This window comes from Microvirga alba, assembly GCF_015694465.1.
GTDB classification, from domain to species: domain Bacteria; phylum Pseudomonadota; class Alphaproteobacteria; order Rhizobiales; family Beijerinckiaceae; genus Microvirga; species Microvirga alba.
The window spans coordinates 633,730-862,814 of the sequence record NZ_JADQDO010000001.1 but is presented as its reverse complement, the minus strand read 5'-3'; the positions used below and the strand labels follow the sequence as shown (position 1 = coordinate 862,814).

The following is a 229,085-nucleotide window of genomic DNA, read 5'->3' as shown; positions in this document are numbered from 1 at the left end:
ACAGCGTGGGACGCACGAAGATCGCGTCGTAGAGCTCGTCGAAGTACCACTTGTTGAGCAGGAAGCGGTACAGGATCGGATGATCCGCCGCGAGCTGAGCGGGCTTCTTCGCATCGACGATGTACATGTAGACCGCGAGCAGGAACCCTAAGATCATCATGATCGTCGGCAGAAGCGGCACCCAACCCGGCAGATGATGCATCTCTTCCAGGATCTTGTTCTCCGGTCCGGTGAACAGTGCGCCCTTCCAGAAGTGATCATAGCCATGACCGATGAAGGCGCTTTGGAAGACAAAGCCGGCAATGACGGCCCCGATGGCCAGGACGAGCAACGGAATGAGCATCACGAGCGGGCTCTCATGGGGCTTCAGCTCCCCATGGCCGTGACCATGATCGTCATGGGCCGCGTGAGACACGTCGTGACCGCTTTCGTCGTGCTCCGCGCCCTCATGGCTGCCCTCGACATGGCCAGCCGCATGGTTCTCCCAACGGGCGCTGCCCTCGAAGGTCATGAAGAACAGACGCCAGGAATAGAACGAGGTCATGAACGCCGCGATGACCGTCGCCAGGAAGGCGAAGTTACCGGCGGAAGTCCGCGCCGCGAAAGCCGCCTCGATGATGGCGTCCTTGGAATAGTAGCCGGCGGTGAACGGGAAGCCGGTGAGCGCCAGCGTGCCGATCGCCATCATCGCCGTGGTGAACGGGATGTACTTGCGCAGCGCGCCCATGTTCCGCATGTCCTGCTCATGGTGCATCGCGTGGATGACCGAGCCGGCGCCCAAGAACAGCAGGGCCTTGAAGAAGGCGTGCGTGAACAGGTGGAACACGCCCGCGCTATAGGCGCCGACGCCGAGCGCCACGAACATGTAGCCGAGCTGCGAACAGGTCGAATAGGCGATGACGCGCTTGATGTCGTTCTGCACGAGACCGACGGTCGCCGCGAAGAAGGCCGTGATGCCGCCGATGATCGTGACGACGGTCAGGGCCGCGGGCGCATATTCGAAGACCGGCGACAGGCGCGCGACCATGAAGACGCCAGCCGTCACCATGGTGGCGGCATGGATGAGCGCCGAGACCGGGGTCGGGCCTTCCATCGCGTCCGGCAACCAGGTGTGGAGCAGGAACTGCGCCGACTTACCCATCGCGCCCATGAAGAGAAGCAGGCAGGCGATGGTCAGGGCGTGCCACTCGATTCCCAGGAAGTGGAAGTGAGCGTTCTGGAACTCGGCCGCGCGCGGGAAGATCTGGTCGAACGTCACGCCGTTGAACAGCACGAACAGGGTGAAGATGCCGAGCAGGAAGCCGAAATCGCCGACGCGGTTGACGATGAACGCCTTCATGGCGGCAGCGTTCGCCGATTCCTTCTGATACCAGAAGCCGATGAGCAGGTAGCTCGCGAGGCCCACGCCTTCCCAGCCGAAGAACATCTGAACGAGGTTATCCGCCGTCACCAGCATCAGCATGGCGAAGGTGAAGAGCGACAGATAGGCGAAGAAGCGCGAGCGATGCGGATCTTCGTGCATGTAGCCGATGGAGTACACGTGCACGAGGGCGGAGACGGTATTGACCACCACCAGCATCATGGCGGTCAGCGTGTCGATCTTGAACGCCCAATCGACGTTCAGATCACCGACCGACATCCATTGCGCCACCTGAATCCGGGTCGCGCCGGAACCGAAGCCGACCTGAATGAAGGCCACCCATGACAAGGCGGCAGCGACCAGGAGCAGCGCTGTCGTGATAAGCTCGCTCGGACGGGATCCGATAACGCGCCCGAACAGGCCTGCGATGAGGAAGCCGACGAGCGGCAGGAAGACGATTGCGTGGTACATTGATGTTACTTCGCCGATCCGAACGGGCTTAGCCCCTCATCATATTGACGTCTTCAACCGCGATGGAGCCGCGGTTGCGGAAGAAGACCACCAGAATGGCAAGGCCGATGGCCGCCTCCGCCGCCGCGACCGTGAGGATCAGCAGCGCGAAGACCTGGCCGACGATGTCGTTCATGTGGGTCGAAAAGGCGACCATGTTGATGTTGACCGCGAGCAGGATCAGCTCGACCGACATCAAGATGACGATCACGTTCTTCCGGTTGATGAAGATGCCGAACACACCGAGCGTGAACAGCACGGCGGCGACGGTGAGATAGTGGCTCAGGCCGATGACCATCACGTGCCTCCCTTAAATGCCCTGGCGGAAGGGAACCTTCCGCACCTCGACGGCGGTTTCCGGTGTCCGGGCGTTCTGCTTCGCAATGTCCTGGCGCTTCACGCCGACGCGCTCGCGCAGGGTCAGCACGATGGCGCCGATCATCGCCACGAGCAGGATCAGACCAGCCGCCTGGAAGAAGAAGAAATAACGGGTGTAGAGCACCTGCCCGAGAGCCTCGGTGTTGGTCATGACCGTCGGCGACGGGATCGGGACCATCGGAGAGCGCACGAGGCCCGGATCGATCACGTAAGCGCCGATGACCAGGATCAGCTCCAGCAGGAACACGACGCCGATCAGGCCGCCGATCGGCAGGTATTGCAGGAAGCCCTGGCGCAGCTCCGCGAAGTCCACGTCGAGCATCATCACGACGAAGAGGAAGAGCACCGCGACCGCGCCCACATAGACGATGATCAGGATCATCGCCAGGAACTCGGCTCCCATCATCAGGAACAGGCCCGCCGCGTTGACGAAGGCCAGGATGAGGAAGAGCACCGACTGCACGGGATTGCGCGACGCGATCACCATGAAGCCGGAGGCAATGGTGATGGTCGCGAAGAGATAAAAGAAGGCGGCAGTAACCGTCATGCTCAAGCTCAAGCCGCGAGAAGCGGCCCCTTCCGACGTGGCACCGGAGAATCCGGCGGCCTGTCTATAGTTTCCGAATCCGGCAGGAACAACCCGCCGGACATGTTTGCCCCCTGCCCCCACGGGGCAGGGAAATGATCACCGGTACGGTGCGTTCTTCGCGATGTTCCTCGCGATCTCCTGCTCCCATCGGTCGCCGTTCGCGAGCAGCTTCGCCTTGTCGTAGTAAAGCTCCTCGCGGGTCTCCACCGAGAATTCCAGGTTCGGGCCTTCCACGATCGCATCGACCGGGCAAGCTTCCTGGCAGAGGCCGCAATAGATGCACTTCACCATGTCGATGTCGTAACGGGTCGTGCGCCGCGTGCCGTCGTTGCGGCGCGGGCCGGCCTCGATGGTGATGGCCTGAGCCGGGCAGATCGCCTCGCAGAGCTTGCAGGCGATGCAGCGCTCTTCGCCGTTCGGGTAGCGCCTGAGCGCGTGCTCGCCCCGGAAGCGCGGGCCGCGATGGCTCAGCTCGAACGGATAGTTGATCGTCGCCTTCGGCTTGAAGAAGTACTTCATGGTCAGGATGAATCCCGACACGAATTCCTTCAAGAGGAGGGATTTTGCGGCTTGATCGAGGCTCATGAGTCGATCTCCGTTAGTGCATGCCCGGCGCGCGGCCGGTCGCCATCAGGACTGCCGCCACGATGATCACCATGGCGAGCGAGAGCGGCAGGAACACCTTCCAGCCAAGACGCATCAGCTGGTCATAGCGGTAGCGGGGCACCATGGCCTTCGCCATGGCCATGAGGAAGAACAGGAAGCTCGCCTTCACCACGAACCAGATCACGCCAGGCACCCAGGTGAAGGGCGCGAACGGGATCGGCGACAGCCAGCCCCCTAGGAACATGACCGTGCCGAGCGCGCACATGGTCATGATGGCCACGTATTCGCCGAGCATGAACAACAGGTACGGGGTCGAGGAATATTCAACCATGTAGCCGGCCACCAGTTCCGACTCCGCCTCGGGCAGATCGAAAGGCGGGCGGTTCGTCTCGGCCATGGCCGAAATGAAGAACACCACGAACATCGGGAACAGCGGCAGCCAGTACCAGCCGAGAATACCGAGGCTGGAATCCTGAGCCTCCACGATCTTCGACAAGTTCAGCGTACCGGCGCACATGAGCACCGTCACGATGACGAAGCCGATGGAGACTTCGTAGGACACCATCTGCGCAGCCGAACGGAGCGCGCCGAGGAAGGGGTATTTCGAGTTCGACGCCCAGCCGCCCATGATGATGCCGTAAACACCAAGCGACGAGATCGCGAAGATATAGAGAATGCCCACATTGATGTTGGCGATGGCCCAGCCCGCATTCAGCGGGATGACCGCCCAGGACGCGAGCGCGAGCGTGCAGGTCAAAAGCGGAGCCAGAAGGAACATGCCCTTGTTCGCAGGGGCCGGAATGACCGGCTCCTTGAACACGAACTTCAGGAGGTCCGCGAAGGATTGAAACAATCCCCAGGGGCCAACCACGTTCGGACCACGGCGCAGCTGCACCGCCGCCCAGACCTTGCGGTCGGCGAGCAGCGCATAGGCGATGAAGATGAGCAGCGCGACAAGCATGAGCAAGCTCTTGCCCAGCATGATCGCGACCGAGAGGAGAATATCTCCGAGTTCCATATCGCTTCCTCTTACTCGGCCGCTTCGAGCCGCAGGCCACGAGCGAGCGCAGAGCACTCAGCCATGACGCCGGACGCGCGAGCGATCGGGTTCGTGAGATAGAAGTCCATGACCGGGCTGGTGAAACCCTCACGGCCCGGTGTTCCGCCAAGACCGGCGAGCACCTGAACCGCGGAAGCCGCATCGGCCGCCGAGACGACATCGACAGCGCCCAGGTGCGGATGCTCAGCATAGAGCTTCTGGCGCAGTGCGCTGAGCGAGTCGAACGGCAGGCGATGACCGAGTCCATCCGACAGAGCGCGCAGGATCGCCCAATCTTCGCGGGCCTCGCCCGGCGGGAACGCCGCTCGGCCGCCCATCTGCACCCGGCCTTCGGTGTTGACGTAAGTGCCGGACTTTTCCGTGTAGGTCGCGCCCGGAAGGATCACGTCGGCGCGATGAGCGCCGCGATCACCATGGGTGCCCTGGTAGATCACGAAGGTGCCCGGAGCGACGTCGATCTCGTCAGCGCCGAGGTTGAACAGCACGTCAACGCCGCCTGCCGCCATCTGGCGGGCGGTCAACCCACCCTCACCCGGCACGAAGCCGAGATCGAGCGCGCCGACGCGCGAGGCAGCGGTGTGGAGGATCGAGAAACCGTTCCAACCGTCCTTGACCGCGCCCACCTCTTTAGCCACCTGCGCTGCAAGCGACAGAACCGCGAGACCGTCGGGACGTGAGAGAGCCCCCTGCCCCACGATGATGAGCGGGTGCTTTGCGCCCTTCAGCTTCTCGGCGAAGCTGTGGCGGCCTGCGAGGATCTCGGCCAGCGTCTCAGGGCCAGCGCCGAGATAATCGTAATCGTAAGTCAGATCCGCCTTCTCGCCGATCACGCCAATCGGCATCGGCGCGAAGCGCCAACGCTTGCGGATGCGCACATTGACGAGCGACCCTTCGATGCGCGGGTTCGACCCGACGATGAGGATCGCGTCCGCATCTTCGATGCCGGGGATGGTGGAGTTGAACAGGTACGACGCGCGGCCATAAGCCGGCGACAGCACCGTTCCGTCCTGGCGAGCGTCGATGTTCTTGACGCCGAGGCTCTGCATGAGAGCCTTCAGGGCATACATCTCTTCGACCGCCGCGAGATCACCCGCAATCGCGCCGATGCGCTTCGGATCAGCGCCCTTCACGCGGTTGGCGATGACGCCGAACGCTTCCTGCCACGAGGCCGGACGCAGGCGGCCGTTCTCGCGCACGAAGGGACGGTCGAGACGCTGCAGGCGCAGACCGTCGACAATGTGGCGCGCCTTGTCGGTGATCCATTCCTCGTTCACCGCCTCGTTCACGCGCGGCAGAATGCGCATGACCTCGCGGCCACGGGAATCGACGCGGATCGCGGAGCCGACAGCGTCCGTCACGTCCACGGAATCGGTCTTGGACAATTCCCAGGGACGGTAGTGGAAAGCTTCCGGCTTATGGGTCAGCGCACCGACGGGGCAGAGATCAGCCACGTTCGATTGCAGCTCGGAGCCCAGAGCCTTCTCGAGATAGCTGGTGATCTCCATGTCCTCGCCGCGCCAGATCGCGCCGAGATCCGACACGCCCGCCACCTCGGTGGTGAAGCGGATGCAGCGGGTGCAGTGAATGCACCGGTTCATGGAGGTCTTCACGAGCGGGCCGAGATCCTTGTCCGGCACCGCGCGCTTGTTTTCGTGATAGCGGCTGGTGTCGACGCCGTAGGCCATTGCCTGGTCCTGCAGGTCGCACTGGCCGCCCTGGTCGCAGATCGGGCAATCAAGCGGATGGTTGATGAGGAGGAACTCCATCACCCCTTCGCGCGCCTTCTTCACCGTCGCCGACTTGGTCGACACTTCCGGTGGCTCGCCGTTCGGGCCCGGGCGGCAATCGCGAACACCCCAGGCGCAGGACGCGACCGGCTTCGGCGCGCCCTTCACCTCGACGAGGCACATGCGGCAATTGCCGGCGATGGAAAGACGCTCATGGAAGCAGAAACGCGGAATTTCCGCGCCCGCCGCTTCAGCCGCCTGGAGCAGCGTGTATTCCGGCGGAACGTCTACCTCAACGCCATCTACGATGATCTTGGCCATCTTTAATCTCTCACTCCGCCGCCATCATCACGGATTCAGAATGCGGGTTCGCCGCGTAGTCATCGATGCGCTTCTCGATCTCGTGCCGGAAGTGGCGGATGAGACCTTGAACCGGCCACGCCGCCGCGTCGCCGAGCGCGCAGATGGTGTGGCCTTCGATCTGGGTCGAAACCTCAAGCAGCATGTCAATTTCGCGCTTCTGGGCGCGGCCTTCCGCCATGCGGTTCAACACGCGCCACATCCAGCCCGTGCCCTCGCGACACGGCGTGCACTGGCCGCAGCTCTCGTGCTTGTAGAAATACGAGATGCGGGCGATGGCGCGCACGATATCGGTCGACTTGTCCATGACGATCACCGCCGCCGTGCCGAGGCCGGAGCGAAGATTGCGCAGGGTGTCGAAATCCATGTACGCGTCGATGATCTGGTCGGCGGGAACGCACGGCACCGAGGAGCCGCCGGGGATCACTGCGAGCAGGTTGTCCCAGCCGCCGCGAATGCCGCCGCAATGGGTGTCGATCAGCTCGCGGAAGGTGATGCCCATGGCCTCTTCCACGTTGCAGGGCTTGTTCACATGCCCCGACACGCAGAACAGCTTGGTGCCGACATTGTTCGGACGGCCGATGCTGGAGAACCACGACGCACCACGGCGCAGGATCTCGCCCGCCACCGCGATCGACTCGACGTTGTTCACCGTCGTCGGGCAGCCATAGAGACCCATATTCGCCGGGAACGGGGGCTTCAGGCGCGGCATGCCCTTCTTGCCCTCGAGGCTCTCAAGCAGAGCCGTCTCCTCGCCGCAGATGTAAGCGCCCGCGCCGTGATGGAGATAGAGGTCGAAGGGATAGCCGTGGATGTTGTCCTTGCCGATGAGCTTCGCCTCATAGGCCTCGTCGATGGCCTTCTGCAGCGCATGCTTCTCGGTGATGTACTCGCCGCGGATGTAGATATAGGCGGCGTTCGCGTTCATGGCGAAGGACGCGATCAGGCAGCCCTCGATGAGAAGATGCGGATCGTGCCGCATGATCTCGCGATCCTTACAGGTGCCGGGCTCCGACTCGTCCGCGTTGACCACGAGATAGCTCGGGCGGCCATCCGACTGCTTGGGCATGAAGGACCACTTCATGCCGGTCGGGAAGCCCGCGCCGCCGCGGCCGCGCAAGCCGGACTTCTTCATCTCGTCGATGATCCAGTCGCGGCCCTTTTCGAGCAGGAACTTCGTGCCGTCCCACGCGCCGCGCATCTTCGCGGCCTTCAGGTCCGGCGAGTGCAAGCCGTAGAGGTTGGTGAAAATGCGGTCCTTGTCCTGAAGCATCTGTCGTTCCTCCTCAGGACTTCTTGTCTTGGCCAGCGGGCTCGGCGGTTTTCACCGCCTCTTCCTCGAAGCGCTTGCGCCAGGTGCCGATCATCGAGCCGTCATAGAGCGACGGGTCGGTCAGCGTCTTGATCGCATCTTGCGGCTCGGAGGCGCGACGTCCGTTCTGCGGGCCCTTCTTCACGGGCCGTCCGGCGGCGAGATCGTCGAGAAGCTTCTCGAAATTCTCCGTCGTCAGGTCTTCGTAGTAATCGTCGTTGATCTGCACCATCGGCGCGTTGCAGCACGCGCCCAGGCACTCGACTTCGAGCCAGGAGAAGTTACCGTCGGCGGAAACGTGGTTCTGCTCGCCAATGCGACGCTCCAGAACCTTCTTGATGTCGCCCGCGCCGCGCAGCTGGCATGGCGTCGTGCCGCAGAACTGGATGAAATATTTTCCAACCGGCTCGAGGTTGAACATCGTGTAGAAGGTCGCCACTTCCATCACGCGGATGTCGGGCATGTCGAGCTTGGCCGCGACGGCCTCGATAGCCTTCTGCGGAAGCCAGCCACCGGCCTGCTCCTGCGCCCGCCACAACAACGGGATCACCGCCGAAGCCTGACGGCCCGGCGGGTATTTGGCGATCTGCTGATCCGCAAAAACTTCGTTCTCGGGCGAGAACGCGAAGCTCTTGGGCTGGATCTCTTCAGGCGCGAGCTTACGAACGGCCATTCACTCTTCTCCTCATCGTCATGGCCGGGTTTGGCCCGGCCATCCACGACTTGAACCTTTCATCACGCTCCAGGAGCGCGGTTGCCGGACCCACAACCGGGTCCAGCCAGAACTTTTAACGATCGACCTCGCCGAACACGATGTCGATGGAGCCCAGAATGCCAGCGACGTCGGCCAGCATGTGGCCGCGGCACAGGAAATCCATGGCCTGAAGATGCGCGAAACCGGGGGCGCGGATCTTGCAGCGATAGGGCTTGTTGCCACCATCCGCCACGAGATAGACGCCGAACTCGCCCTTCGGTGCCTCAACGGCGGCGTAGACTTCGCCCGCCGGCACGTGGAAGCCCTCGGTATAGAGCTTGAAGTGATGGATCAGCGCTTCCATCGAACGCTTCATATCCTTGCGCGACGGAGGAACGACCTTGCCGTCGAGCGTGTTCACCGGCCCCTTGCCCGCAGGCTCGCGAAGCTTGGTCACGCATTGGCGCATGATGCGCACGCTCTGGCGCATCTCTTCCATGCGGATGACCTGACGGTCATAGTTATCGCAGTTCTTGCCGACGGGGATGTCGAATTCCATCTCCTCGTAGCACTCGTAGGGCTGCGCCTTGCGCAGGTCCCACGCAGCGCCTGAGCCGCGCACCATGACGCCCGAGAAGCCCCATTTCCAGCAATCCTCCAGCGACACCACGCCGATATCGACGTTGCGCTGCTTGAAGATCCGGTTGCCGATCACGAGCGTATCGAGATCGTCCAGAACCTTCAGGAACGGATCGCAGAAAGCCTCGATATCGTCGATCAGCTCAGGCGGCAGGTCCATGTTGACGCCGCCGGGCCGGATGTAATTGGCATGCATGCGCGCGCCGGAGGCCCGCTCATAGAACACCATCAGCTTCTCGCGCTCCTCGAAGCCCCACAGCGGGGGCGTGAGCGCGCCGACGTCCATGGCCTGCGTGGTCACGTTGAGAAGATGCGACAGCAAGCGGCCGATTTCGGAGTACAGCACGCGGATCAGCTGCGCGCGGCGCGGCACCTCGATGCCGAGAAGCTTCTCCACCGCCAGGCAGAAAGCATGCTCCTGATTCATCGGCGCGACGTAATCGAGCCGGTCGAAATAAGGAGTCGCCTGGGTATAGGTCTTGTACTCGATCAGCTTCTCGGTGCCGCGATGCAGCAGGCCGATATGCGGATCGACACGCTCGACGATTTCGCCGTCCAGCTCCAGCACGAGGCGCAGCACGCCGTGCGCCGCCGGATGCTGCGGGCCGAAATTGATCGAGAAGTTGCGGATATTATGCTCGCCCATGGGCCGCCCTCTCCGCCTTATGCCTTGGCCTTCTCATCGCCGGGCAGCACGTATTCCGTGCCCTCCCAAGGCGAGAGAAAGTCGAAATTGCGGAATTCCTGATTGAGCTTCACCGGCTCATAGACCACGCGCCCCTGTGCATCGTCGTAGCGAACCTCGACGAAGCCGGTGAGCGGGAAGTCCTTGCGCAAGGGGAAGCCTTCGAAGCCGTAATCGGTCAGAATACGGCGAAGGTCCGGGTGGCCGGAGAACAAGATGCCGTAGAGGTCATAAGCCTCACGCTCGAACCAGTTCGCCGCCGGGAAGAGGCCGATCAGCGACGGCACCGGAGTCACCTCGTCCGTCTCCACCTTCACGCGGATGCGGCGGTTATGGTGGGGGGCGAGGAAGTGATAGACCACGTCGAAACGCTTCTCGCGCGACGGATAATCCACGCCGCAGATGTCGATGAAGCAGATGAACCGGCACTGGGAATCGTCCCGCAGGAACGTCACCGTGCGCAGGATGTCCTCACCGCGAACGGTGATGGTCAGCTCGCCATACGCGATATCCCGCGCCGCCACCGCCGCGCCAAGAGACGCGGCGATATGGTCGCTCAAAGCTTGGAGCTCAGCACTCATGAGAATGATCCTTGCTCAGCGCTCGATCGTGCCGGTACGGCGGATTTTCTTCTGCAGCAGCAGCACGCCGTATAGCAGCGCTTCTGCGGTCGGAGGACAGCCAGGCACATAAATGTCGACGGGCACGATGCGGTCGCAACCGCGCACCACCGAATAGGAATAATGGTAGTAACCGCCGCCATTGGCGCAGGAGCCCATGGAGATCACGTAACGCGGCTCCGGCATCTGGTCGTAGACCTTGCGGAGCGCGGGAGCCATCTTGTTGGTCAAGGTGCCGGCCACGATCATCACGTCGGACTGACGCGGGCTTGCCCGCGGCGCGAAACCGAAGCGCTCCACGTCGTAGCGAGGCATCGACATCTGCATCATCTCGACCGCGCAGCAGGCGAGGCCGAAAGTCATCCACATCAGCGAGCCGGTACGGGCCCAGTTGATGAGATCCTCGGTCGAGGTGATGAGAAAGCCCTTATCGGCCAGCTCATCCTTGATCGAGAGAAAATACGGGTCGCTCGCACCGATCGGCTGCCCGGTGGCAGGATCGAGAGCGCCGACGGGGCTCGGGGCGACGAGGGTCGCGCGGGTGTCTGTGATCAATCCCATTCCAGGGCCCCCTTCTTCCACTCGTAAACGAACCCGACCGTCAGAACCCCAAGGAAGATCATCATGGAGGTGAAGCCGAACCAGCCCAGCTTCCCGAAGGTGATGGCCCAGGGGAACAGGAACGCCACTTCGAGGTCGAAGATGATGAAGAGGATGGCAACCAGGTAGAAGCGCACATCGAACTTCATGCGGGCGTCATCGAAGGCATTGAACCCGCACTCGTAGGCCGACAGCTTTTCGGTATCCGGACGGCTATAGGCGACGATGAACGGCGCCACGAGCAGCGCCAGCCCGATCACGAGCGATACGCCGATAAAGATGACGAGAGGCAGGTAGTCGGCGAGGAGATTCGTCATGCGACACCTAAAGGAACGGAGCACGGCTAAAACGCCGGCAACAACCCACGCATTTAAGCCGCAGACGACCCGCTGAAAGGCCCTGCGGCAATCCAAGAATTGTGCGGGAGGCTTAGCGGAGTTCCCCTGCCCTGACAAGTGTTTGCGGGGTCGCAAAAGAACCTTTCCAAACTAGGATATTGCTCACCCGGCAAAGTTGTCCCTTGACGGTTTGGAGCCTGCTTCGAACCGATTTTCGCCTAACCCGGCCCCGGGTTCGCTTCCTGACCGCCCAGAACACGGCGACATTCCGATTTCAGGGACCTTGAGCGGTGAATTCCGTAAGAATCGGCCAAGCCCGCCGCAAGCGATCAAGCGATCTGCGGCGAGCTCAGTATCCCCAAGCGGAGCACAAGCGGCCCTGCATTCGAATTGTCGAAGAATCGGACAGGTCAGCGATTCCGTCTCATGTCGTCGCGAGAATATTGGAACCTGGGCGGCGCGGAGGCGATCCGGCAGACGGGGGGCCATGCGGAGGCATCACGGGGCGTCAAGCGCCATCGGGCCAGTCGCAGAACAGCAGTCGATGCCCGAAGGCATCGTCACTGTTTCGTCAAACATTTAACGGAGGTAAGTGGCGCGGGCGACGGGGCTCGAACCCGCGACCTCCGGCGTGACAGGCCGGCACTCTAACCAACTGAGCTACGCCCGCGCATTGTTCCGCCGAGGCGGTTTTGGGCAACCGCCGAAGCGGTGTGGGGGCGGTTTAAGGGGGCCTTAGACCCCTGTCAAGCGCTCCGTGCGCTCCTTCTAAAAATAGCTGATCGAAACATCGATTTCGCCAACCACGTCCGGCCGGAATCCAGGCCTTTCGAACAACGTCGAGCCGGCGCAGCTTAAGCTTTACCGTGGCGCGAAGCCCAAACGAGTAACAAACGAATTAAATCAGCCTATCGAAGATACCGCCTTCCGTCGAAGCGTCACTCGAATCGAGGCTGCTTTCGCATCGACACGAAGAATCAAAATCGACTCATGACCGGCTGGTCGCTGTGTTTATTGAGCGGCTGTCTGATTCACGGATGACACTGCTCAGGCGGCGCGATTGCGATACGGCCTCGAGCGACAGAGCGCGAACGGCGCGACGACAAAAAAAAGGGCCGCCTGTTGCAGCGGCCCTAATTCAGGGAAAACCTTGGAGGAGATACGCCGCCAGTCACTGCGACGTCTGGGAAATAGTTATGTGTCGCCGTCGACGAGTGCCATCCCCGCATTTCGAATGCTGGCCTGCGCCCCGTGCATGGATTCGTCGTGTCACCCCAAAACGGTCGCGGTTTTCGACAAGGCCTTAATCTCGCCCCTGAACTTGAACACGCGAAACATCGGAGGGGCCACGAGGCAGACGAACGAACCAATTACCAAACAGACGAGCAATGTAACCACGAAAGCCTCCCATCATCGATAGCGACCAGCGTGCTCCGGAGCGCTCAACGAAGGCTTAACGACGCGCACCCGATCCGCCCTTTCCCCGCTTTCCACCGCGCTGACGCTCGCTCGTTCCTCGCAAGCGCTGCGCCATCGGTGAGAGCCGGCGGAACCACAATTATTCGCTTGGCTTTCGCGTGCCTTGTCTCTGACGATACGAAGCCCCACGCATATCGGCATACGACCAAATCGAAGCGCGTTAGATGGCAAGCGCTCTATCAACGCCCCTTCCCGCCAGCGCTGCACGGGCGAGCACGGTTGAAGCGACATTCCGAGGAGCATGATGAAGCGGCGACAGGTTAACCGCCGACCTTCGCGGTGGGGGCGCTGCATCGTGAAGCGCGACCTCTTCTTCCTCGATTGGAGTCAGACAATAAGAGGGCTCTATGTGCGCATTCGTAAGGACATCCCGGAAGGAGCAGCTGCTCGCCAGCCCACAATCAAAGCGGTGTTGCACTTACGCAACGGAATTGAATGAAATTGAACGGATCATCTTTTATTTGTTGTGCAATTTTTCCTAAAAGTTACGCTAAATGTTGAAAAACAAGTCAACTCGCAGGTAATCTTGAATTGACCGAACACGATTTTGATAAGCTTTTCTTCAGCGCCATACCGAGAGCCACTCGTGCTGTGGTCATATCGCTAACCGCCTACGCTCTATTGAGGCTTCAGGCGCACTATGATTTTAGTTTCATTCTGTTTGCTTGCACTGTTTTTGCCCTAACAATGCTCAACAACATGCAGAGTGTAGTAAAGACACTACTAATTTTACTCTTGTTAGCTGTATTCGTACCCAAAGAACTTATTTCTAAAGTCGCTATGCTGTTGGGATAAATGCCGTGTAAAGCTCATCGCTCGGTTCAGCACCGTCACATGAGCTGCAAGACATACAGCAGCCACCCATTTCGCATCTCTGACCGCCTCTTGGCTCATGCGCGCCGTTGGGAGCAATCCGGCACACATACCCGTGCGCGAGCCCCCGAGGGGCAAGCGGTCGAAGAAGACGGCCCGAATCAACAGGGGTTCGGTGAAAAGTGGCTTTGCGCCTCCTACGCGCCCCCTGCCACTTGGGCGGCCAGCCATTCGGCGACGTTGCTCAGGCTCTGAGGACGACAGAAAGGACGTCGAGAACGTCTATGGCCAAGTACACCCCGAAGCATCTGAGAGGGGTCGTAAATGCCGTTTCCGAGCGGTTTCCGTCGCAAGAACCGTCGGAGCAAAGGGTCGTGAACGAGATGACCGACCGTAAGGCTGTTGAGATACAATCAGAAAATATGGTGGGCGGTGACGGGCTCGAACCGCCGACCCTCTCGGTGTAAACGAGATGCTCTACCAACTGAGCTAACCGCCCTGATACGCCTCACATAAAAAGAGACGGCCGACAACGCAAGCGCTGTCGGCCTTCTTTGGAGTAAAATCGCGATGACCAACGTCCCGCGTTCACTCCAACTTCCCGTCAACGCATGATCTTGCTGGAAAACCGGTTCCCATTTTGCCGGATCATGCGGAAGAAGCAATATCGCCGAAAAAACGATTACTTGTTGTTCACGGCGTCCTTCAGGCCCGCGCCAGCGCGGAACTTCGGGGTCTTCGAGGCCGGAACCTTTACCTTCTCACCGGTGCGCGGGTTGCGCGCTTCGCCGGCGGCGCGGTTCGTGACAACGAACGTGCCGAAGCCGACGATCTTGACTTCGTCGCCCTTCTTCAGAGCGCCCGTGATGGCCTCGATGGCGGCGTCGATCGCCTCACCAGCCTGGCCACGGGTCAGGCCCACCTTGTCGGCGACAGCCGCAACGAGCTCGCCTTTGTTCATCTTCATATCCTCCAATGATCACGGCGGCATCAAGACGTGTCGTGCCGCCGTTTCAGGGACCACTCGTGTGGCGCAAAGCTGGTCCGTGCGCAACCCCTGAACTGGCTGAAATGAGCCATTTTTCGACATTCCACATCAAAAAATAAGCCCCCGGATTCATCATCCGAGGGCCTTGATAAAGATGACGTTGCGTCAGGTTTAGTGGGCGATCACACCGACCGAATCATCGTCGGAGGCCGCGGCTTTGGGCGCGTTCAGCATCGAGGCTTCGTCCCATTCGATCGGCTCAGGCATGCGCACGAGGGCATGTTGCAGCACCTGATCCATCATCGAAACCGGGACAATTTCGAGGCCATTCTTTACGCTCACCGGCAGATCGACCAGATCCTTCGCGTTCTCTTCGGGAATCAGAACCTTCTTAATTCCACCCCGAAGCGCAGCGAGGAGCTTTTCCTTCAATCCGCCGATCGGAAGCACCCTGCCCCGCAGCGTCACCTCACCCGTCATGGCGATATCGCGGCGAACCGGGATACCCGTGAAGACGGAAACGATTGCGGTCGCCATCGCGATGCCGGCCGAGGGACCATCCTTGGGCGTCGCGCCTTCCGGCACGTGCACGTGAATGTCCTTGCGGTCGAACGTGGGCGGCTCGACGCCGAAATCGACGGCACGGGAGCGGACATAGGACGCCGCTGCCGAGATCGATTCCTTCATGACGTCACGCAAGTTACCCGTGACGGTCATCTTACCCTTGCCCGGCATCATGATGCCTTCGATGGTGAGCAACTCACCACCGACCTCGGTCCAGGCGAGACCGGTGACCACGCCCACCATGTCCTCGGCCTCGACTTCGCCGTAGCGATAGCGCGGGGGCCCGAGGAAATCAGGCAGATTGGCGGTCGTCACCTCAACCTTTGCGACCTTGGAGAGAAGGATCTCCTTCACGGCCTTGCGTATGAGGTTCGCCAGTTCACGCTCCAGATTACGCACGCCCGCTTCGCGGGTGTAGCGCCGGATGAGCATGAGCAGCGCCTCGTCGTCGATCGTCCACTCTTTCTCCACCAGACCATGCTTCTTCATGGCCGACGGAATCAGGTGCGTGCGAGCGATCTCGGCCTTCTCTTCCTCGGTGTAACCCGCGATGCGGATGACTTCCATACGGTCGAGAAGCGGCGCCGGGATGTTCATCGTGTTGGCGGTCGTCACGAACATGACGTTCGACAGGTCGTAATCGACTTCGAGGTAATGGTCGTTGAACGTGTTGTTCTGCTCAGGGTCGAGAACCTCGAGCAAAGCCGCCGACGGATCGCCGCGGAAGTCCATCCCCATCTTGTCGATCTCGTCGAGCAGGATCAGCGGGTTGGACGTCTTGGCCTTGCGCATCGACTGGATGATCTTGCCGGGCATCGAACCGATATAGGTCCGGCGGTGACCGCGGATCTCCGACTCGTCCCTCACGCCGCCCAGCGACATGCGCACGAACTCACGCCCCGTCGCCTTGGCGATGGACTTGCCGAGCGAGGTCTTGCCGACGCCCGGAGGCCCGACGAGACACAGGATCGGGCCTGTGAGCTTGTTGGCGCGCTGCTGAACCGCGAGGTATTCGACGATACGTTCCTTGACCTTGTCGAGACCGTAGTGATCGGAATCGAGCAGGTCCTGAGCCGCCTTCAGATCCTTCTTCATCTTCGAGCGGCGGGCCCACGGAATGCCGAGCAGCCAGTCGAGATAGTTGCGCACGACGGTCGCTTCCGCGGACATGGGCGACATCTGGCGGAGCTTCTTCAGCTCGCCTAGCGCCTTTTCACGGGCTTCCTTCGTAAACTTGGTCTTTTCGATCTTCTCTTCGAGCTCGGCCAACTCGTCGCGACCTTCGTCGTCGCCGAGCTCCTTCTGGATCGCCTTCATCTGCTCGTTGAGGTAGTACTCGCGCTGCGTCTTCTCCATCTGACGCTTCACGCGTGTGCGAATGCGCTTCTCGACCTGAAGCACGGAGATTTCACTCTCCATGAGGCCGAGAACCTTCTCGAGCCGCTGGGCGACGGTCGGGATCTCAAGGATGGCCTGCTTGTCGGCGATCTTGATGGCGAGATGCGAAGCGATCGTATCGGCGAGCTTCGCCGGATCGTCGATCTGGGTCACGGCGGAGACGACCTCCGGCGAAACCTTCTTGTTCAGCTTCACATAATTCTCAAACTCGGACACGACAGAGCGAGCAAGCGCTTCGGCCTCGATCTGATCGCCAAGCGAGTCGGACAGAGCCTCGGCTTCCGCTTCATAATATTCGTCGGTCCGGGTGTAGTTCTTCACCTGGGCGCGGCTGGCGCCCTCGACCAGCACCTTCACGGTGCCGTCGGGCAGCTTCAGCAACTGCAGCACACTTGCCAGGGTGCCGACCTTGTAAATTGCATCCGTGGCCGGATCATCGTCCGTGGCGTCGATCTGCGTTGCCAGGAGGATGTGACGGTCCCCCTTGACCACTTCCTCAAGCGCACGGATCGACTTTTCGCGGCCGACGAAGAGCGGCACGATCATGTGCGGAAAGACGACAATATCGCGCAGAGGCAGAACCGCATAGGTTCCGGTCGAGCCTGGGACGACAGGCTGACGTGGCTTCGATTGTGTCATGAGACGCATCCTTTCGACTGCGTCCGAAAAACCCCTCTAATGAGCGGGATCGCGGACGGGAAACCGGAACGCTCAAGCTATTATTATTGGCTGCGTCCGGTACGTGGCGGCATCCCTCGAACGATGAGCTGACGACGTTCACGCAAGAGATGATTTGGCGTCGCGGACCTGAGGTTTCAAGAACTAGGCCCGCGACACTTCGTTACAAAATTACCGTCCCTTAAGCGCTGGCGCTGGCGGTCTGCTCACCGCGATCGCCGTGGATGAAGAGCGGCTTGGCTTTGCCCTCCACCACCTCGGGGCCGATAACCACCTGCTCGACGGAATCGAGCCCCGGCAGGTCGTACATGGTCTCGAGCAGGATGCCCTCCATGATGGAGCGCAGGCCTCGAGCACCGGTCCGGCGCTCGATCGCCTTGCGCGCGATCATGGACAACGCCTCCTCCTGGAAGGTCAGGTTCACGTTCTCCATCTCGAAGAGACGCTGATACTGCTTCACCAGGGCGTTCTTGGGCTCCTGAAGGATGCGCTTGAGGGCTTCCTCATCCAGGTCTTCAAGAGTAGCGATCACAGGCAAACGGCCGACGAATTCCGGAATGAGGCCGAATTTCAGCAGATCTTCGGGCTCGACCTCGCGGAAGATTTCGCCCGTCCGGCGGTCATCCGGCGAGCTGACGGAAGCGCCGAAGCCGATCGAGGTGCCCTTGCCGCGGCTCGAAATGATCCGCTCCAGGCCCGCGAACGCACCGCCGCAGATGAACAGGATGTTCGTGGTATCGACCTGCAGGAACTCCTGCTGCGGGTGCTTGCGGCCCCCTTGAGGCGGCACGGAAGCGACGGTGCCTTCCATGATCTTCAGAAGCGCCTGCTGCACGCCCTCGCCCGATACATCGCGGGTGATCGACGGGTTGTCGGACTTGCGCGAGATCTTGTCGATTTCGTCGATATAGACGATGCCGCGCTGCGCCCGCTCGACATTGTAGTCGGAGGCCTGGAGCAGCTTGAGGATGATGTTCTCGACATCCTCGCCGACATAGCCCGCCTCAGTCAGGGTCGTGGCGTCAGCCATGGTGAACGGCACATCGAGGATGCGGGCGAGCGTCTGCGCAAGCAGGGTCTTGCCCGAGCCGGTGGGGCCGATCAGGAGGATATTGGACTTCGCCAACTCGACGTCATTGTGTTTCGTCGCGTGGGCGAGGCGCTTGTAATGGTTATGGACCGCGACGGAGAGCACCTTCTTGGCGTGCTCCTGCCCGATCACGTAGTCGTCGAGGACGCGACTGATTTCCTTCGGGGTCGGCACCCCGTCGCGCGACTTCACGAGCGACGACTTCGACTCCTCGCGGATGATGTCCATGCACAGCTCGACGCATTCATCGCAGATGAAAACCGTCGGGCCAGCGATCAGCTTACGAACCTCATGCTGGCTCTTGCCGCAAAAGGAGCAGTACAGCGTGCTCTTAGAGTCGTTGCCGCCAGCCTTGGTCATTCTCACATCTCCAATCAGTGCGGGGACGGCCTGTGCCGACCCTGCACCCCTTAAGTTTATGTGCGTCGGAACTAATGAAAGGTTCCGACGCTAAAAATTTGAGCCGTCAAATTATCTTGCCTCCCCGAATTCCCATGCAAACACGCCAATGACGCGCGATCAATAGGAACGGGGCGACAGGCTAAAAAGACGCACCAGGACGGAATTTGTCCCCAGGTTTTAAGGATTAGGCAGGGGTCGCCGCCGGTTCAGGGCGCTTCGTGATGACCTGATCGATGATGCCGAATTCCTTGGCGGCATCGGCCGTCATGAAGTTGTCGCGCTCCAGAGCCTGCTCGACCGAGACCAGATCCCGACCCGTATGGTTCACGTAGATTTCATTGAGTCGGCGCTTCAGGGCCTCGCTCTCGCGGGCGTGAATCATGATGTCGGTCACCTGACCCTGATAGCCGCCGGAGGGCTGGTGGACCATGATTCGAGCATTCGGGAGAGCGAAACGCTGACCCGCCTCGCCGGCGGCCAGAAGCAGCGAACCCATCGAAGCCGCCTGGCCGACGCAGAGCGTCGAAACGGGGCAACGGATGAACTGCATGGTGTCGTAGATCGACAGACCGGAGGTCACGACGCCACCGGGCGAATTGATGTAGAAGGAAATCTCCTTCTTCGGGTTCTCGGCTTCGAGGAACAGAAGCTGCGCCACGATCAGCGAGGCCGAATAGTCTTCGACGGGACCCGTGAGGAAGATAATCCGCTCGCGCAAGAGGCGCGAATAGATGTCGAAGGCGCGCTCGCCGCGATTCGACTGCTCGACCACCATCGGGACGAGCGTGTTGTTATAGAGGGCGACCGGATCTCTCATCGTCTCACTGCTCCAAAATACGGCCGCGCGAGCGCGCGGCCGTCAGAATGATGCAAACAGCGAGACGCTTAAGAAGGCGTTACTCGCTCTTGCTGGCTTTCTTTGCGCCCTTGGCCTTCGAGGTCTTCGCCTTCGGCTCGGAAGAGGCTTCCTCACCGTCGTCGTCCCCGAAAAGCGCGTCCTTCGAGACGGTCTCGTCGACCACCTTCACCTGAGACAGGATCTGGTCGACAACCTTCTCCTCGAACAACGGCGCCCGAATTTCAGCCAGGGCCTGCGGGTTCTTCCGGTAGAAGTCCCAAACCTGCTTTTCCTGGCCGGGATACTGACGGACCCGCTCGATGAGAGCTTGAGTGACCTCATCGTCGGAAATCTTGATATCGGACTTCTCACCGATCTGCGCAAGCACCAAGCCGAGGCGCACGCGACGCTCCGCGATCTTACGGTAATCGGCGCGAGCTTCCTCTTCCGTCGTCTCTTCATCGGCGAACGAGCGGTTGTTCGACTTCATGTCGCTCTCGACCTGAGACCAAACAGCCGCGAATTCCTGCTCCACGAGGCTCGGGGGCAGCTCGAAGCTGTACTTGGAATCGAGAGAATCGAGCAGCTCTTTCTTCACCTTGCGGCGGGACTGAGCATCGAAATCGCGCTGAATGGCGCTGCGGACGGCGTCCTTCAGCTTGTCGAGCGATTCCATGCCGAAGCCCTTGGCGAGCTCGTCATCGATCTTCAGCTCGCCCGGAGCCTCGACCTCATTCACGGTCACATCGAACTCGGCGTCCTTGCCGGCCAGATGCGGAGCCAGATAGTTGGTCGGGAAGGTGACCTTCACGAGCTTCGTGTCGCCAGCCTTGAGGCCGACGAGCTGCTCCTCGAAACCGGGGATGAAGGTGTTGGAGCCGAGCTCGACGCGGACGTCCTCACCCTTGCCGCCTTCGAATTCGGCGCCGTCGATGCGGCCCACGAAAGCGACCACGACCCGGTCGCCGTCGGCAGCCTTGCCCTTCTTGGGCTCGAAGGAACGGTTCTGCTTGGCCATGCGCTCAAGCGATTCGGTGATCTCGGCGTCAGAAACCTCAGCCGTCGGCTTCTTGATGGTCACGTCCGACAGATCGACCAGATCGAAGGTGGGCAGAACCTCGAGGGCGACGGTGAAGGCCAGATCGCCCTTGGCGTTCATGACCTTCTCGACCTCTTCCTTGTTCTCGGGAAACTGAACCTGCGGCTCGAAAGCCAGCTTCAGGCTGTTGTCCTCGACGATCTTGCGGTTCGCCTCGTTGACGGCGTTCTGGACGACGTCAGCCATGACGGAGCGGCCATAGACCCGGCGAAGATGTCCGACCGGCACTTTGCCCGGACGGAAGCCGTTGATGTTCACGCGGTCCTTGAGGGTCGCCAGTTCGTCGTTCAGGCGCTGCTCCAGCTCAGTGGCCGGGAGCACGACCTTGAATTCTCGCTTCAAGCCTTGGGACAGTGTTTCCGTCACCTGCATGGTTTATTCGCCTTCGTTCACTCGAGAAAAATCTTCGTCCCAGGCCCCGACCGATGCGGCAGCAAGCCGTCATCTGAGCCGGTTGGAGCCCTCCGGAAACCAACCCCAGCGAGATTGGTGCGGGCGGAGGGACTCGAACCCCCACGACTTTCGCCGCTGGAACCTAAATCCAGTGCGTCTACCAATTCCGCCACGCCCGCGCGTGAGGCGGCGCGGTGCACGCGCCCCTCGTCCGGACGCGGCTCTATAGCACGGTCCACGACCGGCGCATCAAAAAAGTTCGCGCTTTCTGGGGAGAAGCAACCAAACTTTGCCATTGACGTTCAAGCCTGTAACCGGGGACACCGCGCCTTCAGTCCCACAGCATCGAGTCCATTTGAAGATGATCACCCGCCGCGCCGCGACCGCAGGCCTCGCCACGGCCCTCGTCAGCCTGTCCCGGCGCGGGGTTGCACAACCGTCACAGACGACCGTGACGCTCGCCGCGAGGCCGTCCCAGCGACGGCTGCGCCCCGATGCCGCCAAGGAGAGCGACCTGTGGGCCTTCAACGGAGACCTGAGCCCGGTCGTACGCGCCAGGCACGGAACGGAGCTTGGCATAACGCTTCAGAACGAGACGCCGAAGCCACTCTCGCTGCATTTTCATGGGGTCCGAGGGCCGAACGCCATGGACGGGGTCGGCGGCCTGACCCAGCCTCCCGTGCCGCCAGGAGGCCGCTTCGAATATCGGTTCACGCCCCCCGACGCCGGCACTTTCCTGATCCGGCCCTGCGTTCTCGGCGGCAGCGCCGAGCCCCTTGAGCGCGGCCTTTCCGGCCTTCTCGTGATCGAGGAGCAGGCTCCGCCCCAAGTGGATCAGGACCTGGCTCTGTTGGTCGATGACTGGAGTTTGAATGAGGACGGGTCGTTGGCTCCCTTCGACCAGGCCTCGCAGGAAAATCCCGCAGGACGGCTCGGCAACTGGCTGAGCATCAACGGCAAAGCCACGCCGCACCGCATCGAAGCGCCTCAGGGCACGCGTCTGCGCCTTCGCCTCGCGAACGCTTGCAACGCCCGCTCGATGCGTCTGCGTTTCGATCAATTAAGGCCCTACGTCATCGCCATCGACGGGCAGCCGACCGACACGTTCGAACCTCTCAAGGGCTCCCTGCCCTTCGCTCCCGGCACGCGCTACGACGTCCTCGTCGATCTACCGTCCGAGGCGGGAGCCAGAGGGGCCCTCACCGCCGTCATCGGCGACGGCATTGCCTTGGTGGAGTTTGTCACGACCGGCGAAACCCGCTCCGCCCTCCCCGCCATCGCGCCGCCGCCGCCGAACAAGAAGCTGCCGGACGCGATCAAGCTGCAGAGCGCCACGCGCAAGGATGTGCTGATCAAGAGCTCCCAGCCGGGCTGGACGGTGAACGGCGCTTCGGGCGACGCCGCTGGCGCACCTCTGATCAAGGTGAAGCGTGGCAGCCCGGTCGTGCTGGCGTTGACCAACCAGAGCCCCGTCGCCCAGCCGATGCATCTGCACGGCCACGTCTTCCGCTTGCTGCACCCCCTCGATGATGGCTGGGAGCCTTATTTCCTCGATACCGTCCAGGTGCCGGAGAACCGCACAATCCGGATCGCCTTTGTCGCGGACAACCCTGGCAAATGGCTTCTCGCATCCACGGTGATGGAGCGGTTCGATGCCGGGCTCTGGACCTGGATCGAGGTTATTTGAGCAGTTCCCGGAGGGTTCCGGGAAGAAGATCGGCGAGATCCTCCGCGATGAGACCGGGCCCGAAGCTCGATCCGGCGGCCGCATGGATCCACACCCCCGCACTCGCCGCCTCAAATGCATGGACGCCCTGAGCCATCAGCCCCGCGATAACGCCACTCAAAGTATCCCCCGAGCCTGCCGTGGCCAGGTAGGGAGTGCCGTTTTCATTGATTGCCGCCCGACCGTCCGGCGACGCGATGACGGTATCTGCCCCTTTCAAGACGACGACCGCGCCTGTGTAGAACGCAGCCCGTCTCACACGCTCGATTTTTGATGGAGGATCAAGAATATCGGAATGTCCGCTGAACAAACGGTTGAACTCTCCGCTATGGGGCGTCAGCACCGTCGGTGAGTGCCGGAATGCCTGATGCAACTCGGAGGCCAGCCCCTCGAACGAGGTGAGCGCATCGGCATCGAGCACGAGGCTTCGCCGCGCCTGCACGGCGACCGCCACCATGGCGCGGGTATTTGCATGCACGCCAAGCGCCGGCCCCAACACCAAGGCGTTGAAGCGCTCATCTTTAAGGACCGTATGAAGACCCTCGGGACCGTCGCATCCGCGCAGCATGACCGCTGTGAGATGCGCGGCGTTGACCCCGAGCGCTTCAGGCGGAGAGGCGACGGTCACGAGACCGGAGCCGATTCTCAGCGCCGCCCGGGCGGCAAGCCGAGCCGCCCCGGTCCGGGTCGCCCCACCGGACGCGACGAGCGTATGACCACGGTTATATTTGTGGGACGCCAGTCCGGGTCGCGGCAGCGCGCCGAGCCAGAGCGCCGGCTGATTGGCCCAGAGATCCGCGCCCGTCGCGGCAAGCGTCTCGGGACTGATCCCGATATCCGCCACCTCGACCGGCCCGCAATGAGCCCGCCCCGGCATCAACAGGTGGCAAGGCTTGCGCGCTGCGAAGGTAACGGTGCGTGCCGCCCTGACCGCAACGCCCCAGACCGAGCCCGTCTCCCCGTCGATCCCTGATGGCAGATCGACGGCCAGGATCGGCTGGCCGGACATGTTCATGCGTTCGACGGCAAGGCGGGCGGCGCCTTCGAGGTTTCGGGTCAGCCCCGTGCCGAACAGCGCGTCGATGATGAGATCCGCCTCATGGAAGGGCAGGTCCTCCGCAGCGCCGATATCGCCTGTCCAATGCCGTGAAGCCTTGGCGGCATCCCCCGTGAGCCGGTCGCGGTTTCCGAGAAGTCCGAGAGAAACCCCATAGCCGCGTTCCGCGAGGAGCCACGCCGCGACGAACCCGTCTCCGCCGTTATTTCCCGGCCCCGCGACGACAAGGATCCGGCCCCCCCTCGCCGTCACGCGCTCGGCCACGTCGGCAACGGCGCGCCCGGCGCGGCTCATCAGATCGATCCCGGGCGTCCCGGCCGCTATCGTCGCCGCGTCGGCCTGCTTCATTTCTAGCGGGGTGAGAACGAATTCGGGGCGGATCATGGTGAAGATTTAGCTTGCGATTGGAGGGCGGCGACCAGGAAAGTTGCAACTGCACAAACTTTAATCAGAATGTGCCTCCTGGGTCGGCAGAACTGCCGGTCTTGGAAACATGAGGCCATGGAACGCACCCTATTTGTGGTGCTAAAAGCGGCAAACCTCGAATTGAAGCGGTTCAGCGGATGAAGAAGATCGAAGCCATCATCAAGCCTTTCAAGCTCGATGAAGTCAAAGAAGCCCTCCAGGAGGTCGGCCTCCAGGGCATCACCGTCATCGAGGCCAAGGGGTTCGGCCGCCAAAAGGGCCATACCGAGCTTTACCGCGGCGCGGAATACGTCGTCGACTTCCTGCCGAAGGTGAAGCTCGAAATCGTTCTTTCCGACGACATGGTGGAGAGCGCGATCGAGGCCATTCGCAAGGCGGCTCAGACGGGCCGCATCGGCGACGGCAAGATTTTCGTATCGACGGTGGAAGAAGCCGTCCGCATCAGAACGGGCGAGACCGGATCCGACGCGATCTGAGCTTGTCATACCAAGTCACGGCCCTAAGGCCGAGGACATTTCTAAAGGGCAGAAGAGGACCAGACGATCATGCAGACCGCCAAGGATGTGCTGAAGGCGATCAAGGACAACGACATCAAGTATGTCGACTTCCGTTTCACGGATCCGCGCGGCAAGTGGCAACACGTCACGTTCGACGTCACCATGGTTGACGAAGACCTGTTTGCCGACGGCATCATGTTCGACGGTTCGTCCATCGCCGGTTGGAAGGCGATCAATGAATCCGACATGACCCTCATGCCTGATCCGTCGAGCGCCCAGATCGACCCCTTCTTCTCGGCGTCGACCCTGTCCATCGTCTGCGACATTCTCGAGCCGGCGACAGGCGAGCCCTACGAGCGCGATCCGCGCGGCATCGCCAAGAAGGCCGAGGCCTACCTGAAGTCCACGGGCATCGGCGACACGGTTTATGTCGGCCCCGAGGCCGAGTTCTTCGTGTTCGACGATGTGAAGTTCATGGCCGACCCGTACAACACCGGCTTCAAGCTCGACTCGTCCGAGCTGCCGATCAACGGCGATCGCGATTATGAGGGCGGCAACCTCGGTCACCGCATTCCGATCAAGGGCGGCTACTTCCCGGTCCCGCCGCTCGATTCGGCCCAGGACATGCGCAGCGAAATGCTCGCCGCCATGGCCTCGATGGGCGTGACGGTCGAAAAGCACCACCACGAGGTGGCGTCCGCCCAGCACGAACTCGGCACGAAGTTCAACACCCTCGTGAAGACCGCCGACGAGATGCAGATCTACAAGTACTGCATCCACAACGTCGCGCAGTCCTACGGCAAGACGGCGACCTTCATGCCGAAGCCGGTTTTCGGCGACAACGGCTCGGGCATGCACGTGCACCAGTCGCTCTGGAAGGGCGGCAAGCCCATCTTCGCCGGCAACAAGTATGCCGACCTCAGCCAGGAATGCCTGTGGTACATCGGCGGCATCATCAAGCACGCCAAGGCACTGAACGCCTTCACCAACCCGTCGACGAACTCCTACAAGCGTCTCGTCCCGGGCTACGAGGCTCCGGTGCTGCTGGCCTACTCGGCCCGTAACCGCTCCGCATCCTGCCGTATTCCGTGGACGACTTCGCCGAAGGCCAAGCGCGTCGAGATTCGCTTCCCCGACCCGACCGCCAACCCTTATCTCGCCTTCGCGGCGATCATGATGGCCGGCCTCGACGGCATCCTGAACAAGATCGATCCCGGCCCGGCCATGGACAAGGACCTCTATGACCTGCCCCCGAAGGAGCTGAAGAAGATCCCGACGGTTTGCGGTTCGCTTCGCGAAGCGCTCGCCAGCCTCGACAAGGATCGCGCGTTCCTGAAGGCCGGCGGCGTGTTCAACGACGACTTCATCGACAGCTACATCGAGCTGAAGATGACCGAGGTGATGCGCTTCGAAATGACGCCCCACCCGGTCGAGTTCCAGATGTACTATTCCTGCTAAGCAGGACGGAGAGTTTCCTCCCGGCTGCGGAAACGCAGCTGCCTCGCCGGAGCCCCAAAAGGGCTCCGGCTTTTTTTGTTGGGCGCCCGGCTCAGTTCTGATTCGACTTCCAGCCCGCGATCCAGCGGCTTCTCAGATCATCGCCCTCGCCTTTGAAAAACGAATCGATCAGCGCGCTCGCTTCCACGCGATCGACACGGAAGTTGCGGAATGCCTGACGCAGCTCGCACCAGGCCACAATATTGGCGGTCTCGGAATAATAGATGATGGCGACCGGACGGATCGTCCGGCGCGACGCGTGACCCTGCTCATCGCGATAAGCGAGTTCGATCTTCTGCTCGTCGCGAATAGCGCCCCGCACCATCGCGAGATCAATCCCGTCCGACGAGGGAGCGACCGCGCCCCATGCGTAAAGAGTCTTTGTCCCGAGCGTCTGGCGCAGCGGCGGCGGCATCGCGGCGGCGATTTTCTGATGGGCCCGCCTCGCCGCCTGCTTGAGGGCGACGTCGCCGGTGCGCTCAAGAAGGGCAAGCGCAAGGACCATGGCCTCCGTTTCCTCGATCGAGAACATGAGCGGCGGCAGATCAAACCCCGACCGCAGCAAATAGCCGATCCCCCGCCCACCCTGAATCGGAACCTGCATGGCCTGGAGCGCGGCAATGTCGCGATAGATGGAGCGCGGCGTGACCTTCAGGCTCGCCGCCATCTGCGCGGCCGTCACAGGTGCTTCCGCAAGACGGAGCGTCTGGATGATCTCGAACAGGCGTGACGCCTTGCGCATGGCGCGCTCCCGGTCACAACTGACACAACGCTGTCAGTTGGCAATGTGCTGCCGTCTCAGTATCCCGTTGAAAAATCAGGACCAAAAGGCGATCCATGACCCGAAAGGCATTAGGCAACTGACATGACTTATACTGAAAATCTCTGGCTCTTCGTAATTCTTCTTTTCGGCATCATCATCGTGCCGGGTATGGACATGTTGTTCGTCCTCGCCAACTCGTTGACCGGCGGACGCCGGGCAGGACTGGCAGCGACAGGCGGCATCATGGTCGGCGGCGCATTCCATACGGCCTTCGGCGCCATCAGCGTCGGCCTGCTGTCGAGATTGGCTCCCTCGGTCTTCACGGCCCTGCTCTTTGCCGGCGCCGCCTATATGGTCTGGATCGGAATCACGCTCCTGCGCAGCTCAATTACCGTCGGAGCGATCGGCGCGGCGGAGACCCATTCCTTATGGATCGCCTTCCGACAGGGAGCCGTGACCTGTCTTCTCAATCCCAAAGCCTATCTTTTCATACTCGCCGTCTATCCGCAGTTTTTGCTGCCTCAATATGGTGCAATCTGGACTCAGGCTCTGGTGATGGGCGTCCTGACCGTGCTGATGCAACTCGGCATCTATGGCGGTCTCGCCTTTGCCGCCGGTTCGAGCCGTGCGTTCCTGGTGTCCAGCCCTCGCGCCACCATGCTGATCGGGCGCTCGGCAGGCCTCCTCTTCATTACCATCGCTATCCTGACAGTTTTGCGATGATATTTTTGAATGGAAAACAGCAACAACAAAGCTTGTGGAAGCAAAGCTAACACCGCTTCTCGTTATTGAAAGATCAGCCCAGCTGAAACGGACCTCAAAGCTATACGTTGATTCTCTAGACGTGATTGGGTTGGCTTCGAACATACTCGGAGGAGCTTGGCGATGAGATCCACGCTACTAGCAGCAACCACCACGGTTTGTTTGCTTGCCGGTCTTGCGGCAAGCGCTCAACCTTCCACACCGATGCATCCTTCGGAGACGACGCGCCCTGCGCAACCGATGCATCCTTCTGAGACGATGCAGGTCCCGACGACGGGATCGGTCACGATTGCCCCCGAGAAGCGTACCATCATTCACGAACAGCTCAGGACGGCGAAGCCGGTGACACTGAACGAGAAGGTTGCCGTCGGCTGGACGGTGCCCCAGACCGTCGAACTTCTGCCCTTCCCCGACACCGTCGTGACCGACGTGCCGGTCGTGAAGACTTATCGGTTTTTCAGGTACGGTAACGAGATTGTCCTTGTCGATCCGGAAACCCGCAAGGTGGTGACGATCATCGAGTAGGAGCGTCATACGCTTCCTGAGAAGCGCAGACGCACAAAACAAAAAGGCCCGGGTTTCCCCGGGCCTTTTCATGTTCGCCGAAGCGGACGATCTTAGTAGCTGTTGAACTTGTAGTTCACGCCGACGCGGACGACGCCGAACTCGTTGTTCTTGTTGTTCACGGCGCCCAGGTTGTTGAGGCCGAGGATGACAGCGTTGTTGCTCTTGCGATCGAGGTTCACGTAGAGACCTTCGACCTTCGCGGTCAGGTTGTTGGTGAAGGCGTACTCGACGCCGCCGCCCAGCGTCCAACCGCCGTTCGAGGAACCACCGAAGCTGTTGCCGCCGACATCGCCGTAAGCGAAGCCGCCGGTGGCGTAAACGAGCGCGCGATCGAAGGCCACACCAGCGCGAGCGCGGACGGTGCCGAAGTAGTTGTCGCTGCTGTTTTTGCGGAAGCCGACGAGAGCCGGGTTCAGGAACAGAACGGAGTTATCACGGCCACCGAGGTCAGCATACTGCAGGTCGGTTTCGACGCCGACGACAAACATGCCCATCTGGTAGTTGTAGCCGATCTGACCGCCGCCGACGAAACCACCGCGGTTGTTGCCGCCAACGAGGCCGAGGCCATTGACGAACACCTTATCGTTGCTCGTGTTCCAGCCGTAGCCAGCGTTCGCGCCGAGGTAGAAGCCGGTCCAGGAGAAAGCCGGGACAACAGCAACAACCGGAACCGGAGCAGCGCGGCGCGACGGAAGGTCGGCAGCCATGGCGCCAGCGGTCAGGCTGAGAAGAGCAACGGAGGAAAGAAGAACTTTTTTCATAATGGATGGTCCATTCATTACGTTGGGAACGGCGAGCGTCTTAGCCTAGCCGCAACGTCAGGTCTGTCACTTTCGCGCAACAGTGAGTGGCTCAAGCACAACCATAACCATGGGAATTATGGCAGACGCACCTCTAGGGCGTCTTCTTACGTCATATCCCAAGGCGATCTTGAGAAGAAAAGTCTAGAAATACATTCAAAATCAATGCGCTATGCACCTTATTGCGCGACCTTTAACGCACTTGGCCGCCGGTAACGGATCATTGACCATCATTCGAGACAGCCCGAATCCTCATGCTTGAGGGCGCTCAAGCCACACCTGCAAGAGGTGCGTCACGCGATCAGGTTGCTCGAGATTCGAGAGGTGGCCAGCCCCGGGAATGACCGCCAGAGAGGCCCACTCGATCATGTCCGCCATCTCCCGCGCAATATCGGGCGGCGTAATGACATCGGCCTCCCCGACCAGGACAAGGGTCGGGATCTCGATGCCGGGAAGGAACGGCCTGGAATCGGGACGCCCCATGATGGCGCGCTGCTGGCGAATGTAGGCCTCAGCGCCGACGTCGCGCATCATGCCGGCAACCACGGCCTTCAAATCTTGATCCGATTGGCGGTCGGGATGAACGAGGCGCGGCCACACGGTCGGAATGATGCTGTCGAAACGCCCGGCCTCCGCGAGCGCGATCAGCCGCTCCCGGTCTTGGCGGCTCTCCGGCGTGTCCGGGCGGGCGCTCGTATCGAGCAGAGCCAGGCGCTCGACGCGCTCCGGCGCCTGGCGCATGACCTCCATCGCCACGTAACCACCCATCGAGAGGCCGGCCAACGCGAAGCGCTCGGGCGCATCCTTCAAGAGCCGGGCAGCGATCGCGGCAATCGAATCATCCCGCATATGGTCGGCGACGATGATCTTGCGGCCGCTCGACAGCACCGCGATTTGCGGTTCGTAGAGCCGAGGTGTATTGCCAAGTCCCGGGACCAAGATGAGCGTCTCAGACATTGAGCCTTTTCCTTGATGAGCCTTTTTCCTTGGCGAGGCTTTTCCTTGGCGAAGCTTTTCCTTGGATTGACAAGCTCATAGCTTGTCCTATGGTCCCGCCGCACCTTAAACTTGGGCGAACGTCTCAAGTGAAACCAGTTTTGCGCCTGTTTGTTGCCGTAGAGAGCGGCCGGCACCGAAGAGCGCGCCCAGCCCCCAACGGTCATACCATTCATGTCGTTCGCCGAACTCGGACTTAGCGATAAAGTTCAACAGGCCGTCGCCGCAGCCGGCTATACGGACCCTACGCCCATTCAGGCGCAGGCTATTCCCCATGTGCTCGCGCGCCGCGATGTCCTCGGCGTCGCGCAGACCGGCACGGGCAAGACCGCGGCCTTTACCCTCCCGATGTTGACGCTCCTTGAGAGCGGCCGGGCCCGGGCGCGCATGCCGCGCACCCTGATCCTCGAACCGACCCGCGAGCTGGCGGCGCAGGTAGAGGACAACTTCGACAAGTACGGGATCAACCACAAGCTGTCGGTTGCGTTGCTGATCGGCGGCGTGTCTTTCGGTGATCAGGACGCCAAGATCACGCGCGGCGTCGATGTTTTGATCGCCACGCCCGGGCGCCTGCTCGATCATTTCGAGCGCGGCAAATTGCTGCTGACCGGCGTCGAGTTGCTCGTGATCGACGAAGCTGACCGGATGCTCGACATGGGCTTTATCCCGGACATCGAGCGGATCGTGAAGCTGGTGCCGTTTACGCGCCAGACCCTGTTTTTCTCTGCGACCATGCCGCCGGAAATTCAACGGCTGGCCGACGCCTTCCTCCACAACCCGATCAAGATTGAGGTCTCCCGGCCCGCCTCGACCGCCGCCACGATCACCCAGCGTCTCGTCGCGACGGGACGGGAAGATTACGAGCAGCGCGAGACCTTGCGCGAGCTGATCCGCAACGCGACGGATCTGAACAACGCGATCGTCTTCTGCAATCGCAAGCGCGACGTCGCGGTTCTCCATCGCTCCTTGCAAAAGCACGGCTTCAACGTGGTGGCGCTCCATGGCGACATGGATCAGCATGCCCGCATGGCAGCGCTCGACAGCTTCCGCAGCGGCGAGACACCTCTGCTGGTGGCAAGCGACGTCGCCGCGCGCGGTCTGGATATCCCTGCCGTCAGCCACGTGTTCAACTATGACATTCCGCACCACGCGGAAGATTACGTCCATCGCATCGGCCGCACGGGCCGCGCGGGGCGGGTCGGCTATTCCTTCACGCTGATCGGGCCTGGGGACGAGAAGTCCCTCGCCGCCATCGAGAAGCTCATCGGCCAGCCGATCGAGTGGGAAGGCCCCAGCCTCGCGGAGCGGCCCGCGTCCGAATCGCGCCCGGCTCGCCGGCGCGGACGCCCGGAAGAGCGCCCGCGCGGAAGTCGTCGCAGTGTAAGTCGCCCGCACGCCGAGGAGTCCCGGGAGGAAGTGCATCACGCCCCGCGTGAGGAGCATGCGCCTCGCAAGCCCCGCGCCGAGCGTGAAAAGCCCCACGCAGAACGTGAAAGGCCCCACGCGGAGCGTGAAAAGCCGCAGGCCAGACCGCCACGGGATCGGGCGCGGCATGATCATGAACCCGATACGCCGGTCATAGGCCTAGGCGATCACGTTCCGGCCTTCCTGCTGCGGCCGGTTCCGGTGAAGAAGACCAAGTAGGAAAGCGGGACCAGCTGTCGACGCTTACAAGGTTTGGCCGATTTGCCCCATAGTGAGCGTCATTTCGGGTCGAAGACTGCCTCACCCACCCACCGCTGAACCAAAGGGCCGGAATTCCGGCCCTTTCGATTTTCCGTATGGTCGTTTTCACCCTGGCCGATGGCCACGGAGTTACGCCGCTGGATGCCACGGCGAAGGCAGACAGGATAGCGGACGGCGTTGCACGCCTGAAGCAAAGACCGGCCGCGAGTAGTGTGCCCTCAGGCAAGGCGGTGGCCCCTAACGCAGCCCTCTGATGGCGTCTCTCACGCTCGACTGGGACCGCGATTTTGCAACCCGCGCACAGGTCTCGCGAAGGGCCTGTCCTGAACCAAACATGTCCAATCAGGTTGTTATCAGTGGGCTGCCGAACGAGGAGATTCTGATGAAAACAATTGCGGGTGCAATGCTTGCTGGGTTGTTCGTGGTGGCGTTAACCGGGACAGCGTTTGCGCAAACGACTTCTGCCACAAGACCCTGTATGCGTGGCGAGCAGAGGATCGGTGGAGTGTGCAAGCCTTCGACGAGAACCTCCAACCCAAACTACCGGTATTATAGCCACCCCGGCTCTAACCGCGCGACGACTGGAAGCACACGCCGCCGCTAAGATCGCGAGTGCTACCTATCGTTTTTTACACTAGCCCGATTGCTCAGCCTTTTGGCGCGGCGAGCTTTTGCCGCGCTTTTTCGTGGCCGCCGCCTTTTTCGTGCCTGCCGCCTTGGCGCGCCAAGCTGCTTCGAGGGCGAACCTCGCCAGGACGGCGGCCTCGTCGGGATCGTCGAGCGCGGATTCGGGCATGAGCCAATAGCTCATCGTCATGGTTCGGCCGTCGCGTCCAGTATAGGCGAAGGGGCGCGATCCAAGGTGGCGGAAACGGTCCACCGTCTCGCCATCGACCTTGAGATACAATTCACCCTCCGACTCCAGCGCGAACATGACTTCGCCGTGATAGACGCCGTGGCCTCCGAACATCTTTCGGATACGGACGAGACCAACGGCACGGAAGACGTCCTGTATGGTCTCGGAATCCATTTTCGATCAGACCGATTGAAGATCGCCCGGCGTCGCAGGCGTGATCGCGACGGATTCGCCGCAGCCACAAGCCGAGGTCTGGTTCGGATTGTTGAAGACGAACTGGGACGACATCTTGGTGGTCTGAAAGTCCATCTGCGTGCCGAGCAGGAACAGCACAGCCTTGGGATCGATCAGAACCGTCACGCCCTTGTCCTCGATCACTTCATCGAGCGGCGAGATGCTTTCCGCATATTCCATCGTGTAGGACATGCCCGCGCAGCCGCCATTCTTGACGCCGACGCGCACGCCCACGATGGGGCGCTCCGCCTTTTCGATGATGTTCTTGACGCGGCTTGCTGCCGCGTCGGTCAAGGTGACGACCTTGAATCCGGGTAGAGCCATAAGTTTCCTCTCCTGACGGCCGGGTTCAAGGCCCGGGCAGAACGAGTGCGTTGTCCTCAAGATAGGATACAGGCGACCAAACGTCGAGATTTATCGGCCGATGAGTGCAACCTCGGTTGACGGGCTAGGCGGTTTTCCAATCTAAAGGAAAACGATCACCAAGCACGAAGGAGAACCGATGCCGCATTATACGCCGCTGATATCAACCATCGTTGTCGGCCTGGTTCTGGCATTCGGCCTCGGCGCCCTGGCGCACCGCCTTCGTATCTCCCCCCTTGTCGGCTATCTGATTGCCGGCGTTCTCTGCGGCCCTTTCACGCCCGGTTATGTGGGCGATCAGGGGCTCGCCAACCAGCTTGCCGAAATCGGCGTGATTCTGCTGATGTTCGGTGTCGGGCTTCACTTCTCGTTAAAGGACCTTCTCTCCGTCCGGGCCATCGCGATTCCCGGCGCGGTCGTGCAGATCGCCAGCGCCACGTTACTCGGTATGGGGCTCGCCTGGCTGATGGGATGGACCATCGGTGCGGGGGTCGTGTTCGGGCTGGCCCTCTCGGTCGCCAGTACTGTCGTGCTGCTGCGCGCGCTCCAGGAGCGCCGCCTGGTCGAGACGGAGCGTGGCCATATCGCTGTCGGGTGGCTCATCGTTGAAGATCTGGCAATGGTGCTGACGCTGGTCCTGCTCCCGGCCATCGCCAACGCCTTGACGAATGAGACCGCCGATGCCGCGTCGATCTGGACGTCCCTTGCCTTGACGCTCGGAAAAGTCGTCGCCTTCGTCGTGATCATGCTCATGGTGGGCCGGCGCGTGATCCCTTGGGTGCTCCATTTCGTCGCCCACACGGGTTCGCGTGAGTTGTTCCGCCTCGCGGTTCTCGCGATCGCCCTCGGTGTCGCGTACGGGGCTGCGGTGCTGTTCGGTGTTTCGTTCGCGCTGGGGGCGTTTTTCGCCGGCATGGTGCTGAGCGAGTCGGAGCTGAGCCACCGCGCCGCGTCGGAAACCCTGCCGCTTCGCGATGCGTTCGCGGTTCTCTTCTTCATCTCGGTCGGCATGCTGTTCGACCCGACGATCCTCATTCGGGATTTCGGGCCGGTCCTGGCGACTTTCCTCATCATCGTCGTCGGCAAATCGTTGGCGGCCTTGGCCATTGTTCGTTTCTTCGGGCACCCGAAATCGACCGCGCTGACCATTGCGGCGAGCTTGGCGCAGATCGGCGAATTTTCCTTCATCCTCGCGGGGCTCGGCGTCGAGCTTCACATCCTGCCGGAGCGGGGGCGCGATCTCATTCTCGCGGGTGCTATTCTCTCGATCTTGGTCAATCCATTCCTGTTCACGCTATTGGACAGGTGGTTCGCCAAGAAGGAAATCGGAAAGGCCGAGCCTGCGGCCGTCGAGGCCGAGCCCGTTGCACCCACGAGAGAACCACTGCCGTCGACATCGTTGACCGACCACATCGTGCTGGTGGGTCATGGCCGGGTCGGCAAGTTCATCAGCGCAAAGCTGTTGGCCTCGAAAACGCCCTTCCTCGTTATCGACAGCAACAAGGATAAGGTCGCGGAACTTCAGAAACTGGGCGTGGAGGTCATTATCGACAATGCCGCCAGCCCCGAGGTCGCCGCGGCGGCCAATATCGGGCTCGCCCGCTGTCTGCTGGTCGCCATTCCGGAAGCTTTCGAGAGCGGACAGGTTGTCGAGCAGGCCCGCACCATCAACCCGACGCTGCTCATCATCGGGCGGGCTCACTCCAATGCTGAGCGGGAGCATCTCAGCAAATACGGCGCATCGACCGTCATCATGGGGGAGCAGGAAATCGCGCGCGGCATGGTCGCCGGCATTCCGGAAGCGCCCCAGAAGCCCGTGGTCAATCCCGATCTTGAGGATCCGGACGCGAGCGTGGCTGCGTCGTAAGAGCGATCGCGTGAAATCAAAGGGCCGCGCCGGAAGCGCGGCTCTTTTCGCTTACCACATATCCAGCGCGACTCTGGCCTCGTCGGACATCCGGCTTTGATCCCACGGCGGGTCGAAGACCATGCTGACCTTGACGCTCTGGACCCCCTGCACCGCCGCGACAGCGTTCTCGACCCAGCCCGGCATTTCACCGGCCACCGGGCAGCCGGGAGCCGTCAGGGTCATGTCGATAGCGACATTGCGGTCGTCGTCGATATCGACGCGATAGATCAGGCCGAGCTCGTAGATGTCGGACGGAATTTCCGGATCATAAACGGTCTTGAGGGCCGCAATGATGTCATCCGTCATCCGGTCGAGCTCATCCGGCGGGATCGCGGAGCTGGGCGAAACCTGCGGCGCGTTGGGCGCTTCATTGATAGGATTGGCGGCGTTCACAGGTTCATCCTCAAGCAAACAGGGCCTCGGCCTTCTGCAAGGCGTCAACCAGTTTATCTACTTCTTCCATGGTGTTGTAGAGCCCGAATGACGCGCGGCAGGTCGAGGTCACGCCGAAGCGTGTCAGGAGCGGCATGGCGCAATGGGTCCCGGCCCGCACGGCGACGCCCTGCCTGTCGATGATGGTCGCGACGTCGTGGGCGTGCGCGTTCTTCATCTCGAATGCGATGATGGCGCCCTTGCCCTTGGCGCGGCCGAAAATGCGAAGGGAGTTCATGGCACCGAGCCGCTGATGGGCGTAGTCCGACAGCGCCGCCTCATGGGCCCGGATATTCTCGCGACCCAGCTCCATCATGAAGCGCAGAGCCGCGCCGAGACCAACCGCCTCGATGATGGCGGGGGTGCCGGCCTCGAAGCGATGCGGAGGGTCGTTATAGGTCACCGTGTCGACGGTCACCTCGCGGATCATCTCGCCGCCACCCTGATAGGGCGGCATTTTCTGAAGCCATTCGCGCTTGCCGTAAAGCACTCCGATCCCGGTCGGGCCGTAAACCTTGTGGCCGGTGAGCACATAGAAATCGGCATCGAGATCGCGCACGTCGATGTCCAGATGGACCGCGCCCTGCGCCCCGTCCACCAGAACGGGAACCCCGTGAGCGTGAGCGATGCGGATGATGTCCTTCATCGGCGTCACCGTGCCGAGCACGTTGGACATGTGCGTCATGGCGACGATCTTGGTGCGCGGTGTGAAGAGCTTTTCGAACTCCTCGATCAGGAAATTGCCCTCATCGTCCACCGGTGCCCACTTGATCACCGCCCCTTTGCGCTCGCGCAGGAAATGCCAGGGCACGATGTTGGAGTGGTGCTCCATGATCGAGAGGATGATCTCGTCCCCCTCCCCGATCGCCATACGCCCGAACGAATCCGCGACGAGGTTGTAGGCCTCGGTAGCGGATTTCGTGAAGATGATCTCGTCCACCGACTCGGCATTCAAGAAAGCACGCGTGGTCTCGCGCGCCTGTTCGAATGACTCGGTCGCCGCGTTCGCCATGAAGTGCAGGCCGCGATGAACATTCGCGTAGCCCGTCTCCATGGTGTTCACCATGGCGTCGATCACCGCGCGGGGTTTCTGCGCCGAAGCGGCGTTGTCGAGATAGACGAGCGGCTTGCCGTAGACCTGTTGCGCCAGGAGCGGAAACTCCTTGCGGACGGCTTCGACGTCGTAGGGCTTTACTTGCATGTTCATCGCCTGACCTTCGCTCCCCACCGCCCTCATCCTGAGGAGCAGACAAAGTCTGCGTCTCGAAGGAGGTTCCAGAGAGCACTGGAGCCTCCTTCGAGACGGGCCTGCGGCCCTCCTCAGGATGAGGACAGTGCTTTTTTCAAACGTGGATGGCCGGGACAAGCCCGGCCATGACGTATGAGTGTTATCCTCGCGCCTTCAGCCATCCCTCGACGATCTCGACGAGCGCCTCGCGCACCTCTTCATTGTCGACGAACTCTATCGCCTCGCCCAGGAACGCCTGAATCAGAAGGCTTTCGGCCTCCTTCTTCGGAAGTCCGCGAGCCATGAGATAGAACAAGAGGTCCTCATCGAGCTGGCCGCAGGTCGCGCCGTGGCCGCACTGCACGTCGTCGGCGAAGATCTCGAGCTCGGGCTTGTTGTTCATCGCCGCGCCCTCCGAGAGGAGAAGCGCCGCCGACATCATGCGGCCGTCGGTCTTCTGCGCATGGTGCGGAACGATGATCTTGCCCTGGAACACGCCCGTCGCTTCACCGTCGACCACGGTCTTGAACAGCTCACGGCTCTCGCAATTTGGCGCCGCGTGCTCGACGACGAGGGTCGAATCCCCGTGCTGACGGCCTTTGAGCATCGTCGCGCCGTTGATCTGCGCCTTCGTGTTCTCACCGTTGAGAACCGCGAAGACCTGATGGCGCGACGTCGCGGAACCCGCCACGACGTTGATGCTGTTGAAGGAAGCCTCGGCCCCGAGCTTCATCGCGAGCGTCGAGAGAGCAAGAGACTGATTGCCTTCGGCATTCAGACGAACGTGATGGACAGTCGTACGGTCGCCCGCGATCAGCTCGACAACATCGTTCGGCTGATGGTTTGCGCCGTCCGTGCTCTCATGGGTCTCGATCAGCTTGACCGAGGCCCCGTCCTCCACAAGCACGAGCACGCGGGTCGCCGTGGCGACCGCGGACTTGCTCGCGGTGACGAAGCGCAGATGAATTGGCGTCGTCACCTGGCCGACGATCCGAAGCATCACCCCATCCGCCATGAAGGACGAGTTGAGCTGATAGACCGGGTTCTGACGCGCCCAGGCCACCGGGCTCAGGCGGGCGAGCCAGTCGTGACCGTTAGCCAAGGCTTCCGCCAGCGGTACGATCTCCACGCCTTCCGGCAAAGCTTTGGAATCAACCGAGTCGCGGACGAAATGACCGTTCACGAAAGGCACCTGAAGCGCCTTGATATCTGCCAGAGCCTTCGCGCTCCCCAAAGCCGCCTTCGCCTCATCGCCGGAGGGCGTGGCCGCGAAGGGTGCCGCCTCGCGCATAAGAGCACGCAAGTCAGTGTATTTGAACTCCTCGACGCGGCGATGCGGCAGGCCGTTGCGCGCGAACAGCTCGAAAGCTTGCGCGCGCGATTCAACGTCGCCCGGAAGCGTGGTCTTCACCGTCTCGAACGCTTGCGCCAGCCCGGTTTCGGCCGGCGTCTTCATGAGTGTGACCCCGGCCATGTCAGGCCGCCTCGGTTTCGCGATAGTCGGCGTAGCCGTTGGCCTCGAGTTCGAGCGCCAACTCCTTGCCGCCCGTCTTCACGATGCGGCCCGCCGACATGACGTGCACTGTATCGGGCACGATGTGGTTCAAAAGGCGCTGATAGTGCGTGATGACGAGGAAGGCGCGGTCGGGAGAGCGAAGCGCGTTCACACCCTCCGACACGATGCGCAGCGCGTCGATGTCGAGGCCGGAATCCGTCTCGTCGAGAATGCAGAAGGTCGGCTCAAGCAGCGCCATCTGCAGGATCTCCATGCGCTTCTTCTCACCACCCGAGAAACCGACATTGAGAGCACGCTTCAGCATGTCCTTAGGAATTTCGAGCTTGGCGGCCGCGGCGTTCACGCGCTTGATGAAATCGGGCGTGGTCAGCTCGTCCTGCCCGCGCGCCTTGCGCTGGGCGTTCATGGCCGCCTTCAGGAAGGTCATCGAGGCAACGCCGGGGATCTCCAGCGGATACTGGAAAGCGAGGAACACGCCCGCCGCCGCGCGCTGATCCGGCTCCATCTCGAGCAGGTTCTGTCCGTCGAGGATGATCTCGCCATCGAGGACTTCATAGTCCTCCTTGCCGGCGATCACGTAGGAGAGCGTCGACTTGCCCGAGCCGTTCGGGCCCATGATGGCAGCAATCTCACCCTTGTTCACGGTGAGGTTGAGCCCGTTGAGAATGCGCTTGTCCTCGATCTGGACCACGAGGTTCTTGATTTCGAGCATGATGAACTTCCATTCACGTCATCCCGGACGGCTTCAGCCGATCCGGGATCGTTATTCGAGTTGAACTGGTTTTTGCGTTCCCGGCCCGCGCTTCGCTTGGCCGGGACAACGCTTAGCCGACGCTGCCTTCGAGCGAGATCGAGATGAGCTTCTGCGCCTCGACCGCGAATTCCATGGGCAATTGCTGCAGCACATCCTTCACGAAGCCGTTGACGATGAGGGCCGTCGCCTCTTCCTCGGACAAGCCCCGCTGCTGGCAATAGAACATCTGATCTTCGGAGATCTTGGATGTCGTCGCCTCGTGTTCGAACACGGCGGAAGCGTTCTTCGACTCGATGTAGGGCACGGTATGCGCGCCGCACTGGTTGCCGATGAGGAGCGAGTCGCAGTTCGTGAAGTTGCGCGCGCCGGTCGCCTTGCGGTGCGCCGAGACGAGACCGCGATAGGTGTTCTCGGACTTGCCCGCCGCGATGCCCTTCGAAATGATCCGGCTGGTGGTGTTTTTGCCCAGGTGGATCATCTTGGTGCCGGAATCGACCTGCTGCATGCCGTTGGACACCGCGATCGAGTAGAACTCGCCGCGCGAATTGTCGCCACGCAGGATGCAGGACGGGTACTTCCAGGTGATCGCCGAACCGGTCTCGACCTGGGTCCAGGTGATGACCGAATTCTTGCCCCGGCAATCGCCGCGCTTGGTCACGAAGTTGTAGATACCGCCCCGGCCCTCGGCATCGCCGGGATACCAGTTCTGGACGGTGGAATACTTGATCTCGGCGTCGTCGAGGGCGATCAGCTCGACCACGGCCGCGTGGAGCTGGTTCTCGTCGCGCTTGGGGGCTGTGCAGCCCTCCAGATACGAGACGTAGGAGCCCTTGTCCGCGATAATGAGGGTGCGTTCGAACTGGCCCGTGTTCTTCTCGTTGATGCGGAAGTAGGTCGACAGCTCCATCGGGCAGCGCACGCCGGGCGGGATGTAGACGAACGAGCCGTCGGTGAAGACCGCCGTGTTCAGGGTCGCGAAGAAGTTGTCCGTGACCGGCACAACCGAGCCGAGATACTGGCGCACGAGATCCGGATATTCGCGGATCGCCTCGGAAATCGGCATGAAGATCACGCCTGCCTTCGCCAGCTCTTCCTTGAAGGTGGTGGCAACCGATACGCTATCGAACACCGCATCCACGGCGACCCGACGCGACGGTTCGACGCCGGCCAAAATCTCCTGCTCGCGCAAGGGGATGCCGAGTTTCTCGTAGGTCTTGAGAATCTCAGGGTCGACCTCGTCGAGGGATTTCGGCGCCGGGTTGTTCTTCGGCGCGGCGTAGTAATAAATGTCGTTGTAATCGATCTTGTCGTACGACACGCGCGCCCAGTTCGGCTCCGTCATGGTGAGCCAGCGCTTATAGGCGTCGAGCCGCCAGGCGAGCATCCACTCGGGCTCGCCCTTCTTGGCCGAAATAAAGCGGATCACGTCCTCGGAGAGACCCTTGGGGGCCTTCTCCATTTCGACTTCGGTTTCGAAGCCGTACTTATATTGATCGACGTCGATCGACCGGACTTGGTCGATCGTCTCCTGCACTGCAGGCATCTGTCTCTCCCACCGCTCACGGCTTCAAGGGCCGCGGGTTGATGACATGGAACTTAAAACGTGGCCGTTTAAGCCGCGCTCGCCTTCCGCTTATATAGGGTAGCGACCACCTTTTCGCACGCTTCCGCAAAGCGGACCACGTCCTCTTTGGTGGTCGTCCACCCCAAACTCACACGCAATACGCCCTCGCCAAGAGCAGGCTCGACACCCATGGCATCGAGCACATGCGACCGCTTGACCTTGCCCGACGAGCAAGCCGAGCCGGAAGAAAGGGCAATCCCCTCCAGATCGAAGGCGATCAGCGCCGTTTCAGCCTTGAGGCCGGGTATGGCAAAGGCGAAGGTATTAGGCAACCGTTCCGCGCCGGCCGCGATCACAATCGCATCGGACGCGATCCGCCGCACTTGAGCCTCGGCCTCGTCCCGCAGCGCCCCGAGGCGGAGCGCTTCTTCCGCCAAAGTCGCTTGGGCGATTTCGGCCGCAGCCCCAAATCCGGCAATGGCCGCCACGTTCTCCGTGCCAGCCCGATGCCCCTTCTCCTGCCCGCCGCCCCGGATCAGCCGTTCGGCGATCTCGAATTGGTCGGACGCCAGGACAACCGCGCCTACGCCTTTCGGCCCGCCGAGCTTGTGCCCCGAGAGGGTCAGCACATCGACGCCGAGCGCGGTAATGTCGAGCGGGACCTTCCCCGCGGCCTGAACCGCGTCCGTATGGATCAACCCGCCATGGGCGTGAACGAGGCTGGCCGCCTCGGCGACAGGGTGCAGGACACCCGTCTCGTTATTGGCAAGCTGCACGGACACCAGAACCCGCTCGTTACCCGCGCGCTCGAGACGGGCTTTCAGCCACACCAGATCGAGGATCCCGCTCGCATCGACCGGGATCGTCTCCGCCGCCTCGACCGCGAAGCGGTGACCATTGAGTCCGCAAGGATGCTCGGTCGCGCCAATCAGGAGCTTTACCGCGCCGGGCTGCCCGAGGCGTCGGAACGACGGACTCAAGACCATATTGCTGGCCTCGGTGCCGCCGCTCGTGAAAATCACATTCTTGGTCTTCGCGCCGACAAGCCGCGCCACCTTTTCCCGGGCGGCCTCGATTTCGGCCCTTGCCGCACGCCCTTCGGCGTGGACGGACGAAGCGTTGCCGGGAAGCTGGAGCACGCGCGCCATGACATGCGCAACCTCGGGCCGCAAGGGCGAAGTCGCGTTGTGGTCGAGATATGTCCGCTGGCCTGTCGCCATCACTTCCGCTGAAGCCTCACGAAATCCTTGCAATTGCCCCGGGTTGCCGTGTTAAAGCACATCAACCACATCATATCAGTGCGCGACCGAACGGCCGATGCCGGCCTGGCGCGCCTGAGAGAAAGCAACTTTAGAATAATTCTAAAGACTTTTTAAAGAAATCTGAGGCCGAAAGTCAAGGCCGTTTGGATTTCCCTCTCTTCAGAAGAGAGGTCGAAAAGAGGTTCGCATTCATGCCTGAGGTCGTCTTCACGGGTCCCGCCGGTCGCATTGAGGGGCGCTATCAGCCCGCCAAGCAAAAGGGAGCCCCCATCGCCATCATCCTGCATCCGCACCCCCAGTTCGGCGGCACGATGAACAACCAGATTGTCTATAACCTTTACTATGACTTCGTGAACCGTGGCTTTTCGGTTCTGCGCTTCAACTTCCGCGGCGTCGGCCGCAGCCAGGGCGCGTTCGACCATGGTCAGGGTGAGTTGTCGGATGCGGCCGCGGCCCTGGATTGGGCTCAGGCCGTGAATCCCGATGCCCGCGCCTGCTGGATTGCCGGCGTGTCCTTCGGCGCCTGGATCGGCATGCAGCTTCTCATGCGCCGTCCGGAGGTCGAGGGCTTCATCTCGATCGCCGCCATGGCCAACCGCTACGACTTCTCGTTCCTGGCCCCCTGCCCTTCCTCCGGCCTGTTCGTGCACGGCTCCGAAGACCGGGTTGCCCCGGTGAAGGACGTGGTCAGCGTCATCGAGAAGGTGAAGACCCAGAAGGGCGTGAAGCTCGAACACGCCGTGGTCGAGGGTGCGAACCACTTCTTCGACGGCAAGGTCGATGAGCTGATGCTGGCCGTTGACGAATACCTGGACAAGCGCCTGGGCGAGACCGAAGAGGCGGCCTGATCGATCACGTCCAGAACCGCAGAATAAAAAAAGGCAGGTCTCAGACCTGCCTTTTTCGTTTGCGCGCCTGGATATTCTAGATGAAGGCGAAGTCGTCCGCGACAAGCGAGCTGAGCTTCGTGTTGTTCAAAATCAGGCTGAAATCGTATTTCGCAATCACGACGTCCGTGCCCGTTTGATAGGCCACAGCTCGAACAGCGGCGTAGTTCGCAAAATCGCTGGAATGGAGCTTGATCTGATCGACGATACCTGGGCCGGCGACGAAATCGCTGATGTAGCAGTATGCCACCTTAGGCATGATGAGGAAGGTGTCATTGCCTGCCCCGCCGGTCAGACGGGTGCCATAACCATCGCCCACCAACGTGTCGTTGCCATCGTCGCCAGACACATAGTCGGTTCCGGTCCCGCCATAAAGGTAGTCGTTCCCGGCGCCACCATAGATCGTGTCGTTTCCGGCCTCGCCGAACAGATAGTCGTTACCCGTATAGCCCAGGATGTGGTCGTTCCCCGAACCGCCGTAGACGATATCGTTGTCCTCGCCTGCGTCCAAGGTGTCATTGCCGTCACCGCCATAGAGCGTGTCGTTGCCGAAACGCCCATAGATGCGGTCGTTGCCGGCGCCGCCGTCCATGAGGTCGTTGCCATAGACGTAGTAGTTCGTGGCCCAGGGGCTGGCATCATCCAATACGTCATCCCCAGCGCCGCCGTAGAGCGTATCGTTGCCGTCCAACCCGTAGAGAGAATCATTGCCGGCATTGCCGGTCAACATGTTGTTGCCCTGGTTGCCGCGCATGTGATCCGCGCCCGACCCGCCGATCGCGTTCTCGATCAGCGAGCGGTTGTCGCCGTGGTAGAGAAGGGAATTGTAGACGTTGCCGCCAGCGTAGTCCGTGCTGCCATAAGTCTTCTGGGCCAATTGCGGCCGCGAAAACATGGAAAACCCGCCTGGGGCGAGATCGATGGCGGTGTAACTCGTGTAGCTTGAGAAATCGTAGGTATCGATGCCGCCGCCGTCCCAGGTGGTCAGGAAGATCGTGTTGGTACCGGGAGCGCCCTGGCCTACGCCGTTAACGAACGTCTCACCGGTCGTCGGATTCCACTTATAGACCGTGTTGCCGCTGTTGGTGCTGAAATCCGCGCCGTACATCTCCTGCAAAGCAGCGATGTCGTACATCATGTAGGTCTGCGGCTCGTTGGAATAATCGTTGTAGGTCATGACCGTATATTCGACCGAGTCATGTCCTGCACTGATGGCCGGAAGCTTGCCTGCCGCCTCGAAGGAGTGCTTCAGCCCGAGCGCGTGACCCAACTCGTGCAGAAGCACATAGTACGGGTGGGAGCCGACAGCCGTCGCCGAACTGCCGTACTGCAACCAGACGTCGCCGCCATAGGCGGGAATGCTCGGATAGTAGCCATGACTTGCATTGATGATGCCGCTCTGGGTGAAGCCGGCGACCTGCATGTTGGCGCCGTTGCGCCCCGCGTAGTCGAGCGACAGATTGGTCAGGCTCTCGACCGAATTCAGCCCCATCCTCGGGCCGCCAGAATAAGGGCTGTAGCCCTCGAGCGCGTGGCGAACCGCCTGCTCTGCCTCGAAGGAGAGCGATTTGAAGCCATCCGCACTCGGGTTGATCAATTGATAGTCGGAACGGGAATCCGGCAGACTGTAGGTGACTGTCCCGCCGCTCCATTGCGAGCCGGAGAACAGTGCCAAGGTATCCCTGTCGATATTGGTAGGCATGTATATCTTGGTGCCGTCCGGAGCGGGATAGAAACCTGTAGAAAACACCCATGCCGGTATGGACGAAATGCTGAGGCCAGCAGAGCCCCGCGCCATGCTCGTCGCCCAGATCTCGGAATCGCCGGCCGAAAAGCCCTTATCGTTCCAGCCCTCCCGGCGGTCAGGTTCCTGCGGGATCCAGTCACTGCTGAGCGGCCGTTGCGACAGACTGTGGTCGAAGCTTGCCCAGGAGCTACCTTGGCCGTTCGCGTGACAGGCGTAGCACATCGATTCTACTCCGGAAGTATTGAAATACCGTTACATCATCCACCGATAGCGCCGCTTGTCAATATTTTCCAGCGCAGCAGAAACGTTCGGGAAACAACCTTAGTGCCCCCGAAGCCGTAATCCGCAGGGTGAAATCCCCCGGCGAAGCTGCTACACGCCTTTTTTGAACAGAAACTCATCCAACCGACGAGAAACGCGATGAACGCGCCACGTTCCGAATTCCTGAAGGTGCTCACCGAGCGGGGCTTCATTCACCAGACGTCCGACTTTGACGGCATCGATACGGCTGCTCTCGAAGGGCGGCTGACGACCTATGTGGGCTATGATTGCACCGGCCCTTCGCTGCATGTGGGCCATCTGCTTTCGATCATGATGCTGCATTGGCTGCAGAAGACCGGCGCGGGCAAGCCGATCGCGCTCATGGGCGGCGGCACCACCCGGGTCGGCGACCCGTCGGGCAAGGACGAGAGCCGCAAGCTTTTAACCGTCGAGCAGATCGAAGCGAACAAGACCAGCATCAAGGGCGTCTTCTCTCAATTCATCACCTTCGGCGACGGCAAGATCGACGCTGAGATGGTCGACAATGCGGAGTGGCTGACGACCCTCAACTACATCGAGTTCCTGCGCGATGTCGGGCGGCATTTCTCGGTCAACCGCATGCTCTCCTTCGACAGCGTCAAGCTGCGCCTGGAGCGCGAGCACGAGCTGTCGTTCCTGGAATTCAACTACATGATCCTCCAGGCCTACGACTTCGTGGAGCTTCACAAGCGTTACGGCTGCGTCCTGCAGATGGGCGGCTCGGACCAGTGGGGCAACATCGTTAACGGCATTGATCTCGGTCGTCGCTTGGGCACGGCGCAGCTTTACGCCGTCACCTGCCCCCTTCTGACGACCGCCTCCGGCGCCAAGATGGGCAAGACCGCCTCCGGCGCGGTCTGGCTTAACGCCGACATGCTGAGCCCCTACGATTACTGGCAGTTCTGGCGCAACACCGAGGATGCGGATGTCGCCCGCTTCCTGAAGCTGTTCACCGTGCTCCCGATGGACGAAGTTGCCAAGCTCGAGGCCCTTCAGGGAGCAGACATCAACGAAGCGAAGAAGGTCCTGGCAACCGAAGCGACCGCCCTGGTCCACGGACGCGAGGCGGCTGAGCTTGCGGCCGAGACGGCGCGCAAGACCTTCGAGCAAGGTGCTTTGGCGGAGAGCCTGCCGACGGTTGAAATCACCTCCGAACTGCTCGAGGCCGGGCTCGGCGTGTTGACCGCCTTCGGCCCCGAATATGCCAAGCTCGTGCCCTCGACGAGCGAAGCGCGGCGTCAGGTCAAGAGCGGTGGCCTCAAGGTCAACGACCAGACCGTGACCGACGATCGCGGCGTGCTGAAGCCGGTGGATCTCACGCCCGAAGGCGTGATCAAGCTGTCCTTCGGCAAGAAGCGGCACGTTCTTCTGCGCGCGGTATAGAGCAATTGGAATGAGGCTCTACCGCTACCTCACCGGCCCGGATGACGCGAGCTTCTGCCATCGCGTCACTGCTGCGCTGAACGCCGGCTGGGAGCTCCATGGGGGACCGACCCTGACTTATGACGCCGAAACCAAGCGAGTCATTTGTGGTCAGGCCATCGTGAAAGAAGTCGAGGGCGTCGATTACACGCCGGACCTGGATCTTTCGAAGCAATAAGCTCGGCACAAGAGCTCGCCGGTGCCTATCAATTGCACCGGCGACGGTTTCTAGAGGCTAGCCCGTAACCGCGAAATCCGGCTTCGCGTCGATCGCTTTCGGCCGATCAGAATCGCTCAGCGTTCGGGGGCAGCAGGCGCAGGCAGGGTGCCTGTCTGAGGCTCGCCGCCGCCGACTCCGAAGAGCTTGCGCAGGAACCCTGGAGCGACAGCCGAGAGCGGATTGACGGTCAACGCGGGTGAGGCCATCGGCCCGACAGCGCGGAAATTGACCGCGAACAATCCCTCATATTGCCCTCCGCTCAGGAGCGGGCCGAAAAGCGGCACCTGGGCGATGGCGTTGTTCAGGCCGTAGGCCGGAACGAACGTCCCCGAAATATCCATTTTGTCGCGAGCGTAGTCGATGAACCCGCCCAGGGTGAATCCCACCTGGGTTCCGAAAATCGCGGCATCCTTGAATTCGAGGCGGCCCGCCGCGCGCGTGAAATCGACATGGGCCTTGGTGAAGGTGACTTCGTTGACGTCAACCCGCACCGCTTGCGGATTCCCGGCGCGATCCTGCCCGGCGACGAACTGCGTCTGGGTCGGAATGATCCGGCGCAGGGCCGGCTCATTGTTGACCGTGAAATCGCGGATGTTCAGCGTCCCGGCTTGCGGACCATCGCCCGTGGCCATCTGCAGAACGAGATCGCCGCCGGACATTCGTCGGTAGATGTCGAGAAAGCGCAGAAGCGCACCACCATCCTCGGCCTGCAGAATGATCACCGGGTTGCTCCCGGGCTGCGGAACGGTCCGCGCGACCACATTCGTCGCTCCGAGGCGTCCCTTCATCTCAAGCTGGCGCAAATTCTCCTTGCGGATGGAACCTTTGATCGAGGCGTTGGTGATCGCCTCGTCACTGAACCCGGTGAGAATATTCAGCGTAAGATCAAGATCGACGTCCTTGCTGTCACGCTGCGGCGCCGCGTTGCGGCCTGCCGGCGCGGCGGAGGATGATGACCCGCTGAGTTTCGTGAACGGACGAGCATCGCCGACATTGCCGCGAACAGTGACCTTGTAGACCCCGGCAACGCGCTCGAGCTGGACCCGCATGTCATCGCCGGCCGACAATTTGAAGGTGGAGAGATCGGCCTTTTCCAGCCCACCCTCGCTCGACAGGAATGCGCTGCCGCGGATTTGCACGGGGCCGCTGTCAACCTGCAAATCCCGGATCTCATCCTGCGTCCCGTCGATCAGAATGAACGCCAGTCGTCCCGGTCGGCCTGCCGGCTTCACCCATCCGGGAATCAGTTGATCCACGGCCGCCTTGGCCAAATCAGCCTCGACGCGGATTCCGGGCTTCGCCGATTTTCCGAGCGGCAAGGTCGCGCGCAGGGCAATCGGCCCGCTCAATTGTGAACCGAAGGACAAACCACGCTTGGCCCTCGCAGCCTCGTCGAGCGAGAAGGAGACGTTGGCCTCGCCGCCCTGCCGCGTCTGTTGAACGTCGATGGTGGCCGCGCTCCCCCCGATCTTGCCGTCGCCCTTGATCGCAAGGTTGCCCTTGTCATAGGCGAGCGTCAGATTGGCGCCGTCGAGACGATCCTTGCCGAAAATCTTGTCGACGCTGAACTCGCTGACCGTTCCGTTCACGGAAAGAGGCAGGTCGGCGAAGGCGGGAATGTCGTTGACAGCAAGCCCAATTCCGACACGAAGATCGGTCTTGCCTTTCATGCTCGCCGGATCGAGATCGAATCCGGCTATCTCGCGAATGACCGGCGTCTGCAACAAGGCGCCAAGCCCCTCCGCGCCCCCAAACAGGCGGAAGTCGATCCGCGCGAGAGCATCATTCTTCCAGTAGTCGTCGAGGACAAATGTGCCTTCTGACGCGCTTAGGCTCCGGTCGTTGGCCATCTCGACGCGTGCGCCGGGGGAGCGCAGGGACACTGTCGTTCCCGTGACGATTCCGGTGACATCCATGCGGGACAGGGGCGGCAAGCCATCTGAAACCCGCAGAACTCCCTGGGAGATCAAGAACTGGATGTTCAGCGCATTGTCCGGAAGCGGGCCGCCGGAGACGGCCTTCGCCATCTCAGGACCCGTCATCGCAACCTTGAGCGCGATGGATTCGAGCATGCCCGCTTTGAGATTGGAGACGAGGAACTTGCGGACCGGCGGGGCGACCGCCTCCGGCCAGATGCGCAAGGCAGAGCGTATGTCGGTTTTCGCGCTGCGCACATCGAGTTTCAGGTTGTGTGGATCAGTCGCGCCGCCGAGGTTTCCGCTGACATCGACTGAAAGATCCGGTCCCCGAAGGCTAAAATTCCTGATCGTTACGCCGTCAGGCCCCGCAAGATCCGCCGCGATTTCGCTGATCCGGACTGGCTTGTCACCGGCGGTAGCACCCGAAATCACCGCGTCCTTGCCGCCGAGAGACAAACGCCAGCTGTCGGTATCCGAAGGGGTGACAAGGCGGCCTTGGAGCCGGACACGCGTGTCACCGCCCTTCAGCTCCAGTCTCTGTAGGTCAAGGGACTTGGTGCTCTCGTCCCACGCAACCTCAATGTTGGATTGATCGACCCGCAGAGGCGACGTATCCCTGTCATCGATCTGAAACACGCCGGCGTTGCTGCTCAATTGGGCCTTGAGCTCCGTCACCCGGCCTTCGGAATTGGCGGCATCGACGCGGCCTGAGAATTTCAGATCGGTTGTCGCCGGAAGAGCCGACAGGCCCGTAAGAAGAAGGATGTCCTGAATCGGCGCGCCATCGGCAATGACGGTTGCGCGGTATCCGCCCTTGCCGTCCGCCTCCGCATCGCCATTGAGTTGCCAGATGCCCTGTGGGCCGTCGAGGGTGGCGTCGAAGTGACGGCCGCCTGTCTCTGCCCAATCGAATGTCGCGTCCAATCGCTTGAATCGGCCGCGCTCCTTCTGGTCGGCGTCGATGAAGACGAGGCTGGCATTGGTCAGTTGCGCCCTTCCGAGCGAATGCAGAATGCTCTTCGGGCCGACGATGAATTCGAACAATGACCCTACGGCGCCGGAGACCTGGGAGGCTCCTCGCACGTTGCGCGGCGGGGAGGACGCCGGATCCTGGGAGGGTTTGTCCGGCGCGGGGAGCGCGACCGGCGCGTCGCCGCCTTCCCCCTGCACGGGGGAGAAGGTCAGCGAGCCATCCCGATTGACCAGAATGCGGAGCTGAGGATCCTGGAACTCGATTGATTTGGGCTGCAGGTTCGCCGTCAGAAGCGACAGGCCGTCAACACTGACGACGGCATAGGGAGCGCGCAGAACGAGGTCGCCTCCAGGCGCCCGGATATCCAGACCATTCGCCCGTAGAGCCGGAGATCCGGCATGAAGTTCGATGGCCGTATTACGCAAGGTCACGGTCCAACCCGGCCCGATGCGGGCCGCGATCGCATCGGCCACCCGCTCCGGAAGCCGCCCGAAGCTCAACGGTCCCGCGGACAGGCGCAGGTACAAGAGAGCGAGCGCAATGCCGAGAACAAGAACAATGCCGAGCTTCAGATAGAGAGCACCACGAAGCACGCGCCCCAAAGCGCTTCGCTTCACCGGGCTGCGCCGGGATGACGTGGTACGTAGAAGTGGCTTCATTCTTAAGGCGTCGGGCGACCCGCTCCTTGGGTTATGCTGGTGATCAGGGAATCAGATGGCGGGACCTTAACCTTGTCTCGGCCCTTGCTGCCATCTCTGATGAGGGTCTCCAAACACCATATTCAGACGAAAGGAAGGCGAACGATGATATTAGCGACCGGGACCAACGCTCCCCCTTTCACCCTGCCGGCCACGGATGGGAAAGAGATCACGCTGGACAGCCTCAAGGGCCAGAAAGTGGTACTTTATTTCTATCCTAAGGACGATACCAGCGGCTGCACCAGAGAGGCCCAGGACTTCCAGTCCCTGCGGTCCGAATTCTCGAAGGCGGGCACGGAAATCATCGGCGTGTCGCCCGACAGCCTCAAGAGCCACGACAAGTTCCGCTCCAAATACGGCCTCGATTTCGCCCTCGCCTCGGATGAGGACAAGACTATGCTCGAAGCCTATGGCGTGTGGGTCGAGAAGAGCATGTACGGCCGCAAATACATGGGCGTCGAGCGGACCACCGTGCTCATCGACCGCGACGGCAAGATCGCGCAGGTCTGGCCGAAGGTGCAAGTTCCCGGCCATGCGGAAGAGGTGCTGGCAGCGGCGCGAGAGCTTTAAGCGCGGGAGCTTTAAGATTGCGTCGTCATTCCGGGCCGAGCGTAAGCGCGGCCCGGAATGACGGAAATTAAACGCCCCGTGTAAGCTGAGCCTCGCCGCCGAGCCAGATCGACAGGCGCTCGGTGATGGTCCCCATGGCCGCGACCGATGCGGTGACACGGCCCGGTATCTCGAGCCCGTGATCCAGATCCGGCACGAGAACAACCTCGACGCCTCTGTCGCGAGCCGCCTGCAGATGCCCTTCATCATACAGATAATCGGCGGTTCCGATCACGAGGATCGACCGCTGAGGACAACGTGCCATGCCCTCCGGAACGCCGGGTGTTTTGAATCCGGGCGTCAACCAGACGAGCTCGGCCTTGGCCAATCGGGGCTCGTCGGGAATCGTGTAGGCCATCGCCGCCGTTCCCGCCGACTTGCCGATAACCGTGAAATGCTCGTAGCCGCCGAGCGCAAGCGCCGCCCCCAAGGCCGCTTGCGCATCCGCTTTGATCCAGCCGAGCCTCTCTTCCTGCGGCGCGGCGAGAAAGTCGGGCATCAGATCGTAGGTGTAATCAACGGTGAGAACGTCGTGACCGCGCGCCAGCAGGAGCTGGCGGCAGTAGTAGAGCGCGGGCATCGTGTTGCGATAGCCGAAGCCCGGAAAGAGGATCGCCAGGCCCCGACTTGGACCGTCCTGGCGTGTCAGACCATTGGGCAGAGAGAGATCGCGATAGCCATTGATCGCGAGGGTGCTTTGTTTCATCGCCGGATCCGGTGAGCGCTACTTTCTCTCATAAGCTACGCTCACCGGGATAAAATGCCTAATCGATGTCCTCGACTGCCTCACTCCCGCCATTGACGCGCTGGGCGAGCGAGGCCTCGATGAAGGGGTCGAGATCGCCATCGAGCACGTCTTGCGGGCTGGTGGACTGAGCCCCGGTGCGCAGATCCTTCACCAGCTGATAGGGCTGCAGCACGTAGGAGCGGATCTGGTGGCCCCAGCCGATGTCGGTCTTGGCGGCGGCCTCCGCATTGGCCTTCTCTTCGCGCTTCTTCAGCTCGGCTTCGTAGAGACGCGCGCGCAGCATGTTCCAGGCGGTCGCCCGGTTCTTGTGCTGGGAGCGCTCCTGCTGACAGGCCACGACGATGCCGCTCGGGATATGGGTGATGCGCACGGCCGAGTCCGTCGTGTTGACGTGCTGGCCGCCCGCACCCGACGACCGGAACGTATCGATCCGGCAATCCGATTCCTTGACCTCGATGTCGATGCGATCATCGACGACCGGATAGACCCAGACCGAGGCGAAGCTCGTATGGCGGCGGGCGTTCGAATCGTAAGGCGAAATTCGCACGAGCCGGTGCACGCCCGACTCGGTCTTGAGCCAGCCATAAGCATTGAGGCCCTTGATCAGAAGCGTGGCGCTCTTGATACCGGCTTCGTCGCCATCGGTAATTTCGAGAAGCTCGACCTTGTACTTCCGCCGCTCGCCCCAGCGCGCATACATGCGCTGCAGCATGGAGGCCCAATCCTGGCTCTCGGTTCCGCCCGCGCCGGAATGCACTTCCAGATACGTATCGTTGGTGTCGGCCTCGCCGGAGAGCAGCGTCTCGACCTGGCGGCGCGCGGCCTCGTCCTGAAGGGCCCGGATCGATTCCTCGCCCTCCTTGACGATGTCGGCATCGCCCTCAACTTCACCAAGCTCGATCAGCGTGATCGCATCATCAAGCTCTTGCTCGAGGCGCTTGATCGCCGTGATCTGATCCTCCAGCGACGTGCGTTCGCGCATGACCTTCTGCGCGGCGTCCGCATCGTTCCAGAAGTTGGGATCTTCAGTGAAGGAGTTCAGTTCCGCGAGGCGTCGCTGGGCATTATCCCAGTCAAAGATGCCTCCTCAGCAGCCCGACTGACTGCTTGGTCTCATCTACGAGATGTTCGATTTCGGCGCGCATATCTGCTTTTAGGTCCGTGCCTTGTGATGGCGGCGTCTTAAGGGGAGCACCGCGCGGTGTAAAGGAGTCCTCGATGACGGAGACATCGCCGCAGCCGGCAAAACAGCCGCATTCAGCGTCCATCTCCGAGATTCTTGAGGGCTCCGCTTATATGGAAAGCGGAATGTCTCAATACAATCCGCCGGTTCCCGCCCCGACCGCCTGCGGTCCGGGGGGAATGCCTGCCTGCGGGTCGCCGTCGATCGGCGCATAATTGTCAGGCGGTGCGGTGCCCGGCTTGAAGGCCTCGACAATGACACCGCCACCCTCGCCCGCTCCGGCGCGCGTACCGGTCGAAGCATTGACGCGGATCAGCTTGATTCCCGCCGGCACGCGGAAGGGCGTCGCGGGCTTATCCTTGAGCGCCATCTGCATGAAATCGCGGAACACGGGAGCCGCGTATTGTCCGGCGGTTGCCGCATTGCCAAGGGATTGCGGCTTGTCGTAGCCGATGAAGACGCCCACGGCGAGATCGGGCGAGAAGCCGACGAACCACACGTCCTTCGCGTCGTTGGTCGTGCCGGTCTTTCCGGCGAGCGGCTTGCCGACCGCCTTGACGCTCTGCGCCGTGCCGCGCTGCACGACGCCCTCGAGAATCGAAGTCATCTGGTAGGCCGTCAGGGGATCGAGCACCTGCTCGCGGTTGTCCGCAAGCTTGGGCGCAGCGCCGCCATCCCATTTCTCCGCGTCGCAATTGACGCACTTACGGTCGTCGTGACGGTAAATGGTCTTGCCGTTTCGGTCCTGGATGTTGTCGATCAGGCTCGGCTTGATGCGCCGTCCGCCATTCACGAACATGGAATAGGCCGCGGTCATGCGCATGACCGTCGTCTCCCCCGCGCCGAGCGACATGGAGAGAAGCGGCAGCATGTCGTCATAGACGCCGAAACGGCGCGCATATTCGACGATGGACGGCATGCCGATGTCGTTCGCCAGGCGAACCGTCATGAGGTTCTTGGAATGCTCGATGCCATAGCGCAGGGTGCGCAGGCCCGCCGATTTGCCGTCATAGTTCGACGGTGCCCAGGCGGCCTGCCCCGGGCCCATGTCGAGCACGAAAGGCGCGTCCATGATCTGGGTCGACGGCGTGTAACCGTTATCGAGCGCGGTCGCGTAGACGATGGGCTTGAACGACGATCCGGGCTGCCTCATGGCCTGCGTCGAGCGATTGAACTCGCTCTGGTCGAAGGAGAAGCCGCCGACCATGGCGTGCACGCGACCCGTATAGGGGTCCATGGCAACGATCGCGCCCGAAATCTCGGGGATCTGGCGAAGGCGGAACAGACCAGTCCTGCTGTCGAGCGAGTCGACATAGACGACATCACCGACGGACAGCGCCTTCTCGACGGGACGGCGCGTCCATTTCACCCCATCGGCGGTGATGAACCCGAATTCGCGATCGCGGGAGATCTGTCCGGAGGCCTCTTTCTTCGGCTGAAGGCCCACGCGGGCGCGGCCGCCCGAGACTTCCAGCACCACGGCCATGCGCCAGGGCTGCACGTCGTTCAGGGTCGGCATTTCGGCCAGGGCCAGACCCCACTCGCGGCCAGCCAGGTCGAGCTTGTGATGGGAGCCGCGCCATCCCCGCGCCTCGTCGAAACGCACGAGGCCGTCCACCAGCGCCTTGCGCGCCATGGCCTGCATCTTCGGGTCGAGCGTCGAGCGGATCAGCAGGCCGCCTTCATATAGCTTCTCTTCGCCGTAGCGCTCCGCGATGTCGCGGCGAACGCCCTCGGCGAAGTAGCCGGACGCGATGTTGTGGGGCGAGACATTGCGCGGCGTGACCTTAAGGGGCTCCTTCTTGGCCGCCTCGCCTTCCTCGCGGGACACGTAGCCGTTGTCGACCATGCGGTCGACGACCCAGTTGCGGCGGTCGATGGCCGCCTGCCGCTGACGGAACGGGTGGTAGTTGTTGGGCCCCTTGGGCAAAGCGGCGATGTATGCGACCTCGGCCAGGGTCAACTCGTGAACGGACTTGCCGAAATAGTCGAGCGCCGCGGCGGCGATGCCGTGCAGGTTGCGGCCGGGCGTCAGGGTGCCGAGGAAGATCTCGTTCAGATAGAGCTCAAGAATCTTGTCCTTCGAGAAGGTCTTCTCGATTCTCAGGGCGATCAGCGCCTCGCGGATCTTGCGCTCGTAGCTGCGCTCGTTGCCGACGAGGAAGTTCTTGGCCACCTGCTGGGTGATCGTTGAAGCGCCCTGCTTACCGCCGGAACGGAAATTCGCCACCACCGCGCGCACAATCCCTTCCGGATCGATGCCCGCGTGCTTGTAGAAATTCTTGTCCTCGGCCGAGAGGAACGCTTCGACGACCAGCTTCGGAATGGCCTGGATCGGCACGTAGAGGCGGCGCTCGCGGGCATATTCCGCAATCAGGCTGCCATCGGCCGCGTGGACGCGGGTCATCACCGGCGGCTCGTAATTGGCGAGCTGCGCGTGGTCCGGCAGGTCCTTCGAGAACATCCAATAGCCACAGGCCAGACCAACGGCGCCGATCAGGAAAAAGATCGCCCCGATGCTGAACAGGAAGCCGAAGAATCGTAGGACGAAGCGCATCCGAAGGTATTCCGTTATCGGCGCCGGCGGCGCACGGTTATGCTGATCTGTGAACGCCGATCTGTGTTTCAGGCAGTCAAAGCATCAGCCTTTACTGCCCTGTTAGCTGAGGAATCACGCCCCCGCTACGGCTATCCACACTGTATCTATGGTAAAACTGCGGCAGGTCCCTGACGAGCGAGCCTCGTGGCGAAAAAACGGTCCACGGCAACCGACATCGCCGAGACCATCTTACTTCGCCATTCATCCGACATGAGGAGATCCAGGTCCTGCTTGCTCGACAAATAGCCCAGTTCAACCAGGACCGACGGCACATCGTGGGCGCGCAGAACCCGGAAACCGGCCTCACGTCGCGGATTCTTGTTGAGACGGGCCACGGAATCGAATTCCCCCACGAGGCGGGTCGCGAAGCTGTGGGAGAAATTCCGGGTTTCCCGCAAGGTGAGTTCCTGCAGGATGTCCATGACGTCGTCCGCCCCGTCACCCGCTTCCACGCCGGCGATGGAATCCGCCTTGTTTTCCCGATCCGCCAGCCTTGCGGAATCGGCGTCGGAGGCCCGTTCGGCGCCGGTATAGACCGTCAGCCCGCGGACGTCCTGACCGCCGGAGATCGAGTCCGCGTGGATCGAGATGAAGAGATCGGCCTTGGCCGACCGCGCGGCGCGCACCCGGTCGCCCAGGGAGATGAAGGCATCCTGATCGCGGGTCATCAGCACGCGATAATGGCCCTGAGCTTCCAGCTTCTTCTTCAATTGCTGGCCGAAAGCGAGAACGAGATCCTTCTCGACCATGCCGGTCAAGGCTGCCGCACCGGGATCGATTCCGCCATGGCCCGGATCGATCACGATGACAGGCCGCGTATCCTTGACGTTCTTCGAGGCCGTGGAATCGAGGCCGACCTTGGCTGTCGCGGCGGCGTTCTCGGCGGCAACGCGCCGGAATTCCTCCCGGTCGACCTTCGACAATTCAATGGTCAGCAGAGCCCCGCCACCGGGAGCGCTCGGATCGACCTGGATCGCGGAGACGATGGCGGGCTGGGACAGGTCCATTACGACCCGCGACCGGCCCGGCGCGAACAGGCCATAGCGGTAGGACGCGATCAGCCCTTCCCGCTTGCGCCCGACACCACTGGGCAGATGGAATGTGACCTCAGGCAAATCGACGATGACGCGATCGGGGCGTTCCATCAGATAAGCTTGCGCGGTGACGGCTTTCGACAGTGTGATCTTGAGCCGGGTCTTTGCCCCATCGGCATCGATCACAACAGCGGCAGCGACGGCCGTTGCCTCGGCCTCAGGGCCGGCCGCCCATGCGCCAGCCCCCGCCGGCACCACGAGCGCCGCCAGAAGACAAAGCCGCATAAGGCGTATGAACGGCGTAGTGAGCATTATGGTCGCCGGTTGATTTCAAGTGCCCCTCCTATCCCATAGGCGACCTTTGGTTAATGAAGCCCACGCGAGATGAACTGTTTACCTGGACACTGTTGCGTTCAAGGCACAGTGTCTCAGCATCTTGCCAAATACCCCGATCAATCTGTAATGATGAGGTCCCGTCCGGCATGGCCGAATCTGACGGCGGGTCCGAGGAGACGGTTGTGTTGACCGATCCTCTGGACACCCGTCACCCTCGACAGGCTCGCGGACAGGCATAAATAGCGATGCTTCATCGCGACAAATACCGGTGGCCGGATCAATCCGGCTCATCGCTTTCGAAAGGGCCGTCGTTGAATGGTTGCGCAAGCGAAGTCAGCTCTGACTATCGTCCCAGCGCCGTTCGATTTGCGCGATCAACTTCGCGCTCGCTCATGCTCCGCTCAACCCGGCATGACGTCGGCCCCGCTTAACCCAGAATGCGCCCCAATGCGGCGCACGATGGCGATCGACAGCAATCCGAACGCAATTTCAGCCCGCCGCCTGCTTTCGCGGCGTGGTCGCCCGCGCTTAATGCGGCTCCTGCCTCAGATCCTGCCCTCGATCGCCATGTCGAGAGTTCAACATGGCAAACAAGATGCTAATCGATGCCTCCCACCCGGAAGAAACCCGGGTTGTGGTGGTACGTGGTCAGAAGGTCGAAGAATTCGACTTCGAATCCGCTAGCCGGAAGCAGTTGCGAGGCAACATCTACCTCGCGAAGGTGACTCGGGTAGAGCCGTCCCTGCAGGCCGCTTTCGTCGAGTATGGCGGAAACCGCCACGGTTTCCTCGCTTTTAGCGAAATCCATCCTGATTATTACCAGATTCCGGTCGCGGATCGTCAGGCTCTCCTCGAGGCTGACGCCGAGGCTCAACGCGAGGAAGAACGCGAGGAAGAACGGCGCCGCAGCCGTCGCCGCCGCCCCGCTTCAAAGCGGGCGCAGGCCGACGAGACGGTCGCCTCCTCGGAGGCCGAGGCAGGCACCGAAGAGGCCGCGTCCGCTCTCACCGAGAGCGAGGAGGCCGGCGAGACCACCGAGATCGTGCTTTCGGGAGAAACCCTCGAGCTGGTCCAGGGCGAAGAGGTGTCCGACGGTGAACGTGCGCCGGCGGAGGAGCACGAAGAGGACGACCATGGTGATGACCATGGTGAAGACGACCACGGCGAGGACGATCACGGCGAAGAAGAGATCGTCGAGCAACTCGGCGGCGGCGACGCGGCCGACGACATTCCCCAGCGCCCCCGCCTGCCGCGCAAGCAATACAAGATCCAGGAAGTCATCAAGCGCCGTCAGGTGCTGCTGGTCCAGGTCGTCAAGGAAGAGCGCGGCAACAAGGGCGCGGCCCTGACCACCTATCTGTCGCTTGCCGGACGCTATTCGGTGCTCATGCCCAATACGGGTCGGGGCGGCGGCATTTCCCGCAAGATCACCAACGCGGCCGACCGCAAGCGCCTGAAGGAGATCGCCCAGGACCTCGAGGTTCCGGACGGCATGGGCATCATCCTGCGCACCGCTGGCGCCTCGCGCACCAAGCCCGAGATCAAGCGCGACTATGAATACCTGATGCGCCTGTGGGAGAGCGTGCGCGAGCTAACCCTCAATTCCGCGGCTCCGGCCCTGGTTTATGAGGAAGGCTCGCTGATCAAGCGCGCCATCCGCGACCTCTACAACAAGGACATCGACGACGTTCTCGTCTCCGGGGATGACGGCTATCGCGAGGCCAAGGACTTCATGCGCATGCTCATGCCGAGCCATGCGAAGATCGTCCAGCCTTACCGTGACCAGCAGCCCCTGTTCGCGAAGCACGGTATCGAGGCCCAGCTCGACGCCATGTTCTCGAACCACGTCACCCTGAAGTCGGGCGGCTATCTCGTCATCAACCCGACGGAAGCTCTCGTCTCCATCGACGTGAACTCGGGCCGTTCGACCCGCGAGCACAATATCGAGGACACGGCGCTCCGCACGAACCTCGAAGCCGCCGAGGAAATCGCTCGTCAGCTTCGTCTGCGCGATCTTGCCGGCCTGGTGGTCATCGACTTCATCGACATGGAAGAGAAGCGCAACAACCGCGCTGTCGAGAAGAAGCTGAACGAGTGCCTGAAGAACGACCGCGCCCGCATCCAGGTTGGCCGCATCTCGCCCTTCGGGCTTCTGGAAATGTCGCGCCAGCGTATCCGTACGGGCGTGCTCGAATCCTCCTCGGTCCCCTGCGCGCATTGCGCCGGCATCGGCACTGTCCGCTCGACGCCGTCCGTTGCCCTGCACGTGCTGCGCTCGATCGAGGAAACCCTGATCAAGAATGCCGGCTACAACCTCATCGTCCGGACCCGGATGGAGGCTGCCTTCTACATTCTGAACCAGAAGCGCATTCACCTGCGCGACCTTGAGACCCGGTTCGGAGTGGCAATCTCGATTGTCCCCGACGACAGCCTGAATGGAACGACAACCTTCGCCATCGACCGCGGCGAGCCGGCTTTGCGCCTGGAGCACAAGGCTGCAGCAACCGGCATTCAGATCGACGCGATCCTTCCGGCCGAGGAAGCCGCCGAGGTTGAAGCTGAGATCGAGATCGAGGCGGAAGAGGAAACCGCCGAGGAGGCGCGCGCCGAGGAGGAGCGGGGCGAGGAAGGTGAAGGCGGCCGTCGCCGTCGCCGCCGTCGCCGTCGTCGCGGCCGCGACCGGGAGGCCGTCACAGGCGCTCAGGGCGAAGAGGGTGCGGAATCCGAGACCGAGGAAGAGGCCCCCGTTGAGGGCGAGGCCGCTGTTGCATCCGCCGAGACGGCTGAATCAGCCGAGGCCGAAGGTGAAGGCGATGGCAGCGCCCGCCGCCGTCGCCGCGGGCGCCGGGGCGGCCGTGGCCGTGGCCGCGAGGAAGCGATCGAGTTCGCCGTAGAGGAAGGCTTCGTCGGCCCCAGCGTAGAGGCCGTCGAGGCAGCGCTTGCCGAAGCGATTGCCGAGCCGGAGCCCGTGCGAGCGGAAGAGCCGGTCGTCGCCGCTGCTCCGTCAGTTCCGCCGGTTGAAGAGATGGTCGCCGTCGTTGCTTCAGAGCCTGCGGCTCCGGAGCCCGAGCCCGTCGCGGTCGTTCTGACGCCCCCGGACCCGGACCGCCCGAAGCGCGCCGGCTGGTGGTCGAAGGCAAAGTCGGTCCTTGGCGGGTCGTAGAGCCTAGCTTGCACAATATCGAGACACAGTATTCCGGCGGCCATGTGCCGCCGGAATTGTTTTCGACCGCTAAGTGAAATCCAGTAGGATCAATCGCTTAGCCCCGTCACTTCAACCAAGTCGAGAGGCGGGCAATCGTCTCGCGACAGTCATTTTCGGACCCTGCGAAGGACAGGCGCAGATAATGAGAGCCTTCGATCGGATCGAAGTCGAGCCCCGGGGTTGCGGCAACGCCAGCCTCTTCCAGCATGCGCTTGGAAAAGCCGATCGAATCGTTCGTGAAGCGGGCGATGTCCGCATAGATGTAGAAAGCGCCGTCGACCGGATGCATGTCGGCGATCCCGATCCGAGGCAATTCCTCCAGCAAATAGGCTCGGTTGCGGGCGTAGCCTGCTTTCACCGCCTCCAGCTCGTCCATGGCCTCGAAAGCAGCAAGCGCCGCGACCTGTGAGAGGTAGGGCGGCGAAATATAGAGGTTCTGCGCCAGGCGCTCGATCGGTCGCACGAGGCGTTCCGGCACCACGATCCAGCCGATGCGCCAGCCGGTCATGCAATAATATTTGGAAAACGAGTTGATGACGATGGCGTCGTCATCCGACGAGAGCGCCGTCGTAGCCGGTTCGTTGTAGGTCAGGCCGTGATAGATCTCGTCCGACACGAACCACAGCCCCAATCGACGGCAGGTCGCGCCAAGCTCGGCCAGAGCGCGCTGGCCAATCATGGTGCCCGATGGGTTCGCCGGGCTCATGGCCAGGATGCCGTGCAGGGGCTTTTCCGCGTGGGCCTTCTCGATGGCCTTGGCGGTCATGATCCAGCCATCCGCCTTGGTCAGGGGAATGATCACCGGCTCGATGCCGAGCGCTTCGAGAATGTTGCGATAAGCCGGATAGCCCGGCGCGGTGATGGCGACGCGCTGGCCGGGATCGAAGAGGCTCAGGAACGCCAGCACGAAGCCTGCCGAGGAGCCTGTGGTCACGACAACCCGCTCGGGCGCAAGGCTCACCCCATAGCTGTCCCGATAATGCCGTGCGATCCGCTCGCGCAAAGGGGCAATTCCAAGCGCTTCGGTATAGCCGATGCGTCCCGTCTCCAGAGCGGCCTTGGCCGCCTCGCGGGCGGCGCGGGGCGCGGGAGCGGAGGGCTGGCCGACCTCCATATGAATGACGCTGTCCCCTCGCCTTTCTTTTGCCGCGGCGGCGCTCAAGACATCCATGGCCAGGAACGACGAAACGCGGTCCATGCGACGCGCGATGTGGGGCAAACGGAGATCGGCGGGTGATTTTGTCATGGATAGGCTCGTAACGGCTCGCGCGCCAAGCCTCAAGGCAGCTCTTGATGCCGGTGGCAACAGGACGCTCCGACGGCCTCCACAAGGCACCGGCGAAAGCCCTGTAACCCCGGTTATTCCTGGGCAACCCAGCGTGCTGGTCATTATGTCGCTTCAAAATAAGGTATTCTGCAACGAATCCGTGATTTGACGCTGCGCTTCCGAGGCAGCTAACACACGCAAAACGGAATACCCTCACAGGCTTGGAAATTGTCCTCCTGGCCAGATTTTCGAAATTTCCGCAAAGGTTGGACCATGCGCTTCTCGTTTCTCAAATCCTGCCAGGCCGTCGCCCTCCTCGGCGCGCTGGCCTTCGGCCCGTCGGCGATGGCGCAGAATGCGGTTTTTTCCGACCAGCAGCGTCAGGCCATCGGCGAGATCGTGAAGGACTACCTTATGAAGAACCCTGAAGTTCTTCAGGAGGTCATCGGCGAGCTGGAGAAGCGCCAGGCCGAGGCCCAGCGGGTCGTTCAGGCCGGGGCGTTGAAGGAAACGCGGCAGACGCTGTTGAACGCGCCCCATTCCTTCATCGTCGGCAACCCTTCCGGCGACGTCACCCTGGTCGAATTCTTCGATTACAATTGCGGCTACTGCAAGCGGGCGCTGGCCGATGTGAAGACGCTTGTGAAGGGCGACCCCAAGCTGCGCGTGGTGTTGAAGGACTTCCCCGTCCTCGGCCCTGATTCCGTCGAGGCCAGCCGGGTGGCGCTTGCGGCGCGTAACCAGCTTTCGGGCGACAAGCTCTTCGACTACCACGTGAAGGTCATGGACAGCAAAGGCCGGGTCGGCGCGGAGCGCGCCCTGGCGGTCGCCAAGGAGATGGGTCTCGACGTGGCCCGCCTGCAAAAGGATATGGAAAGCGCCGACGTGCGCGCCGCCCTTCAGGAAAATATGGGGCTCGGCGACAAGCTCGGCCTGACCGGCACTCCGGCGTTCATCATCGGGGACGAAATTATCCCCGGCGCGGTCGGCCTGGATCCTCTGAAGCAGGTCGTCGCCAATGTCCGCCAGTGCGGCAAATCCAATTGCTGATCGCAGCAGGAAAAGCGGATACTCGCTGTCATTCCGGCGCGCGCCATGGGCGCGAGCCGGGAACCCATAGCCGCCAAGGGTTTGGAACGCGGGATCTCGCCGCTGCGGTGGCGTTTCATCGTGCAACGTTTGCTGTTATGGGTTCCGGGCTCCGCCGTGCGGCCCCGGAATGACGGTAGCGTGAGTGGACCCAGCGCGTTACGATGCCTCTCTCCCTAGGGAAACGCCGCCAAGCTTGGGAAAGCCTTGGTTTTCCCCTTCCCCCGTGGTTGCCTTTTGGCTAAGACGACCTTTCAGCCCCACCTCTCGGGGCCTTGGAACGCTCCTTTCGCGATGATCACCGTCCACGTCCTTAACGGGCCGAACCTCAATATGCTCGGTCGCCGAGAGCCGCAGATTTACGGCAGCGTCACGCTGGCGGAAATCGAGCAGCTCGTGCGCGAGAAGGCGGGGAAGCTCGGCGTTTCCATCGCATTCCGCCAATCGAACCATGAAGGACATCTGGTCGATTGGATTCAGGAAGCGGGAGCGCAAGGGGCCGGCATCGTCATCAATGCCGGAGCCTATACCCATACCTCGATCGCCCTGAGGGACGCCATTGCTGCAAGTGGCGCTCCGACGGTCGAGATCCATCTCTCGAATGTTCATGCTCGCGAGGGCTTTCGCCATCGCTCGCTCATTGCACCCGTCTCGGTGGGCGTGATCTGCGGCTTCGGGCCCATGAGCTACCTGCTCGGCCTGGACGCTGTTCACCGTGTGATGGTCGAGCGCGCGCAAGCCCCCAAGCCTTCCAAACATTAGTTCCTCAAGAATAAGAGGTGAGCCTCATGGCCAAGGACAACCCTTTCGATCCCGATCTCGTGCGCGAGCTGGCGACCTTGATCGCCGACACCGATCTCACCGAGATCGAAGTGGAGAAGGGCGACCTGCGCATCCGCGTCGCGCGCACGATCACCGCGACCGTGACGGTGCCTGTCGCTGCCCCCGCTATGGCGGCGGCTCCTGCTGCGGTCGTCGCTCCCCCGCCCTCCGTGGCCGAGGCTGCGCCCTCCGCGAAATCCGCCGCGGCCCATCCGGGCGCGGTGCTTTCGCCCATGGTCGGCACCGCCTACCGCAAGCCGTCGCCCGATGCGAAGTCTTTCATCGAGGTCGGTTCCAAGGTTCAGGCCGGCGACAAGCTTCTGCTCGTCGAGGCCATGAAGACCTTCAACGAGATCACGGCGCCCCGCGCCGGTACAGTCACGGCCATCTTCGTCGAAGACGGAACGCCGGTTGAATACGGCGAGCCGCTGGTCGTCATCGAGTGACGGCGATGTTCGATAAGATCCTCATTGCCAATCGCGGCGAGATCGCCCTGCGCATCCTGCGCGCGGCGAAGGAGCTCGGCATCGCGACCGTCGCGGTGCATTCCACCGCCGACGCGGATGCAATGCACGTGCGCCTCGCCGATGAGAGCGTCTGCATCGGCCCCCCGGCCGCCCGCGACAGCTATCTCAACATCCCGGCCCTGATCGCCGCCTGCGAGATCACCGGCGCTGACGCCATCCACCCCGGCTACGGCTTTCTTTCCGAGAACGCCCGCTTCGCCGAGGTGCTGGAGCATCACCGCATCGCCTTCATCGGCCCGAAGGCCGAGCATATCCGCATCATGGGCGACAAGATCGAGGCCAAGCGCACCGCAAAGCGCCTCGGTATCCCTTGCGTGCCCGGTTCGGAAGGCGGCATCACGGATGAGGCCGAGGCCAAGCGTGTCGCCAAGGACATCGGCTACCCGGTGATCATCAAGGCCGCTGCCGGCGGCGGCGGGCGCGGCATGAAGGTGGCGCGCACGGAAGAGGATCTCGTCTACGCTCTCGGCGCAGCGAAGACCGAAGCCAAGGCGGCTTTCGGCGACGATGCGGTCTATATCGAGAAGTATCTCGAAAAGCCGCGCCACATCGAGATCCAGGTTCTCGGCGACGGCAAGGGCAACGCGATCCATCTCGGCGAGCGCGACTGCTCGCTCCAGCGCCGCCACCAGAAGGTCTGGGAGGAAGGCCCCTCGCCTGCCCTCAACGTCGAGATGCGCGAGCGCATCGGCGGCGTGGTCGCCAAGGCGATGCAGGAGCTGAAATATCTCGGCGCGGGCACCATCGAGTTCCTCTACGAGGACGGCGAGTTCTATTTCATCGAAATGAACACCCGCATCCAGGTGGAGCATCCGGTCACCGAGATGATCACCGGCATCGATCTGGTGAACGAGCAGATCCGGATCGCGGCAGGTGCGCCGCTCTCGATGAAGCAGAGCGACGTCAAGATCGAGGGCCATGCGATCGAGTGCCGCGTGAATGCCGAGCATCCGGCGACGTTCCGCCCCTCGCCCGGCACGATCAGCTATTTCCACCCGCCGGGTGGTCTGGGCGTACGCGTCGATTCGGCGGCCTATCAGGGCTACCGCATTCCGCCGCACTACGACTCGCTCGTAGCCAAGCTCATCGTCCATGGCCGCACCCGCAACGAGTGCCTCATGCGGCTGCGCCGCGCTCTCGACGAGTTCGTGGTGGACGGCATCGACACGACGCTGCCCCTCTTCCGCACTCTGGTGCGCAATCCGGACATTCAGAACGGCCAGTATGATATTCACTGGCTTGAGAATTTCCTGAAGACGGGCGGCCTCGAGGAAGCCTGAGACAATCGCGATCGCTGCGCCTTTACCGTTATCGGTTTGTCGCAGCGATCCTGACCCGCATCGCGCTACGGTCGTCATTCGGGGCCCGAGCGCAGCGAGAACCCGGAACCCACAAACACGAGGGTTTCGGAGAGGACGCGCCGGGTATGGACTATCTTATTCTGTACCGTCCGTGGGTATGGGTTCCGGGCTCCGCTACGCGGCCCCCGAATGACGGGTAGGATCGGTGCGGAGACCATTGCCCCCAACTCGTGCGAAATTGAGAAGCCTTCAGTTTGAGCAGACATGGTCAAACGCTAAAGGCGTGCTACCTTCCGCGTGATGAGGGCCGATCAGATCGACATCACGCCTGAGATCCTGCTCAAGGCCTATGCGGCTGGCATTTTCCCCATGGCGGAAGATGCCGATGACCCATCCTTGTTCTGGGTCGAGCCGCGCGAGAGGGGGATCATCCCTCTCGACAGTTTTCACCTCGGCAAACGCCTCGCCCGCACAATCCGCTCAGATCATTTCGAGGTCAGGGTTGATGAGGATTTCGACGCGGTCATCGCGGGCTGCGCCGCACCCGGATTCGACCGGGAAAGGACCTGGATCAGCCGTCGCATCCGCGAGCTTTACGGCGAGCTTTTCGACACCGGCTATTGCCATACGGTCGAGGTTTATCGGGAGAATCGTCTCGTCGGCGGCCTCTACGGCGTGCGTCTCAGAAGCGCCTTTTTCGGGGAAAGCATGTTCCATACGGAGCGTGACGCTTCCAAGGTCGCTCTCGTACACCTCGTGGCGCGTCTTCGCCGTGGTGGCTTCACCCTTCTCGACACCCAGTTCGTAACGCCACATCTGGCGCAGTTTGGGGCGATCGAAGTTCCGCGCCGCCGCTACAAGCAGATGCTGCAGGCCGCCATGGAACACGAGGCCAACTGGGATTCATGGCCGCGAGGAACCATCGTCAGCGGCGAGGAAGTCCTCGCCGCGCTCGCGACCGCAAGCGTGCTTTAACGATCATTCGTCCGCGTATTGTTGAGACTAGGCGCGCGCGGGGGCGCCCGACGCGGCACCTGTTGCAGCGGCGCGGTCTCGACAGGCGGCGGAGGGGCGATCGGTTGGATCTGGGTCGGAGCGCCCCCACCGGTGGGTGGGCTCATGATGTCGCCCGGCCGCGAGGTCGCTGCCGGACGGCGGATCACGTCCGGCTGGATCGGCGGCAACTCTTCGCTTGCCTCCTTGGGCTCCGCGATCACCTCGGTGCCCCCTTTACAATCCACGAGCCAAATATCGTAAACGGGGTGCTCGATGCCGTGCAAACCGGGGCTGGAAGCAAACATCCATCCGGAAAAGACTTTCCGATTCTTCCCATCCGGGCCCGCCTCTTCGACCTCGACGAAAGAGGTCGTCTCGGGGTTTTCCGTCGGCGGCTTGGTGAAGCAGACCCGCGCCGTCATCTGAAGCGCGCCGAACTGCACGGTTTCATTGACCGCCACTTCGAAGGAGACAATTCGCCCGGTGATCTTATCGAGGCCCGAGAAGACGGCCGTGGGATTCTTGATCCTGTCAGCCTGAGCCGTTCCCGCGCCGCCGATTACCAGTGCGAGCATCACAGCGGCCCGCGTCCATCCGAAATTCATGGTGCTCGTCCAAGCCAAATTCTGTCGGGCCAAGTGGTATCTGGCCGCGTTTGCATTCGGGCAACGCGATAACACGCGAACCATGTTGGAAAAAGGGCAAGTCCGTGAAGCATGACCTTTCGCTCCCGATAAATTAGACTTTTCTTCCGTGAAGCAAGGAGCCGGTCTTTGAACGACACTCGCCTGACGCTCGATTCCGCACGTCGGTCCATGAATTTCCTGAGCCTGTCGGAGGTTCTTTCGCTCGGCGAGCGCGGCGTGCTGATGCCGGACCCGGCCTCCGTGCTGATTTCGAGCGGCGTGCAGGTGGAAGCGGGGGCGATTCTTTGGCCCCAGGTGATCCTGCAAAGCGTGGCAGCCGGCACGCTGGCCATCGGCGCTGGAACGGTTCTCTTTCCCGGCACCCGAATCGTCGCCGATGGCGGGGCGGTTATGATCGGTGCGGGGGCCGAAATCGGCGAGGAAGGTGGCTTCACCGTCAAGGCGGAGAACGGGGCCCGCATCGATATCGGGAACGGAGCCCGCCTGCTTGGCGGCGGTTCGCTGACCCAGTCCAACAAGATCGGAGACGGCGCGCAGATCCTCGGACCGATCCGCTGCCAGAACTGCACACTCGCAAGTGGCGGCAGCCATCGCGAGCCCGACCCGGATTTGCGTGGCGGCGTGTTGAAAGGGTCCGGCGTGGCGCGGAATGTCGAGGTGCCACGGGGGCTCGTCATTCAAGCATTCGGCCGGTTTTCCGAAGGCGTCTTGAGACGCCAGTCCCATTTCCACCCCAAGACGCCGACCTGAGGCTTTCGCCGCCGCCAGAGAGCGGCCTTACGAAAGATCGCTCTCGAATGGATCGGGAGCGGGCTCGCGCATGGGATTGCCCTCCTTCTCCCGCCTCACGAAATGCGCGCCGGAGCAGGCATGCGAGCATAGAAGGCCGTGGTCGGACCAATAGGCCGGGCCGTTCTCGACCTGGCCGCCCTGATAACCGAAGTCGGTGTGGCCGTAAGGCAGGCCGCACTCGACGCAAGCCCGAGGCTGGATTCGGTTCAGCATGTCACGCCCGCAGGGTGCAGAGCATCACTGGCCCGGCGACCACGGCACATAATCGCCAGTCGCCGAGGGGCGTCGTCCGGTCGAAAGCTGCGAGCCCGACGGGCGATAGGCCTGCGGCGTTCCCGTCATGTTGGGGGCGTAGGCCTTTTCCCACGAATGAGGCTGATAAGCGTCTTCGCTCGGCGGAAGAGCTGCGTTGTGGCACATCCAGGCGCGCCAGCCGGGAGGCACCTTCGAGGCGTCGGCCTCGCCGTTATAGATCACCCAACGGCGCTCCGTCCCGACCGAGCGGTCGATGAGCGGCCCCTGCGCGCGGTAGTATTTGTTGCCGAACTCGTCCTCGCCGACGAACTGGCCCTTGCGCCAGGTGTAATAGCGCGTGCCGAGGGTCTGCCCGTTCCACCAGGTGAAGAACTGAAGCCAAAATTGTTTCATCGCTGCCGCCAGAGGGGTTCGTGAATTCGCGCGGAATATGGCTCCACCCTCTCGGGAAGTCCAGCCTCGCGATGAGGGATGAAATGCATCTGATTCTCCCGACCTATGGCCCGGAGACAGGGAAGGCGCGTTTTCCCATTTTTACGGCCTTTTTGGCCCAAGCCGGCTCCAGGCCGGAATCTTGGAGCCGGCTCCCCGACCGCACCCGAACCTAAAAAATCTTCCTCTCCTTTCGGAGAGTTTCCCTATGGTAAATTTAGCCACCGAAGGGCCGCGTCGGCGACGGGTCGACTTCGATTTTGAAAAGAGAATCCGAGGGTTAGCGGAGCGTCCGCCAGCTATCCACATTTTTCACAGCCCAACACTATATCTAGTTTGGAACCCTTCCCCCCGACACAAGTTCTTGACGCAGGGCACTCGACGCGACTAGCTTGCAACCATGCCGATCCGAGACCGGCAACCGGCCTGAAGAGGGCCGGTGGTACATCCCCGAAGGACTAGCGTTCGAGCCACGCGGCAAATTGCGCCGTGGGGCTTCGTGGCGTCCGTGGGGTCCGTCGAAACTCGGACGGCGTGTTTCGCGATCACAAAAAACGGATCGCAAGGCGTGTCGAACAAAGTGTGGGCTGGGGAGTCGCGAGAAATTCGCGGCGCGGAGACTTATTGTCTCCAATTGAAGGAATTGACCGATGCGGATTGAGCGGCGTTATACGAAATCGGGGCTCTCGCCCTACTCCTCCCTCGCCTTCCGGCTCGCCACGAGCGAGATCCGCAACCCGGATGGCTCCATCGTCTTCAAGCTTGAGAATATCGAGGTTCCGGAGACCTGGAGCCAGGTCGCGTCCGACGTTCTGGCGCAAAAGTATTTCCGCAAGGCTGGCGTTCCCGCGCGCCTCAAGAAGGTCGAAGAAAACGACGTTCCCTCCTGGCTCTGGCGGTCGGTGCCGGACGAGGACGCCCTCGCCTCGGTGTCCGAGGATCAGCGCTACGGTTCCGAGATTTCCTCCAAGCAGGTCTTCGACCGCCTTGCCGGCTGCTGGACCTATTGGGGCTGGAAGGGCGGCTATTTCTCGTCCGAGGAAGATGCCCAAGCCTTCTATGACGAGCTGCGCTTCATGCTCGCCAACCAGATGGTCGCGCCGAACTCGCCGCAATGGTTCAACACCGGCCTGCACTGGGCTTACGGCATCGATGGCCCAGGCCAGGGCCACTATTATGTGGACTACAAGACCGGCAAGCTGACGAAGTCGAAGTCGTCCTACGAGCATCCCCAGCCGCATGCCTGCTTCATCCAGGGCGTCGAGGACGATCTGGTGAACGAAGGCGGCATCATGGACCTGTGGGTCCGCGAGGCGCGTCTGTTCAAATACGGCTCGGGCACGGGCTCGAACTTCTCCAACCTGCGCGGCGAGGGCGAAAAGCTCTCCGGCGGCGGCCGCTCGTCCGGCCTCATGTCCTTCCTCAAGATCGGCGACCGGGCTGCGGGCGCGATCAAGTCCGGCGGCACCACGCGCCGCGCGGCCAAGATGGTGGTGGTCGACGTCGATCACCCGGATATCGAGGCCTATATCGACTGGAAGGTGAAGGAAGAACAGAAGGTCGCGGCGCTGGTCACCGGCTCCAAGCTCGGGGCCAAGCACCTCAAGGCCATCATGAAGGCCTGCGTGAACTGCGAAGCGCCGGGCGATGCCTGCTTCGACCCGGAGAAGAACCCGGCCCTGAAGCGCGAGATCAAAATGGCGCGCCGGGTCATGATTCCGGACAACTACATCAAGCGCGTGATCCAGTTCGCGCGTCAGGGCTACACGGACATCGACTTCCCGATCTACGACACCGATTGGGATTCGGAGGCCTACCTCACCGTTTCGGGCCAGAACTCCAACAACTCGGTCTCGCTGACCGACGACTTTTTGCGCGCGGTGGAGAAGGATGCCGATTGGCACCTCAAGGCCCGCAAGGACGGCAAGGTTCTGAAGACGCTCAAGGCCCGCGACCTGTGGGAGCAGATCGGCCACGCCGCCTGGGCCTCGGCTGATCCCGGCCTGCACTTCAACACCACCATGAACGACTGGCACACCAGCCCCGCCGGTGGCCGCATCCGGGCGTCGAATCCGTGCTCGGAATACATGTTCCTGGACGACACCGCCTGCAATCTGGCGTCCGCCAATCTGCTGCAGTTCTTCAATCACGAGACCAAGGCGTTCGAGGCGGAAGCCTTCGAGCATGCCTGCCGCCTCTGGACGGTGGTGCTCGAAATCTCGGTGATGATGGCGCAGTTCCCGTCGAAGGAAATCGCGCAACTGTCCTACGAGTACCGCACGCTCGGCCTCGGCTACGCCAATATCGGCGGCCTGCTCATGACCATGGGCCTGCCCTACGACTCGGACGCGGGCCGTGCGCTCGGCGGCGCGCTCACCGCCATCATGACCGGCGTGTCCTATGCGACCTCCGCCGAGATCGCGGGCGAGCTTGGACCGTTCCCGAACTACAAGGCCAATGCGAAGTCGATGCTGCGCGTCATTCGCAACCACCGCCGCGCCGCACATGGCGTGACGGACGGCTACGAAGGTCTGAGCGTCAACCCGGTTCCGCTGGATCACGCCTCGTGCCCGGATCAGAGCCTCGTCGCGCACGCCAAAAGCGCCTGGGACAAGGCGCTCGAACTCGGCGAGCAGCACGGCTATCGCAATGCGCAAGCCACCGTCATCGCGCCAACCGGCACGATCGGCCTCGTGATGGATTGCGACACCACCGGCATCGAGCCCGACTTCGCTCTCGTGAAGTTCAAGAAGCTCGCGGGCGGCGGTTACTTCAAGATCATCAACCGCGCCGTGCCGGATGCGCTTCGTGCGTTGGGTTACCGCGAATCCGAAATCGCCGAGATCGAGGCTTACGCGGTCGGCCACGGCTCCATGCGCCAGGCGCCAGCCATCAACGGCGCGACGCTTGCCGCCAAGGGCTTCACGGATGAGAAGATCGAGGCGATCGAGAAGGGCCTGAAGAGCGCCTTCGACATCAAGTTCGTCTTCAACAAGTGGACGCTGGGCGAAGACTTCCTCACCGGCACGCTGAAAGTCCCGGCCGAGAAGCTCAACGATCCGTCCTTCGACCTGCTCACCCATCTCGGCTTCTCGAAGGCCGATCTGGAGGCTGCGAACATCCACGTTTGCGGCGCGATGACGCTGGAAGGCGCGCCCTTCCTCAAGGAAGAGCACTATGCCGTATTCGACTGCGCCAATCCGTGCGGCCGCATCGGCAAGCGTTATCTGTCGGTGGAGAGCCACATCCGCATGATGGCGGCGGCGCAGCCTTTCATCTCAGGCGCGATCTCCAAGACCATCAATATGCCCAACGACGCCACGGTCGAGGATTGCAAAAACGCCTACATGCTGTCCTGGAAGCTGGCGCTGAAGGCGAATGCCCTCTATCGCGACGGCTCCAAGCTCTCGCAGCCGCTCAACTCCGCGCTCATCGCGGATGAGGAGGAGGACGCGGAGGATGCCGTCGAGGCTCTGACTGCGCTTCCCGCCGCCGCCAAGGCAGCTCATCTCTCTGAGAAGATCGTCGAGAAGGTGATCGAGCGCGTCGTGGCGATCCGCGACCGGGAGAAGATGCCCGACCGCCGCAAGGGCTACACCCAGAAGGCCGTCGTCGGCGGCCACAAGGTCTATGTCCGCACGGGCGAATATGACGATGGACGCCTCGGCGAGATCTTCATCGACATGCACAAGGAAGGTGCTGCCTTCCGCGCGATGATGAACAACTTCGCCATCGCGATCTCGCTCGGCCTGCAATACGGCGTGCCGCTGGAGGAGTACGTGGAGGCCTTCACCTTCACGCGCTTCGAGCCCGCGGGCTTCGTTCAGGGCAACGAGCGCATCAAGAGCGCGACGTCGATCCTCGACTACGTGTTCCGCGAGTTGGCGGTGTCCTATCTCGGCCGCAACGATCTCGCCCATGTCGATCCGTCGGAAGCCGGTCCCACCACCATCGGCCAGGGCGAAAGCCAGTCGAAGGCACCGGAGCCTGCTCCGGCTACTGCCGTCGTCTCCCGCGGCTTCGTGCGCGGCAACTCCGACCGCCTGATGCTCATCCCCGGCGGCGCGGGTCAGCGCACCGGCACGACGGGCCTCACCATGGGCGCGACCGCGCTCAAGGGTGAATTCGTCGAGCACGAAGAAAAGGTCGGCGAAGCCGAAATCGCCAAACTCGGCTTCACCGCTCCGTCTACGTCAGCCTCCCTCGCCGACAAGCGCGCGGAAGCGAAGATGAAGGGCTATGTCGGCGAAGCCTGCCCGGAATGCGCGAACTTCACGCTGGTTCGGAACGGGACGTGTTTGAAGTGTGATACGTGCGGAAGCACGACGGGGTGTTCGTAAGAGGAGCACTTCCCGTGACGTGAATGAAGTGTGACCCAAAGTTCTGCCGCAATTGACCAACTGTTGCCGCAACGTCCTAACAAGAGGCCGCCCATCGGGCGGCCTTTCTTTTTGGGCGACTGATATCCACCGTCGGCTTTCAGCCGCATTCCGGCACCTCACTTGGGTCCGGAATGTGCCGATGCCGGTCACTCGCCGGGTTGCCAACGAAAGTACCGGGAGCGCGCCCGCGCCACGCGCCCCGGTGCGGGATTTCCATTACTGACCTTCGCGGTTCTGGAGCATCTCTTTGATCTTCTCCTTCACCGCGTCGAGATTGAACGAAGCGGGTTTCTGCATCGGCGGATAGTCGACTGCCGTCAGCGCCAGCTGCTCGACGTATTGCTGTACCATGACGAAGCGCCAGAACTCGCGAGCGAAGAAGTCGTTCGTGTAGGCGAGAGCGCCGGTGTTAGCCGACTGACCGCGAAGTTGCGGCGTGCGCTCGAAAGGGTCCCAGCGAAGATTGACCAACGTGGGCATGTCGGTGGTGGTCTTTTCCCCCATCCATCCCCAAGGCTGCTCGAAGAATGTGAACTTCATGTCATCGAGACGAACCGCACCGAGGTTCGGTCCTCCGAAGTAGAACAACTCGTGGCGCTTGGATGAGCCCTTGCCGGTGAGCAGGTCCATCTGGTTGTAACCATCGAGATGGTTCTTGTAGGTCCGGTCGCCGAGTTTCACGCCCTTCAGCAGTTTGTCGGTAATGCTGGGATCGCCCGCCGCCGCCAGCAGCGTGGGGAACCAATCGAGGCCGGAGAATATACCGTTCTCGACGGTGCCCGGCTTGATCTGGCCTGGCCAGCGGATGATGCTAGGCACCCGGAAACCGCCCTCGCCGACGGTGCCCTTGGTGTTCTTGAACGGCGTCATGCCACCGTCCGGCCACGTGAATACCTCCGCGCCGTTGTCCGTGGTGAAGATGACGATGGTGTTGTTGGCTTCGCCGATGTCATCGAGATGCTTGAGCAGCGCGCCGACGTTGTCATCCAGCTGCGCCATGCCGGCTTCCTCAAGGCCGTAGCCCGTCTGGCTGTTCTGCTGCGACCCGTACTTCTTCGACAGGAACGTCCAGACGTGCATGCGCGTCGTGTTGTGCCAAATGAAGAACGGCTTGTTGTCGTTCTTGGCCTTGTCCATGAAGTCGTTGGAGGCTTTGACCAATACCTCGTCGAAGGTCGTCATGTCGTACTTCGCCTTCAGGAACGGCAAGTCGTGCATGTTCGGCACGTTCGACATGTCCGGGAACGGCGGCAGAGGGCCTTCGTCGACGATCCTCTGCTTGCCGATCTTGCCCCAGCGCGGCATCTCGGTGGCGTCATCCTTGTCTGTCGCGTAGCTATGGATCAGGCTGCGCGGCCCGTATTTGTTGTAGTAGTCCTGATCGACTGGAAACGAGAACCAGTAGGGATCGGACATGGCGTCGAGGTGGTACAGATATCCGAAGAACTCGTCGAAACCGTGTAAGGTCGGGAGATACTTGTTCAGGTCGCCAAGGTGGTTCTTGCCGAACTGCCCGGTGGCATAGCCTTGTTGCTTCAAGGCGGTTGCTATCGTGACAGCCTGGTCCGGGATGCCGACATCGGCGCCTGCCTGCCCCACGGTGGTCAATCCAGTGCGTATCGGCAGCTCGCCGGTGATGAAGTTGGCGCGGCCCGCGGTGCAACTTGCTTCCGCGTAATAGTCAGTGAACCGCATGCCGTCGGACGCCAGCTTGTCGAGGTTCGGTGTCTTCCCTGCCATGATACCTTGGTGATAGGCGCCGATGTTAAACCAGCCGACATCGTCGCCCATGATCACAAGAATGTTGGGCTTTTTCGGTTGCTGCGCGGTCGCTTGCGGGCTTGCCACCATCATGGCAAGTGACACTGCGAGTACCCCGAACGCGGTACTTCTCCCGATACACATGATCCGTATCCTCCGAGTTTGGTACGCGGAAGCTTGCAATGCCGGCGTCTCTCGGAAGCACCGCGTGCGCGAACGCATCCGTGCGCCTTCCGGCTGTTGCTCTTCAGCTTACTAGAAAGTCGCACGGACGGATTTTGTTCGGCAGAATGCGCCCAGGACGGGGACAAGCCGGCCGATCGTTAGATGAATGCCAAGCCTGCCCGCGGAAAAACTTTGCCTCGTATTGCGGCAACTCCGTCCGGATGCGCCTATCAACGGATGAGTGATCGCAATAGCTTAAGGGATCCACCTGCGGGGAACTTCGCATCACATCACATGACGTTTGAAACGTGACGCGAAGTTCTTGCGCAATTGTCCGGAAGCTTCCGCAACTGATCGAAAAAAGAGGCCGCCCGAACGGGCGGCCTTTTCTATTTCCGTTGATGGAGTGTTCGTCCGCTTTCCCTCTCCAAGCAAGGCCGCCTCTTCTATCTCATACCGTCAGGCGAAACGTTCCGCTTTGTACCGCCTTAATGACCGCAGCAAGAGTGTCCTCCCGAGTATCCGCATCTATCGGCAGGACATGCCGTGCAAGCTGACCTAGCGATGAGAGTTGCTTGTGGAGTTCCGTGATTGGACCGGGATCAGTCAACGTATCCCCGCCACGCTCCTGGCATCGCCGAATGACCACATCGAGTAGTGGGCGGAGAACCACATAGTGAACAGGTACGGAGATATTCTTGAACAGAGCGAGGAACCACGGTCCGACGATACCGTCCACGATGACAAAATAGCCGCCCTTGGCATAGCCGTCGGCGGCCTGTGCTAGCACATCTACAACAACGCTGTTCTGGTCATGACATTCCGGGAGATAGGGCTGGATCGCTCCATTCTTGATGAAATGCCAGAAGTCGTCGGAATGAAGATGGACCTTCGACGACAGGAACGTCCAGACGCGCATGCGCGTCGTGTTGTGCCAGATGAAGAACGGTTTTCCGTCAGCCTTCGCCTTGTCCATGAAGTCGCTGGAGGCCTTCACCAGAACGTCGTCGAAGGTCGTCATGTGGTATTTGGCCTTCGGCGTAATCTCGTACATGTTCTGAACGTTGGACATATCCGGGAACGGCGCCAGCGGGCCTTCGTCCACGATCCTCTTTTTGCCCAGCGCGGCATCACCATCGTATCATCCGTGTCGGTCGCCCAGGAGTGCACGAGATTGCGGGGGCCGACCTTGTCGCGATACGCCTGATCGTTCGGGAACGAATACCAGTACGGGTCCGACATCGCGTCGAGGTGGTAGAGGTAGCCGAAAAACTCGTCGAAGCCATGCACTGTCGGCAGGAACTTTCCGCACTGACTAGCTTTATTCAATCAGCGCGGGAAAAAATGATTCTTGCACTTAAACGGTGCAACGAAACTTCGATTAGGAAAATGGTCAAGGCACGCCCCCCCGCGGAAATCGAAGCTTGGATGCCCGCAACAAGTGCCGCGTCCCTTTCGGGATTGTTAGCGGGTATGGGTTCCGGGTTCGCCTGTGGCGTCCCGGAATGACGGCGGCGGGTGCGGTTGGAGAGCGCAAGAACAGAATGTTCTTATTTTGTTCTTGACAATATTCCCAATATCAGCCATCTTCCTCCCTGTCCCGACCCACCGAGGGGCGCGCTCGCGAGGCGTCGTGATTGTGGGGTCGGGCACGGTCCCGCGAGTGGGGGTACGCAACCCCATTCGGCGGGAGGCCCAGGCTGTGCCGAGGGCTCAGGTTGGTCCGGGGCCGCCCGTCTCTCGCAGACGGTGTCCGCCACGGGCAGCTGTTGGAGCCAACGCCGCCTGTCCGCCTAAAAGAACCGTACGCGAGGTGCCAGCCGGCTCTCACATCTCATTGCCATCATCGAGCCGGACCGCACGTCGCGCCACCCTCGATTGCTTTCAAGGCTTGGGGCTTTTTCTGCCCCAAGCCCAAAGGCGCTTGCTGTTTGAAAACTCACAATGCGCGAACGCACCGAGGCGGGCCGGTCAATATGTCCTCCCCCCGGCGGGTTGCCAGGGGTGTGCGGCCAGGCTTAGGGACGATGAGACAAATAATATTGATCTCGTTGGGGCAGTTCAGTGAAGCAAGTCACATCCCGTCTTGTGCGGCGAGTGTTGTCATTCGCCGGGGATAATCCTTTGACGGCGCTCATCATCCCGGCGACTGTCCTGATGATCGTGGCCGCGATCTTTGTCGGCGAACAGGGCGCAATGGACACTCTCGGCCAGCGATCGGCCTCCCTGCAGGCGGACCTGACCAAGCCGCTGAGCTATGGCGATCTGGACGCCGTCCAAATTCTGGTTCTGATCCTTCTCGCGTCCGTCGCCGCGCTGGTTCCCGCCGCCCGCTTCTGCCGTTTCCTCACAGACACTTTCGGAAACTCCACAGGGGGCCGGTAACGCGGATCGCGAACCGGCATCCGGGTTGTTTCATGCTCTGATCGAAGGGACGTTGAAAACGGCGCCGCCCTTCCCGGTCGGAGGGGCGCTGACGCTCATTTGAACCAGATCGCCCTCCGATGAACCTCGCCGCGTCTACGATTGCGTGCGGATCACTTCAGTGCTTCCATCGGGACGAAGTCCATGTCGGTGAACGACTGATTATCTCCCGCCATGGCCCAGATGAAAGCATAGGAACCGGTGCCGCTGCCGCTGTGGATCGACCAGGGCGGCGATAGCACTGCCTGCTCATTGCGCACGATCAGATGGCGCGTGGCACACGGGCGGCCCATCAAGTGAATGACGAGACGATCTGAGGGCATATCGAAATAGAGATACGCCTCCGTGCGGCGATCATGGGTATGGGCAGGCATCGTGTTCCACACGCTGCCGGGCTCGAAACGGGTCAGGCCCATCATGAGCTGACAGGTCGGCAGCAGGTCGGCGTGGATGTACTTGTTGATGGTGCGCTTGTTGGCAGCCTCCGCCGTGCCAACCGGCTGCGGCGAAGCCTCCTTCTTCGTGACCTTGCGATGAGGGTGACGGGCATGTGCGGGCGCCGACACCGCATAGAGTTTCGCCGGACGGGCGGGATCCACGGAGGTGAAGGAAACATCGGCCGCGCCCCTTCCGATGTAGAGCGCTTCCTCGTTCTCGACGATGAAGCTCTGCCCGTCGACAGAGACGCGGGCAGCCCCCGCGCTGATGTTGATCAGAGCCAGTTCCCGGCGCTCCATGAAATCGGATACACCGGCAATCTGTGCCAACTCAGGCCCGAAGGTCAGCGGTGTTTTGAGCGGTGAAATTCCGAGAATGACCAGGCGATCGTAATGCGTGTACGTTGCACGGATTTCCCCGGGCGCGAACACTTCCTCGATGAGGAAATGTCGACGCAACCCCTCCGTATCGAGCGTTTCCGCCTGCTCGTGATGAATGGCTTGGCGCACTTCCATAGTTGCTCCGTTCTGACTGCATCAAAAGTGAAATGGTTTTGCCGCCGGACGCATCAGCAATCGGCGGCACCGGTCATCGCTGTAACGGAGACACCGCTCTCCGCCATCAAGTGCTTGAGCGCCGCCACATCGGGGTTAGGCGGCAGGTTCCGCAGCGCATCTCGCACGGTCGTCGGATTGCCCTGCGCAATGACCGCGCAGACCAGCAGACTTTCGCCCGCCGGTATCTGGCCCAGCAATTGCGGCACGATTGTCTTCGCGGCGATCAGGTTGGTGTTGGGCGGAGCCCGGTGAGCGCGCCCGGTCCTTTTCACAGTCGATCCCAAATCGACGATGGCCGACAGATCGGTTCTCGTCTCGGCGAGAGCCCGTCCCGATTCCTGGTCCAGGATTGGCACGATGCCGTCCTCCCGCGCCACCGCAAAGCCGCCTTCGATCGTGTGCAAGGGGCGCGGCGTGCGAACCCGATGCACGCGGACATGGAAGGGCTCGGCCCAGTACACCCAGCTTTCGACCTCGACATCGGGAAACGGATGCCAGAGGGCGTAGAGCGTATCGTCTGCAATGAGCGCGATCTCGTTGGTCTCGCGCGTCCGCCCATGCCTGCCGTCATCACTGAAGCCGATGGCGCCATCGAAAACGGCATCGAAGAAGCGGCGTTCGTCGCTCTCGACGCTGAATCCGTACCGGGCCGAGTAGGCGAACTTCGCGTATTTCTCCGCGCCAAAGCGCATTGTCAGGTTCTGCTGGCCCGAGGACAACGCAATGGAATCGCCCGGCGGATTGGAGACGACCATACCAGGATGGCGCAGAGCCCTCGGCGTCGACCGGGTTGGACATGGAAGTTCCTCGGCACTCCAGAACGGATGATCCGCCGACAGCGCGAGAGGCAGGAAGGCCTTGAGCGCCCAATAGGGAGAGCCGGCCGAATTATAGTTCTCCGACATCAGAAGGTTCGGGTAGGTGTAGCCGATAGACAGGACGCCATCGCGATCTGCAATCGGCCGACGCGTCCACCAGCGCAGCAGGCGCAGATAATAACCCTTGATGACACCCCAGGGCAGCGCTTCCTCGCTCGCGAAGGCCATTGCGCCCCAAATGCCGCCTGTTGCGAACCGGTAGGTCATCGAGCGCCCGAAAACGAGAGCGGCTCCGTCATCCGCGTACCAGCGGGAGATGTCGGCTGCAAAAGCCCTTGCACGCTCACGGAAACGCTCGTTGCGCGGATCGTCATCAAGCGTCGCGAGGATCAGACCGTAGAAATGGAATGCGAACGGAATGTAGTGATCAACATGGCGCGGCGAGCCATCGCGATACCAGCCGTCACCGAGATAGAGGGCGTCGATCTCCTCCCGGAAACGATTCGAGGGTTCTGGATCGAACGGAACACCGACCACCTTCAGGCCCAAATCGACCATCAGGCGGAAGAACTTCCAATTGTTGTCGGCATATTCCTTCGGGCGCGCAGCCAGAAGGTAATCTGCCACGTTGCGCTTTTGCTTGTCGGAAAGCGGCTGCCAGACGTGCTCGCCGGCCAGCCGGAGAGTCAGCCCGATGGCGGCGAGTTCGACGAGGCGTTGATCCTTGTCCCCGACCGGGCCCCAATACTCGGGGTGTTCGGGGTCAGTGCCCGCAGCAAGACCACGCGCGACCGGCTCCCAATCTATCCATGTCGCACCACCCGCCGCGGCGGGTGCAAGCCCCCAGAGCGGCCGGGCGAAGCCTTCGAAATCAGCCGCCGTCAGGTCGAAATGGGCGGCACTCGCCCCGAGCCGAACACGAGCTCCGCCGGGGGAGCGGAAGGGATCCAGAGGCCGCACGAGCGCCTGTAAGGCTTTCTCGACATCTTCTCTGGTCCGGCAAGGATTATCCGCGAGAGGATTGAAGAGGCCGGCGGGCGGGGTAAAGACGGACATGGCACATTCCTTCGCCGTGCCAATGCAGCGTCGGCGTGAACGCGAGAGGGCGGCGCGGCACGAATGCCGCGCCGGATACCGAGCTTAGGAGCGGATGACGCGCTTACCTTCCGAGATGAGACGCTCGGCCGCCTGCACCACGGAGAGCTGCCCGAAGGCGAGTTGGTCGGCGACCGGCCGCATCACCATCTGGTCGAATTCCGTGGCTCCCTTTGGCACCGGCGCCGGATAAGGGACGACACGGTTGGCAATCGCATTGACGTATTCGATCGTCATGCGCGGCACCTCGTCGACGAGCGGCACCACCGCCCCACGGATGTCGAGATTCACGGGGACGCCGCGCTCGACCCCGAGGATCTTCCCAGCTTCCGGGTCGTTCACGAAGAAATCGATGAAGGCCGCGGCGGCGTCGGGGTTCTTACTGGTCTTGCCGATGCACCAGATCAGCGCGGGCCGATAATAGAGCCCTGAGGGTCCATCAGCCTTTGTGACCGGATAGCTTGTGATCCCGAGTTTCGGCTTGAGCACGGATTGATAGCCGATGAGCTGGTTCGAATATGCGAAGGACATCGCGCTGTTGCCGCGGGCCAAGGGGTTCGAGTCGATAAGACTCTGGTCGAGCGACTGAACGTCCGGGGCCACGCAGCCGCCGCGCTGCCGCAGCGTTTCCCAATAGTCATACCACTCCTTGGCATCATCGACGGTGAAACCAAGCTGGCCGTCTTCCGTAAACAGGCTCTTTCCGCGCTGATGCAGCCAGACATCGAAGACGTAGTTGTAGCGCGAGGCATTCGGCGAAGCCCAGACGCGATCCTTGCCCATCGCTTTTGTCAGCTCGACCGAAAGATCGGCAAATTCCTTCCACGTGGTCTTTGCGGATGGAGGCGCGAGGCCCGCTTTCGAAAAGGCCTCTGTGTCATAGAACATGGAGAATGAATTGATGCCGAGTGCAATGCCGGCAACTTTGCCGTCGACACGTGCCAGATCAAGAACGCCGGGGCCGAACTTGTCGGTCTTGATTGCGCTTCCAAGGTAGCTGTCGAGCGGCAACATGGCGCCGCGACGGTAGTAATCCGGCAGCGTGGTCGGCTCGAACTGGATGACATCGGGCAGGTTGCGGCCGACGAGCATGGTCGCGAGTTTCGTCCAATAGTCACCACCCACGGCCTCGCCCGTGGCCGTGACGCCGGGGTGCGATTGCTCGAAGAGCTTGGCGACATCCAGGGTGCGCTTCGAGCGATCCGGAGAGCCCCACCAATACAGGCGGAGGGCCGCATCGGCGGCTTGTGCCGACATGAAAGGAATCTGCGAGGCCAAGGCACCGGCGCCGAGTGCCATGGCTTGTTGCATCAGGTGACGTCTGCTGATCATGGTTTCCTCCCGTTTTTGTCAGCGGCGTTTCATGAATCGGTGCAGTCAGAGTGTGAGCGTTCTCCCGTTCGTATCGAACAGATGACAAAGCGACGGAGCGACACTCACCTCCACGACGTCGCCGACATGCGTGCGCTTCTGTCCGTCGCAAACGATGGTCATATTCTGACCATCGGTCAGCTTGCCGTAGATGAGGGTCTGGCTGCCAAGATGTTCCACATGCTCGGCGCGGACTTGACCCAGCTGCAATCCGTCACCGGAGCCGATGACGATGTGCTCGGGCCGCACCCCGAGTGTAAGAGGTTCATTGACGGCGGTGGGGACGGCTCTGTCAGCCGCCACGTGCGTCATAAGCTCCCGCCCGGCCAAATCGACGGCGACGCCATGCGGGCGCATCCCAAGTGATTTCACGCCGAGAAAGTTCATCTTCGGCGAGCCGATGAAACCTGCGACGAACCGGTTGGCGGGCTTGTTGTAGATGTCGAGTGGACGCCCGAATTGCTCAACACGACCGGCGCGCAAAACGACGATCCGGTCGGCGAGGGTCATGGCCTCGACCTGGTCGTGTGTGACATAGATCATCGTAGCGCCGAGATCAGCGTGCAACTTGGCGATTTCGACCCGTGTCTGAACACGCAGTTCCGCATCGAGATTGGAAAGCGGCTCATCGAACAGGAAAATGTCGGGCTCGCGCACAATGGCCCGGCCGATGGCTACGCGCTGACGCTGGCCGCCGGAGAGCTGTCTCGGCTTGCGGTCGAGCAACTCCGTAAGCCGCAGAATCTCGGCAGCCTTGCGCACCCGGACTTCGATATCGGCTTTGGGCATCCTGATGGTCTCAAGACCGAACGCCATGTTCTTGTAAACGCTCATGTGGGGGTAGAGCGCATAGGACTGGAACACCATGGCGATACCGCGATCGGCAGCGGCGCGCTCGTTCATGCGCTGCCCTCCGATGGTCAGCCGACCTTCCGAGATCGACTCCAACCCCGCGATCATTCGCAGAAGCGTCGACTTTCCGCAGCCCGACGGCCCGACGAAGACGACGAACTCGCCACTTCTGATGTCGAGGTCGACACCATGGATGACGTCAACCGACCCGAAGCGTTTGACGATCTTATCGAGAACGAGACTAGTCATCGGTCTTATCTCGAGTGTTCAGCGGGTGAAATGGATCTGTCATCAACGCTTCATCCCCGTGGTCGCAATGCCTTCGATGAGAAGGCGTTGGAAGAAAAGGAAGAGGACGAAGACCGGCAGCACGACCAGCGTCGACATGGCGAAGAGCGCGCTCCAGTCCGATTGGCCGCTCGAGTCCACGAAGGTGCGCAGACCGAGCTGCACCGTGTAGCTGTCGGCATCGTTCAGGTAGATCAGCGGAGCGAAGAAGTCGTCCCACGTCCAGATGAAGGAGAAGATAGCCGCCGTCGCGAGGACGGGTATCGACAACGGCAGGATGATCTTGAAGTAGATCCGCCAGGGACCGCAGCCATCCATCGTCGCCGCCTCGTCAAGCTCGCGCGGAATGCCACGGAAGAACTGCACCATGAGAAAGATGAAGAATGCGTCCATGGCGAGGAACTTCGGCACGACCAAGGGCAAGATCGTGTTTACCCATCCGAGATTGAGAAACAGCACATATTGCGGAATCAGGACGGCGTGCTGGGGCATCATCAACGTCCCGAGCATAAGGGCGAACCAAAAGTTTCGCCCGAAGAAGTGCAGGCGCGTGAAGGCGAAAGCAGCAAGCGAGCACGATGCAAGATTGCCAACGACCGAAAGCACCGCGATGAAGAGCGAATTGAGAAAGAAGCGGCCGAAGCTGACGCTCAGCCCATTCCAGCCTCTGCTGTAAGCATCGAGGCTAAAGACTTCAGGGATCAGAGACGAGGACGAAAAGATCTCGTTGTCGGGTTTGAATGAACTCGAAACCATCCACAGCAGCGGGTAAAGCATCGCGAAAGTGATTGCGATCAGACCCGCATAGAGGAATGCGCGCGTTGCGTGGGAACGCTCCCTTGAGATCGATGGCGTCACGGCGTCAGTCATCGTAGTGCACCCAGAAGCGTGCCGACAAGAAAGACAGCGCCGTGAAAATACCGATGATCACCACAAGCACCCAGGCCAGCGCCGACGCATAGCCGATGCGGAAATTCACGAAGGCTTCCTGGTAAAGGTAGAGCGTGTAGAACAACGTGCTGTCGATAGGGCCGCCGCTGCCGTTGCTGATGACGAAGGCCGACGTGAACGCCTTGAAGGCATCGATCGTTTGAATGACGGCGTTGAAGAAAATGACCGGTGTGAGCAGAGGCAGCGTGATTTTGAGGAACTGACGCCGCGCCCCTGCCCCATCGATGCTCGCAGCTTCGTACATATCCTGAGGAATCTGGCGCAGACCCGCGAGAAAGATGATCATCGGCGAGCCGAACTGCCAAACGGCCAAGAGAACGAGCGTGTAGAGGGCCGTTCCCGGCGTCGAGATCCAGCTTGGCCCCTCGTAACCGAAGACGCTAGCCAGCAGTCGGTTGAGCAATCCGTCGCCGGCAAAAATCTGGCGCCAGAGCACGGCAATCGCGACGCTCGCACCGATCAGGGAAGGCAAATAGAAAACGGCCCGGAAGAATGTGAGACCCCGCAATCCCTTGTTGAGAGCAACGGCAACGGCCAGGGCGAAAGCGAGCTTCAATGGAACCGAGAGCACCACAAAGGTGAAGGTGACCTGCATCGCCTTCCAAAAGCGCGGATCGTCACTTGCGATACGAGAATAGTTCGCGATGCCGACCCAGTACGGCGTGTCCACGAGATCGTAGTCTGTGAACGACAGATAGAGCGAACTCAGCGCCGGGCCGAGTGTCAGCGCGAGGAAGCCGATGAGCCAGGGGAGAAGAAAACTGTAGGACGCGAACTGATAGCGCAGGAAGGAACCGCGTTCATGACGGTTCGCCGCCAGGCGATCGGCCGCAGTCGCGATGCGACCCGCATCCTCGCGAAGATATCGCGCCTCCATGAACCCTCCCTACGCAAGGCCCATTCCGATTTTCTTTTTTATTGCCGTATAGCCTGCTGATGGCACGAAAAAATGTCAACCGAAAATTTATATATTGACGAAACTTTCGTTTGATTGGAAAAATATCGAAAATTTCGGATGGACCCATGAGAGCTCAGCTGGATTCCTACTTTGGTGGTCTCACCGGGACCGGGGCGACCCGTTCGACCGATCGATACCAACAAGCGCTGGAGCGCTGCCTCGACCGTCTTCGGGAGGTGATGCCGATTGTCGGGTTGAGAAATCCCAAGATCGGCCGCCCGGACTTGACCTGGAACTATTGCGGGCCCTTCGACTGGGTTGTCAGCTTTCAATCCGGCCAATTGTGGCTGGCGCTTCAGCTCACAGGCGATCCCGTATTTCTCAATGCGGCCCGGGCGCGTCGCCCTGTCTTTCGCCAGATCCTTCAAAACCGCCATGCGCGGGATCACGATCTAGGGTTCCAGTTTTCATTGAGCTGCGTGGCAGATTGGCTGATGACGAGTTCATCTGAGGCGCGGGAGCTCGGATTGCGGGCGGCGGAGGCGTTGTTGGCCCGGTTCCGCCACGAAGGCCAATATCTTCAGGCTTGGAATCCCCGCCCTTCCCAGGGTGGTTCCCGTGCAGAGTTCGTGGCTGGACGGGTAATTGCCGACACCATGCAGAATCTCGCCCTGCTGCACTGGGCCCATCGCGAAACCGGGCATGCCGATTTTCGCGATGTGGCAATGGCGCACGCCGCAACGGTCGCCAGACATCTGATCCGTGAGGACGATACGACTTATCATACCTTCGTCTTCGATGCCGTTTCGGGGGCTCCGCTGCGCGGCGAAACCCATCAGGGGTTTGCCGACGAGTCCTGCTGGTCGCGCGGGCACGCCTGGATGATCCATGGCTTTGCTCAAAGCGCATTGACCACTGGCGACAAGGACACTCTCGACATCGCCCGCAGGCTCGCAGCCCGGGCAGAGGTCCTCATGGGCGCGGATTCAGTACCTGTCTGGGATTACGGCATCACCGAAGGCACTCCGGCTTTTCGCGACAGCTCGGCCGGCGCCATCATGGCGGCGGGCGTCTACATCATCGCCAGCCTGACTTCGGGCGACGAGGCCGCGCGCTGGATCGCCTTCGGCGATAGGTTGCTGGATGGTCTGCTGGCGACCTGCGATCTCACAACCAATCCCGCGGCCCACGGCCTGCTTAACCATGGGGCAGCCCATGTGAAAGCGGGATTTGCCGACACAATGCTGCCTTACGGCGACTATTATTTCATGGAGGCCCTGATGCGCTCCTTGGGCCACACGCAGTTTTTCTGGTAGAGGGCGGATTCAGAAAGTCCAATCGGACGCCGCAATTGTTACGCCGCAGCCATAACGATAGACTGAAGCGATGGATCATAAGCCCGCGATGCCGACCCTTCACGATATCGCTCGAGCGGCAGGCGTTTCCGTTGCGTCGGTCTCGAAGGTTCTGAATAATCGCCCCGGCGTCAGCGAGGAAAGCCGGCGTCGTGTCCTCGATATCGCCGGAGAACTCGGCTATCTCGGCCGCGCTGGCCGCGCCTCTCGTTCAGCGGTCAACAGCGTCACGATCGTCACGCTTTCGCGCTATTTCTCGGACAGCCAATTCTACGAAGAGATCTTTCAGGGGATCATGGAAGAAGCCGACGCGCGTTCGCTCGACACGGATGTGCGACTTCTCCCCTCCGACGGGCCTGGAGCGGAAGTCGACGTTTCCGACATTTTTCGCAATGGGTTACCCGGATCGATCCTGCTTTTGGGCCTCGACCAACCCGCCATCGTGGAACAGGTCGTGGCGAGCGGTGTTCCAGCTGTCATCATCAACGGGCTTGATCCGACCATGCGCCTAAGCAGCATTTCGCCGGACAACCGTTTCGCAGGCTGGTTGGCAACGCAGCGTCTCCTCGAGGTTGGCCATCGCGAGATTGTCTACATCACTCTTCCACTCAGGTTGTCGCTGCGTCGGCGCCTCGACGGCTTCCGGGATGCGATGGAGAGCGTCGGAATAACCTTTGACCCCGATCGTCATGTCATCGACCTCGACAAGGAAAAGGTTGCGGATTTCGAAACCCGCATAGCGATCGATCGCGCTTTCAAAAGTGGTCGCCTCAAAGAAACGACGGCTTTTCTTTGCAGCACCGACATCATTGCGCTAGGCGTCCTGCAATCGCTCGAGGCGCGCGGCCTGTCGGTTCCATCCGACTACTCCGTCATCGGCTTCGACGATATGACGATCGCGCTGCACAGCCGTCCGCCGCTAACCACGATGAGGATCGATCGTGTTGAGTTGGGGCGTCAGGGAATTGCGATGCTGATGGAACAGATTGCCAATCCCAACACCAGCCCTCGCCGCGTTGCGATGGCCGTACCGTTGATCGAGCGCGCGACCGTCGGTCCTCCGCGGACGCAACCCGCGTAAGAGCATTTCGTGACGAGCTTCTCCCCAGGGCTTTGCTCGGTCACCTTTCGACATCTTAAAGCCGCCTCCATCATTGGCGCCGCTCGCAAAGCGCATCTGACGGCCATCGAGTGGGGCGGCGACATCCATGTACCGCCGAGACAGGTGGAGACGGCGCGATCCGTGGGTGCGTGGACCCGGGCGGCAGGACTCTTGCCGGCGTCTTACGGCTCATACGTAGATCCTCCCTCTTCGGACATGGCCAATTTTGAAAGTGCGCTTGGAACAGCGACCGCACTGGGCGCCATCAACATTCGGATTTGGCCCGGAACACGAGGACGTCCTTCCTCGGAATATTCGGTTCAGGAGCGGTCGCGGACCGCCGCCTCGATCAATGCCATGGCACAAGAAGCGGCCCGTCACGGCGTATCGATTTCCCTGGAGCATCACCCCAATTCTCTCACGGATGATACCGACAGCGCGGCGCGGTTGATGGATGAAATCGCGCACCGCAACGTGTATCTTTGCTGGCAGCCCCGGCCCGGCCTTCCTCTTCGAGATGCCTTAGTCGAAATCGGCCGCCTCGGCACCAGCATCTCCCATATTCATGTCTTCGCGTGGGATGAGAGCCGGGTCCGCTTTCCACTGGCCGACCAAGAGGACTACTGGTGCGAGCTTCTTCAAGCGATGCCTCCGAGCTGCTTTCCAGGGCCGCGCTACGCGTTCCTGGAATTCGTAGCTCACGATGATCTGAGCAGATTTGAGGAAGACGCCGCGACTCTGTCACGCCTATTGGCGGAACAAACGATGACGACCAGAAAGACTCGAGACGGGAACGTCCGATAGCGTCAGGTCGCGATCGTCGATATCGACATGCAGCACGGCAACGGCATACAAATTCGTCTCCTGCTCGACCTGCCCGCTCCTTGTGCATGGGGCCTCAACCTCTCTCTTGAATGGATCAACAACCATGAAGACACTTCCGCCCTTTCGCACGGGGCAGGCCCGCGTGGAGCATGGCTATCTTCAACCGATTTCCGATGTGGAGATCCCCTTCGGCATTATTGAAGGATCGGAGCCCGGCCCCTGCCTTCTGGTGACGGCCGGCGTCCATGGCTCGGAATTCTGCTCTATCGAAACAGCCATCCGACTGCTCCAAATGAAACCCGAGCAGATCAAGGGAACACTCGTCGTTCTCCCCATTCTCAACGTGCAGGGTTTCCGCAAACGAAGCATCTATGTGATGCCGGAGGATGGGAAAAATCTAAATCGCATGTTCCCGGGCAGGCCCGATGGAACCACCAGCGAGCGTCTGGCAAACTGGCTCGTGTCGAGCGTTTATCCCAACGCCGACGCATATCTCGATCTTCATGGTGGAGATCTCGATGAATCTCTCACACCTTTCACACTGTTTCCAAGCAACTGCGAGAAATCCAAGGCACTCGCAACGGTCTTTGGCCTTCCGATCGCGATTGCCGCCGGCGGCGAAGGATATACCATCAATGCGGCTTATAAAGTTGGCGTTCCGAGCATCTTGCCGGAGGTAAGCGGGAACGGCCTTTGGGGCGAGGACACCGTCGCGGAAATGACGGCGGGGATCGAACGCGTCATGCACTATCTTGGCATGATCCCTGAGCCGGCGAAGCCATCACCCCCGGAGTCTCCCCTTTTCGTCACGATGTGGGTTCCGCCCGCACCTGTCGACGGATTGTGGTACTCCGCGAAAGAAATCTCCGAAGCCGTCGCCATTGGCGATGTCCTTGGCGAGATCAAAGATCCCTTCGGAAAGGTGCTGGCAACAATTCGCTCCGAGAAGGCGGGGATTATTCTGTATCGGCTCACAAGCCTTTCAGTGAATAGCGGCGAGGCGCTGCTCGGCGTGGGGACACCGTATTGAGCCCCGCCAACCACCCACGCCGCCCTGACAACGCTCTCTGCGGCGGGGGTTGATCCTCTTCGCACTGACTTTAAGCGACGTTCCCACGCATCCCAGGCTTGCTGGCGCAAGCCTGTCCGCCATGCCCCCGCGAAGGTCATCCTTATATGATCAAGACAGGCAACCGCCCCGGCTACGCCTCTGTTGGAGGAACGATACCCAGGTCATTGAGCTTCGCCCGGACCTCAACGACAGAACGTTTCAATTTCAGGCTAATGACCGAGGCTGGAACACCCTCTTTGGCGAGGGCTACGAGCGATTGAACAGCCTCAAAAGTCCATGAAGAAGTCACCATAGTTACCTCCCTCTCGCGCACCTAAAATGGTTTCCCGTGATTGAGGCAACATCATGAAATTTGAGAATTCAGCCTGAAACTGGTCGAGCCAAGCTGCCCTCGGCATCAGGTCGCAAACGCGGGGGGCTCTTTCGGGGTCGCATCGCGCCGGTGCACCGCTCACGGAGGATCTTTGTGGCGCGTATTGCCTTCCCGAGTGCTGAACATAGAATTATAGAGACTTAACGGTGATGAATAGCACATGGAACAATTGGTGACGTGACCAACGGAATTCCAGAATTCTGACCGGGGGACGTTGTCAGGAGCGCCGTCATGGCCCAAGCGACGCCTGCCGATTCTGTCGACACCAGTTCCTATCCGACCTTCTGGCGGCGGTGGTTCTATTCCACGAACCACAAGGACATCGGCACCCTCTACTTCATCTTTGCCTTCATCGCGGGCCTGGTCGGCGCCACTTTCTCGATCCTCATCCGCCTGGAACTCCAGGAGCCCGGATTGCAGTTCTTCGCCAATCCGCAGGCTTTCAACGTCGTCGTGACAGGCCACGGCCTCATCATGATATTTTTTGTCGTCATGCCGGCTCTCATCAGCGGTTTCGGTAACTGGTTCGTGCCGCTGATGATCGGCGCACCGGACATGGCCTTTCCGCGCATGAACAACATTTCATTCTGGCTCACGGTTTCGGCCTTCGCGATGCTGATCTGCTCGTTCTTCGTCGAGGGAGCGCCAGGTTCGCTGGGCGCCGGGACCGGTTGGACACTCTACCCGTTGCTCTCGACAGCCGGTCACCCGGGGCCAGCCGTGGACTTCGGGCTCCTGGGAATCCACCTCGCCGGTGCGGCCTCGATCCTGGGGGCGATCAACTTCATCACCACGATCCTCAACATGCGGGCTCCCGGCATGACGCTGCACAAGATGCCGCTCTTCGCCTGGGCGATGCTCGTCACCGCGTTCCTACTGCTGCTCTCGCTGCCGGTTCTCGCGGGCGCAGTCACCATGCTGCTGACGGACCGCAACTTCGGCACCACCTTCTTCGACCCCTCGGGCGGTGGCGATCCGATCCTGTACCAGCACCTGTTCTGGTTCTTCGGCCACCCCGAAGTGTACATCATGATCGTCCCGGCCTTCGGCATCGTCAGCCACATCATCTCCACCTTCTCCAAGAAGCCGATCTTCGGGTATCTCGGCATGGCCTACGCCATGGTCGCAATCGGCATCGTCGGTTTCGTCGTATGGGCACATCACATGTTCACGGTCGGCCTTTCGCTCCAGACGCAGGCCTATTTCGTGTTCGCGAGCATGGTGATCGCGGTGCCGACAGGCGTGAAGATCTTCTCGTGGATCGCGACCATGTGGGGTGGCTCGATCCGGTTCACCGCTGCCATGCACTGGGCCGTCGGCTTTATCTTCGTCTTTACGATCGGCGGCGTTACCGGCATCGTGGTCGCGAATGCAGGCGTCGACCGGTACATGCACGACACCTACTACGTGGTGGCGCACTTCCACTACGTGCTGTCGCTCGGCGCGGTCTTTATGATTTTCGCCGGCATGTATTATTGGTTCCCCAAAATGACCGGCTACATCATCCCGGAATGGATCGGCAAGCTGCACTTCTGGATCGCCTTCATCGGCTCCAACCTGCTGTTCTTTCCGCAGCATTTTCTCGGCCTGTCCGGCATGCCGCGCCGCATCGCTGACTACCCGGATGCCTTCGCTGGCTGGAATAGGGTCTCCTCGATCGGCTCCTATATCTTCGCCTTCGGTCTTCTCGTCTTCATCTTCGGTGTGATCTATGCCTTCATCCGCAAGGAGCAGGCTGGAGCCAATCCTTGGGGCGAAGGCGCAACGACGCTCGAATGGACCCTGTCCTCACCGCCTCCATTCCACCAGTTCAACACCCTGCCGCGCATCGCGGATACGGAACACGCATAGCTCGTCGCCGAACCGGCCCCTCCGGGCGCAAGGAAATCCTCTCTGTGGCGGACCGGGCAATCGACGTCGAGCTACAGGCCTCCACCAGTGACATCCAGGTGTGTTAGCGTCATCGCCATCGCGCGCGGATCGGGCGGCGCGGCCAGGGACGCGGTCGGCGCGAGAGCGACAGCGGCCGCCACCTGGGTCAGGAGGGCCCGCGACTGATCATGGGCAAAGCAGCTTATCCGGCGAGACCGCATGTCTCGCGGCCCGTCCCTGTCTGTCGGGTTAGGGGTGCGGGAGGTTTTCGGAACCCTTGGGGCCCTCGCCTTCCGTTTCCCTTGGCTCCAAGGTCGCCAGGAAGGCTATCAATTGCCGCAGTTCAGTCTCGCTCAGGTTCAGCGGACGAATCTCGCTGTCCCCGGCCGGAGCCGCCGGGGCGGTGCTGTAGTGTGCCACCACCTCCGCCAGCGTGCCGATCTGGCCGGCATGCATGTAAGGCGGCCGGCTTGCTACACCGCGCATCGACGGGGTCTTGAAGGCGCGCAGGAGCTCAGGCCCTTGCGCTGTCATGAAGCGCAGCTCCGAGCAGTCGCCCTCGCCCGCATCGCTGTATTTGCCCAGGCAGTTGAACGCATCCTCCCGAACCAATTTGGCGCCGGCTTCGCGACCGCGGTCCTCCGGCAGTCCGGGAACAGCAGGTATACCTGTGTTGTGGAAGTGATTGTCGGTCAGGAGCGGGCCATTGTGGCAGGTCACGCAAGCCCCCTTGCCGATGAACAGACGGAGCCCGGCGATTTCATCCGCGCTCAGGATCCCAACGTCGCTGCCGGAGCCGAGAGCGGATGCGTAGGTATCGAACCGCGTCACGGGCGGACGGATCGTGCGCTCGTAAGCGGCAATGGCCTTGCCGATATTGGCGAAGACCCGGCTCACCGCCTCTCGGTCCGCTTCCGGCATGGCTTTCCATGCCGCGGTCGCATCCGGATCGGCAACGGGACCGGCATGGGGCGGCAGATGGCCCATGTTCGGCAACGGCCCGAACACCGCCTCGTAAGACGTGCGGTAATGCTCAGCGACGATGTGGCCATACTGCGTTCGGTCTCCGCCATGCTCGACCGGGCTTTCCAGCGGGCCCAGCGCCTGCGACCACAGGCTGTCCTTGCGTCCGTCCCAGAACAGAAACGGACTATAGGCCGTTCCCGCAATCGGCATCGTGCGCCGGTTGGTGACGCCGACGCCCCGCGCGAGCGGCGTCCCATCCTGGAACTGGCGCTCAGGGTTATGGCAGGTGGCGCAGGCGACCCTGCCATCGGCGCTGAGCCGGGTGTCGAAGAAGAGCGCGCGGCCGAACTCCGCCGCCCGGGGATCGTTGGCCAACCTGTTCGAAGGCTCCGCCGGCAGGGGCGGCAAGTCGTCCAGCGCGAGTGACCGGATCGTGGCGCGCTCCTCCTCCGTCCAACGCACGGCCGGACCGGACGCGGCATGGAGTCCGGCTGCGAGGATTCCGGCCCCGAGCAAGATGAATGGGATAAGGTATGCCCTTCTTCGCATCGCGCCCGCCTCAGAGCATAAGATTGAACGTGACGGTGTCAGTCCCTTTAGGGCCGTCGATGGCGAGATCGAGCGTCCACCAGCCGCGCATGTTGAACTTCATGCCCTCGATCCGGTAGCGGCCGCCGCCCAGGTCCGCAGTCATCTGGGGTGACGTCGGCAGGCCATGGCCATGCTGCGGCATGCCGCCATTGATCCCGATTTTGGCGGCCTTCACCGGAGCGCCGGCGGGAGTCCTCACCGTCACGGTCCAGGCCTGCATCGCCCCAACGACAATGGGCGCGGCATCCGGAGCGATGGTGGCCCTGTAGAGACCTGCTGCCGTCGCCTTGTCGAGCGCGAGATCGAGATTCTCGGGAACGGAGCGCATCATCACGCCGGCGGTGACGCCGCTGGCTAGAAGGAGAACAGGGATACCGAGCAGGAGCGCGCGGCGTGTGGTGTAGGTCAGCATATCGGTTCCTTTGTACGGCGGGGGCCGTGAAAGGGGCGCAACCTATGCGCCGGGCAGGCGCGGCGCTTGAACAAAGCTGCTGACTTCGTCCGAAGCGCCGCCTATCGTCGTGGCTCGCACACGCAAAGAATTGCCGGGGAAACGCATGAGCATCGTGGGCAGGATCGTGCTATGGGAGGGCGCCAGCCTTTGGACCTTTGACGTCCCCCCGAGCCGGGGTGAAGGGCCGACGAGTGGGTTACACGCCCATCACGCCATCCAGCTCACCCTCTCGGCAGGTGGTCGCTTTGCAATCCGGACGAAGGACGGGCGCACGGAAGGTCCTGCCGTGTTCGTCGCACCGGACGTGCCGCACGAGTTCGAGCCCGAGGGCAAGATCGCGCTTGTCTTCGTGGAACCGGAGAGCCGTGCCGGCGCCGCGCTGATGCAACAGATGAATGGGGCCCCGGTGACTTGCCCTGACATTGCGCGCCTAGAGGACGCGCTGGCCGGACTCATGGGCATCTGGACGAACCCGCAGCCGGACAACGGGGCGATCGAGGCGATCGGTAGGAAGATCCTGGAGAACGCCGTCGGCGAAGCCCTGCCGCCGAGCCCGCTCGACCCGCGGATCGCCCGAATGCTTGTTTGGCTCGTCCCGCGCCTCCGTGACCGGGTCGAGCTTGCCGAAGCGGCGGCAATTGCCTGTCTCTCGGAAAGCCGCTTCAGCCATCTCTTTTCCGCCGAGATCGGCCTGCCCTTCCGAACGTACGTGCTCTGGCGGCGGCTCATGCTCGCGGTAGAGTGGACCGCTGCCGGGTCATCCCTCACGACCGCGGCGCACGAGGCAGGGTTCGCGGATTCCGCGCACTTCAGCCGGACCTTCCGCCGGATGTTCGGCCTCCCAGCGGCCTCGCTGCGCCTGATACAGGCGCCTGCCCGTTAACCGGGATCACCTAGTGTCGGGATGGATGCGGGTACCGGACACGCCTCCGTCCGAACGGTTCCTTGACCCTGCCATCGTCACGCGGTCGCGATCAACTCACGAATTCTCGGCATGGCTGTCTTCTAGGCAGCCGGCGCGTTCCGACACTTCACCGGGCTGGAGCCGGACGCCGCACGCATGCTCCGTCACTTCGATGAAGTGTGAGTCCTGGAATTTTGTCTCAACAAAGCACAAAAGGCGGTCAACCGACATAAGCTCTGTACGGGTAAGGGAACCTAAGGCAACTTAAGCAGGACGAAGCAAGTCGGATGCCGAGGCCCCCATGAGCATCAATTGGCTGTTCGGTCTTCCAATATGGCTGCTGTCTGGGCTCATGCTGGCGCCGTTGCTGATTGCGCTTGAGCTTGGCTTTAGGCGTGGGCGGAGCCTTGAGCGCGCATCGCGCGATCCCGCCAAGCTTGAGATCGGATCGCTCCAGGCGTCAGTGCTTGGGTTGCTGGCGCTCTTTCTCGGCTTCACCTATTCCGCCTCCATGACGCGATACGAGGCGCGCCGCGAACTCGTCGTAAAGGAGAGCAACGCAATCGGGACGGCCTTTCTCCGCGCGCGTCTCCTGCCCGAAAGCCTAAGGGCCGGCGTGCAGGCCAATCTGCGCCGGTACACAGAGTTGCGTGTTCTGGGCGGGCAGACGAACGGGAGCGATGTAACGCGAGAAACCGAGCTTCTCATGAAGAAGCTATGGGACGCCGTCATCGAAGGCGCCGCTCAGGACCGCTCGCCAAGCATGGCTTTATTTGCCGCGTCGATCAACACGCTCATCGACACCTATGGAGAGCGGCAGGCAGCCCTCGCCAACCGCATTCCGAGACAGGTTTTCATTGTGCTGGGGCTTCTGGCCCTCGTGGCAATGGCCTTGATCGGGTATAGCTGCGGCGTCGCGGGTTATCGCGCCCTTGGCGCAACGACGGTCATTGCCGCCTTGATCGTAGCGGTCATCATCCTGACGCTTGATCTCCACGAACCCAGGCAAGGCCTGATCCTCGAAAACCAACAGCCGCTCCTTGATCTGCGGGCGTCCATGGACAGATAGGACACCGCCGCGCCCCGAGGCGGCCCCCAGATAAGCCCACCCGGCGGGATCCGGGCCTGAAACAAAGCGCCGCGTCAAGTGTTAACCGGGGCAGGAATCCGGGAGAATGGACCATGCCCCTTCATGCCTCCGCCAAAGAGGCAGCAGTGCCGACGCGCCGCCACGAGAAATATGAGCGATTGGTCGGCGTTGCGCGCTCGTTGCAGAGGCTCAAGGTTGCCGTGGCACATCCTTGCGACGCCTCGTCGCTTGATGCGGTCATCGAGGCGTTCGAGTTGGGTCTGATCGAGCCCACCCTTGTCGGACCGCGAGACAGGATTTTGGCTGTCGCCAAGGAGTTGAAAAGGGACATCTCCGAACTGACGATCATCGACGCACCGCACAGTCATGCTGCGGCCGAGAAGGCGGTCGACCTCGTTCGTGCGGGCAAGGCCGAAACCCTCATGAAGGGCAGCCTCCACACGGATGAGCTCATGGCCGCCGTCGTTCGACGTGAGGGAGGATTAAGGACCGCGCGCAGGATCAGCCATTGTTTCGTGATGGATGTTCCGGGCCATAACGACCCGCTGATCATCACCGACGCGGCAATCAACATCGCGCCGACTCTCGAAGAGAAAATCGATATCGTCCAAAACGCCATAGACCTCGGCCACGCGTTGCGGATCGAGCAGGTTCGTGTCGCGATCCTGTCGGCAATGGAGACCGTCAACCCCAAAATACCCTCGACTGTTGAGGCGGCGGCCCTTTGCAAGATGGCCGATCGCGGCCAGATCACCGGGGGGATTCTCGACGGGCCGCTTGCCCTCGACAACGCGATCGATCTTGGCGCCGCCCGTATCAAGAACATCAATTCTCCGGTTGCTGGCCAGGCCAACGTCCTCGTCGTGCCGGACCTCGAAGCCGGGAATATGCTCGCCAAGAGCCTGACATTTCTCGCCGATGCCGATGCCGCCGGGATCGTTCTCGGCGCTCGTGTTCCCATCATCCTCACCAGCCGTGCGGACTCGAAGATCACCCGCCTCGCCTCCTGTGCCGTCGCTTCGCTCATCGCGGATACGCAACGCGCCAAGCTCACGCTTCCGGAGGTTTGACCGATGTCCTCCGTGTTTGTCGTCCTCAATGCGGGTTCATCGAGCCTCAAGTTCCAGATCTTCGATCCCTCGAGTTCTCCCGACCCAAAGGTCATCTATCGCGGAATGGTCGAGGGTATCGGCGCATCACCGCATTTCCTCGTGAAGGATTGCGGCGGAACCGTCGTGGCGGACAAGACCTGGAAGGGCGGCGAGACCTTTGGGCATGAGGAGGCGCTCATCGAGCTTGTCGCGTGGATGCAGGCGCATCGCGCCGGGTACAAGCTGGGAGCGGTCGGACATCGGGTCGTGCACGGCGGAAAGTCCTTCGACGGCCCCGTTCTCGCGACTGAGGCGATCCTGGAGGAGCTCGAAAAGCTCAATCCGCTCGCACCGCTTCATCAGCCACACAACCTGAAGCCGATCCGCATTCTTCTCCGCCGCACGCCTGACATTCCGCAGATCGCGTGTTTCGATACGGCCTTTCATCGCTCTCAGCCAGAGATCGCGCAACTCTTCGCCATTCCTCATGAGATGACGGAGAACGGCGTGCTGCGCTACGGCTTTCATGGCCTCTCATACGACTATATCGCGTCCGTGTTGGCGGATTATGATCCCGGACTTCAAGCCGGTCGGGTCATCGTGGCCCATTTGGGCAACGGCGCAAGCCTGTGCGCGCTGAAGAATGGCAAGAGCATTGCCACCACCATGGGCTTCTCCGCCCTTGATGGTTTGCCGATGGGCACGAGATGCGGCGCGATCGACGCCGGAATTGTGTTCTACATGTTGCGCGAGATGAAGCTGAGCGCCAACGACGCGGAGAGAATCCTCTACACCAAGTCGGGCCTTCTCGGGGTTTCCGGCATCTCCAACGACATGCGCACCTTGCGCTCTCTCGCCCCGGCCAATCGGGACGCGAAACGGGCCATCGACCTGTTCGTCTATCGGATTACGCGCGAGATCGGCTCCTTGATCGCGGCGCTTGGCGGAATCGACGGGCTCGTTTTCACGGCCGGCATTGGCGAGAACGACGCGGAGACCCGCGCCGCCGTGCTAGCGGGCCTCACTTGGGCCGGGCTCGGAATGGATGACGCCGCCAATCGCTCGAACGCGTCGCTGATCACAACAGGGTCCGCTCCAACCGCATGGATCATCCCCACCAACGAGGAACTCGTCGTCGCAAGGCAGATGAGACAGGTGCTGAGTGCGACGCGGCATCGGCTGGCATCTTGAACAAGGAGGTTTCGACATGGAAACGCTGAAGACGCAGAGCGACAAGCCGCACGCTGAACAGGCTCTTGGTGACGAAACGTTCATGTCCGCCACGGATCTGCGCAACTACATGACCGAGATGCAAATGGCGCGCGCATCCAAGGCGGTCGACTCTATGGATCGTGCCTCGAAGGCACGCCAGGATTTGACCAAGACCTTGACCCAGCCCGTCGACCTCACGCCTGAGCGTCTGAAGGAAATCGGCCAGAACTTGTTGCACAAGCTGCGCTCCGCGGCTCAACGCAGCGAGACGGAGCTGATGGTCATGCGCTTCCCGGTTGATCTTTGTTCCGATCACGGCCGGGCGATCAACAACGCCGATCCCGAGTGGCCGGATACGCTGACCGGCCGTCCCCGCCAGGCCTTCGAACTATGGCGGGATCAGCTCAAACCGGCAGGCTACCAGCTCAAGGCCATGATCATCGAATGGCCCGGCGGAATGCCCGGCGATGTCGGTTTTTTCCTAAGCTGGGGTGAAAAGAAGAAATTTTGAGAGAGATCGGCGACCCGCGACGGAGACCGGATATGGCAAAATCGCAATTGAAAACCTCCTCGTCCCACCTTGGTCTCCCCCAGGTGCAGGACAAGATCGCAGAGGTCTTTCAAGACCGGTGGCAGGCGGCGTTTCAACGCTATGGAGATGCGGCGACCACTGCAAGCCAAACCTGGTCGGAGGCGATGACGTCCTCAATGACCCCGCTCGAGTTCTGGCAAGACGTGGGCTCCTATTGGCTCGATTTCGGTCAACGCTCGGTTCTGTTCTGGGACACGCTTCGCCAACGCGGCAACAACTGGATCGAGCATGAGAAGGCCGGAAAACCTCCCCTCCTCCACTTCGATTGGGAGATGGTGGCCGATGCGCGCACCTTCGAACAGCCGGTCAATTATGCGCTTGTGCGGATCATTCCGCCGCCGGGCGTTGTGACCGCTCCCGATCGGCGTCCCTTCGTGATCATCGACCCACGCGCCGGGCACGGCCCCGGTATTGGCGGCTTCAAGCAGGATTCCGAGGTCGGCGTCGCGCTCGCGGCCGGTCATCCGGTCTATTTCGTCATCTTCTTTCCCGAGCCCATGCCGGGACAGACGCTGGCCGACGTCTCGCGCGCGGAGGCCGAGTTCCTCCGGATCGTGAGGAAGCGTCACCCCGAGACGCGCAAACCCGTAATCGTCGGCAACTGCCAAGGCGGCTGGGCCGCCATGCTCATCGGCGCGCTCGACCCGGAGCTTCCGGGCCCCATCGTCATCAACGGCGCGCCGATGTCTTACTGGGCCGGCAACGACGGCGAAAATCCGATGCGCTATGCGGGAGGAATTCTCGGCGGCACGTGGCCTGCTCTCCTCGCGAGCGATCTCGGCGGCGGCATCTTCGACGGAGCCTACCTCGTCGACAATTTCGAGTACCTGAATCCGGCAAACACGTTCTTCGACAAATATTACAATCTCTTTTCGAAGATCGATACGGAGCCTCAGCGCTTTCTGGAATTCGAGCGCTGGTGGGGTGGCTTTTTCCTGATGGGGCGGGACGAAATCACGTGGATCGTCGAGAACCTGTTCGTCGGCAACAAGCTAGCAACGGGAAAGGCGGAATGGTCGGAAGGTCGCGCCTACGACTTGAGGGACATCAAGTCGCCGATCATTCTTTTCGCCTCTCTCGGCGACAACATCACGCCGCCGCAACAGGCGTTCAACTGGGTCGCCGACCTCTATCCGACGACGGAAGCGCTCAAGGCCAATGGGCAAGTGATTGTCGGGTTGATGCATCGCAGCGTCGGGCATCTGGGGATCTTTGTGTCCGGTCAGGTCGCAAAGCGCGAGCACGCGCAGATTGTCGATCTGATCGAATACATTGAGCATCTGCCGCCGGGCCTCTACGGAATGCAGGTCGAGGAGCGGCAGGTCGACGGCCATGTCCAATATGACGTCCTCTTGAAGGAGCGGCGGGTCGAAGACCTTCAAGCCTTGCAGAAGTACCATCGCAAGGATGAGGTTCCCTTCGAAGCAGTGGCTGAGGCCTCGCGGGTGAACGCGTCTCTCTATGAGCAATTCGCTCATCCCGCGATTTCCCCCCTGGTTACGCCGGCAGCGGCCAAGATCGCGCGGAGCCTTCATCCGCAGCGGGTTCAGCGCTGGGCGATCTCGGATCTCAATCCGTTCATGCTGCCCCTCAAGACGTGGGCGGAATTCGTCCAGGCCAACAGAACGCCGCACGGGGCAAACGGGCCCGCCGCCGGTGTGGAACATTGGCTGGCGACCATGACATCTGCCTCCTGGGATTTATTCAGGGAGCTGCGCGACGCCTCGGTGGAAAATACGTTCTTCAAGACCTATGCTCCCGCGAGCCTGGTCACGCGAAGCGAAGACGCCGCCGCATCTGCCGCAGCGGGCGAACTCCCACAGAGCCAAGCCGTTCGCGAAGCGCTGGCCCACATCGACGAAGGCGGCCGCACGAAGGCCATCGTGCGTATGGCTCTCCTTCTGCGAAAAATTGGCTTCGGCCAGCGTCGGCTTTCCACGATGAAGCAGATGCGCGAGATTGTAGGAGAGGATGTCGGACTTTTGGACATGCCCGAAGACCTGGCGCGCGAGATCATTCGCGAGCAATCCCACATCGTCGATTATCAGCCCCAACAGGCGCTGGAGGCACTGCCGAAGCTACTTCACACACCTGAAGATCGCGAAAGCGCGCTCTCCATTTTCGAGCGCCTCGCAACCAGGATTGAAGCCACCCCTGGCCAGATCGCCTTGTTTGGCGAATTCCGGCATCTTCTTGGCGGCGAAGGCACGGTTCAGGCAAGAACCGCAATGGCCCATCCCATGCGGACGCCAAAGCGGGAGAGCTCCCATCGCGCTCGCGCAGCCAAGCGCGCGAGGGCGCGCCAATGAATGACAACGGGGGGCCAACCGATCTTCTGCCCAAGGAAACAAAGATCCTGCAAGGGCAGCGCGCGCTGGTCCTTGGTATCGCGAATGAACATTCCATCGCCTATGGCTGCGCGAAGGTCTTTCGCAGGCTCGGCGCGGAACTCGCCGTCACTTATCTCAACGAGAAGGCCCGCTCCCATGTGGAGCCGCTCGCCAAGGAACTCGGCGCATCGATCTTTGCTCCCTGCGATGTCGGCCAGGAAGGCGAACTCGAAGCCGTATTCCAGCGCATGCAGGGCGAATGGGGAAACCTCGACATCGCCCTTCACTCGATTGCCTTCGCGCCGAAGGACGATTTGCAAGGCCGGCTCGTGGATAGCTCCGCCGAGGGGTTCAAGGTCGCAATGGACATCTCCTGCCATTCCTTCATCCGCATGGCCCGATTGGCCGAGCCCCTGATGGGCAAGGGGGGCACCCTGCTCGCCATGAGCTATCACGGCGCCAACAAGGTGGTGCCGAATTACAACCTCATGGGTCCGGTCAAAGCAGCATTGGAGAGTGCCGTCCGCTATCTGGCCTACGAGCTGGGCGGCAAGCATATCACGGTCCACGCGGTTTCTCCGGGACCGCTCAAGACACGCGCGGCGTCGGGATTGAAGGATTTCGATCTCCTTCTGGCCGAGGCGAGCGAACGGGCCCCCATCGGCGAGCTTGTGGACATCGAGGATGTCGGGCTCACCGCCGCCTATTTGGCGACACCTTATGCGCGGCGGCTCACAGGCATGACGGTCTACGTGGATGGCGGCCTCAGCATCATGGCATGACGCCGCGTCGCGAAAGCAGCGTTGGTAAAACACTGAAGCGGGCGACCACTTCCTATTGTCGCCAGCTGCGCCACATTCAGAGAACAAGCCTCACTTTTCCGCAAAGGCCGCGAACCGGAGGAGCAACAGGTGAGCCAGCAACGTTCCTCAGAACAAAAAGGTGGCAGTGACGAGGCCCCCGAGCGCCAAAAGATGAAACGTAAGGAGTTCGAGAGCGAGTTGAGGAAGCTCCAGCTAGAACTCGTGCGCCTGCAAACATGGGTCAAGGAGACGGGAGCGAGGGTCATCGTGGTCTTCGAAGGCAGGGACACCGCCGGCAAGGGCGGCGTCATCAGCAGGATCACGCAACGGGTCAGCCCCCGGATCTTCCGGCACGTGGCGTTGCCGGCTCCAACGGAGCGCGAGAAAAGTCAGCTCTATATCCAGCGATATGTCGCCCATTTTCCTGCCGCCGGCGAGATCGTGCTGTTCGACCGGTCCTGGTACAACCGGGCCGGCGTGGAACGGGTCATGGGTTTCTGCGGTGAGGACGAGTACCAGCGGTTCATACGCCTCGCACCGTCTGTGGAGCGGGAGCTCGTGCGTAACGGGATCATCCTTTTGAAGTATTTTCTCGATGTGAGCCAGGAAGAACAGCAACGGCGTTTCGCCGACCGCATCGACGATCCGATCAAGCATTGGAAGCTGAGCCCGATGGACACTGAGTCGGTGCGCCGCTGGTGGGATTACACGGCCGCCTATCAGGAGATGCTGCGCGACACCGACACACCGGAATGCCCATGGTACATCGTGCCGGCGGACAACAAGCGGCGCGCGCGACTGAACCTGATCGCCCATATGCTCAGCATGATCCCCTACAAAAAGATCAAATTGGATTTGCCGAAGGTCCCCAAACCCCAGGCCAAGCCCAAAGGCATCGCGGAAGGCCTGCCGGCGAACCACGTCGTGCCGCAACTCTACTGAGGGCCGTCGAACACCACGCGCAAGGAGTTATCGGCATGGCGAGCATCCGGTTTGAGTTGATATCCCCCGAGCGTCTCATCTTCTCCGGCGATGTGCGGGCGGTCATGCTGCCCGGATCCGCCGGCGACATGACGGTCATGCCCGGCCACGAGGCGACCGTGGCGACGCTCCAGCCGGGGTTCATTACGGTCACGGATGTCCAGGGCCATGGCCATCGCGCTTTCGTCCGATGGGGCTTTGTCGAAATTACCGGCGAGAGCGTGACCGTATTGGCCGATCGGGTTCTTCCGCCAGAGGAGCTCACCCGCGAGCGCCTCGCTGAGGAGATCATCCGCGTGGAAACCCTTCGCGAGGCGACGCGAGACGATGCCGCACGGCATGAGATGGATTTCGCTCTGAGCCGACTGGAACAGATGCGGGTCACTCTCTCGTTTTAGGAAAAGGCTTCGTTCGGGAGCCCAGGCCAGGGATGGCAATCCGAACAGACGTTAAACGAGGGGCCAAACTCTGCGGAGGAATGGAACATGGCTGCTCGCCGGGACCTTCCGATCGATGAACGCGATAGACGAGCCCGGATGGGCCGCCATATGATTGTAGCCGTCAGGTGGGTCGCCACCTGCGCCTTGGCATTGTGCGGGTTCGCTCTTCCCGCGGCGGCGCAGCAGGCCCCCGCTTCCGCCATTCCTGTCGGCACGATCAATGCCGAGCGGAAGCCCATTTCGAAGAACGCGGAATTCGTTGGCCGCGTCGAAGCGCCTAACCGCGTTGAAATCAGGGCCCGCGTGAAAGGCTATCTCGAGGACGTGCTTTTCACGGAAGGCGACGTTGTTCGAGTGGGTGCTCCGCTTTATCAAATAGAGCAGGGACTGTTTCAGGCTGACGTCCAGCAGGCGAAGGGTGCCCTCGAACGCAGCAAGGCAGCACACACCCTTGCCGTGATACAGTTGCAACGTGCCGAAGAGTTGTTGGCGAAGAGCGCCGGAACCGCTGTGGCTCGCGACCAGGCGCGGGCTCTCGAAGACCAAGCGCAGGGAGCTGTTACTTCCGACGAAGCCAACCTGCGCACCGCACAAATCAATCTCGGTTACACGAGCATCACGGCGCCGATCACCGGACGGATCGGTCGTTCCAACGTGACGGCGGGCAATGTCGTTGGGCCCGATAGCGGCGTTCTGGCGATGATCGTCAGCCAGGACCCGATGTATGTCACATTCCCCGTGAGCCAGCGCGAATTCCTGGGACGGACCGAACCCGGGCGCCAGACCGACCCAAAGGGAATCGATGTTCGGATACGCTTCTCCAACGGAACGACCTACGACCAGGTTGGGAGGCTCAACTTCCTCGACGTGACGGTTGATCGCACCACCGACACCGTGATCGCCCGCGCCAGCATTCCAAACCCGAACGGTGTCCTCACCGACGGTGAGCTCGTGCGTGTCCTTCTCGAAACAGGAGCCCCGGAGGAGAAAGTCGTGATCCCGCAAGCGGCGCTGATCGCCGATCAAGCCGGTATCTACGTCTTCGTCGTCGAGGATGGCAAAGCCGCCATGCGACGGGTCAAGCTCGGCGGCGAAATCGGTGCTGGAACGATCATCGAGGAGGGCCTGTCGGCAGGCGATCAGGTCATTGTCGAAGGGCTCCAGAGCGTGCGTGCAGGGATACCCGTGCGCGCGAGCCCAATATCCCCGACACCGGGCGGGATCTAAGCCAATGCTGTCCTCAATCTTCGTAGACCGACCTCGGCTAGCCATCGTCATCGCGATCGTCACGACAATCGCCGGTCTGCTGGCGCTCCTGGCAATTCCGATCGCACAATATCCCGACATCGTCCCGCCCCAGGTCTCCGTCACAACAAACTATCCCGGCGCTTCGGCTGAAATCGTGGATGCGACGGTCGCCCAGCCTATCGAGTCGCAGGTCGTCGGCGTAGACAAGATGATCTACATGAAAAGCGTGAGCGGCAGCGATGGCAGCTATACGCTGACTGCCTCGTTCGAACTCGGCACGGACCCGGACATCAACTCCGTCAACGTCAACAACCGGGTGCAGGTCGCGCTCTCCAAATTGCCCCAGGACGTTCAGCGCCAGGGTGTGACGGTCAAGAAGAAATCATCGGCCCTGCTCGGCGTCGTCGCCTTCTATTCGCCCAAGCACACGCACGATCCCCTGTTCATCTCGAACTACGTCACGATCAATATCCTCGATCAGATCAAGAGCACGCCCGGTGTCGGCGACGCCACTCTGTGGGGTCCGCAGGACTACGCCATGCGCGCATGGGTGCGGATCGACCGGCTGACGGGCCTCGGACTGACGACTGGCGACGTCATCAGCGCAATCCAGGCTCAGAACGTTCAAGCGGCCGTCGGGCGCATCGGCGCACGCCCCATTTCCAACGATCAGCAGCTTCAGCTCAATATTCAAACGAAGGGGCGTCTCAGCTCGGTCGAGGACTTCGAAAAGATTGTCCTGCGCACCAATCCCGACGGATCCGTCCTCCAACTCGGCGATGTCGCGCGCCTGGAGTTGGGCGCAGCCAATCTCGACCGCGAGACGCTGTTCAATGGTGGGCCGGCGGCGGTGACGGCGATCTACCAATCACCCGGCGCCAATGCGATCGCAGCATTGGACGCGGTCAAGAAGCAGGTCGCGGAACTTTCCAAGGATTTCCCGGAAGACCTGGAATGGAAGGTCACATACGATCCGACCGTCTTCGTCACCGATACCATCCATGAGGTCCAAAAGACCTTGATCGAGGCCTTCATCCTCGTCGTGCTCGTGGTTTTTCTGTTTCTCGGCAGCATCCGGGCGACGTTGATCCCGACCCTCGCGGTGCCCGTGAGCCTCGTCGGCACTTTCATCGCGCTGAAGGCGGTTGGTTACTCCGCCAATTCGGTCTCACTTCTCGCCCTCGTGCTCTCCATCGGCATCGTCGTGGACGACGCCATCGTCGTGGTCGAAAATGTCGAGCGGGTCATGGAGGAACATCCCGAGTTATCGCCCAAGCAAGCGACCAAGAAGGCAATGCAGGAGATCACCGCGCCGATTATCGCCATCACGCTGGTGCTGCTCTCGGTCTTCGTGCCCGTGGCCTTTATTCCCGGCATCTCGGGCGAGTTGTTCCGCCAATTCGCGGTGACCGTTGCGGTTGCCATGTTCCTCTCGGCGATTAATGCTTTGACGCTGTCGCCGGCCCTCTGCGGCGTGCTGCTGCGACCTCATCATGGGCCGCGCCGAGGCGTGATCGGTTTCATAATGCGCTCCATTGACCGGGTGCGTGATGCCTACGGCGCTGCCGTGGCCCGGATTGTCCGCTTCTCGATCATTGGGTTGGTCTTGGCCCTGGTTGCAGCCCTCGGAGTATTCGGGCTCTCGAAAATCACACCCACCGGATTCTTGCCGGAGGACGATCAAGGTGCCTTCTTCGTGGTCGTGCAATTGCCGGACGGAGCTTCCGTCGCACGGACGACGGATGTGATCCGCCGTGCCGAGGCCGTCCTGCGAGAAGAAGAAGCCGTTGCCGATTTCACGTCCGTGATCGGACTGAATTTCATCGACAACTACTCCCAGGCGAATGCGGCGTTCATCGTGGTCACGTTGAAGCCGTTCGAGGAGCGTCATGATCGCTCTCTCGGCGCGACCGAGGTGATTGCGCGTCTCGGCCCAAAGTTCCGACAGATCCCAGGTGGCGCGGTGGTGCCTCTGGCGCCGCCGCCGATCATCGGCCTCGGCACAGGCGGCGGCTTTACCTATGTCCTGAAGGATCTGCGCGGAGGCGACCCGAAGGCACTTGCCCAGGTGCTGCGCGGATTGACGGTGGCGGCGAACCAGGAGCCGCGATTGGCCCGCGTGTTCACGACGTTCTCGGCCACGAGCCCTTCCATTTTCCTCGACATCGACCGCAACAAGGTCCAAATCCTCGGCGTCCCGTTGAACAGCGTCTTCCAGGCGTTGCAGGCCGCGCTCGGGGGATATTACGTCAATGACATGAACCTGTTCGGCCGCACGTGGCAGGTCCAGGTCCAGGCCGAGGCTGTCGACCGGACGAAGGTCGATGACATCTACCGCATCAATGTCCGCAATGCCGAGGGGCAGATGGTCCCCTTGCGAAGCCTTCTTGAGGCACGGGTGATTGTCGGTCCCCCTTCCCTGATCCGCTACAACAACCGTCGCGCCGTTACGGTTCAGGGCAGTCCGGCTGAGGGTGTGTCGTCCGGGCAGGCGCTCGCGGCAATGGAAGAGGTCGCAGCGCGCACGCTGCCGTCAGGCTTTGCAGGCGAGTGGACCGACACCGCGTTTCAGGAAAAGCGCGCGGAGGGAAAGACGGGAATCATCCTCGGCTTCGCAGTGCTCTTCGCATTCCTGTTCCTCGTGGCCCTCTATGAAAGCTGGACGATTCCAGTTCCGGTGCTGCTGTCGGTGACCGTCGGTGTGCTGGGAGCCTTCGCAGGCATCCTTGTGGGCCGCCTCACACTCGACCTCTACGGACAAATCGGGATGATCGTCCTGATCGGGCTCGCCGCGAAGAACGGCATTCTGATCGTGGAATTCGCAAAGGAACAGAGGGAGAAAGGCGTTCCCTTGTTGGTGGCGGCCACGGAAGGAGCGCGATTGCGCTTCCGGCCCGTGATGATGACATCGCTGGCCTTTATCCTCGGTCTTTATCCGCTCGTCGTCGCAACAGGTGCTTCCGAACTGGCTCGACGCAACGTCGGCACCCCGGTGTTTGGCGGCATGATCCTTGCCTCATTCCTCGGGATCTTCGTCATCCCGCCACTCTACGTGCTGTTCCAGGGCCTTCGGGAAAGGATCAAGCGAACCATCGGCATGAAGGGGCAAGAGCCGTCGACCGCCGCCGCACCATCGGAATCCGAGCCCCCTGGTCAAGCTGCGGAATGATCATCGCGCATGATTGCGTAACAAGGATTTCGCGGGGGGACGGTTGGAGGCCTTCGCGCGCCGGCTCCTTTCTCCTCACACGCGCATCCATCGCTGAGCCTCTCATTGCCGTCGGATGAAAGTTAGGAGGCGGGTCAACGCGACGCAGTCTGCAGGAATGCCTGATGCGTGTGCTCTGGCCGCAACCTCATCGGTCAATGCTTGCAGTGCGCGAGCACCGGAGGTTGAAGCATTGCAGTTTCGTATGTCTTCTCAGTTGATGGGCCCAATGGAACTAGCGATGGCCGCGCCGAATGCCGACCAGACCCACAGGGGAGCAAGGGGGGTCCATGCTGGCTTCGGGGGAAATCGCAGCCAACGACAGTGGCGGTACCTGGCCAAGCAATTGGAAGTGACGACGCGCGCCATTTATCGCGATATCGCGACATCGCAGACAAGACACAATCCCCCCGGTGCGAGCTTCAAGGGACCTACCGGCATTTCCGTGTCGATCGCATCCAGAAAACTGAAGTGCTCGATGAGGCATTTGCCACAGACAGCACTCGAATGATCGCCGAATGGATGGCAATGCTGAAGCTTCCATAGAAGTTGCCGCTGATCCCTTCGTTATGGGTAGACTCGCTTCCTCTGCATCGTTCATATGCGCTATTCGCGCGATGGATTTTGGAGTCGGAAATGAACAATCGGAATGAGATATGGCAGCAGGTCGATGCGGCCAAGGACAGGCTCATCGCTCTGAGTGACCGGGTCTGGGGAATGCCGGAGGTCTGCTACACCGAAGTCCGCTCCGTAGCCGAACACACCGCGGAATTGCGGCACCAGGGATTTCGCGTCACCGAGAACGTCGCCGGCATTCCCACCGCAGTCATTGGCGAGGCGGGTGAAGGCGGACCGGTCATCGCATTCCTCGGCGAGTACGACGCGCTGCCGGGCCTCAGCCAGGAAGCCGGCGTCGCAGAGCATCGTCCCATTGAGGCCGGTGGGCACGGGCACGGCTGCGGCCATAACCTGCTCGGATCGGCCTCCCTCCTCGCTGCCGTTGCCCTGAAGAACTGGCTCGCCGAAAACAAGATTCCCGGGCGCGTGCGCTACTACGGCTGCCCTGCCGAGGAGGGCGGCGCCGCCAAGGCCTTCATGGTACGCGCAGGCGCATTCGACGACGCCGATATCGCGATCTCATGGCATCCCTATAGTTTCTGGGAAGTGGCCCCGGCCTTGTCTCTGGCCAACACGCGTGCCGATTTCACCTTCACCGGACGCGCAGCCCACGCCGCCGCCTCACCTCACCTCGGGCGCAGTGCGCTCGATGCCGTGGAGCTGATGAATGTCGGCGTGAACTACATGCGCGAGCACATGCCGTCCGATGCGCGCGTGCATTATGCCCTCCTTGATACGGGCGGTATCGCGCCGAATGTGGTGCAGGCTCATGCCCGTGTGCGTTATTCCATCCGCGCGATGGACCTTCCCGGCATGCTCGAACTGGTCGAGCGCGTGCACAAGATCGCGCAGGGCGCGGCTTTGATGACTGAGACGAGCGTCGAAATGCGCATCGTCAGCGCCGTGTCGAACACCCTCGGCAACAACGCCCTGGAGCGGGCCATGTACAATGCCATGGACGAGCTCGGGCCGCCGCCTTTTGACGAAGAGGATCGGGAGTTCGCCCGCCAAATCCGCTCGACTCTGTCGGCGCAGGAGCTCGCATCGGTTTACCGCGCGATCGGTCAACCGCAGACCGATGCACCGCTCGCCGATTTCCTTGTGCCGCTCGATTCACCGCGCAAGCCGATGATCGGCTCAACCGATATCGGCGACGTCAGCTGGGTCGTGCCGACGGTTCAGGCCCATGCGCCAACGGTGGCCATCGGCACCCCGTTCCACACGTGGCAGATCGTTGCTCAGGGCAAGGCGCCAGCAGCGCATAAGGCCATGGTCCATGTGGCAAAGGCCATGGCTGCAACCGGCATGGCCGCGATCACGGACGCTTCCCTGCTGCAAGCGGCCAAGGCCGATCTCGCCGCGCAGACCCGCGCAACGCCTTATGTCAGCCCGCTCAAGGATGGCGTCGAGCCGCCGCTCGACATGTCGCGCACCTGATCGTTTCGCGAGCCACCGGCGGACGGACCCGATTGCGGATCTGTTCGCCGGTGACGCAATGATCTTGAGTGTCGTCAGCTTCGGATAGCTTTTGCACGCAAAGCGCAACACAACATCGACCGCTTGTGAAACGGCCGATGTCTATGGTCGTCCCGAGGGACAGGTATCACAGCGCTAGGGTGGCCTCTGGCGCCAGCTCCTCGGCTGACGGAATGCGGCCTTCAAACCAGTAGGCTGCCGCAGCGCGCGACATTGCGGCGCCGTCGTGACCAATACCTTCAACGGTGATCAACTGCCAGCCAAAGGGCAAGCCGAGTCGTTCCGCTTCACGCTTGGCGAAGTCGTAGACGAAGTGAGCGCGGGCGTAACGTGACGGCCCCTGCGCCAAAGCTTCCGCCTGAGCCGGCAAGTTTGGATCGTCCGTGGCGATATCCTGATCGCCTGCGAAAATCTTCATCGGATAGGCGAACCAACGCTCCAAGGTGGCCTCGTCGAGCCCGATCCCTCCAAGCCCCTCGGGGAAGGAGCGTTGCAGCGTCGGCAAGGTATACCAACCGGGATTGGCTGCAATGACAGCGTCAAAGGAAGCATGATCCTGCGTCGCGAGCAGACGATGCGCAAATTGGCCGCCAGCTGAATGGCCAAAGAGCCGCGCTTGGGAGCGCCGGGTCACACCGCTTTGTCTTAGCGCGGCGAAGACACGGCTCGGTATGCTGTAAAGCCAGTTTTCATGTGCCCGCACGGTACCATCGCCATCGATCACGAGACCATTGTTGTAGCTCTCGGCCTGCGGGAAATGGTCATTGGAGAAGGTCGGCGCGGCGATCAGAATGCGATGCTTGTCCGCGGCCGGAATCCAGAAATCGCGATAGTCGTCGCCGTTGCGGAGCATACCGTGCTGAACGATCACCACCGGATCGTCCGGCCCATGCGCGGCCGGGCGATAGAAGTTCACTTCGAGCGGCCGGTCGGGGTGGAACTGATCGATGAAAGGCAGCGTGCTGCGGCCGATTTCAGGGCTGAGTGAGGCGGTCGTCATGCGGACTCCGGAGACGTATGCAAATGGCAGGCAGCGCTGCGGCCCGGCGCGATTTCTGTGAGAACGGGGCGAACCTCGCGGCAAACAGACATGGCGCGGTCACAGCGCGGATGGAACGGGCAACCGCTCGGTGGCGCGAGCGGTGAAGGCAGTTCGCCCGTGAGCGGCTGAAACTGGTGCTTGCGGCGCGTCGCGGACGGACTCGCCTTGATCAGCGCAGCGCTATAGGGGTGGGCGGGCTCAGCGAAGATAGCGGCGGCGGAGCCGATCTCGACGATGCGTCCGAGATACATGATCGCGACCCGGTCGCTGATATGCCGGACGATGCCGAGGTCGTGGCTGACAAAGAGGTAGGTCAGCCCATACCGCTCGCGCACATCCATGAACAGGTTGATGACCTGCGCCTGGATCGAGACATCGAGCGCCGAAACCGGCTCGTCGCAGACAAGGAAATCAGGCTTCACCACCAGTGCGCGGGCGATGCCGATGCGTTGACGCTGGCCGCCGGAAAACTGATGCGGGTAGCGGTCGCGATAAGCGAGATCGAGCCCGACCTCCGTCAACGCCTTGTCGACCGCAGCGTCGATCTCGTTCTTCGGCAAAAGACGATGGACGCTGAGCGCCTCGCCCACGATCCGGCTCACGCGCATGCGTGGATTGAGCGACGCATAAGGGTCCTGGAAAATCATCTGGACTTTCAGCAGGAAATCCAGCCGCTCCTTGCCCTTGAGCGCTGCGACCGGCTGCCTGTCGTAGACGACCTCGCCGGAACTCGGCTTGAGAATGCCCGTCGCGATGCGTGCCAACGTCGACTTGCCACATCCGGACTCGCCGACGAGCCCGAGCACCTCGCCGCGCGTGACAGTGAGATCGACGCCGTCGACCGCGCGCAGAGTGCGGGGTGGTGCTCCCCGCCCAGCAGCTGCGAGGATTCGTTCGGCGAACGTCGACTTGCCGCGGTAGTGCTTCTTCACGCCGCGCAGTTCAAAGAAGGGCTCGGTCATGACGCTTCGCCGTGGGGAACGGGATTGTGGCAGCGGAAGATGCGCTCGCCTCTGATTTGCGGCATCGGGTCCTCTTCCGCGCAGGATGGCAGAACCCGCTCACAACGTGGGCGAAACGGACAACCGCTCGGACGAGAGTCGATACGCGGGGCCGCGCCATCGATCTGTTTCAGCCGCTCTCCGGGGTTGATCGTCGCCGCTGACGAGTTGAGCAGGCCGAGCGTATAGGGATGAAGCGGATGATCGAGGATATCGTCCACCGGACCCGTCTCGACGATCCGCCCAGCATACATCACGGCTACCCGATCGGCGAGTTCGGCGACCACGGCGAGATCGTGCGTGATCCACAGAATCGCGGTGCCGGATTCGCGGCTGAGCTTCTGGACCTCATACAGGATCTGGCTCTGGATCGTGACATCGAGGGCGGTTGTCGGCTCATCGGCGATGATGAGGTCCGGTTCGTTCAGGAGCGCCGTCGCAATCGCGACGCGCTGGCGCATGCCGCCGGAGAATTCGTGCGGAAACTGCTTCAGCCGGGTCTCGGGAGATGAGATGCCGACACGCGACAGGGCCTTCGCGGCCGCGTTCAAAGCATCCTGTCTGCTGCAGTCGCGATGTTCCAGGATCGCCTCGCACATCTGCTCGCCGATGCTGAGCACGGGATTCAGCGTCATCAACGGATCCTGGAAGATCATCGCGATGCGATCTCCCCGCAGGCTGCGCAATCGCTCGCCAGAGGCAAGACGCAAATCCTCCCCATTGAAGAGCACATCACCGGCGATAACCTCGCCCGGCGCATCGATGAGCTGGACTAACGAGAAGCCGGTCACGGACTTGCCGGATCCCGATTCTCCGACGAGGCCAAGCACTTCGCCCCGCCGCACGACGAGATCGACGCCATCAACCGCCGGCCATGCGCCATCGAGCGCATGGAACACGGTCTTGAGACCACGAACTTCGAGCAGTGGCGCTGTCATCAGGCCCTCACGTTGAAGCTGCGACGCAGACGGTCGCCTACGACGTTGAGTGACATGATCAACAGCACGAGAGCGATGCCGGGGAAGACCGCGATCCAGTATTCGCCGGAGAGCAGGAACTCGAAACCGTTGGCGATCAGAAGACCGAGCGAAGGTTGCGTCACCGGTACACCGACGCCGAGGAACGACAGGGTCGCTTCGAGCGTGATCGCACCCGCGATGCTGATCGTCGAAACGACAAGCACCGATCCGATCGAATTCGGCAGAAGATGTGCCAGCATAATGTGGCGCGTCGGCAAACCGAAATTGATGGCGGCCTCGATATATTCCTTGCGCCGCTCGACAAGCGCGGATGCCCGCATCAATCGGGCATATTGCGCCCATTGCACCAGGATGATCGCGATGATCACCTTGTCCACCCCTCGGCCTATCGACGCGAGAAGAACGAGCGCAACAAGGATCGAAGGGAAGCCGAGCATGAAGTCGACGACGCGCATGATTGCGGCATCGACGGCTCCTCCCAGCTGTGCGGCGACAAGACCTGCGGCAACGCCGATGGCAAGGGCTCCAGCAGTCGACGACAACCCGACCAGAAGGCTGGTCCGAAGGCCGTAGAGGATGGCGCTCAACATGTCGCGGCCCTGGGCGTCGGTCCCGAGCCAGTAGACCATGCCGGTCATACCGCCCGTGCCTGGCGCAAGGCGATTGTCCATCACGCTCAGCGAGGCAAGATCGTGTGGGTTCTGAGGCGCGATGAAGGGGGCGAGCAGCGCGAGAAGCACGAATCCGCCGAGAAGGATTGCGGCCCCGCGCGTTGTCGGGCGGCTTCGGATGCGGCGAAGCACCTTTTGCCGCAAGGGGGTATCGGCGTAAGCCGGGATACCCTGCGTGCTCGATCCTGACGGGCTCATGCCATCTCTCCGGTCAGCTTCACGCGCGGATCGAGCGCCGCGTAGAGGATGTCGACAAGGAAATTCACCAGAACGAACAGCAGAGTCGCCAACAGCACATAGGCAACAACCACCGGACGATCGAGATGGTAAATGCTGTCGATCAAAAGCTTGCCCATGCCCGGCCAGGCGAAAACGGTTTCAGTGATCGTCGAAAAGGCGACGAGGCTGCCGAATTCGATGCCCACCACGGTGACGACAGGAATCAGGATGTTGCGCAGCACATGCCGACCGACGATGCGCTTGCGACGCACGCCTTTGGCACGGGCATATTTGACGTAGTCCTGTGTCATGGCCTCGGTGGTGCCGGCCGCGACCAGCCGGATCATCAACGCCATGTTGGGAATGGCGAGGTTGAGCGCCGGCAGAAGGAGATGCCGAAGCCCGTCGACGGTCAACAGGCTTGTCTGAAAGCCCAAAACCGAGACCATCTCACCGCGCCCCGCGGTCGGCAGCCAGCCAAGCGCGACGCCGAAGAGCAAGATCAACATCATGCCTTTCCAGAAACTCGGCAGCGAATAGCCGAGAACCGTTCCGCCCATGATCAAGCGAGCCGGGCGGCTTTCAGGATCGAGCCCGGCCAGGAGGCCGAGAGGCACGCCAACTGCCGCCGCCAGGCTCATCGCCAGAAGAACGAGTTCGAAGGTGGCCGGCAGTCTGGCCAGAATGAGTTCGATCGCGGGCACGCCGTGCACGAACGAGCGCCCGAGATCGCCCTTCAGGGCGTTGCCCATGAAGGTGAAGTACTGCTGCCAGACAGGGAGATCGAGCCCAAGTCGGCGGACCAGTGCCGCCCGCTCGGCGGCACTTACCTGCGGCGGCACCAAAAGTTCGATCGGGTCTCCAATGCCGTAGACGGCAAAGAAGACCACGACCGAGACTGCGAGCAGAACCAGAACACTCTGAATCAGTCGCTGCAGAACATAGGCCGTCATGACGCGCGGATCAGAGTACTGATGCTCTCACCCATCGCTCATTTCGCCGGTTTGACGGACATGGCCATGGTGAACTGATCGGAGCGTCCGACATAGTTCAGATTGGCTTTGTAAGCCCAGACCGTGCTTTCGAAGTGAAGCGGGATGAAGGCATTGCTTTCGAGAACCTTTGCACCGGCCTGCTGAAGAAGCTCCGAGCGCTTGGCATCATCGAGCGTCGAAATGGCGGCGCGGATCAGCTTGTCGTAATCCGGATCCAAATAACCCCCGTAATTCGAGCCACCGATCGTCTGGGCTTCGTCCGGCGTGGCAGGCCATTGGCGCAGGAAGGAAGAAGCCTCCCCGCTCGTCGAGCCCCATCCGCCGAGCGCCACGCTGAACTCCTTCTTCGAGCGCCGCGGGAAGTAGACCGCGCGGGTCATGGCATCGACCTCGGCGCGAATACCGACTTGCGTCAGGTATTGAGCGACGGCCTGCGTGATCTGGCTGTCGTTGATGTAGCGATCATTAGTCGTCGCGAGCGTGAGCTGGAAGCCATTCGGATAACCGGCCTCGCTGAGGAGCTTTTTGGCCGCCGCCGGATCGTAACGCAGCGCGGGCGGGTTAGGCAGTGTGCCGAACATGCCCGTCGGCAGGAACTGGTAGGCTGGTTCGGCTGCACCGTCCATAATGCGCTTGACGATGGCGTCGCGATCGATGGCCAGAGACAGCGCCTTGCGCACGCGCTCATCCTTGAGCGGGTTCTTGCCGTTCTCCGCCTTGACGAAGGGGCTCGGTTCGCGCGCGACATCGAGCTGGAAGTAGATCACCCGTGTCGACGGCGTGACCACATAGCCGAAGCGCTTGTCGTCCTTGAGACGACCAAGATCGCGCGCAGCCGGATTTTCGATTACATCATAATCGCCGGCAAGCAGACCGGCGAGGCGCGGGCCGGCATTGGGTACCGGCAGGAAACGCACGCTCTCCCAAGGCTCGGCCTGCCCCCAGTAGCTCGCATTGCGCTCCAGCTCGATGCTAGAACCGCGCGTATAGCTCTTGAACTTGTAGGGCCCGGTGCCGATGGCGAGCTTACCGTCGTTAAAGTCTCCGACAACAGGCCATGCGCCCGTTACGCCGCAGTTCTTGGCGACATCGAAGCTCAACTTGTCATGCGGAATGATCGATGAGCTCAAGATGCCGACACTGGCGAGAAAGTTCGGAAGCAGCGGATCAGGGCTCTTCGTGGTGATGACGATGGTCTGCGGATCGGGCGCCTCGACCGAGGCGAAGGCGCCTGTGATGTCCGCGAAGGAGCCAGCGATTGCGGTCTCATTCTTCAACGTGCGGCAGAAAGTGAATACCACGTCGTCGGCCGAGAAGGGCTTGCCGTTCGAGAACGTCACGCCCTGGCGCAACTTGAATGTCCACTTGTTCTTGCCGTCGTTCTCCCAGGATGTCGCCAGTCCCGGATGGAGCTTCTGCTTCTCGTCCTGTTTGGTCAGGCCCTCGAAAATGTGGAGAGCAAGGGCATTGTTAGGCGACAGATCATGATAGTGTGGGTCGATCGCGGTCGGCTCTGAACTGAGCGCGACCCGCAACGACTGCGCCCAGGCGGGGGCAGCGAGCAGGCAGGTGCTAGCAACGCATGCAAACATAATACGGCTGCGCATCGATATTTCTCCGTTCCCTTGTTACGTCATTTTGACAGTTTTATTTTCTCAGATTAGAAATCATGAAAATTTTATGACGTCAATCTGTCTGGAGCCGCGATGTCACCTGCTTTGAAGCCGACGACTGACCTCGCCAACCGGATCGCGCTTGTCTATCCATCGCTTAGCAACGCACATCGCAACGCGGCGGACTTCGTGCTGCAAAACCCACTCGACACGGCGACGATGACAATCGAGGGTCTCGCCGAGAGAAGCGGCACATCGACGGCGACGGTGACGCGTTTCGTGCGGACCCTTGGCTACAGTGGCTATGGCGAATTTCGGACCGCCCTGTCGTCGGCCCTGAAACTCGCGCTCGCGCCAGTCGACAGCCTCGCCGGTGCCCGCGCGATCGCAGGGTCGACATTCGCGACGCTCGTCACTGCCCTGAAGGATCAGTCGGCGAATCTCGAGGAGGCGATCTCCACATTGGAGGAGGACGTCTCGACGCGTGCCATCGCGGCTTTGCTCCAGTCTCGCCGCATCTTCATCGTCGGATCCGGCGCGAGCCACCACGTTGCGGCTTACCTGGAGGACGGGCTGGCGCTTTATCTCGACGCAAACGTGATCTTCGCGGCTTCGCGGGGCGGCCCGGAACGGGCCATCCGGCATATGATGTCGGCCGGGCCAAACGATCTCGTGCTCGCGGTCTCGATGCCCCGCTACTCGCGCGCCACACTCGACTTGACGGGCCTTGCCAAAGAGCGCGGCGCGGTCGTGCTGGCCCTCACTGACGCACCAACATCGCCGCTCGCGCGAATGGCAGACATGACGTTGTTTGCTCCGGCACGCAACCGGCTGCTGCCGAACTCTCCATCAGCGACCTTCGCACTCGCCGACGCACTGATCACAGCCGTCGCGCGCGAACGTCCCGATGCCGTTGAAGCCCTCAAGGAGCTGAGCGAAAATCTGCTTTGGACGTTTCATCAATGATTCATGCACCGCATCCATCATTGGCGATCGAGATCGGTAGGCGGATCAGGACCGCGAGTTCCTTCGAAATTCCACCATCGGGCCCTGGAAATGGATTTTGAATCTCCGGAAAGGGTGTCAGAGGCGGACTGCAAGCAAGGTCGTGCGACGGCTCGCTAATTCGATCCGCCGCCAAATGTTCGTCTGATAAATCCGGGCCCCGAACAGACAGCTTCGTGAACCGAGCGCTCTCAGTTGCCAGGTTTCAGTCGCGATCGGGCGCCCCGAGCGGGAAGAGTGAGCGATAGGGCCGCGCTTCGTCGACGGCGCGCGCGAAGGACGGGCGCGCGAGCAAGCGGCGTCGGTAAGCATGCACGTGAGAAAACGCGTCGCTGATCGGATGCGCCCAATCCGCGTAAAAAAGGGCCGGCGCAGCCGCGCAATCGGCAAGGCTGAAGGCATCACCCGCCGCCCATTCGCGGGCCGCCATGACACCGTCGAGCCAGTGATAGGCGACGTCGAGCAGGTTGCGCACCTCCGTCACGCCGTGGGGGTCACGTGCCTCTTCCAGCCGGATGCTGTCGAGCACGATCTTTTGCATCGGCGTCATGATGTAGTTGTCGAAAAAGCGATCCATCATTCGCACGGAAAGCGCGGCGCGCGGGTCTTCCGGAACGAGTTGCACCGGGCCGGGATGATGAAGCCCGAGATGCTCGATGATGATGCTCGCCTCCGCCACCGTGCAGCCCTCGTCCAGAAGCACAGGAAAGCGCTTCAGCGGCCACAGAGCCATCCACTCGGCCGCATTCTGCGCATCGTCGGGACCCAGCGTGCGAAATTCGAAACGGGTGCCATTTTCGTACAGCGCAACGAGCACCTTCTGGCAGTAGGAGGAGAAAGGATGGGCAAAAAGCTGCAAGGTCATCGTTGTCCCCTGACATGTCCTGATGGCGCCAATAGAGCACAACCCGCGTAACACGCAAACGCAGGCGCGGGCCCGACCCGGCCTTGGAACAAGCGCCATCGCGCGCTGCCTCAACTTCAAACATATAAATCGCTCTGACGTAGGGTTCATGAAGAATATACATGAGAAGACCCTCTGTAAGCTTGATCTATTATAGCTTAGCTTGAGCACGCCGCGCCGCCCGGGCGCTTTGGGGGACCTCATGACTTGCAACGATCCTAGCCATCATCACGGACTGACCCGCAAGGGATTGCTGCGCGGCCTTGCTGCCGCGATCGGCGGTCTGGCGGCTGGGGCCACGAGCACACGCCCGACCTTTGCCGCGACGCCGGCCGACGGGAACTTCTGCTATCCCTACAATCCGGCAACGACGAACATGTCGGCCATTCCATGGGGGAAGCCCTATGAGGGCGAGCCGGCTCCGCTGAAGGATCGTCCCCTGTTCGGCTACGTCCAGGAGTGGAACGGCTACGACCCCAAATGCACGATCGAGCCCGAAGCGCTCTGCCGGAATGTTCCGTCGCACGCTCACAACATCAAGGCCGCGGGCGTTTATGACGGCATCGAAGTCGCGGGCAATCAATGGATGCGGATGGCATCGGATGAAGCCCGCATCTCGGTCGAGAGCGGCGGCGGCCCTTTCGGGGCGGTCATCCTCCAGATCGACGATGAGACCGGCGAGGTCATCCGTTACTGGCGCAATCATAACCACGTGCCCGAATGGCGGGATCCCACGGCCCATGCGGAGGTCACGGCCATCCGCGCCGCCTGCCGTGAGCTCGGGGTGTTCAGCCTCGACGGCATCAAGAAGGAGGAGGCGAAGCTTCCTCAGAAAGGCGCGACGTCGCACTGCGTCATCTACTCGTCCGCAGAGCCCTGTCCGATGTGCTACGCAGCCATCTATTGGGCTCGCATCCCTAAACTCGTTTTCGCGGCGACGCGCTACGACGCCGCCGTGCAAGGAGCCAGCTTCTCGGATGAGGCTCTTTATGCGGAACTCGCGCAGCCTTACCGTGAGCGCAAGGGCGTCAGGGCGCTTCAGTCGTCCGTCGCAAACTCCCTCGATGCGTTCAACCTTTGGAAACGCAGCAAGAAACTTCAGTACTGAAGCAAGACTCTGCGGAGCGGACCGAAAGGCGTTGCGCCGGGACTGGCGCCCGCATCAATCCGCCTCACGCGGAGCGCTCATCTCGTAGAGCCTACAACAGCAAGGCCGCCCATCGGGCGACCTTGGGTCTTTCGCCGACACAAGGAGCCCTGCTCCGGATCACATAAATCCGCTCACAACCCGGTATTCCACAACTTCCCCGCGCCGTACCCAGCCATTCGATTGCCGGCGAATGAAAGCCAGAACTTCAGCGTGTAGATTGCTCCCCGTCACAAGGCGGCTGTTGCCTTGCACGGCGGGAAGAAAGTCGATGATACGCATAGCCACGACCTCCGATGCCAGTAATTTGGCGGCCCTATCGATCCAGGTTTGGCTCCATACTTACGCGAAAAGTGGACTGAGGAACGCACTCTCCGACTACGTTCTGGCAGAATTCACCCCCGAGAAGATTGCAGCAAGCGTGAACGATGAGAACCAGGTTTTCGTTGTGTACGAGGAAAATGCGCATCTTCTCGGATACCTGCGGCTGATCCTGAACTCGCCCATCCCAAGCGATCCGGAATCTCGTGTAGAGATCGCCAAGCTTTATGTCCAAGAGCACTTTGTTGGGCGCGGCATAGGAAGCGCCCTGCTAAAATACGCATTGGCTTATTGCGACAAGCTTGGGATCACGTCCGTCTGGCTCGCAGTCAATCATGAGAATACGAACGCGTTGCGCTTCTATGAGCAACATGCCTTCCTGCGGAATGGCTCAACTTTTTTCCACCTGGAAAATGAACAGCACGAGAATTTCATTCTCTCCAAGCTGATTGCGTTGTCTGCTTCCGATTCCTCATTGGAAACTCGGGAACACTGACTAAAGCAGGATTTCACATTGTTAGTTAACGATATATCATACGTTGTATCATTCAATTAACGCCGAGCTTGAGATGCCCTTCGCCCTTACCCTGCAATCGTTCCGCCGGTCCGAAATCCTCGCCCGCGTTTCGAACAGGGCGGACGGCTCGTCCGCCGAAGCCGGCAGCATCAACGCTAAGATCAGCCCGGACGGCCGCTACGTGATATTCGAGAGCAAGGCCGGACTCGTGACCGGGGATAATAACGCCGTATCCGACATCTACCTCCGGGACCGGCAAGCCAATACCCTCACCCTCGTCTCAACAATGGCTGATGGCTCTCAGGTCGGCTTCGGCTCCGGCATGAGCTTCCACCCTCAGATCACTCCTGATGGGCGCTACGCGGTGTTCGAGTCCAGCGCCCAACTCGTGGCGGGGGATACCGACACCTCCACCGACATCTATCTGAAGGACCTGCTGACCAACGCCATCACCCGTATTTCGACCAAGTCCGACGGCTCCCAGCACAACGGCAGCAGCGGCAGCAAGACCGGCACCAATGCCAGCATCAGTGCAGACGGACGGTACGTGGTGTTCGAGACCACCGCCCGGCTCGCAGCGACAGACACCGATAGCCTCTCTAGCATCTATCTGAAGGACTTGCGGACGAATACCCTCACCCAGGTCTCCACCGGCTTAGATAGCAAAAACGCGCAGATCAGCCCGGACGGGCGCTATGTGGTTTTCGATACCGGCGCGAGCATTTACTCGAAAGACCTGCTGTCCAACACCCAGGGCCGCCTCGGAGACGGCGCGAAAGCGCAGATCACCCCGAACGGGCGCTACATGGTATTCGAGACGACCAATCGATTGGTGGCGACGGACACCGATCTCATTCGTGACATTTACCTTCAGGATCTGCAGACCAAAGCCCTTACGCGCATCTCGACCAAAGCCGACGGCTCACAGGCAGACAACCACAGCTTCAATCCTCACATCAGTGCCGACGGGCGCTACGTGGTATTTGAAAGCGGCGCTGCGTTGGTGCCGGCTGACACAGACGTTAGAACCGACATTTACCTGAGGGACTTGCAGACCAAGACCCTCACCCGCTTTTCGACCAAGTCCGACGGTTCGCAGGGGTTTGGCACGAGCGTCAATCCCCACATCAGTGCTGACGGGCGCTATGTCGTCTTCAATGGCGACGGGCAACTCTCGGCCGGAGACGATAATTTCGAGAATGACATCTATCTGGCTCCTACAGATACCTCGAAACGGCAAGCTATCCTCGATGGACGCAGCATCGAACTGAAGCTCGGGGTCGGCGCAGCGTCGCAGGTCGCGGTCGCTTGGGGCGATGGCGACATCAACACCGCACTACCCGCTCTCAGCAGCGTGAGCTTCAGCCACGTCTATGCTGCGGCGGGAACAAAGGCGGCGACGGTGACGCTCACCGAGGGGGCTCAAACCTGGACTGTACCCTACACGATCAATCTCGCCGCAAGCCAGATGAGCCGCGACACTGTGCTTAAAGACACGCTGAATGGCGGGGCGGGCAAGGACCTTCTGACAGGCGATGCTTTCTCCAATCAGATCTATGGCGATGCGGGCAATGATACCCTGATAGCCGGCGAAGGCGATGACCTGCTCGTCGGCGGAAGCGGCAATGATGTGCTCACCGGCAACGCAGGTAAGGACGTGTTTGTGTTCGACATGAAGCCTCACGTCAAAAGCAATGTGGACAAAATCACCGACTTCAATGTGAAAGACGACACGATCTGGCTTGAAAACAAGTACTTCAAAGTTGGCAAGGGCTCACTTCCGATGCCAGGGAAGTTTGCCAAGGGCATGTTTTTCAAAGGCACGGCGGCGCATGACGCCACTGATCGCATCATTTACAATGAGGCGACTGGCGCCCTCTATTATGACGCGGATGGGACAGGCAAGACTGCGCAGATCAAGATTGCGACCCTCAAAGTAAAACTTGCGCTCTCCGCCGATGATTTCCGCGTGATCTGAGCGAACTCAGCCCAAGCAACTGATATGCGATTGGGGTGTCTCGCGCGATGGTCGGGTTCATCCGGGCTCCTCAGTTGCAATGACGATTTCGGTCTCCGACCTGGCGGCGCTCAGCGCCGCCAGGGAATGAGCGACCGCAGTTTTTCATCGCGTAGATAGAGCCCGCCCCACAAGGCCGCCCCGACATAGACGCCAAACAGAACGTGCGTGAAGAGCGGGTTCTCGATGCGGACATGGGTTGCGACCGCGCCGCCGAGATAGGCCGTCAACAGGACCGCGCCGAGAATTGCGGTGCGCGGAAACGCGTAGAGGAGCGTGCAGCCCAGCAGAAGAATGCCGAGGGTCACGCCCAAATGCGCGGGCCACCCCAATTGCACGGACGTTTCTGCGACGATCGGCAGGGAAATGATCTTCATACCCGCGTCGAACGCGAGGAATATCACGACGAGGCCGCTCAAGGCACGTCCGCTCCACAGGGCGATTTGCGATGTGGAGCTCTCTTTCACTGCGATGTTCATGTGCATGCTCTCGCCCTCCCCTTCACGCGCTCACGCATCGGCGTTGAGCTTGCCGACGACTTCGGCCATTTGATCGGCGCATTGGCCCCAGCCTTCGTGGAAGCCCATCTTCTCGTGCATCTCGCGGTCGGCGACAGTCCAGTGGTGGACGCGGGCGGTGTATCTCGTCTTGTCGCCGCCGACATCCTCGAAAGTCGCGATCACTGTCATGAACGGCTTTTCCGACGGCTCCCAGGCCTTGGTGTAGGCATCGGTAAAGACGATGCGCTCGTTCTCGACGACGTCGAGATAGACGCCGCGGTTCGTCATATCGTTGCCGTCGGGGTCACGCATCACGATCAGGCTCGCGCCTCCTGACCGAACATCCATCTCCGCGACAGGCGTGGTGTAGGGGCGCGGGGCAAACCATTGCTTGAGGAGCTCGGGATCGGTCCACACCCTGAACACCTTCTCGCGCGGCGCATCGATGATGCGGGTCAACACCAACTCGCGATCCGTGGTTGGAGCAGCTTCGGCTGATGCGGGCATTCGACTTCTCCGGGTTTGATATTCCAGGCTGTATGCGATCGGCGCGGTTTAGCTCACGTGGCGGATCCCTTGATCTCGACTGTATTGCCATCGGGATCGCGGATGTAGAGCGATTGCCCCTCACCTTCCGCGCCATAACGAGGACCCGCGCTGTCAATCGAAATGCCATGGTGCGCAAAGTGCGCCCGCAACGCGGCCTCGTCGAACGGACGCACACCGAGACAGATGTGATCGACGTTCCGGCCCTCCGTGCCGGGCGCTCTCCCGCCGGCGCGACCCAGGGGGCCATCAACGGAGACTATATCGATCAGCGAGCGCCCGGCCCTGAGCTGGATCAGGCCGAGTTGAGGCTGCTCCCGCTCAAGGGCGCAGCCGAGCACGTCCCGATAGAAGGCAACAAGGCGCTCGCTGGCGGCGGAGCGAAACACGACATGGTCCAGCCCGGTCAGCGCGAAAGGCGGCAATGATGTCTGGGTCATGGGAACCTCATTTACCTCGACATCAAGATAATAGTTCGCATTGTCTCGACGTCAAGATAATTGCATGATGCAAAAATCAAGGAGACACCGACATGAAAATCGAGGCGGAGGACCTGCCATCGGACCATATCGACCGACTCACGGCTCAATGGGCGAAGGAACTACCCGACGTGGATACGGAGGGCATGACGATCATTGGCCGGGCGCGCCGGATCACGCTGCATCTGCGGCCTGCGATTGAGGCCGTATTCGCACGCCACGGCCTCGACGCCGGTGAATTCGACGTGCTCTCGACGCTACGCCGATCTGGTCCGCCTTTCCGCCTGACACCGACTGAGCTCTACCGCACGCTGATGATTTCCTCCGGCGGCCTGACCGACCGGCTCTCCCGGCTCGAGGCCGCGGGGCTCGTGCGCCGCCGCCCGGCCGAAACCGACAGGCGCAGCCTGCTTGTCGAGCTGACCGAGCTCGGGCGAGAACGCGCGGAGGCTGCGTTGCGGGAGGATATGGCCCTCGAACGCAAGCTCATCGGAGCGCTTAGCGACGTCGAGCGGCGGCAACTTGCCGGGCTCCTGCGCAAGCTCGCGCTCAGCCTCTCAGCCGAGGCTGGCGGGACGGGAGCCGATAAGTGAGGGTGCGGGGAGCGTTCCGGCATCACCGGCCCTGATCAAGAAAAGCCCGGATAGCGGCAATTGTGGCTGCGGGTTGTTCTTCCATCAGCCAGTGCCCAGCATTGGGGATCACCTTTTCCGTGACGTCGGTCGCGGCAGCCCGCATGACCACCGCCATGGTCGGCCCGAAGGACTTTTCGCCGCCGATGGCGAGAACCGGCATCGTCAGTTTGGCGTTTGCCACGAACGCCTTGTTATCGACTGCATCCTGATCGAAGGCGGCGAACTGGTTGAAGCCAGCATGCATGGCTCCCGGCTGCGCATAGAGCTTGGCGTAGTGTTCGCGGGCGGCTTCGCCGAAATTCTTCGGATCGGCAGAGAACTCGTTCCAGAAGCGGTCGAGATAGATCCGCTCGCGACCGGCGACCAGCCGCTCGGCGTCGGGTCCCTGGAAAGAGAAATGCCACAACGCCCGGCTGCGCACGATGTCGTCCCACGGGCCGATGCCCGGCAGGGGCGCGTCCATGATGACGAAACGCGTGACCCGCGCCGGATATTGCGCCGCGAAGGCATAGCCGACCATGTTGCCTATATCGTGCGTGACGAGGTCCGCCTTCTCGATCTTCAGCGCATCGAGCAGCCCCGCGATGTCCCGGCCTTGCGTTTTCTTGTCGTAGCCACCCTCTGGACGGGACGAGAGCCCCATCCCGCGCAAGTCGGGGGTGACGACGGTATGATCGCGCGAAAGCTCCGCCGCCAGCGGCGCCCACATGTCGCCCGTCTCGCCATAGCCATGAAGGAGCACGACCGCCGGCCCCTGGCCGCCGACACGGACATGGAGAGTGGTGCCGTTCGTCGGTATTTCCTGCGTGCGGAAGCCCGCCGGGAACGGCTGGACTTGCGCTGCGACGGGCAGCGTCAACCCAAGGGCACCGATAGTGCCGAGTACAAACCGAAGCATCTCTCACCTCCTCCGGTATCGGGAGGGCAGCGCGCCTCCTGGAGCCTCTTGGCACCGGGTGGATATGGGGCGGCGACACCCAACGCCAAGGAAGCAGAGATTTTCCGTGAGAGCGCTAAGACTGCTTTTTATGATAGCTTGAGCCGCTGAATTGAAAGGAGACGCCGTGCCTTACCGGCAAGGCGCTCTAAATGCGGGTCAACGCAACCGATCAGGTCTGAGGGGAATTCGAACGTGCCGCATGACGCAAAGCCGCGCATCCGTGTCGGGATCGGCGGATGGACCTACGAGCCGTGGAGAGGCACCTTCTATCCTGAAGGTCTCGCCCAGAAACGAGAGCTGGAATACGCGAGCCGGAAGCTCACCTCCATCGAGATCAATGGCACCTATTACGGATCGCAGAAGCCGGAAAGCTTCGCGAAATGGCATGCGGAGACGCCCGACGATTTCGTGTTCGCACTGAAAGGGCCGCGATTCACCACCAATCGGCGGGTTCTCTCCGAGGCGGGAGAGTCCATCGCGCGCTTCTTCTCCAGCGGCGTGATGGAGTTGAAGGACAAGCTTGGCCCGATCAACTGGCAATTCATGCCGACCAAGAAGTTCGACCCGAATGATTTCGAAGGCTTCCTGAAGCTTCTGCCCAAGAGCGTTGAAGGACGCACGATCCGTCACGCGGTCGAGGTTCGGCATGACAGCTTCCGGTCACCGGAATTCATCGCGCTTGTCCGCGAGCACGGCGTCGCCATCGTCATTGCCGCCGACAGCGACTATCCGCAGATCGCCGACCTCACGGCCCCTTTCGTATATGCGCGCATCATGGGGAGCACCGAGGCGGAGGACGCAGGCTATTCGAACAATGCGACGGACGCCTGGGTGAAACGGGCCCGCATCTGGGCATCGGGCGGCACACCCGAGGGGCTCGACGAAGTCCTACCCCATCCGGCGGGGCCAGCCATCCAGCGCGATGTGTTTATCTACGTCATCAGCGGCTTCAAGGCGCGCAATCCGGCTGCGGCCATGGCGATGATTGAGCGCCTAAGTCACGCTGACTGAACCCAAGGCTCAGCACTCCTGCACGATCGAGACTGATGCCGTCGGGGACGAAAAGCGTCGCCGGCCGAATTTAATGGCGTCACCGCTTCCAGCGTCCTTCGTACTTGAACTCCGGCGCCGCCTTGAGCTGATCTTTCGTCGCGTTCATGACGGCTTTCCATTTGTTGTCGTTCTCGACGTAGAGGACCTTCACCGCGCTCGGCCGGACGATGACATAGTGCTCGCCTAGCCCCAAAAAGCCTCCCACGGACACGATGTAGCCGCCGAGTTGTCCCTGTGAAAGGATCAGGTCCTTGATCTCGCCAATCGTCTGGTTCCCGTCGTTGACGATGTTGAGCCCGATGAGGTTGTGGCTTAGCACATCGGTCGGCTGAGCTTTTGCAAAGATCTCGGGCGTGATTGTCACCGCAGTTTGGGCGGCAGCGGCACCGGCGAACATCGACGTAGCAGCAAACGCGATCAGGAAACGGCGCATTTTTTCCTCCTCACAGAGAACGGTGAATGCGCGAGGCCGACGTCGGTTCCGACTGTCACCATCCGCGATGTCTGGGATCCGTCCCCCACCGGAGAGGCCCTAAAGCTATTGCAGTCGCCACCCATTCACGGAAGTCGCCGCAACTCGTCCCTCATGGAACGCAGACTGTCAGGTTGAGTTGATCTCGCATCAGGGGGAGTTCCTGCCGTGGTGCCTCGGGCTAACTGGAAGGGTTTTCTCAAAATTGCCGAGCTTGCGTGCCCGGTCGCGCTTTACACGGCCGCGTCCACGTCTGAACGCATGGCATTTCATGTCCTCAATCGTGAAACCGGCCACCGGGTTCAACGTCAGTTCGTCGACGCGGAGACAGGAAAGGCAGTCGCTCCAGAGGACCAGGTCAAGGGATATGAGATTGGCAACGGCGAGTACGTGATCGTCGAACCCGATGAAATCGCTGCGGTCATACCGGAGAGCGACAAGACCCTCGCCGTCGAGGCATTCGTGGCATGCCGTGACATCGATGATGTCTATTTCGATCGACCCTATTACCTCGCGCCGACAACCGATCTTGCCGAGCAGGCATTTGCCCTGGTTCGCGAAGGCATGCGCGCGAAGGACGTTGCGGCCATTGCGCGGGCTGTTCTCTTTCGCCGCGTGCGGACGGTTCTGATCAGATCGTACGGCGCAGGCCTGATCGCGACCACTCTTAACTTCAACTACCAGGTTCGCTCGGCGAAGGATGCGTTTGACGGGATCCCCGAGATCAAGACGAAGGGCGAGATGCTCGATCTCGCGAAGCACATCATCGACACCAAACGCGGGACGTTTGATCCCAAGGAATTCAAGGATCGCTACGAAGCCGCCCTGACCGAACTGGTCCGCGCAAAACTTGAGGGTAAGCCCATTCAGGCCCGCAAGGCCGCTCCTGCCAAAAAGGCCATCGATCTGATGGAAGCGCTGAGGCAAAGCGCTGGCGTTGGAACGCCGACACGAAGAAGCGCAGGCAAACGGAGCAGCGGATCCAGCTCAAGCCGCGATAAAGGGCCTGCCGGCAAGGCGAAGTCCACAGCCAGGAAGAGGGCATCAAGTGCCGCATCGCACCGCCGAAAGGCGGGCTGACCCATGGTGCTCGAGACCTATCGCGAGAAGCGGGACTTCAAACGGACCTCTGAGCCGCCCGGTGCGTCGAAAGCCCCCTCGCCCGGACACAGCTTCGTCATCCAGAAACACGCCGCCCGTCGCCTACACTACGATCTGCGGCTGGAAATGGACGGCGTCCTCAAGAGCTGGGCCGTGACGCGAGGGCCGAGTCTGTTTCCTGGGGAGAAACGCCTCGCTGTCCACGTCGAGGATCACCCCCTGGAATATGGAGACTTTGAAGGCACGATCCCGAAGGGTGAATATGGCGGCGGAACTGTGATCGTGTGGGACCGCGGGCAATGGAATCCCATTGGAGATGCGCATAAAGGATACGCCAAGGGCCACCTGGACTTTGAGTTGAACGGTGAAAAGCTCAAAGGCCGGTGGCATCTGGTGCGAATTCGCGGAAAGCCGCGCGAAAAGCGGGAGAACTGGCTCCTGATCAAAGGTGACGATGATGAAGCCCGGCCCGAGAATGCGCCTGATATTCTTGTCGAGCGGCCGGAATCCGCCAAAACCGGACGCCTCATCGAGGATGTCGCGGGGGAACCACCTGGCTGGTCCTCGAAATCGGGAAAGATCATTCAGGAGAGTGCCGGGCCCGCGAAGCCTGAGCCGTCGAAGCTGAAGGGAGCGCGCAAAGCAGCTATTCCCGGTTTCGTTGAACCTAGCTTGGCCACGTTGACCGGCAAGCCTCCCGACGGGGCTCGCTGGATCCATGAGATCAAATTCGATGGTTACCGGCTACAAGTCCGCATCGATGGCAGGCGCGTAAAACTCCTCACGCGGAGCGGGCTGGACTGGAGCGCCAAATTCGGCGAGCGCCTTGCCTCCGCCTTCAAGGCTCTTCCGCTCGACACGGCCCTGATCGACGGGGAGCTCGTCGTCGAGAATGAAAACGGCGCGTCTGACTTTTCATCCCTCCAATCGGACCTGAGCGAGGGCCGGACCGACCGGTTCGTCTTCTACGCTTTCGATCTTCTGTATCTCGACGGTTACGATCTTCGCGCGGTGCCGCTGATTTCGCGCAAGGACGGTTTGAGCCAACTCCTCGCTGATGGCGGCGGGCCCCTTCGCTATAGCGCGCATTTCGAGCAGGACGGCGACGTGGTCTTGCAGCACGCTTGCCGTCTCAGTCTGGAAGGCGTCGTTTCAAAGCTGCGTGACGCGCCCTATCGTTCCGGCCGAAACAAGAGCTGGGTCAAATCCAAATGTTCGGAAAGCCAGGAATTCGTGGTGTGCGGGTTCGTTCCATCCACAACCTCGCGCAAGGCCATCGGTTCGCTGGTCCTGGGATATTATGAGGGCGATGAGCTTGTCCCTGTCGGTCGCGTCGGCACTGGTTACACCGCGGCCGTCGCGCAGGATCTCTACGAACGGCTGGAACGTATCCGAACCCCTGAGAGCCCTTTCATACGCCGCCTCGACGCGGAGGCGGCGCGCCACGTGCGCTACGTCAAGCCAGAGGTGGTTGCAGAGATCGAGGTCCGCGGCTGGACGGCAGACGGCAACCTTCGACATGCGTCCTTTAGAGGTCTGCGGGAGGATAAGCCGGCGCGTGAAATTGTTCGTGAAACCGCCCGAAACGTCGCGAGCACCAAGTTGAAATCACCGGTCAAACTCACTCATCAGGATCGTCTCTACTGGCCGGACGCAGGTGTGACCAAGGAAGGGCTTGCGGATTACTATGCCGATGTCTGGCAACGGATGGCCCCCTTTGTCGTGGGGCGCCCGCTCGCTCTCGTGCGCTGTCCGGACGGAATTGCGGGACTATGTTTCTTTCAGAAGCACGCGTGGAAAGGGCTAAGCCGCCACATCAAACTCGCCCACGATCCAAAGGACACGAGCAAGGAGCCGATCATCACGATCGACGACCTGGACGGGTTGATCAGCCTTGTTCAGGCCGGCGTTCTTGAAATTCACCCGTGGGGCTCGACGATGGCAGCCCTCGAACAACCCGACATGATCATCATGGATCTCGATCCCGACGAAAGCGTGCCGTGGGACAGCGTCATCAGTGCCGCGACCGAAGTGCGCAACCGGCTCGCGGCTTGCGGATTGACGAGCTTCGTCAAGACCTCCGGCGGCAAAGGATTGCACGTGGTTGCCCCCCTCAAGCAGGGTGCGCAATGGGACGAGGTGAAGGCTTTCACGAAAAGTATTGCCGACGCGATGGCGTCCGACAGCCCCGAACGTTTCGTCGCCAAGACAACCAAATTGAAACGAAAGGGACGGATTCTCGTCGACTATCTTCGTAATGGGCGCGGTGCCACCGCTGTTGCGCCTTATTCCACCCGTGCCCGTCCCGGAGCGCCGGTATCGATGCCGCTCGCATGGAATGAGCTTGGTGGCGGATTGGGGCCTGCTTATTTCACCGTGAACAACGCGGCCATCCGCCTTTCCCATCTCGCAGCCGATCCATGGGCCGACTTTTGGCACGCGGCTGTCCCGCTTCCGAGGCAGCCCGCGCGACGCAAAAGAGCCGCGTAGCAGCGGCTAGTTCCGGCCCTTGGGCCGCTTCTCCTCGGACGCGAGGCTCCTTCGCAGGGCATCCATGATGTTGATGACATTGCTCGGGCGCTCCGGCGCGCCCTTCGCCTTTTGCGGACGTTTGCCCCTTTTCTTTGATGCAATGAGCGCGAGCAGGCTCTCCTGGACGGGGTCGCTCACCATGTCGGCGCTCCAGGCTCGCCTCCGTTCGTCGATCAGCGCTGAAACCAGAGACATCAATTGGGGATCGACTTTCTCGGCCCCAATATGCCCGAAATAGGGCTCGGGATCGCGAACCTCGTCACCGTAGCGCAAGGTCCAGAGCACGATGCCGCGATCGCGCGGCTCAAGCATGACGGCCCGTTCCCGGCGATAGAGAACCAGTCGCGAGATGCCCACCATCTCCGTCGCTTCCATCGCGTCGCGAATGACGGAGAAAGCCTCCTCTCCGACAGGATCGTCCGGCACGAGATAGTGAGGTCGATCATACCAAATCGATCCGATCGAATCCTTCGGAACGAACATGTCGATGTCGATAGTCCGTGCGCTCTCGAGAGCGACGGACTCAAGTTCTTCGTCTTCCAGAAGGACGTACTCGCCCTCTCCGCTCTGATACCCCTTGACCTCGTCGTCCTTTTCGACGCGCTCGCCTGTACCCGGATCGACATAGGCGGTCTCGACGCGATGGCCCGTCGCACGGTTCAATGTGTGGAACCGAACCTTCTCGCCCTCTGTAATCGCCGGGACCATCGCAACCGGACAGGTCACGAGAGACAGCTTCAGATAGCCTTTCCAGAAGGAACGAGGTGCCATGGCGCTATCCTTCGAGGCTCACGCCCCCAGGAAGGTGGTTCACCGGGGATCAACAAAGGTTTTGTTCGCTGGTTCCTTTTGAGAATACCCGCAATCACCCGCCAGCAAGTGCGCCCTCAACTATTTCCGTAAGGGCATGGAACTGTGCTTCCGGTGCGGTGGACGGAGTTGCCGCCACGGCGGACGCAGCGCGCCTGCTGCATTACCGCACGTTCTTCCCTGCGCCACACGCCTTCCCGCGCTGGACAAAACAGCGGACCTACGGTTTTGAAGGCCCCTTCTCACGACGCGGGCAAATAGCCTAAGGTATTTGTGCTATTATAGCGTTCTCTAACGAACAAACCTTCCGAAGGGGCAGACTTCCATGAAACGTCTATCCATGCTGGCCATGACGGCCCAGCTTGCATTGTTCGGCGTCGCGGGCGCGGCCCATGCGCAGGATGCGGCCGGTCCCATTGATGTGCGAATTCTTGCGATCAATGACTTTCACGGCAACCTCCTTCCGGCCGGCGGCATCAAGATCCGCGACCCGAAGGATCCGTCCAAGCAGATCACCGTGCCTGCGGGCGGCTCCGAGGCCATGGCGACCCTCGTCAAGCAGCTCAAGAGCGGCAACAAGAATTCGATTTTCGTCGCCGCGGGCGACCTGATCGGCGCAAGTCCACTTCTGTCGGCCCTCTTCCACGACGAGCCGACCGTGGAATCCCTGTCGCTCATGGGGCTCGAGGCTTCGGCCGTCGGCAACCACGAGTTCGACGAGGGCAAGGACGAATTGCTCCGGATGCAGAACGGCGGCTGCCACCCGAAGGACGGCTGCGCCGGTCCGCGCCCGTTCGGTGGCGCGAAATACAAGTACCTGGCGGCCAGCACTTTCGATACCGCCACAGGAAAGACGGTCCTTCCGCCCTACTACGTCAAGGAATTCGAGGGTGTTCCGGTGGCCTTCATCGGCCTGACCCTGAAGGACACCCCCGGCATCGTCATGCCGTCGGGCGTGGCCGGGCTGAAATTCCAGGACGAGGCGGAAACCGTGAACGCCCTGGTACCGCAGATCCGCGCCCAGGGGATTGAAACCATCGTCGTGCTGATCCACGAAGGCGGCTTCCCGACCGGTGATTACAACGAGTGCCCGGGCATTTCCGGCCCCATCGTCGGTATCGTCAAGAAGCTCGACAAAGCCGTCGATCTCGTCATCAGCGGCCACACACACAAGGCCTATAACTGCCAGATCGACGGGCGTCTCGTCACGAGCGGCGACAAGTTCGGCTCGGTCGTCACCAATATCGACCTGAAGATCGACCGCAAAACCCGCGACCTCGTTCAGGCCAAGGCCGACAACGTGATCGTGGATACCGCCGTCTATGCCAAGGATCCCGAGCAGACCAAGCTGATCGAGGAATACCAGAAGGTTGCGGCTCCCCTCGCGAACCGCGTGGTCGGACGCATGTCCGCTGCCTTGACCAAGGACGAAAGCCCGTCGGGCGAGACCACCCTGGGCAATCTGATCGCGGATTCGCAGCTGGCTGCGACGGCCACGGAGAGGGATGGCCAAGCGCTGATCGCCTTCATGAATCCCGGCGGCGTCCGGACGGACCTTCCCATGAAGGACGAGGGCAAGGTCACCTATGCCGGGCTGTTCGCGGTCCAACCCTTCGCCAACTCCCTGGTCACCGTCGATCTCACCGGCGCGCAGATCAAGACCATGCTGGAACAGCAGTGGATCAACCAGCCGAAGCCCCGCATTCTGCATGTGTCGAAGGGCTTCACCTACAGCTGGGACAATGCTCGCCCTGTCGGCGACCGTGTCCTCGCGGATAGCGTGAAGCTGAACGGCAAGCCGCTCTCGATGGAGGCGAGCTACCGGGTGACGATCAACAACTTCCTGGCCGACGGCGGCGACGGTTTCTCCGTGCTCAAGGAAGGCAAGAACCCGCTCTACGGTCTCTTCGACATCGATGCGTTCGCTGCCTATTTCGCCGGCAACAGCCCTATCGAACCCGTGAAGCTGGATCGCATTACGCGCTTGAACTGAGGCTCATCCTCGGGCTCCAACATGCGCAAGCCGGGGACACACTGAGCGCCCCGGCTTGCGCGACAGGAACCGATGTCGCGCTATCCGTGGCATCGCCTCATGGCCGGGTTCGTCCCGGCCATTTTCCATCCTGCAGCAGGGCGCGCTCCTATCGAAGTCCAGCAGGCCGCTACCTCCGCTGAAGCTTCTCGAAACGCTTGATGACGCGGTCGCGCTTGAGCCGCGAGAGCCGGTCGATCCAGAAGATCCCATCGAGCTGATCAATCTCGTGCTGCAGGCACACAGCCAGGAAGCCCTCGGCCTCCTCCTCATGTTCAATTCCGTCGAGGTCGCGATAGCTCACCCGCACACGCGCAGGCCGCTCAAGTTCCTCGGTGACACCGGGCATTGAGACGCTCCCCTCAACATGCCGAATGATCTCCGGAGATGACCAAACCACCTGTGGGTTTGCATAGATGCGCGGCTCTGTCCCGGGCTCGATCTGGATCACGACAAGCCGCGCAAGAACTCCCACATGCGGAGCGGTGATGCCGACACCGGGCGCTGCCAGCATCGTATCCAACAGGTCCGTCGTAAGCGCCCGAAGCGCATCATCGAAGACGCTGATGGCTTCCGCGCGCTGGCGCAACCGGGGATCGGGATAACGAACGATCTGACGTAATGCCAAGCACTGTCTCCTCAAACGCGACACCACAGCTAGCATAGGCTTCCGGTTCGCGCGTTGCTTCTTGCTGGAAGATCACGTTGACAATTATCAGCCGGCGGTCCGACCCGAATGCTAATTCTTTCCCATTCAGGGAGGGGCGCGGCCATGGGAATGAAGCTGACGAGCTCGGCGTTCCTCGAAAACGGTCCGATCCCGCAGACATATACCTGCGACGGCGACGATCTATCGCCGCCCTTGGATTGGACGGGCGTTCCTCCTGGCACCGTGTCACTGCTCCTGTCGTGTGACGATCCCGACGCTCCCCATGGGGTCTTCTGTCATTGGGTCGCGTTCAACATCCCGCCGGATCTCCACGGCCTGACCGAAGGCATCGGATTCCGCCAGGGAGGCAGGTTTCAGCAGGCTGCCAACGATTTCGGGCGAATGGGTTATGGTGGTCCCTGCCCTCCTCGCGGAGACGGGCCGCACGCCTATCGTTTCAGACTCAGCGCCTTGGATCGCCTTCTCAACGACGTTCCAGCCAGGACAAGGGGCCCTCAGATCCTCGCGATGGCGAAGCCCTATGTCATCGCCTCGGCTGAACTGATCGGCCGATACGGTCGCCATGGGGGCTGAGCAGCAACAAAGCCGAGCCGCCGAATGGCTCTCCCGTTGAGGAATATCAAAACCCATACAGGCCATGGAGATAGTGTTCACCATGGCTCGTTCGCATTTTGTCAGAGAGGTACTCGTCGGCGACCTGGACTTGCCGGGTACGCTGATCTTGCCGCGAGAAGCGATCGGTCTCATCGTGTTCGCACATGGGAGCGGATCGAGCCGCTTGAGCCCGCGCAACACCCTTGTCGCGAGGCAATTGAACGATCACGGCCTTGCGACGCTGCTCTTTGACCTCCTCACAGATATGGAGTCGCTGGATCGCCGGAATGTCTTCGACATCCCGCTGCTGGGAGGCCGCGTTCTCCAGGTCCTGCGCTGGACGGAAAGACAGGCTGATCTGAAAGCTCTTCCGATCGGACTTTTCGGAGCGAGCACCGGGGCCGCGGCGGCGCTTGTCGCCGCGGCCGATGCGCCGGATCTGGTCGCGGCCGTCGTCTCGCGCGGCGGGCGACCGGATCTCGCGGGCCCTGCCTTGGAGCGCGTCCAGGCTCCAACGCTTCTGATCGTCGGCGGGGAGGATTACGACGTGCTGGAGCTGAACCGCGCCGCGCAAAGCCAGATGGTCGGCGAAACGAGCCTGATCGTCGTGCCCAGGGCGACCCATCTCTTCGAGGAGCCAGGGACGTTGGAACAAGTCGTCATCGCCGCATCGAATTGGTTCCTGAGACATCTCGCACGCAAAGTTCCCGGCGCGTTGTCTTGAGAGGCGGCGAGCACGAGAGTTCTCGGCGATTGACTCTCATCAACGCCTCAGGCCGAATCCAGGGCTTGAGTGGACTGAACTCGATCCGACATTCGACGGGATACCCTCGGAATGGAAAGATCCGCTGCCAGGCCAGCACAGACATCGCACCCTCGGCATGAACCGCCGGCGCAGCGATCGCAGGCGAGGTCGAGGTCGGGAGTAACCTTCTGTGCGGCATGAGCACGACACAGTACCTCCGGCTCAACGAGCTCCCTTTCCACGAACGCTCGGAAGGCTCATCGACCGGGTCAGCAGACGCGACCAGATCTGGCTCGTGCTCCTGTCGATTGTCGTATTTCTGGTCAGTACCGCTCCGCTCGAATTGCAGCGCCGCATCGTCAACGACGCCTTCACAGGCGGGCGTTTTGGCCCGATTGCGCTCCTCAGCGCCGCGTATCTCTGCCTTGCCCTGACCGAAGGGCTCCTGAAACTTGGCCTGAACATCTATCGTGGCTGGGTCAGCGAGAATGCGGTGCGATGGTTGCGGGCGACGATCTTTGGCATCGTGAGCCGAGGCTCCCCCTCGCGCGGAGCGCAAGCCAAGGGTGTTGAGATTTCCATCGTCCTGGCAGAGGCGGACCCTGTCGGCAGCTTTGTCGGCTTGAGCGTTTCCGAGCCTGTCCTCCAGGGCGGAATTCTCGTCAGCGTCATGGCCTATCTGGTTTATCTGCAGCCTCTCATGGCTGTGGTGACCATCGCCGTGCTTTTCCCCCAGATCATCGTCATCCCCGTCATTCAGAACATCATCAACAAGCGGGTTCGAGCCAGGATAGCGACGTTACGCGAAGTCAGCGGCGCGATGATCGAAAGCAAGGGCGAGGAACGCCGGCAATATCAAAGGATCGATGACGTCTTCACGCTCAATTTCAGCGTCTACAAGCTGAAATTCTCGATGAACTTCATCATGAATTTCCTGACGCAGCTCGGGATCACGACGATTCTCGCGCTTGGCGGCTATTTCGTCGTGAAGGGCCAGACGGAGATCGGAACCGTCGTTGCGTTCATCTCCGGCCTTGCGAAGGTGAATGACCCGTGGGGCGATCTCGTCAATTGGTATCGAGATTTACGGGTGAACCAGGCCAAGTTCGACTTGGTGCAGCGAGCTGTCGGAACGAAATGACCCGGCGGGCCATTTGATCTGTCGCAACCCCATGCGGACCAGAGCCGTTATCGTTGCAGCGACATTTGAACCGTCGGGGGAATGCGGAATGGATCAAAGCTCTCGGCAGCAATGGACTCTGTGGTACATCTTCGCCACGTTCATGGGCGTTGTCCTGATCCAGCAATTCTGGACGACCTACCAGCAGGTCGAAACGATCCCCTACAGCCAGTTCGAGCAATTGGTCTCCGACGGGAAAGTCACCGGGGTGACGATCGGCCAGGACACCATCACGGGCACCTTGAAAGAAGCCTTGCCGGATGGGCGCCGCCAATTCGCCGCCGCCCGGGTCGATCCTGCCCTCGCGGACAAGCTTTCCGCCAAGGGCGTCGTCGTGACGGGCGCTCCGTCAGGCGGCTTTCTGGCGACGATCCTCTCCTGGGTTTTGCCGCTTCTCGGCTTCTACCTGCTGTGGACTTTTCTCTTCAGCCGCCTTGCCGAAAAGCAGGGCCTTGGCGGCTTGATGGCCATCGGGAAATCGAAAGCCAAGGTCTATGTGGAGACCGATACGAAGGTCACCTTCGCCGATGTCGCGGGCGCGACCGAGGCCAAGTTCGAGCTTCAGGAGGTCGTCAACTTTCTCAAAGATCCGAAATCCTTCGGCCGTTTAGGCGCACGCGCGCCCAAGGGCATCTTGCTCGTGGGGCCGCCCGGCACGGGAAAGACCTTGATGGCTCGCGCCGTCGCCGGAGAAGCGGGCGTCGCATTCTTTTCGATTTCGGGCTCCGAATTCGTGGAGATGTTCGTCGGCGTGGGGGCTGCGCGGGTGAGAGACCTCTTCGAGCAGGCGCGAAAATCCGCCCCCTGCATCATCTTCATCGACGAGCTTGACGCCCTCGGCCGCAGCCGCGCCGCGGGCAACCTCATGGGCGGGTATGACGAGAAAGAGCAAACCTTGAACCAGCTCCTCGCGGAGCTGGACGGCTTCGACCCAAGCAGCGGCGTCATCCTGCTTGCCGCCACCAACCGCCCGGAGGTGCTCGATCCGGCACTCCTCAGGCCGGGCCGTTTCGACCGCCAGGTTCTCATGGACCGTCCCGACAGGAAGGGCCGCACGGAGATCCTGCAAGTTCATGTCCGCAAGATCCGGCTCGCCACCAATGTCTCGCTCGATGATGTCGCCGGCTTGACCACGGGCTTCACGGGCGCGGACCTTGCCAACCTCGTCAACGAGGCTGCCATCGTCGCGACGCGGCGCAAGGCGGATGAGGTCAGCCTGGATGATTTTACTGTCGCCATCGAACGGATCGTAGCGGGCATCGAGAAGAAGAGCCGCGTTCTCAATGACGCCGAGCGGCGGCGGGTTGCTTATCACGAGATGGGCCACGCCCTCGTCGCAGCGAGCCTGCCGGGCGTCGATCCGGTGCTCAAGGTGTCGATCATCCCGCGCGGCGTCGGGGCGCTTGGCTATACCATCCAGCGCCCGACCGAGGACCGGTTTCTTTTGGCGCAGAGCGACCTGAAGAACCGGATCGCGGTTCTCATGGGAGGGCGCGCGGCGGAATCGATCATCTTCGCGGGAGACGTATCGACCGGAGCCGCCGACGATCTGCAACGGGCGACGGAAATCGCCCTTGAGATGGTGATGCGGCACGGCATGGTGAAAACCACCGGACAGCGCACCTATGCCCCGCCGCCGCAATCCTTCCTCGGCATCAATGCGATCGACCGTCCGAACGCGTCCGAGGAAACGATGCGAGAGATCGACATCGAGAGTCGAAATATCGTCGGACAGGCCTTCGAGAGGGCCTGCGACATCCTTCGGTCACGCATGAGCGATCTCGATGAAGGCACGGCGCGACTTCTGCGGCAGGAAACGCTTACGGCTGATGAGTTTCCTGCCCTCCGGCAGACCGGCAAGCCCGTCGCCACCAAGGCGGCGTGAGCGAGCGGTCGCGCGTTCAAATGCAAATCCCATGGCCTCGCCGCAACGCTAGGCCAGCTCTATATCGCCAAGCTGGAAGACAATCCGCGAGGAGCTGGCGATGCGCATCGGCGTGCCCAAGGAAATCAAGGACCACGAATACCGCGTCGGACTGGTCCCTTCGTCTGTCACGGAACTGACCGCACAGGGTCATGAGGTGATGATCGAGAACGGGGCGGGTGTCGGAGCCGGCTTGTCGGACGATGCCTATGCGGCGGCAGGCGCGAAGATGGTCGATGGGCCAGACGCCATTTTCGACGATGCGGAACTCATCGTGAAGGTGAAGGAGCCGCTGCCGCAGGAGCGCAAGAGGCTGAAACCCGGCCAGGTCCTTTTCACCTATCTCCATCTTGCGCCGGACCCGGTGCAGACCCGCGATCTCATCGCCAGCGGGGCGACCTGCATCGCCTATGAAACCGTGACCTCGCCGTCGGGGGCGCTTCCGCTGCTGACGCCTATGTCGGAGGTAGCTGGTCGCCTCGCTCCTCAGGTCGGAGCCCATTATCTCGAAAAGGCGCAAGGCGGACGCGGCATCCTGCTCGGCGGCGTTCCAGGCGTCCCCCCGGCCGAGGTCATCGTCCTGGGCGGCGGCGTCTCGGGAACCCATGCGGCGACGATTGCGCTTGGCATGGGAGCAACCGTTACCGTCGTCGATCGCTCGGCCGAGGTCTTGCGCCGGATCGCGGTCCAATTCGGCTCGCAAGTGCGGACGCTTTTTTCGACTCGCGATGCGCTGAGGCAAGTGGTCGCCCGCGCCGACCTTCTGATCGGAGCCGTTCTGGTGCCCGGAGCGGCGGCTCCGAAACTCGTGACACGCAAGATGGTGGCGTCCATGAAGGGGGGCTCCGTGCTGGTCGATATCGCAATCGATCAGGGCGGCTGCTCGGAGACCTCTCGCCCGACCACGCATTCCGAGCCGACCTATGTGGTGGACGGCGTCGTGCATTATTGCGTCACGAACATGCCCGGAGCCGTCGCGAGAACGTCGACCTTTGCGCTGAACAACGTCACTTTGCCGTTCGTGCTCGCCCTTGCCAACAAGGGCTGGCGCGATGCGCTGCGGCAGGACGACTTTCTGCGGCAGGGGCTCAATATCCACGCCGGAAAGGTCACATGCCGACCCGTGGCGGAAGCGCAGGGCCTGCCCTATACGCCTGCGGAAATCGCGCTCGCCTGACGGCCGGGAACACTGTCAGGATTCATCAGGAGGGATGCTTGCGACGCGCCGCCTTGTGGTTTGGAGGACCGCCGACATGATCGGAATGACCGAGCGCAACCGGATCGCTCGCAGGAAAGGTCCCCTCCAAAGCCTCATCGAGGCGCGTCTCGCGACCGCTCGCCTTTTCAACCTCAGGAGCCTTTTGGCCCTTTGGAGCTTTCATTCCGCGCTCACGCGTCATAACGACGTCACCTCATCGCATGCGAGAAAGGGAGGCATTGGTTATCGCTACCATATGACAGACGCCCTTCATTGACGTTCCTCAATTCCCTCCTGCCGGTTCTGCACGAAGCTTTTCGGCTCGTTACCGGAGAGTCATTCATGACGATTTTCGAAAATCGCGAGCGCGGCTTCGAGCAGATGTTCGCCCATGAGGAAGAAACGCGGTTCAGGGCGCTTGCGAGGCGTGACCGGCTTATCGGTTTGTGGGCCGCCGCGCAGTTGGGGTTAACCGGGGAGCAAGCTTCGGCCTATGCGGATGGGATGCGCCAAAGCGCCGTGTCTTCCCATGCGGATGAGGCGATCGTCCAGAAAATCCGCACCGATTTCGAGGCCAATGGCATCGCCCGCTCGGATGATCAGATTCGGGAAAAGATGGCCGAGTTGCTCGGGACGGCTCTGGCGCAGGTCCGTTCCGAGGCGCCGTAATCGCGCCGCTCGCCAGTGTCTGCCCCTTCCCAATGAAGCCCCCTGCGCTGCGACCACGGAGCGGTGCGATTCGTTCAAATCGCGAGAGTTGCTTGAACCTGTCTCAGGCGACTGATCGATAAATCCCTTTCCCTGCGCGTGTCCTCGCTTCGGGCCGCGTCTCGGATGGTCTCCAAAAGCAGGATTTCCTGTTCCAGCCGCTCCCGGGTCAATTCCTCCGCAGGCAGGGCGCGCTCGGCGAAGACGGTTACCCCGGTTCCGGTGACCTCCGCGAACCCGCCCCCGACGAACGCGCGATGTCCATGCCCCTGTACATCCGTCGCGACCACGAGCCCCGCCTGCAAGAGCGCGACAAGTGGCGCATGCCCCGGCATGACCGTCATGTCGCCGCTCGTGCCCGGCAACGTCACAGCCTCAATCTCGCCGGAAAAGATGACCCGCTCGGGGGACAAAAGCTCAAGCACCATGTTCGCCACCGCTAAACGGCCCTCAACCGGGGCCCGCCGTCAGGTCGTGCGACGCCAGGGGGCGGGGTCAGGTACAGGCGTGGCGTGGTCAAGGAGATCATGAATTCCAACCTCCCCGTCCTCAAAGCTCGGGTTCGTCGGGACGCCCCGCGGGTCGCGATGATCCTGGCGCATCAGGCCCAAAGCCGCTCCGAGTTCGCTCGCCCGCTCGATGAGGCCGAGTTCGAGCGCCACCAGCATGTGATACTCGACCAACTCGTGCGCCGCCTCGCGGCTCCAGGCAGAGTCCGGGAGGTAGCTGTAAAGGACGGCTTCCGCTCTCCCGCGTGGCAAATCCCGCATCCGCGTCATGGAGGCCTGATGCAATGCGAGGCTCATGGGCCACGGCCCCCGGCGCATCCGGGCGGGGTTGAGGAGGTTTGGTGGATCGTCTGCAGCGGACTGCGGCATCTCGGTCTCCGGTTCGGTCAACCAGACAACGCTCAAGCTTCCATTTTGTCCCACCCAAAAGGGGCAGACACTGCATAAACTGAGTCTGGCCCCTCTGGGCCGCGATCGTCGCGTTCCTGGTCCGTCAGGACGCCAGCCTCTGCCGCGCGGCGTGAAGCACGGAGCTCGTGTGCCGTGCGATTGCCAACTCCTCATTGGTCGGAATGACCCAGGCCGATGGTCCGGGTCCGCGCGTGATGCGCCGCGCGCCGCCCCAATTGGACTTCTCGTGGATGTTGAAACCGACCCAATTGAGAGCGGAAAGCACCTCGGCGCGGGTGGCGGCGTCGTTCTCGCCGATCCCGGCGGTGAAGACGAAGCCGTCGATACCGCCCAGCGCCGCGATGAGCGAACCTGCCTCGCGCACGATGCGATAAACGAAGAGATCGATCGCCAGCCGGGCGTCGGCATTCGTCGGAGCGAGCTCCCGCAACGTCCGCATGTCGTTGGAGATCCCTGACACGCCGAGCAACCCAGACTTGGTATAGAGAATCCGCTCGGCCTCATCGGCATCGAGCTTCATCTCCCGCAGCATGTAGAAGACCACTCCGGGATCCAACGCCCCGCAACGCGTGCTCATCGGCAACCCGTCGAGGGCCGAGAAACCCATGGTTGTCGCAATACTGACGCCACCATCGAGCGCGCAAAGGCTTGCGCTGTTTCCAAGATGCGCAACGATGACCCGCCCCGTGGCCAGGCTGCGGTCATGATGGCCGAGCACTGAAGCGATATATTCGTATGACAGCCCGTGGAACCCATACCGCCGAACGCCTCGCTCCGTCATCTCCTTCGGGATCGCGAAAAGCTGCGAGAGCCTTGGCTGATGGCAGTGGAACGATGTGTCGAAACAGGCGACCTGCGGCAGATCCGGCAAGCGGTTGTGGATGATGCGGATGGCTTCGAGATTGTGCGGCTGATGCAGAGGCGCGAGCGGCACCAGTGCCTCAAGCGTTCTTATCACATGATCGTCCACGAGAACCGGACCTGGGAATTCAAGGCCGCCGTGCACGACGTGATGCCCGAGCCCGACGAGCTTGTATCCGGCCCGATGCTGCCGGGTCCATGAGACGAGGTGAACGAGAGCTTCCCCGTGCCCGAACCTCTCATCGGGATTCCACGTCTGCTTCGCCGCGAGGAGGCCGCAATGATCCTTGACGATAAGATGCGCCTGTTCACCGAGCCCCTCGAAGAACCCCCGGTAGACGACGCGCGGTTCGGCCAGATTTGAGATCTCGAAGATTTGAAATTTGAGACTCGACGATCCGGCGTTGATCACCGCGAAGACCGGCATCATGGCTCATCCCTCCGGCACGGCGCGTTTCCGCAACAAAGAAAGTCATGAGGAACGCCTTCTTTTCCTGAACGACGGTAGGGACATCGCCCATCGTGATGTTGCGAAATATCAATGGTCGCAACAGCTGCGGTCGGCGGCAAAATTTTCAAGACGGCTGCGCTGACCGATGCTCCGGCTCGTGGGCTTCCCAGTCGGGTTTGTCGCACGATCAAGGAATCTGACTTTAATCAAACACGACGGAGGTTATCGCCCGTAGCGTCAAAAGCATTCTTCGGCTGTTATGTATGAGTCAGGGAGATGAGTGATGTTTAGATCTACTCTTCTCGCGGGTACCGCAGTTCTAGCCTTCGCCATTTGTAGTGCGGATGATGCTCAAGCTCAAATGCGGTTCCATGGCGGCGGCTTTCATGGTGGTGGTTTCGGTGGTTTCCACGGCGGTGGCTTCCACGGTGGCGGGTTCCGCGGTGGCTTCGGAGGCTGGCGCGGCGTTGGTTGGCGCGGCGGCGGGTGGCGCGGCGCTGGCTGGCGCGGAGCGTACTATCCGGGATGGTATGGTAACGGCTGGGGGTGGGGCTGGGACGGCGGAGCCGTTGCAGCCGGATTACTCGGCGGCGCGCTTCTCGGTGGGATAGCGACCGCTGCGGCCGCTCCGTGGGACTATTCCTATTACGGCTATCCCTACTCGGGTTATTATCCCGGCTACGCCTATCCGGTCGCGAGCTATTACGGCGGGTATTATCGGCGGCGGCCGGTCTACGCATACTATCGCCGGCCCATTTACGCGTATCACCGGGGCTTCTATCGGACGCGCGTCGCGTACCGCTACCACCCAGTCTATCACACCGGCTCCGTTCATCGCGTGGTTCATCGGGGCGCTGTCGTTCATCGGGTCCGCTGACGAGCAGCCCTTGCATAACCTTGGGGACGCCGCACAAAACGGCGTTCCCATAGGCGTAAGGTCGGCATGATGCGGATCCGGTTGCCATCTGTTGGCCAGCGAGCCCGATATGCTTGCGCGGCCCACTACGCTGGAGGGTTCACATGCACACCCAGGAGATGATCAGCACGCATCCTCTGATGAAGGGAAAGACCGACGAAGCGCTCATCCATTGTATTGAGGAATGCTATGACTGCGCGCAGATCTGCACGTCCTGCGCCGACGCCTGTTTGGGCGAGCCGATGGTCCAACAGCTTACCCTTTGCATTCGGTTGAACCTGGACTGCGCTGACATCTGCGCCGCGATGGGCTCAGTCGCTACCCGCAGGACGGGCTCCAACGACGAGGTCGTCCGGCGAATGCTCGAAGCCTGCATCGCGGCGTGCCGCCTTTGCGGCGACGAGTGCGAGCGGCATGCCGCCCAGCATGAGCATTGCAATGTCTGCGCCGAAGCCTGTCGCCGATGCGAGCAGGCCTGCCAGCAAGCCATGCACAGCATGGGTGCTTGGCACTGACGACGAGGGAGTTGCGCGCTTCTCCCCTTCCGTACAGGTGCCATTCATAGAGCAGTGCGGCATCGAACCCCGCGATATCGAGTCGCGTCAACAGGGCCGGCGGCCATCGGCACGGACGCCGCGCGTCCGGCACGAAGGAAATAACTCTTCAAAAACAACGCCCTAGGGAATTTCAGCTCAGTCATCCGGACTATAAGTTAACGGCCATACCCTCAGCGCAGGCCCAATTAACTCGGCCTTAAGGTGCTATGCTACTAAAGCATAACAGGTCTACATTATTACCGCTCCCTTTTCGCGGTGCACCTCTTTATATGCTGCATTGCACACGCAAGAACAAAGGCCGCCGGTCATCCGGGCCGGCAAACTGATAGGAGATCCCAATGTTCGTGTCTTACATCCTCTCGAAAGTTCGCTCTTACATGCGTTACCGCGACACGGTCCGTGAGCTGTCGCAGCTCTCCGACCGCGAGCTCGACGATCTCGGCATCTCTCGCTTCCAGATCGAGAACATCGCTCGCGAACACGCTGTCGCGTAAAAACTCGCTGCACTGCAGCATAGGCCCTCGCCCGCCTCCCGGCGGGCGTTTGCTTTTCTAGGCCCTCGTTTTCAACGGCCACCTGATACGGGGATGTTGGCTCCCGTGATGTAGGAGGCCGCGTCTGACATCAGGAACAGCACCGCCTCGGCGATTTCCTCCGGCTCGCCGATCCGGTTCAGCGGGATTTTCGACCGAAAGCGCTCCATACGCCCGGCATCTCCCGTGCTCCGCTCGTGAATATCGGTTCGGGTGATCCCCGGTGAAACGGCGTTGACCCGGACGCCGTCTCCCGCCAATTCCTGAGACAGGCCAATCGTCAGGGAATCGATCGCTCCCTTTGAGGCCGCGTACCAGACATACTCGTTGGCGCTGCCAAGCCGCGCCGCTGCCGACGAGATATTGACGATCGAACCACCCGCGCCCCCATTGCGGGTCGAGAGTCGACGAGCCGCTTCACGCGCCACCCACAACGCACCCAGAACATTGATATCGACGCAGGAGCGGATCGTCTCCGTGGCCGCTGCATCGAGGCGACCTGATCGGCCCGTGATGCCGGCATTGTTGACCACGTGGGACACACGGCCGAGAGCGGCCTCGGCTTCGTCGAACATGCGCGCCACGTCCTCCTCAAGGGCCATGTCGCCCTGCGCGGCAATTGCCGCCGCGCCTGAAGCACGGCAAACCTCCAACACGCGCTCAGCCGCCTCTCGGTCGGATTTGAAGTTGATGGCGACGTCATAGCCACGCGCGGCGGCAAGCTGCGCCACTGCGGCGCCTATTCCGCGGCTGCCTCCTGTAATAAGCACAACAGGTCGCTTTAGGGGCATGAATCGTGAGCCTATGCTTGAAAAGGGAAGGCTCAGCTTGACCCGCGCCGTCTTGAGGGTCAACAAGGCCCCGTTCGAGAGGGATAAGATGAGCAGCTTGCAACCCATCCACGTCGTCGGCGGCGGTCTCGCCGGTTCGGAGGCCGCCTGGCAGATCGCGCAGGCGGGCGTTCCTGTGATCCTGCACGAGATGCGCCCCGTGCGCGGCACCGACGCCCACAAGACCGATGGGCTTGCCGAACTCGTCTGCTCCAACTCCTTCCGCTCCGACGACGCCGAGGCCAATGCGGTCGGCCTGCTTCATCAGGAGATGCGCAGCCTCGGGTCGCTCATCATGGCTAAAGGCGATGCGCATCAGGTTCCCGCAGGTGGCGCGCTCGCCGTCGACCGCGACGGGTTCTCGAACGCCGTCACGGCCGCGCTGGAGGCGCATCCCCTCATCACCATCGAACGCGGCGAAGTGGCTGGCCTTCCGCCGGAGGATTGGTCCTCCGTCATCGTCGCCACCGGTCCCCTCACCTCGCCCGCTCTGGCGGAAGCAATCCTTGGGCTGACGGGCGAGAAGGAACTCGCCTTCTTTGACGCCATCGCGCCCATCGCCTACCGCGATTCCATCAACATGGACGTGGCCTGGTTCCAATCGCGCTACGACAAGATCGGGCCGGGGGGAACGGGCAAGGACTACATCAACTGCCCGATGACCAGGGAGCAGTATGACGCCTTCATCGATGCACTGATCGCGGGCGACAAGACCGACTTCAAGGAATGGGAGGCGAACACTCCCTATTTCGACGGCTGCCTGCCCATCGAGGTGATGGCAGAGCGCGGCCGCGAGACTCTGCGTCACGGCCCCATGAAGCCGGTTGGGCTGACAGATCCCAACAACCCCGACAAAAAACCTTACGCCATCGTGCAATTGCGCCAGGACAACGCGCTCGGCACCCTCTTCAACATGGTCGGTTTCCAGACCAAGCTCAAATACGGCGATCAGACCCGTATCCTGCGTATGATCCCTGGCCTTGAGAACGCGGAATTCGCGCGCCTCGGCGGCCTTCATCGCAACACCTACCTCAACTCGCCAAAGCTGCTCGATAACACGCTGCGGCTGAAAGCGATGCCGCGCCTGCGCTTCGCTGGCCAGATCACCGGCTGCGAAGGCTATGTGGAAAGCGCTGCCATCGGACTCATGACAGGCCGCTTCGCCGCCGCCGAGCGGCTTGGCAGCGTCGTCGCGACGCTTCCCTCGACCACTGCGCTCGGCGCGCTCATCAACCACATCACGGGCGGCCACATCGAGACCATCGATGAAGGGCCGCGCTCCTTCCAGCCGATGAACGTCAATTTCGGCCTGTTCCCCCCGCTCGACATCACGCCGAAATCGGAAGACGGCAAGCGCCTGCGCGGCCCTGCCAAGGCGGCGGCCAAGAAGCGCGCCCTGACGGATCGGGCAAGGTCTGATCTGGCGGAGTGGATGGCCGCGAGTGCGTTGCCGGCGGCGGCGGAGTAGCGGGCTAAATCGGCCCGCGCCAAAAGGCCCAGATTTTTCGCCATTGGGCCAATTCAACCTGCGTGTTGAACGGATCGTAGCTCCGTCGTTCCATGGCGCGAAGATAAGGCTCGACGAGCGCGAGCCCCTGGAATGCAGGCGCGACTTGCGGTGAAATGGTCGAGCGCAGCGCGCGCGCCTGCTGAACGTGCCGGCGGGCGACGGCTCGCAGGTCGGCCAAAGCATTCTTCAAGCCCGGGCCGCCGCGACCCGTCACGATGTCGTCCCGCACGACGCCGTGGCGTGCGAGAATATCCGCCGGGATATAGATTTGCCCCTGCCGCGCATGCCAGGGAAAGGCGCGGAGCAGCCCGGTGATCGCGTAGGCAACTCCCGCATGCCCAGCGGCGTCCGCCGATCCGGGATCGGAACCGTCCGCGAGGATGATGCTGGCGAGCTGGATGAGGCTCGACGATGTCTCGCCGCAATAGCCTTCCAAGTCATTCAGGCTCGGCATCGGATCGTCGTAAAGGTCGAAGATGCGAGCGTCGATCAGATCGACGAGCGTCTGACGCGGCAGGCGGAACTTGACGATGGTATCGTCGAGCGCGGCTGCGACCGGGTTGGCGCGCACGTCCCCGCGCACCTCACCCTGGAGCGCATCCCGCCACCATTGCAGACGAATCTCGCCAACGAGCGCCTCGCGCACCGCTTCTCGCACGCGCGCGATCTCGAGGCTGAACGCATAGAGCGCATGCAGATGTCCGCGCTTGTCGGCTGGTGCGAACACGGTCGCCCAATAGCGATCCGGGTCACCGTCGCGGACCAGACCTTCGCAATGCGCATAGGCGAAATCGGGATAGTTATAGACCATGTCACGGCACGGCGATAAGAGCCGCGCCAACCTTGCGGTTTTCGGCGAGCAAGATGTTGTACGTCCGCGCGGCGGCCCCGGTCTGCATCACGTCAAGACCGATCCGCGCCTCGCGGAAGCGAGCCCGCAGCCTCTCCGGAAACGCGGCAACATCGAGCCCCGTCCCCAGGAGCAGCAATTCGAGGGCGTCGCCCTCGCCGAAGATGGGAGCGAGGGTCTCATCGTTCACATCCTCGAAGGAGACGACTGGCCACGCGCGCACCCCTGACGGCAGGACGAGGATCGAGCCACGATGGGACATGTCCGCGAAGCGAAAGCCGCCATTGCCATAAGCGTCGATGGGATAACGCCCCGGCACAAACCCATCATGGAGGCGGCGGCCTTCGCTCATCGTCTTACTCCGCCGGAGCGACCTTTCCCTCCAGCGCCTTCGCAGGCTCGGAACTCCGCAGGCCGATATAGATCAGCATCGGAGACGAGATGAAGATGGCCGAGTAGGTACAGATGGCGACGCCCGACAGCATCACCTGCGCGAAGCTTTCGATCGCCCGTCCCCCGAAGATCACGAGCGCCAGAAGAGACAGCGCCGTGGTCGCAGAGGTCATCACCGTGCGCGACATCGTGGTGTTGATCGAAAGATTCAACAATTCCTTCGTCGGCATGGTTTTGTAGCGGCGCATCAATTCACGCGTCCGGTCGAACACCACGACCGTCTCGTTCAGCGAATAGCCGACGATGGTCAGGATCGCCGCAATCGAGGTCATGTTGAACTCGTGCTGCGTGACCACGAAGAAGCCGATCGTCAGAACGATGTCGTGCAACGTGCCTATGATCGCGCCCAGCGCCAGTTCCCGCTCGAAACGGAACCAGAGATAGAACAGGACCGCGATCACCGCGAGGATGATGCCGATGGTGCCCGACTGAACAAGCTCGCCCGAGACACGCGGCCCGACGGTCTCAACCCGACGGAACTCATACTCGTTGCTGAACGTATCGCGAGCTTTCTGCACGACCGCGCTCTGCGCCGCCTCGCCGCCTGGCTGGATGGCGAAGCGTAGCGACACACCGCCCGCCGTGCCGAACTCCTGCACCTCAACGTCGCCGAAGCCGAAGGATTCGGACGACTTGCGGATCTTTGCGACGTCGGCATGCCCTGACTTCGCCTGCAACTCCATGAGCGTGCCGCCCCTGAAGTCGATGCCGAAATTGAGGCCGATGGTCATCAGCAGCACCACTGTCAGCACCGACATGAAAGCCGACAGCGGGAAGGAATAGCGCCGCAGGCGCATGAAGTCGAAATGGGAGTGTTCCGGCCAGATCCGAAGAAGACGCATGACGGAAACTCCTTAGAACGGAAGGGCTTTGGGACGAGCCCAATGATACCAGACCGCAATCATCATGCGCGTCAGGGTGACGGCGGTGATGACGGTGGTGAGGATGCCAAGAATGAACACGACGGCGAAGCCGCGAACCGGGCCCGATCCCAGGAAGAACAGGATCACCGCCGCAATGGCCATGGTGCTGTTGGAATCGACGATGGTCGCGAAGGCGCGCTCGAAGCCCGCCTGGATGCCGGAGACGATGGATCGCCCGGAATGCACTTCCTCGCGGATGCGCTCATAGATCAGCACGTTCGAGTCGACCGCCGTGCCGATGGTGAGCACGATGCCGGCGATGCCCGGCAGCGTCAGTGTCGCCTCGAGCACCGACATCAGGCCGAAGATCAGGCCGACATGGACGAGAAGCGCGATGTTCGCGAACAGGCCGAAGAGGCCATAGGTCATGAACATGAACACGACGACGAGGACGGTCGCCACATAGGTGGCCATTTTACCGGCCTGGATCGAATCCTGTCCCAGGCCCGGCCCGACCGTGCGCTCTTCGACTACCGTCAGCTTGGCGGGCAGCGCGCCGGCACGGAGAAGAACGGAGAGATCGTTGACCTGCTGCACCGTGAAGCGGCCCGAGATCATGCCGGAACCGCCTGTGATGGCGGATTGAATCGTCGGCGCGGAGACAACCTCGTTATCGAGAACGATCGCCAGCGAGCGGCCGATGTTTTCCGTCGTCGCCTGGCCGAAGCGCTGCGCGCCGCGAATGTTGAAGCGGAAATTGACGATCGGCTCGTTGGTGCGGCTGTCGAAGGACGGCTGGGCATCGATCAGATCCCCGCCTTCCGCGATCACGCGGCGCTCCACCGGAACCTTCTGCCCGCCCGCATCCTTCATGGGAAGCATGTCGACGTCGGTGGCACCCTGCTGGGCGAGAAGGCGGAACTCGAGCTTCGCGGTCTTGCCGAGCAGCTCCTTCAGGCGCTGCGGGTCCTGCAGTCCGGGAACCTGGACAAGGATGCGGTCGGCGCCCTGGCGCTGGATGCTCGGCTCCGTGGTGCCGGTCACGTCGATACGGCGGCGGATGACTTCGATAGCCTGCTCGGTGGCGCGGCGCACCTTCTCGTTCACGCCGGCATCCGTGTAGATCATGGTGATCAGGCCGTCGGGCGTGCTCGTCACCTCGATGTCGCGGGTGCCGCCCTGGCCGATCACGGCGTTGCCGATGGGCTGGGCCAGCTCACGCAGCTTCGGCAGAAGCTTCTCGCGTTCCGCGGCGTCCGGCACGCGGATCTGCACGCCGCGCGGCAGCAACTGAATGCCGCCCTGCGGCGAAACGCGGGTCTCACGCAGCACGCGACGGACGTCGTCGCGCAACTGCGTGGTCTGGGTGCGCAGGAGGTCCGGCACGTCCACTTCGAGCAGGACGTGCGAACCGCCCTGAAGGTCGAGGCCGAGCACGATGGCGCGTGACGGAACGAGCCAGGAAGGCACCCAGCTCGGCAGCGAGTTCTGGAACGCCTCGCGTTGTTCGCGGCTCATCATGCTCGGAACAGCGAGAAGCAGACCGATGACGATAACCGCCATGGTGGCGATTACCTTCGACCTCGAATAGCGCAGCATCGTCAGCTCAACCTTTCTAGAACCTGATCGCGGTTTCTCGACGCACGGTCAGAATCTAAGCCATTGATACCGCATGATTTTATCAGAAAACCGGATTCCATTTTTCTGAATCATGCTCTAGAGCGGAAACGCGCCGACTGACCGTCGCCGCGCCCCGCCCTGTCTTAGTCGTTCAAGCGCGACCGGGTCGCGCTTTCAGGAACCAGCCAGCTTTTTTAAGCCTTGACCGGCTCGGTCTTGGTACGCACCTCGGAGATCATGGCGCGGGCGACCTTGACCTTCACGTTGTCGGCGATTTCGACCTCGATGTCGGCGGAATCCTCGAGGACCTTTGTTACCTTGCCGATGATGCCACCGGAGGTCACGATCGTGTCACCGCGGCGAACGTTCTTGATCATCTCCTGATGGGTCTTCACCCGGCGCTGCTGCGGACGGATGATAAGGAACCACATGATGACGAAGATGAGGATGAACGGAACGAATTGAAGGATCATATCCGTTCCGCCCCCGGCGGGGGCCCCTTGCGCGAAGGCTGGCGAAATGAACAAGCGGCTCTCCATGGATAAAGGCGCGAGGCAGGCAGGGAGCGCCCACCCGCGCCAAACGGGACTAGAAGCGGGCGGACTATACCCATCGACTCCACGAAATCAATGAAGTTACGGGGATTTCCAAAGGCCGCGTCGATGGACGCTGCCAAGCTTCCACGGTAATCAACCTCATTCCCGGCTTTGAGAGCGTCATGTCCCACACTCCGTCCGACCCTATTACGGCCCTCACATCCCCCGAATCCCAGGCATTTCTGAAGCGCATCGCTGACGCTTTGGAGCGTCTTGCGCCCCCTGCAACGACCCAGGCCGATTTCCTGGCGGCGGACGCTTTCGTCTGGCAGGCGGCCGCGCGGCGGCTCTCGCCGGTGCCCAAGGTGAACCGGGTAGAGATGAGTCTGTTGCGCGGAATCGACCGGGTACGGGATACCTTGGCCGAGAACACCCACCGTTTCGCGACTGGGCTGCCTGCCAACAACGCCCTTCTCTGGGGCGCGCGGGGCATGGGCAAGTCCTCGCTGGTGAAGGCGGTCCACGCGGAGATCAACCAGACGCGTTCCTCCGATTCGCGGGCGCTCAAGCTGATCGAGATCCACCGCGAGGACATCGAGACCCTGCCCGATCTCATGGGGCTCCTGCGCTCTGATCCGCATCGTTTCATCATCTTCTGCGACGACCTCTCCTTCGACGCCGACGATACGTCCTACAAATCCCTGAAGGCCGTGCTCGAAGGCGGCATCGAAGGGCGTCCCGACAACGTGATCTTCTATGCTACGTCCAATCGCCGCCACCTGCTGCCGCGCGACATGATGGATAACGAGCGTTCGACGGCGATCAATCCCGGTGAGGCGGTTGAGGAGAAAGTTTCCCTGTCCGACCGCTTCGGCCTCTGGCTCGGTTTTCACAAATGCAGCCAGGACGAATATCTCGACATGGTCTTCGCCTATGTCGGCCATCTTGGCCTCAAGGGCGAGCGGGAGGCCATCCGCGCCGAGGCGCTGGAATGGGCGACCACACGCGGCGCGCGCTCCGGCCGCACCGCCTGGCAGTTCATCCAGGATCTCGCCGGACGGCTGGGCCAGGCTATCTAGAACGTACTCTCCCCGTCACTCCGGGGGCGCGTCAGCGAGGGCCCGGAAATGACAGTGACATGCCCGAAAAAGAAAAAGGGACGGCAGCTGAGCTCTGCCGTCCCCTTCTTATGATCAGCTTCGGGTCTCGAAGGCCGATCGGAAACAAATTGGTTTTAGCCGCCGAGATGCTTGATCGGATCGACCGGGGTCGAGCCCTTGCGGATCTCGAAGTGGATCTGTGGCGAGGTCACGTTGCCGGTCTGGCCGGAGGTGGCGATCACCTGCCCGCGCTTCACCTGCTCGCCGCGCTTCACGTTGAGCGAACCGTTATGGGCATAGGCCGAGACGAAGCCGTTCTCGTGGCGGATGAGGACGAGGTTGCCGTAGCCCTTCACTTCGCTGCCGGCATAGGTGACCGTTCCGGCCTCTGCGGCCTTGACCGGCGTTCCTTCCGGAACGGCGATGTTGATGCCCTCGTTGCCGCCATTCGCGCCGAAACCGGCGATGACGCGGCCACGGGCGGGCCAGCGGAAATCACCGGACACGCTGGCGGTCTGATCGGGGTCCTGGGCCGAAGCCTTGGCGACTTCCGGCTGCGGAGCAATGGCGGCAGGCTTCACGGGTTGAGGCTCGACGACGGCCGCCACCTTCGGTGTTTCCACGGGCTTCGGCGCGGAGACGAGCGGCTGGGCGGGAGCCGCAGCCATGGCGGCCGGGGCCATGGGAGCCGTTGGCGCGGTCGACGCCATGCCTGGACGAATGCGCTTGCCAGGATCAACCGGCTCGGGCGTCGCCGTCGCGGGCGTCTTGGAGCTGTCGACGAAACGCAGCTTGCCTTGCCCGGCGGGAGTAGGTTGGGCAGCGGGGGCAGCCGTCCCGGACCGGATCTGCATAGGAGCAGCCGCGACCTGAGAGCCGCCGGCGTTGTAAACTGGGATCACGAGGCGTTGGCCGCGAACCACCTGGTTCGCGCTCGACAGCCCACTTGCCGCCAGAATGGCGCTCGCGGGCACGCCGTAGCGCTGAGAAATCATGTTGAGATTGTCGTTGTTGCCGACCGTGATCTGCGTACCGCCGGCGGCCGACCAGCCGCTCGATGCCGCCGGAGCCGCCGCAACCCGACCAGGCTGGGACAGAGGCTGAGCCTGCACCGGGGGAAGCGCCTGAGATTGAATGGGAGCCGTCGGCACGGAGGCAACGACCGGCTGCGATTGGACAGGAGCAGCAGGTGCGCTCGCGGCCACCCTGTCACTGGAAGCGAAAGGATTGGAGAACGGCGTCTCTGCAAACCGGATCGTGTCGGAACTACAAGCCGCCACCGCGCCGCCGATCAAGCTCATAAGAGCGATCCGCGATACAGCAATCCAATGCCCAGAACCCACACCCAGACGCATGACACAACCCCAACCGAACGCAACTCGATGGGGTCATTAAAAACCTATTCAGGTTAAGCAACCGTTGCTGCCCTGAATTTTGTCGTAACCTTGATGTCAAATTTTTTCGCCAAGGTCACAAGGTGGACGCAATGCCCGAGACGAGAGGTGACAGGCGCAAGGTTGCCCCGAGCTCCTGACGAAGCTCACCGTCTTCGAGCCGGTCGACGCGGACAAGGCGCGGCAGGCCGTCGACGGTAAGCGCCCCGACCAGACGGCCGCCCGGACCGAGAAGCGACGTGACCGCGCTCGGGATTTCAGCTCCCGCGCCATTCAGGAGAATACGGTCGAAGCGCTCACGCGGACGGGTCGCCAGGCCGTCGCCGATTTCGATCCGCACCTTGCCCGCTTCCACGATCCTGAGATGCTGCGCGGCGCTCTCGGCCAGGGTGTTGAAACGCTCGACGGAATGAACCTCCGCGCCGAGCTTGGCGAGAACGGCCGTCACGTAGCCGCTACCGGTCCCGACTTCGAGAACACGTTGTCCTTGGCCCACGCCGAGCGCGACAAGCATCGCGGCGACCGTGCCGGGCGAGGTCATGGTCTGCCCGCAGGGGAGCGGCAAGGCCACGTCGGTGCGGGACAGATCGGTGAAGCGACGCGGCGCGAAAACCTCGCGCGGCACCAGCTCCATCGCCCGCAGCACCGCCGTGTCGCGAATACCCCGCGCCCGCAAGGACAGGATGAAGGAGGCAACACCGATGGCCTCCTCTTCCCAGTGATCCGCGCCGGGAAAGAGTGGCAGATCGATCTGTCCTGGTCGCGGCGGGGCTCCGGTCATTGCTCCTGCTTCGTCCTCATTCGAAGGCCTGTGCGTAACGCGTCAGGGTCGGCTCGTCGGTCATGTCGATCCGAAGCGGCGTCACGGCGATCCGCCGGTTCGCGATAGCCCAGAGATCGGTGCCGTTGCTCGGGGTGAAGGGACGGCGCTCAAAGGCGATCCAGTAATAGGGATTGCCGCGCCCATCCTCGCGCTTGTCGAGGCGCAGAAGCTCCTGCGTGCGCTGGCCCTGATTGACGATAGCCACCCCTTCAACCTCCTCCGGCTCGGCGTCCGGGAAGTTCACATTGACGAGCACGCCTTTCTCGATGCCGGCCTCGAGGATCCTACGCACGACTTTCGGGCCGTGCTCCTCGGCACAATGCCACTTGAGCGAATTGCGATTGCCCGCGCCATAGGCCTGAGAGAGCGCGATGGAAGGAACGCCGAGAAGCGTCCCCTCGATGGCTCCGGCGACCGTGCCGGAATAGCTCACATCCTCGGCAACGTTCTGCCCCCGGTTCACCCCAGAGAGCACCAGATCAGGCTTATGCTCGCGCATGAGCTGGCGGATGCCCATGATGACGCAATCGGTCGGCGTGCCTTTCACCGCGAAATGGCGGTCGGAAATTTCGCGCAAGCGCAGCGGATCGTTGAGCGAGAGCGAGTGCGACACGCCGCTCTGATCCGTCTCCGGCGCAACGACCCACACATCATCGGAGAGCGCCCGCGCGATGGCCTCCAGGGTTTGCAGACCCGGTGCGTGGATGCCGTCGTCGTTGGTGCAGAGAATGCGCATGTCAGGCTTGCCGCTCGATGCGGGTCATGCCGCCCATATAGGGCTGCAGGACCGTCGGGACGGTCACGCTGCCATCCTCGTTCTGATAGTTCTCCAGCACCGCGACCAGGGTCCGGCCGACTGCGAGGCCGGAGCCGTTGAGGGTATGCACGAAACGCGGGCCCTTGCCGTCGGCGGGACGGTAGCGGGCATTCATGCGGCGGGCCTGGAAATCCGAGCAGACCGAGCAGCTCGAAATCTCGCGATACATCCCCTGCCCCGGCAGCCAGACTTCGATGTCGTAGGTCTTGGTCGAGGCAAAGCCCATGTCGCCTGTGCAGAGCGTCATGGTGCGGAACGGCAGATCGAGCTTCTTCAGCACGTTCTCCGCGCTGGTGAGCATGCGCTCATGCTCTTGCGCCGAGGTCTCCGGCGTCGCAATCGAGACCAGTTCGCATTTCACGAATTGATGCTGGCGGATCATGCCGCGCGTGTCGCGACCGGCGGAGCCCGCCTCGGCGCGGAAGCTCGGCGTCAGAGCCGTGAAGCGGAGCGGAAGCTCCTCTTCCGAGAGGATCAGCTCGCGTACGAGATTGGTGAGCGTCACCTCGGCGGTCGGGATCAGGCCATAACGCGCCTCGTGGATCGCCTTCTGCAGCGTCTCGCGGGTAGCCTGTCCGTCAAGTGCCGACGCCACGAACTGCTCCAGCGCCGAGCCCGGGAAAGCCCAGAACTGATCGTCCTCGAATTTCGGCAATTGCGCCGTGCCGAACATGGCTTCGTCGCGCACCAGCAGCGGCGGATTGACCTCGGTATAGCCATGCTCATTGGTATGCAGATCGATCATGAACTGGCCGAGAGCGCGTTCCAGGCGCGCAAGTCCGCCCTTCAGGACGACGAAACGCGAGCCCGAGAGCTTTGCGGCGGTCTCGAAATCCATGAGCCCCATCGCCTCGCCGATCTCGAAATGCTGCTTGGCGGCGGCGAGGTTCTTCGGATTGCCGAAGCGGTGACGCTCCACGTTGCCGTGTTCGTCGCTGCCGACCGGCACATCCGCCTTCGGGATGTTCGGGATGGCGGCGAGACGCGTTTCCAGCTCCCCTCCGACCTCGCGCTCTTCCTGCTCGAGCTGGGGGATGCTCTCTTTCAGGCGAGCGACCTCGGCCATCAGCTCCTGCGCCCGGGCCTCGTCCTTCTGCGCCTTGGCCTGGCCGATCTCCTTGGAGAAGCTGTTGCGGCGCTCAAGGGCGGCCTGGAGCGCGGAGACGGCGCTCTTGCGGCGGTCGTCGAGCGCGATCAGCTGCGCAGACAGGGGCTCCATGCCCCGGTTACGGAGGCCTTGATCGAAAGCCGCGGGATTCTCGCGGATGGAACGAATGTCATGCATGGGAAAGGACCGTGCTTCCAGACGCGGTCCTGTCCTCAAGAAACACGACCGCCCTTATCATTATGCCAAGGTTTGCGGTCAGTGGCGAAGGCTTCTTTGCCTAACCGGCTGCCGCGCGCGCGGCCTCGGCTTCCGCACGCTTCTTCTCGACCATGCGGACGGAGAAGATGGACGCCTCGTAAAGAAGCAAGGTGGGGATCGCAAGGGCGAACTGGCTGATCACGTCGGGCGGGGTCAGCACCGCCGCGAGAATGAACACGATGACAATCGCGTAGCGGCGCTTGTCCTTGAGGAACTGCGAATCGATGATCCCGGCCCGCGCCAGCAGGGTCAGAACGACCGGAAGCTGGAAGCAGATGCCGAAGGCGAAGATCAGGGTCATGATGAGCGAGAGATATTCGCTGACCTTGGGCAGGAACTCGATGCTGGGAGAGGTGTCGGTCGCAAGCTGCTGCATGCCAACCGAAAAGCGCATGAGCAGAGGCATCGCGACGAAATACACGCAGGCCGCCCCGATCGCGAACAAGACCGGCGTCGCAATCAGATAAGGCACGAAGGCCCGGCGCTCGTTCTTGTAGAGCCCCGGCGCGACGAACTTGTAGATCTGCATCGCGATGATCGGAAAGGCGAGGAAACCCGCGCCAAAAACCGCCACCTGGATTTGGGTGAACAGGTATTCGAGGCCGTGGGTATAGACGAGATGGGCCTTCTCGGGCGAGCCGACCGCCAGGACGTAAGGCCATACGAGCGCGTTGTAGATATACTTCGCCCCCGCGAAGCAGATGAAGAACATCACCACAAACGCGATCAGCGCCCGGATCAGGCGGGCGCGCAATTCGGTCAGATGCTCGATCAGAGGCGCACGCGATGCCTCGACCTCATCCTCTTCGACATTGGTCATCAGGTTATCGCGTCCGGTTTTTCTTGAGAGGGCGCAGGGGCAGCGGCTTGCTTGGCAGCTTCGGCTTCCCGCCGCAAGGATTCGGCGATCAGCTCGGCCGGGTCTTCGAGAGGCGGCAGCGACGGGACGGGCAGCTCGGCGATAGGCTCTTCTGGCGCGGGTGCGCCTGCGGCAGTGGTCTCCGCGACCGCGTCCGAAGGCGCCTTGTCAGTCGCGGTGACCGGAGCTTCGACCGCCGTCTTCAACTCGTCGCGAATGGTCTGGATCGGGTTGAACCCCTTGTTCATCGACGAGACGGAGTCGTTCATGCCCTGAAGCTGCTGCTTGACGTCGTCAAGCTCGGCCTCGCGCATGGCTTCCTGAAACTGGCCTTGGAACTCAGCCGCCATGCGGCGAATTTTGCCCGTGACTTGGCCCACCGTGCGCAGGGCGCGCGGCAAGTCCTTCGGGCCAATGACGATCAGCGCAACACCGCCGATCACCAAGACCTCACCCCAGCTCATGTCAAACATGGCGTGGCCCCGACCCTACCTTCGTGAAAGCCGCACCGAGCGGTTTGCTGCCGATCAGCCGACTTTGTGATCCGACGTCGTCGAGGTCGTTGTCGTCGCCGTGGACTGGTTGTCCAGAGAGCGGACGGGCTCGGACGGCTGAGCCGGGGTCGCCGCCGCGGCTGTATCCTCTTCGGACATGCCCTTCTTGAAGGCTTTGATGCCCTTCGCGACATCGCCCATCATGTCGGAAATCTTGCCACGTCCGAACATCAGGACGATGAGCAGACCCACGACGATCCAATGCCAAATGCTAGCGCCACCCATGGCAATCCTCCTGCGCCGTGTCCGGCGCGGCTACTAAACTCGAATGTGCGGCCAACCTAGGCATCGGACGCTGCGAAAACAAGAACATCCTTCGGGTCGATCTCAATCCCGACGTCCTGTCCTTCCTTGACTCCCACGGGATCGTGAACCCGCGCCTGAAGCGGCCGATCCACGCCTTGAACGCCAATATGGACCAGTTCGACCTCTCCGAGAAAGCGGCGAGATACCACACGCCCGGGCAGACAGAAACCCGAAGGCTTCAATCTCAAGCCTTGCGGGCGAATGCAGACGACCGCCGGACCATCTTTCAGATGCGGAGCAGCAAAGATTCCGACGGGACAACTGACCTGCCCGTTGCGCACGGTTCCCTTGATTTCATTGAAATCGCAGAAGAACCGCGCTGCGAATAGATTCGCAGGATTCCGGTAAATATCCTCCGACCGTCCCTGCTGAATGATCCGGCCCGCGCGCATCAGGACGATGCGGTCGGCAATCCGCATCGCCTCTTCCGGATCGTGGGTCACGACGATGGTCGTGGCTCCGGTTTCACGCAGGATGGCCACGGTCTCGTCACGGATCGCATCGCGCATACGCTTGTCGAGATTGGAGAACGGTTCGTCCATCAACAGCACGCCCGGTCGCGGCGCGATGGATCGCGCCAAGGCGACCCGCTGCTGCTCACCGCCGGAGAGCGTATGCGGAAACTCGTTGGCGAAATTTTCCAGCCCCACGCGGGACAAGGCGCGTCGAGCCGCAATATCCGCCTCGGCGGCTGACAGATCCTTGAGGCCGAACTTCACGTTCTGGAGAATCGTCAGGTGCGGAAAGAGTGCGTAATCCTGAAACATCAGGCCGATGCCGCGCCGCTCCGGCTCCAAGAAGGCGTTCGGCCCGCTGACCTCCAGGCGATCCATCAAAACCCGGCCGGAGGTCGGCGCCTCGACCCCCGCCGCGATCCGCAGCAGCGTGGTCTTGCCGCAACCCGAATGGCCGAGAAGGCAGACGAGCTCTCCGGGCTCGACAGTCAGCGAAACCCCGTCCAGCACGCGCTGGTCGCCATAAACCTGAACGATATTCTCGAACGAAAGCTGCGCCGGGATCGAGGCCCCCGCCGTCCCACGCTGCCCCCACCGTGGCAGCCGAAACCGATCTCGTGCTGGTGCCGGATTTGCGGTCATTCCTCGCCCGCTTCGCTTTCGTCCATGTCCAGGGGAATGAACAGGTCGTCCTGATCAAGCGGGTCTTCGTCCGGGCGAAGCGCATTGTCGTCAGAGGGCACCGGCACGGACAGGTCGGACGGCACGCGCCCTTCCAGGAAGCCCGCGCCCTTCAGTTCCTCGAGGCCCGGCAGATCATCGATGGCGTCGAGGCCGAAATGGTTCAGGAATCCCGGCGTCGTGCCGTAAGTCACCGGCCGTCCCGGCGCGCGGCGGCGGCCTCGCAGCCGGATCCAGCCCGTTTCAAGCAAGGTATCGAGTGTGCCCTTCGAGGTGGCCACGCCACGGATTTCCTCGATCTCGGCCCGCGTCACGGGCTGGTGGTAGGCGATGATGGCCAGGGTCTCCATGGCGGCGCGGGACAACTTGCGCTGCTCCACCACATCGCGGGCGAGCACGAAGGACAGGTCGCTGGCAGTCCGGAACGCCCAGCGCCCCGCGACACGGACAAGGTTGACGCCTCGGCTTGCGTAGATGGAGGAGAGATCCTCAAGAATTCTTTCGACATCGGCCCCTTCCGGAAGACGCCCGGTCAGTTCCTCGACGCTCAAGGGTTCGGCTGAGGCGAACAGGAGAGCCTCGGCGATGCGCAGGGCCTCGCCGTGATCGGGGACATGGACGACCTCCGAGGTCTCCACGTCCATCGCTTCAATTGCTTCTTCCATATCAGGCTCCTGCCTCGGCTGGATCCGCGACGGGTTTCACCCAGACCGGCGCGAAAGCTTCATCCTGCCGGACGGAGAGTTTCCCCTCTCGCACCATCTCGAGGGTCGCGGACAAGGCCGAGGCCAGCACGGTCGGCCGCATCGCGGGCTCGACCATGAACTCGACAAGATAGGTATCAAGGGTCACCCAGTCGCTGAGGTGGCCCACAAGGCGCTCCAGGGCTTCCCGCGCATCGACCAGCGACCAGACGGTCCGCTTGTGCAGGGAAACCCTCGCGTTGAACTGAATTTGGCGCTGGCGGGCGTAAGCCGCAAGCAGATCGTACAGGGTCGCCTCATAGTGCGAATCCCTGTGGATGACGACCGGTTCCGGCGCGCCGCGCGCAAAGACGTCGCGGCCCAGCAAATTGCGCTCGCCAAGTTTCTTGGCGACTTCCCGGATGGCTTCGAGGCGGCGCAGGCGCAGGGCGAGCGCGGTCGCCAGTTCCTCGGCACTCGGTTCCTCACCCTTCGGCGGCTCGGGCAGCAGGAGGCGCGACTTGAGATAGGCGAGCCAGGCCGCCATGACCAGATAGTCCGCCGCAAGCTCCAGGCGCATGCGGCGCGCCGCTTCGATGAACACGAGATATTGCTCGGCCAGAGCCAGGATCGAGATGCGGTGCAGATCGACCTTCTGACGACGGGCGAGCTCGAGCAGCAGGTCGAGCGGCCCCTCGAAGCCGTCCACATCGACCAGAAGCGCAGGCTCGTCGTCGCCCCGCTCGGTGGGCGCGACGTCCTCAAAGGGTAAGGTCTTCGCCATGCTGCTACTCAAACTCAATCGGAGAGCAGCTTACGCCACCATCGCGAGCGCAGCGTCAAGTCTTGCGCGGGCATCCACAGGATCCAGCGGCTCCGGCTCATGGCGAATGCGCGAAAGGGCCGCATCGGCCCGGCGCAAGGCGTCGCCCTCCAGGAGGGGGGTCGCTTCCGCGACCGCGGTCATTTCCTCCATCTTGCCGTTGCAATGGAGGGCCATGTCGCAGCCGGCAGCGAAAGCCGCTTCCGCCCGCTCCCGGAGGGTGCCTGAAAGCGCCTGCATGGACAGATCATCCGTCATGACGAGGCCGTCATAACCAATATGGCCTCGGATGATGTCTTTCATGATGGTCGGCGAGGTCGTTGCAGGCCTGTCCGGATCGAGCGCCGTGTAGACCACATGGGCCGTCATCGCGAGGGGCATGTCGGTCATCATCCGGAACGGCGCGAAATCGTGGGTTTCCAACTCCTTACGGGTGGCTTCGACAACGGGAAGCGACAAATGGCTGTCCGCTCCCGCCCGGCCGTGGCCCGGCATGTGCTTGATCACCGGCAGGACGCCGCCGGCAAGAAGTCCCTCGGCCGCCGCCCGTCCCAGCACCGCGACGCGCTCGGGTGTGCGGCCATAGGCCCGGTCACCGATGACGTCGTGCGCGCCGGGCGACGGCACATCCAACACGGGCAGGCAATCCACCGTAATGCCGACGGAGCGCAGATCGTGCGCGATCAGCCGTGCCCCGAGCCGCGCGATCTCGCGCTGGACGAGAGGATCGTTGGCATGAACCTGTCCGTAAAAGCGCCCTGAAGGGTATTTCGGCCAATGAGGCGGCCCCATGCGCTGGACCCGCCCCCCTTCCTGGTCGATGAGAATGGGAGCATCCGCCCGGCCCACGGTCTCGCGCAAAGCGTGGCAGAGGGCCTTCACCTGAGCCGGGTTGTCGATGTTGCGCCGGAACAGAATGAAGCCCCAGGGCGCGGCGTCCTTGAAGAAGGCGACCTCGTCAGGGGTGAGCTCGTGGCTGGAGCAGCCAGCAATAAAGGCGCGGGTGATCATTCCCGCGCCTTACGTTCCCTGCGAAGCAGGGTCAAGAAGTCCTGATTCCTTGAGTTTCGCATGAGCCGGACGGACAACCGGTTTTCACTTGTCCTGACCATGCTCTCGCTAACGCTAGTTCTTGGCAACGAAGCACTGGCCGCCCTGCCCCTGCAGCTTCGTGCAGAGGGAGGAGGCCTCGTCCCGCGACATGGGACCCACGCGGACGCGATAGACAGTGTTGCCATTGACCTCGGCCTTGCGGATCATCGGCGGCGCGCCGTCCAGGTCGTCGAACTTCTTCTGCAGTTGCTGGAAAGCCGTCTGCGCTTCGCCTTCCGAACCGCGGACAGCAAGCTGAACCGAATAACCACCCGTTCCGGTCACCTCCGAAGCGGCGGACGGTGCGGGGACCATCGGCTGAGCGGACGCGACCTTCTGGAGAGCCTGAGCAGTGGCCGGGGTCGCTGCTGCGGCAGCGGGCTTCTGGGCAGGCGTCGCAGGGGCGGCAACCGGGGTGCCGGCGGCAGGCTTCGGCTGAGCCGCGGGCGTCGCAACAGGTACCATCGGCATCGCGGGAGCCGCCTGAGCAGCGGCGGGCAGTGCCATCGCCGGCGGCGCGACAGGGGCGCTCGCCGGACGAGTCGCGGCAGCATCAGGACGAACCGTCGAGCCGTCAGGGCGGACCGTCGAGCCATCGGGACGGATCGAAACCGTGCGAACCTTGCGCGGCTCGCCGAGGTTCAGACTATTTGCGGCAGGGGCTGTGGCGCCGGTGGCCTCTGCAGACGCCCCATTCATCCGCGCGACCTGTTTCACATCGACCGGCTGTTCGTCACGGCTGACGACCTTGGTCTCCGCGTTCGGGTTGGCGCGCTCGTAAATCTGTTTGTTCTGGTTCGGGATTTCGACGCCGCCCGGATTTTGCGGCTGCACCTTGATCGGCTCATTCGTCGCCTTGATCAGGGGGGGCTGACCACCCGTGACGGCGCCGGACTTGCCGTTCAGGACATAGGCGCCACCAATTCCAATGACGGCGGCCCCGATCACGGCGCCAATGGCGATGAAGCCTTTGCGGGAGCGGCGCTTTTCCACGGGCTCATAGTCCATCGACTCGGCCTGCTCATAGCCGGCAGCGGCGGGATGGTGCTGCGCATTGTCGTCGTAATAACCCTGGTCGTAGGCCGGGTCGGCATAGGCCTCGTGCCCCTGCGACGGCGCGGCAGCCTGATAGGCGTAAGCCGGCTCGCTCGCACGGGATTCGACCTGTTGATACTGATCGAGATCAAATGCGGAAGCACCGTGTCCAGCCTGCCGCGCCTGAGGCTGAGCGGACCGAGGCGCGGACCGAACCTCCTCGCGGGTGGCGAAAAGATCGTCCAGGCCGGAACCGGCCTGGCTCCGCGGACGGCCGGCGGCGTCAGTCGCCAGAAGAGACTGGAAGGGATCGTCCTGCCCGACGATTCGGGCAAGCTCCGCCAGCGGATCGCTCCGCCCGGCGGAGGCCGATTGAGAGGGGGCGCCTTGCGCCTGGGCGAGTTGCCGCTCGATCTCGGTGAGATCGACGGCAAAACGGGGCTTCACTGATTCGCTCATTGCGCCGGACCTCCGGTAACCCCGACGCGAGCGACCATCGCCCCGTCGGTACGACGTTACAGCACCCCGGCACAGACGCTTGGAAGCGGTTGATCCGCTTCAAAACGCTAGCGCATTTCGTCGGGTGCTGTGACGCCCAGAATTGTGAGGCCAGAAGCGAGCACGCCCTTAAGGGCATGCACGAGAGCGAGCCTCGCTTGAGTTGAATCTTTATTAGTTTGATTAACAAAACGTAATTGCGGCAAGTCTTTGCCCTTGTTCCACAGAGAATGGAACGCGCTCGCGAGGTCGTAGAGGTAGAACGCGACCCGGTGCGGCTCATGGGCCTCGGCGGCGGATTCCACCATACGCGGGAACTGTGCGATCCGATGAATCAGGTCAGTTTCGGCCTCGTCGCTGAGAACGGAAAGATCCGCCTTTTCAAGTTCTTCCGGCGAGAACTTCGCGTCAGGGAAAGCCTCTCCTGCCTGCCGGAAAACCGATGCGCAACGGGCATGGGCATACTGCACATAGAAGACCGGATTGTCCTTGGACTGCTCCACGACCTTGGCCAGATCGAAGTCCAGGGTGGCGTCATTTTTCCGGAAAATCATCATGAATCGGACCGCATCCCGGCCCACTTCATCCACAACATCCCTCAGCGTCACAAAGTCGCCGGCTCGCTTGGACATCTTCACCGGCTCTCCGCCGCGCAGAAGTTTGACAAGCTGGCAGAGCTTTACATCGAGATCGCCCTTGTTGCCGGTGACAGCCTTCACCGCCGCCTGCATCCGCTTCACGTAGCCGCCGTGATCCGCGCCCCAGACGTCGATCATGGTGGCGAAGCCGCGCTCGAACTTGGAGCGGTGATAGGCGATGTCGGAGGCGAAATAGGTGAAGGAACCATCCGACTTCAGGAGCGGACGATCGACTTCGTCACCGAAGGCGGTGGCGCGGAAGAGGAGTTGCTCACGATCCTCCCAATCATCGTCCTTCTGGCCCTTGGGGGGCGGCAGACGGCCCATATAGACAAGGTCGCGCGCTTTCATCTCGGCGATGGTCTTCGCGACCTCACCGCCATCCCCTTCCTGCAGGGAACGCTCCGAGAAGAACACGTCGTGGTGGATGTTCAGCGCCGCGAGATCCGTGCGGATCATGTCCATCATCATGTCGATAGAGAGATCGCGGACGAATGGCAGCCATTCGGCTTCCGGCTTGTCGAGAAGGCTCGGGCCGTGATCGCGCGCGAGACGCTCGCCGACCGGCTTGAGGTAATCGCCCGGATAGAGCCCCTCCGGAATCGCTCCGATTTCCTGGCCCAGGGCCTCCTTGTAGCGGAGGAAGGCGGAACGGGCGAGAACATCGACCTGCGCGCCCGCATCGTTGATGTAGTATTCGCGCGCTACCTTGTAGCCCGCGAAGGCGAGCAATGCGGAGAGCGCATCGCCAAACACAGCGCCACGGCCATGGCCCACATGCATCGGCCCGGTCGGATTGGCGGAGACGAACTCCACGTTGACGGGCGTGCCCGCCCCCTGCCCGCTCCGGCCAAAGCCTTCGCTGTCGATGACGGCGGCGCGCAGCACCTCATGCAGAACTTCAGGCGCGAGCCGAAGGTTGATGAAGCCGGGTCCGGCCACATCCACCTTGATGACGCGCGGGTCGTTCTGGAGATCGGCGACGAGAAGATCAGCCAGAGCACGCGGGTTCATGCGCGCTTCCTTGGCCAGCACCATGGCGGCGTTCGTGGCGAGATCGCCATGGGACGGATCGCGCGGCGGCTCGACGACCACGCGGCTCGCATCGAGCCCCGATGGTATCTTGCCTGCCTCGGCCAGACGGCCAAGCGCATCCGCCACCCGCTTCTCAAACAACGCGAAAATGTTCATGGTACTTTATCTCGATGGGGCAACTAGCCCTTAAAATCTTTGGCGCGCCTAACGCAAGTCGGGGGTTACGTCAAACAGCCGTCGGTGTTCAAGGATCGCGTAACGGTCCGTCATGCCGGCGATATAGTCCGCCACGCGGCGCGCGAGACGGGTTTCGTCGTCCGTTGGGAGGTCCGCCCGCCACTCTTCCGGCATTGCCAGAGGATCGGCCTTGAACCGCCGGAAAAGGTCGCGCAGCACGTCGTCCGCCTGCCGCCGAACCTCCATCACCTTGGGGTGGCGATACATGTGGACATAGAGGAACCGCTTGAGCGCCGCCTCCGCCTCCCGCGTCGCCGGTGAAAAACAGATCGTCGTCTCCCTCGCATGACGGATATCGGCGGCGGAAGCGGGCGCGAGGGCCGCGAGCCTGCGGTCGCTTTCCGCCACCACATCCTCCACGAAGCGGGTGATGACCCGGCGGGTCAGTTCGTGGATGCGCCGAGACAGGTCAAGCCCCGGGTAGCGCTCGTCGATTTCTCGCAGCAGCGCCTCAAGGAACGGAACCTCGCGCAGGTCCTCGATCCGGAACAGCCCGGCCCGGAGGCCGTCATCGATGTCGTGAGCGTCGTAAGCAATATCGTCCGCAATCGCCGCCGCTTGGGCCTCGGCGCTGGCATAGGTCGCCAGTTCGAGATCCTGCAGGGTGTTGTATTCCAGAATTGCCAACGGAACACCTCGCTCGGCATAGCGCGGCATCGGCCTGCCCTCGGCGTCGAGAAGCGGGCCGTTATGCTTGACCAGACCCTCCAGGGTTTCCCAGGTCAGGTTGAGCCCATCATAATCCGCGTAGCGCCGCTCCAGGCGGGTGACGACCCGAAGCGCCTGGGCGTTGTGGTCGAACCCGCCAAACGCCCGCATGCATTCGTCGAGGGTGTCCTCGCCGGTGTGGCCAAAGGGCGTGTGGCCCAGATCGTGTGACAGGGCCAGCGCCTCCGCCAGATCTTCGTCGAGACCCAGCGAGCGGGCGAGAGCGCGGGCGATCTGGCTGACTTCGATGGTATGGGTCAGCCGTGTGCGGAAATGATCGCCCTCGTGATAGACGAAAACCTGAGTCTTGTGCTTGAGCCGCCGGAAGGCCGAGGAATGGATGATCCGGTCCCGGTCGCGCTGAAATTCGCTCCGGGTCGGGGAGATCGCCTCGGGATAAAGCCGTCCCCGGCTTGAGCCTGGATCGCAGGCATAGGGGGCTCGCCATCGTTCGCCAAAAGGCCGCACGGGTTATCCTCGGGTTGAAGGCTTGTCAGCGGGCACTTACCTTGCTCTTAAGAGCTTGTCCAAGATAACGTCTTGTCGTCGAGTGGATACAGGAATGTCCGAAATCACCCTGACTGAACGTGCCGCCCGCCGCATCAACGAGATCATGGCCTCGGAGCCGACGGGCTCGATGCTCAGAATCAGCGTCAATGGAGGCGGCTGTTCGGGCTTCCAATACGCCTTCGACGTGGACCGGGCGCGGCAGGACGACGATCTCGTCATCGAGCGGGACGGCGCGGCAGTCCTCGTGGATCAAGTCTCGATCCAGTATATGGACGGCTCCGTGATCGATTTCGTGGATGACCTGATCGGGCAGTCTTTCAAGATCGAGAACCCCCACGCCATCGCCTCCTGCGGCTGCGGCACGTCGTTTTCGCTTTAGTTTCGGTTTTTATTCTCGGTCCCTCTCCCGATTTCCTTTGCGTCAGGATATGAGGCATCAGGCCTTTGTGCCGGCTTCGGGGGAATGTAATGCGGCTTCTTCATCGTTCTGGCATCTGCGCATTGGCGTTGATTGCGGGCTCTGCCGCGCTGCAGTTCGAGCCCGCTGTCATGCGGGATCTTGCCTTCGAAAGCGGCAGCCAGCGCATCGCGGTCGGAGCCGTCAGGGTTCCCTTGTGGAGCGCGGCCTGGGCCCAGGCCACGGACACGGTCAGCCTGGAAAACGTCAGCTTCGCCATCGGGGCTGCCACCTACGAGGCCAAGCGCATCGATCTGTCGGGCGTCACCTCTTCGCGTACGGATGTTGAAGCCCTCTTTTCGTCAACCTCCACCGAACCCGTCTCGAGCCGCCTGAGCCGCATCGGCGCCAAGCAGATCACGCTTCCCGAGTTGCGGATGAAACAGAAGTTAGGCGCGGAATCCCAGGTCGCGACCTATAAGAACGTGGTCCTCAAGGATGTCGTGGGCGGCCGAATTGCAACGGCAACGGCGGACACGACGGGGGTGGAATCGACCAGCGCGAAGACGAAACTCGTCATCAGCTATGGCCGATTGTCGATCAGCGACCTCGACATGCCCGCTTACGCGAAGCTCTTCGAAACCAGGGCGGAGGCGGCATCCGGCCCGCTGAACAAAATTCACGGTGCTTTCGCCGCTGAAAACATCGACCTGATCGACGGCGAAGGCACGAATGTCCGGGTCGCCCGCATCAGCGGCCGGGACTTCATGGCACGGCCGACCAAGGATTCCTGGGCCGACAACATCGCTCTCATCACCCAACTGGGCGACAAGGACGACCTTCCTTCCGAAGATCAAGTGCGGCTGATCAGAACCGTCGCCGACCTGTTGAGCGCGTTCGATTTCGGTCAAGCGGAGGCGACCGGCATCGTGGTGAAAGGCGGATCAAAGGCGAAAGACGCCGATTTGACTGCCCGCTTCAATCGGGTGGCCTATACAAGCGCCACCAGCTCTCAGCCGGCGGATGCGCGCCTTGAAGGGAGTGAGTTCGCCGACAAGGATGGAAGCGTCAAGATCGAGACGATCAGCCTGACCGGCTTCTCCTTCGCCGCGATGTTCGAGACCCTCAAGAAGTTCGACGTGAAGGCGCTCAAAGACCCGGATGCCACGACAATACGCGCCATGATCCCGACCTGGGGCACGATGCACATTTCGGGCGTGGATATCGATGTCCCCGCGGAAAAGGGCAAGAAATCCGAACGGGTGAAACTCGGGTTCAAGGATTTCGAGCTGACCGCCGACAAGCCGTTCAATGGCGTCCCGACCAACATCAAGCTCGGACTGCAGAACCTCACCATGGCCCTGCCATCGAGCAGCAAGGAAGAGGGTATCAGCGATCTCATCGCCCTCGGCTACAAGAACCTGGACCTATCCTTCCTTCTCTCGGCGCTCTGGAATGGCGCGACCGAAGAGCTGAGCATCCGCGAATATTCGTTGCGGGGGCAGGACATGGGCAGCGTTTCCCTGACCGGCGTATTCGGCGGGATGACGAAGGATATCTTTGATTCAGACATTGCCATCGCCTCGGTCGCACTCATCGGGGCGAAAGCAAAATCGCTCGATATTACAATCGAGAACAAGGGGCTGTTCGAGCGCTATCTGGCGAAAGCCGCCAAGGAGCAGAAGACCAAGCCAGACGCACTGCGCGCCACCTATGGCACAGCCGCAGCGCTCGCCCTTCCCTCCATCATCGGGAGCTCGGATCAGGCTAAAGTCGTCACCCGGGCGATTGCCCGCTTCGTCGCCAAGCCCGGACGGTTGACGATCCATGCGACATCAAAGGACCCCAGCGGTCTCGGCTTGGCCGACATTATCGCGATGCCCGAACCAGCGGACGCCTTCGAGCAGGTGAATGTCATCGCGAAGGCGGAGTAAAGCCAAGGCTGCCCCGGCACCGCAGGCGCGTCATTCCGGGGCGCGAAGCGAGCCCGGAATGACGCCTCTGAGCGGGTAAACTTAGACTGTGCACTGCTCCTGCTCCACTGCCTGCGCCTCGACCACCGCGATCGCGGTGATGTTGACGATGCCGCGGGCCGTCACGGACGGGGTGAGGATGTGCGCGGGCTTCGCCGGACCGATGAGGATGGGACCGACGGGCAACGAATCCGCGAGGATCTTCGTGAACTGGAAGGCGATGTTGGCCGCGTCCAGGTTCGGCATGATCAGCACGTTCGCCTCGCCCTTGAGGCGCGAGGCCGGATAGACCCGCTCGCGGATCATTTCCGACAGCGCCGCATCCGCCTGCATTTCGCCGTCGACCTCGAGCTCGGGTGCGCGCTCACGGATGAGCGCCAGGGCGTCGCGCATCTTGATAGCGGAGCGGGTATCCGCCGCGCCGAAATCCGCATGCGAGAGCAGTGCGATCTTCGGCTCGATGCCGAAACGCCGGACGTGGCTGGCGCAGGCGATAGTCATATCGGCGATGGCCTGCGAGTCCGGATCTGGCTGGACATGGGTGTCCGCCAAGAAATACGCCCCCTTCGACGTGATGACGAGGGACAGGGCCGCCAGCTCATGAACGCCTGGTGCGAAGCCGATGATGTCCTTGATGTGCTTGAGGCGGGACTGGAAGCGTCCTTCCAGGCCGCAGACCAGCGCATCCGCATCCCCGCGCTTGAGCGCCAACGCACCGATGACAGTGGTGTTGGTGCGGACAAGGGTTTTCGCCGCATCCGGCGTAATGCCCTTGCGACCGGCCGCTTCCACATAAGAGGCAACGTAGTCGCGGTAGCGCGGATCGTCTTCCGGGTTTACCAGCTCGAAATGCCGCCCGATTTCCATGGACAGGCCGAAGCGCTTGATGCGCGCCTCGACCACGTTCGGACGTCCGATCAGGATCGGCTTGGCGATGCCTTCCTCGACGATCACTTGCACGGCGCGCAGCACGCGCTCATCCTCACCCTCGGCGTAAATGACCCGTTTCGGATCGGCCTTCGCCTTGGAGAAGAGCGGCTTCATGATGAAGCCGGAGCGGAAGACGAAGCGCGCGAGCGAATCCGTATAGGCCTCCAGATCCTCCAGCGGCCTCGTCGCCACGCCGGAATCCATCGCTGCCTTCGCGACAGCCGGAGCGATGCGCAGAATCAGGCGTGGGTCGAACGGGCTCGGAATCAGGGACTTGCGACCAAAGGGGTGAGCCTCGCCGCCATAGGCGCGCGCCACGACCTCGGACGGAGCTTCCCGCGCCAGGCCGGCGATGGCCTTCACGGCGGCTGCCTTCATCGCCTCGTTGATGGTCGTCGCCGCCACATCGAGCGCGCCGCGGAAGATGTAGGGGAAGCACAGGACGTTGTTGACCTGGTTCGGGTAATCCGAGCGTCCCGTGCAGATCATCGCGTCGGGCCGCGCGGCCTCCGCCTCTTCCGGCATGATTTCCGGATAGGGGTTCGCCAGCGCCATGATGAGTGGGCGCGGAGCCATTTTGGCCAGCAATTCGGGCTTCAGGACGCCGCCGGCGGAAACGCCGAGGAAGACATCCGCATCGGTGATGATGTCAGCCAGCGTCCGGGCATCGGTCTTTTGCGCATAGATCAATTTCCACCGGTCCATCAGCGCCTCGCGGCCCTCATAGACGACGCCTTCGATATCCGTGACCCAGATGTTCTCGCGCTTCGCGCCGAGCGACACCAGCAGGTTGAGGCAGGCGAGTGCTGCAGCGCCCGCGCCGGAGGTGACGATCTTCACATCGCCGATCTTCTTGCCGGCGAGCTCAAGGGCATTGGTGACGGCTGCGCCCACGATGATCGCGGTGCCGTGCTGATCGTCGTGGAAGACCGGAATGCCCATGCGGGCCTTCAGGCGCTCCTCGACCTCGAAGCATTCGGGAGCCTTGATGTCTTCGAGATTGATGCCGCCGAAGGTCGGCTCAAGAGCGGCGATGACCTCGACGAGTTTATCGACGTTCTTTTCCGCCACTTCGATGTCGAAGACGTCGATGCCGGAGAATTTTTTGAACAGGACCGCCTTGCCCTCCATCACGGGCTTGGAGGCGAGCGGACCGATATCGCCAAGGCCCAAAACCGCCGTGCCGTTGGAAATGACGGCCACGAGGTTCTGGCGGGAGGTGAGGTTCGCCGCTTCCGACGGATCGGCGGCAATCGCCTCGCATGGGGCGGCCACACCCGGCGAATAAGCCAGCGCCAGGTCGCGCTGGTTACCAAGGGGCTTCGTGGGCTGGATCTCGAGCTTTCCGGGGCGTGGGTAGCGGTGGTAGAAGATCGCTCCCGATTTCAGATCCTGCGAGATGTTGTCACCCATCCCTAACGCTCCTTGCACCAATCGCCGTTGTTCTTTCGTCTGCGGTCCTTGTGCGCGCCTTACCCCCTTACGTCAACGCTCTTGTGCCGCGATGGAGAATGACTCATGAGGCTGCGCCACCGCCTGAAGAATTGGAAGAACCCGCACAACCAGACCCGGCTGCATCTCGCCCGATTGGCGGAGCGCTACGGCTATGACATTGGCGAATTCTCTTACGGCCGGCCCAAGGTGCGCTTCCCCGAGTCAGGAACGAAACTCACCATCGGGCGCTATTGCTCGTTTGCCGACAAGGTCGAGATCCTGCTCGGTGGCAATCACCGAATGGATTGGGGCACGACCTATCCCTTCTCCGCCCTCCCCGACCTGTGGCCCTCGGCTCCCAAGACCGACGATTACCATTCCTCGCGTGGGGACGTGACCATCGGGCACGACGTGTGGCTGGGGTCGGGGGCGATCATCCTTTCCGGAATCACCATCGGCCACGGGGCCGTCGTCGCCGCCCATGCGGTCGTGACGAAGAACGTGCCGCCCTACGCCATCGTCGGCGGCAACCCGGCGAAAGTCATCCGCAAGCGCTTCGACGAGGCGACCGTCGAGGCCCTGCTCGAAGCCAAGTGGTGGGACTTACCGCGTGAAAAGATCGCAACGCTGATCCCGCTCTTGCAGAGCGACCGGATCAGGGAGCTTATCGCGGCGGTCAGGGTGCTGCGGGCTCAATCGTCCTGAGCGTCCGCCGCCCCAGGGCCTTCGCCTTAAGGGCGAGGGCCGGTTTCTCGATTGCCGCCCATGAGATTGCGGCGACAGCAAGCGTGATGACCAGCGCGGGCGCGAGCAGAACCAAGGGTGCTGCCGCCGGCAGGAGCGCGTGCAGACTCTGCTGGATCGGCCAGCCATAGAGATAAGTGCCGTAGGACAAATCCGCCTTGGGCTCGTACGACCAGCGCGTGACCAAGGGTGCGAGTGCGAGCCAAAGCACCCCATAGGCCGACATGACGAAAAGCAGCGTCTTGTAGAGGAATGTCCCATCGGCGAGCCATGTGGCCACGAGGAGAGCCACGAGGAGCGGCCCCGACAAGCGGGCGCGGTCGCGCCACACATAGAGCGCGCCGCCGAAGGCGAAGATCAACGGCAGGCGAAGCGTGGTCTCGACGCCCTTGGGCATATCGGGCCAAAACAGGCTTAACGCGATGAGCGCAACGGCGAGGCCTACCACCAGCGCGAGCGCAGCGGCTCGGGAGCGCAACAGGCCGACGAGGCCGAGAGCCAGCACGCCGACATAGCACAGGACCTCATATTTGAGGGTCCAGACGGTCCCCATCGGGAAAGTGAAAGGGTTGTTCTCGAACACACCCGGCAGGGCGATGTTGCTCTTGAAGCTCGTCAGCGTCGCGCCGATGAAGCGGCGCAGGTCTGGGCTTTGCAGGTAGTCGAGCAGCGGCAGATGCGTCATCGCACCGCCGAGGATGAGCGCCACCGCGAGGGTCGCGACGATCAGACCGGGCGCGATGCGCAATGTCCGGGCGATCACGTAATCGCGCCAGCCGCGCCGGTCGAAGCTCATGGTGACGAGGAAGCCGGAAATGGCGAAGAAGCCATTCACCGCGTGCTCGCCGAGCGTAAACCCGGTCGAGGTCGCGAGCGGCTCATCGGTCACCGTGCCGGTGGTGACGCTGAAGGCATGAGAGAGCACGACGGCGACCGCGAGAGCCAGACGAAGCACGGCGAAGTTGTTGCGGTTGTGCCCCATGGCCGCGGAGACGGTCGGAGCGCGCGTGAGGAAGGCCAGAGCTTTCATGAAAGCCCTTCCTGCTTGAGCGCCGTCTTGCCGCGCATATATGCCAAGGCTCCGGCGGCCGAGCCGCCATAGCGCTCGATGAGCGCGCGCCGGCCGGTAAGCGCGACGCCCAGCGTCTTCAATCCATTGACGATGAACATGCCGGCGGCCGGGCTATAGAGGCCGTATTTGTGGCTGACATAGGCCCGCGACCACGCCTGATGCCAACGCGACTTGAAGACCAGCCCGGGCTTGGGCGCGCTGGAGCGCCCGCGCCCATGAAGCACTGTCGCCTGAGGTACATAGACGAGCGCCGCCTGGCTGTCCGTGATGCGGCGGCAGAGATCATCGTCCTCATAGAACAGGAAGATGCTTTCATCGAACCCGCCGAGCTTCAGGAAGACTTCTCGGCGGACGAGGAAGCACGCACCGGAGAAGAACGGCGCGCAGGCCTCACCGGCAGGGACGGCGAGTTTGCCGGTCGGATTTTCGAGATAACCCGCCAATAGCGAGCGCGGTTGATAGAAGACGCGGCCGTTCGGCTCGACGACCTTGGGCGCGAACAGCGCGGCGTCGGGATAGCGGTCGGCCGCGTCGAGTAAGGCGGCCACCGTTCCGGGTTGAACCACCACATCCGGATTGACGATGAGCACGAACTCGCTGTCCGCCGCCCATGCACCGATGTTGTTGGCCCGGCCGTAGCCCTCATTCAGCGCATTGCGGATGACGCGTGCGCCGAGGCGCTCGGCAACGGCCGCGCTGTCGTCGCCCGACGCATTGTCGACGACGATCACCGCGACCTCTTCCGCCCTCAAAGCGCCGAGGCACTCCGGCAGCGCTTCCGCGCTGTCGAAGGCGACGACGATGGCGGTGACCGAGTGCATGGCTTTAAGCTCACTTCTCCTGCACGTTCAGGCGGATATGCAGCTCACGGAGCTGCTTGGGCGTCACGTCGGAAGGGGCCCCGAGGAGCAGGTCTTCGGCCCGCTGGTTCATCGGGAACAGCGTGATCTCGCGCAGGTTGATCGCGCCGCAGAGCAGCATCACGATGCGGTCGATGCCCGCCGCCATGCCGCCGTGCGGTGGTGCGCCATACTGGAACGCGCGATACATGCCGCCGAACCGCTCCATGACTTCCGTCTCGCCATAGCCGGCGATTTCGAATGCCTTCACCATCCGGTCAGGACGATGGTTGCGGATCGAGCCCGACGCCAGCTCGTAGCCGTTGCAGACCATATCATACTGCAGAGCGGTGATCTTGAGGATCTTGTCCTTGTCCGACAGGTCCAGCGCCATGAAGGCGTCGTGGTCCATGTTGGCCATCGAGAAGGGGTTGTGCGAGAAGTCGATCTTCTTCTCGTCCTCGTTCCACTCGTATTGCGGAAAGTCGGTGATCCAGCAGAGGGCGAACTGGTTCTTGTCGCCAAGACCTAGCTCGTCGCCGATGCGGACACGCGCCTTGCCGGCGAGCGATGCGGCCTTGTCCTCATTGCCGGCGGAGAAGAACACCGCGTCGCCCGCCTTCAGGCCGGCCTTGTCGCGAATGAGCTTCTGCACCTCGTCCGGGATGAACTTGGCGATGGGGCCCTTGCCGATGATCTGGCCGCCCTCTTCCTCGAACACCACATAACCGAGGCCCGGCGCACCTTCCGTGCGGGCCCAGTCGTTGAGCTTATCGAAGAACGAACGCGGCTGCGAGGCAGCGCCGGTCGCGGGAATGGCGCGCACGACACCGCCGCCCTTGATGACGTTCTTGAACGCGTTGAAGCTCACGTCGTCGCGCGCGAACTCATCCGACACGTCGACGATGACGAGCGGGTTACGCAGGTCAGGCTTGTCGGAGCCGTATTTCAGCATCGCCTCGAAATAGGGAATGCGCGGGAAGACTTCCGTCACCGGCTTGCCGTCCGCGAATTCCTTGAAGGTATCGCGGATCACCGGCTCCATGGTGCGGAAAACGTCTTCCTGCGTGACGAAGCTCATTTCCACGTCGAGTTGGTAGAACTCGCCCGGCAGACGGTCGGCGCGCGGATCCTCGTCGCGGAAGCAGGGCGCGATCTGGAAATAGCGATCGAAACCCGAAATCATGATGAGCTGCTTGAACTGCTGCGGAGCCTGCGGCAGCGCGTAGAACTTGCCCGCATGCAGGCGCGACGGCACCAGGAAGTCGCGCGCGCCTTCCGGCGACGAGGCCGTCAGAATCGGCGTCGTGAACTCGAAGAACGCGCTTTCCTTCATGCGGCGGCGCAAGCCGTCGATGATCGCGCCGCGCTTCATGATGTTGTTGTGCAGCTTCTCGCGGCGCAGATCGAGGAAGCGGTAGGTGAGACGGGTCTCCTCCGGGTATTCCTGGTCGCCGAACACCGGCATCGGCAGCTCGGCCGCCGGGCCCAGCACTTCCATCTCGGTGATGTAGACTTCGACCATCCCGGTCGGCAGTTCCGGGTTCTCGGTGCCCGCCGGACGCTTGCGCACCTTGCCGTCCACGCGCACGACCCATTCGGAGCGGACGGTCTCGGCCAGCTTGAAAGCCGGGGAATCCGGATCGATCACGCATTGCGTCATGCCGTAATGGTCGCGCAGGTCAATGAACAGCACGCCGCCGTGGTCGCGGATGCGATGGCACCAGCCGGAAAGGCGGGTGACCTGGCCGACATCGGATTCGCGGAGCGCGCCGCAGGTGTGGGAGCGGTAACGGTGCATGGGGGCGGACATAATTCTACGAGCCTGCTCGGGTTTAAGTGTTTGGCGCAACATTCATGGCAGCCGGGGGATGTCAAGGCACAAGGCAGGATCGAGCGCGCCCTCGCACCCGCATAGGGCGGAAATTGGGGCTGGTCCCGGATGGCTGGAGGGTCAAAGCGAGGGCTATGCGTTAGTCGGGTTGCCAAGAGCTGGAAGCGCTAACTTGGCTTGAGCAGAAATAAATGGTGCTTCGCCTGGAATCGAGATTGAGGCGCCTATCGGCCAACCAAAAAGCATTCCGGTCCGACAGCCCCCCAACAAAAGCACTTCTAGCTTTGCTCATTATAAACCAAGGCAAACATAAGCAAGTTGGCACTTTAATTGCCATGCCAACTCGCCGATAAAACAAGTAAACAGCTAAGCTAAGCTCATCATTTACTTTGAAGCAAAAGCTATGGCCTGGTAGCGTCGTAGCTGCTGTTGCCTGAATTGCCGCCGTGGGAGTACCACATAAGCCAGGGATCGTAAGTGCAAACGCCCGTAAAGCCATAATCCATAGGCCAAGGGCTGCCGTCGTCTATCTGCGCCTGTGGCTTCGCGCCGCCAACCGCAAACGCCAGATCGGTGTCTTCAAGCTCGACAATTTTCATCTCGCTTTTCGTGCTCATTGTACCTTGCCTCCTGAACAGGTCGCCGAAGACCGGGACAACCTTCCTTTAAGGCCGCCCGCGAACACCAGATGCTCCGGCCCATCATGGCAATGATATTGCATTGCTTTTTCGAGAGATCGTCAATTGCCCCTCTGATTGAATCGGAGAGGCAACGCGCAATTAGCGGTATTCTTTGGTCGAGGACATGCGGCACGTGCCGCATTCGGAGCAGCTTTTCCAACCCGGAGACGCCACAGCTGGAACGCCGAACGCCCGGTATGGAATACCGGGCGTGAATTGATGAGCACAAAGCTTTCTAAAAAAAGAGAAGTTCCTTAGCAGACCGGAACGGGACAGGTCCGAACCTTATCGACGTCTCTCTTCGTTTCGATCGCTTCTTTTCGCAGGTCCGCCTGGCTCCACTCGCTTGCGCCAGGGCAGAAGGTCTTCATCCAGTCCATCCAGGCCTCAACGGAAGAGCCACAAGGAAGAAACGGGCCCGTACAGCTGTAGCCGGGTGCATTGGCCCAAGTCATATCCAGCCCGGTTTGCGAGCCCTTGGTTCCGGCGTCCTCTTTCCCCTTCCCACCTGAGACGATGTGCAGGTCTTCGTCACGAAGCTCTTGAATCATTATTTTTCCCCATTTTGGAAACCAGCCAGGCGTACATTTTCGCCAAGCAATGCAATATTGTTATGTTAACCAACCCGACGGTGTGTGAGCGCGCACACTTCGAGCGCATCTCAATTGCAAGGGGCCGGGTTTTATGAAACGACATATCGAAACATAAACAGAAGTTGGGGCGCTTGAATTTTCCCTTTTTTCGTCCGCAGGTTGCCGAAGCGACCGCCGCTGAGGTTTCGGCCGCATCCGTTCCGATAGCGCCGATTTCCTGGCATCTGCTGGGAAGCTTTCTCGTTGCGGTGACGACGGCCCTTGTCATCTTCATCAGTAGCGCTGAATACGCGCGCAAAGAGACTGCGGCCGGCTCCCTCATCACAACCGATGGCGTGGTGCGTGTTTCTGCAGGACGCGAAGGCGTCGTCACCGGTCTTCGGGTGAAGGAGGGCGATCAAGTCGCCGCCGGCCAGCCCCTTTTCACGATCGGCGTCCGGAACGGACTGGAAGGAGGCGGCTCGCTCCACGCGAATCTCATTCAAAGCATCGATGCACAGATTCAGCTCATCAAGGAACAAATCGCTGTCGATCCCGCCAGGGTCGCCAATGAGACCGTTCGTCTTGCAGCGGCAATCCAAAGCGTAAGGGCTCAGCGAGAGGCAATCGCGGCTCAGCGGCGTCTCCAGGCGGAACGTGTCGACGGAGCCGAGGAGCGCAGGCAGACCTTGCTTCAGCTCTATCAAAAGGGGAGCGGAACCAAGGTTGCCCTGCAAGACCAGGAGGGGATCCTTCTCGCACACCGTCAAAGCGTCGCCGAACTGGATCGCCAAATGGCCTCCGTCGAGCGGGATCTCGAACAGGCACAGCTGCAGAAAGAACAGCTCCCCGTGCAACAAAGCGAGCGCCTATCGCAGCTGCGTCTAGGTCTGGCGGACAGGGAGCGTCAACGCGTCGAAGTGGAGGCTCAGCGGGCTCAGGTCGTCCGCGCGCCCATCGGGGGGCGGGTGACGGCATTGCAAATCGGCGACGGTCAGATCGTCGATGCCAATCGCCCTCTCCTGACGGTCATTCCGGACGGGCACGAATTGCAGGCGGAGTTGTTCGTCCCCAGCCGCGCCATCGGTTTCGTTGAACCCGGGCAGCGCGTGCGGCTGATGATCGACGCCTTTCCCTACCAGCGCTTCGGAGCATACAGCGGCACGGTCGACGCGGTCTCGCAAGCGATCCTTGCGCCCAGCGAGGTTTTCGGACGCGTTCCGCTCAAGGAGCCGACCTACCGGGTCATCGTTCGCCTCGACCGGCAGACCATCGACGCCTTTGGACGCCAAGTTGCGCTCCAGCCCGACATGACGGTGCAGGCAGACATCGTGCTGCAAGCACGATCACTCGTCGCATGGCTTTTCGAACCTCTTCTCAGTGTCCGGGGGCGACTGTGAACGTGTTGAACAAAATCGACTTTTTCGGCGCGCCCAGACTGCCGACGATCTTGCAATCCGAAGCCGCGGAATGCGGCCTCGCCTGCCTTGCGATGATTGCGACCTATCACGGCTGCGAAGTTGATCTCATCAGCATCCGGCGCAAGTTCTCGACCTCGGTCAGGGGCGCCACTCTCAAGGACGTGCTCGCCATGGCGAGACGCCTCGGGATGACCGGACGCGGGCTGCGCCTGGAACCGGAGCAACTCAAAGACATCGCCACGCCCTGCATCCTGCATTGGGACATGAACCATTTCGTGGTGCTCAAGACAGTGAAAGGGCGGCGCGTCACGATCCACGATCCGGCCACCGGCGTGCGAACTTACACCCTCGACGAGGTCGGACACCACTTTACGGGAATAGCCCTGGAGCTGACGCCGACGACGAGTTTCGAAAAGAAGAAGGACGTCTCGAAGCTCGCACTCTCATCCCTATGGGGCCGCTTGACGGGCATCAAGCGCGCCTTAGGCCAAGCTCTCCTGCTCTCGGCGGTGTTGCAGATCGTCGCGCTGGCGAGCCCCTTCTACATGCAGCTCGTTGTCGACGATGCCGTCATGAAAGGCGATCGCAGCCTTCTGACCGCGCTCGCCATTGGTTTTACCTTGTTGCTCCTCATCAACGTCGGCACGAGCTGGCTGCGCTCGCAGGTGTTGATGTTCTTGGGCAACGCCCTCAGCTTCCAGATGAGTGCCAATCTGTTTCATCACCTGCTGCGCCTGCCCCTGGAATGGTTCGAGAAGCGACACATCGGCGATGTCGTGTCGCGCTTCGGCGCAACAGGACCGATCCAAAGTCTGATCACGCAGGGTCTGATCGGCGCCATCGTCGATGGTGTCATGGCCGTGGCGACGCTGGCCATGATCCTCATTTACAGCCCCATTCTGTCACTCGTCGTGTTCGCGGCCCTCGCGCTCTATGCGCTGCTCAGGATCGCTTCCTATCACCTGTTCCGACGGACGCAGGAGGAGGTCATCGAAGCCGGAGCCAAAGAAAGCACGACCTTCATCGAAACGGCGCGCGCCATCCAAAGCATCAAGATTTTCGGACGCGAGGCCGACCGGGAAGCGCTCTGGCAGAACCGGCGGGCAGCAACTGTCAACAAAGGCATCAAGCAGGCCCGTATGTCTCTGGGCTTCAGTACGGCGAACCAGCTGCTCTACGGCTTGGAAAATGTCCTTGTCGTCTATCTCGGTGCCCGGGCCGTCGTCGCAGGCGATCTGTCCGTCGGCATGCTCTACGCCTTCATGTCCTACAAGGAACAGTTCCTCAGCAAAGCGACCGGCTTGATCGAGATGGCGATCGAATACCGGATGCTGGACCTGTACGTGACCCGTTTATCCGATATCGCGCTGACGAAGCAGGAGCCGGGGTACGATCAGCAGAGCGCACTCATCGAGCCGCAGATCGAGGGCGCGATCGAGCTGGAGGACATTTCCTACAATTATTCTGAGACTGAGCCCGAGGTGCTTTCGGGGGTGAACTTCAAGGTGGAGCCCGGCGAGTTCGTGGCCATCACCGGCCCGTCCGGTGGCGGCAAGACGACCCTTCTCAAGGTCATGCTCGGATTGTTCGCGCCGAAGACGGGGAGCGTGTTGATCGATGGCGTTCCACTGCATCACATGGGCGTCCAGGCCTTCCGCTCGAAGATCGGCGTGGTGATGCAGGACGACCAACTGCTCTCAGGGACGATTGCCGAGAATATCTGCTTCTTCGATGCGCATCTCGACATGGAATGGCTGCGCCGCTGCGCGAGCATGGCGCGGATCGACGACGAGATCATGGCCATGCCCATGAACTACAACACGTTGATCGGCGACATGGGCATCGCCCTGTCCGGGGGGCAGCGCCAGCGCGTGCTCCTGGCGCGGGCGCTGTATCGCCGTCCCCGCATCCTGTTCATGGACGAGGGCACGTCGAGCCTCGACATCAACAAGGAGCGGGAGGTCAATGGCGCTCTTTCCCAGCTCAACATCACCCGCATCGTCATCGCCCACCGCCCGGATACGATTCGGGCAGCGGACCGAATCGTCGAGCTTCGAGACAAGGCGGTTTTCGAGCTGAGGGAAATCGGGTCTCTCCCTCGGGAGGACAAATTTCCTCGCAAGGCGGAGGCGTTGGAAGCTATCTAGGTTGTAGACTCATAAGCTCGAAGCCACAGTCGCATTGCAGTAATCCCAGGGGGAGAAGCTTGATGATTGATATATTAAAGATATTTTCGGCATTTGCTTTGGGTTACCTTTTAGGCAGCCTTAATACAGGAGTGATTGCAGGGAAAATATACGGCAAGGACTTAAGCAGCCACGGAAGCAAAAGCGCCGGACTTACCAATACCCTGAGAGTACTTGGGAAGACTGCTGCGGCGTTTGTTCTTGCGGGAGATATTTTGAAGGGGATAATTGCCTGTATTATAGGATTGCGCATCGGCGTCTATGTTCATTCGGGAGAGACTATAGTTTGCGCAAGCCTTTTAGCAGCGGGCGCGGGAGCGGTTATCGGGCATAACTGGCCGGTGTATTTTGGCTTTAAAGGGGGCAAGGGAGCACTTACAGCGGCGGCTGTAATGTTTATGCTTAACTGGGTTATGGCCCTTATATGCCTTGGCATTTTCCTGATAATAGTAAGATTAACCCGTTATGTTTCTTTAGGCACGATATGTGCCACAATATTTTTTGTGGCTATTTCATTTATACCTGTTTTTGGAAATACTTTTTATTTTCATATCTTTGCGTTCCTGATGGCGTTCATCGTTATTTTTAAGCATAGGGAAAATATAAAAAGGCTGCTTTCAGGAACAGAAAATAAACTTACTTTTTGATATTTTCGCGGCGTTGAGCATGTCGTCAAAACATAAAATTTGGAATTAGGTTGCCCCGTCGCCCCGTGTATCTACGACTTCGACAATAGGATGAATGCAGCGCACTTCGCTGCTGTCGAGAATCGCTTCGCCCCCTGACCGGCCGGTCAAATTTTTATGGGCTCACCGCCTAATTCCACTGCGGAGTGGCCTCATCGCCGCACTTGGGCTAAGAGACATTCTCATGGAATTGATCACCTCGACCGACGCCCTCGCCGCAATCTGCGCCCGCCTCGCGACCCATCCGTTCGTCACCGTCGACACGGAATTTTTGCGTGAGACGACCTATTATCCCAAGCTCTGCCTGATCCAGATGGCGGGACCCGATCCGGCGGATGCCTGCCTCATCGACCCCTTGGCCGAGGGAATCAGCCTGGACCCGTTCATGGCGCTCATGGCCGACCAGAGCGTGATCAAGGTTTTCCATTCCGCCCGGCAGGACCTGGAAATCGTCTGGAACCTCGGCAACCTCGTGCCGGCCCCCCTCTTCGACACGCAGATCGCAGCCATGGTCTGCGGTTATGGCGACTCGGTCTCCTACGAGCAGCTCGTCAATGATCTCGCCAAGGCGCGCGTGGACAAGTCCTCTCGCTTCACCGACTGGTCGCGCCGCCCCCTCACCGAGGCGCAACTCACCTATGCCCTCTCGGACGTCACCCACCTGGTGAATGTCTATGAGGCGCTGATGGCGCAGCTTGAGAAGAACGGCCGCCTCGAATGGCTCAGCGAGGAAATGGCGATCCTCACCTCGCCCGAGACCTATCAGGCCGACCCGGAAAACGCCTGGCGGCGGCTCTCCGGCCGCCTGCGCAAGGCGAAGGAAGTCGCGGTGCTCATGGAAATAGCGGCGTGGCGCGAGCGCGAGGCGCAGAACCGCGACGTGCCGCGCGGGCGCATTCTCAAGGACGACGCCCTCATCGACCTCGCCACTTCGGCTCCGCGCAGCGTCGAGGCGTTGGGCCGCCTGCGCTCCATCCCGAACGGCTTCGAGCGTTCGCGCACGGGCGGTGAAATCCTGGAGGCGGTCGAGCGCGGCCTTGCCCGCGACTCAGCCACCGTGCCGATGCCGGAACGCTCCCGCGGGCGCGGCGGCAGCGGCTCGGTCGTCGAACTGCTGAAGGTGCTCCTGAAAGCCATCGCCGAACAGGAGGGCGTCGCGCCGAAGATCATCGCCACCGTCGAGGAACTAGAGGCCATCGCTGAGAGCGACACGGCGGAAGTCCCCTCCCTGCACGGTTGGCGGCGCGCGCTGTTCGGCGAAAAAGCTCTCGCGCTGAAGAACGGTGAACTCGGGCTGGCCTTGGAACGCGGACGCGTCAAGCTTCGGCATATCAACGTGGTAGAGGCAAGCTGACGGAAGGTGTTTGCTTGATCCGCCATCCCTTCACCTCTCCCGCGCGGGCGAGAGGTCGAGTGGAGCGAGGGTGAAGGTCGCGCTCTCCGGGGAGGCCTGCACCTCCTCACCCTAGGAGAGGGGGATTTGCGGCGTTTCCCAGCCTATGTCCGTCACCGGGGGCAGCCCGGCGATCTGCCCCGGCCTTCAGGGAAGAAGCCCCTTCAACCGCAGCAGCCCGAGCGCCGCGACCGTCGCGGCATCCTTGATCGCGCCTTCGAGGATCATTGCGTCCACCTCGGCGATCGGGAAAGCGCGGGAGATCATGTCCTGCTCTTCGCGCTCGCGGGCGGCGTCACCCGCCTCGAGCCCCTGAGCGAGATAGATGTGGTAGCCTTGGGTCGAGTAGCCGTAGCATTCGAACAGATGGCCGATATGGAGCATGGTCCTAGCGGTCAGCCCCGTTTCCTCGTGCAATTCGGCGCGGGCGAGGTCCAGCGGGTCGGTATCCGGGGCGTGCTCCCATGAGCCTTGAGGGAGTTCCCAATAACGGCCTTGAACAGGGTAGCGATATTGCTCGACGAGGTGGATGACGCCGTTCTCGACGGGCACGATCACGGCGAAGTCGGATTTCTCGACCACGCCGTAGATGCCCTGCGACCCATCCCGCAGAGCGATGGAATCCTCGCGGACCCGCATCCAACGGTTTTCGTAGACGATGCGGGTCGCAGTGGTTTTGATGGCGGGCACTATCGCATCCTCAAGCGGCGGGAATTCGGAGATCCAAATTCCGCCGCCCGCTGGGACACGGCAAGGGTTTGGCTAGCATTGAGGGCGTCTTAGCGCCCGAAGATACCCTTGAAGAATTGGGCCATCTTGTTGTTCTTCTTCTTGCGGTCCACGTCGGCCTGGCTCTTGACCCAGGCGATCTGGATGACGCGACGCTCGCCCGAGAAGGGAAGATGGCCGTGCCATGATTTGTCGGAGCGCAGGAAGGCGAACATGGTGCCCATGGTCGGCGGCACTTCGAGCTTGTAGCGCTCGTAATCCTTCTCGTCATAGAGAACACGCAGACGGCCGCCGTCATCCTTCTGCCACTCCTCGTTCATGTAAACGAGCATGGTCATGACCTTTGACGGGCCGTCTGTGTGGATCGCGCCGTATTTGGGCTGCGAGCGCTTCATGATGGTGGTCAGGCGCGGATATTGATGGAGGTCCTGCCCGAACTTACGGGACAGCGCTTCCGTGAGTTCAGGCCCTTCGAGTTCATCGATAAGCTGCTTGAACTTGCCCTGCAGCTGGACTTCGTCGACGGTCAGATATCCCGGCTTCGTGATATCGGGGAAGTCGCTGCGGATCTCGTCGATGGCGGCCTTGTTCAGAAAGTCCGAAGCCAGAACGAAATCGTAGGGATCGCGCGACACTTCCGCGTCTCGAACGGAAGCAAGATTAATCAGACTCATCATATTCTCCCACCCAGCCCATATTGCTCAGGTTGCAACGTCAGCTTTACGCTGCTGACGCGGCTGTAAAATTGCATCCGCGACCATAAAGGTCAAACGGCTATCTCTGAACAAACTTTGGTCGAAATAAGCCCGAAACAAACAAGAAAATTTGCCGGGTCTTATCAAAGGCAGCCTGCAACTCACGGGCGCGCCACCGCCACACCTCGCGACTTGGGGCTTCAGCGAAGGATCTCGATCGACGGTTCCAGATTGAGAATCTTGCCCAGGGCCCGAACGCGCCCCGAGAGGCGCTCGTTGGCCAGGGCCTCCATCGCGGAAGGAAGTCGCAGGACGACCTGGCCGTTGCGGGCGACGAGCGGCGCTTGCGGAAGAATGCCGCCCATCGCCACGGACACGGGGTAGGCGATCCGCATCATGGCGGCGAGCAAACGCGCGCGCTCCATCAGCCGTGATCCAGCCAGGACTTTGATCCGCGAACCGACCTTGTCGGGGGAAAGGCCTTCGTGGCGGAAGAAGATCGACAACGCGAGATAGGCCCGGCCCGGATGGTCGAGCCCGACGAAAGCGCCATAGGCGATGAGGTTGAGGCTCTGCTCGCCCCGATAATCGGGATGGGCGCGCCAGCCGATATCGGCGAGAAGGCACGCCGCGTGACGCAGGCGGTATTCAGTCTCGGTCTCCGGCAGACCCAGGCTTTCGATGAACGCATCGGTCCAGCCGCAAAGCTCCTCGCCATGGCGGGGCGACCGGGAGCGCAGAAGATTGAGCGCGCCCGCGGCCGACAGCAACGGATCGCGCCGACGCGTCTGTTCGTCGAGCTTGTCGAACAGCAGCCCCTCGCGCACGCCGTGTGCGGAGATAGCGACCTCCTTCGGGCGGCCGAGACGGATGATTTCCTCCAGCAGGATCGCGCCATAGACGAGCAGCGGACGGCGCGCCTCAGCGATGCTTTCAATGTCCTTGAGGGCTTTGGTGTCGACCTCCTCCACGAGGTGCAGGAAGTCGAGCCCGTCATCCGGATTGATGACATAGCCATGCATCACATGGAGCGGATAGTCCCGCGCCGCTTGGTGCAACCGGGCCACGGCGCGCCAGGTGCCGCCGACGGCGTAGAAGGTGCGGCCTTGCAGCTTTTCGAGATATTCCGGTGCACGCGCCAGGGCAGCGCGGACGATCTTCTGTGCCTTCTTCAGCGAACCGCCGCTGAGATCCTGCAGGGCGAGGCCGCCGAGGGGCATGGTGACGCCCTCCCCGACGCTGAAGCCATTGACGTCGACCAGTTCCAGGCTGCCGCCGCCCATATCGCCGACGATGCCGTCCGGCGCATGAAAGCCCGAGACGACGCCGAGCGCGGAAAGCTGCGCCTCCTTTGCCCCTGACAGCAGATTGATCTCGCGACCGCAGGCCAAGGTGGCGGCCTCGAGAAAGGCCGGGCCGTTCGAGGCGTCACGCGCGGCGGCGGTCGCCAGCACATAGACCTCCGAGACGTGCATGGTCTCGCACAACACCTTGAACCGGGCGAGCGCCCGGAGGGCCCGCTCCACGGCGTCGTCGTCGAGACGGCCCGTCGTCGCCACATGGCGCCCGAGGCCGCAAAGCACCTTCTCGTTGTAAATCGGGGTCAGCGCGCGCGCCATGCCCTCATAGACCACGAGGCGCACCGAGTTGGAGCCGATATCGATGATGGCGACGGGACGGCCGATCTTGAGCCGTCCCTGAGCCTCGAGCCCGACAGCCATGTCAGCGCTGCCCGCGCTTTGCAAGCGCCTTGGGGCTTGAGGTCTTGAGGGATTTTCCACGGCCCGACAGACTTGGATTCGTCATGAAATACTTGTGGGCATTGAAAGGTTCCTCACCCTTCGCGGGGCTGATCCTGCGGCTCGTGCCGTCGGGTAATACCGTCCAGCTCTGCTCGTTGTCGAGCAGGTTCGCCAGCATGATCTGATCGAGCACCTGCTGGTGCACGGTGGGATTAAGGATCGGCAGCAGCGCCTCCACGCGCCGATCGAGATTGCGGGGCATGAGGTCGGCTGACGAGATATAGACATGCGCTTTCGGGTTCGGCAGCCCCTGGCCATTGCCGAAAGCATAGATGCGCGTGTGCTCCAGAAAGCGCCCGACGATGGACTTGACCCGGATGTTTTCCGACAGGCCCTTGATGCCGGGCCGCAGGCAGCAGATGCCGCGCACGATGAGATCGATCTGCACGCCCGCCGCGCTCGCGTCATAGAGCGCATCGATGATGACCGGATCGACGAGCGAGTTGCACTTGCCCCAGATCGTGCCGGGACGTCCGGCTTTGGCGTGCGCAACCTCCTCCTCGATATGCTGGAGCAGGCGCTTCTTCAGCGTCAGCGGCGAAACCGCCATGCGCTCCAGCTCCGCCGGTTCCGCATAGCCGGTGACGTAGTTGAAGATGCGGGAGATGTCGCGCCCGATCACCGGATCGGCGGTGAAGAAGGACAGGTCGGTGTAGATGCGCGCCGTGATCGGGTGATAATTGCCCGTGCCCACGTGGCAGTAGGTGATGAGCTGCCCGCCTTCGCGCCGCACGATCATGGACAATTTCGCATGGGTCTTCAGCTCGATGAAGCCGAACACCACTTGGGCACCGGCGCGCTCAAGATCGCGGGCCCAACGGATATTGGCCTCTTCGTCGAAACGGGCCTTCAGCTCCACGAGCGCGGTGACGGACTTGCCTGCCTCAGCCGCCTCGGCCAGGGCCGCGACGATGGGGGAATCCGAGGACGTGCGATAAAGCGTCTGCTTGATCGCCACCACATTCGGATCGCGCGCCGCCTGACGCAGGAACTGCACCACCGCGTCGAAGGACTCATATGGGTGATGGACGATGATGTCCTTCTGCCGGATGGCTGCGAAACAATCCCCGCTATGCTCGCGGATGCGCTCGGGAAAGCGCGGATTATATGGCTTGAACTTCAGGTCCGGCCGGTCGAGCGCGACGAGCTGGGACAGGTCGCTCAAGCCCATCATGCCCTCGACGACGAACATTTCGTCGCCGGAGATTTCAGATTCCTCGGCCACGAACATGCGCAGGTCTTCCGGCATGGCGGCCTCGACCTCGAGGCGGATCACGCTGCCGCGCCGGCGCTGCTTGAGCGCTGTCTCGAACAGGCGCACGAGATCCTCGGCCTCTTCCTCGACTTCGAGATCGGAATCGCGGATCACCCGGAAAGCGCCCTGCCCCTGCACCTCGTAGCCGGGGAACAGGCGGCCCGTGTAGAGCACGATCACCTGCTCCAGCGCCATGAAACGGGTCGAACCCGTCTCGGCGAAATCCGGCAGGCGGATGAAGCGCTCGGCGCGTGATGGCAGACGGATCAGCGCGTTCAGCACCTTGCCATCGCTCTTGCGCACGAGCTTCAGCGCGATCGACGCGCCAAGATTGGGGATGAACGGGAAGGGATGCGCCGGATCGATGGCGAGCGGGGTCAAGACCGGGAAGATATGGTTGAGGAAGTAATCCTCCAGCCACGTCGCTTCCGGCTTGGTCAGACCTGTCCCCTCGACGAGAACGATGCCCTCTTCCTGCAAGGCATTCTTTAGCTCACGCCAGCGCCGCTGCTGATCGGAGGCGAGATTGGCGACCTCGACCGCGATCTTCGCGAGTTGCTCCTGCGGGGCGAGGCCGTCCTGCGACGGCGTTGCCACGCCGGAGCGCAGCTGTCCGCGCAGGCCCGCGACGCGGACCATGAAGAACTCGTCGAGATTGTCGGCCGAAATCGAAAGGAAGCGCAGCTCTTCCAACAGCGGATGATTGCGGTTGGAAGCTTCCTCCAGCACACGCCGGTTGAACTGAAGCCAGGACAATTCGCGATTGATGAAGCGCTGCGGGAATTGCCTCAGCACTGCGCCGTCGAGTTCAATGTCCGGCGGGGCCTTCGGCAAAGGCGCTTCGCTGACGATGATCTCCGTCTCTTTCAACGCCAAGGCACTGTGCACGTCGCCCTCCGCCGTCTTCTTTTTCGAGGTCCGTTTTGCTTTGGACTTCGTGACGGTTTCACGACGCTTGGGCGACAAGGATTCTGGCTCCAGCTTCACTCGACTTCATCCGCTTCCTGCGCCGCATCCAATATTTCCGCCGCGATGGCGCGGGAGACGCGCCGCCCCCGGCTGAGCGCCTCCCTGTCGAGGAGGGTCACCAGCTCCGCCGCCTTCGCCAGCGACCGTTCGATCCGCAGCGCGATGTAGTCGACCACACTGGTATCGACGACGAGTTGCCGGTCAACAAATAGCTTCACCAGCACCGCTTTCAACAAGGCATCGTCCGGCGCGCCCAAAGACACGCTCGGCGCGAGGCGCAAGCGGGAGAGGAGATCGGGCGTCCTGAGGTTCCACCGGTCCGGTGGCGTCTCCGAGGTCAGGATCAGGAAGGCTTTGCGCTCCCGCGCCAGATTGAGCAGGTGGAACAGAGCTGCCTCGTCCCGCTCAGCGCGGTCCATGTCCTCGATGGCGAGCGCGCCGTTGGAAATCAGGTGCGGAACTTTGTCCTGCGTGACCTCGAAGGCATCGATGATCCAGGCGTGCGCGCTTTCCGCCCAGATGGCGGCGAGATGGCTCTTGCCGCTGCCGCGCGGGCCCGTCAGCAGCAGGATATTGTCCGGCCAGTTCGGCCAACTTTCGATCAGCGCATAGGCCTGCTCGTTGGACGGGCTGACAAGAAAATCCTCCCGCCCGTAACGGGGATCGAGCGGCAGATCGAAGGTCAGTTGCTTGGGAGCCTCACGCATCGGCGTCGACCTGGTGCTTCAATCCGGCCGCGTCCCCCCCGCGATAGAGGGGGCTTGCGAGATATTGCTTCAACGCGAAGCGCGCGATGACGCCGAGCGCCGCCGCGAGCGGAACGGCGAGGATCAGTCCGACGAAGCCGAAGAGAGCGCCGAAGGCCAAGAGCGCGAACATCAGCCAGACCGGGTGCAGGCCGACGGATTCACCGACGAGCTTCGGCGAGAGGATGTTGCCCTCGACGAACTGTCCGAAGACGAAGACGCCGAGCGTCGCCAGAATCATGGTCCAATCGGGCCAGAACTGCACAATGGCGACACCCATCGACAGGATCAGGCCGGTGAGCGAGCCGACATAGGGGATGAAGCTCAAAATGCCCGCGGTCATGCCGATCATGGCGCCGAAATTGAGCCCGATGATGGACAGGCCGACCGCGTAAAAGGTGCCAAGGATGACGCAGACCATCGCCTGTCCACGAACGAATCCGGCAATCGCCCGGTCAATGTCGCGGGCGATGGAGCGAACCGTATCGCGCTGCTTCACCGGCATCCAGGAATCGATGGTCGAGACCATGCGATCCCAATCGACCAGCATGTAGAAAGCCACGACCGGCGTCACCACGAGGAGCGAGAAGATGCCCAGCAGCGCTTGCCCCCCGGACCACAGCGATTGCAGGAAGGAGCCGAACCAGGCGATGCCCTGCGAGATCAGGTTGCCGACCGAAGTCTGCATCTCCTGCAGCGCCTTCGACCCGCCTAGTCGTTCCAGCAGCGGCCCTCCCTGCTCGGCGGCCAGTTGCTGGAGGCGCGTGACGTAGCTTGGGAGCTTTTCGACGAAAGCCGTCACCTGCTGCGCCCCGAGCGGCACCAGAATCACGAGGGTGATGATGAAGATCAGCACGAACAGGACGAGGATGACGAGGCTTGCGCCCAACCGCCCGATGCCGATGCGCTGCATCCGGTCGGCCAGCGGATCGAGGAGATAGGCCAAGGCAAAGCCGGCCACGAAAGGCAAGAGAATGGTGCGTAAGGTGAACAGCATGAGGCCGAGCACCACAAGCGCCAGTATCCAGAATGCGATCTGCCGTTGGATCGTCATTGTCTGCCCGTACTCCGTGTTGCGGCTTCAACTCGACATATGCCGCAGCCAGCCTCCGAGATAGGCACCGGCAGAGGCGACGGTCAAGGCGGCGACAACCAGCATGGCTATGTCTTCCAACCCGCCAAGCTCGATGCCATAGGCGTTGCCGGCGAGCGCGAAAGCGGCAAAGGCCAATTGCGCCAAGGTGTTCAGCTTGCTGACAAGAAGCGGCTTGATCGTCACGGGGCGATCCATGACCCAGGAGAGCAGCACCGCCGCGACGATCATGGCGTCCCGCGACACGACGACGATGGCAAGCCAGCTCGGGATCGCCCCGACCACAGCCAGCGATATATAGATCGAGACCAGCAGCGCCTTGTCCGCGAGGGGGTCGATATAGGCCCCGAACTCGCTCTGCATGTTGAAATGGCGGGCGATGAACCCGTCGACGGCGTCGGAAATTCCCGCCACGACGAACAGAATGAAGGCAGCCGCCCACCTCTGCTGCATGATCATCACGATGACGATCGGGACGAGGATGAGACGCGCTATGGTGATGAGGTTCGGAATGGTCATCGATAGGAATGATGGCGTCTCGAAGGCGCGAATTCAACGTCGGGGAGGGGAGCGCTGGGGATAACGGGGCCGGCGCGCCATGCCGTCCGAGACTTAACCCGTCATTCCCGTGTCGGACGACTTCCCAACGCCCCCATACCGCAAGATAACGTCGCCAGCGGCGCAATGCCCCTTGCCTCAAGCCCCCTCTCGCCTTACTGCCCCTCCAAACAGGGTATGCCGATGACCGAGAAACAGCAGAACGGCCTGACCTATGCGCAAGCGGGCGTCGATATCGACGCGGGCAATGCCATGGTCGACCAGATCAAGCCCCTCGTGCGCGCCACGCGTCGTCCCGGCGCGGATGCCGAGATCGGCGGGTTCGGCGGCTTGTTCGACCTGAAAGCGGCGGGTTTCAAGGACCCGATCCTCGTCGCCGCCAATGACGGCGTGGGGACGAAGGTCAAGATCGCCATCGACACCGGCCTTCACGACACCATCGGCATCGACCTCGTCGCCATGTGCGTGAACGACATTGTCGTGCAGGGCGCGGAGCCTCTGTTCTTCCTTGATTATTTCGCCACCGGCAAGCTCTCGCCGGAAGTCGCGGTCAAGGTCGTGAAAAGCATTGCGGAGGGCTGCCTTCAATCGGGCTGCGCCCTGATCGGCGGCGAGACGGCGGAAATGCCGGTGCTCTATGCCAAGGGCGATTACGACCTCGCGGGCTTCGCGGTCGGCGCGGCGGAACGGGGCACCCTTCTGCCGAAAGCGGTCGGTGTCGGGGACGTCCTGATCGGCCTGCCCTCCTCCGGCGTACACTCGAACGGCTTTTCGCTGGTCCATCGTATCGTGGACCTGTCCGGCCTCGCCTGGACCGATCCGGCCCCCTTCGCGAAGGACAACAGCCTCGCCGAGGCACTCCTTACGCCGACGCGCATCTATGTGAAGTCGCTTCTCGCGACCCTGAAGGCCACGGACGGCATCAAGGCGCTCTGCCACATCACGGGCGGCGGCTTCCCCGACAATATTCCCCGCGTCCTGCCGGAAGGCGTCGGCGTGCGGCTGGATCTCAACGCCATTCCCGTTCCACCCGTTTTCGGCTGGCTCGCCAAGACTGGCGGCGTCGTCGAGGCGGAAATGCTGCGCACCTTCAATTGCGGCATCGGCATGATTGTGGTCGCAAGCCCGGATCAGGCCGAGGCCGTCACGGCGGCTTTGCGCGACGCGGGCGAGAACCCCATCCGCATCGGCGAAACCATCGTCCATGACGAGGGCGAGCCCGTGAAGACCTCCGGCCATCTGGCGCTCTGAATGACCCGTCGCCGCATCGCCATTCTGATCTCGGGGCGCGGATCGAACATGGTCTCGCTCATCGAGGCCGCCAGCGCCGCGGATTTCCCGGCCGATATCGCCCTCGTTCTCTCCAACCGTCCCGATGCGGGCGGGTTGGAACGGGCGAGGCAAGCGGGGATCGAAGCGCTCTCCATCGACCACAAAGCCTATTCAACCCGCGAGAGCTTCGAAGAGGCGCTGGACGCCGCCTTGAGCGAACGCGGCATCGACTTCATCTGCCTTGCTGGCTTCATGCGCGTGCTGACGCCGTGGTTCGTGGAGCGCTGGGCGGGCCGGATGGTCAATATCCACCCTTCCCTCCTGCCCCTGTTCCGGGGCACGCACACCCATCAGCGGGCCTTGGAGGAAGGCGTGCTGGTTCATGGCTGCACGGTGCATTTCGTGGTGCCCGAACTCGATGCCGGCCCCATCGTGGCCCAGGCCGTCGTGCCCGTCGTTCCCGGCGATACGGAAGACACGCTGGCCACGCGGGTTCTGGCGCAGGAACACACGCTCTATCCGCAGGCCCTTCGCCTGATCTGCGAGGGTCGCGCACGGCTCGATGGCGGCAAGGTGGTTTTCGCTGACGTCTGGAGCGCCGAGGACTCGCTGCGCTCACCGAGATAGAGGCGGGGCACCTCGTCATTCCGGGCTCTCTCTGCGCTCGGCCCGGAATGACGGTGGAAACGACGCTACAACGTCGGGCGTTGCAGCTTGCAGGCATCGATGGCGCCAAGCGCCTTTCCGCGCGCGCCGTCATTGAAGACTCCCGTGTCGCGATAGGCCTGCACCTCATCCTGGCTCAGAGCCCGCATGGTGCGGCCGGCATAGCAGTCGCATTTGCGCGAGAGCGAGACTTCGGTGACGTTCTGCATCTTCGCCTGCGTCACAGAGCAGGCCTCGCGCACCCGCGCCTGCAACTCGCCCAGGCTTTCGGTCTTCAGCGCCGGATCGGGCTGATACATCGTCGGGGTGTTGGAGGCGGAGGCAAAGGCGGCGGTCACGGAGGCGGCGATAGCGGCGGCGGCCAGCGTCGTGCGAAGGGCGAATATCATGGGAACTCCCGAGGGAAAAAGGAACCTATCAAGGTTAAGGATAGGCTTGGTCCCACAGGGTCAAGGGGCAGAGGAGAATAGGCTTAAGACTTCGCGAATGCCGGTTATGTGGAACCCATGCCTTAGGGTTCCGCCCTTTCCAACGCCACGCGGTTGTCGTGGAAGGCGGCCCCGCCATAGGGCGCGACCTGATCGGCCCCGGTGAGCGTGTTGATGCCACGGCCATGCGGATGGGCAGCGTTGGGCCAGACGCCTTCGGCGATCAGTACGCCGCGCCGCACCCCGTCGAACAGGCGGGCGCGGAGGAAAACCTCGCCGCGCTGGTTCCTCAACTTCACCCAATCGCCCTCGGCGATGCCGTGCGGCTCGGCATCGCGTGGATGGATCATCACCTCCGGCCGCCCCTCCTTGGCCTGTGAGGTTGGGGTTTCGGTGAAGGTCGAGTTGAGGAACTGCCGCGCCGGGCTCGTGGCGAGGCGGAACGGATGCGCCTCCGTCGCCTCCTCGATCACCGGCCAGTGATCCGGCAACGAGGGCATGTCCGCCCATGGCCCCATGGGGCCGTTGTTGTTGGAGGGAACCTTGGTCCAGTCCGGCTTAAAGCGGAACTTGCCGTCGTTGTAGCCGAAGCCGTTGATGTAATGCGCCTCCTCGAAGGACGGCTGCGCATCGATATGCACCTGTTCTTCCAGGTTCTGGAGCGTGCCCCAGCCCGAATTCTGCAATGTCCAGTCGATGATCTCGCGCGGTTCCATGCCGAACCCACGATGCTCAGCCCCGATGCGCTTCGCGAGATCGCGGATGACCTCGTGGTTCGAGCGGCATTCCCCCGGCGGCTCGATCAGCTTCAGCCCGAGCTGGAAATACTGGTGCCCGCCGCCCTGGTAGAAGTCGTCGTGCTCCATGAACATGGTCGCGGGCAGCACCACGTCGGCCATCAAGGCCGTCTCGGTCATGAACTGCTCATGCACGCAGACGAAAAGATCCTCGCGAGCGAAACCGGCCTTCACCAATTCCTGCTCCGGCGCGACGGAGACCGGATTAGTGTTCTGGATCAGCATAGCCTTCACGGGCGGCCCATCGAACAGCGCTTTCGCGTCCCCCGTCAGTACGCGGCCTACTTGCGATTGATCGAGCCTGCGGATCGCCGGATCGATGGAATCGTGCCCTTCGATCAGCGCCTTGTTCCAATGATAGATTGCGCCATTGTTGTGAAAGGCCCCGCCGCCTTCATATTTCCAGGCGCCCGTCACCGCCGCGATGCAGGACGCCGCGTGCATGTTGACGACCCCGTTGCGCTGGCGGCCGAAGCCGTAGCCGAGGCGGAAATACGTGCGCTTTGTCTCACCGACGAGTTTGGCGAAAGCCTCGATCTCTTCCACTGACAGGCCGGTGATAGCGGCGGCCCAAGCCGGATCGCGGCTTCGCAGATGCTCTTCCAGCTCGCGCGGGTGATCGGTGTAGCGCTCCAGATAATCCCAATCCGCGTAAGCATCGCGGAACAGCACATGCATGACCGCGCAGGCAAGCGCCCCATCGGTACCTGGCTTCACGAGAAGCGCCATGTCGGCCTGCTTCATCGTGGCGTTCATGTAAATGTCGATGGCGACGATCTTCGCGCCGCGTTCTTTCCGGGCGCGAGCCGCGTGAGTCATCACATTGACCTGGGTGTGCACCGGGTTCGTGCCCCAGATCACCACGCAATCGGACGACGCCATCTCGCGCGGATCGGGCCCCGCGAGCTTGCCCGTGCCGGCGATATAGCCAGTCCAGGCCATGGTGGTGCAGATGGTGGAATACTGGCCCGAATATTTCTTCACGTGACGCAGGCGGTTGATGCCGTCGCGCATCACGAAGCCCATGGTGCCCGCGTAGTAGTAAGGCCACACGGATTGCGAGCCGAAATCCCGCTCAGCCTCGAGAAACTTTTGTGCGACCAGTTCGAGCGCCTCGTCCCACGAAATGCGCTCGAACTCCCCTGATCCCTTCGGGCCCGTGCGTTTCAGGGGATGGAGCAACCGGTCAGGGTGATGGATGCGCTCCGCGTAGCGCGCCACCTTCGCGCAGATAACGCCGGCCGTGTAGCTGTTGCTCTTCGCCCCATGCACCCGCCCGATGCTGCGCCCGTCGAGCACCTCCACATCGAGCGAACACGATGACGGGCAGTCGTGCGGACAGACGGAAGGACGGTGTTCGATGCGGGGGGCTTGATTCATGGCGCGCGCATGATGGCGGATGATGCGTAAAACGAAAAGGCCGCCCGAAGGCGGCCCAATCATCCGATGTCATTCCGGGGCGAGCGAAGCGAGAGCCCGGAACCCATAAACACGAGCGGACCAGGATAAGAAGCAGCGTCCTCCGTTGCGTCTTACTCGTACCCGTTGACGTCTATGGGTTCCGGGCTCCGCTCCGCGGCCCGGAATGACGGTTGAGCGTGTCATTCCCGGCCGGAGCGCAGCGGAAGGGAAGGGAATCCACCAGCGCCGAGCGTGGACGTGGATCCCCTTTCCCGGCCCTATGGACCACCGGAGATGACAAGGGTCGGCGTTAGCCGACGATCTCGTTGCCCGAGAAGAACTGGGCGATTTCGATCTTGGCGTTGTCCTGGCTGTCGGAGCCGTGGACCGAATTCTCGCCGATGGACTTGGCGTAGAGCTTGCGGATCGTGCCGTCAGCGGCGCTTTCCGGGTTGGTGGCGCCCATGATTTCGCGGTAGCGGAGCACAGCGCCCTCGCCCTCGAGAACCTGCACGACGACCGGGCCGGAGATCATGAAGTCCACGAGCTCACCGAAGAAGGGGCGCTCCTTGTGGACGGCGTAGAAGGTCTCGGCCTCGCGGCGGCTCATGTGGATGCGCTTCTGCGCCACGATGCGCAGGCCCGACTTCTCGATGACGGCATTGATGGCGCCGGTCAGGTTCCGCGCGGTCGCGTCGGGCTTGAGGATGGAGAAGGTGCGCTCGATGGCCATGACTATTCACTCTTGAGGGAAAAATGTTGGAAGTGCCGCGCTTATAGCCGCGCTCCCCGTAGCCCTCAAGCGCCTTTTCGCGCTTGCGAAGGCCTGCCCTAAGGAGAAAGCATCATCCTCAGGAAGTTAGGGGGCCAGCGCGCCTCTTAAAGGCCGCCAGTATCCCCTTCTCAGGAAAATGCTCTAATGTTCCTATGATCGGTCCGGATGAAGACCGACTTTTCGGGAGTGAACCATGAAATCTGCCACCCTCGCCGCTCTCGGCCTTCTGCTTGTCACCGGCACGGCCCAGGCTCAATCCTCAGACCCAAGCGGCACCTACCTGAGCGAAAGCGGCGAGACCCGCGTGAAGATCGCCAAATGCGGTCCAGCCTATTGCGGCACCATCATCAGCGTTCAGGGCGAACCCAAGGATGTGAACAACCCGGACGCATCCCTGAAGAACCGCAGCCTCGTCGGTGTCCACATGATCACCGATATCCAACCCTCCGGCGAAGGCTTTTCGGGCCAGCTCTACAACTACAAGGACGGCAAGACCTATACCGGCAAGATGAGCTTTCAGGGCCACGCCATGAAACTCTCAGGCTGCGTGTTCGGCGGCCTGATCTGCAAGACGCAGACCTGGTCGAAGGTGAATTAAGGGGCTTACGAGGGGACTGGTCTTCACTCTCACGCCCCTCATCCTGAGGAGGGCCATAGGCCCGTCTCGAAGGAGGATCCAGAGACCACTGGAAACGCCTCGTCCTTCGAGACGCCGCTAGGCGGCTCCTCAGGATGAGGCTGCGCTGGGTTCCTCCTTGTGTCCCCTGATACCGGGTCGCGCAGCGGAACCCCGGACCGCCTTACGGCGTCCGGGATACCCGCGTGTGAAGCCTTATCGCGCCCGCTGGCCGAACAGCACGGCCTGGACCTTCGGGTCCGTCAGATCGGTCTGGCCGCGATCCTCCGCGCTGACAGCAACGCCCCGCTGGACCGCCGGGCGAGCGAGCACGGTGTCGAGCCAGCGCTTCACATGCGGGAAGTCCCCGATATTCTGGCCCTGGCGTTCCCAGAGCTTCGCCCAAGGCACGATCGCCATGTCGGCGATGGAATATTCGCCCGCGACGAATTCATGGCTCGCCAGCTGCTTGTTGAGCACGCCGTAGAGCCGGTTCGCCTCGTTGGTATAGCGGTCGATGGCGTAGGGGATCTTTTCAGGCGCATAGATGCGGAAATGGTGGGTCTGTCCGAGCATGGGGCCGAAGCCGCCCATCTGCCAGAACAGCCACTGATCGACCTCGGCGCGCTTGCGCTCGTCCCGAGGATAGAACTTGCCGGTCTTGCGGCCGAGATATTGCAGGATCGCGCCGGATTCGAACACGGAGATCGGTTTGCCGTCGGGCCCGTTGGGATCGACGATGGCGGGCATCTTGTTGTTGGGCGAGATCGCCAGGAATTCCGGCTTGAACTGATCGCCCTTGCCGATATTCACCGGGTGAACCGTATAGGGCAGCCCCGTCTCCTCGAGCATGATGGTGACCTTCCATCCGTTCGGGGTCGGCCAATAGTAGAGATCAATGGGCTGTTGAGCGGAAGCCGCCATAAAACGCCTCTTCAAGGTTCATGACATCGGGTCGGATGCCGAAGCTAAGACATATGATGGATCGGATCACTACTCCAGCGAGGAAGGCAGTGGATAGGCCGCATGGCTCCTACGCTACCCTTGCATGTTTCAATGTTTCATAATGAGATATGCACGAGCCTCGACCTGAAGGCGTAAGGGAGTTTCCATGACCAATCGTATCCTCCGCACCGCTCTTGCCGCCACGGCCGCGCTGTCGCTCGCATGGCCGATTCAGGCCCTCGCCGAGACCGCGCCGAAGAAGGAGCCGACTGCAGGCCAACTCGCCGCCCGCGAGCGCATGCACAAATGCAGCGTCGAGTGGAAGGAAGCGAAGTCCAGCGGCAAGGTCGCCAAGGATGCCAAGTGGCCGCAATTCTGGAGCGAGTGCAACACGCGATTGAAGGCCGGAAAGGCGTAGGGCCGCCATCCATTCACCCCAGCTCACCTCTTGTCATTCCGGACGCCGTCAAGGCGATCCGGGATTGCAGGACGAGAATGGCGCCACTTTCGGCAGCCGATCCCGGGTTCCGCTGACGCGGCCCCGGGATGATGGGTGGAGAGGTCGAGGCGCGATCCATCGCGGCCTAAACCTTCTTCTTGAAGCCCTCGTGGCTGCGTGAGAACCCGATCCGCTCGTAGAACCGGTGCGCGTCCTTGCGGGTCTTGTTGGAGGAGAGTTCGAGCATGGCGGCTCCGCCCCGACGGGCCTCCTCCTCCGCGAAAGCCATCATCTGCGCGCCGATGCCGAGCGAGCGCTTCGCCGCCCTGACCTTCACGCTCTCCACCTTCACCCGCACAGCGCCCCGACCCGTCAGGTTGGGGATGAAGGTGAGCTGGAACGTTCCGACGATCTCACCATCCAAGACAGCGACGAAAAGCTTGTTCGCCTCGCTCGCCGCAATCGCCGCGAAAGCCGCCTCGTAGGCGGGCCGGTTCGCGGGCGTCCAGGCATCGCCATGCGAGCCCAGCTCGTCCTCTTCGTGGAGGCGAATGATCGCCTCGAGGTCTGCGGACGTCGCTTCGCGAAACGAAAGTTCGCTCATGCGGCCTCGCGAGAAGCCGAAGGCAGAAGCCCCGGCTGCGCGCCAAAACCTGCCTGTGCTTCCATGCGCTTCATCCAGGCGGTGACATTGACGTAGCCGCTCAGATCGAACCCGCCTTCAGCCGCATAAGCGAGCACGCCGTAGATGTCGATATCGGCGATGGTAACGCCCTCCCCGACGATCCAGTTCTTGCCGGCCAGGTGCCGGTCGAGCGTTGCGAGCGCGAGCGCGCCTTCGGCGGCGCACATTTCGAGGATTTCCGGACCGCCCTTGCGGTATCCGGCCTTGATGGCGCGCGTGCGATAGATCGGCGGCGCGAGGCGGTCGAAATCCCAATAGAGCCACTCGCGCACCTCGAGGCGCTCATCGAGCGTCGCGCCGCCGAATTTCCCGATCTTGTCCGCCAGATATTCGAGGATCGCTGCCGATTGGCAGAGCTGGCGTCCGTTCGACTTGTCGATCAGGAGCGGCACCTGCCCATAACGCTGCTTCGAGACATAATCCGGCTGCTTATGCTCGCCTTCGCGCAGGTTCACGTGCACGTAGTCGAACGGCTCGCCCGCCAAAGACAGCATGAGGCCGACCTTGTAGGTCGGGCCGGACAGAAAAGTGCCGTGAAGTTCGAAACGTGCCGACATGAATCAACCTATGCCTAATGAGGGTGACGGAAACCTAACCGATTGATTCACGCATCGGAAGGACCAGAATCTCAAGTGAGGAGCGATTCGATGGCGCACATGGAGCGGGAACGCAAAGTCTTGCAGCAGACGGTCGCCGTTTTGGCGATCCTTCCGGTGGCGGTGGGGCTCTACGGTGTCTTGTTCGGGCAGGCGCTGACCGGCGACACGGTCAGCATCTCGGCAGACAGCCACTTCCGCTTTCTTTCAGGCCTCCTGCTCGGTATCGGCCTGTGTTTCTGGAGCACGGTACCGGGCATCGAATTGAAGACCAATCGTTTTCGGATCCTGACCCTCCTGGTGGTGATCGGAGGGCTGGGTCGGCTGACCGGACTCGCCTTCACCGGCGTTCCGTCACTCTTCATGATCGGCGGGCTTGCGCTGGAACTCGTGGTCACGCCGGTTCTGTGCTTCTGGCAGATGCGGGTCGCCAACCGCTATGCGAACGCGTTGGGCGTCGCTTAGCGCGAGCCGGACCACAAAATCTCCACCATTCTCCGGTATTTAGGTGCCGTCGATAGCGTTCCTCCCTATCCGGACGACAGTGGCGCATGGCCCTCTTCGCCGGTCTCGCAGAGCCAAGGAGGCCGCATCATGAGTGGAGATGACAAGCTTCTAGCGGTCTTGCGAGGCTCGGCCGACCCCAAGGTCGTGGCTACGATCGAGACCCTGATCCGGGATGCACCGGATGTCGCATTGAACCGCATCAATGTCCTCGCATTGGCGGCCCTGCATGGGCTCGATGAGGAGGGAACCATTGCGGCCTTCCTCCATGCGGCGCAGCTGGGGATCTTTGAGCTGTCGTGGAACGTCCTGTGCCCCGCTTGCGGCGGGGTGCTCGATGCGGGCACGAGCCTCAAATCGGTCAGGCAGGCGCATTACAATTGCACGCTCTGCGCCGCCGGGTACGAACCGACCCTCGACGAAATGGTCGAGGTGACCTTCACGATCAGCCCGAGGATCCGGAGAATTGCGGCGCACGATCCCGACAAGCTGTCCATGTGGGATTACGACCGGCAGCTCTTCTGGTGCTCCGGCGTCGATCTGCCCGACGACCTCGAACACGAGCTTGAGGAGATCGTTCTCGATTCCGTCGAGCTGCCGCCGGGCGAGCGGGCGTTGTTGTCGCTTCAGCTCCCGGCCGAATTCGTCATCGTGTTCGATCCGGTCACGCATCTGGCGCAGTTCATCGACGTCAAGGGCGAACCCACGCGCGAGCGACAGAACCTCTCCGTCGTCTTCAACGAGGCCAACGCGCCGCATGATGCGATCGAGCTGCGCCCCGGGCCGTTGCGCCTCTCGTTGGAGAACCGAACAACGAAGCGGGTGCTGCCCGCTGTCTGGATCGCCAACGACAAACTGCACCGTCTCCTCGGGCGGCGCAGGCCGTTTCTGACGGCCAACCGACTGCTCACCAACCAGACCTTTCGCGATATCTATCGCACCGAGACGCTCGACATCGACCAGCGCCTGAAGATCACGAGCCTCACCTTCCTCTTCACCGATCTGAAAGGCTCGACCGAACTCTATGAGCGTGTCGGCGATCTCGTCGCGTACGATCTCGTGCGCGCGCATTTCAAGGTCCTGAATGAGATCGTGGCGTCGGAGGCCGGAGCGGTGGTGAAGACCATCGGAGACGCGGTGATGGCGACGTTTCCGACGCCCGATCACGCGCTCTCCGCCGCCTTGCGGATGCGGGAGGCCATGCGCGACCTGAACGCGCAGCGCGGCAAGGAGGACCTGTTGCTCAAGATCGGCATTCACGAAGGTCCTTGCCTCGCGGTGATGCTCAACGACCGGCAGGATTATTTCGGCCAGACGGTGAACGTCGCCTCACGAGTCCAGCACCTTGCCGCGTCGCGTTCCATCTTCGCGACGGGCACTGTGATTGAGGACCCGAAAGCCTCGAAACTCATCGAGATGCAAGGCTTGCATCCGGTCGCGCAGAAGACGGCCTTACGGGGAATTCATGACGAACTCTCCGTCTATGAAATTCCCTGAAGGCCGATCTGTTCTGGCGATAAGGCGATCGTCAGTCGCTCTGGCTGCCATCCCCTCCGATGTCCTTGAGCAAATGAGGGCTGAGCGTTGTTCGAAACGCTGCATTCAACTCAGACGGAGAAAGGGTCTTCGTAGACTTTGGCTTGGTCGCGCGCTCGAAAGCGGCCGGGATAATGTCAATCCGAATAGTCAACCAGATAAGGGAAAGCGTGATCTGCTTCATCGAAACCTGCAGCTTGAATGGGGTGAAGGGATGCGGCGTGTGCGCATGGAGCAAAATGCAAGGACATGTGACGCCTCCTTCGGCTGCGGTTGATGACAAGACTGGCTGATGAACCAGCCAGCCGGATTACATTACAACACGTTTGGTGTTTTCGCCAGACCGGCTTTCGCTGGCGCTTCAGAGACCCTGGAACTCTGCCGAGCCGGCTTCCGCCCTGTTGATGACTTCGCGTTCGAGCATGTCGTGCATCGCGCGATAGGCCTGCGACGACAAGTGAATGCCATCCGTGGTCACGCCGGCCTTCGCCTCCCCGTTCTCGTCCGCGAACGCGCCATGCATGTCGACCATGCCTGCGCCGTGGCGCTCGGCGATCCGTATGATGCGGCGGCTCAAGGAGCCCATGGCGTCGACCGAGTAGAAACTCGTCAGACGCTTGTCTTTTTCCACCGGTGGAGGCGTCATGACGATGAAGGGCACGCCCGCTTTTTCCGCATGCTCAACGATGCGCTCGAACAGCGTCGCGACCGCATCGAGGTCGCTCTCGGTGCGGCCCTTCTTGGCGTCGTTCGTGCCGACGAGAAGCGCGACGAGGCGTGGGCGCGCGACCTCAACGAGGCGCGGCACCTTGGGCTCCAGCGCCTCGGTCCAGATGCCGGAATAACCGGCATTGATGACGGGAAGCGAACCGATCCGGTTCCAGTAGAATCCCTCGACGATGGAATCGCCGATGAAGAGCAGATTGCCCGGCCCCGCCGCGGGAATATGCGATCCGATAACGATGTCGCGGATCAGCCAATGGGGCGCGAAGGGATTGGGTTGAGCGGTCACGGGATGACGTTACTCGACCTTAAGCGAGAGCAAAATCCACCGCCGAACCGGCATGAAGAAGCGTGGTATCGAAGACGGGGATGTCGACGTCTCCTTGTCCGATCAGCATCGTGATTTCCGTACATCCCATGATCACGCCGTCAGCTCCATTCTCACGCCGAAGCCGCTCTATCTCGGACAGGTAGGCCGCCTTGGAACTCTCGCTGACGATGCCCAAGCAAAGCTCCTCGTAGATGACGCGATGGATGATGGCGCGTCCGCGCTCATCGGGCACGACGGCATCGATCCCATATCCGGCACGCAGCCGCTCTTTGTAGAAGTCCTGCTCCATCGTGAACCGGGTCGCCAGAAGAGCGGGACGCTTGACGCCCGCGCTGACGATAGCCTTCGCCGTCGCATCGGCGATATGAAGCAAAGGAATTGAAATCGCGGCCTGCACCTCGTTGGCCATGCGGTGCATGGTGTTCGTGCAGATCACGAGGCCTTCAGCGCCACCATCCTCGAGTTTTCTGGCGGCCTCGATCATGAGATCGGCAGCGCCCTGCCAATCCCCGACATGTTGACGCTCGGCCACTTTAGCGAAATCGAACGACCAGAGGAGCAGCCGAGCGGAATGGAGCCCGCCCAGACGCTGCCGCGTGATTTCGTTGATATGGCGGTAATAGATCGCTGTGCTTTCCCAGCTCATTCCGCCGATCAGGCCAAGCGTCTTCATTGATCTAAACCTGCCGGTTGAAAAGAGCGTCGTCTCCTACTCGATCCCGAGCTTCGACTTCAACAGCTCGTTCACCGCCTGCGGGTTCGCCTTGCCGCCGGTCTGCTTCATGACCTGACCGACGAACCAGCCGAGCAGCGTCGGCTTCGCCTTCGCCTGCTCGACCTTATCGGGGTTCGCGGCAATGACTTCGTCGATGGCCTTCTCGATCGCGCCGGTATCGGTCACCTGCTTCATGCCGCGAGCTTCAACGATCTGACGCGGGTCGCCGCCTTCGGTGAAGACGATTTCGAACAGATCCTTCGCGATCTTGCCGGAGATCACGTTCTCGCCGATCAGGTCGATGATCGCGCCGATCTGCGCGGCGGAAACCGGCGAGGAGGAGATGTCCTTGCCTTCCTTGTTCAGGCGGCCGAACAGCTCGTTGATGATCCAGTTCGCCGCGGCCTTGCCGTCGCGGCCCTTGGCGGCTTCCTCGAAGTAATCGGCGGAAGCGCGCTCGGCGACCAGCACGCTCGCGTCATAGGCCGAGAGGCCGTAATCCGCCATGAAACGGGCTTTCTTGGCGTCGGGGAGTTCCGGCAGGTACTGGGCCAGGTCGTCCACATAAGCCTGGTCGAATTCCAGCGGCAGCAGGTCCGGGTCGGGGAAGTAGCGGTAATCGTGCGCCTCTTCCTTCGAGCGCATGGAGCGGGTCTCGCCCTTGCCCGGATCGAAGAGACGCGTCTCCTGGTCGATGGTGCCGCCATCCTCGATGATGCCGATCTGACGGCGCGCTTCGACTTCGATGGCCTGGCCGATGAAGCGGATCGAGTTGACGTTCTTGATCTCGCAACGGGTGCCGAGCGGCTCGCCGGGGCGGCGCACCGACACGTTCACGTCGGCGCGCAGGTTGCCCTTGTCCATGTCACCGTCGCAGGTGCCGAGATAGCGCAGAATCGTGCGCAGCTTCGTCACATAGGCGCGCGCTTCGTCGGATGAGCGGATATCCGGCTTCGAGACGATTTCCATCAGCGCCACGCCGGAGCGGTTGAGATCGACGAAGCTCATGGTCGGGTGCAGGTCGTGGATCGACTTACCTGCATCCTGCTCCAGGTGCAGGCGCTCGATGCGCACGATGATTGTCTCGCCAGTCTCCGGCACGTCGACGATGACCTCGCCCTCGCCCACGATCGGGCTCTTGTACTGGCTGATCTGGTAGCCCTGCGGCAGATCCGGATAGAAGTAGTTCTTCCGGTCGAAGGTGCTTCGGAGGTTAATCTCGGCCTTGAGCCCAAGGCCTGTGCGGATGGCCTGACGCACGCATTCCTCGTTGATCACGGGCAGCATGCCGGGCATGGCCGCGTCGACCAGAGAGACGTGGCTGTTCGGATCGCCGCCGAAGGCCGTCGAAGCGCCGGAGAAGAGCTTCGCCTGGCTCGTCACCTGAGCATGAATTTCCAAGCCGACGATGATTTCCCAATCGCCTGTCGCACCTTTGATGAGCTTCTTCGGGTTGACCGGAGCGTTCATGAGCCTCGCGCCTTCATCTCTCAACGTTTTCATGCCCGGAGTAAGAGCCTCGACCCATCCGGGTCAACCCCTTTCAACCTGAACATCCATTCAGAATAACAATGACCATTGTTAAGATCAGTGATGAAATTTTCGTGATTAATTTAGATTTATAGCCAAGCTGAGATGAAACTGCATCCCACATTGAGCGTTGACCCACCTGTAAAATGATCAAGGAGTCGACAATGGCTATGGATCCTATGGATCGCGAACCCAACCTCTACGATCGCGATGCGAATCTCTATGAAACGGAAACGCGAGGTTCCAACACTCTTGCTTATTTGATCGGCGGTCTTGTTGTCGCACTCGGATTGCTGGCCTTTCTTTTCTATGACGGAGGCAAGCGTGAAGTGACGACGACCGGCAGCACGACCATCACGACGGAGCCCCACGCAGTCCCCTCGTCACCGGGAACCAGCCCGCTGACCACCCCAATGACCCCCGCGCCCGTAACCCCGATGTCACCGGCGCCAGGCAATCCGACGACCCCGCAGCAATAAAGCAGGGATCGCCCGGACCATGAACCATGGGCCTGACCTCCGGGTCAGGCCCATTCTCTTGTGCTTCAGGTCGTCTTGAGTACAGGCTTCCGGCTTTTCTGCGGAACCGTCATCAACGTAACGCCGATCAGAATGCAGAGCAGACCGATCCAGGCGGAAGAACTCAAGCGTTCGCCGAGGAAATATGCCCCGATCGCAACGCCGATGGGGGCCCTGAGATAGGCTTGAGCCGTCGCGCCGACCGATCCCAGCGTATGAATGAGCCGGAAATAGATGACGAAGGTGAAGGAGGTCGAGAAGACCGCCAGACCGACGAGCCCGAGCATCGATGACGAGGACGGCTCAAGCGTCCACGGCTGGTCGACGACCAGGCTAACAGGGATCAAGATGGCAGCGCCCGACACCAGCGATCCGGCGGCGGGCGCCATGGGATCGAGATCGTTGAAGTTACGCCCGAAGATCGCAGCCCCCGCGTAGCAAACCGTCGCCAGCACCACGGCGAGTTGGGCAACAAGTTCCTGCCCCACATGGGTGAGGGCCTGCGTGCCGACGATGACGCAGGTGCCTACGAGACCGATCATCACGCCGGCCATCTTGCGGAACGTGGTGGGCTCATGGCGCGACCAGAGCAAGGTGATGAGGAAGGTGAAGACCGGCGTCATCGAATTCAGGATCACGGCAAGCCCCGCATCGACCGACTTTTCCGCCCACGCAATGAGGGTGAAGGGAATGACGCTGTTGAGACAGGCCTGGATCGCGAAGTTTCGCCAGGTCGCGGCATCGCGCGGCAGCCTGATGCCGCGCAGGCGCAGGATGACGAGCAGCACCGCCCCCGCTATGATCGTCCTGGCGGCAATGAGAGTGACCGGCGGAATGGTCTCGATGCCGAGTTTGATGAAGGTGTAGGACGCACCCCATAGGGTGGCGAGCACCGCGAGCAGCGAAAGTTCGACTGCGTAGTTGGTCGTTTTCAAAGAATTCGTAGCCATGGGCGGCTCCGTTCGTTCCGGGTTGATGGCCGGGACATTGTCATGGCGGGGGGCGCCCGTCCTGCCACAACGCTTCGGTCGCGGCCGAAGCGTTCCCTGCTGACCCGCCCAACCGGCTGGTCTATGATCCGATCATGACATCCATGGTTTCAGGCAACACGCTCGCGGAAATCGCCGCCCTGATCGGCGATGTGGCCCGCGCCAATATTCTCTCCGCCCTCATGGACGGACGCGCGCTCACGGCGAGCGAACTCGCCTGGCATAGTGGGGTCAGCCCGCAGACCACGAGCGGGCATCTCGCCAAGCTCAGCGAGGCGAACCTGATCACCATGTCTCCCCAGGGCCGCCACCGCTATTACAAGCTGGCGACGCCTGAAGTCGCCCAAGCCATCGAGGCCCTGATGTCGGTCGCCTCCTTCGGTCCCAGGCGCCATCGCCCGGTCGGGCCGAAGGACGAGGCGCTGCGCAATGCCCGCACCTGCTACGATCACCTCGCTGGACGCCTCGGCATTGCGCTCGCGGATACCCTGACCGCGCGCAATCACATCGTCCTGTCCGAGAGCGCGGGGGCGCTGACCGACGAGGGTCGCCGCTTCCTGTGCGATTTCGGAATCGACCTGGAGGCGGGACGCGGACGACACAACCGTGCCCTCTGCCGCACCTGCCTCGACTGGAGCGAGCGACGCCCTCACCTCGCCGGAAGGCTTGGAGCCGCGCTCTGTACGCGGATGTTCGAGCTGGGCTGGGTCGAGCGCATCAAGGACAGCCGCGCGCTCGCCGTGACGGCGGCTGGAAAGAGCGGCTTGAAGCAGACCTTCGGCATCGAGGAACAAAGCGCAAATCTCGGTGATTAGGCGAAGGGGCGTTGCGCCTCCTTCACCCGAAAACGAGGAGCTTTGAGATGGCCGGCAAAGCAAGCTTTACGCCCGAGGAATGGGCGCGCATCGTCGCAAGCCCCATGGTGGCGAGCATGGCGATCACAGCGGCGGACCCAAGCGGCCTATGGGGTCTGATGAAGGAATCCATGGCGAGCAGCTGGGCGCTTCTGCAGGCGAAGCAGGACCCGCAAACCGACGCCTTGGTGAAGGCGCTGGCCGACGACATCACGAATGCTGCCACGCGGGACGCCGTGCGCAATTCCTTTCAAACCCAGTTCAAGGGAAGCCAGTTCGCGGATGTCAAACGCAAGGCGATCGACGAACTGCGCGCGGTCTCCGCTCTCGTCGACGCCAAAGCGCCCGAGGATGCTCCCGCATTCAAGGCTTGGCTGCTCAACGTGGCGCAAAAGACCGCCGAAGCCAGCTCGGAAGGCGGCTTTGTTAACTTTGGCCGCGTTGCCGTGAGCAATGCCGAAAAGGCCACACTGAATGAGATCGCCAGCGCCCTCGGCGTCCCGAGCCAGGCGACGGTTTGAGCCCGGTTGAAAACGTATTTCCGTTTCCGTCATGTGGCCGGGCCTGTCCCGGCCATCTCGATCTGAAAAGGCCTTCGCATCGAGATCACCGGGATAAGCCCGGGATGGGAGCCTGAGAGAATTTTAACGCCGCCAGACCCGCCGCGCGGCATAGGCTCCCCCGGCCCAGACCAGCGCGGCTATGGCGCGGACCGGGTACAGGGTCGGCGTGTCGTGGCTGATGGGGGCGATCCAGGGCAGGCCGAGACCGGTGATGCCCCAGGAGACGAGAACCGAGATGCCGAGCGCAGCGATGGCCGCGATGAACACCTTGCCGATCTGATCCGCCTTCCAGCCGAGCAGGACCGCGACCACGACCAAAATCGGATCGAAGGCTCCGAGGAGCCAGACCGAAAGCGGAATGACTGGGGGGGTCATTTTTCGGACCTCAAGAACTCCGCCGTTCTTTTCAACTCGCTAGAGATTACAGGCGAAGCCGGACCCGTAAAATTCACGCCCTCGCAAAAGCGAATAACAAATTCAGCATGTCGCTTAAATTGCCGTAGCTGATAGGCGGCAGCCATTTTCTTTGCCAAAGGGCTGGTGGTGTCATCCAGAAATGCCATAACCTCGAACAGCCTAGAGTACTCTTTGTGCCGCAGCTGTATTGTCCAATTGACGACGAAAGCGGTCACGGACCCAGCCAACGCAATCAAGGGGAGAACTACTCCTCCCCACGCAAGCCAGTCCGATGCTGACTGGAAGTTCACGCCTACCACCAGGGCTGCGGCAGCTTGATGCGACCGGCGGCGTTCTCGATGACCTGACCGGCGGCGAAGAGGGTTTCCTCATCGAAGGCGCGGCCGATGAGCTGGAGGCCGAGCGGCAGCCCTTGCGCATCGAGACCGGCCGGAACCGCAATGCCGGGCAGGCCCGCCATGTTCACCGTCACCGTGAAGATGTCGTTGAGATACATCTCGACCGGGTCCGCCGAGCCCTTCTCGCCGATGCCGAAGGCGGCCGACGGGGTCGCGGGCGTCAGGATCGCGTGGATGCCGGAGGCGTAGACCTTCTCGAAATCCTGCTTGATCAGCGTGCGGATCTTCTGCGCGCGGACGTAATAGGCATCGTAATAGCCCGCGGAGAGCACATAGGTGCCGATCATGATGCGGCGCTTGACCTCGCGGCCGAAACCGGCGGCGCGGGTCTTCTCGTAAAGCTCGACGATGTCCTTGCCCGGAACGCGCAGGCCATAGCGCACGCCGTCATAGCGAGCGAGATTCGAGGAGGCCTCGGCAGGCGCGACGATGTAATAGGCCGGCAGCGCGTATTTGGTGTGCGGCAGCGAGACCTCGACAATCTCGGCTCCCGCCTGACGCAGCCATTCGACGCCTTGCGCCCAAAGCGCGTCGATTTCCGGCGACATGCCGTCGATCCGGTATTCCTTCGGAATGCCGATCTTGAGGCCCTTCACGCCGCGCGAAACGGCGGCCTCGAAATCGGGCACCGGCAGATCGACGCAGGTCGTATCCTTGGCATCCGGTCCCGACATGGACCGCAGCATGATCGCCGCGTCACGCACGGTGCGGGCAATCGGCCCGGCCTGATCGAGCGACGAGGCGAAGGCCACTGTGCCCCAGCGCGAAACGCGGCCATAGGTCGGCTTGATGCCAACGGTCCCGGTGAAGGCGGCAGGCTGGCGGATCGAGCCGCCGGTATCGGTCGCCGTTGCGCCGAGGCAGAGATGGGCTGCGACCGCCGCCGCCGAACCGCCCGACGAGCCGCCGGGAACGAGATGCGTGCCTTCGATTGCGCCGGACGCGCCCGCGCTCACATTGGAACCCTCGCGCCGCCAGGGCGACACCACGGGGCCGAAGGCGCTGGTCTCGTTGGACGAGCCCATGGCGAACTCGTCCATGTTGAGCTTGCCGAGCATCACGGCGCCGTCGTTCCAGAGGTTCCGGGTGACGGTGGATTCGTAAGGCGGATTGAAATTGCCGAGGATCTTCGAGGCCGCCGTGGAGACCACGCCCTCGGTGCAGAACAGGTCCTTGATGCCGAGCGGAATGCCTTCCAGCGCCCCGGCCTCGCCCTTGGCGATCTTCTCATCCGAAGCCTTCGCCATGGCGAGCGCCTTGTCCGGCGTCTCGAGCACATAGGCGTTGAGCGCCCTCGCCTTCTCGATGGCGGCGATATGGGCCTTCGCCAATTCGGTGGCGGAGAAGCTCTTGGCCTTCAATCCGTCGCGGGCTTCGGCAATCGTGAGATGAGTTAGGTCGGTCACGGGACTTGATCCTGGTCATCCCGGACACCACGAGGCGATCCGGGATCGTCATTCTAAGAGTTCGTGGGCGGCACGGTTCCGGCTCAGCATATCGCCGGGCCGGGATGGCAGCGTTACTCGATCACCTTCGGCACAAGGAAGAAGTTGTCTTCCGTCGCCGGGGCGTTGCGGACGACCTTGTCCGCATAGCCGCCATCGGTCACGCCGTCCTGGCGCTTCTTCATGGTCATGGGAGTCACGGAGGTCATGGGCTCCACGCCGTCCACATTCACCTCGTTGAGTTGCTCGACGAAGGAAAGAATGGCGTTAAGCTCGCCCTGGAGGTGCGGCACCTCCTCTTCCGTCACGGCAATACGCGCCAGATGCGCAATGCGCCGAACCGTCTTCTGATCGACCGACATGGATGGCCAAACCCTTTGATGCTGTTGGGCGGGCTATAACACCCGCCCGCCCAAGGGGGCAATGTCGGATGTGGCTCAGGCGTTCCTGGAGCGGGGGCCGGTGTCTCCTATCCTCCCGCCTCATCCTGAGGAGCGGCCGAAGGCCGCGTCTCGAAGGAGGATCGAGTGCGCACTGGGGACGCCTCGTCCTTCGAGACGGCCTGACGGCCTCCTCAGGATGAGGCTGACGGGGTGCTTTGCTGAGGACGTCGGCGTCAGATCCTCACCCCCACCGTCTTATGCGGCACCACAACCTGTGTCCCCTTGCCGTCCATGGCTGCGACGAACTTGTCCGCGTTGGGTTCGATGATGGGGAAGCTGCCATAGTGGCAGGGAATAGCAGCCTTCAGCTTGAAATAGCGCTCGACGGCCAAGGCCGCGACCTCGGACCCCATGGTGAAGCGGTCGCCGATGGGAACCATGGCTACATCCGGCTTATGGATTTCGGCGATCAGTCCCATATCGCCAAAGATGTCCGTATCGCCCATGTGATAGATCGTCGGCTCGCCTTCAGCCTTCACGATGACGCCGTTGGCGCTTCCAAGCGGGAAGTTGACGCCCATCTCGACGAGGCCCGCCGAATGGTCGGCGTGCACGAGAGTCACGGAAAATCCGCCCTGATCCGTCGTGCCGCCGGTGTTCATGGGGTCGAAATTCTCAAGCCCCTCGGACACCAGATACATGCATAGGTCGAAATTGGTGACGACCTTCGCCCCCGTGGTCTTTGCGATCCGGAGCGTATCGCCCACATGATCCCCATGGCCGTGGGTGATGAGAATGTGCGTCGCGCCCTCGGCGGCCTTGTCCGGACTGCCTTCGAATGCCGGATTGCCGGTAAAGAACGGATCTATGAGCACGACCTTGTCGGCGAAATCGAGCCGGAAGGCGGAATGGCCGAACCAGGTGATCTTCATGTGCGGTCTTTCTGCGATGACACCCATCAGCTAGGGCATGGCGCGCATATTGGCTATAAGGAAGCGAACGGAATGGGATGCCCAGAGTGAACGCAAGCGACAAAGAGCTGATCGGCCTGATCGATGGCCTGCCCCCGCGTGCGCGCCTGATGGGGGTCGACCTCGGCACGAAGACCATCGGCCTTGCCCTCTCCGATGTGGAGAAGCGAATCGCGACTCCGCTTGAGACCATCAAGCGCGTGAAGTTCACCCCCGATGTCGGGCGCATCAAGGAACTGGTTGCGCAATACGATGTCGGCGGCTTCGTCTTCGGCCTGCCGCTCAACATGGATGGCTCCGAGGGCCCACGCTCGCAGGCGACGCGCGCCTTCGTGCGCAATCTGAAACCCCTGATCGCGCTGCCGGTGCTGTTCTGGGACGAGCGCCTTTCGACCGTCGCCGTGACCCGCACCCTGCTCGATGCGGATGCCTCGCGCGCCAAGCGCGCCGACGCGGTGGACAAGATGGCGGCGGCCTACATCCTGCAGGGCGCGCTCGACCGATATGAACGAATCGCCGCCGATGCAGAGGCGGCGGAAGACGAAGCCCAATTCAGAGCCGGCGTCGACCTGGATACGCCGCCCGAAGGCGGCGCGTTGGACGAATAGTTCCGCTGACGGGGCTCACTGGACCCGCGTCGTTGGCTGGACGCCCGACACTCCGTCATGCGGAGGCACTCCGTCCTGATAGATCGCGCGGCAATTGCCGGATCGGACGGGAAAGAGTGCGTATTCCAGCCCCTTGATTGTCTCGAGCCGATAGGACACCGGTTTGTCGTCGCACTCGATGCTGGCCATCCCCATGCCGGATGTCGAGCGGGGAAGCATGGCAACGATCGATTCCGCTCCGGCGGCCACCTCCACCCTGAAGGTCAGGGTGTGGTCGCTCCATGCGATTTGGTCGAACCGGGAGCTGTCCCGTCCTTCGAGCCAGCGAAGCATTTGCTCGGCTGACACCAGCGCGACACCCGTCTCCTTCGCGACTGAGAGAAGCGTATCGAAAAAGCGGTCCGTGTAGTCGTAGTGTGTCCCAAAGGCGCCGAAGAACTGCTCGGGGCCAAGCGCCCTGTCGATCAGAAAACGGACACCGGAAGCGTGATTGATGCCGTTTTCGTTCACCATATGCGTGGTCGCGTGATAGATATCCAACGCCGTTCCGTCGGTATCGGCGAAGCGCATGGGAAAGCCCGATCCGGTCATGAATCCCGGCCTTCCCAGCACCCAAGAGCCCGGCCAGTAATAGTAGTTGAGGCTCAGCCTGATGCCGTGGGCTCTCTCGCTCTTCGCGGTATCGACCCATCCGTTCCAGATGACGCAGTGCATCCGGTGAGTTTGCTGCTTCTCGATTCCAAGCCGACGCGTCCCGTAGTCATTAACCTGCTGAGAAAGGGCAAGCCCCACCCAGGTATTGTCCTGATCTTTGCAGCCTGTCTCGGTGTGAATGCCGACTTCGAATCCAGCCGTCGTGAATTGCTTGACCCGCGCCGGTGTCACCCGCGTGCCGACGTCGACATAGGAGGTTGCCCGGTAACATTCCCAGGCATCGAGCCGGCAGCCCGGCGGACTCTCGGCCTTTAGCTTTTCGAAGGCGGTGATTGTCCCGCGCTTCGTCGCATGGTCGTCGCCGGCCATGATGATCGCCGCCCGTCGCCCGCTCGGCAGGTACCAGAAGCGCGGCAGCGGCCGCCGCTCGCCATTCATCACGAGGATCAGATTAGCAAGAAGGCGTTGTTGCTCATCCGCCTGGGGGATGCCGACTTTCGTCATGTCGAGGTGGTCCGGGTAGAAGAGGTCGTTGGTCCGTCGGGGCGGGAGACCATCGCGCTCCTGGTTGATCCATTCCGGATTCCCTTGGCGCGTCCGAATGATCGACCGCGCGAGATCGTATGCGAAAGCGGCCGCATGCCCCCGGCCGAGCTTGCGCAGGGAGATCGCAGGGCTCGCAAGCGGTCGCGTCGCCGTCTCGAAAAGATGAGCGACCGAGATGCCATCCCGGAGAATAAATCGGCTCGCCGGAACATGAATCTGAAGCGTCTCGCGCGTGATCCCCCGGCTCGATTTCGACTCCGCATCGGCAAGCAAATAGCCGTTCGGGACAGGCGGCCCCGCATCGGCCAGCCCCAAGAGGGGCAGCAATTCGCCCGTTGGCGCCATCGTAATGAGGTTTCCGCCTGCGCGAACCCATTCCTCCAATCGAGCGGCCATCCCGCCGCTTACGGAGACCACTGCAAGGATGACAATATCTGCTAAGACGAGCTGCTCGGGCGTGAGCCGGTTGAGGTCGACAACCGAAAACAGGTTGAAGCCCTCCGCGCGCAGGATCTCTCCGTAATAGGCTCCCTGAGGGGTGCTCTCGTCCGTGACGATGAGAATGGGTGCACGAACGCCCTCCGTCGACTCGGGTGCCTGTGCGATTTTGAATCGAGCCTTCCTAGCCTCCGCAAGCGGCAGTCGCAGCGCGCTGACGGGGCGAAGTTCAGGATCCTCACCAACCATCAGTTCGTAAGAAACGCCCGCCCGCAGAGGAGATTTTGGCGCCACTCGAGCGATCCGGTGTTTCGCATCGTAGGAAATATCCGCGGGAATGAAGGTGCCATCGCTGTCGCGGAGCGTCAGGGTGCGACCGTTGACCGTCTCCGCCGACATCGGTTGGGAGAAGGAGACTGCGAGGCTTGCGTCCGGATAAACCCCGTCGGCCGCGTCGGGCGGCGTGACGGTAACCACCACTGGCGTAAAGCGCGCCAGTCCGAACCAAAGAAGCAAAGCACCAACCAGGACCGGGCAGAGGGCGAGAGCGAATCTTGAACAGAATTCCGACCGCTGCATTGTGCGCAAGCAATCAATCAGAGCGGTCGCAGCGACAAAGGTCTTGTGCCAAGTGCGCATGCAATCTTCCAACGAATTAGAATGTTCAATATCTTCCGTAACAGGCGATGACCCTCCCCTCTCCGGAAATATGAATTTTCGGGCGACTACGGCCGAATTCTAGCAGCAGAAAACGCCCCGCCAAAAGCGCATCTTGTGTAGAGCGGCGATCTGTTGGAGGTACCTAAACGGTATTTTTCTTGCCGGCGGCGGCCGCCCATCGTCTTTTATGAAACAAATATAGACATAAGAGCCGTAAAACTCAGCTCATAAGGCCAGAAATAGCCAAATCACGATAAGCCGCGAACGTACGGCAAATAGATATTATGTTTTTATTAAAATACGTTCTGATCAAGGCTAAAAATAGTAAAAATTTGCATGATCACGCATCGCCAAAGCTATGCGTCCGGAACAGAGACGTCGGCTAAGCCGAATGAATAAACACGCCGCCCGAAGGCGGCGTGCACAATGCGTAAATCCGTCAGGTCCGATCAATAACCGTTGGCCCGGTTCCAGGCGCGCACGCGCTCCTTGTGGATGTCCTTTTCCGCCTTGCGATAGTCCTTCATGTATTCCTTCGCGGCTTCCTTGTCATAGAAACCATAGCCTGGCGCGCGATGGCCATAACCCGGAGCCGCAGGCGGCGGCGGAACCGGGTAGTAACGCGGCCGGCCATAATAGGCGCGCGGCGGCGGCGCTGGCTCGTAATAAACCACCGGCGGCGGATCGTCGTAGTAGAAGAACTGGACCGTCTGGGCCGATGCCGGGGCGTCGACCGCCACGAGCGGTAAAGGCGCAGCCTGTGCGCTGACGGCGCCGAGGGCCAAGCCGCCGACCACCGCACCGAGAACCCACCTACCAAAAGTCATCAACGTCATCTCCTGCCCGGCCACAGCCTGTTCGCCGCGCTATGGTGTCATAATGATACGGCTTAGTTGAACAAGGTATGAACTGACAAGCTTGAACTCCCGCGTGAGGTCAGGAGAGCTTCAGAATGTCGCTGGCATCGAGTTCTTGGAGCATGTCGGTGATCCGCCGCCCCCGTACCGTCAGATCGGGTGCGATCTCTGCCAGCGGCACGAGCACGAAAGCGCGTTCCTGCAGATGCGGATGCGGAATCGTCAGACCAGAATCGTCAACCGTCGCACCGTCATAGGTGAGAATATCGATATCGATGATGCGCGGCCCCCAACGCACCTCGCGGATGCGTCCGAGCTGCTGTTCAACGCGGCGGCACAGGGCGAGCAGATCCGTTGGAGGAAGATCCGTCTCGGCCACGACGCAGGCATTCACGAACCAGTCCTGAGCGACGGGGCCCCACGGCGCCGTTCGATAATCCGCGGAGCGGGCAACGATTCGCGCGCCGCCCTCGTCGAGAGCCGACAGCGCCTTTGCGATGTTGCCGCGCTTGTCGCCCATGTTGCTGCCGAGGCTGAGGGCGACCCTAGCCATCGCGCGAGCGCCTGATCTCGACCGCGACGCTGTCGAGAATGAATGGCACCGGAGCCTCGGGCTTTTCGACCCGAACGATGACGGACTGAACGCGCTCGAAGCCTTCGAGAACGCCCCCGGCAATCGCCTCAGCCAATCCCTCGATCGTATGAAAGCGGCGGGTGGTGCCGAGATCATGAACCAGCTTGGCCAATTTCGCATAACAGACCGACTGGTGATAGTCGTCCGCCTGCCCCGCGTTTTTCAGGTCGAGCGAACAGGTCAGGCTGACATAGAAGCGCTGGCCGAGACGCGCCTCTTCAGCAAAAACCCCGTGATGAGCGTAGAGCGCAAGGCGCGTGAGTATGATGGTGTCGGTCAAGGCTGGCCTCTCAGCAGAATGTCCGCGACGCGGCAGGCCTCCACATGGGCCCGCACATCGTGCGCGCGGATGATGTCGGCGCCACGGCTGATCGCAGCGACATGCGCGCCAAGCGTGCCGAACAACCGGTCCCGCGGCAGCACATCGGGAGCGTAGAAACGGCTCAGGACGGACTTGCGCGATGCCCCGACGAGCACAGGAAAGCCTAAAGCCTTCAACTCCGGCAAACGCCTCAAGGCCTCGAGATTCTGATCCGCCGTTTTGCCGAAGCCAATACCCGGATCGAGAATGACGTGGCTGTCTGGAACGCCAGCCCGTCGGGCCAGATCAAGGGAGTGTTCGAAGAATCGCAGCATATCCGCCACGACATCAAGGCCGGCATTGGCCTCGGCGCGATTGTGCATCACCACCACGAGCGCCCGATGCTCCGCAACCACCGCCGCCATGTCGGGATCGCGCTGAAGCCCCCAAATGTCGTTGACGATCCGCGCACCCGCCGCAAGCGCCATTCGCGCGGTGACCGCCCGATAGGTGTCGATGGAAATGGGTATCTTGAGTACCGGGGCCAGACTGCGAACAACTGGGAGAACCCGTCGCTGCTCCTCCTCGGCCCCGACCGGGACGTGACCGGGCCGGGTGGATTCGCCCCCGACATCGATAGCATCGGCCCCTTCCCGCTCCATGTCCTGCGCATGCGAGAGCGCGGCCTCGCGATCGGCAAACAAGCCGCCATCGGAAAACGAGTCCGGCGTGACGTTCAGGACACCCATGATGAGAGTGCGCGAACCGAGGGAGGTTAAAGGTCCGGTCATGCTGAAACGATGCATTTCGTTAAGGAAACCGAGCCGTTGTCCCGCAGTCGGAACGGCAAGTCCAGTAGATGGCCCCTCCCCCACGCCACGTATGGCTAAGCAATCGGCTCCGAGGGGGTTGACGGCCCCGGAAAACCGGCCTATCTGACCGCCACTCACGAAAGTTCGCCGCCTCGCCCCGAATGAGAATGACTTCGGAAAAGCGAGCGCCTTCAAGAACTTACGGTGGGGGATAGTTTAATGGTAGAACAGCGGACTCTGACTCCGTTAGTCTTGGTTCGAATCCAGGTCCCCCAGCCAGTTGAAAGCGTTAAAATTCAAATACACACCACAATCGTGTCACTGGCTGTCGGCGGCGTGTCACGCCTGCGTCACTTTGATGAACGGTTTCGAACTTCGTCGTCTCTGCACCCCGCCCACGAGCTTTCACCCGGGGAAAGCCCGTAGCGTTCGAATCTCCCCTTTTTCGCCACCGCCTGACAACTTGATATTGTCACGTTGCCGGATCAGAAACTTGGCCTGCCCCGATCGGGCAGGCTAAGCCGGAAGCTCACGCTGGACCTGGACCACCAACCCCAAGCGCTTCACAACCGATCATGCATTAACAATCAAAGCGGATCACCTCGTGAAGGCTAGCCACAGCAAGCCTTCATGCAACGATGGTCAACTGACAATCGTGAGGTTGCCTGCTATCCCGTGGATGGGCGGCCCGAGGGGGCGGGCCCATGCCGAAGTCATGGAGAATTCTGCAGCCCGACAAGACCGGGAATGGTTCAATGCGATTATCGGATCCTCGCTCCGATCATCGCCGCCCTAGCGGCAGACCACTGGAGATCGTTGAGACGATCCCTTTCTTCGATAGATTTTCGATAGTTCGCAAACTCGCTGTCTGCTTCAGCTTGGGTTATCTGCTTCGCATCGACTTCTTCTGCCAATGCAAGCCGTGCACGTTCAAGTTCACCACGGAATGCGAGTGATACCGAAAGCGGCTCCGCTCCGTTCAGACAAATCGCACGCTGAACGGATGTGTCGAACTTACGATTAACGCATTCCGCGTTTTCCTTAGGCAGATTTGAACACCCGCTCAACGTCGAAAGTGATGTCCAAATGGCGAACATCGTGATGGCTCTCAATCGAGATTCCTCCTGATGCAACGAGCGCCCATTGAACGTGATAGGCTTGAAGTCTGGTGCGGCGTGACCGTATTTCCACCGCCCCAGCAGGCGCCGTCCGGCTAAAGATGGCGGAAGTCGTCATAGTACCAGCGAGGAAGGGCTAGGCCTTTCAACCCAGGCACATCCGACTCGCCCCATCCGCCGGCATCATCCCATCCGCTATCTCCCGGTTCGCCTTCGCTTGGTGGGGACGTCGTCACATCGTCATCACTGGAATCGGTCGTGTCGAGATAGAACGATATGCCAAGATTGTTCTTGTACCAGTGCCGCACAAGCTTTCCAGCAGCGTCCAGCTCCTTGTAAACATACTGCCAACCACCCGCATAAGTGTAGCCAGAAATTGTCTCATCTTTAGCGAGAGGATCCCAATATTCCTCAACGATACGCTTGTTGTCGAATGTAATCTTCTTAGAGATTATCCTGTCGGCTTTTTCATCGACAAAGGTCTGTACGACCTTGTCCCACACCTCAGTTCCAAAATCTTGGTCGAAGGTCTCATAGGAGCCGTCGTCATATATTACCCTCTTAAAATACATCTCGTTCTTTGAATTATAAGCCTCTGACTTATATTTCCAAACAAGCGACGTATAATCCCAGGCGCGTTCAAAGCGCTCCTTTGAACCAAACTTTAAGTAAAGCTCCTGCGACAGAGGCAGGTATTTATCGGGAGACGAACGGTCTGGGTTTGCTTTGTAGCGCGTAAATAGCTCATCCCAATCGGAGTGTTCTTTGAGATGGTCGTGATTATCAATAACAAGAATCGCGCCATCCTTAGCTGCTTTATCAAGCAGCGTTGTCATCTTTAAAATCTTAGTCTGGGATTCATTCGTGTAGAGTGTCGTTCTCTTGCTGTAGTCCGTATATTGTTTGTAAATATCGTGGTCGACGACGGCATACTTTCCATCATCGTACAGGATATTTTCCTGAGTAACATCGTTTTCGTTCGTTGCTTTATTGTAGTCATAAAAAATTTTGTAGGTCTTCCACTTAATGGAGGATGTGTAGTCCCATTGCTTGCTGATTCCCTTAACGACAATGCCGCTTTCATCAACCCAGGTGAAGCTCTCCCAGCTCAAGCGAGACGCTTTGTCTTTGAAGAGCACGTGCTCGGACCAGTCGCCAGCTTTGTACTGCCATTCCCATCTTCCGAATGAAAGGGTGGCATGGGTGTCGTAGTTGATCTCTTGCCAGACCCTCTTTGTCCCTTGGAGATAAAGCGTGATGTCACTCCAGTCTTGACCGCTGTAGTCCCACTGTTTGATGATTGTATATGACGCGGTTGATGGGTAGTACGTGTACGATTCCCAATACTTCTGCCCGGACGAGTTAACGCGCTCCTCGAAATTCAGCCACTGCTGATCGCGAACGCTGCCATAGTTGACGCCGTCGGCTTCGTTATAGTCCTTGCCTCTACGAATATATGACCCGTCGTCATTGGTGACGATTTCGATCAGCCAATGCCCTTCGCTGTAGACGTCATATTCGCGGACAGTGTTGTCCCAAGCTGTTCCTGCCGTGTCCCACGCACGCTCGATATAGTCCACAAATGGCGAATAATCTTCGTCCATCGTGTCGAGCTGCCAATATGGCAGGTATGTTCCCGTACGATACTCCGTCTTGCGGACATTCCAGTCGTGCTTGTCGTGGGGATCCCATTCGTAGATCGTCCGGCTCTCATCGTCATTCTCGTATTGCTGCTCGACGGGCTCACCGGTCGCATCGAACGTCTGGACATAGGAATCCCACCTCTCGTCACCATAGTCCTTCGCGTAGGACGTGCGCGAGCCATCGGGATAGAAGACGGTCTCGCTCATCAGCTGGCCGGCGGAATTGCGGCGCTGAATGAAGGTTTCGAGCTTGGTGGGATCGACCGCCCAAGGCCGCCAGCCGAGCGTGCTCTTGGAGCCGTCGCTTTCCGCGACATCCCACGCGGTCGCCGCTTCGGTGTTGATGACGTAGTCCAGCTCGGCCCGAGTCAACAACCCATCATTGAACTGGAATAGTTCGATATCGGCGAGGTCAGTGCCGTCAGGCGCTCCTGCCCGTAGATCCACGATGGAGAATTTGCCGATGGCCGTATTGAAGCGGATCAGATAGTTCTCGCGATTGCCGCTGAGGAGAAGGGTATCGATGCCCTCGCCACCGTCGATGAAATCGACGTTCGGTCCTCCAACCAATATATCATTACCTCCTCCGCCGAAAATTTGATCACTGCCTCCACCTCCATCGAGGCTGTCGTTGCCCTCGCCACCCATAAGCTTGTCGTCGCCAAGGCCTCCGCGCAGAGTATCGTCGCCGGCATCCCCCGTGAGAACGTCATCCCCGTCGCCACCATCGAGGATATCCGCGCCGGCGCCGCCCCACATCCTGTCCCAGCCCGCGCCCCCGTTGAGGGTGTCATCGCCGTCATCGCCGTAGAGATCGTCAGCCCCGCTTTCGCCGTGCAGGATATCGTTTCCTGTGCCGCCGAAGAGATTGTCGCTACCGAGACCGCCCCAGAGGATATCCGCGCCTGCTCCGCCCTTCAGGATGTCATCGTCGCTCTCGCCGTAGAGGATGTCGTCTCCATCCTGGCCGCTGAGCGCGTCGTTACCGTCACCGCCCTTCAGGGTATCGTTACCATTGCCGCCGAGGAGCGCATCGCTTCCCGCGCATCCATAAAGGAGATCGGCACCGTCCCCGCCGTCGAGATCGTCGGCACCGTCGTTGCCCGAGAGCGTGTCGTTACCGTCGTCGCCGCGCAGGCGATCGTTGCCCGCACCGCCAAGAAGATCATCGGCACCGTTGCCGCCCAGGAGGGTGTCATCGGCGTCGTCACCCTTGAGGACATCGTCGCCGTCGCCGCCTAGCAGCATGTCGGTATCATCGCCACCCGTTAGAACATCGTTGCCTGTGCCTCCGGACATCCAGTCGCGTCCGGCCCCACCGGTCAGCGTGTCGTTACCATCGCCGCCGTTGAGTTCGTCGGAGCCGGCGCCGCCGTTGAGTTCGTCAGAGCCTGCATCGCCGAAGAGGATGTCATCGCCCGTTCCCCCATCGAGGACGTCATTCCCGCTACCGCCGTAAAGCTCGTCGAAATCGCTACCGCCTTTCAGGGTGTCGTTGCCATTGCCGCCTTCGAGAAGGTCGCTTTTGCCGCCGCCATCGAGGGAATCGTTGCCATCCCCCCCCTGAAGCGTGTCATAACCCTCGCCGCCGATCAGCGAATCATCGCCTGCCTCGCCGTAGAGCTCGTCGTCCCAGCCTTCGCCGTCGAGCTTGTCGTTCCCGTCACCGCCCTTCAAAACGTCGTCTTCGTTGCCGCCGAGCAAGACGTCGTTCCCGGCGCCTCCATAAAGCTTGTCCGCCCCGTCACCGCCATTGAGCGTATCGTTCCCGGCCTCCCCGCGCAGAACGTCCTGATCGGCATCTCCGTTCAAGGTGTCGTTCCCATCGCCGCCTTTGAGGGTGTCATTCCCATCGCCGCCACGGAGAATGTCGTCGCCATCCTCGCCCGTGAGCTTGTCGTTTCCGCCGCGCCCCCACATGTTGTCGATGAGTGTCGTGCCCTTGAGCACGTTGTCGCGACCATCTCCATAGGTCTTGAGTTCGCGCATTTCACCGAGGCCGAGTTTCTTCGCCTCCATGAGAGTTGCTGTCCACGCATTGGCGAACGCCGATCCCGGCTCCTTCGCAATGAGAAAATTGATGACTTCCGCGTTGCGGATGTACTTCTCATATTCCGCGGCAATGGAGATATCCGCTAGAAGCCCCGAAACGCTAGGAGCTTTCGAGCGCTCAAAGGCAAGGCGTTTGAAGGCATTGCCGCCGGAGAGCTTCACGTCCGAAAGGAGTTGCAAGACGCCCTTATCTGCGACGTCCGCCCACGCCTTATCTGGATCAGGGGTGATCCTGCTGAGAAAGTCATAGGCGGACTTATCAGGCATGTAGACCGTATAGGTCTTTCCCTTCTGCCAATACCCGACGCTAGCAGTTGTCGGGTATTCCAGCCCGCTTATTTTGGCTCCCATAAGATCGACAATGCTGTTGACGAGATTCGCCTGGGAGGTGGTGATGTTCTCGAACGTCCTCGAATTGCCTTCGTTGTCTGACCCGTAATTTCCAGCGAGCGCTCGGCCTTGATAGGCATCGATCCAGACACTGCCCCACGACTTCTCGTCAACACCAAAGGCGTTACCGAGCGCTGTCCCCAAAACAGTACCGAGGAAGGCGCCAATAAAGGCGCCGATGCCGGGCAGAATCGTGCCGAGGATCGTCGACATTGCAGTCGTGACCTGGGCCGATGCGACGGAGACGCCAATGGTGGATCCAACCGAGCCGCCGATGCTGGTTCCCCACGATGCCTGCGTGTTGTCCGGCGGGAGAACCTTCGCGCCCAGATAGCTCCCCAAATAACCGCCCACTGCCGTCGAGACATTGCCGAACAGCTGCTTTGCATCAAACCCATTGAAGAGCTTCGACGGATCGGCCGCCCCACCCGGCTTGGCAGCGTCGAAGGCGATGGTTTCGATGTTCTTGATGAGTTGAACCGTGATCGTCTGGCCAACCGTGTTGAACAAGCCTCCCTCGAAACCGTCCAGACCGAGTTGTTCGCTCAACTCACCGATCAAGAGCGAAGCAATGCCGCCCTCGAGTGCGCTTTGAAAGTTCAACGCAGTGTCTTGGTGAATATCGTTGAATGCGGCCTTCCCAGCCTCGGACAGAGTATCACTAAATGACTTCCCGCCCATGATGACGGATCCAGACAGGTGAAAGCTGTTCTGGATAAATTGTGCGAGGTTCTTCGTAATTGTGCCGATGACTGTCGATGCCGCAACCTTCGCAAAGAAATCATCGCCGGCGACGATGTTCCCGATTGCCGAACCGAGCGAATTCGCCGCGTTTTCGAAGGTCTTATCTTTGAATTCTATATAATCGACCTCACGGCTCGTCTCCTTTCCGTTGGTATAAGTGACGTTTTGCCGGACGGTTGCACCATCACCGCCGGGAGTATCCGGCCCGTAAACGAGCGTTTCTTTTGTTCTTATTGTGTTGCCGTGACCGTCATTCTCGCCGCGAACCGCGACTAGAATTCCATCCTTGCGAACGTAGATCATGTCGCGCGCATAGCCGTCAGCATCAGGAAGTGCTGCGATAAGTTTTGCCCCCTTTGGCAAATATTGGGTGACAGAATCGTTATGCACTCGCACACCGTTTGCCACGTAAGTATGCAGATCCTCTACTTCAAAGTTATATGTTTTCCATCCAGCCTCAACTTGAGGATCCAGCGTTATATTGCCGTGAGATATTTGACAGTCATGTTTTGCCTCTTCAAAAAGATGAGCTGTCTTTTCGGAGTAAACGATTTGCTTCGCCGAAACGGCTACAACTGAGCCATCACGAAGAACGACCTGCGCGTCACTAGCTAGGATTTCGTCAATCCGCTTGAAATCACCATTGGTAGTCAAGAAACGATGACCAGGCGTCGTGACAAGCTCCTCAGACGTAGCATCCGCACTACTCTGACGAGGAGCATCAAAACGGAGAACTAACCACTTTTCAGTTATGCCCGAGAAAAGACGAACAACCTTACAGGCTTTTAAATTAAAGGATTGGGCTCCCTTCGCAGCAAACGCGAGAACATAATCTCCTGGACAAATTTGTTCTATCGATTTTTGCGACCCGTCAGCCATATCAACCTTCGTGCCGGCTGGGAAGCAGTGTTTTACGCTTTTGCCTGTCTCGTAATCAACGAGAGTATTTATTTTCGATCCACTTCCGGATGATTCTTGATAATCAAACGGACCAATATCTCCGCTAAAGCTCGGCGAACTTGAATCACCAAGAAATTCATATACAAAAAATTTATTACCCCAAAATGGCGTTGAGAGTACAGTTTCTCGAATACCTTCTTTATAGCCTTCAACTTTCTGAATCGTATCTGCTAATACCTCCAACTGATCATTTGACAAATTACTAAGCTTCTCAGAGCCGGAAACTCCCAAGGCGTCTCTAACGATCTTCTGATATAGTGCCGTATTATTTTCATGACTGGGAGCATACGCTGCTATCACCTCGTCAATAGTTCTCGCCTGATATTTCTGCGTCTGCAATAGGGCTTCCATTGCATTTCTACCAACTTCATAATTGGCAAAAATAGCAAATCCATCCTTGTCGCGCCCAATAGCGCCGTGCTTACGCGCAAAATCTCCATCGACAAGATTTCCAGGATTGAAGTTACGCCCCGCCCGAGAGCCCCCGGTAAATATATCAACCTGACCATTTGCACTTATGTATACGCGAGACAGGCCCTGACCATGCGAAGCAAATGTGTAGCTCATCGAGCCCCCTAAGTTAGACCGGCTTTTATTTAAGAATTTCTTCAATTTTGCAGATCTTTGGGATCTTGCGAGACGATTTTAGGCCAAAACTTAACCGCGTCTGGCCCGGTATGCTTTGATCGTTGTATTCCAACTCGAGCATGTCAATAGTTGTATTACTTTCCCCAAGACTATTTTTTATGCGAATCAACTTCGGAAAAGCGTTTGTAACATTTAAAATAAACTCATTTGAAAGGCACTCAAAACCTGATTTTATCAGGAAGTCATCGTAAGGCCCATTTTTATTCTCAAAAGATATTATATGTTTTTCATCGTTAAGCTTAAAATAAAACATGTACAAATAGTACGAATGATTATTGAAATTATTTCTGTAATATTTATCTATAAAAATTTCTTCCGATCTATTCTCACCGGCATAAAAAGAACCGTTATCCATCTCTTTCCATTGGGAGCGGGAATAAATTTCATCATTCGCCCTTGATGCGATAGATTGCATAAAAGGAAAAATAAGCCATGAAACCAATAATACCGAGGTTTTACGATTAGATTTCATTAGAGAGTCACAGCCCTAGTTCTTTATACGTTGCCATACGGTTATTTGTATATGCGCCGTCTCAGTTTTGATCGAATCATAGTCGCCGCTGTTTAAGTTCCGGAGCAGAGCTGAGCTTGCGAGACTCCTTGCTCCTGTGCCAACCCCGAAAATACAAAATCTCATAATTTTTAATAACTTCAACAAGCTCATCGATAGCTTTGTATTCGCCCAACATCGTAATTTACCTTATGCTATATTTAAATTTGATCAAAGAAACCTCATTTATATAGTTTGCAATCCCAATATTTACTTTCTATAATTATGGGAACTCCGTTGGTTAGACCCCGTCCGTCCAAAATCATTCCATAGATGTACTGTGTATTACGATCAGATATGAAGTAAATTACATTCATATTATCTGCATTTCCAAGCCCACGAATTTCTTTTTTCCGGGGCCCCTTGTTCCATTTCTTGTAAATTGGAACAAAGCCTTCGAATTTTGCTAAGCATGTTATGTAATATTGATTTTTAAGTGGGGCTTTATCCCTTTCGTCCGGGTTATCAACACCACTCTCCACTCCAGTATAGTCGCTCTTCTCAGCCGGGCTTCCGACAGTATAACCGTCGAATCTAAACGGCAGAGCTGAACCTAAGGTTGCATCAGTTTCCTTGGTCGCAATTGCCTTGGTAGACTTCTCCTTTTTGTTAGCTGCGGCAAAAGATCCGGAAGAGCTGAAGATGAATATAGAACCCAACGCTATGCCCGCTGCGATGCCGCGCCGGATGCTGGGGCACTGCTTGTTCATGGCTCCCGCGATAGCGGACGGAGATTCCCCCAACTTCTGAGCCACCTGCTTTATGAATTGAGCCTGATTCCGAAGATAGTTAAGTGTGAAAATGTTAAACTTCACGTCAGTCATTCCACCCCCCTGTTTTAAGATTCTATTGCAAGCAAAGCATTTTTTGACCAAAAAAATAACATAACAAAGAATATAGAAAGAAAAACGAATAATCTTTTGCTAATATCAACGTTTTTGAATATTAATATTCTATACAACAACAGAAGAAAAACAAACGACTCTGGAAATATAATACAGTAAACGAAGATTCCGTCCATTATGGACGACGCCCCTTCCAAAAAATGGAATAAATAAATTGACGATGTCAAAATAAAATATGAACCATATAAAGATAATATAGTTTTACTATAAATACTCCATTTTGAGGCCAAAGTTAAAACAACATAGATTGAAAGGGCAGCTATAAATACGAATAACTCCATATTGCTCATCATAACATGCTGAAAGATATTCGCTTTCATTGAATACATTTAATCCTTGTTCTTTGAGAGCGCTATTCTCAGCCGAAAATTCATCCTTGTGCTCTTTAAGCTAGACAACAAAGAAATTTTTATTCATCATCATCTTCAATTTTTTCGATAAAAGCGCCATTTTTATCGCCTCAGCCGCCCCATTCCCATCCGCATCATAGTACAAAGCCCCACTCCCCGGGTCATAGATCACGCGATCATCTGCATCGTGCGCTTCGCTACCTTTCCAGAACATCTTTGCACTCAGCTTCTGCGGCTTCGCCAATGAGCCTTTCTTGCCCAAGGCCTTGAAGACGGCATTGTCGAGATAGATCGCGTCGTCTTTCGCCTGGAAGTCGATGATCCTGTCGATGTTGATTTTCTTGTGCGGCGTGGTGTCGAAGACGAAGAGGTCTTTGCCCGCACCGCCCTGCAGCGTATCGTTGCCCTGCTTGCCGAAGAGCATGTCGTTTCCGACCCCGCCGGACAGCTTGTCCCGACCACGGCCGCCGATGAGCGTATCGTTGCCGTCAGTGCCATGCACCCATTCAAGGCCGCTGCCTTTGGAGCCGACGACGATCGTTTCGTCCTGCACGTCGTCGAGCGTGATGGTGAAGGCCTCGTCGAGCGTGAAACCGTCTGCCCCCGTCGCCCGCACGACGACCTTGTAGGAACGGTCCGTCTCATAATCGAGCCGCGAGCCGCCATTGGCGACGAGGAGACGATCTCCCTGAATCGCGAAGCGCTTGTCAGCATCGTCGAGGAGCGAGAAGGAGAAGTTGTCTCCTCCGCCCAGAACTTTCGCCGTCAGGATACCGACGAATGAGCCGGAGGCAGACAGCTCCGAGACATGGGAGGAACTGAGCAGGATTTTCGGTGGCTCGACGGTGACGTTCTGCTCGATGGTGACGGAGGCTGTCGCCTTGCGCCCGCCCTCATCACCCAGGGTGATCACCACCTGCTGCTGGCCACTGACTTGAGGAGCCTTGTCGGCCGTTGTGAACGTGATCGCGCGAACGATCTTTTCAACCCGCTCGGAACTTGTCTGCGCGCTGTTGAAGGCGATGCTGAGGCTTGCGTCGCCCGCCTCCCACAACATGCCGACTTCGACGCCATCGACCTTCACGATGCTGCCGGCGTTGTAACCGCTATCGAGCGTCACCGCGCCTTTTGTGTCGATGCCCAGACGACCCGGCGCATCGTAGCCTCGAAGAGCCATCGCATTGAGCAGTGTGTAAGTGCCGTCTTCGTCGGAGATCGTCGCATTACTCCCGGCATCGACGAACACTGTTTGGCCGACGCCCGCTTCGATGCGGTCTCCGTGCAACTTCCCGATCACAGGCGCATGATTGATGTGCTCTCCAAGAGCATCCAAGACAGTATCGATTCCCTGTCGATGCAGGGCCTTCACCTCAGCCGGAGTGAATGTGACGGATATCGCCTCAAGCCGGTCACTTTGACTATCGAGCCCCCAGGCGAGCAGCGCCACATCCCTGGTGGAAGCGATGATGACGGCATTGTCAGTTTTTAGGGAAAGTCTGTCGATCCCGATCAATGTCTTACGAGTGAAGTCGAACGTCTCTCCGTAGAGAACCAACTCATCCCAATGCGTTTTCGGGGCGTCGCCGCCGTCGAAGGTCGTGATGCCCGAAAATCGATCCTGGCTCAGGATGATTGTGTCGTGCTGATCGGACCCGCGAATGGTCTCGACGCTGGACAGGACGCGCGGCAGGCGCAGATCGAACTGGCCGCCGTCTAGCAGTTGAAGGGTATCGCTCCCCAGACCACCTTCGAAGACGCTGTCCGCAAGCCCGGCGGGATTGACTCTGAAGACATCACCACCGGCCGTTGCCAGATCGGAGAACGGAGAGATCAGCTTTCGGGGCAGCGCACTCGACATGGCGTTAGGTCAACAAAAACAAAGGGTTGCAGCCGGATGGGGTTCGAAGGCGCAGACCATAGGCATTCACGTTAATGTTGTAAAGTTTCGATTTCGACAATTTCTGGATGCGCAATCAGATGCGCCGTGTTGGCACTCAATCACCATTGCGGCGGGATCGGTTTGAGAGATTCGTAACGCGTCACGAGCCAAGCTTGGAGCATCGACAGACATCAGGCCGTGGCCGATCCTCAATCCCGACCCGGGCGCGACTGCTGGGGATAGGACCGCCGTGTGAATACGTAACGTTCAAGCGGGCGGCCTCAGGCAGAGCAAGCTATGCAGGAGTGGAAATCGCATCGGGATAAACGGGGAACCTAAAATGCCACTCGATTGGGCCCTCGCTTTCGGCGCCGCGAGCAATGCTCTCAAACTCGCTCAGGATCTCCAAGCGATCGACAAAGAAATGGCCGCAGCAGACATCAAGCTAAAAGTTGCCGATCCCACGACAGCCGGACCTGAAAGTCACTCTTGTTGAAGCCCGCGAGGGGGCGGCCGCGAAGCAAGCGGAAATCGACCGCCTAATCGCCCTCATCAAGAAACGCGATGAAGAAACCGTCATGCCGCCCTTGCTTCTGCCTGCAAAAGACTCGCAGACCTGATCGCGAACGGCGTTCCTACGCTGAAGATCGACAAGCTCCTTTTCAAGCCGCTCAAAGATCGGCGGACACACGTCGCCATGCCGTCGGATCACCCTGAGCAATAATCGGCGTCAATAGCGCGGAATGATGCCTTTTTCCTGTGACGCAGAGGCACCTTAATTCCAATCAAGTCGATTACTTTCATACCCAAAAAATTCAGCCAACTTATCCCCGGACGCACGGATACAGCCTCGCGTCAGCCCGGTTAACTAAGCTTTATCTTAACTAGTTGCGTGCATAGAAACCGGCAGTTTCAGATCATTGGCCTAACAACTCATAGGCAATCTCTCAGGAGCACCTGATGAAGTCTTCTCTGCGCTTGATGGCTCTGGTTCTTGGCCTCACGCTCACGCCGGCAGCATCCTTTGCGCAGCAGGCCCTCAGCCCCCCTAGCGCGACATCGGGGCAAACGACGGCCGCGCCGGAAGCGACATCCGCTCGAATCGTCCTGGTGGAATGGCGGATCAAGAAGGGACACGAGGACGAGTTCCTGGAATACTGGTCGAAGCGTGCGACTGTTGCCGACCGCTCCGGCCTCATCGGCGAGTTTCTGAGCCGAGTCGAGGATCGGAAGCAGTTTCCCTGGATGGTTTGGAACCTTGACCGGCGCTGGACCACCTTCGTGAACGTGGGATTTTGGCGCCATGGCGATGATTTCCATCAACAGATTGGCCGCTTTATCGACAACTCGAAACCGCCGCTGGCGTTCGAGGCCCAAAAGCGGCGCCGGGTGTTCGTCGCTCCCGAACGTTGGCGGATCGGCTCCTCACCCTTCCTGACTTCTGATCACTCAAGCGTTCGCTGATCTCGGATACCGGCTCGCAATGCTGAAAATCGCACCGACCTATCCGTTGAAAGGCGTCGAAATGCCATCCGACCAGCCCCTTCGGCTGCGTGACCTGATCTTGGTTCTCTTGCTGTCCGCGGTTATCGTGGTCCCCATCTGGCTCTTCATTTGGGAGCAGCTCCCCTAGCACCTGGGGGTCCTGTACGTTTCGCGCGTGCGGATCTTCCGCACGCGCTTCAATCCCTTACGCTCACCGAAAAGACCTCGTGACCTGCGCCGTTTCGCACGCGCACGACCTCGACCTCCGGTCCGGTGGCCTGAGGGAGGCGCGCCTTTTGCATCACCTTCATGGCGCGCTCTTTCGCGACCTCGACGGCATCGGTGCGAACAAGAATCCGGCGGATAATGCGGCCGCCATCCGCTTCCGGGCCGAGGGATTCGATGTGGTAGATTTCGTACATGAGGTGTTTACCTCACGAGCGGCCCGGAAAAGCAAGAGAAGGTCGGAGTTGGCGTCGCGAGACGAGCGGGCAGCCGCGCCGCGAAAGCCGCGCGCTTACTGATAGCAAGAGTAATTTGGCACCCGTGTATAGG

201 protein-coding genes, 4 tRNA genes and 2 pseudogenes (1 of these 207 running past the window's edge) are annotated in these 229,085 nt (G+C 61.3%); 78 read left to right on the top strand and 129 right to left on the bottom strand.

From position 1 onward, the window contains the following. From nuoL to I2H38_RS03805, 20 genes and pseudogenes are all read right to left on the bottom strand, one after another. Positions 1–1,831, bottom strand: partial view of an NADH-quinone oxidoreductase subunit L gene (gene nuoL, locus I2H38_RS03900; protein ID WP_196270465.1) — the 5' portion only. It extends 200 nt beyond the left edge of the window; only the first 1,831 of its 2,031 coding nucleotides appear in the window; it begins with the start codon at positions 1,829–1,831; its stop codon lies beyond the left edge, outside the window. 28 nt (positions 1,832–1,859) lie between these two features. Further along, a complete protein-coding gene (gene nuoK / locus I2H38_RS03895) occupies positions 1,860–2,168 on the bottom strand; it encodes an NADH-quinone oxidoreductase subunit NuoK (RefSeq protein ID WP_196270464.1) in 309 nt (102 codons plus the stop codon). Positions 2,169–2,180: 12 nt separating this feature from the next. After that, positions 2,181–2,795, bottom strand: a complete 615-nt coding sequence (locus I2H38_RS03890) for an NADH-quinone oxidoreductase subunit J (RefSeq protein ID WP_196270463.1) — start codon at positions 2,793–2,795, stop codon at positions 2,181–2,183. Positions 2,796–2,933: 138 nt separating this feature from the next. Next, positions 2,934–3,422: an NADH-quinone oxidoreductase subunit NuoI gene (nuoI, locus tag I2H38_RS03885; RefSeq protein ID WP_196270462.1), complete on the bottom strand. Its 489-nt coding sequence runs from the start codon at positions 3,420–3,422 to the stop codon at positions 2,934–2,936. Between the two features lie 13 nt (positions 3,423–3,435). Continuing rightward, positions 3,436–4,461, bottom strand: a complete 1,026-nt coding sequence (gene nuoH / locus I2H38_RS03880; RefSeq protein WP_196270461.1) for an NADH-quinone oxidoreductase subunit NuoH — start codon at positions 4,459–4,461, stop codon at positions 3,436–3,438. Positions 4,462–4,472: 11 nt separating this feature from the next. Continuing rightward, positions 4,473–6,551: an NADH-quinone oxidoreductase subunit NuoG gene (gene nuoG, locus I2H38_RS03875; protein WP_196270460.1), complete on the bottom strand. Its 2,079-nt coding sequence runs from the start codon at positions 6,549–6,551 to the stop codon at positions 4,473–4,475. Positions 6,552–6,561: 10 nt separating this feature from the next. Further along, positions 6,562–7,863, bottom strand: coding sequence for an NADH-quinone oxidoreductase subunit NuoF (nuoF, locus tag I2H38_RS03870; protein WP_196270459.1), 1,302 nt, complete (start codon positions 7,861–7,863; stop codon positions 6,562–6,564). A 34-nt stretch (positions 7,864–7,897) separates the two neighbouring features. Further along, positions 7,898–8,575, bottom strand: a pseudogene (gene nuoE, locus I2H38_RS03865) (NADH-quinone oxidoreductase subunit NuoE); the annotation flags it as partial. Between the two features lie 115 nt (positions 8,576–8,690). After that, complete coding sequence (locus I2H38_RS03860; protein WP_196270458.1) at positions 8,691–9,881, bottom strand: NADH-quinone oxidoreductase subunit D; 1,191 nt, start codon at positions 9,879–9,881, stop codon at positions 8,691–8,693. A gap of 17 nt (positions 9,882–9,898) precedes the next feature. Next, entirely contained in the window at positions 9,899–10,501 is a 603-nt protein-coding gene (locus I2H38_RS03855) for an NADH-quinone oxidoreductase subunit C (protein ID WP_196270457.1), read from the bottom strand. Positions 10,502–10,516: 15 nt separating this feature from the next. Beyond that, positions 10,517–11,101 (bottom strand): NuoB/complex I 20 kDa subunit family protein, encoded by a 585-nt coding sequence (locus I2H38_RS03850; RefSeq protein ID WP_196270456.1) that lies wholly within the window; start codon positions 11,099–11,101, stop codon positions 10,517–10,519. Beyond that, a complete protein-coding gene (locus I2H38_RS03845) occupies positions 11,092–11,457 on the bottom strand; it encodes an NADH-quinone oxidoreductase subunit A (RefSeq protein WP_196270455.1) in 366 nt (121 codons plus the stop codon). The genes I2H38_RS03850 and I2H38_RS03845 overlap by 10 nt, the downstream gene beginning before the upstream one ends. 614 nt (positions 11,458–12,071) lie before the next feature. Then, a tRNA-Asp gene (locus I2H38_RS03840) sits at positions 12,072–12,148 on the bottom strand. Between the two features lie 2,045 nt (positions 12,149–14,193). Then, a tRNA-Val gene (locus I2H38_RS03835) sits at positions 14,194–14,269 on the bottom strand. A 183-nt stretch (positions 14,270–14,452) separates the two neighbouring features. Next, positions 14,453–14,731 carry an HU family DNA-binding protein gene (locus I2H38_RS03830; RefSeq protein WP_196270454.1) on the bottom strand — a complete coding sequence of 93 codons (279 nt, stop codon included), beginning with the start codon at positions 14,729–14,731 and terminating at the stop codon, positions 14,453–14,455. A gap of 198 nt (positions 14,732–14,929) precedes the next feature. Beyond that, positions 14,930–17,359 (bottom strand): endopeptidase La, encoded by a 2,430-nt coding sequence (lon, locus tag I2H38_RS03825; RefSeq protein WP_196270453.1) that lies wholly within the window; start codon positions 17,357–17,359, stop codon positions 14,930–14,932. 220 nt (positions 17,360–17,579) lie between these two features. Next, the gene (gene clpX / locus I2H38_RS03820) at positions 17,580–18,848 is read right to left on the bottom strand and encodes an ATP-dependent Clp protease ATP-binding subunit ClpX (protein WP_196270452.1); all 1,269 of its coding nucleotides are present in this window, start codon (positions 18,846–18,848) and stop codon (positions 17,580–17,582) included. Between the two features lie 226 nt (positions 18,849–19,074). Then, positions 19,075–19,707 (bottom strand): ATP-dependent Clp protease proteolytic subunit, encoded by a 633-nt coding sequence (locus I2H38_RS03815; protein ID WP_196270451.1) that lies wholly within the window; start codon positions 19,705–19,707, stop codon positions 19,075–19,077. Between the two features lie 79 nt (positions 19,708–19,786). After that, positions 19,787–21,199, bottom strand: a complete 1,413-nt coding sequence (tig, locus tag I2H38_RS03810) for a trigger factor (RefSeq protein WP_196270450.1) — start codon at positions 21,197–21,199, stop codon at positions 19,787–19,789. A 115-nt stretch (positions 21,200–21,314) separates the two neighbouring features. Beyond that, positions 21,315–21,399, bottom strand: a tRNA-Leu gene (locus I2H38_RS03805). A 182-nt stretch (positions 21,400–21,581) separates the two neighbouring features. Here I2H38_RS03805 and I2H38_RS03800 point away from each other — a divergent pair. Continuing rightward, positions 21,582–22,907, top strand: coding sequence for a multicopper oxidase family protein (locus tag I2H38_RS03800; RefSeq protein ID WP_196270449.1), 1,326 nt, complete (start codon positions 21,582–21,584; stop codon positions 22,905–22,907). Here the strand turns inward: I2H38_RS03800 and I2H38_RS03795 are convergent. Further along, positions 22,900–24,387 (bottom strand): NAD(P)H-hydrate dehydratase, encoded by a 1,488-nt coding sequence (locus tag I2H38_RS03795; RefSeq protein ID WP_196270448.1) that lies wholly within the window; start codon positions 24,385–24,387, stop codon positions 22,900–22,902. The two genes, I2H38_RS03800 and I2H38_RS03795, sit on opposite strands and share 8 nt — an antisense overlap. A gap of 179 nt (positions 24,388–24,566) precedes the next feature. On the opposite strand from I2H38_RS03795, the gene I2H38_RS03790 reads away from it, so the two are divergent. Together I2H38_RS03790 and glnA are read left to right on the top strand one after the other, a co-directional pair. Beyond that, positions 24,567–24,905, top strand: coding sequence for a P-II family nitrogen regulator (locus I2H38_RS03790; protein ID WP_114771626.1), 339 nt, complete (start codon positions 24,567–24,569; stop codon positions 24,903–24,905). A 69-nt stretch (positions 24,906–24,974) separates the two neighbouring features. Next, a complete protein-coding gene (gene glnA / locus I2H38_RS03785; RefSeq protein WP_196270447.1) occupies positions 24,975–26,384 on the top strand; it encodes a type I glutamate--ammonia ligase in 1,410 nt (469 codons plus the stop codon). A 91-nt stretch (positions 26,385–26,475) separates the two neighbouring features. Here glnA and I2H38_RS03780 read toward each other — a convergent pair whose 3' ends face one another. Continuing rightward, positions 26,476–27,165 carry a helix-turn-helix transcriptional regulator gene (locus I2H38_RS03780; protein WP_196270446.1) on the bottom strand — a complete coding sequence of 230 codons (690 nt, stop codon included), beginning with the start codon at positions 27,163–27,165 and terminating at the stop codon, positions 26,476–26,478. 123 nt (positions 27,166–27,288) lie between these two features. Between I2H38_RS03780 and I2H38_RS03775 the strand changes: the two genes are divergently transcribed. Further along, complete coding sequence (locus tag I2H38_RS03775) at positions 27,289–27,909, top strand: LysE family translocator (protein WP_196270445.1); 621 nt, start codon at positions 27,289–27,291, stop codon at positions 27,907–27,909. Between the two features lie 162 nt (positions 27,910–28,071). After that, on the top strand, positions 28,072–28,473 hold the full coding sequence (locus I2H38_RS03770; protein WP_196270444.1) for a DUF1236 domain-containing protein: 402 nt from the start codon (positions 28,072–28,074) through the stop codon (positions 28,471–28,473). A 92-nt stretch (positions 28,474–28,565) separates the two neighbouring features. Here I2H38_RS03770 and I2H38_RS03765 read toward each other — a convergent pair whose 3' ends face one another. Both I2H38_RS03765 and I2H38_RS03760 read right to left on the bottom strand, forming a co-directional pair. After that, positions 28,566–29,276: an outer membrane protein gene (locus I2H38_RS03765; protein WP_196270443.1), complete on the bottom strand. Its 711-nt coding sequence runs from the start codon at positions 29,274–29,276 to the stop codon at positions 28,566–28,568. 291 nt (positions 29,277–29,567) lie between these two features. Then, positions 29,568–30,272: an alpha/beta fold hydrolase gene (locus I2H38_RS03760; protein WP_196270442.1), complete on the bottom strand. Its 705-nt coding sequence runs from the start codon at positions 30,270–30,272 to the stop codon at positions 29,568–29,570. A 213-nt stretch (positions 30,273–30,485) separates the two neighbouring features. Between I2H38_RS03760 and I2H38_RS03755 the strand changes: the two genes are divergently transcribed. Further along, on the top strand, positions 30,486–31,955 hold the full coding sequence (locus I2H38_RS03755) for a DEAD/DEAH box helicase (RefSeq protein ID WP_196270441.1): 1,470 nt from the start codon (positions 30,486–30,488) through the stop codon (positions 31,953–31,955). A 676-nt stretch (positions 31,956–32,631) separates the two neighbouring features. On the opposite strand, the gene I2H38_RS03750 is transcribed toward I2H38_RS03755, so the two are convergent. Then, positions 32,632–33,027, bottom strand: coding sequence for a TfoX/Sxy family protein (locus I2H38_RS03750; RefSeq protein WP_196270440.1), 396 nt, complete (start codon positions 33,025–33,027; stop codon positions 32,632–32,634). 6 nt (positions 33,028–33,033) lie between these two features. Further along, positions 33,034–33,411, bottom strand: coding sequence for a Fe-S cluster assembly scaffold SufA (gene sufA, locus I2H38_RS03745; protein ID WP_196270439.1), 378 nt, complete (start codon positions 33,409–33,411; stop codon positions 33,034–33,036). Positions 33,412–33,589: 178 nt separating this feature from the next. On the opposite strand from sufA, the gene ybaL reads away from it, so the two are divergent. Next, on the top strand, positions 33,590–35,317 hold the full coding sequence (ybaL, locus tag I2H38_RS03740) for a YbaL family putative K(+) efflux transporter (protein ID WP_196270438.1): 1,728 nt from the start codon (positions 33,590–33,592) through the stop codon (positions 35,315–35,317). 51 nt (positions 35,318–35,368) lie between these two features. Here ybaL and I2H38_RS03735 read toward each other — a convergent pair whose 3' ends face one another. The 6 genes from I2H38_RS03735 to I2H38_RS03710 all read right to left on the bottom strand — a co-directional run bounded on the left by I2H38_RS03735 (position 35,369) and on the right by I2H38_RS03710 (position 42,073). Further along, positions 35,369–35,665: an SUF system Fe-S cluster assembly protein gene (locus tag I2H38_RS03735; RefSeq protein WP_229426549.1), complete on the bottom strand. Its 297-nt coding sequence runs from the start codon at positions 35,663–35,665 to the stop codon at positions 35,369–35,371. Between the two features lie 97 nt (positions 35,666–35,762). Further along, entirely contained in the window at positions 35,763–36,998 is a 1,236-nt protein-coding gene (locus I2H38_RS03730; protein WP_196270437.1) for a cysteine desulfurase, read from the bottom strand. Positions 36,999–37,179: 181 nt separating this feature from the next. Beyond that, a complete protein-coding gene (gene sufD / locus I2H38_RS03725) occupies positions 37,180–38,493 on the bottom strand; it encodes a Fe-S cluster assembly protein SufD (RefSeq protein ID WP_196270436.1) in 1,314 nt (437 codons plus the stop codon). 1 nt (position 38,494) lies between these two features. Further along, positions 38,495–39,247 (bottom strand): Fe-S cluster assembly ATPase SufC, encoded by a 753-nt coding sequence (gene sufC / locus I2H38_RS03720; protein ID WP_196270435.1) that lies wholly within the window; start codon positions 39,245–39,247, stop codon positions 38,495–38,497. A gap of 112 nt (positions 39,248–39,359) precedes the next feature. Then, the gene (sufB, locus tag I2H38_RS03715) at positions 39,360–40,832 is read right to left on the bottom strand and encodes a Fe-S cluster assembly protein SufB (RefSeq protein WP_196270434.1); all 1,473 of its coding nucleotides are present in this window, start codon (positions 40,830–40,832) and stop codon (positions 39,360–39,362) included. 68 nt (positions 40,833–40,900) lie between these two features. After that, a complete protein-coding gene (locus I2H38_RS03710) occupies positions 40,901–42,073 on the bottom strand; it encodes a cysteine desulfurase family protein (RefSeq protein ID WP_196270433.1) in 1,173 nt (390 codons plus the stop codon). Positions 42,074–42,306: 233 nt separating this feature from the next. On the opposite strand from I2H38_RS03710, the gene I2H38_RS03705 reads away from it, so the two are divergent. Next, positions 42,307–42,963, top strand: coding sequence for an alpha/beta hydrolase (locus tag I2H38_RS03705; RefSeq protein WP_196270432.1), 657 nt, complete (start codon positions 42,307–42,309; stop codon positions 42,961–42,963). A 76-nt stretch (positions 42,964–43,039) separates the two neighbouring features. On the opposite strand, the gene I2H38_RS03700 is transcribed toward I2H38_RS03705, so the two are convergent. Continuing rightward, positions 43,040–44,971, bottom strand: a complete 1,932-nt coding sequence (locus tag I2H38_RS03700; RefSeq protein ID WP_196270431.1) for a M10 family metallopeptidase — start codon at positions 44,969–44,971, stop codon at positions 43,040–43,042. Between the two features lie 198 nt (positions 44,972–45,169). On the opposite strand from I2H38_RS03700, the gene tyrS reads away from it, so the two are divergent. Both tyrS and I2H38_RS03690 read left to right on the top strand, forming a co-directional pair. After that, entirely contained in the window at positions 45,170–46,432 is a 1,263-nt protein-coding gene (gene tyrS, locus I2H38_RS03695) for a tyrosine--tRNA ligase (protein WP_196270430.1), read from the top strand. A gap of 10 nt (positions 46,433–46,442) precedes the next feature. Beyond that, entirely contained in the window at positions 46,443–46,649 is a 207-nt protein-coding gene (locus I2H38_RS03690; RefSeq protein WP_196270429.1) for a DUF1737 domain-containing protein, read from the top strand. A gap of 116 nt (positions 46,650–46,765) precedes the next feature. Here the strand turns inward: I2H38_RS03690 and I2H38_RS03685 are convergent, their stop codons facing one another. Then, positions 46,766–50,200: a YhdP family protein gene (locus tag I2H38_RS03685; RefSeq protein WP_196270428.1), complete on the bottom strand. Its 3,435-nt coding sequence runs from the start codon at positions 50,198–50,200 to the stop codon at positions 46,766–46,768. Between the two features lie 186 nt (positions 50,201–50,386). Between I2H38_RS03685 and I2H38_RS03680 the strand changes: the two genes are divergently transcribed. After that, the gene (locus I2H38_RS03680) at positions 50,387–50,851 is read left to right on the top strand and encodes a peroxiredoxin (RefSeq protein WP_196270427.1); all 465 of its coding nucleotides are present in this window, start codon (positions 50,387–50,389) and stop codon (positions 50,849–50,851) included. A gap of 67 nt (positions 50,852–50,918) precedes the next feature. Here I2H38_RS03680 and I2H38_RS03675 read toward each other — a convergent pair whose 3' ends face one another. The 4 genes from I2H38_RS03675 to I2H38_RS03660 form a co-directional block, all read right to left on the bottom strand. Then, positions 50,919–51,596 (bottom strand): hypothetical protein, encoded by a 678-nt coding sequence (locus I2H38_RS03675; protein WP_196270426.1) that lies wholly within the window; start codon positions 51,594–51,596, stop codon positions 50,919–50,921. Between the two features lie 58 nt (positions 51,597–51,654). Beyond that, positions 51,655–52,783, bottom strand: a protein-coding gene (prfB, locus tag I2H38_RS03670; RefSeq protein WP_196270425.1) for a peptide chain release factor 2 whose coding sequence is annotated in 2 segments (ribosomal slippage) — positions 51,655–52,713 and positions 52,715–52,783 — 1,128 coding nt in all. Because the reading frame shifts where the segments join, the coding sequence is not laid out codon by codon here. A gap of 168 nt (positions 52,784–52,951) precedes the next feature. Next, positions 52,952–55,378 (bottom strand): penicillin-binding protein 1A, encoded by a 2,427-nt coding sequence (locus I2H38_RS03665; protein WP_196270424.1) that lies wholly within the window; start codon positions 55,376–55,378, stop codon positions 52,952–52,954. 146 nt (positions 55,379–55,524) lie between these two features. Then, the gene (locus tag I2H38_RS03660) at positions 55,525–56,766 is read right to left on the bottom strand and encodes an N-acetylmuramoyl-L-alanine amidase (protein ID WP_196270423.1); all 1,242 of its coding nucleotides are present in this window, start codon (positions 56,764–56,766) and stop codon (positions 55,525–55,527) included. A gap of 607 nt (positions 56,767–57,373) precedes the next feature. Between I2H38_RS03660 and I2H38_RS03655 the strand changes: the two genes are divergently transcribed. Beyond that, positions 57,374–59,953 carry an Rne/Rng family ribonuclease gene (locus tag I2H38_RS03655; protein WP_196270422.1) on the top strand — a complete coding sequence of 860 codons (2,580 nt, stop codon included), beginning with the start codon at positions 57,374–57,376 and terminating at the stop codon, positions 59,951–59,953. A gap of 106 nt (positions 59,954–60,059) precedes the next feature. Here the strand turns inward: I2H38_RS03655 and I2H38_RS03650 are convergent, their stop codons facing one another. Then, positions 60,060–61,241: a pyridoxal phosphate-dependent aminotransferase gene (locus I2H38_RS03650; RefSeq protein ID WP_196270421.1), complete on the bottom strand. Its 1,182-nt coding sequence runs from the start codon at positions 61,239–61,241 to the stop codon at positions 60,060–60,062. Positions 61,242–61,535: 294 nt separating this feature from the next. Between I2H38_RS03650 and I2H38_RS03645 the strand changes: the two genes are divergently transcribed. The 5 genes from I2H38_RS03645 (at position 61,536) to aat (ending at position 65,976) form a co-directional block, all read left to right on the top strand. Next, the gene (locus I2H38_RS03645) at positions 61,536–62,312 is read left to right on the top strand and encodes a DsbA family protein (RefSeq protein WP_196270420.1); all 777 of its coding nucleotides are present in this window, start codon (positions 61,536–61,538) and stop codon (positions 62,310–62,312) included. A 333-nt stretch (positions 62,313–62,645) separates the two neighbouring features. Next, positions 62,646–63,113 (top strand): type II 3-dehydroquinate dehydratase, encoded by a 468-nt coding sequence (aroQ, locus tag I2H38_RS03640; protein WP_196270419.1) that lies wholly within the window; start codon positions 62,646–62,648, stop codon positions 63,111–63,113. A gap of 26 nt (positions 63,114–63,139) precedes the next feature. After that, complete coding sequence (accB, locus tag I2H38_RS03635) at positions 63,140–63,619, top strand: acetyl-CoA carboxylase biotin carboxyl carrier protein (protein ID WP_196270418.1); 480 nt, start codon at positions 63,140–63,142, stop codon at positions 63,617–63,619. Between the two features lie 5 nt (positions 63,620–63,624). After that, positions 63,625–64,980 carry an acetyl-CoA carboxylase biotin carboxylase subunit gene (accC, locus tag I2H38_RS03630; protein WP_196270417.1) on the top strand — a complete coding sequence of 452 codons (1,356 nt, stop codon included), beginning with the start codon at positions 63,625–63,627 and terminating at the stop codon, positions 64,978–64,980. Between the two features lie 321 nt (positions 64,981–65,301). Further along, entirely contained in the window at positions 65,302–65,976 is a 675-nt protein-coding gene (gene aat, locus I2H38_RS03625; RefSeq protein WP_196270607.1) for a leucyl/phenylalanyl-tRNA--protein transferase, read from the top strand. On the opposite strand, the gene I2H38_RS03620 is transcribed toward aat, so the two are convergent. Continuing rightward, positions 65,973–66,572 carry a DUF2155 domain-containing protein gene (locus tag I2H38_RS03620; protein WP_229426548.1) on the bottom strand — a complete coding sequence of 200 codons (600 nt, stop codon included), beginning with the start codon at positions 66,570–66,572 and terminating at the stop codon, positions 65,973–65,975. The two genes, aat and I2H38_RS03620, sit on opposite strands and share 4 nt — an antisense overlap. A 198-nt stretch (positions 66,573–66,770) precedes the next feature. Between I2H38_RS03620 and I2H38_RS03615 the strand changes: the two genes are divergently transcribed. Then, entirely contained in the window at positions 66,771–67,394 is a 624-nt protein-coding gene (locus I2H38_RS03615) for a hypothetical protein (protein ID WP_229426504.1), read from the top strand. Between the two features lie 27 nt (positions 67,395–67,421). Here the strand turns inward: I2H38_RS03615 and I2H38_RS03610 are convergent, their stop codons facing one another. Next, positions 67,422–67,649 (bottom strand): hypothetical protein, encoded by a 228-nt coding sequence (locus I2H38_RS03610; protein ID WP_196270415.1) that lies wholly within the window; start codon positions 67,647–67,649, stop codon positions 67,422–67,424. Positions 67,650–67,673: 24 nt separating this feature from the next. Beyond that, positions 67,674–68,084, bottom strand: coding sequence for an NADH:ubiquinone oxidoreductase subunit NDUFA12 (locus tag I2H38_RS03605; protein ID WP_196270414.1), 411 nt, complete (start codon positions 68,082–68,084; stop codon positions 67,674–67,676). Between the two features lie 689 nt (positions 68,085–68,773). On the opposite strand from I2H38_RS03605, the gene I2H38_RS03600 reads away from it, so the two are divergent. After that, positions 68,774–72,463, top strand: a complete 3,690-nt coding sequence (locus I2H38_RS03600) for a vitamin B12-dependent ribonucleotide reductase (RefSeq protein WP_196270413.1) — start codon at positions 68,774–68,776, stop codon at positions 72,461–72,463. A 258-nt stretch (positions 72,464–72,721) separates the two neighbouring features. Here the strand turns inward: I2H38_RS03600 and I2H38_RS03595 are convergent, their stop codons facing one another. Both I2H38_RS03595 and I2H38_RS03590 read right to left on the bottom strand, forming a co-directional pair. Further along, positions 72,722–74,410 carry an arylsulfatase gene (locus I2H38_RS03595; RefSeq protein ID WP_196270412.1) on the bottom strand — a complete coding sequence of 563 codons (1,689 nt, stop codon included), beginning with the start codon at positions 74,408–74,410 and terminating at the stop codon, positions 72,722–72,724. Positions 74,411–74,882: 472 nt separating this feature from the next. Further along, the gene (locus tag I2H38_RS03590; RefSeq protein ID WP_324617335.1) at positions 74,883–75,536 is read right to left on the bottom strand and encodes an ATP-binding protein; all 654 of its coding nucleotides are present in this window, start codon (positions 75,534–75,536) and stop codon (positions 74,883–74,885) included. Between the two features lie 1,019 nt (positions 75,537–76,555). Here I2H38_RS03590 and I2H38_RS03580 point away from each other — a divergent pair. Next, complete coding sequence (locus I2H38_RS03580) at positions 76,556–76,816, top strand: hypothetical protein (protein WP_196270411.1); 261 nt, start codon at positions 76,556–76,558, stop codon at positions 76,814–76,816. 152 nt (positions 76,817–76,968) lie between these two features. On the opposite strand, the gene kduI is transcribed toward I2H38_RS03580, so the two are convergent. The 6 genes from kduI to I2H38_RS03550 form a co-directional block, all read right to left on the bottom strand. Next, complete coding sequence (gene kduI, locus I2H38_RS03575) at positions 76,969–77,808, bottom strand: 5-dehydro-4-deoxy-D-glucuronate isomerase (protein WP_196270410.1); 840 nt, start codon at positions 77,806–77,808, stop codon at positions 76,969–76,971. 53 nt (positions 77,809–77,861) lie between these two features. Continuing rightward, complete coding sequence (locus tag I2H38_RS03570) at positions 77,862–79,724, bottom strand: DUF2264 domain-containing protein (protein ID WP_196270409.1); 1,863 nt, start codon at positions 79,722–79,724, stop codon at positions 77,862–77,864. Positions 79,725–79,808: 84 nt separating this feature from the next. Beyond that, on the bottom strand, positions 79,809–81,095 hold the full coding sequence (locus I2H38_RS03565) for an ABC transporter substrate-binding protein (protein WP_196270408.1): 1,287 nt from the start codon (positions 81,093–81,095) through the stop codon (positions 79,809–79,811). A 45-nt stretch (positions 81,096–81,140) separates the two neighbouring features. Continuing rightward, entirely contained in the window at positions 81,141–82,235 is a 1,095-nt protein-coding gene (locus I2H38_RS03560) for an ABC transporter ATP-binding protein (RefSeq protein ID WP_196270407.1), read from the bottom strand. A 42-nt stretch (positions 82,236–82,277) separates the two neighbouring features. Further along, on the bottom strand, positions 82,278–83,144 hold the full coding sequence (locus I2H38_RS03555; protein WP_196270406.1) for a carbohydrate ABC transporter permease: 867 nt from the start codon (positions 83,142–83,144) through the stop codon (positions 82,278–82,280). Next, the gene (locus I2H38_RS03550) at positions 83,137–84,102 is read right to left on the bottom strand and encodes a carbohydrate ABC transporter permease (RefSeq protein WP_196270405.1); all 966 of its coding nucleotides are present in this window, start codon (positions 84,100–84,102) and stop codon (positions 83,137–83,139) included. The genes I2H38_RS03555 and I2H38_RS03550 overlap by 8 nt, the downstream gene beginning before the upstream one ends. Positions 84,103–84,248: 146 nt before the next feature. On the opposite strand from I2H38_RS03550, the gene I2H38_RS03545 reads away from it, so the two are divergent. The 5 genes from I2H38_RS03545 to ctaD all read left to right on the top strand — a co-directional run bounded on the left by I2H38_RS03545 (position 84,249) and on the right by ctaD (position 90,701). After that, positions 84,249–85,439 carry a glycoside hydrolase family 88 protein gene (locus tag I2H38_RS03545; protein ID WP_196270404.1) on the top strand — a complete coding sequence of 397 codons (1,191 nt, stop codon included), beginning with the start codon at positions 84,249–84,251 and terminating at the stop codon, positions 85,437–85,439. 70 nt (positions 85,440–85,509) lie between these two features. Beyond that, a complete protein-coding gene (locus tag I2H38_RS03540) occupies positions 85,510–86,559 on the top strand; it encodes a LacI family DNA-binding transcriptional regulator (protein ID WP_196270403.1) in 1,050 nt (349 codons plus the stop codon). A 9-nt stretch (positions 86,560–86,568) separates the two neighbouring features. Further along, on the top strand, positions 86,569–87,384 hold the full coding sequence (locus I2H38_RS03535; protein ID WP_196270402.1) for a sugar phosphate isomerase/epimerase family protein: 816 nt from the start codon (positions 86,569–86,571) through the stop codon (positions 87,382–87,384). A 124-nt stretch (positions 87,385–87,508) separates the two neighbouring features. Continuing rightward, complete coding sequence (locus tag I2H38_RS03530) at positions 87,509–88,435, top strand: succinylglutamate desuccinylase/aspartoacylase family protein (protein WP_196270401.1); 927 nt, start codon at positions 87,509–87,511, stop codon at positions 88,433–88,435. Positions 88,436–89,081: 646 nt separating this feature from the next. Continuing rightward, positions 89,082–90,701, top strand: coding sequence for a cytochrome c oxidase subunit I (gene ctaD / locus I2H38_RS03525; protein WP_196270400.1), 1,620 nt, complete (start codon positions 89,082–89,084; stop codon positions 90,699–90,701). Positions 90,702–90,971: 270 nt separating this feature from the next. On the opposite strand, the gene I2H38_RS03520 is transcribed toward ctaD, so the two are convergent. Next, the gene (locus tag I2H38_RS03520; protein ID WP_196270399.1) at positions 90,972–92,237 is read right to left on the bottom strand and encodes a cytochrome-c peroxidase; all 1,266 of its coding nucleotides are present in this window, start codon (positions 92,235–92,237) and stop codon (positions 90,972–90,974) included. A gap of 10 nt (positions 92,238–92,247) precedes the next feature. Then, the gene (locus I2H38_RS03515) at positions 92,248–92,691 is read right to left on the bottom strand and encodes a FixH family protein (protein ID WP_196270398.1); all 444 of its coding nucleotides are present in this window, start codon (positions 92,689–92,691) and stop codon (positions 92,248–92,250) included. 145 nt (positions 92,692–92,836) lie between these two features. Here I2H38_RS03515 and I2H38_RS03510 point away from each other — a divergent pair, with 145 nt between their 5' ends. From I2H38_RS03510 to I2H38_RS03455, 13 genes and pseudogenes are all read left to right on the top strand, one after another. Then, positions 92,837–93,616, top strand: coding sequence for a helix-turn-helix domain-containing protein (locus tag I2H38_RS03510; RefSeq protein WP_196270397.1), 780 nt, complete (start codon positions 92,837–92,839; stop codon positions 93,614–93,616). Between the two features lie 108 nt (positions 93,617–93,724). Continuing rightward, positions 93,725–93,820 (top strand): annotated as a pseudogene (locus tag I2H38_RS20815) (shikimate dehydrogenase); the annotation flags it as partial. A gap of 118 nt (positions 93,821–93,938) precedes the next feature. Next, positions 93,939–94,706 (top strand): bestrophin-like domain, encoded by a 768-nt coding sequence (locus I2H38_RS03505; RefSeq protein ID WP_196270396.1) that lies wholly within the window; start codon positions 93,939–93,941, stop codon positions 94,704–94,706. Positions 94,707–94,819: 113 nt separating this feature from the next. After that, the gene (locus tag I2H38_RS03500; RefSeq protein ID WP_196270395.1) at positions 94,820–95,797 is read left to right on the top strand and encodes a phosphate acetyltransferase; all 978 of its coding nucleotides are present in this window, start codon (positions 94,820–94,822) and stop codon (positions 95,795–95,797) included. A gap of 3 nt (positions 95,798–95,800) precedes the next feature. Then, positions 95,801–97,009: an acetate/propionate family kinase gene (locus tag I2H38_RS03495; protein WP_196270394.1), complete on the top strand. Its 1,209-nt coding sequence runs from the start codon at positions 95,801–95,803 to the stop codon at positions 97,007–97,009. A gap of 16 nt (positions 97,010–97,025) precedes the next feature. Beyond that, positions 97,026–97,541 carry a hypothetical protein gene (locus I2H38_RS03490; RefSeq protein WP_196270393.1) on the top strand — a complete coding sequence of 172 codons (516 nt, stop codon included), beginning with the start codon at positions 97,026–97,028 and terminating at the stop codon, positions 97,539–97,541. A gap of 32 nt (positions 97,542–97,573) precedes the next feature. Further along, positions 97,574–99,931, top strand: coding sequence for a DUF3141 domain-containing protein (locus tag I2H38_RS03485; protein WP_196270392.1), 2,358 nt, complete (start codon positions 97,574–97,576; stop codon positions 99,929–99,931). Further along, positions 99,928–100,734, top strand: a complete 807-nt coding sequence (fabI, locus tag I2H38_RS03480; protein ID WP_196270391.1) for an enoyl-ACP reductase FabI — start codon at positions 99,928–99,930, stop codon at positions 100,732–100,734. The genes I2H38_RS03485 and fabI overlap by 4 nt, the downstream gene beginning before the upstream one ends. A gap of 192 nt (positions 100,735–100,926) precedes the next feature. After that, positions 100,927–101,697, top strand: a complete 771-nt coding sequence (ppk2, locus tag I2H38_RS03475) for a polyphosphate kinase 2 (protein ID WP_196270390.1) — start codon at positions 100,927–100,929, stop codon at positions 101,695–101,697. A 35-nt stretch (positions 101,698–101,732) separates the two neighbouring features. Continuing rightward, a complete protein-coding gene (gene atpC / locus I2H38_RS03470; RefSeq protein ID WP_196270389.1) occupies positions 101,733–102,134 on the top strand; it encodes an ATP synthase F1 subunit epsilon in 402 nt (133 codons plus the stop codon). 150 nt (positions 102,135–102,284) lie between these two features. After that, a complete protein-coding gene (locus tag I2H38_RS03465) occupies positions 102,285–103,403 on the top strand; it encodes an efflux RND transporter periplasmic adaptor subunit (RefSeq protein ID WP_196270605.1) in 1,119 nt (372 codons plus the stop codon). A 4-nt stretch (positions 103,404–103,407) separates the two neighbouring features. Continuing rightward, positions 103,408–106,593 (top strand): efflux RND transporter permease subunit, encoded by a 3,186-nt coding sequence (locus tag I2H38_RS03460; protein ID WP_196270388.1) that lies wholly within the window; start codon positions 103,408–103,410, stop codon positions 106,591–106,593. A 675-nt stretch (positions 106,594–107,268) separates the two neighbouring features. Continuing rightward, positions 107,269–108,687: a M20 family metallopeptidase gene (locus I2H38_RS03455; protein ID WP_196270387.1), complete on the top strand. Its 1,419-nt coding sequence runs from the start codon at positions 107,269–107,271 to the stop codon at positions 108,685–108,687. Between the two features lie 166 nt (positions 108,688–108,853). Here I2H38_RS03455 and I2H38_RS03450 read toward each other — a convergent pair whose 3' ends face one another. The 6 genes from I2H38_RS03450 to I2H38_RS03425 are packed head-to-tail and all read right to left on the bottom strand — an operon-like array spanning position 108,854 to position 115,241. Then, a complete protein-coding gene (locus tag I2H38_RS03450) occupies positions 108,854–109,726 on the bottom strand; it encodes an alpha/beta hydrolase (protein ID WP_196270386.1) in 873 nt (290 codons plus the stop codon). Next, entirely contained in the window at positions 109,723–110,730 is a 1,008-nt protein-coding gene (locus I2H38_RS03445) for an ABC transporter ATP-binding protein (RefSeq protein WP_196270385.1), read from the bottom strand. The genes I2H38_RS03450 and I2H38_RS03445 overlap by 4 nt, the downstream gene beginning before the upstream one ends. Continuing rightward, positions 110,727–111,707 (bottom strand): ABC transporter ATP-binding protein, encoded by a 981-nt coding sequence (locus I2H38_RS03440; RefSeq protein WP_196270384.1) that lies wholly within the window; start codon positions 111,705–111,707, stop codon positions 110,727–110,729. Before I2H38_RS03440 ends, I2H38_RS03445 begins: the two co-directional genes overlap by 4 nt. Further along, positions 111,707–112,618: an ABC transporter permease gene (locus I2H38_RS03435; protein WP_196270383.1), complete on the bottom strand. Its 912-nt coding sequence runs from the start codon at positions 112,616–112,618 to the stop codon at positions 111,707–111,709. The genes I2H38_RS03440 and I2H38_RS03435 overlap by 1 nt, the downstream gene beginning before the upstream one ends. Next, positions 112,615–113,592, bottom strand: coding sequence for an ABC transporter permease (locus I2H38_RS03430; RefSeq protein WP_196270382.1), 978 nt, complete (start codon positions 113,590–113,592; stop codon positions 112,615–112,617). Before I2H38_RS03430 ends, I2H38_RS03435 begins: the two co-directional genes overlap by 4 nt. A gap of 38 nt (positions 113,593–113,630) precedes the next feature. Then, the gene (locus tag I2H38_RS03425; protein WP_196270381.1) at positions 113,631–115,241 is read right to left on the bottom strand and encodes an ABC transporter substrate-binding protein; all 1,611 of its coding nucleotides are present in this window, start codon (positions 115,239–115,241) and stop codon (positions 113,631–113,633) included. A gap of 99 nt (positions 115,242–115,340) precedes the next feature. On the opposite strand from I2H38_RS03425, the gene I2H38_RS03420 reads away from it, so the two are divergent. Continuing rightward, the gene (locus I2H38_RS03420) at positions 115,341–116,213 is read left to right on the top strand and encodes a MurR/RpiR family transcriptional regulator (protein WP_196270380.1); all 873 of its coding nucleotides are present in this window, start codon (positions 115,341–115,343) and stop codon (positions 116,211–116,213) included. 244 nt (positions 116,214–116,457) lie between these two features. Here I2H38_RS03420 and I2H38_RS03415 read toward each other — a convergent pair whose 3' ends face one another. Continuing rightward, positions 116,458–117,117, bottom strand: coding sequence for a glutathione S-transferase family protein (locus tag I2H38_RS03415; RefSeq protein WP_196270379.1), 660 nt, complete (start codon positions 117,115–117,117; stop codon positions 116,458–116,460). A gap of 241 nt (positions 117,118–117,358) precedes the next feature. Between I2H38_RS03415 and I2H38_RS03410 the strand changes: the two genes are divergently transcribed. The 3 genes from I2H38_RS03410 to I2H38_RS03400 all read left to right on the top strand — a co-directional run bounded on the left by I2H38_RS03410 (position 117,359) and on the right by I2H38_RS03400 (position 121,119). Continuing rightward, positions 117,359–118,264, top strand: coding sequence for a nucleoside deaminase (locus I2H38_RS03410; protein WP_196270378.1), 906 nt, complete (start codon positions 117,359–117,361; stop codon positions 118,262–118,264). 310 nt (positions 118,265–118,574) lie between these two features. Next, entirely contained in the window at positions 118,575–119,120 is a 546-nt protein-coding gene (locus I2H38_RS03405; RefSeq protein ID WP_196270377.1) for a GNAT family N-acetyltransferase, read from the top strand. A gap of 73 nt (positions 119,121–119,193) precedes the next feature. Next, entirely contained in the window at positions 119,194–121,119 is a 1,926-nt protein-coding gene (locus I2H38_RS03400; protein WP_196270376.1) for a M10 family metallopeptidase C-terminal domain-containing protein, read from the top strand. Between the two features lie 110 nt (positions 121,120–121,229). Here the strand turns inward: I2H38_RS03400 and I2H38_RS03395 are convergent, their stop codons facing one another. From I2H38_RS03395 to I2H38_RS03385, 3 genes are read right to left on the bottom strand one after another with little or no spacing between them, the layout of a single operon-like run. After that, positions 121,230–121,637, bottom strand: a complete 408-nt coding sequence (locus tag I2H38_RS03395; RefSeq protein WP_196270375.1) for a DoxX family protein — start codon at positions 121,635–121,637, stop codon at positions 121,230–121,232. Between the two features lie 30 nt (positions 121,638–121,667). Next, on the bottom strand, positions 121,668–122,165 hold the full coding sequence (locus I2H38_RS03390; RefSeq protein ID WP_196270374.1) for an SRPBCC family protein: 498 nt from the start codon (positions 122,163–122,165) through the stop codon (positions 121,668–121,670). Between the two features lie 53 nt (positions 122,166–122,218). Then, positions 122,219–122,644, bottom strand: coding sequence for a VOC family protein (locus tag I2H38_RS03385; RefSeq protein WP_196270373.1), 426 nt, complete (start codon positions 122,642–122,644; stop codon positions 122,219–122,221). A 92-nt stretch (positions 122,645–122,736) separates the two neighbouring features. Here I2H38_RS03385 and I2H38_RS03380 point away from each other — a divergent pair, with 92 nt between their 5' ends. After that, entirely contained in the window at positions 122,737–123,276 is a 540-nt protein-coding gene (locus I2H38_RS03380; protein WP_196270372.1) for a MarR family winged helix-turn-helix transcriptional regulator, read from the top strand. A 22-nt stretch (positions 123,277–123,298) separates the two neighbouring features. On the opposite strand, the gene I2H38_RS03375 is transcribed toward I2H38_RS03380, so the two are convergent. Beyond that, positions 123,299–124,216, bottom strand: coding sequence for an alpha/beta fold hydrolase (locus I2H38_RS03375; RefSeq protein ID WP_196270371.1), 918 nt, complete (start codon positions 124,214–124,216; stop codon positions 123,299–123,301). Between the two features lie 234 nt (positions 124,217–124,450). Between I2H38_RS03375 and I2H38_RS03370 the strand changes: the two genes are divergently transcribed. Then, positions 124,451–125,269: a DUF72 domain-containing protein gene (locus tag I2H38_RS03370; RefSeq protein ID WP_196270370.1), complete on the top strand. Its 819-nt coding sequence runs from the start codon at positions 124,451–124,453 to the stop codon at positions 125,267–125,269. 79 nt (positions 125,270–125,348) lie between these two features. Here I2H38_RS03370 and I2H38_RS03365 read toward each other — a convergent pair whose 3' ends face one another. Then, complete coding sequence (locus I2H38_RS03365) at positions 125,349–125,744, bottom strand: PRC-barrel domain-containing protein (RefSeq protein WP_196270369.1); 396 nt, start codon at positions 125,742–125,744, stop codon at positions 125,349–125,351. A gap of 207 nt (positions 125,745–125,951) precedes the next feature. Between I2H38_RS03365 and ku (I2H38_RS03360) the strand changes: the two genes are divergently transcribed. Together ku (I2H38_RS03360) and ligD are read left to right on the top strand one after the other, a co-directional pair. Beyond that, positions 125,952–126,863 (top strand): non-homologous end joining protein Ku, encoded by a 912-nt coding sequence (gene ku, locus I2H38_RS03360; RefSeq protein WP_196270368.1) that lies wholly within the window; start codon positions 125,952–125,954, stop codon positions 126,861–126,863. Between the two features lie 3 nt (positions 126,864–126,866). Then, on the top strand, positions 126,867–129,374 hold the full coding sequence (ligD, locus tag I2H38_RS03355; protein ID WP_196270367.1) for a DNA ligase D: 2,508 nt from the start codon (positions 126,867–126,869) through the stop codon (positions 129,372–129,374). Between the two features lie 6 nt (positions 129,375–129,380). Here the strand turns inward: ligD and ku (I2H38_RS03350) are convergent, their stop codons facing one another. Further along, positions 129,381–130,187, bottom strand: coding sequence for a non-homologous end joining protein Ku (ku, locus tag I2H38_RS03350; RefSeq protein ID WP_196270366.1), 807 nt, complete (start codon positions 130,185–130,187; stop codon positions 129,381–129,383). A 364-nt stretch (positions 130,188–130,551) separates the two neighbouring features. On the opposite strand from ku (I2H38_RS03350), the gene I2H38_RS03345 reads away from it, so the two are divergent. After that, positions 130,552–132,219, top strand: coding sequence for a bifunctional metallophosphatase/5'-nucleotidase (locus tag I2H38_RS03345; protein ID WP_210324653.1), 1,668 nt, complete (start codon positions 130,552–130,554; stop codon positions 132,217–132,219). Between the two features lie 169 nt (positions 132,220–132,388). Here the strand turns inward: I2H38_RS03345 and I2H38_RS03340 are convergent, their stop codons facing one another. Then, on the bottom strand, positions 132,389–132,886 hold the full coding sequence (locus tag I2H38_RS03340; RefSeq protein WP_229426503.1) for a peptide deformylase: 498 nt from the start codon (positions 132,884–132,886) through the stop codon (positions 132,389–132,391). A 150-nt stretch (positions 132,887–133,036) separates the two neighbouring features. On the opposite strand from I2H38_RS03340, the gene I2H38_RS03335 reads away from it, so the two are divergent. The 5 genes from I2H38_RS03335 (at position 133,037) to ald (ending at position 138,548) form a co-directional block, all read left to right on the top strand. Continuing rightward, positions 133,037–133,501 carry a YbhB/YbcL family Raf kinase inhibitor-like protein gene (locus I2H38_RS03335; protein ID WP_196270364.1) on the top strand — a complete coding sequence of 155 codons (465 nt, stop codon included), beginning with the start codon at positions 133,037–133,039 and terminating at the stop codon, positions 133,499–133,501. Between the two features lie 82 nt (positions 133,502–133,583). After that, positions 133,584–134,246: a dienelactone hydrolase family protein gene (locus I2H38_RS03330; protein WP_196270363.1), complete on the top strand. Its 663-nt coding sequence runs from the start codon at positions 133,584–133,586 to the stop codon at positions 134,244–134,246. A gap of 316 nt (positions 134,247–134,562) precedes the next feature. Beyond that, entirely contained in the window at positions 134,563–135,408 is an 846-nt protein-coding gene (locus I2H38_RS03325) for an ABC transporter transmembrane domain-containing protein (protein WP_196270362.1), read from the top strand. Between the two features lie 88 nt (positions 135,409–135,496). Further along, on the top strand, positions 135,497–137,332 hold the full coding sequence (gene ftsH, locus I2H38_RS03320; RefSeq protein WP_196270361.1) for an ATP-dependent zinc metalloprotease FtsH: 1,836 nt from the start codon (positions 135,497–135,499) through the stop codon (positions 137,330–137,332). 100 nt (positions 137,333–137,432) lie between these two features. Then, positions 137,433–138,548: an alanine dehydrogenase gene (gene ald, locus I2H38_RS03315; RefSeq protein ID WP_196270360.1), complete on the top strand. Its 1,116-nt coding sequence runs from the start codon at positions 137,433–137,435 to the stop codon at positions 138,546–138,548. Between the two features lie 25 nt (positions 138,549–138,573). On the opposite strand, the gene I2H38_RS03310 is transcribed toward ald, so the two are convergent. Continuing rightward, positions 138,574–138,753 (bottom strand): hypothetical protein, encoded by a 180-nt coding sequence (locus I2H38_RS03310; protein ID WP_196270359.1) that lies wholly within the window; start codon positions 138,751–138,753, stop codon positions 138,574–138,576. 158 nt (positions 138,754–138,911) lie between these two features. On the opposite strand from I2H38_RS03310, the gene I2H38_RS03305 reads away from it, so the two are divergent. Further along, positions 138,912–139,238: a DUF1476 domain-containing protein gene (locus I2H38_RS03305; RefSeq protein ID WP_196270358.1), complete on the top strand. Its 327-nt coding sequence runs from the start codon at positions 138,912–138,914 to the stop codon at positions 139,236–139,238. A 74-nt stretch (positions 139,239–139,312) separates the two neighbouring features. On the opposite strand, the gene atpC (I2H38_RS03300) is transcribed toward I2H38_RS03305, so the two are convergent. From atpC (I2H38_RS03300) to I2H38_RS03290, 3 genes are all read right to left on the bottom strand, one after another. Further along, positions 139,313–139,705: an ATP synthase F1 subunit epsilon gene (gene atpC / locus I2H38_RS03300; protein WP_210324651.1), complete on the bottom strand. Its 393-nt coding sequence runs from the start codon at positions 139,703–139,705 to the stop codon at positions 139,313–139,315. Between the two features lie 39 nt (positions 139,706–139,744). After that, positions 139,745–140,083: a hypothetical protein gene (locus I2H38_RS03295; protein ID WP_196270356.1), complete on the bottom strand. Its 339-nt coding sequence runs from the start codon at positions 140,081–140,083 to the stop codon at positions 139,745–139,747. A gap of 196 nt (positions 140,084–140,279) precedes the next feature. Then, on the bottom strand, positions 140,280–141,488 hold the full coding sequence (locus I2H38_RS03290; protein WP_196270355.1) for an acetate/propionate family kinase: 1,209 nt from the start codon (positions 141,486–141,488) through the stop codon (positions 140,280–140,282). Between I2H38_RS03290 and I2H38_RS03285 the strand changes: the two genes are divergently transcribed. The 4 genes from I2H38_RS03285 (at position 141,487) to I2H38_RS03270 (ending at position 143,476) form a co-directional block, all read left to right on the top strand. Continuing rightward, positions 141,487–141,651, top strand: coding sequence for a hypothetical protein (locus I2H38_RS03285; RefSeq protein ID WP_196270354.1), 165 nt, complete (start codon positions 141,487–141,489; stop codon positions 141,649–141,651). The genes I2H38_RS03290 and I2H38_RS03285 overlap by 2 nt on opposite strands. A gap of 141 nt (positions 141,652–141,792) precedes the next feature. After that, positions 141,793–142,386 carry a hypothetical protein gene (locus I2H38_RS03280; RefSeq protein ID WP_229426502.1) on the top strand — a complete coding sequence of 198 codons (594 nt, stop codon included), beginning with the start codon at positions 141,793–141,795 and terminating at the stop codon, positions 142,384–142,386. Between the two features lie 143 nt (positions 142,387–142,529). After that, a complete protein-coding gene (locus I2H38_RS03275) occupies positions 142,530–142,940 on the top strand; it encodes a four-helix bundle copper-binding protein (RefSeq protein ID WP_196270353.1) in 411 nt (136 codons plus the stop codon). 380 nt (positions 142,941–143,320) lie between these two features. After that, entirely contained in the window at positions 143,321–143,476 is a 156-nt protein-coding gene (locus tag I2H38_RS03270; protein ID WP_196270352.1) for a DUF1127 domain-containing protein, read from the top strand. A 71-nt stretch (positions 143,477–143,547) separates the two neighbouring features. On the opposite strand, the gene I2H38_RS03265 is transcribed toward I2H38_RS03270, so the two are convergent. Beyond that, positions 143,548–144,306 (bottom strand): glucose 1-dehydrogenase, encoded by a 759-nt coding sequence (locus I2H38_RS03265; protein WP_196270351.1) that lies wholly within the window; start codon positions 144,304–144,306, stop codon positions 143,548–143,550. An 88-nt stretch (positions 144,307–144,394) separates the two neighbouring features. Here I2H38_RS03265 and trmFO point away from each other — a divergent pair, with 88 nt between their 5' ends. After that, a complete protein-coding gene (trmFO, locus tag I2H38_RS03260; RefSeq protein ID WP_196270350.1) occupies positions 144,395–145,813 on the top strand; it encodes a methylenetetrahydrofolate--tRNA-(uracil(54)-C(5))-methyltransferase (FADH(2)-oxidizing) TrmFO in 1,419 nt (472 codons plus the stop codon). 4 nt (positions 145,814–145,817) lie between these two features. Here trmFO and I2H38_RS03255 read toward each other — a convergent pair whose 3' ends face one another. The 5 genes from I2H38_RS03255 to yajC all read right to left on the bottom strand — a co-directional run bounded on the left by I2H38_RS03255 (position 145,818) and on the right by yajC (position 150,180). Continuing rightward, positions 145,818–146,666: a phytoene/squalene synthase family protein gene (locus I2H38_RS03255; protein ID WP_196270349.1), complete on the bottom strand. Its 849-nt coding sequence runs from the start codon at positions 146,664–146,666 to the stop codon at positions 145,818–145,820. Between the two features lies 1 nt (position 146,667). Next, positions 146,668–147,057, bottom strand: a complete 390-nt coding sequence (locus tag I2H38_RS03250) for an Mth938-like domain-containing protein (protein ID WP_196270348.1) — start codon at positions 147,055–147,057, stop codon at positions 146,668–146,670. A 4-nt stretch (positions 147,058–147,061) separates the two neighbouring features. Next, on the bottom strand, positions 147,062–148,000 hold the full coding sequence (gene secF / locus I2H38_RS03245) for a protein translocase subunit SecF (RefSeq protein ID WP_196270347.1): 939 nt from the start codon (positions 147,998–148,000) through the stop codon (positions 147,062–147,064). A gap of 12 nt (positions 148,001–148,012) precedes the next feature. Further along, positions 148,013–149,620, bottom strand: a complete 1,608-nt coding sequence (secD, locus tag I2H38_RS03240; protein ID WP_196270346.1) for a protein translocase subunit SecD — start codon at positions 149,618–149,620, stop codon at positions 148,013–148,015. 215 nt (positions 149,621–149,835) lie between these two features. After that, positions 149,836–150,180 (bottom strand): preprotein translocase subunit YajC, encoded by a 345-nt coding sequence (yajC, locus tag I2H38_RS03235; RefSeq protein ID WP_267875935.1) that lies wholly within the window; start codon positions 150,178–150,180, stop codon positions 149,836–149,838. Between the two features lie 179 nt (positions 150,181–150,359). Between yajC and I2H38_RS03230 the strand changes: the two genes are divergently transcribed. Further along, complete coding sequence (locus I2H38_RS03230; RefSeq protein WP_196270344.1) at positions 150,360–151,256, top strand: ATP-binding protein; 897 nt, start codon at positions 150,360–150,362, stop codon at positions 151,254–151,256. 155 nt (positions 151,257–151,411) lie between these two features. Here the strand turns inward: I2H38_RS03230 and I2H38_RS03225 are convergent, their stop codons facing one another. The 14 genes from I2H38_RS03225 to I2H38_RS03160 form a co-directional block, all read right to left on the bottom strand. Continuing rightward, a complete protein-coding gene (locus I2H38_RS03225; RefSeq protein WP_229426501.1) occupies positions 151,412–152,578 on the bottom strand; it encodes a peptidoglycan DD-metalloendopeptidase family protein in 1,167 nt (388 codons plus the stop codon). 169 nt (positions 152,579–152,747) lie between these two features. Further along, on the bottom strand, positions 152,748–153,452 hold the full coding sequence (locus I2H38_RS03220) for a protein-L-isoaspartate O-methyltransferase family protein (RefSeq protein ID WP_196270342.1): 705 nt from the start codon (positions 153,450–153,452) through the stop codon (positions 152,748–152,750). A 16-nt stretch (positions 153,453–153,468) separates the two neighbouring features. Continuing rightward, positions 153,469–154,230: a 5'/3'-nucleotidase SurE gene (gene surE / locus I2H38_RS03215; protein ID WP_196270341.1), complete on the bottom strand. Its 762-nt coding sequence runs from the start codon at positions 154,228–154,230 to the stop codon at positions 153,469–153,471. A 1-nt stretch (position 154,231) separates the two neighbouring features. Further along, a complete protein-coding gene (serS, locus tag I2H38_RS03210) occupies positions 154,232–155,596 on the bottom strand; it encodes a serine--tRNA ligase (protein WP_196270340.1) in 1,365 nt (454 codons plus the stop codon). A 100-nt stretch (positions 155,597–155,696) separates the two neighbouring features. Continuing rightward, positions 155,697–156,497, bottom strand: coding sequence for a twin-arginine translocase subunit TatC (gene tatC / locus I2H38_RS03205; RefSeq protein WP_407664003.1), 801 nt, complete (start codon positions 156,495–156,497; stop codon positions 155,697–155,699). Continuing rightward, positions 156,497–157,009 carry a Sec-independent protein translocase protein TatB gene (tatB, locus tag I2H38_RS03200; protein WP_196270339.1) on the bottom strand — a complete coding sequence of 171 codons (513 nt, stop codon included), beginning with the start codon at positions 157,007–157,009 and terminating at the stop codon, positions 156,497–156,499. Before tatB ends, tatC begins: the two co-directional genes overlap by 1 nt. 54 nt (positions 157,010–157,063) lie before the next feature. After that, positions 157,064–157,315 carry a twin-arginine translocase TatA/TatE family subunit gene (locus I2H38_RS03195; RefSeq protein ID WP_196270338.1) on the bottom strand — a complete coding sequence of 84 codons (252 nt, stop codon included), beginning with the start codon at positions 157,313–157,315 and terminating at the stop codon, positions 157,064–157,066. A gap of 56 nt (positions 157,316–157,371) precedes the next feature. Further along, the gene (locus tag I2H38_RS03190) at positions 157,372–158,493 is read right to left on the bottom strand and encodes an ABC transporter ATP-binding protein (protein ID WP_196270337.1); all 1,122 of its coding nucleotides are present in this window, start codon (positions 158,491–158,493) and stop codon (positions 157,372–157,374) included. Further along, positions 158,490–159,176 carry an SMC-Scp complex subunit ScpB gene (scpB, locus tag I2H38_RS03185; protein WP_229426546.1) on the bottom strand — a complete coding sequence of 229 codons (687 nt, stop codon included), beginning with the start codon at positions 159,174–159,176 and terminating at the stop codon, positions 158,490–158,492. The genes I2H38_RS03190 and scpB overlap by 4 nt, the downstream gene beginning before the upstream one ends. 22 nt (positions 159,177–159,198) lie before the next feature. Beyond that, on the bottom strand, positions 159,199–159,999 hold the full coding sequence (locus I2H38_RS03180; protein ID WP_196270335.1) for a segregation and condensation protein A: 801 nt from the start codon (positions 159,997–159,999) through the stop codon (positions 159,199–159,201). A gap of 30 nt (positions 160,000–160,029) precedes the next feature. Next, positions 160,030–161,049 (bottom strand): beta-N-acetylhexosaminidase, encoded by a 1,020-nt coding sequence (gene nagZ, locus I2H38_RS03175; RefSeq protein WP_196270334.1) that lies wholly within the window; start codon positions 161,047–161,049, stop codon positions 160,030–160,032. A 114-nt stretch (positions 161,050–161,163) separates the two neighbouring features. After that, positions 161,164–162,624 carry an SPOR domain-containing protein gene (locus I2H38_RS03170; RefSeq protein WP_210324650.1) on the bottom strand — a complete coding sequence of 487 codons (1,461 nt, stop codon included), beginning with the start codon at positions 162,622–162,624 and terminating at the stop codon, positions 161,164–161,166. 107 nt (positions 162,625–162,731) lie between these two features. Continuing rightward, entirely contained in the window at positions 162,732–164,492 is a 1,761-nt protein-coding gene (argS, locus tag I2H38_RS03165) for an arginine--tRNA ligase (RefSeq protein ID WP_196270332.1), read from the bottom strand. A gap of 48 nt (positions 164,493–164,540) precedes the next feature. Beyond that, positions 164,541–165,749 (bottom strand): deoxyguanosinetriphosphate triphosphohydrolase, encoded by a 1,209-nt coding sequence (locus I2H38_RS03160; protein WP_196270331.1) that lies wholly within the window; start codon positions 165,747–165,749, stop codon positions 164,541–164,543. 94 nt (positions 165,750–165,843) lie between these two features. Between I2H38_RS03160 and erpA the strand changes: the two genes are divergently transcribed. Both erpA and I2H38_RS03150 read left to right on the top strand, forming a co-directional pair. Further along, positions 165,844–166,170, top strand: coding sequence for an iron-sulfur cluster insertion protein ErpA (gene erpA / locus I2H38_RS03155; RefSeq protein WP_196270330.1), 327 nt, complete (start codon positions 165,844–165,846; stop codon positions 166,168–166,170). A gap of 89 nt (positions 166,171–166,259) precedes the next feature. Further along, positions 166,260–168,122 (top strand): hypothetical protein, encoded by a 1,863-nt coding sequence (locus tag I2H38_RS03150; protein ID WP_196270329.1) that lies wholly within the window; start codon positions 166,260–166,262, stop codon positions 168,120–168,122. 81 nt (positions 168,123–168,203) lie between these two features. Here the strand turns inward: I2H38_RS03150 and I2H38_RS03145 are convergent, their stop codons facing one another. Beyond that, positions 168,204–170,504, bottom strand: a complete 2,301-nt coding sequence (locus I2H38_RS03145) for an NADP-dependent malic enzyme (protein WP_196270328.1) — start codon at positions 170,502–170,504, stop codon at positions 168,204–168,206. A 105-nt stretch (positions 170,505–170,609) separates the two neighbouring features. Here I2H38_RS03145 and I2H38_RS03140 point away from each other — a divergent pair, with 105 nt between their 5' ends. Then, positions 170,610–171,230 (top strand): CatB-related O-acetyltransferase, encoded by a 621-nt coding sequence (locus tag I2H38_RS03140; protein WP_196270327.1) that lies wholly within the window; start codon positions 170,610–170,612, stop codon positions 171,228–171,230. Here the strand turns inward: I2H38_RS03140 and I2H38_RS03135 are convergent. The 5 genes from I2H38_RS03135 to I2H38_RS03115 form a co-directional block, all read right to left on the bottom strand. After that, a complete protein-coding gene (locus I2H38_RS03135) occupies positions 171,202–172,299 on the bottom strand; it encodes an acyltransferase family protein (RefSeq protein ID WP_196270326.1) in 1,098 nt (365 codons plus the stop codon). The two genes, I2H38_RS03140 and I2H38_RS03135, sit on opposite strands and share 29 nt — an antisense overlap. Continuing rightward, positions 172,296–173,162: a glycosyltransferase family 2 protein gene (locus I2H38_RS03130; protein ID WP_196270325.1), complete on the bottom strand. Its 867-nt coding sequence runs from the start codon at positions 173,160–173,162 to the stop codon at positions 172,296–172,298. Before I2H38_RS03130 ends, I2H38_RS03135 begins: the two co-directional genes overlap by 4 nt. Positions 173,163–173,172: 10 nt before the next feature. Then, positions 173,173–174,981, bottom strand: a complete 1,809-nt coding sequence (gene aspS, locus I2H38_RS03125; RefSeq protein ID WP_196270324.1) for an aspartate--tRNA ligase — start codon at positions 174,979–174,981, stop codon at positions 173,173–173,175. Between the two features lie 434 nt (positions 174,982–175,415). Next, the gene (locus I2H38_RS03120; protein ID WP_196270323.1) at positions 175,416–175,631 is read right to left on the bottom strand and encodes a hypothetical protein; all 216 of its coding nucleotides are present in this window, start codon (positions 175,629–175,631) and stop codon (positions 175,416–175,418) included. 317 nt (positions 175,632–175,948) lie between these two features. Beyond that, a complete protein-coding gene (locus tag I2H38_RS03115; protein WP_196270322.1) occupies positions 175,949–176,245 on the bottom strand; it encodes a hypothetical protein in 297 nt (98 codons plus the stop codon). Positions 176,246–176,535: 290 nt separating this feature from the next. Between I2H38_RS03115 and I2H38_RS03110 the strand changes: the two genes are divergently transcribed. The 4 genes from I2H38_RS03110 (at position 176,536) to rnd (ending at position 181,913) form a co-directional block, all read left to right on the top strand. Continuing rightward, positions 176,536–177,666: an HlyD family secretion protein gene (locus I2H38_RS03110; protein WP_324617344.1), complete on the top strand. Its 1,131-nt coding sequence runs from the start codon at positions 176,536–176,538 to the stop codon at positions 177,664–177,666. A gap of 2 nt (positions 177,667–177,668) precedes the next feature. Beyond that, positions 177,669–179,834 (top strand): peptidase domain-containing ABC transporter, encoded by a 2,166-nt coding sequence (locus I2H38_RS03105; protein ID WP_210324649.1) that lies wholly within the window; start codon positions 177,669–177,671, stop codon positions 179,832–179,834. Positions 179,835–179,896: 62 nt separating this feature from the next. After that, positions 179,897–180,520, top strand: a complete 624-nt coding sequence (gene plsY / locus I2H38_RS03100; RefSeq protein ID WP_196270319.1) for a glycerol-3-phosphate 1-O-acyltransferase PlsY — start codon at positions 179,897–179,899, stop codon at positions 180,518–180,520. Positions 180,521–180,743: 223 nt separating this feature from the next. Next, positions 180,744–181,913 carry a ribonuclease D gene (gene rnd / locus I2H38_RS03095; RefSeq protein ID WP_196270318.1) on the top strand — a complete coding sequence of 390 codons (1,170 nt, stop codon included), beginning with the start codon at positions 180,744–180,746 and terminating at the stop codon, positions 181,911–181,913. Between the two features lie 186 nt (positions 181,914–182,099). Here rnd and I2H38_RS03090 read toward each other — a convergent pair whose 3' ends face one another. The 7 genes from I2H38_RS03090 to I2H38_RS03060 form a co-directional block, all read right to left on the bottom strand. Beyond that, on the bottom strand, positions 182,100–182,642 hold the full coding sequence (locus I2H38_RS03090; protein ID WP_324617334.1) for an NUDIX hydrolase: 543 nt from the start codon (positions 182,640–182,642) through the stop codon (positions 182,100–182,102). An 89-nt stretch (positions 182,643–182,731) separates the two neighbouring features. Next, on the bottom strand, positions 182,732–183,355 hold the full coding sequence (locus I2H38_RS03085; protein ID WP_196270601.1) for a 2OG-Fe(II) oxygenase: 624 nt from the start codon (positions 183,353–183,355) through the stop codon (positions 182,732–182,734). 221 nt (positions 183,356–183,576) lie between these two features. After that, positions 183,577–185,097: an exopolyphosphatase gene (gene ppx, locus I2H38_RS03080; protein ID WP_196270317.1), complete on the bottom strand. Its 1,521-nt coding sequence runs from the start codon at positions 185,095–185,097 to the stop codon at positions 183,577–183,579. Between the two features lies 1 nt (position 185,098). Beyond that, positions 185,099–187,285, bottom strand: a complete 2,187-nt coding sequence (locus tag I2H38_RS03075) for an RNA degradosome polyphosphate kinase (RefSeq protein WP_407664019.1) — start codon at positions 187,283–187,285, stop codon at positions 185,099–185,101. 131 nt (positions 187,286–187,416) lie between these two features. Beyond that, a complete protein-coding gene (locus tag I2H38_RS03070) occupies positions 187,417–188,109 on the bottom strand; it encodes a P-loop NTPase family protein (RefSeq protein WP_196270315.1) in 693 nt (230 codons plus the stop codon). Then, positions 188,102–189,202: an AI-2E family transporter gene (locus I2H38_RS03065; RefSeq protein ID WP_196270314.1), complete on the bottom strand. Its 1,101-nt coding sequence runs from the start codon at positions 189,200–189,202 to the stop codon at positions 188,102–188,104. The genes I2H38_RS03070 and I2H38_RS03065 overlap by 8 nt, the downstream gene beginning before the upstream one ends. Before the next feature lie 27 nt (positions 189,203–189,229). After that, positions 189,230–189,760 (bottom strand): CDP-alcohol phosphatidyltransferase family protein, encoded by a 531-nt coding sequence (locus tag I2H38_RS03060; RefSeq protein ID WP_196270313.1) that lies wholly within the window; start codon positions 189,758–189,760, stop codon positions 189,230–189,232. Positions 189,761–189,982: 222 nt separating this feature from the next. Here I2H38_RS03060 and purM point away from each other — a divergent pair, with 222 nt between their 5' ends. Both purM and purN read left to right on the top strand, forming a co-directional pair. Further along, positions 189,983–191,050 (top strand): phosphoribosylformylglycinamidine cyclo-ligase, encoded by a 1,068-nt coding sequence (gene purM / locus I2H38_RS03055; RefSeq protein WP_196270312.1) that lies wholly within the window; start codon positions 189,983–189,985, stop codon positions 191,048–191,050. After that, a complete protein-coding gene (purN, locus tag I2H38_RS03050) occupies positions 191,051–191,698 on the top strand; it encodes a phosphoribosylglycinamide formyltransferase (RefSeq protein WP_196270311.1) in 648 nt (215 codons plus the stop codon). A 65-nt stretch (positions 191,699–191,763) separates the two neighbouring features. Here the strand turns inward: purN and I2H38_RS03045 are convergent, their stop codons facing one another. From I2H38_RS03045 to ndk, 3 genes are all read right to left on the bottom strand, one after another. Next, positions 191,764–192,126: a hypothetical protein gene (locus tag I2H38_RS03045; RefSeq protein WP_196270310.1), complete on the bottom strand. Its 363-nt coding sequence runs from the start codon at positions 192,124–192,126 to the stop codon at positions 191,764–191,766. A gap of 122 nt (positions 192,127–192,248) precedes the next feature. Further along, the gene (locus tag I2H38_RS03040) at positions 192,249–194,342 is read right to left on the bottom strand and encodes a molybdopterin-containing oxidoreductase family protein (RefSeq protein ID WP_196270309.1); all 2,094 of its coding nucleotides are present in this window, start codon (positions 194,340–194,342) and stop codon (positions 192,249–192,251) included. Positions 194,343–194,673: 331 nt separating this feature from the next. Next, a complete protein-coding gene (gene ndk, locus I2H38_RS03035) occupies positions 194,674–195,096 on the bottom strand; it encodes a nucleoside-diphosphate kinase (protein ID WP_196270308.1) in 423 nt (140 codons plus the stop codon). A 235-nt stretch (positions 195,097–195,331) separates the two neighbouring features. On the opposite strand from ndk, the gene I2H38_RS03030 reads away from it, so the two are divergent. Beyond that, positions 195,332–195,736 (top strand): DUF2147 domain-containing protein, encoded by a 405-nt coding sequence (locus tag I2H38_RS03030; RefSeq protein WP_196270307.1) that lies wholly within the window; start codon positions 195,332–195,334, stop codon positions 195,734–195,736. 234 nt (positions 195,737–195,970) lie between these two features. On the opposite strand, the gene I2H38_RS03025 is transcribed toward I2H38_RS03030, so the two are convergent. Further along, complete coding sequence (locus tag I2H38_RS03025) at positions 195,971–196,678, bottom strand: glutathione S-transferase N-terminal domain-containing protein (protein ID WP_196270306.1); 708 nt, start codon at positions 196,676–196,678, stop codon at positions 195,971–195,973. 187 nt (positions 196,679–196,865) lie between these two features. Between I2H38_RS03025 and I2H38_RS03020 the strand changes: the two genes are divergently transcribed. Next, on the top strand, positions 196,866–197,117 hold the full coding sequence (locus I2H38_RS03020; RefSeq protein ID WP_196270305.1) for a hypothetical protein: 252 nt from the start codon (positions 196,866–196,868) through the stop codon (positions 197,115–197,117). Between the two features lie 166 nt (positions 197,118–197,283). Here I2H38_RS03020 and I2H38_RS03015 read toward each other — a convergent pair whose 3' ends face one another. Both I2H38_RS03015 and I2H38_RS03010 read right to left on the bottom strand, forming a co-directional pair. Next, on the bottom strand, positions 197,284–197,742 hold the full coding sequence (locus I2H38_RS03015; RefSeq protein ID WP_196270304.1) for a GNAT family N-acetyltransferase: 459 nt from the start codon (positions 197,740–197,742) through the stop codon (positions 197,284–197,286). After that, positions 197,739–198,380 carry a glutathione S-transferase family protein gene (locus I2H38_RS03010; protein ID WP_196270303.1) on the bottom strand — a complete coding sequence of 214 codons (642 nt, stop codon included), beginning with the start codon at positions 198,378–198,380 and terminating at the stop codon, positions 197,739–197,741. The genes I2H38_RS03015 and I2H38_RS03010 overlap by 4 nt, the downstream gene beginning before the upstream one ends. 99 nt (positions 198,381–198,479) lie before the next feature. On the opposite strand from I2H38_RS03010, the gene I2H38_RS03005 reads away from it, so the two are divergent. Beyond that, positions 198,480–198,884: a DUF4345 domain-containing protein gene (locus tag I2H38_RS03005; protein ID WP_196270600.1), complete on the top strand. Its 405-nt coding sequence runs from the start codon at positions 198,480–198,482 to the stop codon at positions 198,882–198,884. Between the two features lie 129 nt (positions 198,885–199,013). Continuing rightward, positions 199,014–200,420 carry an adenylate/guanylate cyclase domain-containing protein gene (locus I2H38_RS03000; protein WP_196270302.1) on the top strand — a complete coding sequence of 469 codons (1,407 nt, stop codon included), beginning with the start codon at positions 199,014–199,016 and terminating at the stop codon, positions 200,418–200,420. Between the two features lie 31 nt (positions 200,421–200,451). Here I2H38_RS03000 and I2H38_RS02995 read toward each other — a convergent pair whose 3' ends face one another. The 4 genes from I2H38_RS02995 to gatB all read right to left on the bottom strand — a co-directional run bounded on the left by I2H38_RS02995 (position 200,452) and on the right by gatB (position 203,698). Continuing rightward, the gene (locus I2H38_RS02995) at positions 200,452–200,643 is read right to left on the bottom strand and encodes a hypothetical protein (protein WP_196270301.1); all 192 of its coding nucleotides are present in this window, start codon (positions 200,641–200,643) and stop codon (positions 200,452–200,454) included. Between the two features lie 177 nt (positions 200,644–200,820). Next, positions 200,821–201,471, bottom strand: coding sequence for an SGNH/GDSL hydrolase family protein (locus I2H38_RS02990; protein ID WP_196270300.1), 651 nt, complete (start codon positions 201,469–201,471; stop codon positions 200,821–200,823). A gap of 19 nt (positions 201,472–201,490) precedes the next feature. Next, positions 201,491–202,186 carry an aspartate/glutamate racemase family protein gene (locus tag I2H38_RS02985; protein WP_196270299.1) on the bottom strand — a complete coding sequence of 232 codons (696 nt, stop codon included), beginning with the start codon at positions 202,184–202,186 and terminating at the stop codon, positions 201,491–201,493. Between the two features lie 36 nt (positions 202,187–202,222). Beyond that, entirely contained in the window at positions 202,223–203,698 is a 1,476-nt protein-coding gene (gatB, locus tag I2H38_RS02980) for an Asp-tRNA(Asn)/Glu-tRNA(Gln) amidotransferase subunit GatB (protein WP_196270298.1), read from the bottom strand. A 224-nt stretch (positions 203,699–203,922) separates the two neighbouring features. Here gatB and I2H38_RS02975 point away from each other — a divergent pair, with 224 nt between their 5' ends. Then, a complete protein-coding gene (locus I2H38_RS02975) occupies positions 203,923–204,237 on the top strand; it encodes a hypothetical protein (protein WP_196270297.1) in 315 nt (104 codons plus the stop codon). Between the two features lie 65 nt (positions 204,238–204,302). Here the strand turns inward: I2H38_RS02975 and I2H38_RS02970 are convergent, their stop codons facing one another. Further along, positions 204,303–205,226 (bottom strand): DMT family transporter, encoded by a 924-nt coding sequence (locus I2H38_RS02970; protein WP_196270296.1) that lies wholly within the window; start codon positions 205,224–205,226, stop codon positions 204,303–204,305. Between the two features lie 134 nt (positions 205,227–205,360). Here I2H38_RS02970 and I2H38_RS02965 point away from each other — a divergent pair, with 134 nt between their 5' ends. Next, complete coding sequence (locus I2H38_RS02965; RefSeq protein ID WP_196270295.1) at positions 205,361–206,080, top strand: ArsR/SmtB family transcription factor; 720 nt, start codon at positions 205,361–205,363, stop codon at positions 206,078–206,080. Positions 206,081–206,127: 47 nt separating this feature from the next. Further along, complete coding sequence (locus I2H38_RS02960) at positions 206,128–206,640, top strand: hypothetical protein (RefSeq protein WP_196270294.1); 513 nt, start codon at positions 206,128–206,130, stop codon at positions 206,638–206,640. A 123-nt stretch (positions 206,641–206,763) separates the two neighbouring features. On the opposite strand, the gene I2H38_RS02955 is transcribed toward I2H38_RS02960, so the two are convergent. The 4 genes from I2H38_RS02955 to I2H38_RS02940 form a co-directional block, all read right to left on the bottom strand. Then, positions 206,764–207,057 carry a hypothetical protein gene (locus tag I2H38_RS02955; RefSeq protein WP_196270293.1) on the bottom strand — a complete coding sequence of 98 codons (294 nt, stop codon included), beginning with the start codon at positions 207,055–207,057 and terminating at the stop codon, positions 206,764–206,766. A gap of 334 nt (positions 207,058–207,391) precedes the next feature. Beyond that, on the bottom strand, positions 207,392–208,903 hold the full coding sequence (gatA, locus tag I2H38_RS02950) for an Asp-tRNA(Asn)/Glu-tRNA(Gln) amidotransferase subunit GatA (protein ID WP_196270292.1): 1,512 nt from the start codon (positions 208,901–208,903) through the stop codon (positions 207,392–207,394). A 113-nt stretch (positions 208,904–209,016) separates the two neighbouring features. Beyond that, a complete protein-coding gene (gene gatC / locus I2H38_RS02945; RefSeq protein WP_196270291.1) occupies positions 209,017–209,304 on the bottom strand; it encodes an Asp-tRNA(Asn)/Glu-tRNA(Gln) amidotransferase subunit GatC in 288 nt (95 codons plus the stop codon). Between the two features lie 254 nt (positions 209,305–209,558). After that, on the bottom strand, positions 209,559–210,257 hold the full coding sequence (locus I2H38_RS02940) for a metal-dependent hydrolase (protein WP_196270290.1): 699 nt from the start codon (positions 210,255–210,257) through the stop codon (positions 209,559–209,561). Between the two features lie 149 nt (positions 210,258–210,406). Here I2H38_RS02940 and ruvX point away from each other — a divergent pair, with 149 nt between their 5' ends. Next, positions 210,407–210,904: a Holliday junction resolvase RuvX gene (ruvX, locus tag I2H38_RS02935; RefSeq protein WP_229426542.1), complete on the top strand. Its 498-nt coding sequence runs from the start codon at positions 210,407–210,409 to the stop codon at positions 210,902–210,904. A gap of 15 nt (positions 210,905–210,919) precedes the next feature. Here ruvX and I2H38_RS02930 read toward each other — a convergent pair whose 3' ends face one another. The 5 genes from I2H38_RS02930 to folP form a co-directional block, all read right to left on the bottom strand. After that, on the bottom strand, positions 210,920–213,181 hold the full coding sequence (locus I2H38_RS02930; protein WP_196270288.1) for an Ig-like domain-containing protein: 2,262 nt from the start codon (positions 213,179–213,181) through the stop codon (positions 210,920–210,922). A 470-nt stretch (positions 213,182–213,651) separates the two neighbouring features. After that, positions 213,652–214,029 carry a hypothetical protein gene (locus I2H38_RS02925; protein ID WP_196270287.1) on the bottom strand — a complete coding sequence of 126 codons (378 nt, stop codon included), beginning with the start codon at positions 214,027–214,029 and terminating at the stop codon, positions 213,652–213,654. Positions 214,030–214,138: 109 nt separating this feature from the next. After that, positions 214,139–214,612, bottom strand: coding sequence for a 2-amino-4-hydroxy-6-hydroxymethyldihydropteridine diphosphokinase (gene folK, locus I2H38_RS02920; protein ID WP_196270286.1), 474 nt, complete (start codon positions 214,610–214,612; stop codon positions 214,139–214,141). Beyond that, positions 214,605–214,973: a dihydroneopterin aldolase gene (gene folB, locus I2H38_RS02915; protein ID WP_196270285.1), complete on the bottom strand. Its 369-nt coding sequence runs from the start codon at positions 214,971–214,973 to the stop codon at positions 214,605–214,607. Before folB ends, folK begins: the two co-directional genes overlap by 8 nt. Next, positions 214,970–215,785, bottom strand: coding sequence for a dihydropteroate synthase (gene folP / locus I2H38_RS02910; protein ID WP_196270284.1), 816 nt, complete (start codon positions 215,783–215,785; stop codon positions 214,970–214,972). The genes folB and folP overlap by 4 nt, the downstream gene beginning before the upstream one ends. Positions 215,786–216,011: 226 nt before the next feature. Between folP and I2H38_RS02905 the strand changes: the two genes are divergently transcribed. Continuing rightward, positions 216,012–216,085, top strand: a tRNA-Gln gene (locus I2H38_RS02905). Between the two features lie 482 nt (positions 216,086–216,567). Here the strand turns inward: I2H38_RS02905 and I2H38_RS02900 are convergent. From I2H38_RS02900 to I2H38_RS02880, 5 genes are all read right to left on the bottom strand, one after another. After that, entirely contained in the window at positions 216,568–216,918 is a 351-nt protein-coding gene (locus tag I2H38_RS02900; protein WP_196270283.1) for a hypothetical protein, read from the bottom strand. Positions 216,919–217,019: 101 nt separating this feature from the next. Beyond that, complete coding sequence (locus tag I2H38_RS02895) at positions 217,020–223,280, bottom strand: hypothetical protein (RefSeq protein WP_196270282.1); 6,261 nt, start codon at positions 223,278–223,280, stop codon at positions 217,020–217,022. Positions 223,281–223,305: 25 nt separating this feature from the next. Next, positions 223,306–223,833, bottom strand: a complete 528-nt coding sequence (locus I2H38_RS02890; protein ID WP_196270281.1) for a hypothetical protein — start codon at positions 223,831–223,833, stop codon at positions 223,306–223,308. 260 nt (positions 223,834–224,093) lie between these two features. Beyond that, entirely contained in the window at positions 224,094–224,735 is a 642-nt protein-coding gene (locus tag I2H38_RS02885) for a hypothetical protein (protein WP_196270280.1), read from the bottom strand. A gap of 471 nt (positions 224,736–225,206) precedes the next feature. Next, a complete protein-coding gene (locus I2H38_RS02880; protein WP_196270279.1) occupies positions 225,207–227,024 on the bottom strand; it encodes a hypothetical protein in 1,818 nt (605 codons plus the stop codon). A gap of 981 nt (positions 227,025–228,005) precedes the next feature. Between I2H38_RS02880 and I2H38_RS02875 the strand changes: the two genes are divergently transcribed. Next, entirely contained in the window at positions 228,006–228,509 is a 504-nt protein-coding gene (locus I2H38_RS02875; protein ID WP_196270278.1) for a hypothetical protein, read from the top strand. Between the two features lie 218 nt (positions 228,510–228,727). Here I2H38_RS02875 and I2H38_RS02870 read toward each other — a convergent pair whose 3' ends face one another. Further along, positions 228,728–228,952, bottom strand: coding sequence for a hypothetical protein (locus tag I2H38_RS02870; RefSeq protein WP_196270277.1), 225 nt, complete (start codon positions 228,950–228,952; stop codon positions 228,728–228,730). Positions 228,953–229,085 lie beyond the last annotated feature (133 nt).

What these genes read in the sequence shown, in the direction of transcription:
- I2H38_RS03280 (WP_229426502.1), top strand. Translation starts at nt 141,793, where the DNA reads ATGTTTAGATCTACTCTTCTCGCGGGTACCGCAGTTCTAGCCTTCGCC.
- I2H38_RS03115 (WP_196270322.1), bottom strand. Translation starts at nt 176,245, where the DNA reads ATGATTCAAGAGCTTCGTGACGAAGACCTGCACATCGTCTCAGGTGGG.
- nuoI (WP_196270462.1), bottom strand. Translation starts at nt 3,422, where the DNA reads ATGAGCCTCGATCAAGCCGCAAAATCCCTCCTCTTGAAGGAATTCGTG.
- I2H38_RS03375 (WP_196270371.1), bottom strand. Translation starts at nt 124,216, where the DNA reads ATGCTTCGGTTTGTACTCGGCACTATCGGTGCCCTTGGGTTGACGCTG.
- ftsH (WP_196270361.1), top strand. Translation starts at nt 135,497, where the DNA reads ATGGATCAAAGCTCTCGGCAGCAATGGACTCTGTGGTACATCTTCGCC.
- I2H38_RS03555 (WP_196270406.1), bottom strand. Translation starts at nt 83,144, where the DNA reads ATGACTGACGCCGTGACGCCATCGATCTCAAGGGAGCGTTCCCACGCA.
- I2H38_RS03250 (WP_196270348.1), bottom strand. Translation starts at nt 147,057, where the DNA reads ATGAGCGAAGGCCGCCGCCTCCATGATGGGTTTGTGCCGGGGCGTTAT.
- I2H38_RS03390 (WP_196270374.1), bottom strand. Translation starts at nt 122,165, where the DNA reads ATGCCCGCATCAGCCGAAGCTGCTCCAACCACGGATCGCGAGTTGGTG.
- sufC (WP_196270435.1), bottom strand. Translation starts at nt 39,247, where the DNA reads ATGCTCGAAATCAAGAACCTCGTGGTCCAGATCGAGGACAAGCGCATT.
- I2H38_RS03040 (WP_196270309.1), bottom strand. Translation starts at nt 194,342, where the DNA reads ATGAATCAAGCCCCCCGCATCGAACACCGTCCTTCCGTCTGTCCGCAC.
- I2H38_RS03755 (WP_196270441.1), top strand. Translation starts at nt 30,486, where the DNA reads ATGTCGTTCGCCGAACTCGGACTTAGCGATAAAGTTCAACAGGCCGTC.
- I2H38_RS02885 (WP_196270280.1), bottom strand. Translation starts at nt 224,735, where the DNA reads ATGACTGACGTGAAGTTTAACATTTTCACACTTAACTATCTTCGGAAT.
- I2H38_RS02930 (WP_196270288.1), bottom strand. Translation starts at nt 213,181, where the DNA reads ATGCGCACTTGGCACAAGACCTTTGTCGCTGCGACCGCTCTGATTGAT.
- ald (WP_196270360.1), top strand. Translation starts at nt 137,433, where the DNA reads ATGCGCATCGGCGTGCCCAAGGAAATCAAGGACCACGAATACCGCGTC.
- I2H38_RS03460 (WP_196270388.1), top strand. Translation starts at nt 103,408, where the DNA reads ATGCTGTCCTCAATCTTCGTAGACCGACCTCGGCTAGCCATCGTCATC.
- I2H38_RS03550 (WP_196270405.1), bottom strand. Translation starts at nt 84,102, where the DNA reads ATGGAGGCGCGATATCTTCGCGAGGATGCGGGTCGCATCGCGACTGCG.
- ndk (WP_196270308.1), bottom strand. Translation starts at nt 195,096, where the DNA reads ATGGCCATCGAGCGCACCTTCTCCATCCTCAAGCCCGACGCGACCGCG.
- I2H38_RS03485 (WP_196270392.1), top strand. Translation starts at nt 97,574, where the DNA reads ATGGCAAAATCGCAATTGAAAACCTCCTCGTCCCACCTTGGTCTCCCC.
- I2H38_RS03190 (WP_196270337.1), bottom strand. Translation starts at nt 158,493, where the DNA reads ATGACCGCAAATCCGGCACCAGCACGAGATCGGTTTCGGCTGCCACGG.
- I2H38_RS03600 (WP_196270413.1), top strand. Translation starts at nt 68,774, where the DNA reads ATGCGGATTGAGCGGCGTTATACGAAATCGGGGCTCTCGCCCTACTCC.
- I2H38_RS03610 (WP_196270415.1), bottom strand. Translation starts at nt 67,649, where the DNA reads ATGCTGAACCGAATCCAGCCTCGGGCTTGCGTCGAGTGCGGCCTGCCT.
- tig (WP_196270450.1), bottom strand. Translation starts at nt 21,199, where the DNA reads ATGCAGGTGACGGAAACACTGTCCCAAGGCTTGAAGCGAGAATTCAAG.
- I2H38_RS03335 (WP_196270364.1), top strand. Translation starts at nt 133,037, where the DNA reads ATGAAGCTGACGAGCTCGGCGTTCCTCGAAAACGGTCCGATCCCGCAG.
- ligD (WP_196270367.1), top strand. Translation starts at nt 126,867, where the DNA reads ATGGTGCTCGAGACCTATCGCGAGAAGCGGGACTTCAAACGGACCTCT.
- sufA (WP_196270439.1), bottom strand. Translation starts at nt 33,411, where the DNA reads ATGGCTCTACCCGGATTCAAGGTCGTCACCTTGACCGACGCGGCAGCA.
- I2H38_RS03540 (WP_196270403.1), top strand. Translation starts at nt 85,510, where the DNA reads ATGGATCATAAGCCCGCGATGCCGACCCTTCACGATATCGCTCGAGCG.
- I2H38_RS03230 (WP_196270344.1), top strand. Translation starts at nt 150,360, where the DNA reads ATGTCCCACACTCCGTCCGACCCTATTACGGCCCTCACATCCCCCGAA.
- tyrS (WP_196270430.1), top strand. Translation starts at nt 45,170, where the DNA reads ATGAACGCGCCACGTTCCGAATTCCTGAAGGTGCTCACCGAGCGGGGC.
- I2H38_RS03775 (WP_196270445.1), top strand. Translation starts at nt 27,289, where the DNA reads ATGACTTATACTGAAAATCTCTGGCTCTTCGTAATTCTTCTTTTCGGC.
- I2H38_RS02875 (WP_196270278.1), top strand. Translation starts at nt 228,006, where the DNA reads ATGAAGTCTTCTCTGCGCTTGATGGCTCTGGTTCTTGGCCTCACGCTC.
- I2H38_RS02970 (WP_196270296.1), bottom strand. Translation starts at nt 205,226, where the DNA reads ATGGCTACGAATTCTTTGAAAACGACCAACTACGCAGTCGAACTTTCG.
- I2H38_RS03430 (WP_196270382.1), bottom strand. Translation starts at nt 113,592, where the DNA reads ATGACGGCCTATGTTCTGCAGCGACTGATTCAGAGTGTTCTGGTTCTG.
- I2H38_RS03790 (WP_114771626.1), top strand. Translation starts at nt 24,567, where the DNA reads ATGAAGAAGATCGAAGCCATCATCAAGCCTTTCAAGCTCGATGAAGTC.
- nuoG (WP_196270460.1), bottom strand. Translation starts at nt 6,551, where the DNA reads ATGGCCAAGATCATCGTAGATGGCGTTGAGGTAGACGTTCCGCCGGAA.
- I2H38_RS03130 (WP_196270325.1), bottom strand. Translation starts at nt 173,162, where the DNA reads ATGCACTCGGTCACCGCCATCGTCGTCGCCTTCGACAGCGCGGAAGCG.
- I2H38_RS03735 (WP_229426549.1), bottom strand. Translation starts at nt 35,665, where the DNA reads ATGACGGATGACATCATTGCGGCCCTCAAGACCGTTTATGATCCGGAA.
- I2H38_RS02960 (WP_196270294.1), top strand. Translation starts at nt 206,128, where the DNA reads ATGGCCGGCAAAGCAAGCTTTACGCCCGAGGAATGGGCGCGCATCGTC.
- I2H38_RS03710 (WP_196270433.1), bottom strand. Translation starts at nt 42,073, where the DNA reads ATGGCGACAGGCCAGCGGACATATCTCGACCACAACGCGACTTCGCCC.
- argS (WP_196270332.1), bottom strand. Translation starts at nt 164,492, where the DNA reads ATGAACATTTTCGCGTTGTTTGAGAAGCGGGTGGCGGATGCGCTTGGC.
- surE (WP_196270341.1), bottom strand. Translation starts at nt 154,230, where the DNA reads ATGCGCATTCTCTGCACCAACGACGACGGCATCCACGCACCGGGTCTG.
- I2H38_RS03150 (WP_196270329.1), top strand. Translation starts at nt 166,260, where the DNA reads ATGCGGCTTCTTCATCGTTCTGGCATCTGCGCATTGGCGTTGATTGCG.
- I2H38_RS03455 (WP_196270387.1), top strand. Translation starts at nt 107,269, where the DNA reads ATGAACAATCGGAATGAGATATGGCAGCAGGTCGATGCGGCCAAGGAC.
- I2H38_RS03270 (WP_196270352.1), top strand. Translation starts at nt 143,321, where the DNA reads ATGTTCGTGTCTTACATCCTCTCGAAAGTTCGCTCTTACATGCGTTAC.
- I2H38_RS03510 (WP_196270397.1), top strand. Translation starts at nt 92,837, where the DNA reads ATGAGCATCGTGGGCAGGATCGTGCTATGGGAGGGCGCCAGCCTTTGG.
- I2H38_RS03545 (WP_196270404.1), top strand. Translation starts at nt 84,249, where the DNA reads ATGAGAGCTCAGCTGGATTCCTACTTTGGTGGTCTCACCGGGACCGGG.
- I2H38_RS03120 (WP_196270323.1), bottom strand. Translation starts at nt 175,631, where the DNA reads ATGAGCACGAAAAGCGAGATGAAAATTGTCGAGCTTGAAGACACCGAT.
- I2H38_RS03645 (WP_196270420.1), top strand. Translation starts at nt 61,536, where the DNA reads ATGCGCTTCTCGTTTCTCAAATCCTGCCAGGCCGTCGCCCTCCTCGGC.
- I2H38_RS03850 (WP_196270456.1), bottom strand. Translation starts at nt 11,101, where the DNA reads ATGGGATTGATCACAGACACCCGCGCGACCCTCGTCGCCCCGAGCCCC.
- I2H38_RS03500 (WP_196270395.1), top strand. Translation starts at nt 94,820, where the DNA reads ATGCCCCTTCATGCCTCCGCCAAAGAGGCAGCAGTGCCGACGCGCCGC.
- accB (WP_196270418.1), top strand. Translation starts at nt 63,140, where the DNA reads ATGGCCAAGGACAACCCTTTCGATCCCGATCTCGTGCGCGAGCTGGCG.
- I2H38_RS03365 (WP_196270369.1), bottom strand. Translation starts at nt 125,744, where the DNA reads ATGCGCCGTTTCCTGATCGCGTTTGCTGCTACGTCGATGTTCGCCGGT.
- I2H38_RS02940 (WP_196270290.1), bottom strand. Translation starts at nt 210,257, where the DNA reads ATGAAGATCACCTGGTTCGGCCATTCCGCCTTCCGGCTCGATTTCGCC.
- I2H38_RS03440 (WP_196270384.1), bottom strand. Translation starts at nt 111,707, where the DNA reads ATGACAGCGCCACTGCTCGAAGTTCGTGGTCTCAAGACCGTGTTCCAT.
- I2H38_RS03650 (WP_196270421.1), bottom strand. Translation starts at nt 61,241, where the DNA reads ATGACAAAATCACCCGCCGATCTCCGTTTGCCCCACATCGCGCGTCGC.
- gatB (WP_196270298.1), bottom strand. Translation starts at nt 203,698, where the DNA reads ATGAACGCTCCGGTCAACCCGAAGAAGCTCATCAAAGGTGCGACAGGC.
- lon (WP_196270453.1), bottom strand. Translation starts at nt 17,359, where the DNA reads ATGACACAATCGAAGCCACGTCAGCCTGTCGTCCCAGGCTCGACCGGA.
- nagZ (WP_196270334.1), bottom strand. Translation starts at nt 161,049, where the DNA reads ATGATCACCCGCGCCTTTATTGCTGGCTGCTCCAGCCACGAGCTCACC.
- I2H38_RS03445 (WP_196270385.1), bottom strand. Translation starts at nt 110,730, where the DNA reads ATGACCGAGCCCTTCTTTGAACTGCGCGGCGTGAAGAAGCACTACCGC.
- I2H38_RS03380 (WP_196270372.1), top strand. Translation starts at nt 122,737, where the DNA reads ATGAAAATCGAGGCGGAGGACCTGCCATCGGACCATATCGACCGACTC.
- sufD (WP_196270436.1), bottom strand. Translation starts at nt 38,493, where the DNA reads ATGGCCGGGGTCACACTCATGAAGACGCCGGCCGAAACCGGGCTGGCG.
- I2H38_RS03275 (WP_196270353.1), top strand. Translation starts at nt 142,530, where the DNA reads ATGCACACCCAGGAGATGATCAGCACGCATCCTCTGATGAAGGGAAAG.
- I2H38_RS03760 (WP_196270442.1), bottom strand. Translation starts at nt 30,272, where the DNA reads ATGTCTGAGACGCTCATCTTGGTCCCGGGACTTGGCAATACACCTCGG.
- I2H38_RS03070 (WP_196270315.1), bottom strand. Translation starts at nt 188,109, where the DNA reads ATGCGTGAGGCTCCCAAGCAACTGACCTTCGATCTGCCGCTCGATCCC.
- I2H38_RS03385 (WP_196270373.1), bottom strand. Translation starts at nt 122,644, where the DNA reads ATGACCCAGACATCATTGCCGCCTTTCGCGCTGACCGGGCTGGACCAT.
- I2H38_RS03420 (WP_196270380.1), top strand. Translation starts at nt 115,341, where the DNA reads ATGTCACCTGCTTTGAAGCCGACGACTGACCTCGCCAACCGGATCGCG.
- I2H38_RS03780 (WP_196270446.1), bottom strand. Translation starts at nt 27,165, where the DNA reads ATGCGCAAGGCGTCACGCCTGTTCGAGATCATCCAGACGCTCCGTCTT.
- I2H38_RS03765 (WP_196270443.1), bottom strand. Translation starts at nt 29,276, where the DNA reads ATGAAAAAAGTTCTTCTTTCCTCCGTTGCTCTTCTCAGCCTGACCGCT.
- glnA (WP_196270447.1), top strand. Translation starts at nt 24,975, where the DNA reads ATGCAGACCGCCAAGGATGTGCTGAAGGCGATCAAGGACAACGACATC.
- I2H38_RS03020 (WP_196270305.1), top strand. Translation starts at nt 196,866, where the DNA reads ATGACCAATCGTATCCTCCGCACCGCTCTTGCCGCCACGGCCGCGCTG.
- atpC (WP_210324651.1), bottom strand. Translation starts at nt 139,705, where the DNA reads ATGGTGCTTGAGCTTTTGTCCCCCGAGCGGGTCATCTTTTCCGGCGAG.
- I2H38_RS03400 (WP_196270376.1), top strand. Translation starts at nt 119,194, where the DNA reads ATGCCCTTCGCCCTTACCCTGCAATCGTTCCGCCGGTCCGAAATCCTC.
- I2H38_RS03505 (WP_196270396.1), top strand. Translation starts at nt 93,939, where the DNA reads ATGAGCATCAATTGGCTGTTCGGTCTTCCAATATGGCTGCTGTCTGGG.
- I2H38_RS03305 (WP_196270358.1), top strand. Translation starts at nt 138,912, where the DNA reads ATGACGATTTTCGAAAATCGCGAGCGCGGCTTCGAGCAGATGTTCGCC.
- ruvX (WP_229426542.1), top strand. Translation starts at nt 210,407, where the DNA reads ATGGGGGTCGACCTCGGCACGAAGACCATCGGCCTTGCCCTCTCCGAT.
- I2H38_RS03665 (WP_196270424.1), bottom strand. Translation starts at nt 55,378, where the DNA reads ATGCGCTTCGTCCTACGATTCTTCGGCTTCCTGTTCAGCATCGGGGCG.
- I2H38_RS03800 (WP_196270449.1), top strand. Translation starts at nt 21,582, where the DNA reads ATGATCACCCGCCGCGCCGCGACCGCAGGCCTCGCCACGGCCCTCGTC.
- I2H38_RS03605 (WP_196270414.1), bottom strand. Translation starts at nt 68,084, where the DNA reads ATGAAACAATTTTGGCTTCAGTTCTTCACCTGGTGGAACGGGCAGACC.
- yajC (WP_267875935.1), bottom strand. Translation starts at nt 150,180, where the DNA reads ATGGAGAGCCGCTTGTTCATTTCGCCAGCCTTCGCGCAAGGGGCCCCC.
- I2H38_RS02880 (WP_196270279.1), bottom strand. Translation starts at nt 227,024, where the DNA reads ATGTCGAGTGCGCTGCCCCGAAAGCTGATCTCTCCGTTCTCCGATCTG.
- I2H38_RS02985 (WP_196270299.1), bottom strand. Translation starts at nt 202,186, where the DNA reads ATGAAGACGCTTGGCCTGATCGGCGGAATGAGCTGGGAAAGCACAGCG.
- purN (WP_196270311.1), top strand. Translation starts at nt 191,051, where the DNA reads ATGACCCGTCGCCGCATCGCCATTCTGATCTCGGGGCGCGGATCGAAC.
- folK (WP_196270286.1), bottom strand. Translation starts at nt 214,612, where the DNA reads ATGGCTAGGGTCGCCCTCAGCCTCGGCAGCAACATGGGCGACAAGCGC.
- I2H38_RS03855 (WP_196270457.1), bottom strand. Translation starts at nt 10,501, where the DNA reads ATGAGTGCTGAGCTCCAAGCTTTGAGCGACCATATCGCCGCGTCTCTT.
- clpX (WP_196270452.1), bottom strand. Translation starts at nt 18,848, where the DNA reads ATGACCAAGGCTGGCGGCAACGACTCTAAGAGCACGCTGTACTGCTCC.
- I2H38_RS03705 (WP_196270432.1), top strand. Translation starts at nt 42,307, where the DNA reads ATGCCTGAGGTCGTCTTCACGGGTCCCGCCGGTCGCATTGAGGGGCGC.
- I2H38_RS03225 (WP_229426501.1), bottom strand. Translation starts at nt 152,578, where the DNA reads ATGAGCTTGATCGGCGGCGCGGTGGCGGCTTGTAGTTCCGACACGATC.
- aat (WP_196270607.1), top strand. Translation starts at nt 65,302, where the DNA reads ATGAGGGCCGATCAGATCGACATCACGCCTGAGATCCTGCTCAAGGCC.
- I2H38_RS03265 (WP_196270351.1), bottom strand. Translation starts at nt 144,306, where the DNA reads ATGCCCCTAAAGCGACCTGTTGTGCTTATTACAGGAGGCAGCCGCGGA.
- I2H38_RS02925 (WP_196270287.1), bottom strand. Translation starts at nt 214,029, where the DNA reads ATGACTTTTGGTAGGTGGGTTCTCGGTGCGGTGGTCGGCGGCTTGGCC.
- I2H38_RS03830 (WP_196270454.1), bottom strand. Translation starts at nt 14,731, where the DNA reads ATGAACAAAGGCGAGCTCGTTGCGGCTGTCGCCGACAAGGTGGGCCTG.
- I2H38_RS03770 (WP_196270444.1), top strand. Translation starts at nt 28,072, where the DNA reads ATGAGATCCACGCTACTAGCAGCAACCACCACGGTTTGTTTGCTTGCC.
- I2H38_RS03395 (WP_196270375.1), bottom strand. Translation starts at nt 121,637, where the DNA reads ATGAACATCGCAGTGAAAGAGAGCTCCACATCGCAAATCGCCCTGTGG.
- I2H38_RS03255 (WP_196270349.1), bottom strand. Translation starts at nt 146,666, where the DNA reads ATGGTCTATAACTATCCCGATTTCGCCTATGCGCATTGCGAAGGTCTG.
- I2H38_RS03730 (WP_196270437.1), bottom strand. Translation starts at nt 36,998, where the DNA reads ATGAACATGCAAGTAAAGCCCTACGACGTCGAAGCCGTCCGCAAGGAG.
- ppx (WP_196270317.1), bottom strand. Translation starts at nt 185,097, where the DNA reads ATGGCTGTCGGGCTCGAGGCTCAGGGACGGCTCAAGATCGGCCGTCCC.
- I2H38_RS03345 (WP_210324653.1), top strand. Translation starts at nt 130,552, where the DNA reads ATGAAACGTCTATCCATGCTGGCCATGACGGCCCAGCTTGCATTGTTC.
- I2H38_RS03410 (WP_196270378.1), top strand. Translation starts at nt 117,359, where the DNA reads ATGACTTGCAACGATCCTAGCCATCATCACGGACTGACCCGCAAGGGA.
- kduI (WP_196270410.1), bottom strand. Translation starts at nt 77,808, where the DNA reads ATGGAAGTGCGCCAAGCCATTCATCACGAGCAGGCGGAAACGCTCGAT.
- scpB (WP_229426546.1), bottom strand. Translation starts at nt 159,176, where the DNA reads ATGGACGTGGAGACCTCGGAGGTCGTCCATGTCCCCGATCACGGCGAG.
- I2H38_RS02975 (WP_196270297.1), top strand. Translation starts at nt 203,923, where the DNA reads ATGGCTATGGATCCTATGGATCGCGAACCCAACCTCTACGATCGCGAT.
- aroQ (WP_196270419.1), top strand. Translation starts at nt 62,646, where the DNA reads ATGATCACCGTCCACGTCCTTAACGGGCCGAACCTCAATATGCTCGGT.
- I2H38_RS03195 (WP_196270338.1), bottom strand. Translation starts at nt 157,315, where the DNA reads ATGGGTGGCGCTAGCATTTGGCATTGGATCGTCGTGGGTCTGCTCATC.
- I2H38_RS02890 (WP_196270281.1), bottom strand. Translation starts at nt 223,833, where the DNA reads ATGAAATCTAATCGTAAAACCTCGGTATTATTGGTTTCATGGCTTATT.
- I2H38_RS02995 (WP_196270301.1), bottom strand. Translation starts at nt 200,643, where the DNA reads ATGAAGCAGATCACGCTTTCCCTTATCTGGTTGACTATTCGGATTGAC.
- I2H38_RS03415 (WP_196270379.1), bottom strand. Translation starts at nt 117,117, where the DNA reads ATGACCTTGCAGCTTTTTGCCCATCCTTTCTCCTCCTACTGCCAGAAG.
- I2H38_RS03330 (WP_196270363.1), top strand. Translation starts at nt 133,584, where the DNA reads ATGGCTCGTTCGCATTTTGTCAGAGAGGTACTCGTCGGCGACCTGGAC.
- I2H38_RS03620 (WP_229426548.1), bottom strand. Translation starts at nt 66,572, where the DNA reads ATGCTCGCACTGGTAATCGGCGGCGCGGGAACGGCTCAGGCTGACAGG.
- I2H38_RS03025 (WP_196270306.1), bottom strand. Translation starts at nt 196,678, where the DNA reads ATGGCGGCTTCCGCTCAACAGCCCATTGATCTCTACTATTGGCCGACC.
- I2H38_RS03595 (WP_196270412.1), bottom strand. Translation starts at nt 74,410, where the DNA reads ATGTGTATCGGGAGAAGTACCGCGTTCGGGGTACTCGCAGTGTCACTT.
- I2H38_RS03085 (WP_196270601.1), bottom strand. Translation starts at nt 183,355, where the DNA reads ATGAGTCTGATTAATCTTGCTTCCGTTCGAGACGCGGAAGTGTCGCGC.
- nuoK (WP_196270464.1), bottom strand. Translation starts at nt 2,168, where the DNA reads ATGGTCATCGGCCTGAGCCACTATCTCACCGTCGCCGCCGTGCTGTTC.
- I2H38_RS03860 (WP_196270458.1), bottom strand. Translation starts at nt 9,881, where the DNA reads ATGGGCGAGCATAATATCCGCAACTTCTCGATCAATTTCGGCCCGCAG.
- I2H38_RS03000 (WP_196270302.1), top strand. Translation starts at nt 199,014, where the DNA reads ATGAGTGGAGATGACAAGCTTCTAGCGGTCTTGCGAGGCTCGGCCGAC.
- I2H38_RS03680 (WP_196270427.1), top strand. Translation starts at nt 50,387, where the DNA reads ATGATATTAGCGACCGGGACCAACGCTCCCCCTTTCACCCTGCCGGCC.
- ctaD (WP_196270400.1), top strand. Translation starts at nt 89,082, where the DNA reads ATGGCCCAAGCGACGCCTGCCGATTCTGTCGACACCAGTTCCTATCCG.
- I2H38_RS03660 (WP_196270423.1), bottom strand. Translation starts at nt 56,766, where the DNA reads ATGCTCACTACGCCGTTCATACGCCTTATGCGGCTTTGTCTTCTGGCG.
- erpA (WP_196270330.1), top strand. Translation starts at nt 165,844, where the DNA reads ATGTCCGAAATCACCCTGACTGAACGTGCCGCCCGCCGCATCAACGAG.
- I2H38_RS03845 (WP_196270455.1), bottom strand. Translation starts at nt 11,457, where the DNA reads ATGACGAATCTCCTCGCCGACTACCTGCCTCTCGTCATCTTTATCGGC.
- atpC (WP_196270389.1), top strand. Translation starts at nt 101,733, where the DNA reads ATGGCGAGCATCCGGTTTGAGTTGATATCCCCCGAGCGTCTCATCTTC.
- tatB (WP_196270339.1), bottom strand. Translation starts at nt 157,009, where the DNA reads ATGTTTGACATGAGCTGGGGTGAGGTCTTGGTGATCGGCGGTGTTGCG.
- I2H38_RS03435 (WP_196270383.1), bottom strand. Translation starts at nt 112,618, where the DNA reads ATGAGCCCGTCAGGATCGAGCACGCAGGGTATCCCGGCTTACGCCGAT.
- I2H38_RS03675 (WP_196270426.1), bottom strand. Translation starts at nt 51,596, where the DNA reads ATGAAACAAAGCACCCTCGCGATCAATGGCTATCGCGATCTCTCTCTG.
- gatC (WP_196270291.1), bottom strand. Translation starts at nt 209,304, where the DNA reads ATGTCGGTCGATCAGAAGACGGTTCGGCGCATTGCGCATCTGGCGCGT.
- I2H38_RS02895 (WP_196270282.1), bottom strand. Translation starts at nt 223,280, where the DNA reads ATGAGCTACACATTTGCTTCGCATGGTCAGGGCCTGTCTCGCGTATAC.
- I2H38_RS03310 (WP_196270359.1), bottom strand. Translation starts at nt 138,753, where the DNA reads ATGAAAGCTCCAAAGGGCCAAAAGGCTCCTGAGGTTGAAAAGGCGAGC.
- I2H38_RS03285 (WP_196270354.1), top strand. Translation starts at nt 141,487, where the DNA reads ATGGCTCATCCCTCCGGCACGGCGCGTTTCCGCAACAAAGAAAGTCAT.
- I2H38_RS03690 (WP_196270429.1), top strand. Translation starts at nt 46,443, where the DNA reads ATGAGGCTCTACCGCTACCTCACCGGCCCGGATGACGCGAGCTTCTGC.
- I2H38_RS03170 (WP_210324650.1), bottom strand. Translation starts at nt 162,624, where the DNA reads ATGAGCGAATCAGTGAAGCCCCGTTTTGCCGTCGATCTCACCGAGATC.
- aspS (WP_196270324.1), bottom strand. Translation starts at nt 174,981, where the DNA reads ATGCACCGTTACCGCTCCCACACCTGCGGCGCGCTCCGCGAATCCGAT.
- secF (WP_196270347.1), bottom strand. Translation starts at nt 148,000, where the DNA reads ATGCGTCTTCTTCGGATCTGGCCGGAACACTCCCATTTCGACTTCATG.
- I2H38_RS03060 (WP_196270313.1), bottom strand. Translation starts at nt 189,760, where the DNA reads ATGACCATTCCGAACCTCATCACCATAGCGCGTCTCATCCTCGTCCCG.
- I2H38_RS03295 (WP_196270356.1), bottom strand. Translation starts at nt 140,083, where the DNA reads ATGAGCCTCGCATTGCATCAGGCCTCCATGACGCGGATGCGGGATTTG.
- I2H38_RS03140 (WP_196270327.1), top strand. Translation starts at nt 170,610, where the DNA reads ATGAGGCTGCGCCACCGCCTGAAGAATTGGAAGAACCCGCACAACCAG.
- ppk2 (WP_196270390.1), top strand. Translation starts at nt 100,927, where the DNA reads ATGAAACGTAAGGAGTTCGAGAGCGAGTTGAGGAAGCTCCAGCTAGAA.
- I2H38_RS03700 (WP_196270431.1), bottom strand. Translation starts at nt 44,971, where the DNA reads ATGTGCTACGCCTGTCACGCGAACGGCCAAGGTAGCTCCTGGGCAAGC.
- sufB (WP_196270434.1), bottom strand. Translation starts at nt 40,832, where the DNA reads ATGCCTGCAGTGCAGGAGACGATCGACCAAGTCCGGTCGATCGACGTC.
- I2H38_RS02870 (WP_196270277.1), bottom strand. Translation starts at nt 228,952, where the DNA reads ATGTACGAAATCTACCACATCGAATCCCTCGGCCCGGAAGCGGATGGC.
- I2H38_RS03465 (WP_196270605.1), top strand. Translation starts at nt 102,285, where the DNA reads ATGATTGTAGCCGTCAGGTGGGTCGCCACCTGCGCCTTGGCATTGTGC.
- I2H38_RS03135 (WP_196270326.1), bottom strand. Translation starts at nt 172,299, where the DNA reads ATGAAAGCTCTGGCCTTCCTCACGCGCGCTCCGACCGTCTCCGCGGCC.
- nuoF (WP_196270459.1), bottom strand. Translation starts at nt 7,863, where the DNA reads ATGCTTCAGGACAAGGACCGCATTTTCACCAACCTCTACGGCTTGCAC.
- trmFO (WP_196270350.1), top strand. Translation starts at nt 144,395, where the DNA reads ATGAGCAGCTTGCAACCCATCCACGTCGTCGGCGGCGGTCTCGCCGGT.
- I2H38_RS03570 (WP_196270409.1), bottom strand. Translation starts at nt 79,724, where the DNA reads ATGTCCGTCTTTACCCCGCCCGCCGGCCTCTTCAATCCTCTCGCGGAT.
- I2H38_RS03145 (WP_196270328.1), bottom strand. Translation starts at nt 170,504, where the DNA reads ATGGGTGACAACATCTCGCAGGATCTGAAATCGGGAGCGATCTTCTAC.
- I2H38_RS03530 (WP_196270401.1), top strand. Translation starts at nt 87,509, where the DNA reads ATGAAGACACTTCCGCCCTTTCGCACGGGGCAGGCCCGCGTGGAGCAT.
- I2H38_RS03030 (WP_196270307.1), top strand. Translation starts at nt 195,332, where the DNA reads ATGAAATCTGCCACCCTCGCCGCTCTCGGCCTTCTGCTTGTCACCGGC.
- ybaL (WP_196270438.1), top strand. Translation starts at nt 33,590, where the DNA reads ATGCCGCATTATACGCCGCTGATATCAACCATCGTTGTCGGCCTGGTT.
- I2H38_RS03495 (WP_196270394.1), top strand. Translation starts at nt 95,801, where the DNA reads ATGTCCTCCGTGTTTGTCGTCCTCAATGCGGGTTCATCGAGCCTCAAG.
- I2H38_RS03010 (WP_196270303.1), bottom strand. Translation starts at nt 198,380, where the DNA reads ATGTCGGCACGTTTCGAACTTCACGGCACTTTTCTGTCCGGCCCGACC.
- I2H38_RS03180 (WP_196270335.1), bottom strand. Translation starts at nt 159,999, where the DNA reads ATGGCGAAGACCTTACCCTTTGAGGACGTCGCGCCCACCGAGCGGGGC.
- I2H38_RS03750 (WP_196270440.1), bottom strand. Translation starts at nt 33,027, where the DNA reads ATGGATTCCGAGACCATACAGGACGTCTTCCGTGCCGTTGGTCTCGTC.
- I2H38_RS02965 (WP_196270295.1), top strand. Translation starts at nt 205,361, where the DNA reads ATGACATCCATGGTTTCAGGCAACACGCTCGCGGAAATCGCCGCCCTG.
- I2H38_RS03220 (WP_196270342.1), bottom strand. Translation starts at nt 153,452, where the DNA reads ATGACCGGAGCCCCGCCGCGACCAGGACAGATCGATCTGCCACTCTTT.
- I2H38_RS03815 (WP_196270451.1), bottom strand. Translation starts at nt 19,707, where the DNA reads ATGAGAGATCCGGTCGCCCTCTATAACAACACGCTCGTCCCGATGGTG.
- I2H38_RS03005 (WP_196270600.1), top strand. Translation starts at nt 198,480, where the DNA reads ATGGAGCGGGAACGCAAAGTCTTGCAGCAGACGGTCGCCGTTTTGGCG.
- tatC (WP_407664003.1), bottom strand. Translation starts at nt 156,497, where the DNA reads ATGACCAATGTCGAAGAGGATGAGGTCGAGGCATCGCGTGCGCCTCTG.
- folP (WP_196270284.1), bottom strand. Translation starts at nt 215,785, where the DNA reads ATGACCGGACCTTTAACCTCCCTCGGTTCGCGCACTCTCATCATGGGT.
- I2H38_RS03515 (WP_196270398.1), bottom strand. Translation starts at nt 92,691, where the DNA reads ATGCTGACCTACACCACACGCCGCGCGCTCCTGCTCGGTATCCCTGTT.
- I2H38_RS03565 (WP_196270408.1), bottom strand. Translation starts at nt 81,095, where the DNA reads ATGATCAGCAGACGTCACCTGATGCAACAAGCCATGGCACTCGGCGCC.
- I2H38_RS03520 (WP_196270399.1), bottom strand. Translation starts at nt 92,237, where the DNA reads ATGCGAAGAAGGGCATACCTTATCCCATTCATCTTGCTCGGGGCCGGA.
- secD (WP_196270346.1), bottom strand. Translation starts at nt 149,620, where the DNA reads ATGCTGCGCTATTCGAGGTCGAAGGTAATCGCCACCATGGCGGTTATC.
- rnd (WP_196270318.1), top strand. Translation starts at nt 180,744, where the DNA reads ATGGAATTGATCACCTCGACCGACGCCCTCGCCGCAATCTGCGCCCGC.
- I2H38_RS03655 (WP_196270422.1), top strand. Translation starts at nt 57,374, where the DNA reads ATGGCAAACAAGATGCTAATCGATGCCTCCCACCCGGAAGAAACCCGG.
- I2H38_RS02955 (WP_196270293.1), bottom strand. Translation starts at nt 207,057, where the DNA reads ATGACCCCCCCAGTCATTCCGCTTTCGGTCTGGCTCCTCGGAGCCTTC.
- I2H38_RS03045 (WP_196270310.1), bottom strand. Translation starts at nt 192,126, where the DNA reads ATGATATTCGCCCTTCGCACGACGCTGGCCGCCGCCGCTATCGCCGCC.
- ku (WP_196270366.1), bottom strand. Translation starts at nt 130,187, where the DNA reads ATGGCACCTCGTTCCTTCTGGAAAGGCTATCTGAAGCTGTCTCTCGTG.
- I2H38_RS03795 (WP_196270448.1), bottom strand. Translation starts at nt 24,387, where the DNA reads ATGATCCGCCCCGAATTCGTTCTCACCCCGCTAGAAATGAAGCAGGCC.
- I2H38_RS03490 (WP_196270393.1), top strand. Translation starts at nt 97,026, where the DNA reads ATGGAAACGCTGAAGACGCAGAGCGACAAGCCGCACGCTGAACAGGCT.
- purM (WP_196270312.1), top strand. Translation starts at nt 189,983, where the DNA reads ATGACCGAGAAACAGCAGAACGGCCTGACCTATGCGCAAGCGGGCGTC.
- I2H38_RS03405 (WP_196270377.1), top strand. Translation starts at nt 118,575, where the DNA reads ATGATACGCATAGCCACGACCTCCGATGCCAGTAATTTGGCGGCCCTA.
- I2H38_RS03290 (WP_196270355.1), bottom strand. Translation starts at nt 141,488, where the DNA reads ATGATGCCGGTCTTCGCGGTGATCAACGCCGGATCGTCGAGTCTCAAA.
- I2H38_RS03015 (WP_196270304.1), bottom strand. Translation starts at nt 197,742, where the DNA reads ATGAGCGAACTTTCGTTTCGCGAAGCGACGTCCGCAGACCTCGAGGCG.
- plsY (WP_196270319.1), top strand. Translation starts at nt 179,897, where the DNA reads ATGATTGATATATTAAAGATATTTTCGGCATTTGCTTTGGGTTACCTT.
- I2H38_RS03065 (WP_196270314.1), bottom strand. Translation starts at nt 189,202, where the DNA reads ATGACGATCCAACGGCAGATCGCATTCTGGATACTGGCGCTTGTGGTG.
- I2H38_RS03560 (WP_196270407.1), bottom strand. Translation starts at nt 82,235, where the DNA reads ATGACTAGTCTCGTTCTCGATAAGATCGTCAAACGCTTCGGGTCGGTT.
- serS (WP_196270340.1), bottom strand. Translation starts at nt 155,596, where the DNA reads ATGCATGACATTCGTTCCATCCGCGAGAATCCCGCGGCTTTCGATCAA.
- I2H38_RS03425 (WP_196270381.1), bottom strand. Translation starts at nt 115,241, where the DNA reads ATGCGCAGCCGTATTATGTTTGCATGCGTTGCTAGCACCTGCCTGCTC.
- I2H38_RS03450 (WP_196270386.1), bottom strand. Translation starts at nt 109,726, where the DNA reads ATGACGACCGCCTCACTCAGCCCTGAAATCGGCCGCAGCACGCTGCCT.
- fabI (WP_196270391.1), top strand. Translation starts at nt 99,928, where the DNA reads ATGAATGACAACGGGGGGCCAACCGATCTTCTGCCCAAGGAAACAAAG.
- I2H38_RS03890 (WP_196270463.1), bottom strand. Translation starts at nt 2,795, where the DNA reads ATGACGGTTACTGCCGCCTTCTTTTATCTCTTCGCGACCATCACCATT.
- nuoH (WP_196270461.1), bottom strand. Translation starts at nt 4,461, where the DNA reads ATGGAACTCGGAGATATTCTCCTCTCGGTCGCGATCATGCTGGGCAAG.
- accC (WP_196270417.1), top strand. Translation starts at nt 63,625, where the DNA reads ATGTTCGATAAGATCCTCATTGCCAATCGCGGCGAGATCGCCCTGCGC.